The following is a 230,686-nucleotide window of genomic DNA, read 5'->3' on the forward strand; positions in this document are numbered from 1 at the left end:
CCGAAGCCGTGCGAACGGTTGTGCTTTAACAAAGTTTCTGCAACACTCGTCGGTTTGCTCACGACAGTGCAAGCATTAATGTTTTTGCAAAAGATTTCCCGGGCTCCACTGCCAAAACTCGGAAGGCCATCCTTATCGCGTGGGACACTGAGGGTTTTATAAAGAAACACCTCCTTTAACGCCGTCATCGCGAGACCGCGTGGGTTGGACTTGTGATTTTGGCAAAGCGGTTGTGGCGATCTCCTTGTTTCTTGCGGTGTCTTTGGTTGTAAGCTATTCTTTACGATGCTATTTCTGCTACTCGTAATTTTTTCCGTTCATCGCCACTAGGGCTAGTTCTTTGTCTTGACACAAAGGACCAAAAGTCAAGGCTGACCTCATTTTGTTTGTTACGCCTGCGGGAAATCTTTGAGCGCAAACCGAAGCCGTGGGAGCGGTAGTGCTTTAACAAAGTTTCTGCAACACTCGTCGGTTTGCTCACGCCTGTGTAAGTATTCATGTTTTTGCAAAAGATTTCCCGGGCTTCACTGCCAAAACTCGGAAGGCCGGGGCTTGTCGCTCGGGACACTAAGTGCGCTACCTTTTTTTATTTTGAATTTTTTTACCGCAAAAGATTTCCCGGGCTCCACTGCCAAAACTCGGAAGGCCGTGCTTATAGCGTGGGACACTGAGGGTTTTATAACGAACACCTCCTTTAACGCCGTCATCGCGAGACCGCGTGGGTTGGACTTTTGAATTTGGCAAGCGGTTGTGGCGATCTCCTTGTTTCTTGCGGTGTCTTTGGTTATCGGCTATTCTTTCCGATAGTATTTCTGCTACTCGTAATTTTTTTCGTTCATGGCCAATGGGCTAGTCATTTGGCTTGAACCAAAGGACCAGTTTCCGAGATTTTTTGATCTTGTTTTATTTGTTGTTGTAAATGATGTTTAGAGTGTCGTCATAGGTTAAGAACCCGCAACTCAGAAACAAATACCGTTCAATTAATTATTTTTAAGATTTATATTTTTAACTACATTTATCTTTAAATATAAAACGCTGATTTATTGCGCCAAGCAAGCCGGAAATGGATGTATTGTGGAAGGGGTATTGCGCATATATACAAGTTAGCAGACACCCCATAAGCGACCGTGCACATATCAACAGTCTGACAAATTTCTACTTCGGACTGACTTCAAACATAAATTAAAATCGTTAATTTGGAACGTAACTTACGAAATTGAATAGAATGATAAATAACAAAATAGCAAAACCGTTTTTAAAATGGGCAGGTGGAAAAACCCAACTCATTTCTGACATTGAACGGACTTTGCCGACAAACATAACGCAAACGAATTTTACATACATCGAACCATTTGTTGGGAGCGGTGCGGTATTATTTGGATACTCAACAACTTCCAAAACTTGAAAAAAGCCGTAATTAACGACATCAACGAAGACTTGATAAACACATATAAAACCATTGCTTCACGACCAAGTGAACTAATCTCAATTTTGCAGATTTTGCAAGACGAGTACCATAATTTAGAAGGAAACGAAGACAATAAAAAACTCTATTATTACCAAAAAAGAGGGTTGTACAATTCAAGAAAAGAAGAACAAAGCGGACAAGCCGCTTTGTTTATTTTTCTAAACCGTACCTGCTTTAATGGTTCGTATAGAGTAAATAGAAAAAATGAGTACAATGTTCCAATGGGAGGTTATAAAAAACCAACTATTTGTGACAAAGAAAACATTTTAGCAGTTAGTGAAGCGTTACAAAAAGTGGAAATTTTGTGCGGAGATTTTGAGCAAACACTAAATTATGCGGACAATAATTCATTGTTCTATTTTGACCCACCATACAAGCCGTTAAGCGAAACTTCAAGTTTCAATTCGTATGCAAAAGATGAATTTAACGATGACGAACAAATCAGATTAAAGGAGTTCTGCAACAAACTTGACCTCTTAAATCACACTTGGATTTTAAGTAATTCGGACGTGAAAGGAAAAGATGAAAATGATAATTTCTTTGACAATTTGTATTCTGATTTCAACATTCAACGAGTTGAAGCAAAGAGAAGTATCAATGCAAATCCTGAAAAAAATGATTTGGGCGTTACCCTAAAGGGTCGGGCTTTCCGTTTCAATCTTTTTGTTCGTTCCTCTCAAAAAGGATTTCCACTACAATCCCTAACGCAATTGGTTGCCTAAAATGAATTTAGCTTTCAATACAAATTTAGCAGAAGGCTATACAAGTAATTCCCAAATCGCAAGATTATTAACAGAGAATTGGGTTTTAAATAATTCATATTGCCCAAGTTGTGGCGATTTACCGCTAAATGAATTTGAGAATAATCGACCTGTTGCTGATTTTTATTGTAAAAAATGTAATGAAGAATTTGAATTAAAAAGCAAAAGTGGAAAACTGTCAAATACAATAACTGATGGAGCTTATTCTACAATGATTGAAAGAATTAATTCAGATAATAATCCAAATTTTTTCTTTTTAACATATACAAAACAATGGACTGTTAATGATTTTCTCATAATTCCAAAACAGTTTTTTACCACAGAAATAATTATAAAGCGACCGCCTTTATCAGATACTGCAAGAAGAGCAGGCTGGATTGGTTGCAATATTGATATTTCAAAAGTTGCAGATGCTGGAAAAGTATTTTTGATTAAAAATGCTCAAACAATAAATCAAGAATTTGTAAAAGAAACTTTCAATAAAACATTATTTTTAAGAACAAAAAGTAAAGATGCAAAAGGTTGGATTTTAGATGTAATGAATTGTGTTGATTTAATTAAAAAAGAAACATTTACACTTGATGAAATCTACAAATTTGAACAAAAACTAAAAATTAAATATCCAAACAATAATTTTATCAAAGACAAAATAAGACAACAACTTCAGCTTTTAAGAGATAAAGGAATTATTGAATTTGTTGGACGTGGAAATTATAAAAAAGTAAACTATGGAAACATTTAAAATTGAAATTCAAGAGTTTTTATCTAAAATAATTGAAATTGATGCAGTTGATAAGGAAGAAGCAATTTTGAAAGTAAAAGAAAGGTATCAAAAAGAAGAAATTATTTTGGATAGTGAAAATTATGTATCGACAGAAATTGAAGAATATCAAGAATAGTCTTTTATCTTCTTCACGGAGATACAATGGATCTTTTGCCTCAATTTGACCACAAGTTTGATATGATCTTTGCTGATCCACCCTATTTTTTATCAAACAACGGACTTTCAATACAAAACGGAGAAATTGTAAGTGTCAATAAAGGAAAATGGGACAAATCCGAAGGATTTGAATTTATTAATGACTTTAATCGTAAGTGGCTTTCATTAGTTCGGGATAAAATGAAAGATGACGCAACGATTTGGATAAGCGGAACAATGCACAACATTTTTTCGGTTGGACAAATCTTGACGGAATTAGGTTTTAAAATTCTCAACATCGTTACTTGGGAAAAGACCAATCCACCGCCAAATTTTTCGTGTCGTTACTTTACTTATTCAACAGAACAAATTATTTGGGCAAGAAAAAGTGAAAAAGTTCCGCATTATTTCAACTACGAACTAATGAAGCAATTGAATGGCGACAAACAGATGAAAGATGTTTGGAAGTTGCCAGCGATTGCACCTTGGGAAAAGTCTTGTGGTAAACACCCGACACAAAAACCACTTTCGGTTTTGACAAGACTTATTTTGGCTTCGACAAAGCCCAACGCTTGGATTTTAGACCCATTCGCGGGTAGTTCGACAACAGGAATTGCCGCAAATTTGGCTAACAGACGGTTTCTAGGAATTGACCAAGAAGAAGAATTTTTGACAATTAGCAAAAACCGTAAACTTGAAATAGAAAACCCGAAAATCGCAGCAACATACAGACAAAAAATTGGAGGTTTCAGCGACAAAAAAGAACTTGAATTATTCCTTGTTGAAGAACCAAGAACAGAATATAAAACAGAAATAAACTTTGACCGAAAACGGGGCGATCTGCTAACATCAGTTTTGCGTAATGGCGGGTAAAGTGCTACTATGAAACAGTTGTGCAAGGTTCAACAGTTGTGCTTCTATTGAACTTTTGTGCTAAAAATCCGCCACTACGCCAATACCAAAACCGTTGTGTGCAAGGCTACCCGACATCATACCATAGCTCAACTTGAAACAGATAGAATAAAAATACTTCAATTGATTTAGAAAGGATTTTTGAAATTTGCAGAATATTTTACTTAAGACAGAACATTATGGATGTTATCAATCTTCCCGAAAATTTATTTGAGGGCAACCACAATTCGTCAGAATTGCAAATTGCTAATTACGAAGTGTATAAAAATGCTTCCAAAAACAAAATTAACCTAAAAAAAATGTCATTAGTTTTTTGTTAGACGGACAAAAGGATATTCACTTTTCTAACGACATCGTTTCTATAAATGACACACAATCTCTGCTTATTTCATCAGGTAATTTCTTATTGACAGAGCTTGTTGGGACAAGCAGTTATCGTTGCTTGCTTTTTTTCTTTTCTCAAAAAAACATCAGCGATTTTTTATTGAAACACTCGCCTCAATTCAATCAAAATAAACCAACAATAACTGCTCCTTATTTCCTTATAGAAAAAGACAATTTCATTGTTCACTACATCAATTCTCTCAAACATAGCTTTGGTTTACACAAAACAATTTCACAAAAAATACTGGAACTAAAGTTTGAAGAAATTATGCTTTACTTAGCTAATAAATATGGACAACCTTTTTTTGCATATCTAAATTCTTTATTAACCAGCGAACGAGAATTATCGTTTAAAAAAGTCATTGAAAAAAACCTGTACGCTAATTTAAACATTGAAGAAGTAGCGTTTCTATGCAATATGAGTGCATCTACCTTTAAAAGGAAATTCATCTCCATTTATCAAGCATCTCCGGGCAAATGGTTTCAACAAACACGATTGAACAAGGCAAGAGAATTGCTGCTTAACAACAAAGCAACTCCTTCCGAAATTTATATGGAGTTTGGCTACGATAGCCTATCAAATTTTAGTACTGCCTTTAAAAATGAATTCGGATACAGCCCAAAACAGACTAACACAGTTTGACCTTTTTTCATAAGTTTTTGAACAGAATAAAAAAGCCTCACAAGCTTAAATGAGCTAAATTTGTTAAAACAAAATTGGTTTAATTAAAAAATAAGAAGACATGAAAAAATTAGGATTATTAGTTCGACTAGAAGCAAAAGCAGGAAAAGAAAAAAGTGTTGAAGAGTTTATTACAAGTGCATTGCCACTTGCTAATGAAGAAGCGGGTACTATTACATGGTATGCGTTCCGTATTGACGCTTCTACATTTGGCATTTTTGACACTTTTTCAGATGAAGAAGGTAGAGAAGCGCATCTTGGTGGTAAGATTGCAAAGGCGTTAATGGAAAATGCTCCCGAGTTACTTGCTGCAGCACCCAAAATTGAGAAAATAGATATTTTGGCAGCGAAATAAGGGGTTATTAAACGTTTAATGTTAGGCTGGCTGCCATAAAATCGTCTTGCGAATTTACGGTAGCCAGTTCTTTTTTAAACCTCCACATTTATTTTTTCAAAATTCAAAACACCGGTAACTATACAAGACGAAGCAAAAGCCATAATTCAAATGCTTCAACCATTTTACACAGACTGCAAATTTTCTTTTAACTTAAATTACCCTGACAAAATTTTAATAGTTGAACACTTAGAAGATGACAATCACCCTGAAATGGTAACAGACATTTTGAAAATGGCAGGCTTTATCTGTATTGACATTGCTGAAACTTTGGGCTGACAAAAGCCCAGCACACAACAAAAGGTTTGCCGCAAGGCTGGCGGACGTGATAACAATCGGCAGTTGTACTAATATCGGATAATATCGGGTTGGTATTTCAATCTTTTTAATGAATATCTGTTCTTCTATAATTTACCAATTTATAAAAAAGGAAAATAGAATCACGCAAAAATATATTCGTAATAGTTTGCCTCCGCTAGCGCCGGCTTGCAACCGGTGCTTTAACCCAACCTTACTAGTTATTCATCACCCCTTCAATCGTTCTTTTTCAACAATCAAAACCCGAAAGCTCTATCTAAATACTAGCGCGCTTTGTAAGCCGTAAACGCGCACAGGTTGAGAATGCAATGGTCTTCTTTTAATCAAATCTAGCTTCTACTCCATCACCAATTCGCCCAAGAACTGGCTTTTCGACTGCTAAGTCAAAAAGTTCCGGCAGAAAAACTGCCGGAGCTTTTTCTACATGGTCATCTCATCCGCGCTGGGGCCATAACTTCCCGGTATCGGAATATTTAATAACCTTAAATAAACGCCCAATTGCGCGCGGTGGTGAATTTGTTGCGCCATACTCATCCTAATGGTTTCGTATTTACTGTCTTCGCTGTAAATTTGCGCGCCGCTTCTTAAAGTCCAAACTTCAGTTAAGCACTCATCATCCGCTTGGCGCAATGCCGATAGTGATTTCTCTAAACATTTATCAAAAAACTTCACCAAATCCAGAGTGGTGTTTACCTCGTCAATCTGGTGCGTATTGTTCTCAAAATCCAATTCGGTGGTGGTCAATATCATTTCTGGCCATGAGGCGATATCTGCCAAATGGGTCGCCAAATTCTTCATCGCCATGCTTTTTTCGTGTGGCTTGTAGTCAAACTTATCGTTGGGTACAATTGAAAGCATTTTGCGTGTAGTGTTGCCTTCAAGCTCTAATTCTTTTGCTAGTAATTTTGATAATTTTTCCATGATTATAAGGTTTTTATCAAAAGAACTGCGCCTTAGTGACAACCCTATGTCAGCGGTAAATTATTTTTTAAAAATTTACCGGCAACAGTTTCATGTAGGCTTCTACCGTTATGTGGTCCTCTATAGAAAAAGGCAAATTCAAAGGCTTTATTTGTTCCATACGCGATACTTTAAAATCCCGATATTCGCCCCGCAAGTGGCACCACGCAATTAAATGCCAGCTAAAAGCATAAAAAATCAATCCAATGGGTTCGGTTCTTCTTTCGCTACGTATTTCATTGGCGTTGGTGTAAGTAAATTGCAATAGGGTTTTATCTAAAATGGCGGTTTGTAGCACAGAAAGATGCTCGTAATCATTAGTAAGTCGGGCCGGAACCTGGAATTTGATGTTGCTGGCCATCAGCTCGATTTTTTCTTTTTGCGAGGGCTTCAACACAGCTTTTACTTTCTGCAATGCCGATTGATATTGGTTTTGGATAGATTTATCGCTAAAGGCATTTAGCAAGTGTTCTACCAAAAGCAGCGCGTTGGCTTCTTCTAAATTGAAACTTACCGGTGGCAAAAAGTATCCTTGTATTAAATGATAACCTCGGTTTGGCGTAAAACAAACCGGTATCCCTTGTTCATTTAATGCTTTTAAATCGCGGTAAACGGTACGAATGCTTATCGAAAACCTTTCGGCAATTTGCTCTGCTGTGCTAAATCTGTTGGACTGCAATAGGGTAGAAATGCCAAAAAGCCGGTCAATCCTGTTCATAAGTATCAAATTCTATAAACAACCCTGCTAATTTAAACCAAGTTTTTGTACGTATGTATGCTTTAAGATACTTTTTACGGCTGTTTCTTTTTATTCCCTTGGCAGAATAATTGCATCTTTGCAAGGTAATTATAAAAATAAATGAAAAAATTTGCCCTCATAGGCGTGCTGTCCGCCAGTATCGTTTTTAGCAGTTGCGATACCTTAAATCAATATTCTGGTGTTATTAACCAAGCCTTAGGCACACCATCCACCACAGAAATGAGCTTAGGCTTAAAGCAGGCACTTGAGTTTGGCACCAATTACAGCAGCGAGCGCTTAGCTGCCAAAGATGGCTTTTTGGGCAACATGGCGGTGAAAATACTTTTTCCGGAGGAAGCCAGAAAGGTAGAAACAGCTTTACGTTCCATTGGTTTAGACAATTTATGCGATAACGTGATTGTGAGCTTAAACCGCGCAGCAGAAGATGCCGCCAAAGAAGCAAAACCCATTTTTGTAAATGCCATTAAACAGATGTCTTTTCAGGATGTGACCAACATTTTGTTAGGGCAAGAAAATGCGGCAACCCTTTATTTCAAAAGAACAACCAGCGTTGCTTTGGCCGATAAATTTAAGCCTGTAATCAGCAGCAGCTTAAGCAAGGTTGGGGCTACCAAATACTGGGGCGATGTAACTTCGCGCTACAACAAACTACCTTTGGTAAAACCAATTAATACCGATTTGGCAGCTTACGTAACAGACAAAGCCATTGACGGAATGTTTGTAGAAATTGCACAGGAAGAGCTAAAAATTAGGCAAAATTTGAGCGCCAGAAGTACTTCCTTATTGCAAAAGGTGTTTGCTTACGCAGATCAGCAAAAAGGCAAATAGCCTTAATCCAATTCTTCCAGATCTTTTTTTACCCGGCGCCGGAGCAGGATTTTCTCTTTTTCTGTTTCTTCGCCGGTTTTTGTTTCCTGCACGTTATCCGTTACGTTTATCAAGTGGTGCTTTTCGCTTTCGCTTTGATGCAAAGCTACCTCCTCTACATGTTGCAAGGCTACATCATAAGGTCCTCTATCGCTCATCAGCTTCACAAAAACGGGCAGGCACTCTAACAAAATAAACAGGAAAGAGATAAATGATATGGCTAAATAGGTGTCAATATCCCGGCTGCCATCCGGATTAAAAGAAAGCTGGCCCAAAGCGTAGTTTCTATCGGCAAAGCCTGCGACATTCGCTAAACTGTCCAGCTGCTGCTCGTTAAAAAGCTTGGTGCTGTTTAGGCCTTCTATATTTTTGCGGGTGTTTATTAAATCGTCGGTCTGCTTTAAGTCGGCACGTACTTGGTCCAGGCGTTCTATCTTTTGGTTTACCACCGCTTCTTTTTGCTTTGCGTAGGTGCCATAGCCTGTAATGCCACTGGTTTGGTTGGTTTTATCGCCAAAAACTTCTTGGTTTAAAATATATCGAGAGCGGTTGATGTCTTTTTCTAAAGAGTCTTTCTCGTTTTTTAGCTCCTGAAATTTTTGAAGCTCCAGACTGTATTTATTGGTAAAAGCCTTATTTAAGGTGTCAATTTTTGCACGTTGTCCGTTTAAATAGCTGCTTTTCAGTTTCTGGCGAATTTCCTTGTCAAAAATCTTCAACTCCAAAGGTCTCGAAATTACAATACCTATCATTATGGCTAACAAAATCCGCGGGGTTGCCTGTAAAATCTGCCGGTTGGTGTCGGCAGTTTTTTTAATACTGGATACAATGTAGCGGTCCATATTAAAAATGGCCAGTCCCCATATTAAACCAAATAAAATGGCAAAAACAATTGCCGCGGGGTTGCCTGCAAATACAAAGTACATGGCATACCCGCCAGATAAACTGGCAAACAAGGCTGTAAAAAAAATGGTGGCGCCAATGCCCACGTATTTATTATGTTCTGTAGGATATTTTTTTAGGGTGCCTACGTGGGCGCCCGAGCAAAACCAAAAAAAATCGGTTATTTTCTTCATCTGATGTTTGAGAAAGAATTAGAATGATATGTTACACACAAACGCAAAAACTGTGCGCGTAATATGAACGCATCATATTTTTATGGTTCTGTGATATCGGCTAGGCGATGTTCTGCTGGGTTGGCTGATGGTTTTCCTAATTTCAGGCTCACATAAAATGTGCTTCCTAATTGGGTTTGGCTGTGTACCCATATTTTACCGCCCTGTTGCTCAATATAGCTTTTGCAAAGTGCTAAACCCAAGCCAGATCCTTTTTCGCGATTGGTGCCAAAAGTATTGCCTTGCGCAATCCCAAATATCTCGGCTTGTTTTTCTTTAGGGATGCCCACACCCTGGTCTTTAACACTTATAATACAGTCGCTTGCCTCCACAACTGCTTTTATTGCTATATCGCTCCCCGGGTGCGAAAATTTAACGGCATTTACGATGAGGTTGCGCATAACCAATTGCAACATATCGGCATCGGCTTTTATCATAATGTCTGGTGCGATATGGCTTGATATATGAATACCCTTATCCATACCGATAGCTCGGGTAATGCTTAACGTTTTGCTTAAACAATCGGCCAGGTTTATATGCTGCAAGTTTACCTGTACGCCGTCCATCTGCGTTTTGGACCAAGTTAAAATGTTGCCCAGCATTTGAATGGCATTATTGGTGCGTTGTTGCAGTTCTTTTTCTAAACGCCTACGGTCTTCCAAACTTAAACTATCGTCGGACAGTAGTTCTAAAAATCCTTGTACAGAAATTAATGGATCTTTTAAATCGTGCGCCACAATAGAAAGAAGTTTGTTTTTGGTTTGGTCGCTTTTGGCAAGCTCCTCGCTTTTAAGTTGCGCCTGCGTGCGCTCTTGATGGTAAGCTTGCCTAATATATATCAACACAAATATGCTAATTACCGCAATGGTAAAGTAAGAATAGCCTATATCAGCCAACCTGCTCTCTGCACTCGGATAGGTATCAGGCAAAGTAACCAGGCCGGTTATTTCCAAAAAGAAAATGCTTAATACAGATACAACGTTAATAGGGATCCAAACCCAATACTGGCGCCAAGGAACCGTAAGTATCGTAAATATCAGCGCAAGCAGATAAATGAGCAAACTAGGCCCTAAACTTCCGGAATTAAAGTAATAATTGATGGGCAAAAAACAATAATAAGCAACCTGTGAAAATACAATCGCAATCTTAGATTTATGCAGCACTCGGGAAAGTGTAAATACGCCCGATATTACCACGAACACAATTGACATAAGCCAAGCTAAAGTGGCATCTATAAGCAAGGCATTAAGCGGAATACTAATAAAAGCTCCTAACAGCAAAATCACACATATACAATGGAAAATCCGTACCTCTAATCTAAAAGTTTGCTTTGGACCGATGAGCGTATTCCAAAAAAATTCAGCGGCTTTTACTGGCATAATATTATTAACCCACTAAGGTTGGGTTTGTATAAAGATATTTCTTTTATGCTTTTTTAAGAAAGGTAGAGTAAAATAAACACGTTTTTAACGCGAATTAGCGAGCGATAAGCAAATGCCACGTGAGCAACATAACTTAGGCTTAGATAATATTTTGCTTAACCTATACCACAATTTTCTTAAATTCAGCCACCTAAACCTAAAAAATATGGTTCCTGTAAAAACCTATGGAAGCGCCGTGTACGGAGTGGAAGCTACCACCATTACCGTGGAAGTTAATATATCATCCGGAAATAAATATTTCATTGTTGGATTGCCAGATAACGCCGTTAAAGAAAGTTTGCTGCGCATAGAAAGTGCCGTAACGTCTAGCGGTTGCCGTATGCCCCGGCAAAAAATTGTGGTGAATTTGGCGCCCGCAGATATCCGAAAGGAAGGTTCTGCTTATGATTTGACCATAGCAACCGGCATTTTAGCCGCATCCGCACAAATCCCTTTTGAAGAACTGGGCCAGTACATTATTATGGGCGAGCTATCTTTAGACGGTGAAGTAAAGCCTATTAAAGGCGGATTACCCATTGCCATACAAGCCAAAAAAGAAAGTTTTAAAGGGTTTATTTTGCCCACGCAAAATGCCCGGGAAGCCGCCATCGTAAACGATATTGAAGTTTACGGCGTAACCCACATTAGCCAAGTGGTTGATTTTTTTGATAAAGGTATAAAGCCACAGCCTACCATTGTGGATACTCGCGATGAATTTTACCATGCAATTAATAATTACGATGCAGATTTTGCGGATGTTAAAGGGCAGGAAAACATTAAACGCTCTTTAGAAATTGCGGCCGCAGGTGGCCACAACGCGATATTGATTGGTCCGCCCGGCGCAGGCAAAACCATGTTAGCCAAACGCCTGCCTACTATTTTACCTCCGCTCAACCTATACGAAGCATTGGAAACCACCAAAATCCACTCGGTAGCTGGCAAGCTTTCCGCGTCTGATGCTTTAATTACCAAACGGCCGTTCCGCTCGCCGCACCATACTGTTTCCGACGTTGCTTTGGTGGGCGGAGGTGGCAACCCGCAACCCGGCGAAATTTCTTTAGCACATAACGGCGTGCTTTTTTTAGATGAACTGCCCGAATTTAAACGTACCGTTTTAGAGGTGATGCGCCAACCCTTAGAGGAACGGCGGGTTACCATCGCCCGTGCCCGCATGTCGGTTGATTACCCGGCAAGTTTTATGTTGGTGGCCGCCATGAACCCCTGCCCTTGCGGATATTACAACCACCCCGAAAAAGAATGTGTTTGCGCCCCCGGCGTGGTACAAAAATATTTGAGCAAGGTAAGCGGCCCTTTACTGGACCGTATTGATTTACACGTTGAAGTGACCCCCGTAAATTTTGATGAGCTGGCCTCTGAAAGAAAGGCCGAACGCAGCGAGGAAATTAGACAAAGGGTGATTGCCGCGCGTTTGCAACAGGAGGAGCGCTTTGCCGCGCAGGAATATGTTTACTGCAATGCCCAAATGAGCCCGCAAATGGTGCGCGAAATTTGTAAGATTGACGATGCCGGCCATCTGTTGTTAAAGAAGGCGATGGAAAAACTTGGTTTATCTGCAAGGGCTTATGATAGGATATTGAAAGTTGCACGCACCATTGCCGATTTAGCTGGGAGTGATGAAATTGGATTGGAACATTTGGCAGAAGCCATCCACTTTAGAAGTTTAGACCGCGAAAATTGGGCGGGCTAACAAAACTTTTTGCGGACTAACATCGTTATTAAATTAAAATTAGTTGAACGATGAGATTTTTCAAGATACTTTCGTTGTCCTTTTGCGTGGTGGCCATGTTGGCCTGCAATAGCAACGGCCAATCGGCAAAGAACAAACAGCAGAAAGACCAAAAATTAGATTTAACGCCACCAAAGGGCAAAGCGGTGGCGGCTTTTGCCGAAGGTTGTTTTTGGTGCAGCGAGCATATTTTTGAAGCCGTAGTTGGCGTTGACGATGCAGTATCGGGCTATGCCGGAGGCCATACCATTAACCCCACCTATGATTTGGTAAATACCGAAACTACCGGCCATGCCGAAACTGTGCTGGTATATTACGATCCAAAGGTGGTAAGTTATGCCGAACTGGTAAAAGTGTTTTTTGCTTCACACGACCCTACCACGCCCAATCAGCAAGGACCGGATAAGGGAAGCTCGTACCGTTCTATCCTTTTTTACCAAAGCCCGGGAGAAAAAGAAATAGCCATGCAGGCCATCAAAGAAATTAGTGCCAGCAACCATTTTGAAAAGCCTTTGGTTACCCAGCTAAAACATCTGGACGCTTTTTATAAAGCCGAAGATTATCACCAGAACTACATCAACAGCGGCAAAAACAGGTTAAACCCCTATGTGCAAAATGTTTCTATCCCGCGGTACCAGAAATTTAAACGCGAGTATAAGGGGAAACTTAAAAAAGGAGCTTAATTGTTTGTTCTTTTCTCTTTCATCTGGCCATTTTTGAACCTCTCGCTAGCTGTTTGGTAGCTGGCGATAGTTTCTTTAGCTAATGCTTGGTTTAGCGTTTTAAGTTCTTTCAGTTGCTGATTTTGTTCCGAAACATTAAACTGTTTTACCTGTTTGCGATCGTTAATCTGGGTAAAAACATTTTGTTTTAAAAGCCCTAAGGTTCTGTAATTTCCTATAAATGCGCGGTCCTTGCTGGCCTGGGTTTGGTTGATGTCTTTGCCATAAAGCGCCGATGTGTAGTTCCAGTGCAGATAACCAAAAAGTGTTGGCATCAGATCAATTTGCGACATTAGCCGCTTTACTTTTATGGGAGCTACTGGCAGGTTAAAAATAATTGCCGGGATATGGTGCTTGTCTATGTTAATTTCCCATTTTCCGGCACTGCTGGCGCAATGATCGGCTACAACTACAAAAACCGTGTTTTTAAACCAAGGTTTTGCGCGTGCCTCTGTAATAAACTTCCCTAAAGCGTAATCTGTGTATTTAACGGCTCCATTTCTATCTCCCTGCGGGAGGTTTATTTTTCCTTTCGGAAACGTAAACGGACGGTGGTTAGAGGTAGTCATCACAAACTGGAAAAAAGGTTTGCCAGTGGCAAAACTGCGGTCTGCATACTTCAGTGATTGCGTGTATAAATCTTCATCGCAAATTCCCCAAGCGTTTTCAAAGCTTACCTCATCATCGGCTATTTGGTAACGGCGCGTGCTTACCTCGTCAGATAAAGGATTGCCACGATCCCTGTCTACAATATCAAATCCTTGGCCACCAAAAAAAGTGTTCATATTGTCAAAATAGCCATCACCACCGTAAATAAAATAGGGCTGATAGCCCTTATGGCGCATAATTGTTGCTATAGAAAATATATGCTCGTTATTTGGCCTGCGTACAATGCTGTTGCCCGGTGTAGGCGGAACGCACAAAGTAAGCGCTTCCATCCCTCTTACCGTTCTGGTGCCGGTGGCATATAAATTTGTAAAGAAAATACTCTTATTCGCCAAACTATCATAGTTGGGGCTAATATCGTCTGTGTTACCAAAAGCCTTTAAAAAGCTTCCACTAAAACTTTCTATAGTTACCAATATGATATTTGGCCTATTTTCTACGCCTCCGCTTGTTATCCTTGATAAATCTTCGGGTTTGGCAGATGCAAAAGATTGATTGTTTTGTAACAGCTGTTGCCGCACTACAGCATAGGCTTCGCGCTCGTTAATTTGTGGATAAAATTTGTCGTAATCGAGCTCGTTTGATCTAAAAGCTGCAAAAAAGGAAAACACGCCGTTTTTACCTACTTCATTTATAACGGTGTTATTATTATAATCGGATTGTTTATTGGTAAGAAGCGATATTAAAACGATACACAGGAGCATCAGCGGCAACGCATTAAGCAATCTTTTACCAAAATTAATTTGGCTATGGAAAGCATAAGTAAAAGCGCGCGATTTTTTTAACAACCAAAAAGTTAAAGCAATGAGGCCCAACAAAACCGCAATAATTAACGGAATTGGGTACGATTGGTTGATATTTGAAACAACTTCATAGGTGTATATTAAATAATCTACCGCAATAAAATTAAAACGCACGCCAAACTCGTCCCAAAACGGAAATTCGGCAATTAAACTGAAATAGATAATAAACAGGTTTAAAGCAAAATAAGCGTAGGTAAACACCCGATCAAAGGCCGAGCCTATTAGCTTCTTGGGGACGATGAGCAGGTACAGATTATACAGAAACAAGAAGCACAACCCCACGGCAATATCGTACGCAAAACCTAAAACAAAAGACTTTATAATTGAAAATCCCTGCCAAGACACGTTTGTCCAAGACCAAATTAAAAAACTAATGCGACTAAGGGTTGATAGCAGCACATAAATTGCCAGAACCGAGTAGAATAGCGCGAATCTGGATCTGAAAATACAATCGGGGATTTTGGTCTGGCGTTTCATTAAACTATGCATTTACCATTTTAGTTGTACGTTTTTTGGTTGCCATTTTTCGGCTAACAAAAATCAACAAAATCAATAAATATTTAAATAAAAAAACATGACAATTCTATTAAAATAATAAAAGTACTTAAATACTTTTATTAGGAAATTGTTTTTACCTTTAGCATATTATTCACCAGCTAAATTTATAGAACAATGGCAAATACAGTAAACAACGTTTTAGACGTAACGCAAATTGAACCGCGTTTAAAACATCCTACCATCTTTGAACGCTTTGATATTTTAAAATCTGGCGAAAGCCTGATTTTGCATAACGACCACGACCCTAAACCGCTTTATTACCAATTGGCCGGTTTGCGGGGCGATATTTTCTCGTGGGAATATTTAGAGCAAGGACCAGATTTATTTAGGATAAAAATTACAAAAAACTAAACGCTATGGAAACAGCAACAGAAAACATTTTAAACGTTACGCTTTTAGAGCCTAAACTGAAGCATCCAACTATTTTCCAGCGCTATGACGAGCTGGAAGAAGGCGAAAGCTTAATCATCCATAACGACCATGACCCCAAACCGCTTTACTACCAATTTTTGGGCGAGCGGGGAAATGTTTTTACTTGGGAGTATTTGGAAGAAGGCCCAGAGTGGTGGAAAGTAAAAATCCGCAAACGCATTACCGGCGAAGAGGAAGAAACCTTGGGCGAGCTGGCCGTAAAAGATTTACGCAAAGCAGAAATTTTTAAAAAATACGGCCTTGATTTTTGCTGTGGCGGTAAAAAAACAGTGAAAGAAGCTTGCGCCGAAAAAGGCCTGGATGTGACCAAAGTAGAGCAAGAGCTGCAACAAGCAGATAAAGCACCGGTAACGCGTGGCGTGCCTTATGACGATTGGTCTTTAGACTTTTTAGCTGATTATATTGTAAACACGCACCACAGCTACGTTAAAAAGAATTTGCCAGATTTATCTACTTTCTCGCGCAAGATTATGGAAGTACATGGCCACCGCCACCCCGAGCTGATTGAGGTGAATGATTTGGTGCAAGCCATGGCAAAAGAGCTTTCGCAACATTTGGTAGAAGAAGAGGAAGTGCTTTTTCCATACATCAAACAGCTGGTAAAAGGTGAGGCTAAGGCTGATAAAGCTTTGAACATTGCCGAATTGGAGCAAGAGCATGACGATATTGGACGGATATTGGACAAATTACGCGTGCTTACCAACAACTATACTTTACCAAAAGACGCTTGCGCCAGTTACACGCTTATCTTTAAGTTGTTGCAAGAGTTTGAAGACGATTTGCACCTGCACATTCACCTGGAGAATAATATTTTGTTCCCCAAAGCGCAAAAATTGCAAGCAACTGAGGCATAGCCCAAAGTACGCATTCTTTTTTGTTTTGTAAATTAGCGAGGCTGTTTGGCTTTGATTTTTTGAGCCCAAACAGCCTTTCATCAAAATACCATGGAAAAAATTGATGTGAACTCAAAAATCGGGAAAATCATAAAAGCTCATCCCGATGCGCTGGAAGCTTTGGTTTCTATTGACCCTAAGCTAGAAAAACTGCGCAACCCAATTTTGCGGAAAATACTAGCCAGCAGAACCAGCATCGCCATGGCATCTAAAATGATTGGCAAACCGGCCGAACATTTTTTTGCAAAGCTGGCGCCTTTAGGCTTTCAGATTGACAGGGACGCAACTGCCGCGTCTACAGAAAAAATTGAACGTCCGCCTTTTATGGATAAGTTAACGGAAGCTCATACGAAAACCTTAGATGTGCGGCCTTTGCTAGAATCGGGCAAGGACCCGCTAAAACAAATATTAGCGCAAGTAAAAGAGCTTCCAACAGGTCATACGCTCAAAATTGTAAATACTTTTGAGCCTGTTCCGTTGATAAAAATGCTGAGTGCAAAAGGCTTCGAGGTTTTTGTGGATACGCAAAGTACCGATTTAATAGAAACCTATTTTTATAAAGCCAAACCCGATAGCGAAACAGAAGAAGCGCCACCAACCAGGGATCGAAACGGCTGGGGTTTATTGTTGAGCCGTTTTAAAAACAACTTGGTGACTATTGATGTGAGCAATTTAGAAATGCCCCAGCCCATGCACACCATTTTAGGCGAACTGCAAAATTTACCAACAGAAAAAGCGTTGTTTGTGCATCACAAACGCATACCTGTTTTTTTATTGCCCGAACTTGCCCAGCAAGGTTTTGAGTACCGCATTAATGAAGTTGCAGACGGAAAAGTAGAATTGTTAATTTATAAAGATTAAAGAATGTTTGCGCCCGGTCCAAATAGCCCTATCAAAAACACCGACTACCGCGTGGTGTTGCCGTTTTATGCTTATGCGGCTTTGTCTTTTTTGCTGGCCACAATAATTATTTCAACAGATGTAGGCGCATTTACGCAATCCCATTTTAATGCAAAGGCGCTGGCTGTTACGCACACCATGGCGCTGGGTTGGGGCACTATGATGATTTTGGGCGCCAGTCACCAGCTTTTTCCGGTGCTGATAGAAGGGAAATTGTACAGCAACTTTCTGGCGCATAGCTCCTTTATTTTGGGCGCTTTAAGCATCCCGCTTCTGATTTACGGCTTTTACACTTTTAACTTCGGTGTTTTGGCACAAACTGGTGCGGTAGGCATAAACTTGGCGGTAATTGCTTACTTGCTTAACCTGTCGCTAAGCATAAAAGACAGTAAAAGCCGAAATGTACACGCCGTGTCTGCTTTTACGGCGGTAATTTGGTTGCTTTTTACCACGCTTATCGGCTTATTGCTGCTCTTCAACTTTCAACACCCGTTTTTGCCAGAGGCCTCTGTGCATTACCTCTCTTTGCACGCTCATATGGGCATAATAGGATGGTTTTTATTAATGGTAGTAGGCGTTGGCGCGCGTTTAATTCCCATGTTTTTAATCTCAAAATATGAAAATAAAAAAACTTTGTGGTGGGTTTACGGCTTAATTAACGCAGGCTTAACTTTATACATCTACGTTTTTTTTACGGATAACCACGCCATTTTAAGTTTGGCTCCGATAGCTTTAATTGCGATAGCCTTAGCGCTTTTCGCGAGTTTTATTTACAAAGCTTATCAAAAGAGGATACGCAAAAGTGTGGACGAGCAAGTGAAAACATCTCTCCTTTCTGTGGGAATGCTGTCCATTCCCTTAGTGGTAATTTTGGCGTTTGTAATTTTAATGGCTAACTGGGGGCATCGGCAGTTTTTAACTTTATACGGCTTTAGCATTTTTTTTGGTTGGATTAGTGCAATCATCATTGGGATGACGTTTAAAACGCTGCCATTTATTGTGTGGAACAAAGTTTACCATAAAATTGCCGGTTTGGGCAAAACGCCCAACCCAAAAGATTTGTTCAAAAGCAATTTGTTTATGGGCAATATCATTGCTTATGTGTTGGGCTTCATGATTTTTTGCGCCGGCATATTATTAACTGATACCGTTTTATTAAATATTGGTGCAACTTTATTACTGATAAATGCAGTTTTGTATAACGCAAACGTATTTTTTATCCTTTTTCATCAAGCTAAACTAAAATGAACGTAGCAACCAACAACGAGCTTAAAAGCACCATCGCGCTAACAGGTTTATACCATGTTATGGATCCAGAAATAGGTTTAAATATTGTGGATTTAGGCTTGGTTTATGAAATCCGTTTTAACGAGCCTTTTAAAGAAATAACTGTGGTAATGACATTGACTACGCAGTTTTGCCCCATGGGCGAGTCTATCGTAGACGCTACCAAACAAGCCATGCAACAGAGCTTTCCGGATTATAGCACAGAAGTTGAGCTGGTTTTTGAACCTGCTTGGAGTCCGGATAAAATTTCTGAAGAGGGCAACAAATATTTAAACGGCTAGTATATGCTAAGCAACACTTGCAAAACTGCGATAAAAGCGGTAATTTATCTGGCATCTAAAGCGGACCGGGCCGAGAAGGCCGGCGTAAAAGAAGTGGCCCAAAGTATTGGCGCAAGCGAACACACCGTTAGCAAAATTTTGCAAAACTTGGTGAAACAGCAAATCATCAACAGCATAAAAGGGCCAACAGGTGGTTTTTACATTACTGAAGCACAGCGCGAGCTTCCGATCATTAATATTGTAAACACCATTGATGGGCGCGAAGTGTTTACTTCTTGCGGCTTGGGTTTAAAGCAATGTTCATCAACCCATCCGTGCCCTATACACCACCAATACAAAGTTGGGAGAGAGATTATAGAAACCATCTTTACCCAAAACAGTATTAACGTGCTGTGCCAACCGGTAGAAAATGGCTTGGCGCATTTAATTGGCTAAAAGCCAGTTATCGCAAAGCCACGCTAAGCTATCGGAAACCGAAAAACAGCTTTTGCTCCCCAAAAAAGCAAAAGTTTATATCATATCTTATCTAAAATAAAGTAAAATGGAAAAACCACTTTATCCAGAAATTAACCGCGAACTTTTATCTAAACAGGGCGAGCTGGCCCCAGAAAATTTGGAGGCTTGGCGCAATTTCAGCAAAACCGTTTTCAAAGCTGGCGCATTATCAGAAGAAACTAAGCAACTGATTGCCATCGCGGTAGCACATGTAACGCAATGTCCTTACTGCATAAGGGCGCATACCAAACAAGCTATGCGTAAAGGTGTTAGCAAAGCAGAAATTATGGAAGCCATTTGGGTAGCATCAGAAATGCGGGCAGGCGCCGCTTATGCACACGCCAGCATTGCCATGGACGAGATGGAAAATTTTGAGCATTAATTTGTATTAGCACGCTGTTTGTGTTTTGCTAAATAAAAATTAAAATGGAGAGCCAAAAGCCACAAACAATATGGACCATAGGTCACTCTACGCAAAGCGCAGAAGATTTTTTAGCAATATTACAGCAGTACCAAATTGAATTACTGGTTGACGTTAGGCGCTACCCAGGTTCACGAAAATTCCCGCAGTTTAACAGCCAAACCTTGCAAGGTTTGTTAGCCATTAACGGAATTAACTATTTCCATTTAAAAAGCTTAGGAGGCAGGCGCCGCCCCAATCCCGAATCAAAAAATACGGCATGGCGCCATCCGGCTTTTAGGGCTTATGCCGATTTTATGGAAACCGATGAATTTAAACAGGGCATAAAAAAGCTGGAAGTACTGGGGCAATCGCAACGTGCAGTAATTATGTGCTCGGAAGTACTTTGGTGGCGTTGCCATCGTTCTTTAATTGCCGACTATTTAAAGGCCGAGGGTTGGCGCGTGATGCACATCTTGTCGAAAGAAAAAGCAAACGAACATCCATATACACAGCCTGCTAAAATTGTTGATGGTAGGCTTACTTATCATCCCTAAAAATAAAAACATCATGAAAGCACAACAGAGTTACGATACCGTAAGTGAGGCAATAAGCCAACTGGCGCGTAAAGGTTATACCACAGATTTTGAGCTGCTAAGAGGCAAAGAATGCTTGGTTTGTAAACACAGCGTGCAGCAGCTTTCGCCGGATGAATTTGTGATTGATGAAACTCACCGTTTTGAGGGTGAAACAGACCCCGGAGATGAGATGATTTTGTATGCCATCTCCTCAAAAAAACACGGTTTAAAAGGGATTTTATTAAATGCCTATGGCACTTATGCCGATAGAGAAATTTACGAGATAGTAGCGCGTTTGGAAAAAAACACCAAAGAGAAACCGTTAAAACGCAGTGAAAAATTAAAACCGCTGAGCAGAGAGCACCACCACGCGCTGTTACTCTGTTGGAAAATTAAGACCGGTTTTGCTAAAAACATAGCTCCCGAACGCATTAAAGCTTACGCCGATTGGTTTTTTGAAAATCACTTAAAGCCACATTTTGCGATAGAAGAACGTTACTTATTTAGCGTGCTAGGCGATGAAAATGACCTAGTGAAACGCGCTAAACGTGAGCACCAACAAATAATTGAACTGTTTACCTCTGAGGGTGATATAGCGGCACGTTTGCACGATATTAAGGAATTACTAGAACAGCACATTCGCTTTGAAGAGCGTGTTTTGTTTAACGAGATTCAAAAACAGGCCACAGAACAGCAACTGGACGATATTGAAAAATACCACCACGAAGAAAAGTTTATCGACAACTTAGACGATCCGTTTTGGGAGTAAGTAAACGCGTTTAATCCGTTTGAAGATGTTTCAATAAACGTATAATCTGTTTTTACCTCTTATGTTAAGCGGTATATTACTGCTTCCCAAGGACGTAAGTTATGGTCTTTTTGAGGGTTAGGATAATTGCCTTGTACAACCTGGGCGCTGGCTAGGTCAACATTTGTGTTAAAGCTTGCATCTTTGTCGCTAAAATTCAGTGCTATCAAAAATTTGCCGTCTTCATTGCTGCGGGCGTAACTGTACACCTGCGGATTTGCAGGGTCTAGCAGTTGATAGTCGCCATAAATTAAGGTCGGATATGTTTTGCGCAACTGGATCAGTTGGCGCACGTAATTTAAAATGCTATTCGGATCATCTTCCTGCTCTGCGGCGTTGATCTTCACATAATTGGGGTTCACTTTTAACCAAGGGTCAGCTTGGCTAAAGCCAGCATTTGCAGCATTATCCCACTGAAAGGGCGTGCGTCCATTATCGCGGGCCGTTTGTTGCTGAGCACGCATAAAACGTTCAACATCTCCGCCCGTTTGTAGCAAATATTGGTGCATGTTTAAGGTTTCGATGTCGCGGTAGTCGTTAATATCGTCAAATTTAATGTTGCTCATCCCCAGCTCGTCGCCATAATAAATAAAAGGAGTTGCCCGCATGGTGAGCAAAAAGGTATGTAATAGTTTAGAGGACCGCTCTCGAAATTCGTCGTTATCATTTCCCCAACGGCTTAGCATCCGAGGCTGGTCGTGGTTGCCCAGGTAAATGGTACCCCAGCCCTTTTCAAACGCCTTATCCCATTTACTGTAAACCTGTTTAAACTGCAATAAACTGTAACCGGCGGGGTCGGGTTCTTTAAAGCCATCGGGCGTGTAGCCAATGCTCATGCCTTCAAAATGGTAAAGCATATCCAATTCTTGCCGTTGTGGGTCAATAAAAAGTTCCACATCCTCGGGTTTAACACCAACGCCCTCGGCTATGCTCACGCAGTTATACTGGCTTAAAACCTCGCGGTTCATCTCTTGCAAATACTGATGCAAGTGGGGACCCTTTGCGTAAAAATCGCCAAAATTGCCGTTGTACTTGTCTGGGATAGGTGGAAAACTGGTGTCTTTTGAAATAAAAGGCACTACATCCATCCTAAAACCATCCACGCCTTTATCAAACCAAAAGCGTAAAATATCGTAAATCTCTTTGCGTAATGCCGGATTTTCCCAATTTAAATCGGGTTGCTTTTTAGAGAAGTAATGAAGGTAATAGGCGTTTGTTTGCTGGTCATAAGCCCAAGCATCACGGTTTACATCAAAATAGCTTTCGCGATGGTTGGGTTTCCCATTTTCTGCGGGCCACCAATGGTAATAATCTCGGTAAGGGTTATCGCGGTCTTTTCTGGACTCCTGAAACCAAAAGTGCTCATCACTACTATGGTTGGGCACTAAATCTAAAATCAGCTTTAGCTTTCGCAGATGCATTTGGTGCAATAGCTCGTCAAAATCTGCCATTGTCCCAAAATCCGCCATGATATCGCGGTAATCGGAAATATCGTAACCATTATCGTCATTAGGCGAGGTAAAGATTGGGTTTAACCAAATTGCATCTACGCCCAAACGCGCCACATAATCCAATTTTGAGATGATGCCTCGCAAATCGCCAATGCCGTCGCCGTTGCTGTCTTTAAAGCTGCGGGGATAAATTTGATAGATGACTGATTCTTTCCACCAAGTGCTTTTCATAAGGTTTTTGTAATAGAGCAATAAAATTGATGCCGGAAAAAAACCGCCTTACAGCGGTTAATATTTTAAAGCGACTCCAGAAAGCTTATGAGCTGTTTACGCTCTTTTGCGGGTAATTGCAGGATTTTGTTTTTTGAAGTTTCGGCTTCGCCGCCATGCCATAAAACGGCTTCCATCAAACTTCTTGCACGCCCGTCATGTAAAAAATTGGTGTGGCCGTTTACTTTCTGGGTTAAACCAATACCCCAAAGTGATTGCGTTCGCCACTCTTTTCCGCTAGCTTTAAAGTCGGGCCTGTTGTCTGCTAGGCCTTCGCCCATATCGTGCAATAACAAATCGGTATAAGGATGAATAGTTTGATTACTAATCTGAGGGAAAGCAACATTAACGGCGGTTCTAAATGTTTCTATATGGCATTTGTTACAGCCAAGCTCTATAAATAGAGCTTTTCCGGCGCGTACATCGGGGTTATTTACATTTCTGCGAGCTGGCACACCCAGCGTACGTACGTAAAAATCATTGCTATAAAGCAAGCTGTCAGACAACTCATAACTGCCATCAAAACTTCCTTTAAACTGAGTTTGCCCTTCGCTGCTTTCTCTTTGGAACAAAAGATTTGTAATTCCCATATCGCCATTATATGCCGCGGCTACCTGCTGTAAAATACTGGGCTGGTTGGCTTTCCAGCCAAAGCGCCCCATAACATGCTTTTTTTTCAAAACATCCCACACAATATTTGGTTTACCGCTAATGCCGTCGCCGTTTTTATCATCTGGATCTGCGTTTTTAAGCAGATCTGCGTCGCTAATTGCTTCTAACAAGCCTAAACCAAAAACCGGAGCCGCAACGCGTGGCGATAATAGAAAGTTGGCCGGCAACGTGGTGTAAGCATTTTTAACAGTGTATTTGGGCGTGCGCAACTCGTAGGTGTTGCCGTCTGCAAAATTGTAGGTGCTGTAACTGTATGAAACGTCCACGTCTGCTTCTCTGGTAACACCTAAAACAGCCCGCGTTTGCAACTGATCTCCAAAATTAGGTATCGGTAGCGGGTTGCCAACCTCTCCTTCTCCGGGTAAGCTGATCCTGAAGAGCATGTTTGCGGCGCTCTCGCCCAAACCGGGTATTTTACCCCTCCCATCAGAAACATGGCATGATGAACAGGAAACGTTGTTTAACAAAGGTCCCAAACCCGGGTTTAATGGTGCCGGGGCGGTAACAAAGGTGGCTTCAAATTGCGCATCACCAATTTCATGCACACGCTGCAAAGCAGTAGGCATATTGTTAAACATATGCCCAAAAGCACCGTTGCCTTGGTCAAACATGGTTTGCATACCGCCGCTTAGCCATTCGTCGTCCGGATGGTCAAAATCCTCATTATATTTGCTGCACGCAAACTGGAACAAGGCTAAAACTCCGACAATAAAAAGAGAAAATTTAGTTGTCCGCTTCAATTTTATTTAGTGTATTTAAGCACAAAATTTCGCAATTTCCCGTCAAGCAGCTCTGCCAGCTCATCTATTTTATCGATTGCGTTTTGCACCTTAGTGTGGTCTGTAGTAATAGCTTCGCCAAAGGGTTTTGTACCAAAAGCTTCTAATGCAGCTAATGCGGCAGCATGTTTGGCTTTTATTTCTCCGTCTAAAGACAGGTTATATTGGCGCACCAAATCTTCTAAACCTTTGCCGTCTTTAGCAAACTTGCCCTGATAAATTAACATGATGCCTTTTATGTTGTTTTGGAAATCGGTGAAAGAGTTTTTGGCAAAGGGGCTTTCTTCTTTACTTGGATCTGCAGCATCAAAAGGTTCTTTTATTTTAGCATCGGCAACTTCGCCGCATATACCCGCCATGGCATCTACAACTTGTTGAAAGGCTTCCTGTTTGGTGCTAAATTCTGTAGAACCAGCACCGGCGGTTTTAAACTGAACATTGTAACCGTTTAGCCAAGTGTCTTTAACCTCTTTGGTAAGTTTAATAAGGTTTTGAGTTAACGCTTTCAGGTACTCTTTCTCGCGCACTGTAAAATCAGTAGCTTCTTTATTTCCGTTTTTACCCCACAGAAGGTATTCTATCGGGTGAAATCCTTTCAATTCATCCTCTAAGGCATCTACGTAAGTGTCATTCAAGACATCTTGACCTGTAAGAATAGCATCTAACTGGTTAAAATCAACCGGCCAGGTATCTATTCTCGGGTCTATATTGTTTGCTTCTACAGGGCCAAAAAGCCAGCTTTCTGTTTGTTCCCATGTGGACCTCATCGCTTTCCACTTTTTGCGTGCATCTTCTAAATTAGCGTCGTTAGTGGTAACAACTAGGGTGTTTACCGATGTTTGCAGTTCGCCAGCTTTAGCATCCATATCTATATAAGATGCAGTGCATACATTATCGCCAATATTTGCCAATATTTCTGATTGGAGAACTTCTGGGTCTACATCATTATCGTTATCTTTTTTACAGGCCGTAAAAGCTACCGCTGTTACGATTAATAAGCCGAAGATATTTTTGTTAACTGTTTTCATATTAAGTATTGAGATTGATTATAATTTGTGTGTCTGTTTGTTTTAGGGGAAATTTTTTAAGTGGTTTAAGTGCAGGCTCTTTTAATACATGGCCGTAGAGATCAAAAACACTTCCGTGCTGATTACAGTATATTTTGTCTTTGGTGGGCGTTAAGTTGAAACCCTCGTGGGTACACATTAAATCTAACGCTTCAAAAATGCCATCTGGGTGCTTCACTAACAGAATATCATTATCCAATATTGAATTGCGCAAAACCATAACATGCGTTTTTTGTGCTTCAAATTCTTTTAAGGAGATAAACAGTTGCCGGCCATTTTTTTCTACGTTAAAAATTGGCAAGGCTGTACCGCAAGAAGCTAAAAAACTACTTGAAACGGCTACGCCTAAACAGGCCAAACAGCTGCTTTTTAAAAATTCTCTTCGGTTTGCCATTATCAAAAATTATAAGATACGCCTAAGTTAACAAGGCCATTATTTTTGAAATAAGGCACCTGTTGTGGAAATGGCGTTACAACCAAAGCCTGGTTAAAATCACCGGTGATACGCCGTACATAATCTGCTTTTATAGCAACGCCACGGATAGGTTTGTAGGTTAAGCCTCCGATGATGTAATTTTTACGATTGGCTTCGTTAGCAATTCCATTAAAAGGAACTTCCGCATCCAAATCAAAAAACTCATAGCGCCCAAAAACAATTAACGCTTTTTCATTATTAAACTTGGAGTAAAGCAAATTATAACCTAACTCTCCATAAGCGCCGTACATGGTCTCGGGGGTGTTATTAGCAAAAGCACGGTTAATGTCGGACGCATTAGACACGTGTACAATTGCTGCAATTGCGCGCGCATTAAACCCTTTATTGCTGTATTGGATATTAAACTCTCCTAACTTAACCGGGTTTGAAAAAACGCCCGAATTAAGCTGTAAGCTGTCTGCAACGCGCTTTTCTAAGGCTGTAGAACCGCCGTAATATGCGGAAGCTTGTAAACGGAAATCTCCGATATAATACAAAAGCGCGGCGGTAAGGCCTAAATTAGTTCCGGCTTGTGCCTGCCCTAACTGCCTGCCACCACGTAAACCGCCGTTGCTGCTAAACCCAGCCGAGTTTAATCCGTTAGTTAGCGATGCGCTATAATTTAGCCCGGGAATGTTTCTGAAGCTTCCGTAAACTCCAACGCCTACCTCGCGCCAGGTAGAGGGAATAAGTTGTTCTTCTAAATACGGTCTGTTTACACCGTTGAAGGTTGAGGGGAGGTGGTTTTCGTTGATAAAGCCTAAACGCGGAATAAATAGGCCTGCTACAATGTAAGTAGAGGGGTTAAAATCAAACTTGAGGAATGCTTGTTCCATTGCTAAACCTCCTTTGCCGGCAATACCTTCGTCCGAGATTCCACCAGAAACAAAAGCATCTTCAATTTCAACCTCGCTAAAGAGAGAGATTTTTTTATTAAAACGATGGCCTATAAATAATACAACACGGTCTAATTTTGTTTCAGCGCTTTTTCGTTTGGTATCTAAACGATAACTGGCTTCGCCATATCCAGAAATTACAGTACTTTGGTTGCGACTGATTAAGCCGGTAGCTAAAGAATCTTCGGCGGTAAATACTTGCGAATAAACAGTATTAGCCGTTAAGAGGGAAAGAAGGGCTAATAAGAATGCTTTTGAGCGGAACATTGTAAGAATTTTGCGCCAAATCTAAAGATTTTATTTTGAATCAGTCTAAATCATTTTATATATGATAGCTGTATATTGAATATTTCTCAAATTTCAACAATATTAAGCATATGTTTAAATGCGTATTTAGCCCTCGGTCTAAAATTTGGTGGCACACTGTTTTGATTCTTGCTTGCTGTATTTCAGTATCGGAAACCAATGCTCAAACAAAAGTTTTGGTCTTTAGTAAAACCAACGGTTTCCGCCATGCTTCTATTGACGACGGCAAAAAGATGTTCGAAAAGCTGGAAAAAGAGAACAATTGGAAATTAACTTTTTCGGAAGATTCTCTGCTGTTTAACCATAAAAGCCTACGGAATTTTGATGTGCTGGTTTTTTTAAGCACTACCGGAAATATTTTTGGCGAAACGCAGAAAAAGGCATTGCAAAAATACATTCACAAAGGTGGCGGTTTTGTAGGCATACACGCTGCAACAGATACCGAGATGGAATGGCAATGGTATGTGGATATGGTGGGCGCGGCGTTTAAAAGTCACCCGAAACAACAAACTGCCACCATAAACATCTTAAACCGAAGTTTTAAACCTATGCAACACTTTGGCGCCACTTGGCAACACTTTGATGAATGGTACAACTTCCGCGCACCGGTAAATCCAAACTGTATCGTGTTGGCCACGGTTGACGAGTCATCTTACCAAGGCGGCACCATGGGCGCACACCATCCGGTAACGTGGTACCAACACTTTGAAGGCGGGAAAATTTTTACGACTGCTTTAGGGCATACCAGTGCTTGTTACACAGATGCCGATTTTGTAAAGATGATTAAAGAAGCGGTGGTTTGGGCAGGGGGAAGATGAAGGGGGAAACTTAGCTTCCAAGCTTCCCCTTTCACTTCAATGGTAATTACTTACCTACCCGTATCATAACTCAATCCCATATTCTGGAACATAAATGCCCATTTATCAGCTTGTTCTTCAATAACTTTGGTGGTAGATTTTCCGGCGCCGTGCCCTGCATTGGTATCAATACGGATTAAAACCGGCGCATTGCCTTTATGGTACTCTTGCAAACGCGCAGCGAATTTGAACGAGTGCGCCGGCACTACTCTATCATCATGATCTGCCGTGGTAACCATTGTTGCCGGATAGCTTGTGCCTTCTTTTAACGCGCTGTACGGCGAATATTTATATAAATACTCAAACATTTCTTTAGAGTCTTCTGCCGTGCCATAATCATAAGCCCATCCCGCCCCAGCGGTAAACTTATTGTAACGCAGCATATCCAAAACGCCAACAGCAGGGAAAGCTACTTTGAACAAATCCGGCCGTTGCGTCATACATGCGCCCACCAACAAACCGCCGTTAGAACCTCCGGCAATTGCCAAATAATCTTTAGAAGTGTATTTGTCTTTCACCAAAAATTCGGCAGCAGCAATAAAATCGTCAAATACATTTTGCTTGTTGAGTTTAATGCCCGCGTTATGCCATTTGTCGCCATACTCGCCCCCGCCGCGCAAATTGGCAACGGCAAAAACGCCTCCTTGCTCTAACAATAAGATATTGGACGTGCTAAAACTTGGCGTTAGGCTAATGTTGAAACCGCCATATCCGTATAAAAGTGTTGGGTTTTTACCATTAAGTTCGATGCCTTTTTTATACGTGATAATCATCGGGATTTTTGTCCCATCCTTAGACGCGTAAAACACCTGTTTTGATTCGTATTTGGTTGGATCAAATTTTACCCCCGACTTTTTGTAAATCTCGGATTGCCCGCTGGCGATATCGTACTTGAATACCGTTGGCGGGTACACGTAAGAAGTAAAAGTGAAATACAAGTCTTTGTCCTGGGCTTTTCCAGAAAAACCCGATGCCGTACCGATGCCCGGCAAGGCAATTTCGCGTTCTTTTTTACCGTCTAAATCGTACTGCACAACGTATGAAGTAGCGTCTTTTAGGTAGCTAGCGAAGATTTTACCGCCGGCTGTAGAAGCTGTCATTACGTTTTCGATTTCTGCAATTACGTTTTTCCAGTTGGCTTGCGCCGGATTTTTTGCATCTACCTCTACCAAGCGGTAATTTGGAGCCTGGTAATTGGTGAAAATATAAAGTTTAGATCCTTTGCTGGTTAATACGTCTTGCTCGGTATCAAAACCGCCAACCACTTTTATAATGGCGCTGTTGGGCTGGCTCAAATCCTTAATATACAACTCGTTGCCTGTAGTGGCATTAGCTGCTGTAACTACCAGGTAACGCTGATCTTCTGTTACATGTGCGCCAATGTACCTGCGTTTGGTTTGGTTGCCGCCAAAAATCAGCTGGTCTTCGGTTTGTGGGGTGCCCAATCTGTGATAATATAATTTATGGTATTGGGTTAAACCCGATAGTTGGGAGCCTTCTGTAGGTTTATCGTAGCTAGAATAGTAAAAGCCTTCGTTGCCTTTCCAAGCTAAGCCCGAGAATTTCACATCTTTTAATGTATCGGCGGTTAAGCTCTTGTCGGCGGTTTTGATTACCAGCACCGTGCGCCAGTCCGATCCGCCTTCTGATAATTGATAAGCCGCTAAATTGCCGTCTTTAGAGAATTCTATATCCGCCAAAAAGGTAGTGCCATCTTCAGAAAATTTATTCGGGTCTAAAAAAACTTCCGCTCCGCCATCGCCTTTTTGCCTGTACAAAACGGCTTGGTTCTGCAAACCATCGTTCTTATAAAAGTAAGTGTAAGCGCCTTCTTTAAAAGGTGCCGAAAATTTCTCGTAATTCCACAGTTCTGTTAAGCGTTTTTTCATCGCATCCCGATAAGGGATTTGCGCTAAATAATCTTGCGTTACCTTGTTTTGCGCGCTTACCCATGCTTTGGTAGCATCAGAGGTATCATTCTCTAACCAGCGGTACGGGTCGGCAACTTTTGTCCCAAAATAGTCGTCGGTTACGTTTCCTTTTTCTGATTTTGGATAAGATAATAGCTTGATAGAATCTGCCGGGGCAATGATATGGTCTGACATTTTTTGTGTGTTATTATTGCAAGCAACCACAGTTGCGAGGATTAAAGATAGGCCGGAAAAGCTTTTTGCGTTCATAAAACCGTCTCGATAAATTTAGTGTGAAACATAAAACTAATAAACGCTAGGCATAATTTTAATTTATAGCTTAAAAATTACCTTTATAAGCGTTAAAACCTGCGTTAACTTTTGCAATGCCGTTCAATGTGTATATTTGTTTTAATGGCTAACATCATCAACATCGCTTAAAGCATAAATGGAAAACAATACCATCAAAATTGCCGTTGTAGGGCCAGAAAGTACCGGAAAATCTACCATAGCCAGCGCCTTAGCACAGCATTTTAATACCCTGTGGGTGCCAGAATATTCAAGGTTTTATTGCGAAAACTTAAACAGAGCATATACCCTGCAAGACGAGCTAAACATGTTTTACGGGCAATTGGCACTTGAAAAAGCCGTAAGCAGCATAAATAAAGACCCTTTGCTTTTTTGCGACACCACAATTTTGACCGTTAAAATATGGAGCGATGAGCTTTTTGGCCACACACCCCCAGAAGTGCTAAACCGCATCAAAACTTTACATTACGATTTTTACATCCTGTTAAAAAACGATTTGCCTTGGCAGGATGATCCTCTGCGCGATTTTAAAGGTCGTGGCGATTATTTTATGGAAGTGTGGCGCAAAGAATTGCAAGCTTTAAATGCCCAGTTCGCAGAAGTGGGCGGCACAACAAGCAGGCTCGCGAATGCCATCGCGGCGGCAGAACAATTTTTAGATAAATCTTCAAACACAATCATCATATGAACAAAAATTATATCGGCTCGCTATTGCTGGCGCTGTTTTTTGTGATTTCTTGCAGTCCAAAAATCCAGCAACAAGCGCAGCAAAACAGTACGCCTATCCCGGCAGACAGCAACGTAATCATCGGCAAATTGCCAAATGGCCTAACCTATTACATCCGCAAAAATGCGGAACCAAAAAAACGCGCCGAGCTGTATCTGGTAAATAAAGTGGGTTCTATTTTAGAGAATGACGACCAACAAGGCTTGGCCCATTTTACAGAGCACATGGCATTTAACGGAACGCGCGATTTCCCGAAGAACGAACTGATTAGCTACCTGCAAAAAGCCGGAGTGCGTTTTGGTGCCGATTTGAATGCTTACACCGGCTTTAACCAAACGGTTTATCAGCTACCGGTACCTACAGACAGTACTGCTGTTTTTGAGAAAGCTTTTGATATTTTGGCTAACTGGGCGGGTCATGTAAGTTTTGATGACAAAGAAATTGATCAAGAGCGGGGCGTAATTGTTGAGGAAGACCGCCAGCGTGGCAAAAATGCGCAAGAGCGCATGACAAAACAGTTACTGCCGGTTCTCTTGGCAAACTCGCGCTACGCCGAACGCCTACCTATTGGCAAATTGGATATTTTGCACAACTTCAAATACGAAACCATTAAACAGTTTTACAAAGATTGGTACCGCCCAGATTTGCAGGCGGTAATTGCCGTTGGCGATTTTGATGTGGCTAAGGTAGAGGCTCTTATTAAAGAAAATTTTGGTGATCTTCAGAATCCGGAAAACGAAAGAAAACGTGAAGAATATCTGATCCCGGATAACCAAGAACCATTGGTGAAAATTGTTACTGACCCCGAGTTTCCTTATAATATTGCCACCGTAATTTACAAACACCCAGAGGTAGTAGAAAAAAATGAATCGGATTTAATCCGAAAAATCAAAACATCGCTTATCAACAGTATGCTTAGCGATAGGCTTACGGAAATAGTGCAAAAAGGAAATGCACCTTTTGTGTTTGCGCAAAGCAATTATGGCGCTTTCCAAGGTGGCTTGGTAAATTTAGATGCTTTTAATAGCGCCGTAGTAACCAAAGATGCACAAGGTTTAGAGGCCGGCGTAAAAGCAGTTATCGCAGAAAATGAGCGCATGAAGAAATTTGGCTTTACAGAAACAGAACTGCAACGCGCAAAAACCAACCTGCAAACCGCTATAAACAAACAGTTTAAAGAAAAAGACAAAACTAAATCTGCCGTATACGTGCAACAATATTTAGATCACTTTTTAAAAGGGCAAGCCATACCTAGCATTGATTTTGTCCACGAGTTTTATACCGCAGAGCTGGGCAAAATAAGCCTTCAGGAGGTGAATCTGCTGGCCAGTAGCTTTATTACAGAAGGCAATTTGGTGGCAATTATCCAAGCACCAGAAAAAGAAAAAGAAAACTTGCCCAACGAAGCTGTTTACTTAAACTGGATTAAAAGTGCCGGTGCAAACGTACAAGCTTATGTGGATAACACCGTTAACGAGCCATTAATGGCACAAAAACCTACGGCGGGCAAAATTGTTAGCGAAAAGAAGATTGATGAGATAGGCGTCACCGAACTTACTTTCGCAAACGGCGTAAAGGTGGTTTTAAAACCAACAGACTTTAAAAACGACCAGATTTTATTTAGCACAACGGCCAAAGGCGGTACTTCTTTAGCTTCCGATGCTGATTTCCGTTCGGCAGAAATGGCCGCACAATTGGTTGACGAATCTGGGCTTGCGAAGTTTGACGCCAGCCAGCTGGGCAAAATACTTACCGGCAAAGTAGTTAGCGCCACCCCATACATTGGCACCTATAGCCAAGGCATCAGCGGCTCATCTAGTCCGCAAGATTTAGAAACAGCATTGCAACTGAATTATCTTTATTTTACCGCGCCCCGCAAAGACGAAAGCGTTTTAAAAACGCAGTTAGAGAACATCGAAACCGTTTTACGTAACCGCCAAACGCAACCTACGGCTGTTTTTCAGGATACTGCAAGCGCAGTTTTAAACAGCTACAAAAAACGCGCACAACAAATTACCATTCCCGAGTTAAAGGAGATTGATTTAGATAAAGCAGTTAATTTCTACAAAAACCGTTTCGCCAATGCTGCAAACTTTGTTTTTACTTTTGTAGGCAACTTTAAAGTAGAAGAAATTAAGCCGCTTTTGGCAACTTATATCGGCAGTTTGCCAACCACTGGCACTAAAGAAACTTTTAAAGATTTGGGCTTAGAACCCATTTCGGGCGATATTACTAAAAAGGTTTACAAAGGCTTGGAAGACAAAGCCAACGTGTACTTGGTTTACCACGGAAATTACAATTATTCTGATGCGCAAAACCTACAGTTAGACGCCCTAAAAGCCATTTTAGAAATTAAAATTTTAGAACGCTTGCGCGAGAAAGAAAGCGGTGTTTATAGCCCGCGCGTTAACGTAAGCTATCAAAACGAACCAAAAGCGCAGTACAGCGTTAGCATATCTTTCAGTTGTGCGGCAGCAAATGTAGATAAGCTTATTGCTGCAGCGGTTGACGAGGTGAAGACCTTGAAAAGTGAAGGCGCTTCGGCGGATGACATCCAAAAGTTTAAAGCCGAAGAAACCCGCCAGCTGGAACTGCAACTGCGTGATAACGGTTTTTGGTTGGGCTATTTGGAAGATGCGTATAGCGACGGCGAAAACCCGACAAAAGTTTTAAATTATGCCAATACGCTGTCGCAGGTAAGCAAGGCAAGCACAAAGGATGCGGCCAACAAATATCTAAACCCAAATAATTTTATCAGGTTAATTCTGTTGCCCGAGAAAAGTAAATAAAAAAATAATGGCTTTAAACGGGAAAGCCATTTTATAAAAGATAGAACCGGCGAGCCTCTGCAAAAAATCATCAAAATGGAAAAGCATGGAATTATTTTATTTGATGGCGTTTGCAATTTGTGCAACGGTTTCGTGCAAAAAATCATTAAAGCGGATAGTCAAGATTTCTTCCGCTTTGCTTCTTTGCAATCAGAAACTGCAAAAACATTGCTCGCTAATCACCCCATTGAATACCTGAGTTTAAAAACTATTGTTTACATCGAGGACGGGCGTATTTACTCAAAATCTGATGCTGCTTTAAGAATTGCGGCACATTTAAAGGGCGCTTGGCGGTTAACGCATTTAGCATCTATTTTCCCAAAAACATTTAGAGATCGGATTTACGATATCATAGCTAAAAACCGCTATCAGTGGTTTGGCAGGCAACAACAATGTATGGTTCCAACAGCCGAGCTAAGGAGCAAGTTTTTATAAAGTACGTAAAAACTATTAAGATGTATTTACCATGAAAATCGTAAATCTGATTTACGATTTTCATGGTAAACTAAACGTTTTTGTCTTCTATTTGCTTAAAAAAATTGTCGCGGTGGGTATCGCCAATAGGAATAATTTTATCTCCTATAAAAATGCGGCTACGCTCAATACTTTCAATTTTATCCAAGGCAACAATGTACGATTTATGCACGCGCACAAATAAATGATTTGGCAAAGCTTCATCAATTTTCTTCATGCTTTGCAAGGTAATAATGCGCTCTGTTTTGGTATAAATGGAGATATAATCTTTCAAACCTTCGATAAAGAGAATATCATCGAGGTAAATTTTCTGTATTTTATATTCTGTTTTTACAAAGATAAAGCTGGGGTTATAAATCGTATTTGGTGCTACAACAGGTTCTGCCGGTACAGGCTGTGAGGCTACGTTGCACAAAACATCCTGTGCTTTTTGCGCAGCTTTGTAAAAACGGTCAAACGCAATAGGTTTTAACAAATAATCTACCACGTTATGCTCGTAGCCATCCAAAGCATACTCTGGATAAGCCGTTGTTAATATCACCTTACATTTGCCATTGGCGATTTTTAAGAACTGAATGCCCGTTAGCTCCGGCATTTGCACATCTAAAAACACCAGGTCAATTTTTTGCTCTTGCACCAAGCTTAAAGCCTCAATGGGGTTTTGTAGCCTTTTATAAAGCTTCAAAAAAGGAATTTTTGAAATATAATCTTCAATAATATCTAAAGCCAAAGGCTCGTCATCAACTATTAAACAGTTAATCATGCTATAAATTTAGATATAATTCAGAAAAGTAATCTTCCTCGCGGTTTTCAACGTTCAGTTTATATTTCCCAGGATAGGTTAAATCCAAGCGCCTAACTACGTTTATCATCCCAATACCGCCGGTTTGATCTTTATTTTGCAGATTTTTCCTGTTTTTAATGGTGAACATCAAATTATCTTCAAAAACCGAAATATTAATGTGTATGGGATGATTTTTATCCGTAGCTAAACCATGTTTAAAAGCGTTTTCTACAAACGAAATCAGCAATAAAGGCACAATTTGCTGTTGAGCCACCTGCCCTTCTATTTCTAAAACAACTTGTGCATCGCCTTTGAAACGCAATTTTTGCAGTTCGATAAAACTTTTCAAATAGCCAATCTCTTTTTCTAAAGACACCTTGCTATCGTTACTTTCATACAGCATATAGCGCATAATCTCCGACAATTTCAAAATTGCATTGGGTGCCGCGTCTGATTTTTGGTAGGCTAAAGAGTAAATATTGTTTAAAGAGTTGAAGAGGAAATGCGGGTTAATCTGTGACTTTAAAAAAGCCAGTTCTGCGGTAAGTTTCTGTTTTTCCAGCTCGGTTTTCTCGCGTTCGTTAAAAAACCAATCTACCGTAAATTTGTATACCGTACTTAAAAATACAAAAAAGCCATTGGTGATAAAGGTACTGAGCAGTTGCTTTGCCGGTTCAGAAAAAACCATTTCTTTTTGGCTGGATACCAACTTTAAGCCGCTCATTTTATACACATAAAACGTAAAACCGTATTTAAGGGCCAAAAAAACCAGCACAATTCCCAAACAGCCCATCATCCATAAAAAAAAGCGTCTTCTATCTAGCGTAAGCGGAATAAGCACATAAAGGTTAAGGTAAAAGATGACAACGTTAAAAACCGAAAGACCAATGAAGAGAATATAAACGCCACGGCTACTTTCAAAGCCTCCGGTTGCCACAAAAGTGAAAAGTGTAATCAAAAAAAGCCACACCATCAGGTGAAGCGTCAGTTTTTGTAGCCTGTTCATAAAATAAAAGTACTTAAGAAAAGCTAAAATCTGGCAAGTATAGACCAACGCACAAATTTTATCTACCAACAGCCTTACCGCGTTTATCGGTACGCTGGGCGGTTCATCTTTACAATTATCGCGTTGGTCTAATACATTTTATGGCGCCAAAAAGTGTTTGAATATTTGAAGCATCAACAAAAAACACAGCAAAAATGAAAAAATTAGGCACTTCTGTTTCTCCTTTTTTAATGTTAATTGTACCGGTATTGTTTGCCGTTTTACTTTCTTTAAACCTAAACAATGGCGACGGAGAAAATACCGATAACTTAAGCAGCAACATAAAAACCGAGATTAGCGCACAGAAATTGGTGAAGGCCGGGCTTGTACGCTTCTTACTAAAATAAAATTTGTTGGTCTGGTTTTAGATTGATGACCTTATCAATCTCCTTTTATGACCAGATTAGAGAACAAGCTTGCAAAAATAGGCACCGACGCTAAAGTTACCGCTAAAGCAGCGGGCCTGCGTTACATAGAAGACCGCACCAAAGGTTATTACAGAAAAAAAGCAGGCAAAGGTTTTAGATACGAAGATTATGAGGGCAAGCCTGTAAAAGATGAAGCCCTTCTGGAACGCTTTAGAAAACTGGTTATACCGCCTGCTTACCAAGATGTTTGGATAGCGCCCTACCCCAACAACCACCTCCAATTTACCGGCTACGATGTTAAGGGCCGCAAACAATACCGCTACCATGCAGACTGGAATGCCATACGCAACCAAGCGAAGTTTTTCCGCTTGCGTAATTTTGCAAACTGCCTTCCTAAAATCCGCCAGCAGATAGAAAAAGACCTCAATTTAAAAGGATTGCCTATCCGCAAAGTGCTGGCTTTGGTGGTAAAACTGATTGAGCTTACGCACATACGGATAGGCAACGAAAGTTACAGTAAGTTGTACGGTTCTTTTGGTTTAAGCACCTTAAAAGATAAGCACGTAAAATTCAAAGGCGCTACCGTAAAGTTTTCTTTTAAAGGGAAAAAAGGCGTTTACCACGATATTGAACTGCAAAGCCGCAAGCTGGCAACCTTAGTGAAAAAATGCCAGGAAATTCCGGGCAAAGAGCTGTTTCAGTATTATGATGATGAAGGCAACCACCATAGCATTGGCAGTGGCGATGTAAACAACTACCTTAAAGAAATTACTGGCGAAGACTATACCGCCAAAGATTTTAGAACTTGGGCGGGCAGTGTGCACGCTTTGTGTGCATTTAAAGATATAGCTTTGGCAGAGAATGAAACCAAGCTTAAAAAGCAGATAGCCAGCGTAATTGATGATGTTGCCAAAAAACTAGGAAATACACGCACCGTTTGCAAAAAATATTACATACATCCCTCTGTAATAGATGCTTACCAAAACGGCAAAATACAGAAATATAAAGTGCGCGAGAGCAACAAAAACAGCCTTTCTGTTGAGGAAAGGCTGTTGGTTAAAATTTTAGATAACGAAAAATTTGCCGAAATGCTATAAGTTTTGATTAGTAGCCTGTGGCGTATTTCGCAAAGACACAGGCTTTCTTTTCCCAGATTTCGACTTCATTTTTAGGTTTAAAAACTCTACCAAAACAGAGAAAGCCATCGCAAAATAAATGTATCCTTTCGGGATGTGTTGCTCAAAGCCTTCTGCAAGCAAAGAAACGCCAATTAAAAGCAAGAAAGACAGCGCCAGCATTTTCACCGTCGGATGTTTATTTACAAAATCTGAGATAGCTTTTGATGAAAACATCATTACTACCACCGCAATCACCACCGCGGCAATCATCACTTCTACATGGTTAGCCATGCCTACGGCTGTAATTACCGAATCGAGCGAAAAAACGATGTCCAAAAGTAAAATCTGGAATATCACTCCCCAAAAAGAGTACACCTTTTTTACGCCGCTGTTGTCTTCTTCGCCTTCCAGTTTTTCATGTATTTCATGGGTGCTTTTATAAATCAGGAACAAACCTCCGATAATCAAAATCAAATCTCGGCCGCTAATGGCAAATTTCTCCAGCCACTCGGGGTCGTCCATTCCAATTAAGCTACCCAAATTAAACAGGGGCGCGGTTAGCGTCATAATCCAGCTTAGCGAAAGCAACAGCAAAACACGCGTAATCATCGCGGCAGCTAAACCTATGGTTCGGCCTTTACTTTGTTGCTCGGGCGGTAACTTGCCCGATAAGATGGAGATAAACACAATGTTATCAATGCCCAAAACTATTTCGAGCACGGTTAGGGTTAACAATGAAACCCAAATTTCGGGGTTACTAAGCCATTCCATAAGTAGTAAAAAAAAATTTGCTAAAAATAGAAAAAGAGCTTTAATATCAAATTATTTGAAAAAAATTACGGTGGCCCCGTAACCAAATTTTTGCTTTTGGGCATCCATAAAGGTTTTTACTTGCGGATTTTTACTGGCCGCTTTATGGATATGCTGTTGTAAAATGCCGTTGCCAACGCCATGGATAAACACGATGCTGTCGTACTTATGCACAATAGCCGCTTCTAAATTGCTTTGAAAGTGCGCCAGTTGAATATCCAAAATTTCTTTGTTGTTCAAAAAAGAATAGTCGTCGCGCAGTTTATCAATATGCAAATCAACTTCTTTGGCTGGTTTCTGTACAGATGGTTTTTCTGCCACAGGTTTAAAAAAGCTTTCTTTCAACTTCTCTGCATCAATTACTAATTCTGGCTCATCCATTCTAAAAAGCCAACCTTGCGCATTTAAAGCTTTGATTTTTTGTTTTGATCCCGAAAAATCTTTGCTTCCGAATTTGATATTAAAGCTGAGGGGCTTTTTAGGCTCGCGATTAGAACTGCTGTAAAAAAGCGCCTGAAAATTCAAAGTAGGCCACAAATCTAAATCGGGCAGGGCAGCGCTATAAACTTTTGCTTGCGCCTGCGCGCCCAAGCGGTCAAAGAAAACACCTTTATAAATATTTTTGCTGTGCGTTTTTAAACTTAGCATTACTTGGTACGAGCTTTCGTTTACCACATAGAAGTGAATTACGGAACCTTTATTGGCATCTGGCACTGCCACCAAATAAATACCGCGTTCTATAAAATCCTTGTCTTCGCTAACGTCATGCACCAGCTCTTTAAATTCTGCATTTGAGGGATGCCCGTGAACCCGCGTGATATTGCTTACCATCACCGGAATTTCAAAGTCATCATCACCGGTAACACCAACCATATCGTCGTTGATGATTTTGGTAATATATCCTTCGCGCCTTTCGTCGATAAAACGCACAAATTCGCCCAACTGGTATTTCATTATTCTTAAGCTATTTTTCTAAAATGGCCAACTGACCTAAAATTTGGTTCTGCTTTGCAAAATATTCCGCACCATTTCTAATGCTGTTGTACACTTCATCAAACAGCTCCAGGTAATTGCCTTTTTCTGCAGGTATCCGCTCTTCAACTACCTCACCGTTTGCGCTAAAAGTGTAGAGTAGGGCTTCATCGCCCTCATTTTCTACGCCATAATCTGCATCAGCCGGCTTTTTGCCCGCCAAAAGCTGCGCCTCTTGTACGTCTGTCCGATATTTAATCAGCGTTCCTTTTTCGCCGTAAACTACGTAAGCGGGCTGCTGTTTAACTACCAGCATGTTGGTGCCCACAAAAACGTTTAAACCGTTGTTGTATTTCAGATGGGCGTAGGCTGCATCATCTACTTGTGTGCTTCCACGATGTTTGGCGTAAGTTTTTTCAAATTCTGGAGGGATACCGAACAGCGCAATGGCTTGGTCAACAATGTGTGCGCCCAAATCGTAAAAAACACCTGCGCCGGGAATGGGGTCTTCTTTAAACTGCTTTTCACTAATTTCGTTTCGGTAACGATCAAAGCGGATGTGCGCTTCTGATATTTTACCCAACCGTCCCGAATCGATTATGTTTTTCACCGTTTTAAAATCGCTGTCGAACCTGCGGTTTTGATAAGCCAGTACCTTTAGGTTTTTGCGGAAAGCGAGCGCAAACAGCTCTTCAGCTTCGTTACGGTTTACGGAGAAGGGCTTTTCTATTAAAACATGCTTACCTGCCAGCAAAGCAGCCTTGGCATAACTGTAATGCGTATAATTTGGGGTATTAACAATAATTAATTCTATCTCATCATCGCCAATTAGTTCCTCTGCACTGCGGTAGGTTTTAATATTCGGATAATCGGCAACTGCATTATTTTTAGTACGCTCAAAAACCGCAACAAGCTCAAAGCCATCATGCAAATCAATAAAAGGAGCATGAAAAATTTTGCCCGACATGCCGTAGGCTAAAAGACCAGTTTTTATAGGGTTACTCATCATATCAAAATTTTAACAAGGCTGTTAAAAGACTTATCTCCAAAAATACAATTTTATCTGCCACCGCGTTGGAGTAAAACAATATATAATTATTATAAAGATTATAGTTTTTCCTTATATCGCTATCAAAACATGCGATTGGCGTTTGCTTTGCGGGTTTAGTATATTTGCATCAACAAAAATTTAGTTAAACATTTAAACATTATAAATCATGATCGGTATTGGAGAAAAATTCCCAGAATTTAGCAAAACAGCAGTTGTAAGTCTTGAAAAAGGCAAAGAGTTTGAAACTATTTCTTCAGATTCTTTTATTAACGATGATAGCCGTTGGACAGTAATGTTCTGGTGGCCAAAAGATTTTACTTTTGTTTGCCCTACAGAGATTGCGGAATTTAACAATAACTATAGCGAGTTTAGAGATAGAGACACTACCTTAATTGGTGCTTCTACCGACTCGGAATATGTACACTTGGCTTGGAGAAACAACCACGATGATTTGAGAGGACTGAAGTTCCCGATGTTGGCAGATACTTCAAAATCTTTAGCAGAAGACTTAGGCATTTTGGTAGCTGATGAAAAAGTAGCTTACAGAGCAACCTTCATCATCGACCCTCAAGGTATTATCCGCTGGGTTTCTGTAAACGATTTAAACGTAGGCAGAAACGTGAAAGAAGTTTTGCGCGTGTTAGATGGTTTACAAACAGACGAGCTTTGCCCATGCAACTGGGAAAAAGGCCAAGAAACTTTAACCGCTGCATTAGAGGCTTAATTAATAAAAAGCCCTTTGTACCCACAAGGGGCTTTTTTATGCAAGCAACACAACATTAACAAACTGATTATCAAGATTATGAATATTTCAGAAACTACACAGGAGGTTTTAGCCATATTTGGCCAAACCGAAATCAACAATAAAGCATTAGCCATTTTAAACGCTACCGATTTTAAATATTTAAAAGATTTAAAATTAAACTTCAACAGCACGTTAAGCTCAGAGTTTTTATCGGAAAAAGAGTGCGGTTTGGTAGGTTTAAGCGTAGCCGCTAACAACCAAAACGCAGCGATGATGGAGTTTTACAAAAACTACGCGCTTAAACATGGCGCAACAGAAGATGAATTGGCAGAAGCTGTTTCTTGCGCGTCTTTATTGGCATCTAACAACGTATTTTACCGTTTCCGCCATTTTACGCAGAAAGAAAAATACACACAAATTCCCGCACGTATACGCATGCAGCTAATGGTGAAACCGGTGACGTCAAAAGAGTTTTTTGAGCTGTTAAGCTTGGCCATTTCTGCGGTAAACGGTTGCGAGATGTGCGTAAACGCGCACGAAGATTCTTTAATTAAGTTAGGTTGCAAAGAAGAACGCATTTTTGACGCCATCCGCATAGCTTCAATTGTAACCGCAACTGGCAAACTGATTTATTAAGTCATTTAGTCAGAAGTTTTATGTTTAGTAAAATTAAAGCTTTTGACTTATTCTTTAGTTACAAACGCAACAACCTGTTATAAATAATTTTAGAGGAAATTTGTTTTTGGAGATATAAAATCCCTATATTAGTGACAAGGTTAATCATGCCTAAGAGAAATTAAACGGCTTTTAGGTTTTTATAGGTTTTAATTGTTAATTACAAAGCCGCTTTTTTAGCTAAAAGCGGCTTTGTTTGTTTACTAGTGTGCATCTACCGGCACGTTTGTATTCTTTTTAAACTTTTGCAATAACAACAGCGGAATAGAAAACAGCATCACGTAACCTACCAGCCAATACGCGTCTGTATAAGTTAAAAGCACCGTTTGCTTAATCACCATGCCTTCAATGGCTTTTGTGGCGGCGTGTTGCGCATCTAAAAAAGTATAGCCTTTGGCCATGAAGCTTTGTGTTATGGCCTGAATTTTTGCCGTAAACGCCGAGTTATACTCGTTAATGTTAGACAACAAATTGCTGCGGTGCACACCATTTCGGATATGCAAAAACGTGGTGAGCGCTGCAATCCCGAAAGAACCGCCCAGCTGCCTGCCCATGTTATTTAGCCCCGTGCCTTGGCCAATTTCTTTTCCGCGCAAATCTTGGATAGCCAAGGTAGTTAAAGGCACAAATAAAAATGCCATGCCAACCCCTCTGATAATTAAAGGCCAAAAGAAATCGCCGGTGCCAGAAGATAAGGTGGATTTGCTGAGCATCAGCGAGAAAATGAAAAACATCAACATCCCAAAACCTGCCATCAGCTGTGCCGGAACACCTTTCTTCAGCATCATCCCAATAAAAGGCATCAGCACAATAGTGGCTATGCCGCCGGGCAACAATATTTCACCTGTTTGCAGAGGCGAAAAGCCCAGCAGGTTTTGGCAAAATATCGGGAAGATGAACACAGAACCGTACAAGCCAAATCCTAACACAAAACTGAAAAACATCCCCACAGAAAAACTTCGCTTCTTTAAAATTTCCAGGTTTACAATGGGATATTCCACTGTTTTCTCGCGCCAAATGAACAGCAAAAAGCCAAGGACCGAAATAATGCTAAGCACCAAAATATACGATGTGGCAAACCAATCTTCACTTTCGCCTTTTTCTAATACGGTTTGCAAGCTGCCCACGGTAACTGCCAGCAAAATAATTCCCCACCAATCTATCGGCCGGCCTTTAGCAGTTTTTGGCGTTTCGCTGATGACCGTATAAGTGGCAAAAGCGGCCAAAATGCCTACCGGGATGTTTACATAAAATATCCACGGCCAAGAGAAATGCTCGGTAATGTAGCCGCCAATGGTTGGCCCTAAAGTTGGCCCCACAACAGCACCCAAGCCAAACATCGCGGTAGCAGTGCCCACTTCTTCGGGCGGCCAGGTTTCCAGCAAAATGGCTTGCCCGGTAGAGATTAAACCTCCGCCTGCTAAGCCCTGCAAAATCCGGAAAATAATCAGCTCATTTAAACTGGTAGCATTACCGCATAAGAAAGAGGCAATGGTAAAAACAATAATGGAGGTCAAAAAATAGTTTTTGCGCCCAAAAGTTTCGCCAAGCCATCCCGACATGGGCAAAATAATTACGTTGGCCACCGCGTAACCGGTGGTAATCCAAGCAATATCTTCTAAGGTTGCACCCAAATTCCCCTGCATTTGGGGCAACGATACGTTTACGATGGTGGTATCTATCAACTCTAAAAGCGAAGCCACAATCACCGTGATGGTAATGACCCACTTTTTAACACCTTTTTCTGCCATATATTAGTCTGCAATATGTACCGAAACGTTCACGCTCATTCCCGGGCGCAGTTTGGACATGATTTTATTGTCGTCAATTTTAATTTTTACCGGCACGCGCTGAATCACTTTTACGTAGTTTCCGGTGGCGTTATCCGGTGGCAACAAAGAAAATTTTGCACCGGTAGCCGGCGAAAAGTTGTAAATGTGGCCTGTGATTTCAGCATCCGGGAAGGCGTCTACCTCAATATCTACCAGCTGACCTTCTTTCAGTTTTTCCAACTGGGTTTCTTTAAAATTTGCCGTTACGTAAATACTGCCATCATTCACAATGGAAAACAGCGCCTGCCCCGGTTGGATGAGTTGACCAATTTGGATGTTTTTGTTAGATACGATGCCCGAAGTTGGCGCTGTAATGCGGGTGTAAGAAAGCATCAGCTTAGCATAATCAATATCTGCGCTGCGCAAATTAATATTTGAGCTTGCTGCAGAAACCTGCGATTGGCTGGTGTTCACTTGTTTTTTTACCGCTTCGTATTGCGTTTTTGCCGCCTGTAAACTTGCGTCTGCCGCTTCTTTCTCGGCTTTAGCCTGATCAAACTGTTGCTGCGTAACAGAGCCATCTTTTACCAAGTTTTGGTAACGCACAAAATCTTTATTGGCTTTGTTTGCTTTAGCCTGTGCAATTTCAACATTGGCTTTTGCTGTGCCCACGTTTGCCGCGGTAGAGCTTACCACCGTTTCGCTCACGTTTACATTGGCTAAAGCCGATTGTTTGCCCGCCTGTGCCTGTTCTAACTTCACTTTCAGCTCGCGGTCGTCTAATTTTACCAATAACTGATTGGCATCCACATGCTGGTTTTCTTCAAAATAGATAGAGTCCACATAACCGCCCACGCGTGAAACAACCGGACTGATATCGCCGTCTATCTGCGCATCATCCGTGTCAACGTGTTTGCTGAAATAAATGTACTCTTTGATACCGAATACAGCGCCTATAACTATCAGCACCGCTAATATAATTGGGATTACTTTTGCCGATTTTGATTTGGGTTTTTGTGTTTTCATGCTGATTTTATAAAGTAATTTTCTTTCCTGTTGATTTTAAAAGGTTGTAATAAGCCAGCTGCGCATCGGCTTTGGCTAGCTCTAAATTTATTCTGGCTTGGAAAAGTTGCGTATTTGCATCTAACCTATCTGTAAGCGGCGAAATGCTGTTCTCGTACTTGGACTGTACAATCTTATCGTTTTCAGAAGCTTGTTGGATGGCTGTGTTTAGCAAATCGATTTTTTTGATAGCTTGTATATAAGCTTGGTAGTTTTGGTTGATTTCTGTTTTAATCTGATCTGCAATAATTGATTTACCTATTTGCGCCCCCTGCTGTTTGATGCTGGCTTCGGCCACTTTATTTTTTGTTGTCCATAGCGTTCCAAAATCCCACGAAAGTGTTAAGCCTAAAGTTATAGGAGTAATAAATTCGCTTTTGCTGGGCACTAAATGTCCGCCCGGGTTTATATAATACGCCCCTAACCCAGCGCCAAGGGTAGGCAACTGATCGGCTTTTATACTGGCAATGTCTTTAGCTATTAGCTGCGTTTGCAAATCTGCTTTTTTAAGCTCAACGCGATTGTTGCTGGCACTATCTAAGTAGCTGTTTAAGTTATTTTGCGACGAAAAATCATTGGGCAAAGCTGTAGTTTGGATGATGGTTTGCTCGGGCAAACCCAACATGATGTTGAGGTTATAATTTACCACATTGCGGTTTTTGTCGATATCTAAAGCGGTAAGCTCTACATTAGATTGTTGCAATTGTATGCGCAAAACCTCGTTTTTAGTAACTATGCCCTGCTCAAAAAAGCGTTGCGTTTGCTTGTATTGCGTGTTTAGCGCGTTTAAGTTCTGTTTAATTACAGATTTACTGGCATCAAGCTTATACAAATTAAGGTAAGCATCAATGATTGCGATGGTGATATCGTCTTCATCTTTGCTTACATCTAAACCGGCTATTTTTTTTACCAGTTGCGCGCTCTCTTTGGCGTATTTTAATTTGTTACCGGCAAAAATAAGTTCCTGCACAGACAGTGTCCCGATGATGGCATCTGCGCTTTTCGGCAATTTTATAGGATCGCCCGGGCCAAGCTGTAAAACATGGTTAGGTATTTCGGCGTGGTTATAAATACCGCTTGCGCTGGCAGTGGGCAAAGCACGGTCCAACACCTGTTGATAAGCCGCTTCCGCCTGCAAAACTTTGGTTTTACTTAGCGCCAAGGTTTTGCTATTTGCCAGGCCCAGCTGTACGGCCTCTGGCAAAGTCAATGTTTTTACGCTTTGCGCATCTGCCAAAAACGGCAAGATTAGCATCAGCGAAAGCGCGCGCAAAAATTTAAGCTGTTTTTTAATTGTTGTATGGATATATGTGTTCATTTATTTGGATAAATACAGTTTAAACATTTTTTTGTAGTGGTCTTTTAGGCGCTGCACCACGTCATCAGTGAGTAGCTCTTGTGCATCTGTGCTGCCTTTAAACAACAAAGAAGCCATTGGCGAAGCATTAATGAGGTACACTTTAGTACCAAACATCGAGGCTATAAGCATTTCGGCATCAACCTGTGCAAAACTGCCGTTTGCCACACCGTCGCTAATGATTTTTTTAATTTCGATGAGGTTTTTGGACAGCATCCCCACAATATGCTCGCTGATGCGGTTGCGTATGCTGATGCTCATTTCCATATACATCAGTTTTTGCACGGCACAGCTGCGTTGCATGTGATCTACATAGCCATCAATAAACTTGTTCAGCTTGTCAAAAGACGAAATGTTATCGCTATTGATGGTTTGCAGGCGCGAGTGGTTGGCGGCGATATGTTTTTCTAAAATTGCTAGGTACAGTCCCTCTTTTCCGCCGAAGTAATAATTGAGCATCGCAATGTTGACATCTGCTTTCTTTGCTATTAGGCGGGTTGTAGTAGCATCAAAACCGAGTTCGGAGAACAGTTCTTCTGCGACCTCCAATATCGAATTACGCTTGTCTAATTTTTCATCTCCCATGAGGGCGACAAAATTAATTAATCGATTGATTAACTTTTGTCAGATGAAAATCAGTTTTACCCCGATTGCGGATGGAGACTCTGCTGAAAAAGTACAATGACCCTTTATAGAGTTTCCTACTTCATCGTAATCCCATCGCCGTATTTAAAAAAGGCGTTTATAGTTACCGGAAGTTTACCCGAAGATTTTAGTTTCCCCAACAGCAATTGCGCAGCAGAAAGTTCCATTTGCGGGCTGTTTTGGTAGCCGACAATCAAACCTGCGCTGTTTTCAATCCCGGGCAAACCTGCAATAGCATAAGGGTTGGCAAATACAGTTGTTATGGTCTGCTGCTTAGTTAAATCTGCAATAAATAATTTAAGCTTGGCGCTGTAATCCAGCTGGGCGCCGGGCCTGTTACGGGTATCATAAATGCTCAATAAACATAAATCAAATGCTTTAAGTTCGGTTTTAACCGCTTCCATTTCTTTTATGGAGATATCTTTTGGCACGATGAACAGCGTTGCGTTCGGAAAATCTTTTTTAATGGTTTTCGCAAATAAAGTAGGCTCTTGCGGACCTACCGTAACAATGGCGGTTTTGCGCACAAAATCATTTTTTAAAGGCAAAAGCTGTTCGCCTTTTAACAAGGTTATTGCGGCATCGGTAAGTTCTTGATGCAACTGTTGTTCTGCCGGCGAGTTAATATCGGCAACTAAGCCTGTCAAATTGGTGCTGTCTAAGTTATTTAGCCCCATCCAATATTTAGCTTCCAATATTTTTTTCACCTTACGGTTGATGTCATCCCAGCTTAACCTTTTTTGCCTGATGGCTTTGCGGATCAGCTTTATGGCCCGACCAGAATTTTCTGACAGCTCAACCACATCGTTTCCTGCAATAATTGCGCGTACATCGGCTTCGCCGTTGGGGAAATATTTTACCACGCCTTTCATCTCCATGGCATCGGTAAAAACTAGACCTTTAAAGCCTAACTTCTCTTTTAACAAGCCGGTTATAACCGGTTTCGACAGTGTTGACGGTACATTTGGCGTAGCATCTAATGCGGGGATGTTCATGTGCGCCACCATTATGCCGCTTAAACCCTCGGCAAAAGCCTGCTTAAAAGGGTAAAGCTCTAAAGAATCTAACCGCGCTGCCGAAAAGGGAAGCTGTGGCAAATCGTAATGCGAATCTACATCCGTATCGCCATGTCCCGGAAAGTGCTTTGCGGTGGTAAAAAGCCCTCCGTTTTGCATTCCCTGCATATAAGCGATGCTCTTTTGGGCAACATTATATTTGTTTTCGCCAAAAGAGCGGTAACCGATAACCGGATTTTTGGGATTGTTGTTTACATCCATTACAGGTGCAAAGTTTATTTGCATCCCCATCCTTTTAAAGTCTTTAGCCACCTGTAAACCCATTTTGTAAATGAGCTGGTTGTTTTGTATGGCGCCTAAAGTCATCTGGTAAGGCAAAGAAATACTGCTGTCTAAGCGCATACCTAAACCCCACTCGCCGTCTAAGGCTATCATTAAAGGTACTTTACTTAAACTTTGGTATCTGTTGGTAAGCGCTGCCTGCCTAACCGGGCCGCCCTGGAAAAAAACTATCCCACCTAAGTGTTGCTTTTTTATGATGTGACCTACCGAATCTGAATAGGCTTGCCCCAGATTGGTGTGGGCGCGCACCATAAACAGTTGCCCGATTTTTTGGTTACGGGTAAGTTTTTTAAAAACAGAATCGACCCAGCGGTTGGGTGCGTCAATAGTTTGCACAAAAGGAACGCGTTGTTGAGCTTGGGCCAATTGGGCAACAAAAAGCGCTAACAGTAAAAACAAGTATTTCTTCATATCTGGATAAGCAAATCGCTACCGGAACTTAAATTATAAGTTTCCCAAAAATACATTCTAAGCTTAACAAATGTTTGCACACATAGTATTTTTATGTAGGTGTTTTCAATTCTCTACAATATTTCTCAAGACGCTTAACGGTATATCTTGTAAGGATTAGACCACCTGAAAACAAAATTTATTGCTGTTTATCAGGGTTTTGCAAGTCAATAGGTTCCTTAAATTGAAGCTTTGGCACAGATGTTTCTTATGCAAGTTCAAACACGCAATACTAAGGTTTATACAAACAAACAGACTTTGCAAAACAGTATTGCACAAAAACGAAAATTATGAAAAAGTTATTTATAGCTGCTTTTGCCTTACTAGTTGTAGGGAAAGCAAACGCACAAGAAACAACAAGTACAAACGGCCCCACTTTTGGTATTAAAGCAGGTGCCAACTTTGCAAACATCATTAAAACGGATGATTCTGATTTTAAAACCGATGTAAACACTGGTTTTAACGCCGGCGCTTTTATAAACATCCCAATTGTGGACCGTTTGTCTTTTCAACCAGAGGTGATGTTTTCACAAAAAGGTTTTAAATCTGAACGTACCGGAATATTAGGCGACGGTACACTCACCCAAACCACCAACTGGATTGAGGTGCCAATTTTAGCTAAAATTACGCCTGCAAACGGCTTCAACGTTTATTTAGGCCCACAGGTTTCTTTCTTAACCAGAACAAAAACCAAATACGAAGGAACTTTTACATCGGCACAGCAAACTAAATACGAAGATGATGCCGATAAATTTAAAAAGAGCATCGTTGGCGGAGTTTTAGGTGCAGGTTTTGATATTACCAAAAACATCTCTATTAACGCCAGATACAATTTAGATTTCCAAAAAAACAACGAGGACGGCACCACCGAAACGCCTGCGTTTAAAAACCAGGTATGGTCTGCCGGTTTAGCTTTACAATTTTAAGCTAAAATCCCACACTATAGCTCAAGCTCTTTATCCTTGGGGGATAAAGGGCTTTTTTTATTGCTGTGTAGGTACAAATATACCAAACCCATAAAGTTAGCTATCGCCGCTGCGTAAAATACCAATGGCGTATTTTCTATCCGGCTGCCCACGTACCATCCCGAAAAAAAGGCGCCTAAACCAATGCCTGCTTCTAAAGCGATATAAACCGTAGCCACAGCTAGGCCACGTTTATCGGCATCGCTTAAATCGATAGTCCAAGCTGACACTGCGGGCGATAGCATTCCTGTAGCCACGCCATAAATCACAGCGCCAATTAAAAATCCGTTTGCGGTTTCAAAAATTCCTAAACAAAGTAAGGCCAGGCACAAAAGCGCCATCGAAAATTTAATAATCGGTTTGCGGCCAAATTTATCCGAGCTTTTACCTGCTACAAAACGCACCAACAGAGAAGCGATGGTAAAAACCATGAAAAAAATGCCTTTGTTGGCAATCCCGATGCGTAATGTCCAATCCGGAATAAGCGTAATAATGGCTCCGTAACTTACGTAGCTGAATATGGTGACCCAAAAAGCCGGCATAGCTTGCTTATTTATCCATTCGTTACGTTTCATTTTTAGTAACGAAGGCTTAAACCGCTGTTTACTGGGCAAAGTTTCTTTCATATTAAATATGATAAGAATGGAAGCTAAGGCAAAAAGCGAAGAGCAGTAAAACAATACATTGATAGAATAATGCTGCGTAATGGCGCTGCCGATAGCCGGGCCAATGGCCATCCCGGTACTAAAAAAAACACCGTGGATGCCCATCGCTTCGCCCCATTTGCCCGCGGGTACGCTATCTGCCACATAAGCCGATGTTGCGGTAGGTTTAAAGCCGGTTGAAAATCCGTGGATTAAGCGCAAAAATAAGAAACCGGCAATACTGGTAAGTATCGGGTATAAAAAGCCACAAACAAAACACACTAAAGAACCAACTGCCATCACCGGCACACGGCCAATTTTATCAGTAAGTTTGCCACTAAATGGCCTAGAAATGCCTGCCGTAAGCGTAAACAACGCAATGATGAGGCCTTTAAATTCGGCACCGCCCATACTGGTTAGGTAGGCAGGCAAATCTGGTATCAGCATATTAAAGCTAGCCGAAAAAAGGAACGAGCTAAAACAAACCAAAAGAAAAGGAAGGGTATAAATGCTTTTTTGAGGATCCGACATAAGCCTGCAAAAGTACAAATCCAAAAGCTATGCAGTTGTAAAATTAAGACGAGGCTGTTTTAAATAAAAGGTATAAGTCGGTCGCTTCTTCTTTTAATGCACGCAATTAGGTTGGGGTAAAAACCACAAAAAAAGGCTGACTTTTTTAGACAGCCTCTTAGAGCGCTTATCATAGAAAGATGTTAATTAACGCTATCTGTTTATGGTAAAACAATAGGCAAAGCTATATCCAATCCTATTGATTAAAAATACCCAGAAACGGGTAATTTAAAGGTTTCAAAAACGCACACCTGTAATTTATATGCTGACAAACTGTCATTTGCCGTTTTAATTTTATAATTTTGCCATTCAAAATTTTTAGCATGTTAGAGTTGAATTTGGCTTCTAAAGCGCATGATGAATCAAGACAGGGAGAAGCATTAATGTTGGAAGGTAAAAATACACTTCCAAATCAGCGAAAGCTATATATTGAAAGCTATGGTTGTGCCATGAATTTTTCGGACAGTGAAATTGTGGCCTCTATTTTAAGTGAGCAAGGTTTTTCTACCACGCAAGAATTTACTGATGCCGATGTAATTTTTATCAACACCTGCTCTATCCGCGAAAACGCAGAAATACGCGTTAGAAACCGCCTTAAGCAATTTAGGGCGGCAAAACGTAAAAACAAAGACTTGGTAGTCGGCGTATTAGGTTGTATGGCCGAAAGGCTAAAATCAAAATTTTTAGAAGAAGAAAAATTGGTGGATGTGGTGGTTGGCCCAGATGCTTACCGCGATTTACCAAACCTGATAGCGCAAGTAAACGATGGACAAAAAGCCATAAATGTACTTTTATCCCGCGAAGAAACTTACGCAGATTTAAGTCCGATACGTTTAAACTCGAATGGCATTTCCGCATTTATTTCCATTATGCGGGGCTGCGATAACATGTGTTCTTTTTGTGTAGTACCTTTTACCCGCGGACGCGAACGTAGCCGCGACCCCTATTCCATCATCCGCGAAGCAGAAGAATTGCGCGATGCAGGATATAAAGAGGTGACTTTATTAGGGCAAAATGTAGACTCTTACAAGTGGGTGCCTCAACCTCGGTCCTTCCCCGAAGGAGAAGGAAGCGCAGGAGAAACTAAGAGCGCCCACAATACCTCCCTCTCCTTCGGAGAGGGCCGGGGTGAAGCTCCTATTAATTTCGCCAAACTTTTAGAAATGGTAGCAGCGGTAAGTCCGGATATGCGCGTACGTTTTTCAACATCGCACCCAAAAGACATCACTGATGAAGTTTTGCGCACCATCGCCAAACACGAAAACATCTGTAACTACATCCATTTGCCGGTGCAATCTGGCAATTCGCGCATTTTGGATCTGATGAACCGTACCTACGACCGCGAGTGGTATTTAAGCCGGATCAAAGCCATCCGCGAAATTATTCCGGATTGCGCCATCTCCAGCGATGTAATTTCGGGCTTTTGCAGTGAAACTGAGGAAGAACATGCAGAAACTTTAAGCTTAATGGACAGCGTAAAATTTGAGTTTGCCTACATGTACTCTTATTCCGAACGTCCGGGAACGCCCGCTGCTAAAAAATTTGCGGATGATGTGCCCGAAGAAACCAAGCAACGCCGCTTACGCGAGATTATAGACCTGCAACAACAACATAGTCTGTACCGCGCACAAAAACGCATCGGCAAAGTAGAGAAAGTGCTAATAGAAGGGTTTTCTAAAAAATCCGAAAAAGATTATTGTGGCCGTAGCGACCAAAACCACATGGTGATTTTCCCGGTGAACGATGCCGTTAAACCTGGCGACTACGCCAACGTATTGATTGAAAAAACCACTACAGCAACTTTGATAGGCAGGATGGTGTAAAACGGTATAAATGAAAGAGTAAAAAAAAGGCCTTGAGCAACTACCAGGTCTTTATTCTTTACTCCTTGTTCTTTACTCAAGGTAACATAAGAATGGACGTACAAGAAATTAAACAACGCTTTGGCATCATCGGTAATTCGCCTTTGATTAACCGGGCTATAGATATTGCCAGGCAGGTGGCGCCTACGGATATCACGGTGTTGATCACCGGCGAAAGTGGCTCGGGTAAAGAGGTTTTTTCGCATATTATCCACCAACTTAGCGCCAGAAAGCACGGTCCGTTTATAGCGGTAAACTGTGGCGCTATCCCGGAAGGCACCATAGACTCGGAGCTTTTTGGCCACGAAAAAGGGAGTTTTACCGGCGCACACGAAGCCCGCAAGGGTTACTTTGAAGTGGTAAACGGTGGAACCATATTTTTGGACGAGGTTGGCGAACTCCCCATAGGCACGCAAGCGCGTTTGTTGCGGGTGCTGGAGTCTGGCGAATACATCCGAGTGGGTTCGTCCAAGGTGCAAAAAACAGATGTGCGCGTGGTGGCCGCCACCAATGTGGATATGTTTGAGGCCGTAAAAGCAGGCAAGTTCCGCGAGGATTTGTATTACCGTTTAAACACCGTTCCGCTAAAAATTGCGCCTTTGCGCGATAGAAAAGAAGATATCCATTTAATTTTCAGGAAGTTTGTTGCGGATTTCTCCGACAAATACCGTTCGCCAAACATCACTTTAGACGATAGCGCTATCCAAGTTTTGATGAATTACAGCTGGCCCGGAAACGTGCGCCAGTTGCGTAATATTGCCGAACAGATTGCTGTTCTGGAGAAAAACCGCCATGTAAACGGACAAACATTGATGGCTTACATCCCTTCGGATCACCACTCTAACCTGCCTATGCGGGTACAGCAGGATACGCCAAAAGATGATTTCTCTGAACGCGATATTTTGTACAAGGTTCTTTTTGATATGAAAAAGGACATGGTAGAGCTTAAGAAATTGGTGGTGGACATCATCAACCACGGAGACGGTGTATCAAACTATGCGGCCAACAACCCGCACGTGATAAACGCGCTTTACGAGGATTTGGACATGCCGAAACAGCACGATTCTACCCTTACCATTCAGCACCCGACCAGCCACCAACGTGCAGATGATTACCAGCTTACGCAAGATGCCGAGGAGGTAGAAGAATCTTTGTCTTTAGTAGATAAAGAAGCAGACATGATCAAAAAAGCCTTAAAAAAACATAAAGGCCGCCGCAAAGCGGCGTCAGAAGAATTGGGTATTTCTGAACGCACTTTATATCGCAAAATTAAAGAGCTAAACCTATAAAAACCTACACATGAGAAAACTGTCCATTTTAGCTTTCGCGATGCTTGTGACGCTGAGTGCCTGCGGTATTTATTCTTTTACCGGTGGCTCTATTTCTGCGGGGATGAAAACGGTTTCCGTACTCGTTTTTGAAAACACCGCACCCTTGGTAAACCCCAATTTAAGTCAGCAATTTACAGAGGCCTTAAAAGAACGCATCCGCACCCAAACCAGCCTCAGCTTTGTACGCGTAGATGGCGACGCCAATTTTGAAGGACGAATTACAGATTATAATCTGCAGCCAGTAGCTATCCAGGCAAACCAACAAGTTACGGCAGGCTTAACGCGCTTAACCATCAGCGTAAGCGTAAAATATACCAACAAAATAGAGCCGGATAAAAGTTTTGAGCAAACCTTTACGCGTTATAAAGATTTCTCTACGCAAGGGCAACCTTTTGCATCGCAAGAAACGGCTTTGGTGAAGGATATAAACCAACAACTTACCGAGGATATTTATAACCGAGCTTTTGCCAATTGGTAGGCTTTTACTAACTTCACAGGGTTTTCACGCTCATCCAAAATCAGATTCAGTGGGTATCAATAGCTCCGAGGCAAATCCGTTTATTCAGTTACACGCACATCCGCAGGCGGTTAGTGAAGCAAATTTGGCGCAAATTAATTTGTGGCTTGCCGAGTATCCTTATTGCCAGAGTTTACGTTTTTTGTCAGCCAAAGCCTCTGCAAACCGAGCCGACGCCGAAGAACTTTTGGCCAAAGCGGCCGTTTTTGCGCCACGCCGCGAAGTACTTTTCCAGTTTATAAATAGTACAGAAAGCTTTGCCACCGATGCCGTGGTTTTAGATGAAAACCTCGAGCAAACGGCTCAGCTGGAAGAAATCATCGAACCTAAAAATGATATGGGCCAAGCTTTTGGCGCCGATTTAAATTACTACAAAGTAGATGAAACTGAAAGTGTCGAAGATTTAAATGCGCCAAACGAAATAGCTGATGCACATACAGAAGAAACTGTTTTGGCTGTGGCCGATGATGAAGCCTATACAGAAGAACCAACTTTTGAAGAAGCAGAACAACATCTTGTAGCAGAAGCACCGGACGTAAACGAAAACACATCAGAAAATGAAGCAGAAGCTAGTTTAGCTGAGGATGAGAATGTTGTTATGGCAAATGATGGCAAAGCTGAATTTTCTACAACAACTGCCGAGATTAAAGAAAACGATACTGTTGCAGAACAAGCATTAAATAGCACTGACGCCCCTCAGGTTGAAACCATAGACGAAAACATTGGCGAAGTGGAACAACACCTTAACGATGAGGAAAAGGAAACGTCGGTTGCGGTGGAAGGCGTTAGCGGTGATGACGATTTGCCAGAAACCCAAAATAGCGAGCATCAAACTGATGCGGCTGAGGAAGACTTGTTGATGAAACCGGCAACGGAAATAAGTGCTGAATTACCTGAGGAGGCTGCAACAGCGGAAGCAAGCTCAACTCCAGGAACAGTTAGCGCCGACGAAGCCAACGAGGAACAAGCCCCAGGAATTGAAACAGAGCAGCAACAAAGCGCAGACGAATACGCAGAAAATGCGCCAGAGATTGAGCAAGAGGAAGCACACACTGTTGAAAATGGAGAAATAACTGCGCTGGATAAGGTGGAGAATTTAGAACCACAGGGCACGGAGGATAGCGGTGAGCTTGAAATTACAGCCATTACACAAAATGCAGCATACGGAGCCGAATCTAATATTAGTCGGGATGTTGAAGCAGCCTCGCCTGATGTTGAAAGTATAGAGACTGGCGATACAGAAGAATATAGCGAAGAGCAGGAAACGGCGGATACTGAATCGGAAGCAGAAAACGGAACAGCGTCTGCAGAAACCGTTGAAAAAGGAACAGCGAAAGACGAATTAATTTTCGAAAGTCCGGCCGCTAGTGATTTCTTCGCTTTTGCACAAGCAGAATCGGCATCAGCGGTTGAGGAGCAGGAAAAACCGGCGGAAGAAGACGCTATACCGGCATCAGCGGAAGCGGAAAAACCGAAAGAAGACTTATCGCAATATAATGACGAGCGCATGCCTTACACGTTTTTGTGGTGGCTAAACAAAACGCGCCAAGAACACGCGAGCAATACCCAGCCTTATGCGAAGGTAAAACCTGTAGTACATACTTCAAAACCGCAAGCAGCGGAAGAAGCCAGTTTGAACCATCAGATTGCGGAGAATATTTTCCAGTTGCGCGGTGCCGAAGAATTAGGCGCAGATACGCACCATACAGCCAATGTGCCCTTCGATTTCCGTAAAAAGGAGTTTCAGATTATTGAGAAATTTATTAAAGAAGAACCGCAGATAAAACCGCCTGCCGCTAACAAAATAGATACGGAAAATAAGGCGAAAAAAAGCTCGGAAGACGCAAACGAGGTGGTATCAGAAACTTTGGCCAAAATATATGTAGAGCAGATGCTTTACCACAAAGCCTTAGATGTTTACAAAAAATTAAGTTTGAAATATCCAGAAAAAAGCGCTTACTTTGCCAGCCAAATTAAATATCTCGAACTAAAAGTCAATTAGAAAATATAGGTTATGATTACGTTTTTAATAATATTAGGCATCCTTATCAGCATTTTATTGGTGTTGATTATTTTGATTCAGAACCCGAAAGGCGGAGGTTTAAGCTCTGGCTTTTCTTCGTCAAACAACATCATCGGCGTTAAACGTACCGGAGATTTTTTGGAGAACGGTACTTGGGGTTTAGCTATCGCTATTATGGTGATTGCAATTTTGGTAAACATTAGTGGCCCTAACAGCGGCACCGGCACCAAAGACTCCAAAATCCAGGAGCAAATAGACAAAACTGCGGCTCCGTCTGCTTTGCCGGCTATGCCACAACCTAGCAGCACAGATACTACTAAAAAGTAAATAAAGATATTCCCAGTATAAAAAAAGCTTCACATTGAGTGAGGCTTTTTTTATGCCTTTTTTATAACGTAAACTTCAAAAATTTTATAAACAACCCGTTTTTAGGGCTTAGGTGCCAATGGGTTTAAACTCGGTGTTTAAAATGCGGGTTTCATATTCATCTACCGGATATTTGGCTTCAATTAAGCTAATGAGCATCTCGGTAGCAATACGCCCCATCTCAAAAGCAGGTTGGCGCACGCAAGAAATCGAAGGCTCAAAAAGCTCTACTACGTCAGAATTGCTAAAGCCCGAAACCAAGATGTTTTCGGCGCCGTACTTCTTCAAAGCGGATAGACAGCCCATGCTCAACCTATCGCTGGCTACAAAAAAGGCGTCTGGTTTTTCTGGCATGGCCAACAAAGTGGCTACAGCCTGCTCTACCTCATCCTGCTCGCGCCCGCCGTGCTCGCAATACGTAATCAAATCGGGGTTAACCGGTATTCCGTATTTTTTTAGTGCGTCTTCGTAACCAATTTTGCGTTGCGCGGTAATAGACAATTGTTCTGCATTGGCTACATGTGCAATACGTTTACAACCGCGTTTAATGAGGTACTCTGTAGCTTCAAAAGCACCCTGGCGGTTATCGCTGGTCACTTTGTGCGTCTCCATGCTTTCCAAAATACGATCAAAAAACACAATAGGCAAGCCCTGCGCATTTAAGCGCTCGATGTGCTCATAATTTTTAGTCTCGGCAGCTAAAGAGATAATAATTCCGTCGACCGAGCGGTTTGCCAAGTGTTCAATATTAGTGACCTCGCGCTCGTACCTGTCATGGCTCTGCGAAATAATCACATGATAGCCCCTTTTGTAGGCTACAGATTCTATCCCGTCAATGGCCTGCGAGAAAAAAACGTTGGCTACCTCGCACACCACAATACCTATCGAATAGCTGCGTCGTTCTTTTAAGCTTAATGCAATGGGGTTACGTTTAAAGTTGATTTTCTCGGCATAGTTTAGCACCAGTTGTTTGGTTTCTTCGCTTATTTCGTAGCCACCCCGCAGGGCTCTGGAAACGGTAGATGTAGAAAGGTTAAGCGCTTTTGCAATATCTTTTATAGTAACTGGCTTGAACATAAATTTTAAAAATCAGGCTTATGACGTGCTTCTAAATTAGTGATTTTCTAATACAATATTGCAGCATTCTTGCGGAACTTGCAACACTACATCGTTACCGGCAACGATTGCACAGTTATTTAGGGCTTAATCTTTTCATTTGGTGTTGAAACTTGTTATTATTGCCATTGAACCAATAAAAAAACCGTAAATAAGTCTGCGAAATTTATCTTTTAACTATACCTAGCTAAAGGCTGTACCGCTTGTTAACGGTCGTTTTTTCATCAAAAATTAAAAATTATGGCAAAAAAGTTTCTACTCTTACTGGCATTCGTAAACTTTAGTTTTGCGATTGCTTTTGCCCAAGAGAGAGTAATTACAGGTAAGGTTACCGATGCGAAAGAAACCCTAATTGGGGTTTCTATCTCTATTTTGGGAACCGACAAGGGCACACAAACCGATGTTAACGGAATGTACAGCATTAAAGCTAAAACCGGGCAAACATTGGTTTTTTCTTATTTGGGTTACAAAACCAAACAGGTAAAGCTAGGCGACCAAAAAACGCTTAACGTAAATTTAGAGAGCGATGCGCTGATGCTAAACGAAGTGGTTGCTATCGGCTACGGTACAGTTAAAAAGAAAGACTTAACCGGTGCGGTAGCATCTGTAAGTGCCGATGTAATTGCTGCACAGCCGGTTTCTTCGGCTTTACAAGCGATACAGGGAAGAGTATCGGGCGTTCAAATCTCATCTACAGAAGGTTCACCAGATGCTGAAATGACAGTAAGGGTACGTGGAGGAGGATCAATTACTGGTGACAATACCCCTTTGTATATTGTGGATGGATTTCCAGTGAATTCTATTTCAGATATTGCACCTCAAGATATCGAATCTATTGATATATTAAAAGACGCTTCTTCAACTGCGATTTATGGCTCTAGAGGAGCAAACGGGGTAGTGTTGGTAACAACCAAGTCTGGAAAAGAAGGGAAAACAGCTATAAGCATTAACGCATTCGGAGGTATAAGAAATATAACAAAAACCCTTGACGTGTTGACGCCAAAAGATTACGTCACTTGGCAATACGAAAGAGCTTTGTTATCCAATGATTTAGATAAATACACCGCCTATTTTGGAAACTATCAAGACATCGATTTATACGATAAAGTGGTAGCAAATGACTGGCAAAATATCATCTTTGGGCGTACCGGGAATACCTATAATCAGAATATTAGTATTAGTGGAGGTGGAGAAAAAACCAAATACAATTTAAGTCACAGTCTAGTAAAGGACAAAGCGATTATGCTAGGATCCGGGTATCAAAGACAGAACTTAAATTTTAAATTGAACCATAAGTTGTATGATAAACTTACGTTAGATTTTGGAATCCGATATGCTGATACAAAAACTGACGGTGCAGGCGCAAATGAGCAGAATGAGAACGTGAAAGACACCCGTTTAAAAAATGCAGTTATTTATCCGCCGTTCCCTGTTTCTAATCTTATCGATAATGAAATTACAGATGATAAGTTTAATTTATACAATCCTTTAGTTTCCGTTTATGACAACGACAAGTTCGCACATCGTAAAACCTATAACTTTAACGGAGCCTTAAATTACGAAATCGTCAAAAACCTAAAACTTCGTTCTGCTGTGGGTTATGATGGGTATAGAGACGATCAAGACCGTTTTTACGGCACTACCACATATTATGCAAAAAACAACGTCGAGAGTTTTTCTGGTACCCCAGCTGTAACTTTTTCCAACACGCAAAGAAACGCTATCAGAAACACTAACACATTGACGTACGATTTTAAAAAGTTAATTAACAAAAATCACAACCTTAACCTACTAGTTGGGCAAGAGTATTTCAAGACACAAGAAAGCACAGACGTTACTCAAATAAACGGTTTTTTGCCTACATTTAGTTTCGCAGATACGCGCTATCTTTCTGGGCAAGGAAAGGCGAGCAAGGGCGCAAAAAGCTTTAGTCCAGATGACATCTTACTCTCCTTTTTTAGCCGAGCGAACTATGATTTTAAAGGCAGGTATCTATTAAGTGCTACATTCAGAGCAGACGGATCGTCAAAATTTATGGAAAGCAATCGCTGGGGATATTTCCCATCGGTTTCAGGTGCGTGGAGAGTGTCTGGCGAAGATTTCATGACGTGGTCAAAAGATTGGCTTGATGATTTGAAATTGAGGGCGAGTTATGGTACTGCGGGTAATAACAATATCCCGTCGGGACAAACTGTGCCTTTATTGGAACCTAATGGACCCACGACAGCGGTATACACCAACGGATATACTAACTTTTTAGCCCCATCAAAAATTATGGCCAATCCGGATTTAAAATGGGAGACTACAGTTACTCAGAACTTAGGCCTAGATTTTTCATTGTTAAACTCAAAAATTACGGGTACTGCCGAAGTTTATCTGAATAAAACTAAAGATTTATTGATTTTATTTCCAGTTGGCGGAACCGGATATGATTATCAGTACCGTAACTTGGGAGAAACACAAAATAAAGGCCTAGAGCTGTCGTTAAATTGGTCCGCCATTCGAAAAGACAATTTTGATTTAAACGTAAACGCTAACATTAGCTTCAACAGAAATAGGGTTAATTCAATTGGAGGCTTAGACAATATTGTAGGTAACTCTGATTGGGCATCCACTGAAATCCAAGATGATTATAAAGTGGAAGTGGGGCAATCTGTAGGCCGAATTTATGGATATGTCAGTGACGGACGGTACGAAGTCTCAGATTTTGAGCCATACAATGGGACAAGCTGGGTTCTAAAATCGGGTGTTGCCGACGTTACGCCTGTTGTAGGCAGCCCACGTCCAGGTTCTATGAAACTAAAAAATATTTACGATGAGAAAGATGGTAAAACATTGGTAAACGCCTCTGACCGTACGATAATTGGAGACGCAAATCCCTTACACACTGGTGGTTTTTCAATAAGTTCACGTATATATAATTTTGATATTGCAGCGTATTTTAATTGGAGTTATGGGAATGACGTTTATAACGCCAATAAAATTGAATATACTTCCACTAGCCAATACAACTCAAGAAATATGATTGATATTATGGCAAGTGGAAATCGTTGGACTAATTTAAAAGCCGACGGTACCATTAGCAACGATGCTGCAGAACTTGAAGCAATGAACGCTAACACAACAATGTGGTCGCCTTACATGAGTCGTTACATAATTAGTGACTGGGCGGTAGAAGACGGTTCGTTTTTACGCCTTGGGACAATCACTTTAGGATATACCTTGCCAAAAACTATTTCATCAAAACTAAAAATGAAATCGGCGAGGATATATGCTTCTGGTTACAACCTCTTGTTATTTACTAATTATTCTGGTTTTGATCCTGAGGTATCAACACGTCGGAAAAATCCATTAACACCAGGAGTGGATTATTCAGCATATCCGAAAAGCAAAATGTATGTAATTGGATTAGATATTAATTTTTAACGAATTAGATTCGGGGATAGGCAATATTTTGCAAGTTTTAAATATTGAAGATTCTCATTCAACAAATTAACAAAGAAATGAAAAAGGTAATATATATTATAACCGTGGCTACCGGACTTACATTCTTAGGAGCTTGTAAAAATACCTTTGATGCTCCAAATAAATCCGCACTGGACGCTTCTGTGGTGTTTTCTACGCCTGGACTAGCTCAATCGGCAATAGCAGGGATTTTACAATCATTTGGCGAACAAAACTCTTACCGTGGACGATATCTGGTTTACTATGGTTTAAACACAGACGTTGAAGTAGCAAGTAGCCTTAAAGACGTAACGACCGTAAAAAGCACCCTTACAAATTATAACACTTCATCTAATAATACAGAGATGAGTGAGTATAAAAATGCTTGGGCCAAATTTTATGAAGGCATTGAAAGAGCAAACATTGCTATAGCAGGTTTAAGAAAATACGGTAACGTTGAGAGCAATCCAGACATGGCTCAAATTCTTGGCGAAGTGCTTACTTTGAGAGCCGTGCTTTACAATGATCTTATAAAAGGCTGGGGAAACGTTCCGGCGCGTTTTGAACCTATTACATCAGAAACGGCATATATTCCTAGAAGTGATAAAGATGTAATTTTTAAACAACTACTTGCTGACTTAGATGAAGCAGCTTCGTTACTGCCCTGGCCAAATGAAACTGCAGTAACAAGCTCTGTAGAGCATGTAAATAAAGCGTTCGCTAAAGGTCTTCGTGCTAGATTAGCATTGTATGCTGGAGGATATTCTAAGCATTTGGATGGAGAAACTCGCTTGAGTAATGACCCCGATTTATCTAGGGAAAAAATGTATACGATAGCAAGAGATGAATGTATAGACATCATAAATTCTAAAAAACTCAACCTTTTATCGTTTGAACAGGTTTTCAGAACATTGTGTGAAGAAACAAATAAAGCTGGGTTAGAATCGATGTGGGAGATCCCGTTTGCTGATGGACGTGGCAGGGTTTTATACAATTTGGGCGTAGAGCATAAAACAAAAGACAAATACACGCAACAAGCACAGGGAGGAGACAACGGGCCCAATCCTGCCATTTTTTATGACTTTGATAAAGATGATGTAAGGAGAGACGTTTCTGTTGTGCCATATTTATGGGACGGAGGAATTCAAGTGCCAAGCAGTTTAAACAAATTATACTTCGGAAAATATCGCTACGAATGGATGAAACGCATTGTTACGGCAGATAATGATGACGGTCTAAACTGGATGTATATGCGTTATGCTGATGTTTATCTAATGGCAGCCGAAGCTATAAATGAACTACAGAGTCCAAGCGAGGCAGCGCCGTATCTACAGAAAATTTTGGAGAGAGCATTTCCAACGCGTGCAGATAAAGTGACGGCTTATATGGCTGAAGCAACAAAATCAAAGGGGGACTTTTTTAACGCAATCGTTGACCAAAGAGCTTTTGAATTTTGTGGAGAAATGTTAAGAAAAGCTGATTTAATACGTTGGAATAAGCTAGGCGAGAAACTGAGAGAGTCTAAAGTTAAATTGCAACAATTAAATAATAGAGAGGGTAAGTATGCTTCATTGCCCAAAAAAATATACTATAAAAATAATGGAGAAGACATCGTGATATATGGCCTGAACTATGGTGACACAGACGCGATAGGTCAAGGTTTATCTGGATACTCCGCGAAAGATTGGAAATTAAGTCCAGAAACCGACGCAGTAAAATACTGGGATGGCTTATTTGTGAAAGACCCTGATAGTCAGCCTGTCTGGCCAATATGGGATTATTTCATTCTTAACTCCAACGGAACACTTAATAATGACAATTTTTAAAATAGAGCCATGACAACTAAGAATATTTTTATAGCGAGCGTCTTTATGCTTACCGCAATAGGATTTTCATCTTGTAAAGATGAACTCGCAGAGATCAAAACACTGAATGTTGATAGGGCTTTTTCTCCGACGGACTTAAAGACGGCTATCATTAATAAGACCAGTGTCAGGTTAACTTGGGATAAAGTAAGAAACGCAGAAACCTACACGGTTGAGTTTTTTGCAAATGGAGATATGGACTTTTCCGGCTCTCCTTTTAAAGTAGTTGAAGGTGTAAAGTTTGGCGACCTCCCTCTAACCGTAAGAGGTTTTGCCGGTGCCACTTCGTACTCTGTACGTGTAAAAGCTATCGGAGAAGGTATTGAGGATTCTAAATACGTTAGTGCAACGTTTTCAACAGATCCCGAACAAATATTTCTCCCGGTAAATCAATCAAAAATTGAGACAAAATCTGCGGTACTTAACTGGACACCCGGAGAAAACGCAACGAAAATTGTGTTAGCGCCTGGTGATATCGAACACTTGGTCACCGCAGATGAAATTGCTGCCGGTGAAGCAACGGTGACTGGGCTTAGCGGAGAAACGTTTTATACCGCTAAACTTATGGAAGGGGATAATATCCGAGGAACAACCACATTCACCACCTTATTAGATCTTTCCACAGCAATCCAAGTATCTCCTTCAGACAATTTAGTGAGCTTAATTGCAGGAGCAAGCGGAGGTGAAACATTTGCGCTATTGCCCGGAACGTATAACATAAACGCAGATGTAGCTATCACAAAATCTATCTCTATTAAAGGTTACAAACCTTCCGATAAACCAATTATCAATGGTATGGTTTTCAGGCTAAAATCAACCGTGGGCTTAAAGCTACAGGATTTAATCCTGGATGGAACGGGCAATACATCAAACAACCAAACTGTTGTTTATGATGAGGACGATTTAGTTAACGTTTATGCTCCTTTTATAATGCAAGATTGTGAGGTTAAAAACTACGTAAAAGGTCTTTATTATGTAAATAAGAAGGCACTTATCGAATCCACCACATTTAAAGGAAATATTATACATGATATCGTTTGTGACGGCGGCGATTTCATTGACTACAGAGCGGGTCTTTCAAAAACTTTTCTTTTTGAAAATAACACAGTATACAACTCTGCGAATACTGCAAGGGACTTTTTCCGGATGGATTCAGGAGGTGCAACAAACTTTCCAGCCGCAACAAGCAATATAACTATCACCGCAAATACTTTATTTAATGTATCCAACTCTAACTCCAAACGGATTCTTTATATAAGGTTAGGAAAGTCTGCGCCAATAACATTCACCAAAAATATTTTGGCAAATACGGATGCTTATTACACCAATCAGTCTTCTACAGAAATTAATGCTTTTGAAAATAACAACTATTTCAACGCGCCTAATTTTACAGCTAGTGACGTTAAAGATGCGAAAAATGACGCGAGCACCAGCAAAACCGCCTTGGATCCAGGTTTTTTGAGCCCTACAACAGGTGTGTTTACAATTAGCAATTTAACTTTAATCAACAATGGTATCGGTGCAGCCAGATGGAGATAATCAATAAATAAATGCTAATTAAAATCCTTGATGGTGCATCACACTTATCAAGGATTTTTTATTTCAATCACTACATTTATTAATTAGATAAAGATGAAGAGAAGAATAATTGTATCACTTTGCGTGGGTTTGGCTATCGCGGGCATTTCCTGCAAAAAAACCAAACACGATTCCGCAGAGAACCCCACGCCAACCCCGCCCAAAGAAGAACCCACCAAGCCCGTACAAATCATTGAAACCGCTTATGCTTTTGCCGGAGCCGAAGGTGCAGGTAAAAACACCACCGGTGGCCGTGGTGGCAAAGTAATTAAAGTAACTAACCTTAACGACGCCGGTGAAGGAAGCCTGCGCGCTGCAGTAGAAGCATCGGGAGCTAGAATTGTGGTTTTTGAGGTTTCGGGGAATATTAAACTGAAGAAAGCACTTGAAATTAAGAACGGCAATATTACTATTGCAGGGCAAACCGCGCCTGGCGACGGCATTTGTTTACAAGACTATGAAACCAAAATAGCTGCAAATAATGTGATTATCCGGTTTTTGCGTTTCCGCTTGGGCGATACTAACGTGAAAACGATTGAAAGTGACGCAATTTGGGGACGAGAATTAGAAAATATCGTTTTGGATCACTGCTCTATGAGTTGGTCTATTGACGAAACCGCCTCCTTTTATCATAATAAAAACTTTACCATGCAGTGGTGCTTTATTACCGAAAGCATGACAAACTCTGGCCACGTAAAAGGCGCCCACGGATACGGCGGTATTTGGGGCGGTAGTCCTGCTACATTCCACCATAACCTACTGGCGCATCACACTAGCCGAAACCCGCGTTTTGACGGTGGCTTGCGTTATAGCAAAGGTAGCGGAACAGGTATTGGCAAATACGGGCCAGATAAAATTGATTATCGCAACAACGTAATTTATAACTGGACAGGCAACAGCGCTTACGGAGCAGAAAACGGCGAGTACAACATGGTTAACAATTATTACAAGCCGGGGCCATCTACACCTAGTAGCAAAGCAAAAAGAATTATCCAGGTTACTAAAGATAATGTGACTGGGGCACCAAATCCAAGCGCCTATGGCGTCGGTTATGGCACTTTTTATATCAGCGGCAACTACGTTTTTGGTGATGCTGGAATAACCGCAAACAACTGGGCTGGCGGGGTCGATTATGACTCGGGCCTTAGCGAGACTATGGTCAGAAAAAATGTACCATTCGCAGCGACAGATATTCCTGTGCATACAGCAGAACAGGCTTTTAATGCCGTAGTGCTATATGGAGGTGCAAGTTTTAAGCGTGACGCTATAGATACACGCATCGCAAATGAGGTAAAAGATGGAACAGCAACCTATACAGGATCAATAAGTAATTTGAAAGGGATTATAGATACCCAGAAAGACGTTGGCGGCTGGCCTACGCTTGCCCAAACTGCCGCTCCTTTAGATACCGATGGCGACGGTATGCCGGATGACTGGGAAATCGCCAATAAGCTTGACCCTAAAAAGGCAAATGCCAACGGCAAAGATTTAAGTTCAGGCTACGATAACATCGAGGTTTACCTCAACAGTTTGGTAAAATCTATTACCGAAAATCAATACAAATAGAATTCCCGCAACTTCCGAAGCTCAAAAACTTCGGAAGTTTTTTGTTTTATAAAACAGATACACCATCATGAAGCTTCAAAAAACTTTTGCCTGCATTTTGTTGGCCTCGGCATTTTTATCTTGTGCCTCGCAAAAGAAAAACGTTATTCCTGTCGACACTAAACCCATAGCCTTCCCCAGCGCAGAAGGTTTTGGAAAGTACACCACCGGCGGGCGCGGCGGCAAAGTTTATATCGTAAGCAACTTAAATGATGACGGCGAAGGAAGCTTACGAAAAGCTGTGGTAAGTAACGATCCGCGGATAGTGGTTTTTGCAGTTTCGGGCACTATCCATTTACAATCCAAGCTAAACATAAAAGGAAACATTACCATTGCGGGGCAAACTGCGCCGGGCGACGGAATTTGTTTGGCAGATTATCCGGTTTCCCTTGCGGGCGATAATATTATTATCCGCTATCTAAGATTTAGGATGGGCGACCGGTACCAAAACAAAGGACAAATAGATGGCGGCGGTGCAGATGATGCTTTTGGCGGCAGCGGGCGTAAAAACATTATGATAGACCATTGTAGCATGAGCTGGAGCACCGACGAGGTTTGTAGCATTTACAAAGGCGACAGTACCACTTTACAATGGAACATCATGAGCGAGCCTTTGAATTACAGTTACCACTTTGAAGCCGGCGACAAAGATTTTGAAAACCACGGCTATGGTGGCATTTGGGGCGGAAAGCATTTAACAGCACACCATAATTTATTTGCGCATAGCAACAGCAGAAACCCGCGTTTTAACGGCGCACGCTTGGGCGCTTCAACAGATTTTGTGGACTTTCGCAATAACGTAATTTACAATTGGGGGCACAATAGCAGCTACGGCGGCGAGGGAGGCACCTATAACATGGTGGCTAATTATTACCGCTCTGGGCCGGCCACCAATAAATCAGTAAAAACTCGGATTGTAAATCCGTCGTACCTAAAAGGAACCGGAATGGGCAAATTTTATGTGGCGCAAAACGAAGTAGCCGATTTTCCAGAAGTTTCTGCAAACAATGTTTTGGGTGTACATTTAGATAAAGGTTTTACCGATGATGATAAAGCCAGCGTTTTACAATCACAACCTTTTGGTGCCATCGCCATTCCGCAAGAAAGTGCTTTAAAAGCTTATGAAAACGTTTTAAAAAATGCTGGCGCCGTTTTACCTAAACGCGACACCTTGGACCAGCGCATTATAAAACAAGTGAAAGAGCGTACAGGTAAAATTATTGATGTGCAAGGCGGTTATCCGCACGGCACGTCTTACGAAATTTCTAAAAAAGCCTGGCCTGTTTTAAAATCGTTACCTGCACCTTTAGATAATGATAAAGATGGGATGCCAGATGATTGGGAGCGCAAAATGAAACTTGATCCAACCAAAAACGACTCGCACCTGTTTTCTTTAGATCAAAATTATACTAATATTGAAGTTTACATCAACAGCTTAGTGCCTTAATTCTATGATACCAACCATGAAAAAGTTTTTTATCCCACTTGTTGTTTTAGCTTTTCTAGCTTTAAGTTTTACCAATAAACCCAAAATTACGGTTTACCTTATCGGCGATTCAACGCTTTCTATAAAAGCAGTAAACACCTATCCAGAAACCGGCTGGGGAATGCCTTTTGCCTGGTTTTTTAAAAGCGATGTTAAAGTTGACGACCGCGCCATGAACGGCCGAAGCACCGGTAGCTTTTTAAAAGAAAACCGCTGGCAACCTATTGTAGATTCATTAAAAGCCGGAGATTATGTGCTGATACAATTTGGCCATAATGATGAAGTGCCGACGAAAAAGACTTATACTACGCCAGAGCAATACGTAACTAATTTGACAAAGTACGTTAAAGAAACCCGCGAGAAGGGCGCTATGCCCGTTTTAATTACACCTGTAGCCCGTCGCGCTTTTGTAGATGGCAAACCTACCGATACGCACAAAGAATATGCACAGTTGGTTAGGGATTTAGCTAAGAAATTGGATGTTCCCATGATAGATTTAACTGCAAAAAGTATGGCCTTGCTTGCAGAAATGGGCGAAGACAAATCGGCTTTGTTGTACAACCACCTAAAGCCGGGCCAAAACCCAAATTATCCTAAAGGCAAAGAAGACAACACGCATTTTAATGAGCTGGGTGCACGTAAAATGGCCGAATTAGTATTGCAAGGCATCCGCGAGCTGCAGTTGCCATTGGCAAACTATACGGTAGACCATCAATAAATTTAAGGGCTATTGCCGAGGTGGCATTTAATTCACCGGTTTTGGTAATTGAGGCTTTTGCAACATTTGCAGCAACATTCCAAACACAATGACCAAAACACAACCAAACAAGTTGAGCCACAGGTAAGCCATCCAATCGTATTTGAAGGCTATAAAAACAAAAACCTCACTTAAAATAGCGCCATAAAAAACGGCTTTGCCTCCTACCCGTTTAAAATAGAAGGCCACCAAGAAAATACCCAGAATAGTGCCGTAAAACAAGGAGCCTAGAATGTTAACGGCCTCTAACAAATTGCCCAGTTTGCTGGCATAAAGTGCCATTGCAATGCTGATAATTCCCCAAAAAAAGGTGCTCAGTTTGCTGATGTTTAAATAACGCAAATCTGTAGCGCTTTTGTGGATAAGTCTTTTGTAAATATCTACCGAGGTGGTAGAAGCCAATGAATTTAACGCGCTGGCGGTAGAGCCCATAGAGGCCAAACAAACAATAGCGATAAGCAAGCCCACCAAGCCTTTTGGCAAATGCTGCGTTACAAAAGTGAGGAAAACGTAGTTGGTATCGTCTAAATCTGCGTGCGGATTATTCTGCTTCATCACGGTTAAGGCACTGTTTCTGGCATCGCTTAATGCAGCATTGGCAGATTTTACCGCTTCGGTAGCCTGCGGAATATTTCGCCCTTTAGCTAAAGCTTCTTCCAAGGCTAAAACTTTTTCTTTTTTATCGGCGAAAGCTTGGTCAAAAGCTTTTTGGTGTTTCTGAAAGTCAGCGTTATAGCTGGAGTTTTCAACCCGGTTTAGCTCGTAATTGTTGAAGAAAATTGGCGGTTTTTGAAATTGGTAAAAGGCAAACACTAAAATCCCGATCAGCAGAATCAAAAACTGCATCGGAATTTTAAGCATGGCGTTCATCAATAAGCCCATGCGGCTTTGCGCCACGGTACTGCCGGTAAGGTAACGGCCCACTTGCGATTGGTCTGTGCCAAAGTACGAGAGTTGCAGAAATAAGCCCCCCAAAATGCCCGTCCAAACGGTGTAACGGTTGTTAAGGTCAAAGGTCCAGTCAATCACGTTCATGCGGTCCATTTTACCGGCAATTTTTAAGGCCTTTACAAAACCAACATCCGCGGGCATCAGTTTCACCACCATAAACCCGGCTAAAAACATCCCACAAAAAATGATGCTCATTTGCAACATCTGCGTGTAAGAGACGGCTTTTGTACCTCCGTAAACAGTATAAATAACCACCACACTACCAATAAAAAGTGTGGTATAAGTGGTATCGATGTTTAAGATGGTTGATAAAATGATAGACGGTGCATAAATGGTAATGCCGGTAGATAAACCTCGCTGTATCAAAAACAGGAAGGCCGTAAAAGCGCGTGTTTTTAAATCGAACCTTTGCTCTAAAAACTCATAAGCGGTATAAACCTTTAATTTGTGGTAAATGGGGATAAAGGTGATGCACAAAATGATCATCGCCAGCGGCAAGCCAAAATAAAACTGCACAAAACGCATCCCATCGGCGTAAGCCAAACCGGGCGCAGAAAGGAAAGTGATAGCGCTGGCTTGCGTAGCCATTACAGAAAGGCCTACGTGGTACCAAGGCAAAGAGCGGTCGCCCAAAAGATAACCGTCAATGTTTTTGGCGCCCCGGCTTTTGTAAATGCCATAAACCACAATTAACAAAATGGTGGCAGATAGCACCGCCCAATCAGCCCAGCTCATGAGAAATACCAGGTGATAAGGTTAAACACTAAAACTAAAAAAACCAGCCAACACAATACCATTGCGTAAAACTGGTTCCAAGTTTTAATAAACGGAGGAAGCTCTTGCTTAAACTTGGGCTTCACGGCTTTTGTTAATCAGGTACTGAAACAGCCCGCCGGTTAACACGCCCAATACTGCGCCAATTAGCACATGACCTTCAACTGCCCATCCGGTTAAAATACCGCAAACCAAACCGATTACGTAATATAACCAGTTGTATTTTTGATAATCAAAGTTTTCTTCCATTGCTTTTGTGTTTGGCTTCAAAAATAAGGGATTATGGCAGAAGAACAAAGCTTTTATGCTTTAATATGATTGCCTAGTTTACTTGCAATAACGATTTGGGCAGTTTTACCCGGCAAAGCTGGTAGGCATCATCTTTATAAGTGGTAAAATATAAATACTCGTTTTCGTCATCGTACACCATAGAAGTTTCGGAAGCTGCAGAGTTGATCTTTGGCCCAAGGTTGATGGGTTCGCTCCAGTTTTTCCAAGTATCGTCTAGCCTTTGTGTAAAGTACAAATCATCGTAACCGTGGCTGCTAAAACCATTGCTGGCAAAAAACAGGGCTTTGCCGTCTTTGCTCAAAAAAGGAGAATATTCATCGTTGGCCGAGTTAACCGCTTTTCCCAAGTTCTGTAACAGGGAGTAGCTCCCGTCTTCCTTTACCTTTGCAAAGTACAAATCCATGCCGCCTTGGCTGATGTCGGATTCTACAGCCATTACGATAATGCTTCCGTCTGCGTTGGCGCTAAGGTTAGATGCATCGTCCAAACTGCTGTATGCAATTACCTGCACAGGTTTTTCAAGATTAAATTCGCCGTTGTTCTCAGAAAATATCTGATAACCTGTTTCGCTAGTGGCTTTTTTAAACGGCGCACCGCCTACCACATATTTACCACCAATTATGGTAGCTAAATAGTTGTAGTTTGGGTTTTTGTTGATGCTTGCGGGCAAAGCTGTTAAATTGCTGAGCACGCCGTTGGCTAAATCAAAGCTGTAAATTTTGGTGCGATCTTCTTCATCAGCAATGTTAACATATAACTTACTAGGTGTAACAAAATCGGCATTGATGGAAGTTTTGGAAGTGTATAACACTTCTGGCTGTGCAAGATTCTCTAGGCTTTTGCTGGTGTTTATTTGAGGTAAAATTGGTTGTTCCGAATCGGAAATACCAATGGCATCAATTTGTTTGTCGCCGGCTGTTTTGGTAAAATTGAATACCACGCGCAAAGCTTTGATGTTTTGTAAAGGTTCGTCTAAAACGGCGTATTCTATGCCAGGGTTTACGTTTACCTGTGGCGCCTCAACCACCTTACGACGTTTGCGGTTAAAATAATAGCCCCGGGTAAATTCCTGAGATTTCGCTTTCCAGTTGGTGAGGTTTATTTTATTGCGGAAAACTTCTTTGTACTTGCCGTCTCCGGTGCCGGCCATCACCTTTACTAAACAACCCGAATTGAGGTTTTCAAAGATGGCAATCTGCTTTACAGACTGTGCCTGGGCAAACTCCACTTCAATAAAATCATGTCCGTCATTTGCGTTTTTAGGTGCCCAAGCGTTGGGGCTATCGCCACCTTGCGGAAAGGCATCCGGGCGCCCAACCACTCTGCGCGAGCTGTATTGTTTACCGCCCAAATCTGACGAGCTTTTGATCACTTTTGCTACCCATTGCACTTGCTGTGCTTGGCTTAAGACAGGGATTAAGCATAATAAGAGTAAAACTTTTTTCATGTTAAAATTGGATTGAAAGCTATTTTGAACAAAAAACGGCTGCAACCTAAGTTGCAACCGTACCACAAACAATTGCTATAAAAGCAATAGGTCTTTAATTATTTACTTTAATCTTCTCTACTTTTTTGTTTTTGAAGGCGTAAATGTATTCGCCGTCTTCAGAGATGTCGATACCGTCGCCATAAACCGGACTTCCGCCTTTGCCTTTGCTTTCTACCGTTCCTTTGGTTTCGCCGGTTTCCATGTTAATACCGTGAATAATGTTTTTGCTGTTTTTCTGGTTTCTTAAAAAGAAGTTTCCGTTAATGTCGTACCAATAGTCGATACCGGCCAATTTATCTGTTGCATAAACACGGCTGCCATCGGCTTTTTTATAGCTGGCCAAACCTTTTTCTGATACCACCACGCAATTGTCGCCATAATCAATTACGTCAAAAGCTTTTCCAACTTTGGCATTGCCGTGTTTAACATTAAACAGCTGTTTGCCCGATGCGATATCGTAAGAATAAAACTCGTCTCCATCGCCAATAAATACCGTTTTACCTTTGTCGATCACCATATCGGTAATGCGCTTGTCAAAACGTTCTGACCTCCACGCGGTAGCGCCATCTTTGTCGTTTAAACAAAGCAAACTGTTTTTTTGGTTCACATAATCCCAATAAATTTTATAGGTAGTGCTAGTACTGCTCAATCCGGTAGAGCCGAGTCCACCGCCGCTTGTTTGCCTCTCAATTTCTTGTACCTGAACTTTACCACCTACCTGCACTAATATCTTGTCGCCAGATTTATAAAGTTTAGGCATAGAGAAGGCACCAGTGATTTTTTCTGAAGCCCACAACAGCTTGCCGGTTTGCAAATCGTGTTTTTCAACATATTTGGTTCTAGAGCGGTTTGCAAAAATCACAATGTACACCGCGTCATCGGTAAACAAAGGATCGGCAAGGGTGCGGTAAATTTTCTTTTGGCTACCGCCTTTGCCCGCCATATTGTTTAAGAAGCTGTTGTTGGTTTTATCCATGTCGTTTTCATAGGCAACCTCCCAAAGTTTTTGGCCGTTGTTGAAGTTGAAAACCTGGATACCATCTAACCATAAAAATACTTTATCGCCTTTTAACCAAATGTCTAAGATTGGTTTGCGGGTTACTAGCTCTTTCTCTACCGTACCGCGGAAAGACGCATCCCACACGATTTCGCCGTTTGTAGCGTTAATTTTTAGAAGCTGGTTTTTAAAGCCGCTAATTAAAGCACCTAATGCAGTTGGTTTGTAATTAAGCATTACAATCTCGTTCTTCGCCTTATCGTACTGGTACTCGGCAACGGCGCCTTTGATTAATTTGGTTTCCCAAACTTTTTCGCCTGTTTTAGCTTTTACCAAGTTCATCCCGTCTTTTTGCGCAATTAAAAAGGCATCAAGCTCGTCAATGTATTTAACGGTTTCAATATCTTCTGAGCTGCTACCCAACATCCCACGGTCTTTTGGTAACAGGTTTTGGTAGTTTTCGCTGCTCCAAAGTTCTTTACCTGTAGCAATATCCAGCACCGCAATACGGTCTGTGCCAAGCTTACGCGAGTCGAACAAAAACAGGTATCCACCTTTGCCTCCCTCTTTCCAGATAGAAAACTGAAATTCGCACTTATTGGTTTTGTTGGTGGTGAGGTTTTTAAAGTCGCCTTCCCAAATCTGCTTACCGTCGGCGTCTAATACGGTTGCCGAGTTATCATCTGTACCTAAAATATAGGCGTCGCCCGTAGATCCGCTTACCGCCAGCCTATTCGCTTTGTTAGAGAATTCAGATTCCCATACGGTTTTAAAGTTGCCGGGGGTTTTGCTGCCTTTAGATGGCAACATACTGCCCATTTTTTCTTTTAATTTGCCAAATTGGGCGTTGGCTGCATAACCGCCACTAAGCAATAGCAGTGATAGCGCAATAACTTTTTTGTTCATGGTTTTAGATTATGTTGTGGTTTAAATTTGAATGGTTTGTCTGATTTTGTATTTCTGCTGTTTAGGCAACTTGAAATTGAACTTGTAGGCGAGCAGGTAATCTGATAAAAACTCGAAGAAATCATTGTTTTTGATGTCAGAATCAACCTTAAAAAAAGTGGCTATTTTTCCGTTTTTGACAACAGAAATATCTGTTACGATATAACCGCTTACGGCAGCAAACTTTTTGTTTTTCTTTTTTAGAAAGTCTTCGCTTTTAAAAGCTGCTTCCACTTCTTTACTTACTTCTTCTTGCACTTGCTCCTCATCTGTTAAAGTGACTCTTTTTTGTGCATAAACCGTGTTTATACTTACAAGGGCAAACAACAAGAAGAAAAAAGAGAGTAAATATTTTTTGTTCATGGTTAATTATTTGTAGGGTAAAAGTACCGTTACAAACAAAAGGTGTAAATACGTAGAATTACGTATTTTTCTGTACCGCGAATTACGCGGGGATTGCCTGATTATTTATTACCCAACGATTGGTAGCCAAACCGATGGCAGGCATTTTTTGCACAAACCCTGCTCCTAGTATCATTATTGCTTTATTTTTGATTTTTCAATCGGCTCCGTTTCTGGGTCGCCATCAAAAAATATTAATGAAAAAGGCATTTTTACTTTCTATCTTCTGCATAGCAATTATTTCTAAAAGCATCGCGCAAAGCTTAAACAGCAAATTAGCGAGCGCCTATCAAAAGTTCATCGCTTCTCCTTCGCTAAAATATGCGTCGGTAGGGTTTAGCGTGCTGGATAGCAAAAGCGGAAATGTAGTTTTTGCGCGAGATGAAAACCGGGGTTTAGCGCCTGCATCTACATTAAAAGTGGTTACGGCAGCCACAGCTTTAGATTTATTGGGTCCAGATTTCACTTATGAAACCGCTGTAGCTTACACCGGAAAAATTGAAGGAAACACTTTGAATGGCGACTTAATTATCACCGGCACGGGCGACCCCACCTTGGGCAGCGAACGTTGGGAAAAAACCAGCAAGGCGCAAGTGCTGAACCGTATTTTGTTTAATTTACAACAGAAAGGCATCCAAAAAATTAACGGAAAAGTAATTGCAGACGCGTCTGCGTGGGACACGCAATCTTTGCCCATTGGCTGGATTTGGCAGGATATGGGGAATTATTACGGCGCCGGAACATCGGCACTCTGCTGGGGTGAAAATGCTTTTTACCTCAGCTTTAGGCCGGGTAAAACTGCTGTTGAATTAAATAAAAGCAGCCTTACTTATCCTTTTTTAGAAATCCATAACGAGCTAAGTAGCGGTGCGGTAGGTTCGGGAGACAATGTTTACGCCTACTCCGCGCCTTATACCAATCAGATTTTTTTAAGGGGCACTTACGCTATTGATCTAAAAAAAGACATTGGCTTGTCGTTACCAAACCCGCCTTTGGCGATGGCTTATGATGTTGCCGATTTTTTGAATAAAAACGGCTTTGGAAACATCGGATACCAAGCTAAAATAGAAGGCGCCAGTATCGCAGGCAATGCCCTATTCAAAATACAATCGCCACCGCTAAGCGAAATTGTTTATTGGTTTAACCAAAAAAGCATTAATCTTTACGGCGAGCAAATGCTGCGCACTTTGGCTTCTAAATTTGGTAAAAGTACTTCTACGATAGAGGGCCTGCGCGTATTGAACAATTACTGGGGAAAAAAAGGCATCAGCGAAGGCGAATTGAATATAGGCGACGGTAGCGGTTTATCGCCCGCCAACAGGGCGAGCACTTTGGCTATGGCAAAAGTATTGGCTTATGCCAGGCAACAGGTTTGGTTTGATGTTTTTTACAAGAGCATCCCTTTGCACAACCAGCAAAAAATGAAAAGCGGCACCATTGCCGATGTTTTAGCTTATTGCGGCTATGCTGGCGAGGGGCAAAATCTCAGCTTCTCAATAATGGTCAATAATTATCAGGGTAGCACAACGCAAATGAGACAGCAACTGTACCGTTTTTTAGATAGCTTAAAATGATTTTAAAAAGTGATGGTAAAGCAAGCGCCTTTGCCATCGCCATCGCTGTGCGCCTGTAAACTGCCACCGGTTTGTTCAATTATTTTTTTGCTGAGGTGCAAGCCCAAACCAACTGAAGGTTCATTTGCAGTGCCTTTTCGGCCACTTTTGCGCGCATCATTGAACAGCGTTTTCGCATATTTTTCTGAAAAGCCAAGACCTTCATCTTTAACAGAAATTTGTATTTGATTGTCTTTACGGGCGGTAGTAATGGTTACGCTTTGGCCATCGTAAGAGAACTTTACCGCATTTGACAGCAAATTTTGCAACACCAAAGACAAATTGCTTTTGCTTCGGTTGGTGTGCAAGTTTTCTTTACTCAGGTTTTGGATAACGTTGATATTTTTTTGGGCAAAGGCCGATTTTAGCTTCAGCACTTCATCCTGTATAAAGGAATTGACATCGTACTCCAAAAGCTCTGCATGGCCAATGCTACTTACCGTAGCTGCCAGTTGCTCTAGCAAGCGGCTAAGTGTGTCCAGCTGTGATTTGGTGATGGTTTCAATTTGCCCAATATAGGTATTCAGATGCTCGGTATCAATCTTTACCAGCTCGCAAAGCGCTACAATCTGGTTCAACGGCGTACGTAAATTATGCGTTACTAAAGAAGCCATTTGGCGTTTCTCGGTTGACAGGCGGTCCAGGTGATTAATAGTTTCTTGGATCAGCATCATCAAACGTCCGGCTTCATCCGGAAAATGGGTAGGTAAGGCTGGCAAAACGCCTCTGCTCATATATTCTTTAAGCGCTTTATCGCTCAACAACAATGGCGAAAGCAACCTCCGTAAAACATATAAAGTTACCCCGGTTGATGCTAGGGTGAGCCCCAATACCAGCATAATGACAGCTTTACTAGATAAAAGCTCGGCCGGACTATTTAGCACAAAAAAGATAATCCCGATTAACGGAATGTGTATCCCCACAAAAGCTACAAAAAGAAATTTTAAGCTATAATTGTACTTAATTAGCGGAAAATGCGATAGTCGTCTGTATATGGCGTCCATGCGTATTAGTACGTTTAGCAGGTTGCAATAGTTTTAAAAAATTTCAGATTGAGTAAAAAAGCAGGTATAGTTGGAGCCGGATTAGCAGGTATAGCCACCGCCATACGCTTGGCCTGTAAAGGTTATCAGGTGCGAGTGTTTGAGGCCAACAGTTATCCCGGCGGCAAGCTTTCTGCTTTTGAGCAAGGCGCTTACCGTTTTGATGCAGGCCCCAGCTTGTTTACCATGCCCCAGTATGTGGATGAGCTGTTTACACTAGCCGGAAAAAACCCGCGGGCTTATTTCAACTACCAAAAACTGGAAGAAATTTGCCACTATTTTTGGGATGACGGTGTGCAGTTGCGTGCCTTTGCCAATAAAGATGAATTTGCTGCGGAGGTGGAGAAAAAAACCAAATCCACCGCTCTGGAGCTTAAAAAATATCTGAATAAAAGCAAAGAAATTTATGGCATTACGCACCGCGTTTTTCTTGAGCAATCTTTGCACTTGCTAAAAACCTACACCAACAGCAATACCGCAAAATCTTTCTTAAACATCGGTAAAATTGATGCCATGCGCACTATGGCGCAAGCTAACCAAGGTTTTTTTAGCGATGAAAAAATGGTGCAGTACGCCAACCGCTTTGCAACGTACAATGGTTCAAATCCCTATCAAGCGCCAGCTACGTTAAATATAATACCGCATTTAGAACAAAATTTAGGTGCTTATTTCCCAGACGGAGGCATGTATAGCATCACTTTAGCCTTGCTCAAACTGGCCGAAGAGCTGGGTGTAAAGTTCAGCTTTAACCAAAACGTGGAGGAAATCATCGTCAAAAATGGTGCGGTAACAGGGCTGAAAACTGTAAATCAGGTTTATGATTTTGACCTGGTGCTTTCTAACATGGACGTTTATTTTACCTACACCAAACTGCTGAAAAACTTTAAAGCACCCAAACAAATTTTAACGCAAGAACGCTCAAGCTCGGCCTTGATTTTTTACTGGGGCATCAAAAAGCAATTTGCAGATTTAGGCTTGCACAATATCTTTTTCAGCGACGATTACCGTGCCGAGTTTGATGCCATCTTCAACACAAAAACAATCTATCGGGACCCAACCGTTTATGTAAACATCAGCGCTAAGCTGAAAAGCGATGACGCACCCAGCGGTTGCGAAAACTGGTTTACCATGATAAATGTACCCAACAATAGCGGGCAAAATTGGGATAAGCTCATTACCGAAGCTCGCGAATACATACTCAAAAAGCTAAGCAAAGTATTAAAAACAGATGTCGCTTCGCTTATAGAAAACGAAAGCGTGTTAGACCCACGAAGTATCGAAAGCAAAACCTCCTCTTTCCGTGGCTCATTGTACGGCACCAGTTCTAACGGGAAATTTGCCGCCTTTTTGCGCCACGCAAACTTTAACAAAAAGCTTAAAAATTTATATTTTGTAGGCGGTAGCGTGCATCCGGGCGGTGGCATACCGCTGGCTTTGCTTTCTGCCAAAATAGTTGCCGATATGATAAAACCGGCGAAATAAAATCTGCAAAAAGAGGATGATTAAACCGAAATCCAACAAAATTATTTACGCATTTTTTGCTTGGTACATCAAGCGGATTATCGGAAAAGATTTTTCGGGTTTCCATTTTCAAGCTATTGATTATCCTAAAGAGAAAGCAATTTTGTTGTTGGCCAACCATTTTAGTTGGTGGGACGGTTTTATCCTTTTTCAGCTTAACCGACTGTATTTCAAAAAGAAATTTCATGTGATGGTGCTGGAGGAAACCTCAAAAAAGGTGAGATTTTTAAAATATCTGGGTGCATTTAGCATCCAAAAAAACGCAAAAAGTTTGTTAGAAAGCTTAGATTACGCCGGCAGCTTGCTTAACCAGCCGGATAACTTATTGCTGATTTTCCCCCAAGGCCAACTGCAGTCGCAACACAGCAAAAGCATCAGCTTTCAAAAAGGCTTGTTTAAAATAATAAATGCGTCGCAAAAGAACTTTAGTTACATTTTTGCCGTTACCTTGGTAGACTATTTCCAGCATCGGAAACCTAAAATCCATATATTTTTGCAACATTGGCAGGCACCGCCATTCGCCAGTTTACAAATGATAAAAACGGCTTACAACAAGCATTACGAAGAGGTTTTGCAACAACAATCGGAGATTAAAGTATGATGATTTATTTTTTTTACATCGTTTTTTTCTTTCTGATTCTGCGTTTCACGGTCACGCTGTTCAACTTTATATCAAACCCAAAACTTACGCCTGCGCCTGTAAAACACTATGATTTAGTTTCGGTGCTTATACCCGCCCGGAACGAGGAAGAACGGATTTTAACCTTGTTGCAATCCTTGGCTGTGCAAGATTATGAGCGCTTAGAGGTTATTGTATTGGATGATAATTCTGAGGACCGCACCTACGAAACCGTGACTAACTTTTGCCGGCAAGATGCGCGTTTCCGCATTATCCGCGGCGAAAAACTGCGCAAGGGCTGGCTAGGTAAAAATTTTGCCTGCCACCAATTGGCAAAACAGGCAAAAGGAGATTGGTTTTTGTTTTTAGATGCCGATGAAATGGTAAAAGACGGCTTAATACAAAACGCGCTTTACCGCATGTACATGGGCAAACTGACGTTATTAAGCCTTTTTACCAACCAAATTACAAAAAGCGCGGGCGAAAAAGCAGTGGTGCCACTTATGCACTTTCTGCTGTTAAACCTGTTGCCTTTGCGGCTGGTAAAACTTTCTAAACTGCCCTCTTTCGCGGCGGCCAGCGGGCAGTTTATGCTCTTTAATGCACAAACGTACCGTCAATATCAGTTTCACAAAATGGTAAAAAACAAGGTGGTAGAAGATGTGGAGATTATGAAAAAAGTAAAGCAGCAGGGCTTGCGCGGCGAGGCGTTGTTAGCTAACGCTTTTGTGTTCTGCCGCATGTACAAGGGCTATAAAGAGAGCGTTTTAGGCTTTTCAAAAAATATTTTGGCGGGTTTTAACAACAATATATTCGCTTTGGCCATATATATTTTATTGGTGGTTTTAGGTCCCGTTTTTATATTGGTTTTAGGCAATATGCAATTATTTGTGTTTGCGCTTACGCTGATATTTTTAAGTCGCGTGATGATTTCCTACCTATCCGGGCAAAGCGTATTTTTGAACATTTTATATCATCCTTTCCAGATGCTCAGTTTATTGCTGATCGCTTTAGTTTCAATAAAACAAAAGCTAGGCAAAAGCGTAACTTGGAAAGGCAGAAACGTTAACGCCTAGGCTAAACATGAAATATTTAGAAAAAACCGGTCTATCAAAAATCTTCATCATCGTTTTTCATTTGGTGGGTTTTGTTGGTTTCTCCATCCCGCACCTGCACGATTTTTTTATTTCCGTTGTGCCCTTCCATCTGCTGTTAATGGCAGCCATTTTACTGATGAACCAGCGCGATTTTAGCAAAAACTTTTGGATGGGTTTGGTGTTCATCTATCTGGCCGGATATGGCGTAGAGGTGGTAGGCGTAGCCACGGGCGCTATTTTTGGCAGCTATAATTACGGCGAAACATTGGGCCTTAAGCTGGCACAGGTGCCGCTTTTAATTGGTGTTAATTGGGTTATTCTTATCTTTTGCGTGGGCGCTGTTTTAAAAAAGTACTTTAAGCACCAGCGCAATATTAAATCAATGTTGGCTGCTTTAATATTGGTTTTTATTGATTTTTTGATAGAGCCTGTTGCCATCAAATTTGATTACTGGAGCTGGACAGATTTGTTTGTGCCACTACAAAACTACGTGGCCTGGTATATTGTTGCTTTTATTTTGATGCGGGTTTATTACGAGATTGATTTTAAAAAATCTAATCCGGTGGCAATGACGCTTTTAATTAGCCAAGTGCTGTTTTTTATAGGATTAAATGTTACTGCCGTCTGACTAAACTTTTTATAATTTTGTGCTTTACGTTTTTTGGGGATGGATTATAATCTGAAAGTTTCGATAGATCAAGATTCGGGATTCTGTTTTGGCGTGGTTTACGCGATAGATATGGCCGAAGAAATTTTAGCCGAGCAAGGTTACCTGTATTGTTTGGGCGATATTGTTCATAACGATGAAGAGGTGGTGAGGCTGAAAGAAAAAGGGCTGAAAATCATCAATAACGAAGAGCTGAAAAGCCTGAAAAACGAAAAAGTGCTTATCCGCGCCCACGGCGAAGCGCCAGAAACCTACAAAGTAGCCTTGGCTAACAACATCACTTTGATTGATGCATCGTGCCCAGTAGTGCTAAAGCTCCAAAACCGTATAAAAACCACCCATGATGCACAAGAGAAAGTGCTGATTTTTGGTAAACATGGCCACGCGGAGGTGATAGGCCTGCAAGGACAAACCAATAACGAGGCCTTGGTTTTTCAGGATTTAAGCGAGCTGGATGGAGTTGAGCTGCCCAAATCTTTTACCCTGTACAGCCAAACCACAAAATCTACGGATAAGTTTTACGACATAAAAAAAGAGCTGATTGCCCGCGGTTACGATGTAAAAGCAAATGACACCATTTGCAGGCAGGTGTCTAACCGGGATAAAGAGCTGCCCAACTTTGTTAAAAACTTTGATAAAATCGTTTTTGTATCAGGCAAAAAATCATCAAACGGAAAAGTGCTTTACGAGGTTTGTAAAAAGAACAATCCGGCAACTTATTTCATCAGCAAACCCGCCGATTTAGAACGGGCCATGTTTAACCCTAATGATAAGGTGGGTATTTGTGGCGCCACATCAACACCCATGTGGTTAATGGAGCAGGTTAAAGAGGTTTTGGAAGCCTATTAAAAATCAAGCAGATTTTGAGAAAGCACGGTGGGATTATTATTGCGTTAACTGTACTGCTTTTGTGGGCCGGTAGCATCAGCCTTCTGATGCGTTTTGATTTTACTTTCGCCAACCCTTTAGTGTATGTTTTTGCGCTTATTCAAATGCATTTGTACACAGGGCTTTTTATTACTGCGCATGATGCCATGCACGGCACCGTTGCGCCTCACCATCCAAAACTGAACAATTTTATTGGCGGAGTTTGTACCTTCTTTTATGCGCTTTTCCCGTTTCAAAAACTTAATAAAGCACATCACCAGCACCATCGTTTTGTGCATACGCAGCAAGACCCAGATTATTACGAGGGGAGTTTTTTAACTTGGTACTTCCACTTTATCAAACGCTATTTAAGCTGGTGGCAGGTAATTTTAATGGCCATCATTTATAACGTACTCAAAATTTATATCCCCGAAAAAAACTTATTGCTGTTTTGGGTGTTGCCATCTTTGTTAAGCACCTTGCAGCTATTTTATTTTGGGACTTATTTGCCCCACAAAGGAGAGCATCAGAATATTCATCAATCTACTACACAGTCCAAAAACCACATGTGGGCGTTTTTAAGTTGCTATTTTTTCGGCTACCATTACGAGCATCACGAACACCCGGGCATGCCCTGGTGGCAACTTTGGCAAACAAAAGAATTAAAAAAGAATAATGGCTAAAAAAGGAATTTTACTGGTTAATTTGGGCACGCCAGATAGCCCTTCTACCGCTGATGTGCGCAAATATCTTGATGAATTTTTGATGGATGAGCGGGTGATTGACATCAACAGCTTTAACCGCACTTTGTTGGTAAAAGGAATTATTGTGCCTTTCCGCGGACCAAAATCTGCCAAGCTTTATAAAGAGATATGGACGCCCCAAGGTTCGCCTCTGCTCATTTACGGAAACAGCGTAAGAGATGTCCTGGCAAAAAAATTAGGTGCCGATTATCAGGTAGAGCTGGCTATGCGCTACCAGTCGCCTTCGTTGCCAGATGCTTTAGAGCGTTTAAAGCAAAGCAAGGTGGACAGCATTAAGGTAGTGCCTCTGTTTCCGCAGTACGCCTCGGCATCAACTGGTTCTGTGCACCAACTGGTGATGGAAATTGTGAGCAAATGGCAAGCAATACCGGCTATCAGTTTTGTAAACAGCTTTTATGACCATCCTGGGATGATCAAGGTTTTTGCAGACAATGCCAGAAAGCACTTACACCAGTCTTGGGACCACATCCTTTTTAGTTTCCACGGCGTGCCACAACGCCAAATGAAAAAGGCGGATGTTTCTGGTCAGCACTGTTTAAAAGTTGAAAACTGTTGCGATAACATTACCGAAAACAATAAATTTTGCTACTCGGCACAATGCCACCAAACCGCCAAATTACTGGCTAAAGAGCTGGATTTAAAACCCGAAGATTACAGCTTATGTTACCAATCTCGCTTAGGAAGCGACCCTTGGATGCAACCTTATACCAGTGATGTTTTAAAACAGCTGGCACAAAAAGGCGTAAAACGTTTGTTGGTACTTTGCCCCGCTTTTGTAGCCGACTGCCTAGAGACATTGTACGAGATTTCTGTAGAATACCAAACCGAATTTGAACATTTAGGAGGCGAAAAAGTGCAGCTGGTGGAGAGTTTAAACGACAACCCGGCGTGGATTGCGGTGCTGGAAGATATTGTGCTAAATAAGTAGCTTTTCTCTACAAAAACCTGTTCTGGCAGATTAATATCAAGCATTTAAGCTTCCTTGCTTTTTTTGTAAAAATTCATCGGCCGAGTTGTGCCTAGGCATAACAATGATCTTAAAAATCATTTGTTATGAAAAAAAATTGGATTTTATTGCTCGCTATAGGTCTAGGATTTACCATGAAGTGCACTTTAAGTATTCCTCAAGTATCCTTTAAGTATCCCTTTAGCGGAGGAGTAAATTTCAAAAAGCAAAAAATTGGGGAATTGATGTTTCAACGGCTACCATTTTGTTTCACCTAACCCGCCTTTTTTTTAAATCAGACAAAAAAGCCACCGATAATAAACGCCCAAGCTTTGTGTCTTCGTGGCCTAAACCCAAGCCCACAACCATCGCCCAACGCTTTAACCGTTTTAATAAAAAAACACCACAAGCACCAAAAAAAGTGCACTTAAATCGAATTGCGTCAATCCTCACCAAATCCAATCACCAGCAATCAATTTTACTTAACAACCTGAGTTCGATTAATAATTTCAAAAATTATGACTAGGAACGAGCTTCAGCCGGTTTTACAGACAATTTATAATTGGCTTTAGCCCAAATTGATATCAGAAAGTTTCGGCTAAAGCCATATTTATAATAATCTTATTCATCGGGCTAAAGCCCGATGCAATTGAATCAGCTTTAAAGACCTAATAATTGATGTTTTGATTTTAAATAATAATCGAACTCAGGTAAAGGTCTTTCAGTTAAAACCGTGGCGAAAACCATGGCTTTTTTAGGCTCAAAATATCCTTAAAAACTAAAATTTAATCTTACTTTCGAGTTTAAACATTTAAAACATGAAATCTATTCTAAAAACGTTTTTAGTGGGTTCGGCAATTTGCTTATCCGCTAATTTTGTACAGGCACAGGCTTTAATGCCGCAGCCAAGCTCTGGGCAAACCATTATTCAAGATTTTGGTTTGGGGAAAATCACCTTAAACTACAGCAGACCAAACGTAAAAGACCGCGCAATTTTTGGCGATTTAGTACCTTATAACCAGGTTTGGCGTACCGGTGCCAATGGCGCAACTAGCATTACTTTTACAGATGATGTAAGTTTTGGCGGAAAACCGGTAAAAGCAGGTACTTACGCTATTTTCAGCATCCCTACGCAAAGCGAGTGGACCGTGATTTTAAGCAAAAACGCGCAACAATGGGGTTCTTATACCTATAACCAAGCGGATGATGTAGCGCGCGTTACTGTAAAACCAACTGCTTTAGCGCAAAAAGTAGAAAGTTTTACCATGGCTTTTGCCAATGTAAGCGCAGGTGCTTTAGATTTGGTTTTAAGCTGGGATAAAACACAGGTGAGCGTGCCACTTTCTGTAGATTTTGATGCCAAAGTGATGGCAAATATCGAAAAAGCAATGGCCGGTGATAAAAAGCCGTACTTCCAGGCAGCGCAATATTATTATACCAATAACAAAGATATTAAACAGGCACTTGCTTGGGTTAATGAGGCGGATAAAACCAGCGACAAAGCCCCATGGGTAAAGCTTTGGAAAGCCAGAATCCAACTAAAAGCCGGAGATAAAAAAGGTGCTAAGCAATCTGCAACCGAAGGTTTAAGCATAGCCAAAGAACTTAACAACGGCGAATACGTTAAATTAAACCAAGAATTTTTAAACGGTTTAAAATAACCTTAAACACAAAAAAAATCCGCTTGCGAATAACTCACAAGCGGATTTTTTATTTTGGAGATTTCAGAAAAAATCAATCTTCCACAATCCGGTAAGCCACTACAGAATTTTTTAAAAATGTAGGGATGTAAAGTAAATTCTTAGTCGGGTCTATCCCGATATCTGCCGTGTTAATTTTGTCTGCGCGGGTGTCCATCAGCAGATGCAAAGTACCATCAGCTTTAATGTGGTAAACCAAACCCACCCAACAAGTGGCAATAAAATCGCCGTTTTTATAAGGTTCTAAGCCGTCTCCGCCAGACGCTAAACCGCTTGCGATAAGCGTTTTATTTTTGTTTTTGTCGAACTTCACCAACTGCGGGCCACTTAAAATATAAAGCTCGTCGTTTATAAATTTTAGGCCGTTGGCATTGTTTACACTATCGGCGTAAAGCTCAACTTTATCGTTTTTAATTTTATAAACCTTTGCCAACCTAGTGTCAGAAACAAAAACTTCACCGGCTTTATTTATGGCAATATCATTTAAAAAGATAGCACCTTCTACCGGGATTTTTGCTTCTATCTTAGCTGTTTTTAAGTCTATTTTAACTACCTCGCTTAAATCGGCTACGTACAGTTTTCCTTTAAAAATGCCTAAACCCTTTGGTGCGTTTAGTCCGGTTACCCAATTGTTGTCTGCAATTTCGCCGTTAGGCTTTAAAATAGCTACACCGCCTTTGCCATCGGCCTTATTGCCCTCACCGTCAATTAATGAAACGTATAGCAAACCGTTAAAAGGCAAAACAGATTCTGGCGTGGCCAAATCTTTGGTTTCCCAAAGTTTCTCTAATTTGACTTGTGCGCTTGCTGCGCCGGCGCAAAGCATCAACAAAAATAAAAATGCGTTTTTCATGTTCTTTTCTTGATAATTTAACAAGTAAATATTGCTGTATAAAAGCCTAAATTACCATTTTAATCTTTCTAAATTGGATTGATAATTGTTTAGCCTTCCAAAATTGGATGTATCGCTTTCACTGTTAAGCATCCACAAATAGACATTAGCTTTTAGCAATATGAAGATAACTTTCCACGGCGCTGCGCAAACTGTAACCGGCAGTAAGCATTTAATACAGCTAAATAACGGTACAAAAATTTTGTTGGATTGCGGTCTTTTTCAAGGCCATGGTTCCAATACCGACCAAATGAACCGCCATTTTGGGTTCGATCCTAAAACAATTGATTTTTTGGTGCTGTCGCATGCACATATAGACCATTCTGGTTTAATTCCGCGTTTGGTGGCCGAGGGTTTTAAAGGAGATATTATCGCCACGCCAGCAACTTATGCCCTCTGCAAAATTCTGTTGCAAGACTCGGCCAAAATACAAGAAAACGATGTTTGGTATGCAAATAAAAGGCGGCAAAGGGAGAATTTAGATCTTTTTGAACCGCTTTATACCATGGAAGATGCACTAACGGCGCTCAGCTTTTTTAAAAGGGTAAAGTACGCTACGCCTTACCAGATTACAGAGGGTGTTAAACTAGTGTTTGAAGATGCCGGACACATTATCGGCAGCGCTTCTGTGCATTTGGATATTGAGGAAGATGGCGAGCTAAAACGTATTTCCTTTAGTGGCGATGTGGGGCGCTACAAAGACCTGATTTTGAAAGCGCCTAAATATTTCCGTCAGGCGGATTATATTTTGCTAGAATCTACTTACGGAGATACTTTGCACGAAGATGCAGCCCCAGCAACCGAAAAATTGCTACAGCTGATTAACGAAACCTGCATCCAAAAAAAAGGAAAGCTAATTATTCCGGCATTTAGTGTGGGGCGCACACAAGAGCTTTTGTACTCTTTAAACGCCTTGGAGTTAGCGGGCAAACTTCCGGATTTGAAGTATTATGTAGATAGTCCGCTATCAGAAAAAGCGACTATGGTGGTCAAATCTTTCCCTTGGAATTTTAATGATAACGTGCAGGAAGTGCTAAAAGTGGACGATGATCCTTTTGATTTTAAAGGCTTGCATTATATTGAAGATGCCGACGAATCAAAATCTTTAAATAGTGACCCGTCGCCTATGGTCATTATATCATCTAGTGGCATGGCCGAGGCCGGCAGAGTAAAACATCACATCCGTAATAACATCGAAAACCCTAACAATACCATTTTGTTGGTGGGTTATGCAGAACCTTCGTCCTTGGCGGGGCGTTTAAAAAACGGGGTAAATCCGGTTTCTATTTTCGGCACTAAATATCAGGTTAACGCACGCATTGCTTCCTTACAATCTATGAGCGCGCACGGCGACCAGTCAGATTTACTGCAGTTTTTAAACGGCCAAGATAAGTTGGAACTTAAAAAAATATTTCTGGTACACGGCGAGCCCGATACGCAGTTTACTTTTAAAACAGAGCTTGAGAAACACGGTTACCACGATATCGAAATTCCGCACCGCCACCAAAGTTTTGATCTGTAGCTTTCGGTTTCCGGTGTTGGTTTTAGCGGCGTTATTCTTAAAGGGTTATTTTAAACTTTGATGATGATATTCCGTTTGTACATAAGCCAAAGTATCAGATACCAAATAAACACAAAAGTTAGGGCACCGGCTAAAGAAGCATGGTATGGGTTAAGGTAAGGCACATAAAACAGTTGGTACAAATAATTTTTTAGTGAGGTGCTTTCGCCGTTTATAGTCACCTGAATTAAGTTTAAACTGCGCGCTATGATGGCCGATGCGAAAAATACCGTAATTGCGTTTACGCCATAAATAACAAAGGGTTTTGTGAAACGGCTGAAGCCCTGCACGTCAATTATCCAATAGCAAAAAGCCAAGCCCATGCTTGCCAGGCCTCCGGTATAAAGCACAAAAGAGCTTGTCCATAACGATTTGTTGATGGGGAAAATCAAATCCCAACACAAGCCCGCAATAAAGGCGATGAAACCGTAAGCAAACAGCCAAGCTACTTTCTCGCTTTGGCTTTGTGTTTTGCTTTTTAATAACAGGCCCATCATCATCCCAAATAAACCGCTGGCCACGGCAGGCAAGGTGCTTAATAAACCTTCCGGATCCCAGGTGCGGGACAGGGACCAAAGGTGCGCTTCGGTAAAAACAGCACGATCTACCCAGGCCGCTAAATTGGTCTCTTTCTCCAAATTGCTTGCACCAAAACCGGGCACAGGTACAAACATCATCAAAACCCAATAGGCCATCAAAATCAACACAAAAAGCTTAAAAAAATAGTTAGGATTGGTATAGATAAACAAAACGGCACAAATGAAATACACCACCGCGATACGTTGCAAAACGCCCGGAATCCGCACCGTAGCCAAATCAAAAAAAGGAAACGTAGCCAAAAAAAGTCCCAGTCCAAACAAAATTAGTGACCGCTTTAAAATGGCTTTGAACAAACCGGAATCCGATTTTTTACGATCCAACGCATAAACAATAGAAACCCCAACAATAAATAAGAAAAAAGGAAAAATAAGGTCGGTTGGGGTGCAACCGTTCCAATTGGCGTGTTCTAGCGGAGCATAAATATGTTCCCAGTCGCCGGGATTGTTTACCAAAATCATGGCGGCAACGGTTAGCCCGCGAAAAAAATCTAAAGACAGTAAGCGCTGCTTGGTTTTTAATTGACTGTGCATCTTAATTGGTTTAGGTTTATGCCAATTTCCTATTTTTTTTGAAAGCTAGTGCTTTAAAACCGATTAAATTAAGTTTGTATTTTTACCGCGATGAGAGTAATCCACTTAAACACTTATGACGGCAACGGCGGGGCAGGCCGCGCGGCTTATCGCTTAAATACTGCTTTAAAACGTACCGGTGTAAAAAGTGATTTGTTTACCTATATCAAAATGGGCAAACGTCCAGATATTGAAGCTTTATATCCCGGGCTTTTGCCAAAATTCTTTGCAACGCTGCGCATTTTGGCCGAGCGCTACTTACCCCGTTTTTACGAGAAAGATTTGAAAGTGCCTTTTTCGCTTTCTTTTTTCGGTAAAGACATACACAAACATCCGGCATTGCAACAGGCCGATATTATACATTTACACTGGATTAATCACGGTTTTTTAAACCCGCAAGATATTGCCAAACTGGCTTTGCTTAACAAGCCCATAGTGTGGACCTTGCACGATAGCAACACTTTTACCGGCGGTTGCCACGTCCGTTTTGATTGCCAACATTATCTTAACAGCTGTGGCCTTTGTCCGCTGTTGAAAGATCCCGAGCCGGACGATATCTCGCACCAAACCTGGGAACGTAAAAATAAGGCTTATGCTAAACTACAGGCAACTTTTATAAGCCCTAGCAATTGGTTAGGCAGCGCGGCTAAAAACAGTGGTTTGTTAAAGCACAAAGCGGTTTTTACCATTCCAAATACATTGGAAACGGATGTATTTAAACCGCAGGATAAACAACAAGCCAAACTCGCTTTGGGTTTAAGTCCTGGCGATTTTGTTTTACTCAGCGGTTTTATGCCATCTAAAAAAGATGCACATAAAGGCACTTCTTATTTGGTAAATGCGATTGATTTATGGCTGCAGAAGCGGCCAGATTTGGTATCAAAAGTTACGCTGATTGTTTTTGGCAATAAAAAAAATCAACTGCCCCCGCCTTTTAAAATTCCGGTTAAATTTTTAGGCACCATCCACCAAGATGAAGTTTTAGCGCAAGCTTATGCGGCGGCGGATGCCTTTTTAACTACTTCTTTGGATGATAATTTGCCCAACACCGTAATGGAAAGTTTGGCCTGCGGAACGCCCGTGATTTCTTTCACCACCGGAGGCATCCCAGATATGGTAAAGCATCAGGAAAATGGCTATTTGGCGAAATATAAAGATGCGACAGATTTTATGCAGGGTCTGGAATGGATTTTCACGCATCCCAACAAACCTCAATTAAACCAAAATGCCCGCGATACAGTGGTGCAAAATTTTAGTGAAGAGGTTGTGGCGCAAAAGCATATGCAGTTGTATCAAAAACTGATAAAAGAAAATGGCGCCATTTAACCCCACACTAAGCGTAATAACGGTTGTTTATAACAACGTAAAGGATATAGAGCGCACCATCCAGTCGGTAATTGGGCAAAGCTATGCTAACATCCAGTACATTATTGTGGATGGTGGCAGCACGGATGGCACCTTGCAAGTTATAGAACACTACCGCGATAAAATAAGCAAAGTCATCAGCGAGAAAGACAATGGCATTTACGATGCGATGAATAAAGGTTTGGCTTTGGCCGATGGGGATTACGTGCTTTTTATGAATTCGGGCGACGAGATTTACAGCATAGATACCGTTGAGCGTATTTTCTCTGCCGCTGCGGATGCAGATATCTACTACGGTGAAACAGAAATGCTTGACGAAAACCTTGTAAGCCAAGGCCGTCGCAGGCATCAAATACCCAAAAAACTAAATATAAACAGCTTTAAATACGGCATGAGTGTTAGCCACCAAGCCATTTATGTTAAAAAGACGATTGCCAGTCCGTATAACCTAAACTACAAGCTTAGCGCAGATATCGACTGGGTTTTAAATGCGCTTACTAAAGCCAAGAAAATTACGCGAGTAGATTTTTACGTAGCTAAATATCTTATGGGCGGACTTTCTAAACAAAAGCATTGGGCGAGTTTAAAAGAACGCTTCCAAATTTTCACTTCTTATTACGGCTTGTTGCCAAACCTATTTAACCACGGTATTATTGCTTGCCGCTTGCTGTGGCATTTCTTAAAACATAATAAAACAAACGACTAGGCGTTTTAAAAACGAAAGGTCTTTAAAGCAGAAATCCCGATCTTTTTGAATCGGGATTTTCTCTTATACTGGTTAGTTTAAGCTGGTTGCTTACGGGCAATCTCGCGGTAGATTGCCATTGCTAGAATTAAAGATAAAATAATAGATCCAAATAATGAAATATTTTCTCCCAAAAAATATGAATTTGGTTCAAATTTCCACTCGATTTTATGATTTCCGGCAGGCAAAACAGCAGCCCTTAGTAAATAATTTGCCCTGAAATATGGCGTTTCCTCGCCGTCAACGTACATTTTCCAACCTTTTGGATACCAAATCTCAGAAAAAACAGCTACCGAATTTTTATCTGTAGAATATTCATATTTTAAATGATCTGGATGGTAAGATGTCAGTTCAATTTTTCCATTTGCTGGCGCACCGGCTCTTTTGTCTTCAATTAGATGTTTAAACTCTTGATTTACAATAGCTACTTTTGAGGGGTCAAAAGAGCTGATGGCCTGCATCTCTTCATCATTGTTTTTTGCAAACTTAACTTCGCTCACAAACCAAGCATGTCCGCAAGCGGTACGGTTGGCCTGCATGCTCGCTGTTTGGCCATCTTTACCGGCGGTAATAAAGTACTTGGTGTTTAACATATCCAGCACGTCCTGGTTTAAACTGCCAGTTAATTGCTTGTCAATTACCTCTTGGAAGCGTTTTAACTTAGCCGCGTGGTAGCCACCAATGGTTTTGTGGAACGCTGTTGCGTCTGCACTTTGGAAAGTTGGGATGGTTAAATCCAACACCCTAAAATCCGGATCAGGGTCGCGCATAATAAATTCATCTACCTCGCGCGGTGCCGCATGTTGGTTCATGATGGCTTTGGCTACAAACTTCTCATCGTTTAAATAACGTTTGTCTAAAGACCATAAATCGGTTAAAACCACCAAACCAATAATAATTAGGCCCAAGGGTTGTGCAATTTTTTTGTTGATTAACGCCCAAAGTACACCAATGCCTACAATAATAAATAGTAAAGAGCGCAAAGCATCTGCACGGAACAGTGAAATACGGTCGTCAATCAAAGCGGCCGCAATACTTGCACCAAAACTTTGGTCGCCACCGGCAACCTGGCTCAACTGCCCTATCAAATCTTGATGCGTGTCTGATTTAAAGCTGAACAAAACCGTAGGTACAGCCAACAGCACCACTAAAATTCCTAAAACAATATAAGCGCTGGTCTTCAGCTTTTGGATCATCAACTTGCTGTCCGCGCCGGGTTTGGTAGCTTCATAAATAGCTAGGCACGCTAAAATGGGTACGCATAAGCTGGCTATCGCCAAGTTAAACTCAACCGAGCGGAATTTATTGTAAAGCGGTACGTAGTGGAAAAACAAATCGGACAGTAAACTGAAATGCTTTCCAAACGCCAGCAAAATGCTTAAAACAGTTGCGCCCAATAGCCACCATTTCAGTTTGCCTTTTACCACAAACAATCCAAAAATAAATAAGAAAAGTACAAAAGCCCCAAAGTACCACGGGCCAGATGTGAAAGGTTTTGGCCCCCAATACACCGGCATCTGTTGTGCAAAACCGGTAGCTTGGTTTATGTCTGCGCCTTTGCTCACTAAAGCTTTTGCAACGGCAGATTTGCCGTCCAACATCGGCTGGCTTGCACCTCCGTAAGCGTTAGGAATTAACAAAGTGAAAGTTTCACCAATGCCTTGGCTCCACTGGAAAGCGTAGTCTTTATCTAAACCGTTGTTTGGTTGTGCACTATCTGTGGTGATGTTTGATTTACCGCGGGTAGAGTATTTGCTGTATTCATAAGTGGTCCACAAATTTCCGGTATTGACCAAAACGCCTAAAAATGCGCTGGCAACCAATACACCCAATGTTTTCCCAAATGCCTTTAACTGCTTGTTTTTATAAGCATGGTAAAACTCGATACCCATTAATATCAACAAAGCGATAAAAAGGTAATAAGTCATTTGGATGTGGTTTGCCCTAATTTCCAGTGCCACAAACAAAGCCGTGATGGCTGCGCCCAACCAATATTTTTGGCGTAAGGTTAAAAGTACGCCGGCCACTATAAAAGGGTAAAAAGCTATTGCCATAGCTTGGTTACTGTGCCCAGCTTCTATAAAAATAAAATTATACGACGAGAAACCGAAGGCTATTGCGCCCACGGCAGCCAGCCAGGGGCTCAAACCTAAAACACTCAATAAAAAATAGGTTCCTATTAAATAAAGCAATACAATATCCACCGGGTTTGGCGATGATGCCTTAATGAAATCAATAATATGAGTGGTAATGTTTTTTGGGTATTTAAGCCAAATTTGGTAGCTCGGCATCCCGCCAAACATGCTGTTTGTCCAAAGTGGCGCTTTACCGTCAAGCTCTTTGTACTTCATAATCTCGCTTTGCGTAGCGCCGGCCTTTTGTACGTCGCCTTGCATTAACACTTTGCCTTGGAAAGCGGGGGTAAAATACACAAAACATAAAATAATGAAAAACAAGATGATACCGATGTGGATTCCGTTTCTTTTAAACCAATTGGACATTTGTAAAAAATTTAATGAGCATCAAAAATAGGAATATAGTCCATGAAATGAAATCTAATATTAATGGCGATAAAAGATTAAAAGAATGCTTATAAGCGGTTTAAGCAAGCCTATTTTAACCGCTCGAGTGGAAGATGGTAGCCTTTCATCAACATCTGTTGCTTGCTTTCGCCGATTTTTGAGCGCTTAATCTTATCTTTGAAGATGATTAAATCCATGACCGGCTACGGTGCTAGCACAACAGACCTCCCAAGCGGTAAGTACACGGTAGAAATTAAATCGCTCAACAGTAAATTTTTAGAGCTTAACCTCAAATTGCCGAAAGCTTTTTCGGAAAAAGAGTTTTTTCTGCGCACGGAAGGCAGTAAAGCTTTTGAGCGCGGGAAAGTAGTATTAAGCATTACTGCTGATAACTCTGAGCTGCCTGCCAAAGGCGCCAACATCAACAAAGCACTTTTTATCGACTATTACACGCAGTTGAAAGCTATTGCCGATGAGGTGGGCGATGAAAGCAAATCTTTAACTTCCATTATTTTGGGTTTGCCCGATGTGGTGCATTACGATGAAAATTCGGTTTCTGAAGAAGATTGGCAGAAACTGCTAGCCGCGTTTTACGATGCTGTTGAGCATTTTCAACAGTTTAGGCAAGATGAAGGCGCGGTGTTGGAGCGCGAATTAGCAGACCGTATAAAGAATATATTAGATTTTTTAGCGGCCGTTGAGCAAGACGAACCAAAACGCATCCCCACCATTAAAGAAAAATTAAACACTTTATTGGCAGATGTTGTGGGCAAAGAAAGTGTGGACGGCAACCGTTTAGAGCAAGAGCTGATTTATTATATCGATAAGCTGGATATTACCGAAGAAAAAGTGCGTTTGCGCAGCCATTGCAATTATTTTATGGAAACCCTGCGCGCCAAAGATGCCAACGGTAAAAAGCTGGGTTTTATATCTCAAGAAATTGGTCGCGAGATTAATACCATGGGTTCCAAAGCTAACGATGCATCCATCCAACGGCACGTAGTGGGCATGAAAGAGGAACTGGAGAAAGTTAAAGAACAACTGTTAAACGTACTTTAAGCCTCGATAAAATAAAATGCAAGGAAAACTGATTATATTTTCTGCCCCTTCTGGCGCAGGCAAAACCACCATCGTACAACATCTTTTACGCACCTTTCCAGATAAAATAGCATTCTCTATCTCGGCAACTACGCGGGCGGCCAGAGGAGAAGAAACCGACCAAAAAGATTACTATTTCATCAGCAAAGAAGAGTTTTTGCACCGTGTTGCCAAGCACGAGTTTGCCGAGTTTGAAGAGGTTTATTCCGGTACTTTTTATGGCACTTTAAAAAGCGAAATCCAACGCATTTGGGACAGTGGCAAGCACGTAATTTTTGATTTGGATGTAGAAGGAGGCTTACGCCTAAAAGATAAATACAAAGAGGATGCTTTGGCTATTTTTGTGCAGCCGCCATCAATGGAGGTGCTTGTAGAAAGATTAACCGGCCGCGGTACAGAAACTGCCGAAAAAGTAAAAGAACGTATAGATAAAGCAGCAAAAGAGCTAAGTTATGCGCCAAAATTTGATGTAATACTAGAAAACACAGATTTGGCGACGGCCTGTAAAGAGGCAGAAAACCTGCTTTTAAATTTTGTGAATGCTTAATTAGCGCTGATGAAGGTAGGCTTGTTTTTCGGTTCTTTTAACCCCATCCATACCGGGCATCTTATTATTGCCAATTACATGGCGCATTATACCAATTTGGACCAGGTTTGGCTGGTGGTTTCTCCGCATAATCCGCTGAAAGAAAAAAAAGACCTTATCCAGGTTTACGACCGGCTAGAAATGGCAAAACTAGCTACCGAAGAGGTAGAAGATATTTTGGTGAGCGATGTGGAGCTGAAACTGCCTCAGCCATCTTACACCATTGATACCTTAACGCATTTGCGCGAGCTTTACCCCGGACGTGATTTTTGCTTGATAATGGGCTCGGATAACCTTAAATCTTTAAAAAAATGGAAAAACTACGAGCTGATTTTGCGCGATTACCATATCTATGTTTATCCGCGCCCCGGCTCAGAAGATTGCGAACTGGCACAACACCCATCTGTAACTTTAACAAATACACCTTTAATGGAGATATCTTCCACCTTTATACGTAAAGCCGTAGCCGCACAAAAGGATGTTAAATTTTTTTTACCAGATGCGGTAATAGATTTTATAGATAGCAAAAGCCTTTATCGCTAAAGGCTTTTGCTGTTTTTTGTTAAAACTGCCTGTTTTTTACCGCAATTTGCGGATTGGTGATGAAATCTGTTAAAATGTTTAGGGTTTCATCTTGGATAAAATCAACATCATCTTCTTTGGTTGTTTTCTCGTCCTTTTTGGTGATCGGCGGCAAGCCTCTTGAAACTCTGCGTTCATTTTCGCGCTTTAAGTTTTTGTCTTCCAGTTCATCACGCTGCTTTTTTAAAGCCGTTTCATTTAAAGGCAGAGCCACATCGGCATCGCGTTTTTTAAATTCGGCAATATCCTGCAAAAGGTAAGCGTACTCTTTGCTGGTTTTCATGCGCGCATCGTGTTTTTGTTTCAGTTCGGCTATCACGCTATTTAAATTAGCCACTTTCTCATATTTGCTACTGGCAATTTCGTCCCACGGCAAGGCAGATTTTTCTGCGCTTTCGCCGTATTTATCCGCAGGAAAAACCGTTGGAAACTCAATATCTGGCGTAACGCCTTTATGTTGCGTAGAGCTTCCGCTAATGCGGTAAAACTTGGCCATCGTTAAATTAATCTGGTCGTCTTTATCCGCAAAATCAGAATCTATGCGTTTCATGGCAATTGCCGACTGAACCGTTCCCTTTCCGTAAGTGGTGTTGCCCACGATGATGCCCCGTCCGTAATCTTGTATCGCGCCAGCGAAAATTTCGGATGCCGATGCGCTAAACCGGTCGGTCATTACAGCCAAAGGTCCATCCCACAATACTGATGGGTCCTTATCCTCGTCTACCTCAACTTTGCCTCGGTAATCTTTAACCTGTACCACGGGGCCTTTTTTAATAAACAAGCCTGTCAAATCAATCGCTTCTGTTAAAGAACCACCGCCGTTGCCTCTTAAATCGATAATTAAGCCGTCGATATGTGCCTTTTTCAAAGAATCTATGGCATACTTAACATCTCTGGTGGTCGATTTATAGTTCGGGTTGCCTTTTTGCATTTCGGCCCAGTCTGCATAAAAAGCCGGAATTTCGATAATGCCGTAAGTATAAGTTTTTCCGTCTCTAACCACCGTTTTTACCTTCTTTTTTACCGATTGGTCTTCTAGGATAATCTTCTCGCGCACCATGGTCACAATCTTTGGTTTGGCAGAAAGATCTTGGTCTTTAGAAAGGATTTTTAACCGCACCGTAGTGCCTTTTTTACCACGGATTAAAGTGATGGCATTATCTAAGCGCCAGCCCACAACATCAACAAAATCTTCATTTCCTTGTGCTACACCAATAATCTTATCGTCTATTTTCAGTTGCTTACTTTTATCTGCCGGCCCGCCCGGTACCACACTTTTTATGGTCACAAACTCGTTTTCCGAGGCTAAAGTTGCGCCTATACCTTCCAAAGAACGCGCCATATCAATGTTGAAGTTGGCGGCATTCGCCGGATTAAAATAGCTGGTGTGTGGGTCAACGGCGTTTGTAAAAGCCGTCATAAATATCTGGAAAGCATCCTGATTGTTGATTTTGTTAGATTGCGAAAGCAGGTTATCGTAACGCTTTTTTAAGGTATTGCGGATGGCGGAATCTGCCTGCCCGGCTAATTTCAAATTCAGATAATCGTATTTTACTTTGTTGTGCCACACATTATCGCTTTCTGCTTGGTTTTTAAACCACGGCAATTTGCTGCGGTCGTAGGTGTAAGTGTCGTTTTTGGTAAAGTCGAACTTATCATTAAGCTGCTTTAGCGAATAACTGATTTTTTCGTTATAGCGTTTTTGGTAAGTGTTAAACATGAAAAAAGCAGCGCTCAAGTCACCGGCCTTCAAATCGTCATCAAAGGTTTTGCGGTATTTTTCAAATTCTTTAATGTCTGATGCCAAAAAATAGCTATGGTTGGCATCCATTTCTTTCAGATAATTGTTGAAGATAACGTTACTGATAGAATCGTTAAGCTGGATTCTTTTGTAGCTAACGGTGCTCACCAATTCTGCAATTTCTTTGGCTACTTTGGCCTGCCGCGGTTCGGGTTTTAAATTGTTAGAACCCGGTACGTCTATATCAACAATGCGTGGCGTGGCGCTACAGGCAATAGTTGCCGCAACAAATAAGCCTAGAAATACTCTTTTCAACATGCTCTTTACTTTTTGAAACTCTAAATTCACCGCTAATATTAACGTATTTGTGTGGGAAATAATGTATTTAAATTAATCTACTAACCAAAAAAACGCTGGTTTCGTGGAAACAAGTTTACATATAAATTTTTGTTGAAGTAAAATTCGAGCCAATTTATTGATTAAGCTATTTGATTGCGCAAATATTTAAAAAAATGAATACCATTAATCCATTTCAAAATTGGGCAGTCATACCCACAAACCAGTTTTAAAATGAGAAGCATCGTAAAATATTTTTACAGCCCGTTTTTAGCCCTTACACTTTTGTTGTGTCTTTCGTCTTTTTTGGCGGATAAAAGCGGACCTATCACCCAAGCCTACCGTAAGGCAGGTTTAACCGATAGAGAGGCGGCCTTACACCTGTTAAACCGTTTTACTTTTGGGGCTACCACAAGTGATATCGATAACTTGGTAAAAATAGGTGCCGATAAATGGTTTGCCGAACAGCTTAAAGCTAATTATCCGGATAAAGAGTTGCAAGAACGTTTAGCAGCTTACGATGCCATTAACCTAAGCAACCAACAGGTAAACCAAAAATTCCCTAGGGCGCCACAGGTTTTACGCCAAGCCATAAAAGAGGGCCATATCCATAAAGATTCGATAAACAAAACCGACAAAAAGGCTTATCGCGAAATGCTGAACAGCTACATGGCGCAAAAAGGTTATCGGCCACAGCAAGAGCTTTACCGGCAGTTTATCAGCCAAAAAATATTACGTGCTACTTACAGCCAAAACCAATTGCAAGAGGTCCTTACCGATTTTTGGTTCAACCATTTTAACGTTTCGCTCACCAAAAATGATTGTGCCATGTACATCCCAGCTTACGAGCGCGATGTGATCCGGCCTAACGTATTCGGCAAGTTCAGCAACTTGTTGCTGGCAACAGCTAAGTCGCCGGCGATGTTGTTTTTCTTAGACAATTTCACCAGCGTAGGCAATAACCAAGAAAAGGCTCAAGCCACTAAGCAAAACAATAAACCTAATGCTTTGGGAAAGGTTGCGCAGCCCAAAAAAGCGAAAGGCCTAAATGAAAATTACGCCCGCGAGGTGATGGAGCTGCACACTTTAGGTGTAGATGGGGGCTACACGCAAGAAGATGTAACGCAAGCGGCGCGGGTATTAACAGGCTGGACCATTTACCCCGCAATCACCTTTGATGGCGGTGGCAATGCTATGAAAAAGCTAGAACAGCTTAGTCCATCTACCTTAGAAAAAAGAGGTTTTGTACGCGAGGGCGACTTTTGGTTTACCCCAAACCGGCATGACAACGGCATCAAAATAGTTTTAGGGCATAAATTTAATGGCGGTGGCTATCAAGAAGGCGTGGCGCTTTTAGAGATGCTGGCCCATCATCCGTCCACCGCAAAATTCATTTGCCACAAACTGGCCGTCCGCTTCGTAAGCGATAATCCGCCACAAAAACTGGTGGACAACATGGTGAAAACCTTCAACAGTAAAGACGGCAGCATTACCGCCATATTGCAAACTATGGTTGCTGACCCCCAATTTTGGACGAAAGAAGCTTTGGGCGAAAAAACAAAATCGCCGTTCGAACTGGCAATCAGCGCTGCCCGCGCGCTTGACGCGGATGTTTTGCAGCCCTATCAACTTTATACCTGGATAAATAAAATGGGCCAAAAGATTTATGCCTACCAAGCGCCAACAGGCTTTCCGGATAGGGCGCAATACTGGATCAATACCGGCGCTTTGTTAAACAGGATGAATTTTGGACTGGCCATTGCCAGCGGAAAAATAAAAGGGGTAAAGGTAGATTTAGCCGCTTTAAACAACAACCACGAGCCCGAAAGTAGCGAGGCGGCCTTAGCAACTTATGGCAATATCATTTTGCCCGAGCGTGATTTATCCAAAACCATTGAAAGATTAACGCCTTTATTAACCGCGCCAGATTTGGCCGAAAAGGTAAGTAAGGCGGCAAGCAAAAACACAGCGGAAACCGGCGACGATAGTTTAGATATGGACACCATGGTACCGAAAATAAAAGCAAAAGCCAACAAACCGAAGCCTGCTTTTGCCAGTAATGCCATGCTGGCGCAGGTGGTGGGCGTAATTATCGGCGCACCGGAATTTCAGAAAAGATAAACGTAAAATATATATCATGATTACGAGAAGAGGATTTTTAAAAGCCGGCGGTTTGGCCGTGTTTGGCATTGGTTTGGGCGGTGTACCCAATTTTGTAGCGCAAGCGGCGGCACAAATTAAAGCCCCAGGCTTGTTTAAAAGGCGGAAAACATTGGTGTGCATTTTCCAACGCGGCGCTATGGACGGCTTAATGGCAGTAACCCCTTTTACGGATGAGCATCTGCGTGCTGCCAGACCCACTCTTTTTATGTCTGCGGCAAAAGCCAGCCCAGGAAAACCATTGATAGATTTAGACGGAAAATTTGGTTTGCACCCTTCCATGGCCGGTTTTGCCAATGTTTTTAAAGAAGGCCGTTTAGGGATTGTGCATGGCATAGGCTCGCCAAACAAAACACGTTCGCATTTTGATGCGCAAGATTACATGGAATCTGGCACCCCGTTTAACAAAGGCACATCAAGCGGTTGGCTAAACCGCGCGGTGGGTTTATTAGGGCACGATACGGCGACGCCATTTCAGGCAGTAAGCTTAACTTCATCTTTACCGCGCTCTTTTTATGGCGATAATCCCACATTAGCCCTCAGTAACCTTAGCGATTTCAATATCCAGGTGAAAGGCAACCCCGCCGGAGCCAATATGGCATCGCAAAGTTTTGAAGATTTGTACGACCAAACTGCGCAGGGACTGCTAAAAGAAACCAGTAAAGACAGTTTTGAAGCCATGAACGTGCTGAAAAAATTGGATACTAAAAATTACGTACCTGCAAACAATGCACGTTATCCTAACAGCGCTCTGGGCAACTCGCTAAAGCAAATAGCACAACTCATTAAAATGGATGTAGGTTTAGAGGTGGCTTTTGCCGAATCTGGTGGTTGGGATACACATTTTAACCAAGGTACTGATACCGGAATTTTTGCCCGCAACGTAAACGATTTGAGCGAGAGCATCATGGCTTTTTGGACAGACATGGGCACTTTGCAGGATGATGTGACCGTAATGACCATGACCGAGTTTGGCAGAACGGTGAAACAGAATGGCACTGGCGGCACCGATCATGGCCGTGCATCGTGCAATTTTATTTTGGGTAACGATGTTTTAGGAGGCAAAGTACACGGAAAAATGGATGCGCTTGCCCCAGAAAATTTAGAAGATGGAAGAGATTTAGCCGTTACTACAGACTTTAGAAGCGTATTTAGCGAAGTTGCAGACAAGCATCTAAACATTAATAAAGACGGGGTGCTTTTCCCGGAATGGGATGGGCAACACATTGGTGTGATGAGGACTTAAAGCGTTAACAATTTCTTAAAGTCTTACTCTTTGTAAATCAATTACTTTATTGGTTATATTAGGCGTATGAAGTTACGTACGCTTGTTTTCTTAAACGCCTTGGCCGTTGGTGTTTCCATAGGCGCGGTGAACCTTTATTTTCAGCATAAATGGTTCTATTTTGCGGTTTCTTTGGTGATCGCAACCATTGTGAGCTATTTCGTTTTTTATTACCTGATAGAAAAGTACGTTTATTCTAAAATCAAGGTGATTTACAAAATGATCCATAGCCTTAAATTGGGTAAAGATTTAAAAGATGCTTTGGCAGAATATGTAAGTCCGGATCCGATAAACGACGTGCAGCAAGAGGTAAAAGAATGGGCACGTGATAAAAAGCACGAGATTGACGAACTGAAGAAGCAAGAAAAATTCCGACGCGAGTTTCTGTCTAACATATCACACGAGTTTAAAACGCCCATTTTCGCCATAGAAGGCTATGTTGAAGCATTGCAAGACGGGGCATTGCAAGACCCCGAACTGGCTCAAAGTTTTTTAAACAAGGTGTCATCTAATGTGGAGCGACTGAGTGTTTTAATTAAAGATTTAAATGAAATATCAAGGCTGGAAAGCGGCGAATTGCCAATAAACCTGCAAAAATTTGAGCTTACCGCACTGATAAAAGAGGTGATGGAGTCTTTGGAGCTAAAAGCCGAGAAATACAAAATTAAACTGGTTTTTAAAGAAAAATATGATGTACCTACCTGGGTAAAGGCTGACAAAGAAAAAATCAGACAGGTGCTTATCAATCTGATAGATAATTCTTTCAAATACGGCAAAGAAAACGGCACCACATTTATTACGGTATTTGCCCTGCACGATCAATATTTAGTTGAAATTACGGATGACGGTATGGGCATTAACGAAGAGCATTTGCCGCGCCTCTTCGAGCGTTTTTACCGTACAGACAGCAGCCGCTCTAGGCAAATTGGGGGCTCGGGCTTAGGCTTAGCCATTGTTAAACACATTGTAGAAGCGCACCACCAAACCATTAACGTCCGCAGTACCGAAAAACTGGGCTCTACTTTTGGTTTTACCTTAGAAAAAGCGAAAGAAGGCGGCCTTAACATCCCGATGATTACCACGGATGTGGATTAAAAAAGAGCTTTTTCTTTTAACCTGCTACAAGACGCTTTGAGCTTAATAAAATCAGACTTGCGAGTTGTAAAAACCGCAAGTCTCTTTTTTAGAAAGATTCTCTAAAACGCTGAACTTTTAAAAACACCTAATTGGTCACAGAAATTACGCTGATTTCAAAAGCTAAAATTGCATTTGCTGGAATTCCAGTTGGCGGTGTGCTGCCGTAAGCAAAACGTGAAGGAATGTATAAATTAATTTTTCCTCCTGCCTTAATTTTTGGTAAGGCCAATTGCCAGCCTTTTATCGTATTGCTCAGCGTAAGGGTGACCGGAGAGCTGGTGCTTGCCTCATCAAAAACCGTGTTTGTTAACAGCTTGCCCTTATAGGCAACTTCTACTCGCGCATCTGCGGATGTTATCTCGGTCCCGGTGCCTGGAGTCACAATGTTATAATAAATACCGTTACCGTCTTTTGTAGCAGTAAGTTTGTTTTCTGCTAAATAATCTTGAATTAAGGCATCTTCGTAAACTGGCCGGTCGGTATCATCAATTAAATTTAGTTTGGTATCTAAAATGGTATTGCCCGGAATGGTAGAACCTAAACCGTCTTTTCCATAAGCTAAAGACGAAGGCGTAATAACCCGTACTTCGCCGCCTTTTTTAATCTTCAACAAGCTTTCGCGCCAGCTTACCGGAGTAATGTAGCCCAGATAATTATACTGAGGGTTGTATTTAGAGAACTCGTATTTTACATTTTTGTTGATAGATGTAGTGCTTTGCCAAATACCTACGTAGCTTGGGTAGTCCACTTCTAGGCCGGTTCCGGGGTTGATCACTTTATAGTAAAAGCCCGTGCTGTCCTTAGTAAATCCGCTTAAATTATTGCTACGCATGTAAGCTTGGATGTCTTCGTCTTCTATCTGCGTAAGCGTGCGTGTTTCCTTTTCGCAAGCGGTTAAAACAAGTACAGCCACAAGCGCAAGGTTCAAAATCTTTTTTATCATCAATTTTTTATTTCTGTAAGTTCGATATCAAAATCTAAAATGGAATTTGCCGGAATTCCCGGACGGGCAACATCGCCATAAGCAAACCCGCTGGGTACAATTAAGCGGATTTTACCGCCTTTTTGGATACGAGGGATGCCCATCTGCCAGCCAGCAATTAAATAGCCCAGCTGAAACATTTTTTCCGTACCCTGGTCAAAAACGCTTCCGTTGAGCAAACGACCTTTATAATTAACGGTGATATTGGTTGTAGGTGTGAAATTAACATCGCCAGTTCCCGGCTCTATAATTTGATAATACACATCGTAAACCGAATCTTTTTTCGCCTCGATGTTATTGTCTTCCAAAAATTTTTGGATAATTAAAGTGTCTTTGCCGTACTGCGCATAAGCGAGGGCATTACGGTCAATTGGCTCGTCTTTTTTACAGGCGCTAAAGCCAAGTAACAATGCAACAGCTAAATACAGGTAGTTTTTAAGTCTCATTTTTTTGCAAATTTATCCTTCTTTTTTGCAAAACCTAAACATTAACGTTTTTTAACGGGAAATGTTGGGGCAGTACAAAACAAAGCTTAAGGAATAAGGAATAAAGATTATTGCAGGTCCATTTCAAACAAGGCGGCAATATGGTGTTTAAGCCGTGTTTTTACTTCTGCAATATCCACACGGTCGCCTAGCTCACGTTGCATAGAAGTCACATCTTTATCGTCGATGCCACAGGGCACAATATTTTTAAAATAATCTAAATCGGCATTTACATTGAAGGCGAAACCGTGCATGGTTACCCAGCGGCTGCAGCGAACGCCCATGGCGCAAATTTTACGGGCTTTTTCGTTATCAGCATCCAGCCAAACGCCGGTATAACCCGGGTAACGGCCTGCTACAATATCATAATCTGCCAAAGTGCGGATAACGGCTTCTTCCAGCGTGCGAAGGTATAAATGGATGTCGGTGAAAAAGTTTTCCAGATCCAAAATGGGGTAGCCCACAATTTGCCCCGGTCCGTGGTAAGTAATATCGCCACCGCGGTTAATTTTATAATAAGTAGCCTGCTTTTGTTCCAGCTGCTCTTTGTTTAGCAGCAAATTCTCTGCGTGGCCGCTCTTCCCTAAAGTATAAACGTGCGGATGTTCCACAAAAATCAGTCGGTTGGTGGTCGTCTTTTCGTCCTCGGGATGGCTACGGTTGTAGCTTTTGATAGCCACAGTTTCTGCAAAAACCTGCTCTTGCCTATCCCAAGCCTCTTGGTAATCTACCAAGCCCCAATCCTCAAATATCACTTTCTTGTTTTTCATTTCTTGTTAATTTGTCCGCAGTCGGCAGTCAGTTGTCCGCAGGCCGTTGTCCGTGGTGGGTTGTCCATAGTTGATAGTCCATAATCCGTAGTCTGCTGACCGCGGACTATCAACCGCCGACTGCGGACTATCGACCTATTCACACACATACCCTACCATATAATCCTCAAACTTTTTATAATGCACCACATAGTTTTTTGTACGGTTTTCTTTCGCGATGCTAGCTTTAAGTTCGCCTTCATCGGCGTAAGCAAATGCCGCCAACCGGATATGGTCTTTAAAGGAGGTTTCCTTTTTACCGTTAAGTTTGTACAAAGCTTCCTTGGCGCACCAGCAAACATAAAGCTGTTCAATCCGTTTATCTTCGGCAATAAAATCCAGTTCGGCAGCAGCCAAAAATTTTTGTTGCACGCGTTCTATCTTCGCTTTTATAATCTCAATATCAATCCCTACTTTCCGCGTTTTGCTAATCATCACGGCGGCATAATCAAAAGAATGGCTTAAAGAAATGTGGTGCGGGTGGTTCACCAAAAAAGGTTTCCCATTTTCGTCCGTCTGGCAATCTATATACAGCTCGGTGTTTATCATGTTGCGCAACAGCACACGCGTAGCCAGCCAATGCAGGTTGCGTTTTTCTTTGCTTAACGACCGCAATACACTTTGCTCGTGCTCCTTCAATTGCAGTTTTGCCTCCAGCTCGGCCGCGGTTTCGGTAATTTTCCACAAAGCAATAGAGGTATCCGAGTTGATGTTTTGATGAAAAGTGAGGGGCATCTCTAAAATTATAATTAATTGCCGAAATTATTTTAAATAAATTATAATTTAGGCATAATCAAAAATTAGCGATGATACTTTCAGACCAAAACATCTTAAAAGAAATTGAAGCCGGCACCATAGTTATTGAACCTTTTAAACGCGAGTGTTTAGGCACCAACTCTTACGATGTGCATTTAGGAAAGTATTTGGCCTGCTATACCAACCGCGAGCTAGACGCGCGGAAGCATAATACCATAGAACACTTCGAAATACCCAAAGAAGGTTTTGTGCTGCAGCCCAACACGCTTTATTTAGGCGTAACTTTAGAATATACCGAAACGCACAAGCACGTGCCTTTTTTGGAAGGAAAATCGAGCACGGGGAGGCTTGGCATTGATATACACGCCACCGCCGGAAAAGGCGATGTAGGTTTTTGCAACACCTGGACTTTAGAAATTTCGGCAACACAACCCGTACGCATTTACGCCGGTATGCCTATTGGCCAGCTCATTTATTTTATGGTTGAAGGCGATATTGACACGCTTTACAATACCAAAGGCAATGCAAAATATAACCACAAAACCACCCGGCCGGTAGAAAGTATGATGTGGAAAAACCAATTTTAAAACAAAGTTAACAGTCAAAAGCCTCTGCACGCAGAGGCTTTTATTTTTTAAGCTTATGAAAACAAAACGGACATTGCTGGCAGGCGCCTTATTTGTTTGTGCGCTTATATTTTACGGCTTCGCAGTCCAAGACAATCCGCTAGCAAAGCTAATTGCACAATTAGAGCAGTACCTGGACAAAAACACCCAAGAAAAAGTTTATTTACATACCGACAAGCCTTTTTATGCCGTTGGCGATGACATTTGGTTTAAAGCTTATGTGGTAGATGCGCAAACTTTAACGCCCAGCCCTAAAAGCAATATTTTATATGTGGATTTGATTGATGCCCGCGACTCTATCCGCAAAACGCTAAGGGTGCCGCTTTTTGCGGGATTAGGCTTGGGAAATATAGAGCTTAAAGATTCTTTGGCCGAGGGCAACTATCGATTGCGGGCCTACACGCGCTGGATGCGCAATTTTGACCAAGCTTACTTTTTTGACCGTACGCTTAAAATTGGCAATATATGGACAGATCAGTTGGTGACCAAAGCCTCGTCGGTGTATCAAAAAAACGGCGATAAGCAGGAAACCACCACCACCATCAATTTTAGCAATTTAGATGGTTACGCTTACGCGGATAAGGAAGTAAATTATCAGGTTACTGTAGCCGGAAAGGTGCTGAGCCGCGGGCGCACAAAAACAGACGATAAAGGAAACATCAGCCTAAGCTACAGCAATAACAAAACTTTTTTGGGTGGCGATGGCGCCATACAAACCAGCATTACTTTAGCCGAAAACACCGTTATTAACCGAAGGATTGCCGTAGTTGATGAAGCAGGAAATACAGATTTGCAGTTTTTTCCCGAAGGTGGCGATTTGGTAGAAAACGTAAGGAGCAAAGTTGCTTTTAAAGCGCTTGGCGCCGATGGCTTGGGCAAAGCTGTAACCGGTTTTGTGCAAGACGATGCAGGCAATAAAGTGGCTTTAATTAAAGATAAGCATCTGGGGATGGGCTATTTTGCTTTTGCGCCAATGGCAGGCAAAAGCTACCAAGCAATGGTGAAGTTTGAAGACGGCGTAGAACGCACTTTTAAACTGCCGCCCGCCAAGCCCGAAGGCATTACGCTGGCGCTGATAAACCCAACGGAAGACAAAATAGGCATTAGGGTAGCCGCCAACCAAAGCTTTTTAGCTAAAAACCAAGGAAAAACGTTTTGTATTGTAGGGCAAAACAGCGGAAACGTGGTTTACACGGCAAAAGCTAAACTAAACAACCTAAGCTTTGGTGCCGAGCTGGAGCGCTCTAGATTTATCCAGGGCATTAACCAGATTACCCTGCTTGACGAAAATATGTTGCCGGTAGCCGAGCGTTTATTGTTTATAGCACCAAAAGATACCTTGAGCATAAAATTGCAGGCCAACAAAGCAAACTATCGGCAAAGAGAGAAAACTAGCATTACTGTAAAAGCCACTAAACCCGACGGAAAGCCGGTAATAGGCTCTTTTTCTATGGCGGTGATAGACCCCAGCAAAATGGATTTACAGCCCGATAAAGAAGATCATATTTTAAGCAATCTGTTGCTTACGTCAGACATTAAAGGTTATGTGGAGCAACCGGCATATTACTTCAACCATCCTAACCAGCAAGTTTTGGCCAATGCCGATATTTTAATGATGACGCAAGGCTGGCGCCGTTTCAGCTGGCAAAACTTAAACGCTACCGCTCTTAGCTATAAACCCGAAAAAACCATCAGCCTTAGCGGCAAAGTAACCCAAGGAAAAGATAAACCGGTGGCAAACGGCGCGGTGACTGTTTTTGCTAAGAGCGATAAAATCCTCATCCTACAAACCAAAACCGACAGCAATGGCGAGTTTATGATTGATAGCCTGACGTTCCCAGACAGCACCACGTTTTTGGTGCAGGCGCGTACAGAAAAAGGGCGCAAAAACGTAGATATCGAAATTTACGACAGCACCGTGCCGGTGGTTACGGCCAACCCTAACCGGGCAGACCTGACGGTAAACATCAACGAATCGATGCAGGCCTATCTTCAAAACAGTAAATCGCAGTACGAAGCCTGGCTAAAAAGCGGTTTGGTTAATCGCTCTGTACTGTTAAAAGAAGTGGTGGTGGTGGACCGGAAAGCGCCGGTGAAAAATTCGTCAAACCTAAATGGCGCCGGAAATGCCGACAAGGTATTTACCGCGAAAGATTTAGAAAGCTCTTACTCTTTAGAACAAGCTTTAATAGGGCGCGTGGCCGGCTTAACTTTTAGCAACGGAATCGCTTACATCCGCGGACAGCAGGCACAAATTGTAATGGACGGCTTTTATATGGATGCCGATTTCTTGAATAGCATTCCGGTTTCGGATGTTGAATCGGTAGAGATTTTAAAAAACATTGCTTACACGGCTATTTATGGCAGTCGCGGAGGTGGAGGTGTAATTGTAATTAATACAAAACGAGGCGAATCTAACTATACCAGAGATATTTACGTGCCGGGCGTAAAAACCATCAGGCCTATTGGCTTGGTGCCGGCCAAAGAATTTTACGTGCCTAACTACGCCGATCCGAAAATTAACCCGAATGTGCCAGATTTGCGCACGACTGTATATTGGAACCCAAATATTGTTACCGATAGCTTGGGCAATGCTACGGTAAGTTTTTATAATGGCGACAATCCCGGGAAATATCGTGTAACTTTAGAGGGCATGGACCTTAGCGGGCATTTGGCGCGCAAGGTGATGTATTATAATTTGAACGCAAAAAGTAAATAATGGAATTTATTAAAACCACCATACAAGATCATGTAGCAATTGTTTCTTTAGACAGAGGAAAATCTAACGCGATTAACGAAACCATGCTGGACGAACTGCAGAAAATGGTCAAAAGTGTTGAACAGGATGCTAATATCTTTGGGCTGATTTTAACCGGCAAACACGGTTTTTTTACCGCAGGCTTGGATTTGATTGAGCTTTATAATTATAACGAAGAGCAGATGTTGAGCTTTTGGACGAAGTTTCTGAAGCTGATTAACACTTTGGTGGAGTTTAAAAAGCCCTTTATTACGGCAATTAGCGGGCATAGCCCTGCCGGTGGTTGCGTACTGGCTATTTGTGCTGATTACCGCGTAATGGCGGAGGGCGAATACATCATCGGCTTAAATGAGGTGCCGGTGGGGATTATAGTTCCGGATAGTATTTTTGAGTTATACGCATTTTGGATAGGAGAAGCCAAAGCCTACCGGAATTTGTTAGAAGGTAAATTGATGAACCCGGCAGAAGCCAAACAAATTGGTTTGGTAGATGCTACCTCGTCTATAGACTCTTTGATGACTGTTGCCTTAAAACAGATGAAAGTTTATCTACAACTAGAGCAAAACACCTGGCAGCAAAGCAAACAAAACCTTCGGAAAAAGCTGATTGCAAAAGTGAATGAAAACCAACAAGAGACCGTAGAAAAGGTTTTGCAGCAGTGGTGGTCGGCAAGTACCCGTGCAATTTTAAAAACGATTATAGGAAATCTGAAGGGGTAAAAGAATAAGGACAAAGTGCGTCAGTCTTGATACTTTGTAGGAGAGTAAAGAACAAGGAGCAAAGAATAAAGACAAAGTGCGTCTGTCTTGATACTTGATACTTTGTAGGAGAGTGAAGAACAAGGAGCAAAGAATAAGGACAAAGTGCGTCTGTCTTGATACTTGGTACTTTCTACTCGATACTTTCTACTTAATACTCAGTGCCAGCTTCTTCACACTCAGCCTGGAGCTAATAAAAGATGCCACAAAAGAAATTACCATTACGGTAACAAAAACCAGCACAAAATCACTGGCTTTTAATGCCATTGGGTAAGCATTTACTACCATATTTCCTTGCGCCATCGTGATAAAACCGTACTTCATCTGTGCATAAGCAAAAGCAATCCCCACGCTCATCCCTACTATACATCCTATAAAAGAAATCATTAATCCCTCTAATAAAAAAATCTGGCGGATCATCTTTTTACCTGCGCCTAAACTGTTTAGCACGGCAATATCCTTTTGCTTATCAATCACCAACATGGTTAAAGAACCTACAATATTAAAGGTGGCAATCACCAACACAAAGGTTAAAATTAGGTAAACCGCCCATTTTTCTGAGTTTAAGATTTTGTACAGCAAAGCATTTTGCTGAATGCGGTCTTTCACCAAAAAATCTTTCCCAAACTTTTGTTGCAGGTTTTTAGCAAGCACCTGCGCATCTGCATTTGGCTTCAAATAAACCTCCACTGCACTTATCTTTTCTGGTTCGCCCAGTAATTCGCGTGCCGTGCTTAAAGCAATAATTACGCTGTTGTCCGAATCTTGGTTAGATTCAAACACACCAACCGGTGTGGCATAGCGAACTACAAATTCATCTGCCGGCCCAAATGCGCCACTACCTGCATTTTTATTGGGCGAATAAATTTCTAAAGCGGTTAAAGGGCTATTTACATTTATCCCTAAAGAGTATTGCACCGTAGCCCCTACAAGCGCAGTTGGGTATTCGCCGTCTTGTAATACAAACTCGCCTTGTACCAAGCTGGAGGCTAATCGTTTATTGGCTAAAAAAGACGGATCAACACCTTTTATTTGTCCAATAAATTGTTGCTTTCCATAGCGTAAAAGCGCTTTTTCTTCTAGTACTTGGCTGTAAAAACTGACGGAAGGATCTTCCTTCAGATTACTCAAATCTAATCTCTTTGGATCAAAGGATTTGCCCTGCGCCGGCTCTATGCGTAAATCTGGCGTAATGGTATTTGATAAAGAAACCACCAACTGCTCTAGCCCATTAAAAGCGGATAAAATGACAATTAACGCGGCGCTGCCCACAAAAACGCCCAGCATAGATATGCCCGAAATTATATTTATAGCATGGGTAGACTTTTTAGAAAAAAGATACCTTTTGGCGATATAATAAGCAGTATTCAAGGTTAATGCGCAAAAAACGGGTTATGCACTTTTTCAAACCCAATGGTGGTATGCGGGCCGTGGCCGGGATAAACTTCTACCTCATCTGGCAAGGTAAAAAGTTTGGTTCTAATACTTTCTAACAACTGGCTGTGATTTCCGCCAGGCAAATCTGTACGCCCAATACTTCCGCGGAAAAGCGCATCGCCACCAATTACAAAAGCATCGGCCTTGCTGTAAAAACACAAATGTGCGGGCGAGTGTCCGGGCGTAAACAACAGCTGTAAAGCTTCGTCTCCCAAAAAAATTTGTCCGCTTTCTGGTAAAAAGGTCTCCGGCTCTGGCGAAAGCTGATAATTAAAGCCCTGTTGTGGCGCATAAGATGGCACTGCGTGCAACAAAGGCAACTCGCCTTTATTAAATTGAGGTTTTAAACCGAAAACATCAAACACAAATTTATTGCCCAATACATGGTCTATATGACAATGTGTGTTTAACAATAAAACTGGTTTTAAGTTGTTTTGTTTGATGAAATTGACAACTGCATTTTCTTCCGTGGCGTTGTACATGCCAGGGTCAACAATAGCACAATCACCAGTTTTGGTGTATAAGATATAGGTGTTTTCCTGATAAGGATTGTTTACAAAAGCTTTTAATTCCATTATTTTTGATTTATCCAACTCGCCACATCATCCACCAAAGTTTGGTCCACATTTGCGGGCATCAAATACTGCCTGCTGTCGCCTTTCTCGCTCACAAAAGTGAGTAAATGGTTTAGCATAGGGTAAAATTTAAAGTCGGCGTTTCGTTTACTTTTTAAGGCTTTTTGCCAAAGCGAATAATCCGTTTCCCCAACCTGAAAATCATGCCCGCCTTGCAAAACCAAAATCCTCTGTGGTAATTTTTTGGCAATTGCCGTTTGGTCCATCGCATTCAAATCTGCCCAATAAGCCGTAGGCAAGCCCAAATATACTGAATCCTGAGCCGGCGTGTTGCTGTTAAATGTTTTGGTTTTATTTAACAGCGCAATGCCTTCGGCTAATAACTTAGCGCCTACCTTGCTTGTGTCTTTGCTTTGCGCATAAGCATCTTTACTTTGCTCGGCCATTAAATCTTGCAATTTACGTGCAGGCGCGGCGGCTAAAACCAATCCTTTAACAGATGGGTCCAAAGTAGCAATGCGTGGCGCCAGCATCCCGCCAAGGCTGTGTCCAAAAACATATAACTTGTTTGCATCTACCTGTGGAACCGTTTTGGCGTAGTTTAAGACCGCAATTGCATCATCTAAAACTTCATCTTTCACCGTGGCGGCGCCTTTAAAATCTTGCGGATAAATTAAAGTACGTTTTACATAGCGGATAGAGGCGATGCCTTTGCTTGCTAAACCCAAAGCCAAATCCTGAAAAGGTTTGTTAGCGCCAATGCTTTCATCCATATCATGCGGCCCGCTGCCGTGCACAAAAACCACCAATGGCACATTTACGCTGTCTTTTGGAACGGTGAGCATGGCCGGAAGCTCGTACTTGCCCGATTTAATGGTAATCAGTTTTTGGGTGTAGGACGCGGTATCGGCATAACTTGGGATCTTATGCGAATTACTAGGCGATTTAGGCAACAAAAATATGCCTGCAATTTTCTCTTCTTTGTTAAATGCCAGCTGAAATGATTGATTATCAGATGCAAATTTGAGGTTTAAAATCACCAGCTGGTAATCGTCCTTCATTTTGTTTTGCACGCCATCAACACCTTCAAAAGCACCCATTTGCTGTTTTAGCTGTAGCCACAAAGCTTGCAGGCTTTCCGGTTTAATTTTATCTGCTACGCTGGCATCAAAAAATTGGTGCGCTTTGGCATAATTGCCAGAATCTAACTGGGCAAAAAACGTTTCGGCTAAATTTATGGTTCTAAAAATACCTTGTGCCTTTACGGCGATACCTGATAAGGCGAAGAAGCAAATGAGTAAGATTTTTTTCATGATTTAGGCTGCATTTTTAGGATGCGATTAGGTTTTAGGGTTTCCAACGGAAGGTTTTGATCATCCGGTCGATATCTGTTTTGATAAAATCTACCACCGGCTGGATGGAATCTGGCTGTGGTTTTTCATTAAAATAAAGCGCTGCGCGCAAAAAGTTGCGGGTGCTATCGGTTAAAAAAAACTGGGCAGATGAAGCTGTATTGCCATCAATGGTATAAAACACGCCGTAAACGTTATGTTCTTTTACCTCGATTAAACCTTCATCAATACCGGTAGCTTTAACAGTATGTTTAAAGGCCAGCTTCCGCGAGTCTTCTACCAGCTCATCAAACTTTTTCTTAGAATCAATTTTGTAATAGCTTAAATGCAAACGGGCGTTAAAAGCCGGAAAAGTGAGGTTATACCAATTTGGCCGGTTGCCATCGGCACTGTCCAAATACATTTTGGCATATTGTGGATACTCGAAACTGTAATGGGCATTGCTATCAAAGAGCTGATAAGCTTTCTCTGGAAACTCTAACCTGAAATATCCGCGCGGTTTAGGCGCATAGTTTTTGTTTTGATTGCAGGCCAGTAAACCTAACACACAGCAAATGCAAAAAAACAGGTATTTCATTGGCTCAAGATATTAATTTTTGCAGATTTTTTTTGCCTACAAGGTGTGGCAAGCCAGAAAAAAGCCCGTTTAAGCTATGATTGCCAAATTTCCCAAGATTTTTCGGCCTGTAGTTCCAGCATTTGGTAGCCATTTTTAATGCTGGCGCCCTGTGCTTTTCCTTTCTGCAAAAACAGCGTTTCTTGCGGATTGTACACCAAATCGTAAAGCAAATGCTTATCTGTTAAGTACTGGTAAGGAATAGCCGGACATTCATCTGCATTGGGATAGGTGCCTACCGGACTGGTGTTAATGATTACCTGATGGTCTTTTATGATTTGCTCGTTAAGCTCTTCATAGCTGAACATATCTTTATCCGGCCGACGGCTCACAAACTTAAACGCTATTTTACGTTTCTTTAAAACATATTTAATAGCCCTTGCAGCGCCTCCGTTGCCCAAAATTAAAGCTTTTTTATGATGGTTTTTTAAATACGGAGCAATAGATCCTTCAAAGCCATAAGCATCGGTATTGTAGCCTACCAACTTGTATTTTTTAGGGTTAAGCATACACAGCTCGCCAGAAAACAACGATTTTACGGTATCGCCATGCAAAATTTTGATGCAGTTTACTGCACCAATTTCTTTGGCAGCTGGGTCAATATCGTCCAAAAACTGCAATACTTCTACTTTATGCGGAATGGTGACGTTAATGCCGTACAAATCCCGCTCGGTAGCTAACAGCTTCGGAAAATCTTGTATATTTTCTAGCGGAAAAAGCGAATACTTGAAGTTTTTTAGCTTAGCTTTTTCAAATTTTTCTGTGAAGTACTTCTCAGAGAAAGAATGCCCTAGCGGGAATCCTATTAATCCATATTTTTTCATTACACAAACAAAGGAAGCTTATGCAAACTCCCTCATCCTCTTTACTTCTTATTCAAAAAATGGTTGAATGTATCGCCGCGCAAACCTAAACGGATGGTTTCTAAAGGGATAACCTCTGCCGGAGCAATGTTTCCTAAGTTTACATTTGCGCCAATTAATTCGATAAACCATACTTGCTGTGCTTTTTGGGGAGCTTCCCAAATGATGGTTTCTTCGGGGATTTGCGTTAAAATCTCGTCCACCAAACCTTGCCTTACCTCGCCCGAATCGCGGTAGATACCTACGTTACCGCCCTCTCTGGCTTCCGCAATCACTTTCCACGAACCGGCTTCAATTTCTGCACGCATCAAGTTGATCCATTTGTAAGGCGCAAAAATCTTTTTTTCGTCTTTAGAGCCTACCTCAGAAATTACAGTTACCTGCTCGCTCAACTTGCTGATGTACTGGCATTTTACTTCGTGGGGGATTTCAATAGATCCGTCAGACACTTCGGCAAATCGCATATCGTATTCATCCAGCACGCGCTGGTACTCATCAAACTGATTGCGGATTACGAAAGCTTCAAACAAAGTTCCCCCAAAATAAACAGGGATATCCGCATCGCGGTATAATTTGAGTTTTTCTTTGAGTTTTGGAGTAACAAAGGAAGTAGACCATCCCAGTTTCACAATGTCGGCATGTGCGCCGGCAACCTCAATAAAATCTTCTACTTCCCTCAAGCTCAAGCCCTTGTCCATTACCATGGTTAGGCCTTTGCCCCGAGGTTTAACCGTCCGTTCCGGAAGATTATTTAGTCGATAATTCATATTCGGGTGCAAAAATCCAAAAAAAATATCAAATAACCGCACATACGCAATTATAAAAGCAGATTTTTTACACGCCTTCTATTTATGAAAACCTTTAATCACATCCCAAATAGTTTGGTTGTTTTCTAACTGTGGCAAGTATTCGAACAAAAGGTAATGCTTGTTTGCATCTACACTTAAGGCGGTTTGCAGTTGTGCTAAGGCTTCGTTATACTGGCCGTCGACCAATAAATAAGCTACCAAGCGATAATACAAATCGGCAAAATCTGGGTTGTTCTTAATCCCTTCAGACACAATCTCAATGCTTCTTTTGCAATCTTGAGCCGTAAAAGCCATGCCGGCGTAATCAAGCCAAGCATCAACATCTAAGGGGTCCAAATCCAACACCTTATCATAAGCGGCATTACTCTCCTCAAAATTGCCCAGTTTAAAATGCGCATCGGCTATGGCGTACCAAAAATCCGGATTTTCATTATCCAGATCCAAGGCTTTTTTAAAGAAGTGCAAAGATTCGAAATAGCGTTCTTCAAACTCTAACGTTGCCCCTATCCCAAACCAGGCATCAGCCATTTCAGGATCCATTTTTACTGCTTTTTTATAGTATGAGCGGGCATCATCCATGCGCTGTAGTTTCTCATAACACTCGCCAATAGCGCAATAAACATCTGCATTTGGCGCCTCATACTCAAAAGTTTCGCGATAAACGTTAATGGCTTCTTGGTGGCGGTTCAATTGCGATAAAGCATGGCCTTTATTGAAATATGCGGAAGCAAAATTATCTTTTATAAGGATGGCATAGTCATAAGCATCTATCGCTTTTTCGTAAAGTTCCAGCTTGTGGTAGGCATTGCCCAAGTTGTACCAAGCCGCAAAAGAATAGGGGTCGTTATCTATAAACTGCTGGTAAAACTGTATGCTTTCCTCTTGTTTGTCCAATACATCATAACAAAAAGCCAGTTCGTACAGTGCATCTTGGTTTTCCATGTTTATTTCCAAGCACTGTTTTAAGTAAGCTACGGCTTGCTCATAATCGCCCATGTTTTGGTACACAAAAACAATCTGCATCAGCACTTCATCTTTGGCATCAGCCAGTTCCAGCGCTTTTTTTAGATATTCTAAAGCCTCTTCGTGGCGTTCTAAGCTTTCAAAAATATTGCCCTTCACTAAATAAACGTCGGCATCTGAAGGCTCTAGCAGTTCTGCTTTTTCCAACGACTCAAAAGCTTGCTCAACTTCATTCGCAAAGAGGTGCAACTGGGCTTTTTTAATGTGGAAAATTGTTGCGTAAGGATGCTGTTTCACGGCATATTCTATCACTTGCATGGCTTTCAGGTGATCGCCTTTGTCCATGTAGTAATCTATGATGTTCTCAAAAGCAAGCGCATCAAAAAAATATTGGTCGTGGTTGCGGAGCATCTCTTCATAGCGTTCGACCGATAATTTTGGGTCTTCGCTGAATTCAAAATCAAAATCATCTTCCATACGACAACGTTTTTAGTTACACAGCCATTGATGCAACAATAGCTGTTTTAAAAATTAATTTAAAATATTATTAAAAGCGCTATTACTACTAATTTATTTATTAACAATTAGACGACCAAACTGTAATTAGCCGGCAGGTACTGTTGTCTGTAATTAGGGAGTTAAACGAGGGTATTCTTTTTTATTATCGTTTTTAACCACGGAGGTGCAGAGGTAGAATCACAAAGATACAGAGAAAACCTGACAGTTGCCCTTTACTTAACAAACGGAAATTACTGGCGCTTTTTACCACGGAGGGCGCAGAGGACACGGAGCTTATGATTTTTGTGGCTTTACGGCGCTCAATCGCTCACTTTTAAATTCCGCAATTCTATGTAAGATAAGGTGCTTAATTTGTCTTGCTCAAACAATTTGTAGTAATCTTTCAAAGCTGTTTTCTCCGGATTTTTGTTTTCGAGGTTTACGTAGTTTTGCAGGTAAAGGCCTTTATCGCGTATTAAGCCATTGCCTGCCCTAAAGCGGTCGCCGCCTTTGCTGTAGGCAAAATAATCCATGCTTTTATCTCGGGCATCAAACCAAAAATAAAAAGTGTCATCGTAATGGTCGCCGCCGTTTTCTTTGGCAAAGGTGACCTCAACTTGCAAGTAATCGCTGCCTTTAATTTGCACAGTGCGCAGAAATTTTGCACGCACGGCTTCATCTTTTAGTTTTAAGGGCAGAAAGGCAAAATAAACGACAGAATTTAAAGATTCGGCAAATTTTACCGAGTCCTTTCCGGACAATGGCATCAGTCTGCCGTTTACTTCCCGTGCAAAGCCGTGGTTGCTCAGCTGGTCTTTCACCAAACCCAGGCTATCATCGCGGTAGCTACTTTCGTAATAAAAATTGCCTTTGTGCTGCTTTACCTTGAAATGCTTCTCGCGGAAATCAAACTCTATTGTTTTCCCCTCAATTTTATCCATCCCATAAAAAGCGATGGATTTGTCGATAATCTTGTTCGCGTTTTCGCCCGAACATCCCGAAAGCGTAAAGGTAAAAAGGACTAAAAAGCCGTAAATTAAATGGTGGCGCATGTGCCTAAATTACGAAAAAAGGGTTAGTCTTCTATTTTAACACCGTTTTGCTAAATAAATGATATTCGCCGGGAGCTAGTGTAGTTTGGTATCTGGAGGTAGCTAAGTTAATACTATTGCCAAAAGCATCGTACCAAACGCCGGCCGAGCCAAAATCTACATCGGCTTGTTGAGGTACCACATCAAAATTGCCTACCACTACAACTTGGTTTTCTGTAGCAGTAAGTTTAATGTATTTTATTGCTTTTGATAAATCATAGCTTACATCGTTGCTGGTAAAAACATCGTTTCCAAGCCTCAACTTAATCAGCTTGGCATAAACATCATATAAAGCTTTCCGCGCAGGGTCGGCAAAATAATCCCAGCGGATAGGTTTTTCGCCGGTGCGCCCGTTAAAATTAATGCTGACATCATAACCCAACTCGCCAAACTGCCAAATCATTTTAGGGCCGGGGATAGCAAAAAAGAAAGCGGCGGCCAGTTCTTCCCGCTTCAAAGCTGTTTGCAAATTGTTTTTAATGACATAATTGGCATTTGCGTTTCCATAGTTTAGGTTTTTATAATTTAGTCTTTCCTCGTCATGGCTTTCAATATAGGCCACTAGCCCATCCGATTTTGAGAAACCATGTTTTTTGTAAAAACCCCATGAAAAATCAGAATTGTTGAGCCAGCCCATGGTAGCCTCATTCATGTTATAGTTGAGGTTTGTCCAAACCATCATTCCTTCGTTTGTGAGCTCGGTTTCTTCTTTGGTATCGGCAAAATGCTCTAAAATGGTGTAAAAGTTATTGTTGTCAATACTTTTAATAAAGTTGTGGTAATCTTTCCAGATGGCTACCCGGCTAGCGTCGTAAGCGGCAAAGCCGGCATCGTCTGAAGATTGCTTTTGCGTAAAACCTTTAGACAAATCAAAGCGGAATCCATCAATCTGATATTCCTGCATCCAAAATTGCATTACTTTTTTAGCGAAAGCGCGGGTTGCAGGACTTTCGTGGTTAAAATCAAAACCTACGTTATACGGATGCTTTGCCACCGTATTGTACCAAGGGCTTTCTGCCGTGGGTGCACCGTTGGCAAAGTATAGTTGCACCATAGGCGACTGGCCGAAAGAATGGTTTAAAACCATATCTAATATCACAGCAATGCCCTTTCCGTGGCATTCGTCAATAAATTGCTTTAAATCGTTTTTGGTGCCGTAGTATTTGTCGGGCGCAAAATAAAAAGATGGATTGTAGCCCCAGCTTAAATTACCTTCAAACTCGTTCACCGGCATCAGCTCGATAGCATTGATGCCTAAATTTTTGAGGTAATCCAGCTTGGTAAGCAACTGTTGGTAACTGTGGTCGCTCACAAAATCGCGCACCAATAACTCATACACCACCAATTTATTTTTTGGTGGGCGGGCAAAGTTTTGGTTTTTCCAAGTGTATGGACTTTGCTTGGCTTGCATAACGCTTACCATGCCAGATGTTTTACCTGTTGGATAAGCTTTTATAGTGGTGCCGTTGTTGATGTATTTGTCGTTTTCCGGATCTAGCACTAACTCTGCATAAGGGTCGGCAATGCGTAATGTACCATCCACTTCAAACTGGTAGCTGTAAGCGCTTTCGGGATTTAGGTTTTTGATGGTGGTAAACCAAGTTTTGCCATCTTTTGCTAATTGCATTTTGTTGGCGTCGCGGTTCCAGCTGTTAAATTCTCCTATGATAGCTACCGATTTTTTGTCCGGCGCATACAGAGTTACAATGGCTGCCGTGCCATTATCCGTAAAAGCTACGCCGTCTTTTGCCCCTGCCGGTAACTCGGTTTGTGGAGGTTGCGGATTAACGGCGCTTCCTGATTTATCTTTTTTGCAGGCTAGCTGAAAACTTAAAGCTATAAAGAATAGGATGTAATAATACTTTTTCATGGTTGCTATTGGTGTTTTTTTGTGCAGAGCAGTGCCTCGCTTTTTACTATTGGTTTGTTGGTTAAATCTCTTTATCGCTTCAAAGGCGGGTTAACGATTGGAACGGCATCCTTTTTTTGCCGGCCAAAAGAGGGGGCAAAAAAAGATACAGTGGAAAGCGTGTTAAAACCCCCTCAATCTCTTAAACCGAGCGTCTCTCTTCTATTTCTAGCTCTTTCGCCAATGCAGGCTTGCTATTTTTAGATTCTTTGATGAACACAAAACAAATTATGGCTGCCAGCACCATCAATACGCCACCCAGCTGCACGGCCAAAAGCCTATCATTGTTTAGCACATTGCGCATTAACCATCCAAAACCCAACGAGGCGATAATTTCTGGCAGCACAATAAAAAAGTTAAAGATGCCCATGTAGATGCCTATTTTATGTTTGGGCAAGCTGCCGCTCATCATGGCGTAAGGCATAGACAAAATGCTGGCCCAGGCAATGCCTACGCCCGTCATACACAGGTAAAGCATATTTTTATCATGCACCCATGCTACGCTAATTAAACCCAAAGCGCCACAAAGCAAACAAAGCGAATGGGTTAACTTACGGCCCAGCGCATCCGCGATAGCGGGCAAAACCAACGCAAACAAAAAGGTAATAACGCTGTAATAAGCTAAAGTAAGGCTGCCAAAATCTGCGCCGGCGGCATATACCGGGTCGCTGGCATCTGTACCGCCAAACACGTTTACCGCCACCGCAGTGGTATAATAAAACCACATTAAAAAAAGGCCGGGCCATGTAAAAAACTGCACCAAAGAAACGATTTGCATTCTTTTGGGCATATTTACTAACGCATCAAAAATTTCGCGGGCGCCGTGAGCAAAGCCTTTCTTATCTTCGGTTTGTTGAGCTTGTAATTCGGCGGCGCTTGGCGGATACTCTGTAGTGGTAAACACCGTCCACATTACTGAGGCTAAAAAGAAAAACGCGCCGATGTAAAAAGAATACTCCACATTGTGCGGCACTTCGCCGGGCTGGGCGGTGTTGCTAAGATGAAACACGTTGTTCATAAGCCATGGCAAAGCCGATGCCACACTGCCGCCCAAACCTATCATTAAGCTTTGCATCACAAAACCGCGGTTTACTTGGCTATCCGGCAATTTATCAGTAACGAAAGCCCTAAAAGGCTCCATTGAAACGTTCCCGAAAACATCCAAAACCCACAATAGTCCGGCAGCCATCCACAAGGCACTGCTGTTAGGCATTAAGATTAATGCAAAACTGCTGATGATAGCACCGATCATGAAATAAGGACGGCGCCTGCCCCAGCGCGGATGCCAAGTTCTATCGCTTAAGTAACCAATAATGGGCTGCACCAACAAGCCGGTTAAAGGTGCTGCTAAAAACAACAGCGGAACCTGATCTGGATGGGCGCCCAGACCTTCGTAGATCCGCCCCATATTGGCACGCTGCAAATCCCAACCAAATTGTATCCCAAAAAATCCAACACTCATATTTATAATTTGAGCAATGGATAACTTGGGGTTTTCTGTAAGCGGCTTAAGGTTCATTGGCTTTAGTTTAAAAAACAATAATTTGTGAAGAAACCGGCGCAAGTTTAACCCTGATGCGGTTTTCTGAAAGATATTTTACCGGCGCCGCGCCCAAGGCATCTTGCGGTTGTTTGGAAAGCGCTTGATTTTTTAAGATTTCTTTTGGGATGGTAATCTCTGCCTCAAAACTTTGCTGGCGGTCAAAGTTGGCTATTACCAACACACGTTGCCCCGAGCTAATGCGGAAAAAGGCATAAACGCGCGGGTTGTTAATTTCCGCTGATGGAATCTCAATAAAATCTCCTTTTACAATGGCTTCGTTTGTGGTGCTGATTTGCAATAGTTTTTTATAAAAATTGCGCAGTTGTTGCTCATCTTCATTTAGTTTAGCGCCGTCAAAAGCGCCGTCATTCATCCATCGCTGATGGTTGGGGACGCCCCAATAGTCGAAAATAGTGGTACGGTTATCCTCGCCGCCAAAACCTTCGGCGCCTTTTCCTGGTTCGCCCACTTCTTGCCCAAAATATAATAGTACAGGGCCTTTGCCCAAAGTAGCACTAACGGTCATGGCCGGCAAGGCCAATTTAGGGTCGCCTGCAAAGCCGGCAGATGCAATGCGTTCTTCGTCGTGGTTTTCTAAAAACCGAAGCATCCTATCGTCGTAAGCCTTCACGCTTTTTACCGCGTCAGAAATAGCGCTGCTTCGCGCATCGGCGTTGTTTTTAATTAGGGTTTTTAAACTGTCGTACAAGCCTACCTTATCATATAAATAATCGAAGTTTCCTTGGGTTAAATAGGTTTCATAAGCCTTGGGATTATAAGCCTCGCCAATAAAAACCAAGTTCGGATATTGTTGCTTAAGTTGTGGAATAAGCCATTTCCAGAAAGCAACTGGAACCATTTCGGCCATATCGCAACGGAACCCATCGACACCTTTTTCTGCCCAGTAGCTCAGGATATCGCGCATTTTTGTCCATACAGGCGGGGTAGGCTCAAAATATGTTTTCTCGCCATTTTGATAGTCGATGCCGTAATTGAGCTTCACGGTTTCGTACCAATCATCATCTTTCGGTTTGGCACTAAAAGAGTTGTTGCCTGTGGCTTTAGCCGGACTTTCTGTATATTGATAATCTTTCAAGGGATCTAAAGGGCCTTTTAGTTTATCAATGTCCGGAACAACAAATTTTTGCCCCGGCAGGTAATAAAAATCATTGCCGGGGCTAAAGCTTTTGGTTGTATCGTCATTGGCGCCAAAATCTACCACGTGAGCAGGCTTGGCAATGGAACGGTAACCGCGCGCCACGTGATTAGGCACAAAATCTATCAATACTTTTAAGCCGGCTTGGTGCGTGCGCTTTATCAGTGCTTCAAACTCGGCCATTCGGTTTTCAACATTTATGGCCAAATCTGGGTCCACATCATAATAATCGCGGATGGCATAGGGCGAGCCGGCAATGCCTTTCACCACATCGGCATCGCTATTTGGAGTGCCATACCGGCTATAATCTGTTAAGCTGGCATGCGCTATTACGCCGGTGTACCAAACGTAATTTACGCTAAGCTCTTTTATACCGTTTAGGGCTTTCTCATCAATGTCATTAAATTTGCCTACACCATTTTGCGCCAAGGTGCCGTAAAAGGCATTTGTGGTATTTTTATTGCCAAATAAACGGGGCAACAGCTGGTAGATTACCATTTTTTGATTGCTCATATTTGGTTGTGCCGTTTGCGATAACACATAAATTGGTTTGCCAGCCAATATAAAGAGTAAAACGGCGCTTTTGCAAAACAAATGTTTAAGCGAATAAAGTTTATGTTGGTTGACGCCCATTATATTTAAACCAATGTTACGTTAGAAATTTCTGTTTCTGTAAGCGCTGCAATTTCTTGCGGTTGGCCATGGATTATTACGCTGAGCTTTTGCGCACTGGCGTTATATATACGTATTTGCTTTGCGTTGATGCTGATGGTTAGCGTTGCTCCACGGAAGTTAATTTTGAAAGAAAAGGATTCCCACTTGCTGGGCAAAAACGGATTAAATATTAGCTGATTATCGCGCACCCTCATTCCGGCAAAACCTTCTACCACGCTCATCCAGGTACCGGCCATTGAGGTAATGTGCAAACCGTCTTCGGTGTCGTTGTTGTAGTCGTCTAAATCTAAACGGGCGGTGCGCAAGTAAAATTCGTAGGCGCGGGCTTCGTCATTTAGTTTGGCGGCTAAAATGCTGTGTACGCAAGGTGACAATGAACTTTCGTGGACGGTACGTGGCTCGTAAAAATCAAAATTTCTTTTAATGGTTTGATGGTCAAAATCGTCTTCAAAAAAGTAAATCCCCTGCAGCACATCTGCCTGTTTAATAAAGCACGAACGCAAAATACGGTCCCAGCTCCACTTTTGGTTTAACGGACGCTCGCTCGCAGCCAAATCTTTCACCAAAATTTGCTCTTTATCTAAATAGCCGTCTTGCTGTAAAAACACGCCTTTTTCATAATCAAAAGGGAAATACATGTTTTCAACTATGTTTTTCCAATCAGCAAATTCTGCATCGCTAAAGCTGAGTTTAGCTAACAATTGAGCATATTTCTCAGGTCTTTTCTGCTGCACTTCTTGGGCAACGCTTAAAGTGTATTTTAGGCACCACACCGCCAAATAGTTGGTGTACCAGTTATTGTTTACGTTGTTCTCGTACTCGTTGGGGCCGGTTACGCCCAGCATTACAAATTTATTTTTGTCGGCGCTCCAGTTTACCCGCTGTTTCCAAAACCTGCTGATGGCCAGCAACACCTCCAGGCCATAATCTGCCAAATAGCTGTCATCGCCAGTGTAACGTACATAATTATAAATTGCATAGGCAATAGCACCGTTGCGGTGTATTTCTTCAAAGGTTATTTCCCACTCGTTATGGCATTCTTCGCCATTTATGGTCACCATTGGAAATAAGGCTGCGCCATTGGTAAAACCTAATTTTTCGGCATTTTCTATGGCTTTACCCAGCTGTTTGTAACGGTAAATCAATAAATTTTTGCTTACCTGTTGTGGTGCTGTTGCCAAATAAAAAGGCACGCAATAAGCTTCGGTATCCCAATAGGTTGATCCGCCATATTTTTCGCCGGTAAAGCCTTTAGGGCCAATGTTTAAACGGTCGTCTTTGCCGGTATAGGTTTGGAAAAGCTGAAATATGTTGAAACGGATAGCCTGCTGTGCGGCCACGTCACCTTTGATAATGATATCGCTTTGCTCCCATTTTTTTGCCCAGGCTTGCTTCTGCGCGTCCAACAAAGCCTCAAATCCTTTGGCTTTTGCTTGCGCGATGACGGCCTTAGCGGTTTGCAGCAGTTCTGATTTAGGATGGTTTTGCGAAGATAAATTCGCCACTATTTTTACCAGGGTGATGCATTGCTTCTCTTTGGCATTAAGCGTAATTTCTTGCGCTAAAAACTTATCCTGTTGTGTTAATGAAGCTTTAAATTGTTGCGGTTGCTGGTTCACCAATAACTTGATGAAACTGCCTGTACACACCTCAAAGTTTGTTTTTTTGGTCCGTAAAGTTAAATAAGCTTCTTCGTTATTGATGTCTGTATCAACGGGATCCCAAAACTTTTCGTCGTAATTGCTGTCTTCGTTTTTAACATCGCCATCTAAAAAAGCCGTCAGCTTTATGTCTGCACTAAAATTAACAGGTTCCAATTGGTATTGGATGGCACCAAGCTCATCATTTGCTATGCTACAAAAACGTAGCGCGTTAACTTTTAACCTTTTCCCGGAGCTTAAGGTGGCCGTAAAACTACGTTGCAGATAACCCTCGCGCATGTTTAAAACGCGCTTAAAGTCGCTTACCTCTGCCTTGGCTAAATCCAGCTCCTCATCTTCAATCTGTACTTTAATCCCAATCCAATTGGTGGCATTAAGCACCTTTGCAAAATATTCTGGGTAACCGTTTTTCCACCAGCCCACACGGGTTTTATCCGGATAATAAACGCCGGCCACATAATTTCCGCTAAGCGTGGGGCCCGAGTAACTTTCTTCAAAATTAGCGCGCTGCCCCATGCGCCCGTTGCCCAAACTAAAAATACTTTCCGAAATTTTATTCAGTTGAGGATCAAAACCTTCCTCAATAACATTCCACTCGTCCTTAATAATATAATCCTTCATTGCTTAGTATAGAGATGTGAGACACGAGATATAAGAACTCTTATCTTCTAAACATTTATAATTCTTCTAAATTTTTAACACTGAGCTGGCCTAAACCAGCAACCACTTTATCTGCCTGTTTCAGAATGTTTTTATCACCAATGCCAATGGCTTTCATTCCGCCGCGTTTGGCCGCTATGATACCCGCTTCGGCGTCTTCAAAAACCACACATTGCTGGGGTTGTAGCGCTAATTCTTGGGCTCCCTTTAAAAATACTTCCGGGTCGGGTTTTGATTTGGACACGCTGTTACCGTCCACAATGGCATCAAAAAAATGCGCCAGATTGGTGTTTTTTAAAATAGTAGCCGAGTTTTTACTAGCCGAACCTAACGCCATTTTATAGCCAGCCTGTTTGGCTTGTTGCAGAAAATTTAAGGCGCCGGGCAATACTTCGGCAGGTGTCATTTTGTTGATCATTTCTACATACCAATCATTCTTTTGAGTGGCCAAAGCCAGTTTCTCTTCTGCAGATTTTTGTACGTTGCCCCAAGCTAAAACCTTATCCAAACTATCCATGCGGCTAATGCCTTTTAACTCTTCATTTTGCAGTTCGCTAAAGGTAAAACCCATGGTTTTTGCTAAACGCAACCATGCTTTATAATGATAAACGGCTGTATCTACCAGCACCCCGTCTAAATCAAACAGCAAACCTTTTATCTTGTCCTTGCTACTCATCCTTAATATAGTTCTAATACTGTGGCGCTTTTTTTAGCCAATTGCAGGGTTTCAACATTATTAAGTTCTTTTCCACTTAAAACATTCTTTGCTTTTGTGGCTGTCCCCATACGTTCGGCAAATCTTCTAGTGTTTAATGCTTTTGTTTCATCGCTATTATTGATGATTACCATAACCGTTCCGTTTGTTTGCCCTGGCATAAAGCGGAAATACACATAAACATCTTGCTCTGGAACGTACTGCATCAACTTACCGTTTTGTAAGGCCAAGCTGTTTTTACGGAAATTGGCTAGGGTTTTCACAAAATTGAAGGCTTCATTTTCTTGCGCGGTTCTGCCTGTGGCAATAAATTTATTCACCTTATCAGACGGCCAACCGCCCGGAAAATCCGAACGCACTAAACCGTCTGGTGCCGAAAAGTTTTTCATCAGAATTTCTGTGCCGTAATACATTTGCGGGATGCCACGCATGGTTAATAACATGGCCATCCCCATTTTGTATTTGTCAAAATCTTCGCCCACTACCGAGTAAAAACGGCTCATATCGTGGTTGTCTAAAAAGATGCAGTTTTGGGTAGCATCCTGATACAAAAAGTCTTGCGCCAATGTTGCGTAAATACGGTTAATTCCGTCAACCCAGCCTGTTTTGCCATTTAAGCCCTCGTAAATGGCATCTTTTAAAACGGCATCTGTAATGCCGGGCAGATGCGTATCAAAACCGCGGTTCACCGTGTTGCCACCGGTAAAAAATGCTTGCGCCGCAACAGAATTCACCAAGGTTTCGCCAAAGACAGACAAATGCGGAAATTCTGCCTTTAACTTCAAAGCCCAGTCGGCCATAAACTCCGGATCGTTATACGGATAAGTATCTAGGCGCAAGCCATCAATCCCGGCGTACTCTATCCACCAGATGTGATTTTGCGTTAAATAATTTTGTACATAAACATTCCTTTGGTTTAAATCTGGCATAGAGGGCACAAACCATCCATCAAGCATTTTCTTTTTATCTGCTTCGGACGCGTGCGGATCCATCACCGGTTGGTCGCGGTAGCTGGTTTGCGTATAAGCAGGCCATTGGTTTAGCCAGTCGCGCATGGGCAAATCATTATAAAACCAATGATTAAGCCCAATATGGTTGTGCACCACATCTTTAATTACTTTTAAACCCTTAGCGTGGCAAGTTTCTACATACTGTTTGTAAAGCGCATTCGTACCAAAACGCGGGTCAATTTTATAGTGATCTGTGGCCGCATAACCGTGGTAAGATGCTTTGCGCATATCATTTTCGATGGCTGGCGTCATCCAAACGGTGGTTACTCCTAAATCTTTTAGGTAATCAAGATGGTTTATTAAACCCTGCAAATCGCCGCCGTGGCGGTAATACATGCTATCGCGGTTAAGCGCGGTTTCTTGCAAACCTTTTACTACATCATTTGATAAATCGCCGTTGCTAAACCTATCCGGCATTAACAGGTACACAAAATCTTTTTGGCTAACGCCTTGGATGCGGTTGGCACTGGTATCTCTATCCTTTAGCTCGTAGACATACCGCAGTTGTTTTTTACCTTTTTGCGTAAACGCGATGTTGAACTTGCCGGCCTTTGCCTGTGGCGAAATCTGTAAATCTAAAAACAGATAATTTGGATTTTCTACCTTATTTACCTTTTGCAAGGTGACGCCAGGATAGCTTAAACTTACCTCTTTGGCCGCAATGTTTTTACCATGCACTAATAACTGCAGTTTGTTGTTGTGCATTTTTGTAAACCAAAACATGGGCTCTACCCTGTCCAAGTCTGCTAATTGTGCGAAGCCACTGTAGCTAGCTAAAAGTAAAAAGAGGACTAATAATTTTTTCATTTCTGTTTTCTTTGTTTTAGGTAGAAGACCCGGTTTGTTGACACTCGCACTTTTGCTTTTTTTAGCGAGAGACACAAAATGATGTCTTAATATTTTATCTCAAATTGTTTGGCGTTGTTGCTAATGACAACACTTTTAACTTTGTAACCTTCAACTGCGTTTGCCGAGCCTTGCGGATCGAACTTTGAAATTGGCGTAAGAAAGGATGCAAAATCATCTTGCAAGGCTTGGGCGGTTTTAATTTTATCTTGTGCGTCAAAACCGTGGAACACCAATTTTAAGTTTTTGAATTTAGAAGCGTAATTGCCCTCTACAGCACCAAAAACTATCTTGCGGTTTGTGGCATCGTAGCTAATGGCGCGTTTGTAAAAAGCTCCTTTCTCATAATCGTAGCTTTCGCCATCATCTTCATAATAAACAAATGTGTGGTTAAGGTTACCCTTATAAATATGGATGCTTAGGGTATCGCTAGGTTTTTCTGCCGTTGATTGGATAAGCGATTGCATAGGTACAATGCTGCTTTCTTTAACATAAACCGGCATTTTTTGTAAGCTTAAGCGGACAATTTTTTCGCTGTTGCCGGCCTGCTTTTCGCCGGTGTACAAATTGTACCAATTGCCTTTAGGGAAATAAATATTGCCAAAACCCTTGGTGCTTTCAAAAGGTGCAACTAAAAAGGCATCGCCAAATAAAAACTGGTTCTGGAATTGGGTATCATAAATTTTATCGTCGAAAGTATTATCAATGGCTAAACTGCGCGCCACTGGCAGGCCATTGCTTACCGAGGTGTAAAAACTAGCATATAAGTACGGCAGAAGTTTATAACGCAGGCTTACGTAGTTCCGCGAAATTTCGGTCACCTCTTCGCCATAAGCCCACGGTTCTGATGATTTGGTGTTTACCGCAGTATGGTTGCGGAAATAAGGGTTAAATGCACCCAACTGAATCCATTTTGCATATAGCCCTACCGAAGGGTTGCCGGTAAAACCGCCAATGTCCATCCCTGTAAAAGACACCCCACTTAAGCCCAAGCTTGTTAGTAAACGTACGCCAAGCAACATATGGTCGTCTTCGGAACGGTTATCGCCCGTCCAAATGGCGGTGTAACGCTGCAAACCTGCATAGGCTGCGCGGGTAAGTATAAACGGACGTTTGTTGGTTGCCTTTACCATCCCTTCAAAACTGCTGCGGGCCATTAAAGAACCATAAACATTGTGCGCCTGCTTGTTACTGGCTAGCGCGCCATCGTAATTAAACAAAATATTAGATGGCATCTTTTGCCCCCAGGTTGAGATCTCGTTCATATCGTTCCAGATACCAGAAACGCCGGTGTTGGCGAAAAACTTCACTTTCTCTCGCCACCAAGCACGCGCTTTTTCGTTGGTAAAATCTGGGAAATTGCACCAGCCTGGCCATACCTGCCCGGTATAATTTGTTCCGTCCGGATATTTTATAAAAAGATCTTTTGCCACACCCTCTTCCCAGGCTTCGTAACCTTTTTCTACTTTAATGCCCGGATCAACAATTACAGTGGTTTTAAAACCCATATCCTGCAGTTTTTTATTCATGTCCTGGGGGTTCCCAAACCGTTCTTTATCCCAAGTAAACAGTTTGTATTTATCCATGTAATGGATGTCTAGCGTAATTCCGTCTGCCGGGATTTTTTTCTCTCTTAAAGTTTGGGCAATACGCATTACCTCTGTATCCGGATAATAGCTGTAACGGTTTTGCTGGTAACCCAAGCTCCATAGCGGAGGCATTTTCATGCGGCCGGTAAGCTGTGTATAGGTGCCAATAATATCTTTAAGTTGCTTGTGGTAAATAAAGTAATAATTCAGCTCGCCGCCCTGTGCGCCAAAGGAAGAAAACCTATCGTTGCTGGCGCCAAAGTTAAAGTCGCTTTGGAAGGTGTTGTCTAAAAATATCCCATAGTTTAAACCGCTGTGTATGCCAATGTAAAATGGGATGGTGCTGTAAATAGGATCGCGGTTGGTGGCGTAACCAAAAGCATCGGTGTTCCAGTTGGTGTAACCCTCACCGCGGCGGTCCAAATTGCCGGTTTTTTCGCCTAAACCTACAAAACGTTCGCCGTTTTGCATGTGCTTATAAGCCGTAACCTCATCGCCCACCCAACTGTTTTGTAAACCGCGTTCATCTTCATTAATTACCTTTCCGTCCAAAGTATAAAACGCTACAGAAAATGGCTTTTTGTTAATAATAGCCCTTAGCGAGTCGGTAGTAATGGTAATGCTTTCTTCGCTTTGCGCGATATTGGCATTGCAAGTTTGCGGTTGGGCAATTACAGCGTAAGAAAAATCTCGGCCCAGCTCTTTTTTATCCAGCCTAACCCTTAGCATATTGGGGCTGTAAACCACAATTTGCCCTTGTGCATTTTCTGTTTTAAAACTGATTTGCTGTTTTTCTATCTGCACATGGGTAATATTCCCGGCAGATAATACCGGATTAGTTTGTGCATTTGAGAAAAAGGGAAGGGCTAAAAAAAGAAGATAAAGTTTACGCATGTTCTACGATATGAAAGCTTGATAAGCGAGTATTTTATTGGATAAAAATGCGCCGGGCCTTTGCCCGGCGCAGAATTAAAAAGCAAACCTAGTTTTTTACGATGCTGTATTTATTGTTAGGAATGTCTAAGGTAACGGTGTAAGTGCCTGCGGTCACCGGAATATTATCGCCAGTTAAGTTGCCATTGCCGTCGCCGCCAAAGTTAGTGCCCCAGTCGTGGTTTTTACGGAATTTAATGGCACCGTTAACCAGGGTGATGGTTTTTTTCCAAAGGCCTTTTCCGTCATTAATAAATTTCATATCCTGTTCGTCATAAGGGCCAGAGGCTGGAGGCCAGCCCACCTGTGTTCCGTCGCCCACGATAGACCATACCAAAGGTTTAATGGCAATGGTGTTGTTGTTTAAATCCACGGTTACTTCTTTTGCACCTGCAGATCCCGAGCTGATATCGCCGCCGCTGGTACTTATTTTACCGCCGCCAGCATCGCCATAAGCAACATCCCATTTCTTTTGCGGTGTAATTTTAAAGTTGCCCCCGTCAAAAGGAATTACGCCAACATACACGCCGTTTCCGGTTGCAGAAATTAAACTGTCTGCCGTGGTAGGCTCCCAACCTTGATAAGCCCCGGGAACGTAAACCCATGCGGTAAGTGGAAAAGGCTTGGCTTTAATCGTAATTACATTGCTATAAACCGCATCAATTTTGCTTGATACGGATGATTTTAAACGTACTTCTACATCTGTACTGGTAGCGGTAGAAAGATTAAGCGCCAAAAGTAAATTATTAAAATCTAACCCTTTATAGGTTTTTTGGGTCGCATTGGCATCCAATATTACCTCTTTAGGGTTTTCAAAATTTTGCCCTTTGGGAGATAATTGCAAAATGTTGTCCACTGCCGCATCATAACCGAAAGTTGCCGGTTGCAGGCTAAAGGTAATTACATCTTTATCTAACAAGGTTTTGTCCATAACAACATTATCGGCCGATGCCGACAGCGTTGCCGCTGTACCCGCGCTAACGGTTGATTTTACCTCGTCTTTTTCACACGCAGTAAAAGTGACCGCCGTTAAAGCAAGGATGGCTAAATGTTTAAATATCTTTTTCATCTGTTATTCTATTAATGATGATTTAATAACCTGTGTTTTGCGTCAAATTGGTGTTGGCAATTAAGTCTGCAGATGGTATAGGGAATAAGTTGCGGTAATCTGGCAAAGCCGTACCTGCTTTTGTACCACCTTTAAAAGGCCATAAATAAGTGCCAGAGGTGAATTTGCCGTAGCGTATCAAATCTGTTCTTCTAAAACCTTCCCAGTACAACTCGCGCCCACGCTCGTTTAAATAAAAGTCTACCGTTAAATCTGCCGTGGTTAAATTGCCACTGGTGTTGCCGTAGGCCCGCTCGCGCAGTTTATTTATATAGCTTAAAGCAGTACCTGCATCGCCACCACTTCCGCCACGTGCCACAGCTTCGCCGTAAATCAAATACTGCTCGGCCAAGCGGAAAATTGGGAAATCTAAAGAGCTAAACGTTCCATTTAATGATGGCGGCGTTTGCCCGGTAGAAGTGACATTCTTAAATTTTGTTACACGTAAACCATCGGTAAAAGTGCTCATCTCCTCTACAGTTGCTTTTGAACCAAAGAACACACCGCGCTTATCTTGCGTGCCGTTAGGGTCCGGAAATAGTCCCGGCAAGTTTTGGCGGGTTCTGTTACCTCCCCAGCCACCGCTTGGCACCCCGAAAGACGCCGGGTTCATATCCGCATTAATGCCTGCGTTTATGAGGAAGGTTGTACCGCCGTAGTTGGTTCCTTTTTCGCCATCATAGTTGATGCTCAAAATGGTTTCTTTATTATTCTGGTCGTTATCAGCTAAAAACAAGTCTTTGTAATTGCTTTTTAGCTCGTAACCTGCACCAATAACTTTGCTGGCGTAGGTAATGGCTTCGGTGTTTTTTTCTGCGCCGGTGTAAACTTTGGCGTTTAAGTACAATCTGGCCAATAAAGCCCAAGCCGCACCTTTGTCCGCGCGTCCGTATTCATTGCTACGGGCATCTTTTAAATCGGGCTCAATGGCTTTCAGTTCGCTTTCTATATAGCTAAAAAGCTCGGCACGTTTAATTTGCTTTGGCGGCGTTTTACCAATGTTATCATCCTCGGTAACAAATGGCGGGTTGCCAAAAGCATCCATTAACACCCAATACTGGTAGGCGCGTAAAAATCTCGCTTCCGCGCGATAGTTGCGTACGTTATCTGCATCTGCTCCGCTAATGCCCCTAGCCCCTAATTTCGCATCCGTGCTTTCTCTTAAAAACTCGTTACAAAAGGTAATTTGTAAAAGGCTTCTGGAGTATAAACCGCGCAAAAATTGGTTGTCCGCTGTCCAAAGTGATTGGTTTAAATCCGGGATGCCCGTATCGTTCCAAGCACAAATGGCTTCGTCTGTAGTTAACTCTTGCGAGCTCCAAAACAACCGTAAAAAGTCGGCAAAACCAGAGTTTAAGCCTCCAATATCGCTTCCGTCAGACCCCGACGGGCTAGTTAAACCATAAGAAGCATACAATTTTACTAGTTCTTGTTTGTAGCCCGCCGGTGTGCTGTACACCTGCGAGGCGATGATATCATTAGTTGGGAAAACATTTAAGTCTTCCTCTTTGCACCCCTGAAATGCTAAAGCCACAAAAGCGAGTGCGATAATGTTTTTATATGATGGTTTCATCTTCCTGTTTTTTAAAAATTTCATATCCGCTAGCTTTTAAAATCCTAAGTTTAACCCTAAAGTGAAGGTGCGCGGACGCGGATATAAATTATAATCTATACCGCTTGTGCTTTCTGGGTCTAAACCTTTGTAATTAGAGATGGTGAACACATTTTGGCAGTTAGCGCTTAAACTTAAATTTGCACCTGTAGCGCCCAGTTTGCCAAAATCGTAGCTAATACCCAAGTTATCCATTTTCAAAAACGACGCGTTTTTAATGTAGTAATCACTAAGGAATTGGTTGTTTTGGAAATTGGTATTGCGGAAATCAACGCCGGCATTGTTTATTACGCCAGCCGGACTTAAAATATTACTGCGCACGCCAAAGTTAGACGAAACGTTATCGTAAATGTAATTGCCCACATTAGCTCTTAAGCTCGTCCTGACAGTCCACTTATTGATGCTGTATGAGGTGTTGAAGCCTAAAGTAAAAGCCGGATCTGGCGATTTATAAAAATATTGGTCGTCGGTATTTACCACCCCGTCGTGGTTTAAATCGGCGTATAAACCTTCAACCGGCTTGCCCGCTTGATCATAAACTTGCTTGTAAACAAAAAAGGATCCCGGTATGTGGTTAACTGCGTTGTATTTTAAAGTGATACCTGTACCGCCGGTAATATCACCAGCACTAACACGCGAGCCTGGGTCCGGACTAAGTGTTAAATTAGTTACTTTACGCTTGTTTACAGCTAGGTTTAAGCCTAAATCCCAATTTTGTTTCTCAGTAGCAATTGCTTTAAAGTTGATGTTTGCCTCAAAACCGCGCACTTCCATATTGCCCACATTTGTGGTTAATAAGTTGCTAAAGTTTGTGCCTACCGGGATGTTTACCGTGCTTAACAAATCTTTGGTTTCTTTGTAATACGCGTCTAAACTACCATAAAGCCTTCCTTTCAAAAAGCCGTAATCCACGCCTACGTTATAGGTATTCGTACTTTCCCATCTTAAATCTGGATCGTAACGGGCCGGGCTATAATAATCGTAATAGGTGCCGCCAACATTGTACTGGCCGTTGTTGGTATTAGCGTAGTATTTAGACAGGTAATCGGTATATCCAATGCCGTCTTTATTGCCTGTTAAGCCATAACTTAAGCGAAGTTTCAAATCTGATAGGCTTTGGCTATTGGCTAAAAAGCTTTCGCTGATGGCTCTCCATGTAAAAGCCACAGAAGGGAAATAGCCCCAACGGTTTTCCGGTGCAAACTTAGAAGAAGCATCTGCACGCAAAGTTCCCGATAAAATGTATTTATCGTTAAGAGTGTAAACCAACCTACCGTAGTAGGATAATAACTTGTCTCTGTCTGTAGCATAAGGGAATTTTGGAGTGGTTAAAACCTCGCCGGTGCCTTTGTATCTTTCAAAAAAATAGGTGGTTTTTGAGTTGTCGTAATAACCATAGCCTGCTGTAGCGGCGATATTACTTTTGATATCCGTAAAATTGTGGTCGTAGCTAAAATAAAATTCAGAGAATTTATTGCTCTCGGTATTTCTAGATTGCGATATCTCACCCAAAGTACCAATTGCTTGTGCCGCGAAGGTTGGCACCGTAATGTGGCCTGTACCCTCAGAAACATCATATCCTAAATTTAAATTGGCGTGCAACTCGGGCAAAAAGTGAAAAGAATAATCAAAGGAAACGTTCCCGAAACTTCTTTTGGCTTTCCCATTATTGTCGCGCAACTCTAATAAGCCTAGCGGGTTACGTGGTGCATTCGGATTTACAGAACCATCTGAGCGCAACCACTCAAAATAATTACCGAAAGCATTGGTAGCGTGCACCGGTTGCGTTGGATCAAACTGTATAGCCGCGCCAATTGCACCGTCATTTGCAAAATGCGATTTGGTTAACGCGCCTTTCAAATTCAGGTCAACTTTTAAATGCTTGTCAAAGAAAGAAGGCGAAAGCACAATGTTTGCCGTCCCTCTGCGGAAGTTGTCTGTCAACAACAAGCCTTGTTGCGACAGATAGTTTCCAGAAATTCTATACGGAACTCCTTTGGTGGTGCCAGAAACACTCAGATTGTTGTCTGTGGTGAAAGCGCTTCTATAAATTTCATCTTGCCAATCGGTGTTGGCAGTGCCCACTAAATCAGAAAACAGCAAAGGATTGTTATTGCCATCTGTGCCGTAGTTAGCGCCGGGATTATCTGCCACATAAGCTCTAATTTCGTCGGCGGTTAAAATATCTACCTTTTTAGCTACGGTTGCTACCGAGTTGTTGCTGCTTACCGAAACGCGGGCTTTGCCTGCAGTTCCCTTTTTAGTAGTAATTAAAATAACGCCGTTTGATGCACGTGAGCCATAAATAGCCGTTGCGTTGGCATCTTTTAAAACCGTAAAAGTTTCAATATCATTAGGATTTACTAATGAAAGCGGACTTGGCGCGTTGCCAATGCTGTTACCGCTTAAAGGCACGCCATCTACCACAATTAATGGATCATTGCTGGCGTTTAAAGATGCGCCTCCTCTAATTCTGATCGTGCTGGCGCCGCCCGGTTGGCCACTGTTTTGGATGATGGATACACCGGCAACTTTACCTTGGATAAGCTCGGCAGGTGTGGTAATGGTCCCTTGGCGGAAATCTTTTGAAGTAACTGTGGAAACCGCACCGGTTAAGTTCTTACGCTCGGTGCTTCCGTAACCAATAACAACCAGCTCGTTTAACTGGGTTGCACTTGGCTTAAGTTTAAAATTGATTTGCTGGTCGCCCTTTAATGTAAGGTTACGCGTGGCGGTCTCGTACCCGATGAAGTTAACCGCTAGACTTACATTGCCTGATAAGCCTACCAAACGGAAATTACCACTGGCATCTGTAACCGTTCCTTTATTGGTTTGCATCACCGTAACGGAAGCGCCCGGGAGCGGAGCATCGTTTTCATCCACTACCTTTCCGCTAATGTCGCCACTTTGGCCATGCACCCTTATGGCCACTAAAAATAGCAGCAGCAAAAGGGCATGTTTAATCATGTAACTTTTCTTCATTTTTTTAGCTGATTTATGGTTTTAAATTGGTTTAAATCTTTTGTGTTTTTACACAATCCCAATGTACAACTGCGCAGCAGAAATAAAAATTTTTTAACAATTTATTTTTTCGAAGTAAAAAAGAGGTTAAAGCGCCGCCACAAAAAAGATAAATCAAAGCAAAAAAACACTTAATAAAATATTGATTATTAGCAATTTACAACAAAATAAAATTGACAATGGTGTAAGTTTTACACAGATGAAAAACCTACTCAAAATTGGGAACGTTCCCAAAAAAATAGATGTTTTTTTTGGGAACGTTCCCAAAAAAACAGCAAAATTCTGCGTAAAACACACTAAGCCAAGAAATTTTTTGCTTTTTTTAGCCCTCAAAAAGAGCCCTAATTTGTGGATGTTCGGTAGATGATTTTTGATGCCAAAACCACCTTATTTTTTGCTTCTTTTTGTTCCCCTTTTCCATTCAAAATATCAAATAAAAGTTTAGCGGCTAAACTACCAATCTCTACCGCCGGCTGGGTTACTGTAGTTAAAGATGGGTTTAACAAAGGCGCTATCTCTAAACTGGAAAAACTGATGATTTTTAAGTCGAGCGGAATATTGATATTCAAATCATAACAGGCATAATAGGTAGCAAAAGCCAACCGCTCTACAGAAGCAAAAATCCCGTCGATATGAAGATTTTGCAGGGCGTGCTTTATAATGGGGTCGTTTTCTTCGTAGCTGTTAGAGCAATTAATCACTAAACTTTCATCAACCGCAATGCCATGTTTTTTTAAGGCGTCAACATATCCGCGTTCGCGCACCTTACCAATAGATAAATCATTTTGCACCACCAAAAAAGCTATTCGTTTGCACCCTTTATCAATAAGATGTTCTGTAGCTTTAAAGCTACTTTCGTAATCGTCTGTAATAATTTTTGGGGTATCTATATCTTCATAAACACGGTCAAACTGTACCATGGGCAGGCGTTTGGCACCAAACTCGTGCAGGTAATTGTGGTTTACTGCCTCGCCAGATACCGAAATGATAATCCCCTCTGCACGGCCATTGTGCAAATGTGTAATTACGTCAACCTCTTTCTCAAAATCATCCTCGGTAGCGTAAATTAATATATTGTAGCCGTGGCCCTTGGCAACTTTCTCTATTCCATGTATGGCTTGCGAGAAATAATTGTTGGCCAACTCGGGCACTATAATGGCTATGGTTTTACTTTTTTGGTCGCGCAAGCTACTGGCATAATGGTTTGGCTGGTAGTTTAACTCTTTAGCTTTTGCTAAAATTAAATCTTTGGTAACCTGCTTAATGCCGCTGTTGTTTCTGAAAGCTCTTGAAATGGTTGAGGTAGATAAATTGAGCGCCTCTGCCAGCTGTTTAATATTAATACCTGCCATTTTTACTTTTTATACAAATATAGCCTTAAAAAAAACGAGACTGCAAATGCTAAGCCTCTTTTGCTAAGACGCTGGCACCGTTGAAAACGTTACCCTGAAAATAAAAAAACCATCCGTTTTTGTTGCGGATGGTTTAAATATAGGTATGCTCAAAAGCTTACTTGCTCAAATACATTGATTTTTCGCGAGAAAGCTGAATGAAATATGGGTCTTCCAAATCTTTGATGAAACGGATAGCTTCGCCGGTCGATTTCATCTCTGGACCTAATTCTTTCTGTATCTCGGGGAATTTATTGTAAGAAAAAACCGGTTCTTTAATGGCGTAGCCTTCTAGTTTACGTACAATGGTAAAGTCTTTTAACTTTTTAGTACCCAACATTACTTTGGTAGCGATGTTGATGTAAGGCACTCCATAAGCTTTCGCGATAAAAGGCACCGTACGTGACGCACGCGGGTTGGCTTCAATAACATAAACATCCTCATTTTTAATGGCAAACTGCATGTTCATCAGCCCGCGGATGTTCAATGCTTTCGCAATTTTAGCGGTATACTCTTCCATCTTTTTTACCACGTTTTCAGACAAACTGAAAGTTGGCAATACGGCACTCGAGTCGCCAGAGTGGATACCCGCCGGCTCGATATGCTCCATCATACCTATGATATGCACATCCTCACCATCGTAAATACTGTCTGATTCTGCTTCTTCGGCACGGTCCAAAAAGTGGTCAATTAACACGCGGTTGCCCGGCAAATCTCCCAAAAGTTTTACTACCGCCGTTTCCAGCTCTTCATCATTAATCACAATGCTCATGCCTTGGCCACCCAATACATAAGACGGACGTACCAGCACCGGATAACCCACTTCGTTAGCTACCTTTAAAGCTTCCTCTGCGCTTTCGGCAACGCCATATTTAGGGTAAGGGATATCTAGCTCTTTCAATAAATCAGAGAAACTTCCGCGGTCCTCGGCAATATCCATATCTTCAAAAGACGTTCCGATAATCTTGATGCCCTTCTCGTGAAGCTTTTCGGCCATCTTTAAAGCGGTTTGCCCACCTAGCTGAACAATTACGCCTTCAGGTTGCTCCAAATCAATAATCTCGCGTACGTGCTCCCAAAAAACTGGCTCAAAATATAATTTATCTGCCATGTTAAAATCGGTAGAAACCGTTTCTGGGTTACAGTTAACCATAATCGCTTCGTAACCTTCTTCATGCGCAGCAATTAAACCGTGCACGCAAGAATAATCAAACTCGATACCCTGACCAATACGGTTTGGCCCCGAGCCTAATACAATCACTTTCTTTTTATCAGAAGGTACAGATTCGTTTTCGCCATCATAAGTGGAGTAGAAGTAAGGTGTTTGTGCCGGGAATTCAGCCGCACAGGTATCTACCATTTTATAAACACGGCGAATGCCTAGTTCTTTCCTGCGCTCGTAAACTTCATCTTCGGTAACGTTGCCTAAAATCCAAGCTATTTGCACGTCCGAAAAGCCTTTTTGCTTAATGCTGTAAAAAACATCTTTAGGGATGTTGTTTAAAGAGTAGCGTTTTAGCTCTTGCTCTATTACCGCCAGCTCTTGAATCTGATTTAAGAACCAACGGTCTATTTTAGTCACTTTACGGATTGATTCGACCGGAACGCCCATGCGCATGGCATCTTTAATGGCAAACAGCCTGTCCCAGCTTGGGTGCTCTAGTTTGTCCATAATGTCCTCGATGTTGCGGTTTTGCTTACCATCAGAACCTAAACCTGCGCGACCGATTTCTAAAGATTGACAGGCTTTTTGCAAAGCCTCGATAAATGAACGGCCAATGCCCATCACCTCGCCCACAGATTTCATTTGCAAGCCCAGCTCTCTGTTTGCGCCTTTAAACTTGTCAAAATTCCAACGAGGGATTTTAACAATCACGTAATCCAAAGTAGGCTCAAAATAAGCCGAGGTAGTTTTGGTAATTTGGTTTTCAATTTCATCCAGGTTGTAACCGATGGCTAGTTTAGCCGCAATTTTTGCAATTGGGTAGCCAGTAGCTTTTGATGCCAAGGCCGATGAACGCGAAACGCGAGGATTAATTTCAATTGCGATGATGCTTTCGTCTTCTGGGTTTACCGAGAACTGCACGTTACATCCGCCGGCAAAATTACCGATGGCGCGCATCATTTTGATGGCTTGGTTACGCATCTCTTGGTAGCAACGGTCAGACAGGGTCATGGCCGGCGCAACCGTGATAGAGTCCCCGGTGTGGATACCCATTGGGTCAAAGTTTTCGATAGAGCAGATGATGATCACGTTGTCGTTATTATCGCGCAATAGCTCTAGCTCGTATTCTTTCCAGCCCAAAACGGCTTGCTCTACCAATACTTCGTGCGTTGGCGATGCCTGCAAACCGTGAGAAAGTGCGGCATCAAAATCTTCTTTTTTATGTACGAAACCGCCTCCGTAACCGCCCAAAGTATAGGAAGGACGAATTACCAACGGAAAACCGATGTCTTGCGCGGCTTCTTTACCTTCTAAGAAAGAGTTGGCAATTTTGGATTTGGCCACCCCGATGCCGATGTCTACCATTAACTGGCGGAAAGCTTCGCGGTTTTCTGTTTTTTCAATGGCTGCGGTATCTACGCCAATTACTTTTACCCCGTATTTTTCCCAAACGCCTCTTTCTTCTGCTTCAATGGCTAAGTTAAGCGCGGTTTGGCCGCCCATTGTTGGCAATACAGCATCAATTTTGCGCTCTTGCAAAATTTCTTCAATAGAGGCTACGGTTAAAGGTTTTAAATAAACATGGTCTGCAATAACCTCATCTGTCATGATGGTTGCAGGGTTAGAGTTGATGATGGAAACTTCGATTCCTTCTTCTTTTAAAGATAAAGAAGCCTGAGAACCGGCATAATCAAACTCACAAGCCTGGCCAATGATAATAGGGCCCGAACCGATGATTAAAACTGATTTAATGGAATTATTTTTTGGCATGGCGTAAATTTAAGGGGGATTTTACGCTTTGTATAAAACAAAAATCCCGACTTGTTTGTCGGGATGCAAAGATAGGAAATGTAAAGCTTTTTTGCTCAACTTTTTTAGATTTTGTGCGCTAACCTTAAAAATTATCAAAACGGCTTTTGCTGCGGTTTGGCGTTGTTTGTTGTTGCAACTGGAAAAACAGCGGAATAGTGTACGAAACCCGCACCGCTTTACCGCGCTGTATGCCCGGCTCCCATTTAGGCGAAAGGTTAATTACACGCAAAGCTTCTTCATCGCAACCGCCGCCAATTCCTCTAAGTACTTTGGCATCTGTGATGGCGCCGTCTTTTTCTACCACGAAAGAGATGAATACCCTACCTTGTATGTTTTTCTGCTTAGCTTCGGCAGGATACCTCATGTTTTTACCAACAAAACGCCCAAACGCAGGTGTACCGCCAGGGAATGCTGGCAACTTTTCTTCCACATCGTACTCAACAACCTTTCCGCTGGGCTCAATGGTTTTGCCTTTCACAAACTTGCCCTCGTTATACTCGGAAATATAAACTTCGTCATCAGTAGTGTTATAGCTTCGCCATTCGCCATGTTTAATTCCGTTTAGATATTCTTCCCGGCACAAACGCCCTTTTTTATCTTTATACTCGTAAACGCCGGTTCCGTTTTTATCTAGCAAGGCTTTCCCTGTGTCGTCGTTAATTTCCAACACTATAGTCTTAACTTTCTTATCTACCATTTCATTGCGCACTTTTTTGGCGACCGTCTTGTTGCTATGGTAATATGTTGCCAGACCCTCCTTATGCCCAGAGACATAAGCTATTTCAGATTCTTTTTCGCCGTTACCATAAAAGGTGATTACTATGCCATTATAGCTGGGGTTTACGGTTTTGGTGAGCGAATTACCAATGCGTCGTACTCTTTTTTTAGTATCATACTCAACTACATCGTACAAGCCTTCATTATTTTTTGTGTTAGATACAGTTCTGATAGCTTTAGCGCTGTCTGCGTTTTCAACTTGCTTACCTTTATCGTTAAGGTAATAGGTTGTTTTGTTTTCTTGACCATAAGCTAAAATTGCGCAAAGCCAAATAAGTACGGAAGTAATAATTGCTTTCATATTTGTTTAGGTTTATATTTTTAGTCGCTCTCATATATTGAAGTAAACGACACGTTTTTTTCGTCTTTTAAGGTTTCGATGCTTATACAATTTTACACAAAAACGAAATAATATTGCGCATAAATATTCTTAATATCCCATCCTTTTCAAACCCTCTTTAGCTTTAGATTCGATGCTGTTCTCGTATTCGTGGTTTTTCATCGCGATGGCTTGTTTATAAAAATTGGCTGCGCGGGCTTTGTCGTTTCTTTTCTCAAAGATGTGCCCAATGCTTAATGCGGCGTTGGCTGCGTAATAGTAGCTGGTGTTCTTGCCCGCATATATTGCTTTTTGGTATTCTATCAAAGCTTCATTATCACGCGAAAGCTCATCATAAATGCGCCCTAGGCGGTAGTGGAATTCGGTTTTATCGCGCAAGAGCTTAAAGTCATTTACATCTTTACCGCTCAAAGTTTGTAAAGCTTTACTGTAGTAACCGCCGTCAAACTGAAAACGCGCTTTTAACAGGTTAATATCCGGACGTGCATCATTGGCTTCTTTCAAAGCCTGCTTATCTTTTTCGTCGTATAAATCGCCTTGGCTTTTTACCATTTTTAAAAATGCCTGATAGTGGTTTTCATCGCCACGCAACAAATAATAATAGGCAAGCTTTAGGTAGCCGTCTTTCACATAATTAATGCCGTTATACTCTTTTAGATAGCTGGCTAAGTAAACATTGGCATCCGTATCCATACGGTTAAGCTTGGCGCTGCCCATTAAATAATCCAGTTTTGGGAAGTCTAGGTAAGCGCTGCCGCGCGGACGCTTTGCCAAATAGGCAATAGCGCTGTCGTTGTGTGCATTTCGGCTGGCTACGTAACCTTGCAGATAGCTTTTTAACAAGCTTTGGCTGTTCATGCGGTTGGTGTAGGCCATTATTTTGTTGTAGTTTGATTTATCCGGCAGCAAATCGGTTTCAATGTAGCACAAGAAAAACACCACCTCATCGGTATAAAAGCCATAATTGCTTTTGGATAAACTGCTCATCAAACTTTCTAAAGTTTTAATGCCATTATTTACGTTACCGCTAAAACCGAAAGTGCTGGCAATGCCTTTTACGTTGGACGGGATAGAACCCAAAATAACGTCAATTAAACCCGAGCTTTTCTTGTTAGGCAAAAATGAAGGAAATTTTTTCTGATTTTCTGACAGCAGATTGTCCGCCTTTTTAACATCAAAGCCAGAAGATAAATATTCCTGAAAACGGCTTTTCAACAATCCCCACTGCAAATAAACTTCTGCCTGTGCAAACAGGTAATAGGGCGAGTTTTTGTCTTGCTTTGCCAGATAGGAAAGCCGGCTATCGCGATTGCTCTTTAAACGGTTATAGTCTGCCTTGCTTTCCGAAGATAGGATGGTGAAAAAATCGATATAATTCTCTAAAAGCGCCACAATGGCATTGTTAGGGTTGGCGCTTTTTTCTTTTTTCAAAAGGCTTTGCGCGTCTTTAATGCGGAGATCAAAAATAGCATTGTAAGCGTTTACGCAATTGCTGTTAAAATCAAAGTTGGCTTTGCTGTGTAGGGTGCTTAATAAAATGAGGGATAGGGCAAGCAGTGCTTTTTTAAACATCTGTCAAAAATATTTGGGCTGTAAAAAAGAAAAACATCTTGAGGCGTGTCAAGATGTTTCCCTATGAACAATAAAAATACCAATCTTAAACTGCGGTACCTTTTATTTCTTCTGCCATGGTTTCGTCAACCAAAATTCTTCCGCAGTGCTCGCAAACAATAATTTTTTTACGCTGACGGATGTCTGATTGTCTTTGAGGCGGAATTTGGTTAAAGCAACCCGAGCATGAATCACGCTCGATAGTTACCACAGCCAAACCGTTTTTGAAGTTGCTTCTTAAACGGTTGTAAGCAATTTTTAAGCGGTCGTCTATTTTTTCAGCAGCTTTATCTGCCTCTTTTAACAACACCTCTTCTTCTTTTTGCGTTTCTGCGGTAATGCTCTCTAGCTCGGCTTTTTTACCTTCTAAATCTTTTTTGCGGTCTTCTAAAGCAACCAAAGCATTTTCGTACAATTCGGTTTTGCTGGTAATCTCAAACTGTATTTCTCTGATTTTCTTCTCGGAAACCTGTACGTCTAGGCCTTGTATTTCAATTTCTTTAGCGATGGCGTCAAACTCGCGGTTGTTTTTCACGTTGTTTTGCTGCCCTTCGTATTTTTTAATCAATGCCAAAGACTCTTTAATCATATTTTTACGATTAACGATGGCATCTTCTAAATCATCTAACTCCGATTTTATCTTTTGGATACGGGTTTCTAATCCGGCAACGTCATCTTCTAAATCTGCTACTTCCATTGGAAGTTCCCCACGGGTCTGACGGATTTTATCAACTTTGGTGTGGATGGTCTGTAGCTCGTATAAAGCCTCAAGCTTTTGTTCTACGGTTTGTTCCATTAAGACAAATATTTTATTGGGTTTGTATTACTTTCTGTTAAACGGATTGCAAAGTTAGGAAATTTTTTTGTAATAATATCTAAGAGCAAATGTTGCGTAAACTGCTCGCTTTCAAAATGTCCAATGTCTGCAATAATCAGTTTTTCTTCGGCATCAAAAAATTCGTGGTACTTAAAATCGGCAGTAACAAACGCGTCTGCTTGCGCCGCAATGGCGTTTTTCAGTAAAAAACTTCCCGAGCCGCCACATACCGCAACGCGTTTTATTTTTTTATCCAAAATTCGGGTGTGCCTTATCACCTGCAAACCCATCGATTTTTTAAGGTGTTGCAAAAAAGCCAGCCCGTCCATTTCTTCCGGAAGTTCGGCAATCATGCCGGCGCCTACCTGTTGGTAGGCATTATCTAAGCTGTAAATGTCATAAGCAACTTCTTCGTAGGGGTGGCTATCTAATAAAGCGGCTAATATTTTGCGCTCGTTTTGTATCGGATAAATGACCTCCACTTTTTGCTCTTTTTCAAAATGTAGTTCGCCTTCGTCGCCTATATAAGGGTCGGCTTTTTCATTGGCTTTAAAACTGCCCGTACCTTCAATGCTAAAACTGCAATTGCTGTAATTTCCAATTTCGCCGGCGCCGGCTTCATAAACAGCGTTTTTTACCTTATCCGCCTGGGCGATTGGCACAAAAAAGCTGAGTTTTTTTAGGATGTCTTTTTTGGGCACCAAAATTTTGCAATTGTTTAAGCCAATGGTTTCACAGATTTTGGCATTAACGCCAGTTGCCACACTGTCTAAATTGGTGTGAATGGCATACACTGCAATATTATGGGCAATGGCTTTCATGACCACACGCTCTACATAAGTGGCGCCGTTAAATTTTTTTAAGCCTTTAAATACGATGGGGTGGTGCGAGATAATGATATCAAAACCGCCGGCGATAGCTTCATCTACGACAGCTTCTGTACAATCTAAACTTATCAGCGCCTTGTTTATTTCCGTATCCGGATGCCCTACAATTAAACCCGAGTTATCATAACTTTCTTGGTAATTGCTTGGCGCGATAGACTCTAGGTAGTTTGTTAATTCTTTGATCTGCATAAATTCAAAAATATGGTTTAAGCCTTATACCTCCCAACCATTCATCTTCTCACTTTACTTAAATTTCCCCATCAAAGCCGCCAATTTTGTGGCCATATCGCCTTCGTTTGCAGGTTTGGCGGTTTCTTTTTTCTTAAATTGTTCTGGCTTGCGCGATGCTACTTTGTGTGCCGGTTTTTTCTCTTTCGCTTCCGCCGATTTTTTCTCGCCACTTTTCATGCTTAATGAAATGCGTTTGCGCGCGACGTCCACTTCTGTAACCGTTACGTTTACCCTTTGTTGCACTTTTACCACCTCGTTAGGGTTGCTCACAAAACGGTCTGCCAGCTGACTTAAATGCACTAAACCATCCTGATGCACGCCAATATCTACAAAAGCACCAAAATTGGTGATGTTGGTAACAATCCCCGGCAACTTCATGCCCACTTTTAAATCCTCAATTTTATTAATGCCATCCGCAAAAGCGAAAGCTTCAAAAGTCTTGCGCGGGTCGCGGCCGGGTTTGGCTAGTTCGGCCAAAATATCCTGTAAAGTAGGTAAACCCACTTCATCGGAGATGTATTTCTTCAAATCTATCTGCTGCCTTAGTTTGGCGTCTTTCAGCAAATCGGCAACAGCACAATTAAGGTCTTTGGCCATTTGCTCTACCAAGGCATAACGCTCTGGATGCACGGCACTAGCGTCTAAAGGGTGTTCTCCGTTTCTGATGCGTAAAAAACCCGCAGCCTGTTCAAAAGCTTTATCGCCCAGGCGCGGCACTTTTTTTAGCGACGCGCGATTTTTGAACGCGCCGTTATTATTGCGGTATTCCACAATGTTTTGCGCTAATTGTGGGCCCAAGCCAGATACATAAGCCAATATTTGTTTTGATGCCGTGTTTAGCTCAACACCAACGGCGTTAACGCAACTAACCACAGTATCATCTAATGAGCTTTGCAGCTTATTTTGATCAACATCGTGCTGGTACTGCCCAACGCCGATAGATTTTGGATCAATTTTTACCAATTCTGCAAGTGGATCCATCATCCGGCGGCCGATAGAAACCGCTCCGCGCACGGTAACGTCGTGATCCGGAAATTCCTCTCGCGCCGTTTCCGAAGCCGAATAGATAGAAGCGCCACTCTCGTTCACCATCACCACCAAAACGCCGTCTAAAGCCTGTGCTTTTACAAAATCTTCCGTTTCGCGGCTGGCTGTTCCGTTGCCTATGGCAATGGCTTCAATGGCGTATTTCTGTACCAAAAACTTTAGCGTTTGCGCGGCTTCTTTGGCACCTCCGGCTCCGCTGTGCGGATAAATGGTGGCGTTCTCCAACAGTTTCCCCTGCTCATCTAAACACACCAGTTTGCAACCTGTTCTAAAGCCCGGATCTAGTGCCAGCACCCGTTTTTGCCCAACCGGCGCAGCCAACAACAATTGACGTGCATTTTCTGCAAATACGCGGATAGCTTCCTCATCCGCCAATTGTTTTGATTTTAAGCGCGTTTCTGTTTCCATAGACGGTTTTAGCAAACGCCTGTAGCTATCGTCAAGCGCTGTTTTTACCTCCGCGCTCTTCTTATTGTTGCCTTTGATAAACAGGCGCTCTAAAATAGCAATGGCCGCTTCTTCCTCTGGCAGGGCATCTAATTTTAAAATCAATTCTTTCTCGCCACGGCGCATGGCCAACACCCGGTGCGACGGCGCGTTTTTCAATGGCTCGGCCCATTCAAAGTAATCTTTGTATTTAATGCCTTCTTCTTCCTTGCCTTTTAAAACCTCAGAACGGTAGGTTCCTTTTTCAAAAAACAATTCGCGCAAAGCGGTACGCGCTTCCGCGTTTTCCGAAATCATTTCTGCTATGATGTCTCTTGCGCCTTGTAAAGCTTCCGCAGTGCTGTTAACTCCTTTTTCTGCGTCAACAAAATCATTCGCAAAAAGCTCTGGATCTTGGTTGTCCTGTTCAAAAATTTGCAGTGCCAATGGCTCCAAACCTTTTTCTCGTGCAACAGACGCTTTTGTTTTGCGCTTTGGTTTGTATGGCAAGTAAATATCTTCCAAAACAGCTAAAGTTTCGGCATTTACGATGGCTTCTTTTAACTCATCGGTGAGTTTGCCTTGTTCTTCAATAGATTTTAGAACGGTTTCTTTGCGCTTATCTAGCTCTAGCAGCTGCTGCATCCGGTCCCTGATAGCTGCAACTTGCACTTCATCTAAGCTGCCCGTCATTTCTTTACGGTAGCGCGATATAAAAGGCACGGTGGCGCCTTCGTTGAGTAAATTTATGGTGGCCTGCACTTGCTTGCTGCCTACGTTTAGCTCTTGCGAGATCACAAGAATGTGTTGCTCTGACATGGATTTTGGATGTTGAAATAATTTAAATAGCTGTTCCCTATCCCGCCAAGGCGGAAACAGAAAGATATTTTAAAACCTAAACGTACTGCTTCGGCTTAAATTTTATGTTTAAAGATGTAGATTAATTAGCAAAAAACTCGCGCTCGGCTTTTTCCTTTTTCTTTTGTACCCGTGCCGAAACGTGGATGCTCAGTTCGTATAATAAAAACAGCGGAAAGCTCACCGTTAACATGGTTGGGATATCTGGCGTTGGCGTTACAATGGCCGCAATAACCAAAATGATGATAACAGCGTAACGGCGTTTGTCGCGCATAAAACTTGGGGTCATCACACCTAATTGCGATAAGATGTAGATGACGATGGGCAGCTCGAAAACGGCTCCGGTACATAAAGTTAGTGTGGCTACGGATGAAAAATACGAATCTATGGTGATGGTGTTTTCAATATCCGGGCTGATGCTGTAGTTGGATAAAAAGTTTACCGATAGTGGAGCAACGATAAAATAACCGAAAAGCAAGCCAACGATAAACAGCAGGCTGGCATAAAACACAAAACCGCTGGCAGATTTACGCTCGTTATCTTTCAAGGCCGGTTTTACAAAACGCCAAACTTCCCAAAGCAAATAGGGGAAGCCTAAAACGAGGCCGGTCATTAAAGCCGAGTTAATTTGCAAGGTAAACTGACCCGCCATCTCGGTGTTGATGATTTTTCCGGGAATATTGGTAATGCAAAAGCCCGGCCCCATGTTAAAATACTCGCCAATGCGGCACATGGCGCGGTAGGTCCAAAAGCTGGGCTTGTGCGGTCCCATAATTACGGTATCAAAAATAAAATCGTAATAAATAAAGCAGATGATAGTGAAAAAAATAACGGCAACCGAAGCGCGGATAAGGTGCACGCGAAGCTCGGCCAAATGGTCAAAGAAAGACATTTCGCCTTCTAAGTTTTTCCCTTTGTTTTTTACCGATTTAACTAAATCCTGATTTCTTTTTGTACTCATTATCAATGCCGCAAACAAAAATACCATTTTGAATTACGTCAAAATGGTATTTAAGGTTTTTATATTTTGCCTTAATCCTCTTCGCTGTATTCAAAAGTTTCCATAAACTTAGTGGTAAAATTACCGGCCCTAAAGTTTGGATCTTTTAAAAGTTTTAGATGGAAAGGGATTGTTGTTTTAATGCCTTCAATTACAAACTCGCTTAACGCGCGCTCCATGGTATTTAACGCTTCTTCGCGGGTTTGTGCCACGCAAATGAGCTTGGCAATCATCGAATCATAGTTTGGTGGGATGATATAGCCTGCGTAAACGTGCGTATCAACGCGTACGCCATGGCCTCCTGGCGAGTGGAAATGCGTGATTTTCCCTGGCGATGGCCTAAAATTGTTGAACGGATCTTCGGCATTGATGCGGCATTCTATGGCGCACATCTCCGGATAATATGATTTTCCGGTAATCGGGATGCCAGACGCGACTTTAATCTGCTCTTTAATCAAATCAAAGTTGATAACTTCCTCGGTCACCGGATGCTCTACCTGAATACGGGTGTTCATTTCCATGAAGTAGAAGTTACGGTGCTTATCTACCAAAAACTCTACGGTTCCGGCGCCTTCGTATTTTACGGCTTGTGCACCTTTAATGGCCGCTTCGCCCATTTTTTCGCGCAGTTCTTGCGTCATAAAAGGCGACGGCGCTTCTTCTACCAGTTTTTGGTGGCGGCGCTGTATAGAGCAATCTCTTTCCGATAGGTGGCAAACGGTACCAAACTGGTCGCCGATGACTTGAATTTCTATATGGCGTGGATCTTCGATGTATTTTTCCAGATACATGCCGTCGTTGCCAAAAGCCGCGGCAGATTCTTGACGGGCGGAGTTCCAGGCATCCTCGAAATCTTCTTCTTTCCAAACCTGGCGCATACCACGGCCGCCACCACCTGCGGTAGCTTTCAAAATAATTGGATAACCTATTTTATTGGCAATCTCAATACCTTGTTTAACATCTGTAAGTAAACCTTCGGAGCCGGGGATGGTTGGCACGCCGGCGGCTTTCATGGTGTCTTTTGCAGATGCTTTATCGCCCATGCCGTTGATTTGCTCGGCAGTTGCGCCGATAAATTTAATGCCGTATTCTTTACAGATGGCAGAAAACTTGGCATTTTCTGATAAAAATCCGTAACCGGGATGGATGGCATCGGCATTGGTAAGCTCTGCCGCCGAAATAATGTTTGGGATATTTAAATAAGAATCTTTACTGGCAGGCGGGCCTATACAAACTGCTTCATCTGCAAAACGCACATGTAAGCTTTCCCTATCTGCGGTTGAATATACTGCTACCGTTTTAATACCCATTTCTTTACAGGTACGGATAATACGCAGTGCAATCTCGCCTCTGTTGGCGATTAATATTTTTTTGAACATAATTTTGGTTTTATCTAAGCTGATTTGTTTTTACGTACGCTTTTGCGCACAACTATCTACAAATTAACTAAGACGGATCTACCAAGAACAATGGCTGGTCGTACTCTACCGGTTGAGAGTTTTCTACCAATACTTTCACAATTTTACCAGAAACTTCCGATTCAATTTCGTTGAACAGTTTCATCGCCTCAATGATGCACAACACTTGGCCTGCAGAAATCTCATCTCCAACGTTAGCGAAGCTAGGTTTATCTGGTGATGAAGAACGGTAGAAAGTACCAATCATTGGTGATTTAATAGTGATGTACTTGCTGTTGTCTTCACCTGCTGGTGCAGCGGGGCTTGCTGCTGGTGCCGGAGCTGCCGCTACTGGAGCCTGTTGCGCAACCGGAGCCGCAATTTGTGGAGCCGCTACCGCTGCCGGTATGGTTGCGTTTACATAAGTTGGCTCCTGAGAAGTCTTTATCGTGATTTTGAAATCTTGCTCTTCAATAGAAACTTCATTCACCCCCGATTTTGCTACAAACTTAATCAGGTCCTGAATTTGCTTAATGTCCATTCCCATGTTGGTGTGGTTTTAAATTATGGTTTTAGAAATCTAATATAATAATTATCTATAAAATCAATTAGTAGGCCCATTTAAGGTAAACAGAGCCCCAGGTAAAGCCTCCGCCAAAAGCGGCCAAAACAATATTGTCGCCTTTTTTCAGTTTGCTTTCCCACTCCCACAAACATAAAGGTATAGTGCCGTTTGTGGTGTTGCCGTATTTTTGGATGTTGATCATCACCTTCTCTGAACCTACGCCCATGCGGTTAGCGGTAGCGTCAATAATCCGTTTGTTAGCTTGGTGCGGCACCAGCCAAGCAATATCTTCTGCCGTTAAATTGTTGCGCTCCATAATTTCGGCAGCAACATCAGCCATGTTGGTTACCGCAAATTTAAATACAGCTTGGCCTTCTTGGTACACGGCATGCTCGTTAGCATCAACCGTTTCATGGCTGGCAGGTTTTAATGAGCCGCCGGCTTTAAGGTTTAAATAATTACGGCCCGCGCCATCGCTTTTTAACACAGAATCTATCAGCCCGTTGCCTTCTGTGTTTGGCTCTAATAAAGCCGCACCGCAACCATCACCAAAAATAATGCAGGTTACGCGGTCTTTATAGTTGATGATAGACGACATTTTATCGCCACCCACAACCAACACTTTTTTATGCTTGCCAGATTCGATAAACTGGGCGCCGGTGCTTAAACCGAAAATAAAGCCCGAGCAGGCGGCCTGCAGATCATAGCCCCACGCGTTTTTAGCTCCAATTTTATCGGCCAAAATATTTGCCGTTGCCGGGAAAGGCATATCCGGTGTTGATGTGCAAAAGATAATAAGATCTATTTCTTCTGCGCCTATGCCGCGTTTTTTTAACAAACCTTCTACAGCTGGCACCGCCATATCTGATGTTGCTAAACCCTCGCCTTTTAAAATCCTTCTTTCTTTAATGCCGGTGCGCGTAGTAATCCACTCGTCATTGGTGTCTACCATTGTTTCTAGCTCGTGGTTAGTAAGCACATAATCGGGCACATAACCGTGTACGGCAGTAATAGCAGCGTGAATTTTGCTCATATTTCGGTGTGTTTAAGAATTGAAAGCAGTCTTGAACTTTTCAATAATTTGGGTTTCAACCATGTCTTTCGACAATAGTATCATATTTTTAATGGCTTCAGGGCTGGATATCCCGTGCCCGATAATTACCGGAGCGTTAACTCCCAAAATCGGACTTCCGCCGTATTGTTCGTAATTGAATCTGTCGAAAAAATCGTCTTTAAACCCTTTTTTAAGGGTTAAAACGTAAAAAGATTCTGCCAGTTTTAAAACCACGTTTCCGGTAAAGCCGTCGCAAACGATGATATCAGCTTTGGCATTAAATAAATCGCGCCCTTCAATATTACCGGCAAAATTAATGCTATTGTTGGTTTTTAAAAGCGGATAGGTAGCCTGCGTTAGCATATTACCCTTTTCCTCTTCCTCGCCTAAGTTCATTAAACCTACTTTAGGTTGCTCAATTTGGTAAATATGCTTGGCGTACAAACTGCCCATAATGGCAAATTGCACCAAATGCTCGGGCTTGCAATCTGCATTGGCACCGGCATCAACCAATAAACCAAAACCGCCTTTTTCTTTTGGGATTACGGTAGAGATAGCCGGACGTAAAACGCCTTCTATTGCTTTAACGCTAAACATAGCGCCCACTAACATGGCGCCTGTGTTGCCCGCAGATGCAAAAGAATCTATTTTGCCTTCTTTTAACTGCTGGAAACCTACAGAAATGCTGGAGTTGGCTTTTTGTACGATAGCTTTTGTTGGGTGCTCGCCCATGCCAATCACTTCGCTGGTTTGTACGTATTCGAAAAAATCGGGGTTGAAGTTTTGTGCTTCTAAGATTGGTGTAATTTGGTCTTTATCTCCAAATAATACAAGGTGTTGGTCTTTTGATAGGTTTTGGTGTGCTGCAATTGCTCCTAATACGGTTGCTTTCGGCGCGTAATCGCCGCCCATTATATCTAAACCAATTTTCATTGAGATAAGTTGTTTTTGATGAAGGGATACTCTAAAACAACAACATTGCGTTTGCGAGTTTCAAAAAAAATCCTTGTGTAAGGTAATAAAATACTTTTTACCAGCACAAGGATTTTTGCTTGCATATAATTATGCAATAGAAGTATTTTCTATTAACAATTTACCTTTTAAGTAAAGGTTGCCGTCAACGTTGTATGCTCTGTGTGGCGTGTGTACCGCGCCGGTTTCTTTATCAAACCATAACGAAGGTGCAGTAGCTTTGTAATGCGTTCTTCTTTTATCTCTTCTTGATTTAGAGACTTTTCGTTTTGGATGTGCCATTTTTTCCTATTTTTTAATTTTTCTTAATGTTCTTTAAAGCGTCCCAGCGCGGGTCTTGCGCCGTGCCTTCTTCATTTTCTACAGAAAGCTCGGCAATTTTGCTTAGCATTTCTTTATCGCAAGCCGGCGTGTTGCCCGGATCTTCGCAAACGTTAATGTACGGAACTGTCAAATTGATCATCTCATAAATGAATGTAGATACATCAACCTCGGTTTCGTTTTTAGTGATGACCATTACTTCTTCACTATCGGCCAAATCATCAGATTCTGTGAATTTGGCAATCAGCCGTTCTTCGGTTTCTACCGTTTTTGGGAAATCTGCCAAACATTTATCGCAGTTTAGCACAATTTCTCCTTTGATGCGGAAATCCAAGAGCATCATGGTCTCTTGTTTCTCCAGCAGCAAATTTACCTTTAGCTTTCCGTCTTTCACTAAAGAATATTCAAACTCGTCAAAGAAGCTTTTGTCAACCTCATAATCAAACTGGTGCTGACCAAGCTTTAAACCTGTGAACGGTATGGAATATTGTTTTAAAGATTTCAAAGTTCGGCAATTAAGCCTGCAAATTTAGGAAAAATAATTAAGCCGTAAAGGTTTTTTTAAAATTTAGAAACAGGCAATCAGCAAGCTTGTAAAGCGGGCTAAACTTGGTTTAAGATGCTTTAAATGCCGTTTTTTCTGACGTCTGCTTTCTGTTTAATGCGCACTGATGCCTAGCAATGTTCTAAAATTCTGCGTAAAAACGGGCTAATGCTGTTTTTTTTAATCCCTATCCCGGCTATGTTTGCTGAACGGAAGTGTGTTTTCTACCATCTGCTGCTGCTCCCGGCGACGCTTAACAATATGTATGGCTTTAAACAATGCATCCATAAATGAGCTTGGCGATGCGGAGTTTTTACCTGCTATATCATAGCCGGTGCCGTGGTCTGGCGAGGTACGTACAACCGGTAAACCGGCTGTAAAGTTTACGCCGTGGTGGAAAGCCAAAGATTTGAAAGGGATTAAACCTTGATCGTGGTACATGGCCAGTACCGCATGAAATTGGCTAAAAGCTTGGTTGCCAAAGAAACCATCGGCCGGGAAAGCGCCAAAAGCGAAAATGCCTTCTTTGTTGGCTGCCTCAATTGCGGGGTGAATAATTTCTTCTTCTTCTAAACCGATCAAGCCGCTATCGCCCGCATGCGGATTTAAACCTAAAACGGCAATCTTCGGTTTTTCAATCCAAAAATCGTATCTCAGCGAATGGTTCATCAGCCTAAGCTTAGATAAAATAGCTTCTTGTGTAATGTTTTTGGCAATATCTTTTACTGGAATATGCCCCGTAACTACGCCAACTTTCAGCTCGTCACTTACCAAAAACATCAGCGAATCTGGCGAGCCGGCCTTCATTTGGATATACTCGGTATGCCCGTGAAAGGTGAATTCGTCACTTTGGATGTTGTGTTTGTTGATAGGCGCCGTTACTAAAGCGTCAATTTTGCCGGACACTAAATCGTCGGTTGCGCGCTGTAACGATAAAAAGGCATACTTTCCGCCAATGTCATTGGCTTTGCCCAGTTCAATCTTTACATCTTCGTCCCAGCAGTTGATCATGTTGGGCTTTCCGGCATGGGCATGTTCTGCCTGGGTAATCACCTGGAAAATAAATTCTTGTATGCCTGCGGCCTTTCTGTGGAACGATGCTACCTTGGTGTGGCCATAAACAATGGGCGTACAATACTGGTAAATTTTGGCTTCGGATAAGGTTTTGATGATTACCTCTAAACCAATCCCGTTTACGTCACCTATAGATATTCCAACTTTTAATAGCTCGCTCATACAAAAAATGCTTTCTAAATTCGTTGCAAAATAAAGATTTTGGAACGAATGTTAATTTTAAAGCTCAAACTTTCCTTAATTTGTAGCTCATCTTTTTAGGGATATGGCCGACGTAAAAGCGAAAAAACATTTAGGACAGCATTTTTTGACCGATAAAAATATTGCTGAAAAAATTGTGAATAGCTTGGTGCATCATCATCAATACCAGCAAGTTTTAGAAGTTGGGCCGGGCATGGGGATCCTGTCGGATTTTTTGTTGCAGAAGAAAGAATTTGAGACTTATTTAATTGATATTGATACAGAATCTTTTGAGTTTTTGAAGAAAAAATATCCGGATTTAGGCAATAGGCTGCTGAACGCAGATTTTCTGCAATTGGATTTCGACAGCGTTTTTCCGTCTAGCTTTGCTATCATTGGCAACTTCCCTTATAATATCAGCTCACAAATTTTATTTAAGATTTTGGATAACCGAAGCCAAGTGCCAGAGGTGGTTGGGATGTTCCAAAAAGAAGTGGCCGAGCGTTGCACAGCGAAAGCCGGAAGCAAAGAATACGGAATTTTGAGCGTTTTTTTACAGGCTTATTATAAGTGCGAATATCTTTTTACGGTTAAGGCAGGCGTTTTTAATCCGCCACCAAAAGTGCTTTCCGCTGTAATTAGACTAAGCAGAAACGAAGTTAAGGAACTAGGATGTAACGAAAAACTATTTTGGCAAGTGGTAAAAGCAGGGTTTAACCAACGAAGGAAGACTTTGAGCAATGCTTTGTCGGGAGTTATCCCAAAAGATAAACAGGATGAAAATAAGGTTTGGACATTAAGAGCCGAGCGATTGAGCGTAAGCGATTTTGTGGATTTGACTAATCTGATTGAGAAGAGCAATAATAGTTAAGAGATACTAAAATTGGGCCTTTATACATTGCATTGCGGAGACATTTGATTGACCTTTACTATAAAGAAATCGAATAAAATAAATATAAAAACAAGTCTTTCTCCGTTGGAGAAGGATTTAGATGAGGCAAATGAAAAAAATATTAATAGTTGATGATTTACACCCAGCTTTTAAGTTAGAAGCTGAGGGAATGGGTTTCGAGGTGGATGACCTTCCGCTGATCAAAAAAGCGGAAGTGCTAGAAATTTTGAAAGATTATGAAGGTTTGGCCATCCGCACCAAATTTAGGGTGGATGCCGAAGTTTTAGCCGCCGCGCCTAAGCTCAAGTTTGTGGCAAGGGCAGGCGCTGGGATGGACAATATTGATGTAGACATCGCGGAAGCAAAAGGGATTAAATTAATTAACGCACCAGAAGGTAATGCAGATGCGGTAGGCGAACATACTTTGGGCATGTTGCTTTCGCTGATGAACAACTTCCGCAAAGCCGATACCGAAATCAGAAACGGCATTTGGGATAGGGAAGGCAACCGTGGGTACGAGCTGATGGGAAAAACCGTAGGGATAATCGGCTACGGCCATATGGGCCAAGCTTTTGCCAAACGTTTGGCGGGTTTTGGCGTTAAAGTTATCGCATATGATAAATACAAAACCCGTTTTACCGATGATTATGCCAGCGAGGCCAGCATGGAAGAAATTGTGAAATACTGCGATGTGCTAAGTTTGCATATCCCGCTTACGCGCGAAACCAAACAGATGGTAGATGAAGAATACTTGCGCCATTTCCGCCGGCCGATATTCTTCTTAAATGCCGCCCGTGGCGAAATTGTAAATACAAAGGCGGTTTTAAATGCTATTAATAGCGGACAAATTTTGGGTGCAGGTTTGGATGTTTTAGAAAAAGAAAAATTCCCGACCTTGGGCGAAGCAGATTTTTACGAAGCGCTAAAAAACCACCCAAAAGTGCTTTTAACACCGCATGTGGGCGGTTGGACTTTTGATTCGTACCGTAAAATTTCTGAGGTTTTAGCGCGTAAGCTTAAAAATTTGGAAATATAAAATCGAATTTTATATCTTCGTGTTGCACCAAACAAGACTATGTATGCGAAAAGCAGATGTAGTCTTGTTTGTTTTTTAGAGCTTGGCCAACGCCGGGCTTATTTTTTTCAATAAACATAAAATACAAAGAAGAAGATGGCAGATGTAGCTTATTTCACCAAAGAAGGTTTAGAGAAATTAAAAGAAGAATTACACTACCTTAAAACAGAAGGCAGAAAGAAAATATCGGCAGCTATAGCCGAAGCCAGAGATAAAGGCGACTTATCCGAAAACGCAGAATACGATGCCGCTAAAGAAGCACAGGGCTTGCACGAAACCAAAATTGCGCAATTAGGAAATGTTTTGGCTAACGCCCGTTTAATTGACGAATCAAAGCTGGATGTGTCTAAAGTTTTGGCCTTGTCTATCGTGAAGATTAAAAACGTTAAAAACGGCGCTACCATGACTTATCAGCTGGTTTCTGAAAACGAAGCAGATATGAAAGCGGGGAAAATTTCTGTAAAATCTCCAATTGCAAAAGGCTTGCTGGGCAAATCTGTCGGCGAAATTGCGGCCATTGAAGTGCCTGCCGGTAAAATGGAGTTCGAAATTTTAGATATCAGCAGGTAGGTTGGTTTATTAGTAATTAAGAGCTCATTGGTTCATTAGGCCTGTTAAAACGGGTTATTTAGTTCATTAGTAATAGGAGCTCATTGGTTCATTAGACTTGTTAAAACGGGTTATTTAGTTCATTAGTAATAGGAGCCCTTGGTTCATTAGGCCTGTTAAAACGGGTTATTTAGTTCATTAGTAATTAAGAGCTCATTGGTTCATTAAGCTTGTTAAACGGTTATTAGCTCATTAGTGATTAGGGGTTCATTAGGCGGAAGAAATGCTTAACTAGCGAATATTGAACTACTTGTTGAAACTTACGATTTTTTCTAGCCGTGCGCTTTAAAAAATCGATTTCTATGATTTAAGCAACTAATATTTTATTATTATGTAGTGTGGAAAAGGAGCAAATTACCGTGCATTACAGCAAAATCAAGTTCGTCTTTTGAAACATATGTGCCGATGAGATAATTGAAATCCATAACTTTGTCTTTAGTAGAAATCCGAGATTAACCTGTTTAAGCACAATCGATACCTTGCTAACGAGCCCAGAGCTCCAATTTCTATTTGATGCCTGCTCTGCTAACGCGCCTCTGTCAGCGTTAATCTTAAAATCAAATTCAAGCTATTAGAAGGTAACCCTAAAATACGTTGTCACTGTCGAGGCTAACCTAAAGGCAAGTCTGCTCAGCACATCCTTACTCCTTTATCTTTACCCCCATCCCAAAAACCAAGCTCATTTTTTTATCGTAAATTGGACAAAAGGCAAACAAAACTGTAAAAAATAAAATAGCTATATTTGCGTTCTCTTTAACATTCACATTATCATGCACATCAGCAATCTGTTATTTCTGAATTTAGGGACGCAAGAAATCATCTTGATTTTGTTTGCCGTGCTTTTGCTGTTTGGCGGAGAAAAGCTTCCCGAGCTGGCCAGAGGGCTGGGCAAAGGGATTAGAGAGTTTAAAGACGCAAGCGACGGGGTGAAAAGAGAAATTCACCGTAACATTAACGAGCTTACTGCCGAAGAAGAGCTAAAACGCGATGATGAGTTAGATAAAGAAGCACGGCGCAACAGGCAGGCGCAAAGCGAAGAGAATAAAAACGATTAACAAACAAATTAAAATCAAATAAAATGGGTTTAGGTGCTCCAGAAATTATCTTAATTGTGTTAGCCTTATTGTTGTTGTTTGGCGGCAAAAAAATTCCGGAACTGATGAGGGGAATGGGAAAAGGCGTAAAAGAATTTAAAGACGCACAAAACGGCGTTGACAGACCAGAGAAAACCGAGGAAAATCAACAACAAACACGCTAGTTTTCCAAATTATTTTGGGAAATTTCTAACCTTGAACGTCCGAAATTTGTAATTTCGGACGTTCAAGGTTTTCTTTTATACCATGCTTACACAAAAAATTAAGTCCTACACCACTTTCTCGGATCTGCAACAAGACTTAAACGCCGGTACGGTGCGCGTTGAAGATTTGGTGAATTATTACTTAGGTAGGATTGAAGAATATAAGCGGCTAAACGCCTTTTTAGAGGTTTTTGCCGATGAGGCCTTAGCCAAAGCGGCAGAAATACAAGCCAAAATAGACAATGGTACTGCAGGCAAACTGGCAGGGATGATTATTGGATTAAAAGATAATATCTCTTTCAAAGGGCATAAAATGAGTGCCTCCTCCAAAATATTGGATGGTTATGAAGCGGTTTATTCTGCCACTGTGGTTGAGCGCATTTTACAAGAAGATGCCATTATCATTGGCCGCTTAAATTGCGATGAATTTGCGATGGGCGCTTCAAACGAAACCAGTTATTTTGGCCCCGTAAAAAATTATATTGATGAAACTAAGGTTTCAGGCGGTTCTTCTGGTGGCTCGGCAGTAGCGGTGCAGGCCGATTTGTGCTTTGCATCCTTAGCTTCCGATACTGGAGGATCCATCCGCCAACCCGCAGCTTTTTGTGGCGTATTTGGCTTAAAACCAACTTATGCCCGCGTATCCCGTTACGGCGTGGTTGCTTATGCTTCCTCTTTTGACCAAGTTGGCCCCATAGCCAAATCTGTTGAAGATGTGGCTTTGCTTTTAGAGGTAATTGCCGGACGGGATGCCCATGACGGAACTTCATCCAGCGTTCCTGTTCCTTCCTACGCTAGCATTGTAGCTAATTATAACTGTAGCGATAAAAAACGCATCGCTTACATAGAAGAAACTTTACATGCCGAAGGGTTGGATCCCGAAATTAAAGCCAATACCCTGGCTCAGATAGAAAACTTAAAAAAAGAAGGCCACACGGTAGAACCTGTTTCTTTTGAATATTTGGATTATGTAGTTGCCGCCTATTATATTTTAACCACTGCCGAAGCTTCCTCTAACTTGGCGCGTTACGATGGCGTGCATTATGGTTACCGCAGCGATCAGTCGGCAGATTTAATTAGCACCTACAAGAAGTCGCGGTCCGAAGGCTTTGGCGACGAGGTAAAACGCCGTATTATGCTTGGAACCTTTGTTTTAAGCGCCGGTTATTACGATGCTTATTATTCAAAAGCGCAAAAGGCAAGGCGTTTAATTAAAGAAAAGATGGATCATATTCTGGAAGATTATGATTTCATTATCACACCTACTACACCTGCGCCAGCTTTTAATATTGGCGAGGAGCCCAGCGACCCTATGGTAATGTATTTAGCAGATATTTTTACCGTTGGCGCTTCGTTGGCGGGTTTGCCTGCAATTTCTTTGCCCTCGGGCAATAACCAAGCAGGCTTGCCGTTAGGGCTACAAGTTATTGGCCGCAGGTATAAAGAAGAAGACTTACTGGCTTTCTCAAAATGTATCCAAAAAATTTAGCTCCAACAAATATCGCCACAGCAAAAAAAGAATGATTAAAACATCAAAGTTTTTTGCGTTGCTATGCAGTATTGTGTTTGCACAATTAATTTGCACAGCCGCAACACACAGAGATAGCGTACAAACAGGGCGCTTAACCCTTAAAGAATTTAGAGCAATAAAAAAGCTGGTGAATGCCGATACCAGCTTAGTGCCGGCGCAAGCCAACCTACAACTGGAGGTTTTAAAATACAAACCCAACCTCATTTACAAGTACCGTCTGGATTCTATCCAAACCCCTATTTCCTTAGATTACAATCCCTACGTACAAACCTATATAGATATTTTTTTAGATAAGCGCAAAGAAGAGATGGCGCAAATGCTGTCTTTGGGAAAGTACTATTTTCCAGTTTTTGAAAAAGCGCTGAATGCCTACGACATTCCAACGGAGTTTAAATATCTGCCGGTGATCGAGTCGTCCATGAATCCTTTAGCCGTATCGCGCGTAGGCGCTACCGGTTTGTGGCAGTTTATGTACACCACCGCTAGAATGTACGATTTAGAAATTAACAGTTACGTAGATGAGCGCCGCGACCCTATGGCGGCCAGTTATGCTGCCGCACGTTACCTGCGTGATGCTTTTAACGAGCTTGGCGATTGGCTGTTGGCTTTAGCATCGTACAATTGTGGGCGCGGGAATGTGGCTAGGGCAATTGCACGCGCGGGCGGTTCTCGCAATTTTTGGGATATCCAACCTTATCTACCTAACGAAACAAAAAATTATGTTCCGGCTTTTATTGCCGCCGTTTACGTGATGAATTATTATCCGCGCCATCCGGAAATTGTTTTTAAAGATGAAGCCCCCTTACGCACAGATTCTATATCGGTAAATAAATACATTTCTTTTGATAAGATTGCCGGCGCATTAAATATGAGTGTAGGCGATTTAAAAAGCCTAAACCCGGTTTATAAAAAAAACATCATTAACGGTACGGCAAGTGAACCTAAGAGCTTGGTAATCCCAAAGCTAAAACATAGCGATTACGCCAGTTTTTTTGATGCGGTGAATGATGACGAAGAAAGCGGCTTGAAAATTTTACCCGCAAGCGAAACTGCGGGGCAGCACACTTACACAACAAGTAACGTGCATGTGGTTAAAAAGGGAGAAACCTTAAACGCTATTGCCGAGAAATACCGTGTGGAGGTACAGGATATTAAAGTATGGAATAACTTAAAAGGTTATACCATAGGAATCGGTCAGAAATTGCTGATTAAAAAAAGAAGCTGAACCTTTGAAAAAAGACGCCCCAAGCCCTAGCTATGTTACCTACAAAGTGAAAGCTGGGGATAACTTATCAAAAATCTCGGAGCGCTTTGGCAATATTACCATTGCTGCTATCAAAAGCTTAAACCAGTTAGAAAGCAACGTACTTACCGTTGGGATGCTTTTGAAGATTGCGGTGCCTTAGGCCGAAATACTTTCTATCTTTAACGGCACCTCCGATAAAGATTGTCCGCCTTTCATGGCAAAGTCTAGCGTGCGTATTGGGAAAGGTAAAGTGAAACCGGCTTCATCATAAGCCTTTTTAATCAAGATAATTGCTTTACTGCGCGCCGTTAAATAGGTTTTCTGCTCGGTGTCTTTAAGCCAAATGCGCAGCTTAAAATTGATACAACTGTCTGCAAACTCTTCATAGTAAAACTCTACGTCTTTTGCGCTGTTGCGTTCTTCTATGCCGCTAACGGTTTCTATGGTTAAGGCACGTACTTTTTCTAAATCGTCGCCCTGCGAAACACCTATTTTCATATCTAAACGCCTAATTCCGCTAGAGCTATAGTTAAGGATTGGGTTTTGAAACACCTGTTTGTTAGGGATAATGAGTCTTTGCCCTTGGAGCGTAGTTAACGCGGTATCGCGTAGGTTGATGGCATCTATCCTACCTTTATAAGTACCTAATTCTACCAAATCTCCCACATTAAACGGGCGACGGAACGACATAAAGATTCCGGAAATAAAGTTAGATGCGATATCCTGAAAAGCAAAAGCCAGGGCTAAACCCAAAATTCCGGCACCGGCCAAAGCGGTAGTTACGGCTTTATCTAAGTTTAATACATCAAGCGCGGTAAACAAAGCAATGCCAACCACTACAAAATAGACAAAAGAAGCGAACAGCTTATTTACGGTATGCAAACGTGAAATGCGCTGTACCATTTTTAACGCAAAGCGCTCCATTACTTTAGCTATAAAAAAGCCCAACACAATAATGAGCGCAGCAATAACCAAATTGGGCAATAGCTTCACAAAATTCTCGAACCAGGTTGTCAGCTTGTTCATGATCAAGCTGTATGCTTTATTGATATCCACGTTTTGTTTTTATCGGTGCGTACCAATTATATTGCCAATTGTTAAAAACAAAAAGCCCCTGTACATTCATGGCGTACAGAGGCTTTTTCACGAACAAAAAAATCAATCTTAAAATTTTAGATTCAATGAAACTAAAAAGTTGGTTTCTGCCTGTGGGAAATAATAATTACTGGTAGATATAGAGCCGTCGTAAATGCTGCTGAAGGTATAGCCGTTGCTTTCGTACAATTCATTGAAGATATTGTTTACCAATAGCCCCAACTCTATTGCTTTTACACCTTTTAAAGCAAAGTTGTAGTTTAACCTTAGGTTGTTTACAAAAAAGGCGTCCAGCTTGCGGTTATCGTTTGAGGTATTGTCGAGATACTGCTTGCTCACATATTTACTCAATAAAGCTACCTCAAAAGCTTTTATTGGGCGGTACGCAATGGTGCTTGAACCCACGTAGTTGGGAGAAAAAGCAATATCTGTTTTTGTATATTCATTTTTCTGCTGACCCACAAAATCGTAATCGGGACCACTGTACTGGTCAATAAACTCCACAAAATTTTTCACCTTATTTTGGCTAAAGGTGCTGGTTAAAGCCCAACTAAGCTTTGGCGAAATGCCAAAAGTTGCATCAAGCTCGATACCGTTGCGGTAGCTGTCTTTCACATTTGAGCGTATATAGCCGCCTACATCGTTAATTTGGCCGGTTAACACCAATTGGTCTTTGTAGTTCATTAAATAAATGTTTGCTCCGGCAGATAACCAGCTTTTTTTAATGCGGTAACCAATTTCGATATCGTCTAAACGCTCTGGTTTTGGACGGGTGTTGGTGCTAGATTCTGTATAATCTTTTCGGTTGGGCTCGCGGTGCGCTACCGCATAAGATGCGTAAAAATTGCTTTCCGGGTTGATGAAATAAGTAAAACCCAGCTTTGGATTAAAGAAATTCAGCTCATCATCTTGTGCCACGTTGTTTAAATTTCTGTCGTAGCCAGAAAATTGATAAAAGATATGGCGGTATTGCATATCCGCGAAAAGCGAAATGTTGTTTAGGCGGTAGCTGCCCTTAGCGTAGATGTTGAAGTCGGTTTTAAAAGCACTGTCAAAGTAATATTTGTCGCGAATGCCGGATTGCGAAGCGTAGCGCGCCCAAATTATTTCGCCAAAATGGTCGCCATCATACTCATTATATGCACCGCCCAAAGTAAAATCGGTTTTGTTATCGGGTTGGTAACGCACAGCGTAAGTTGCGCCATAAAACTTATTGGATAGCCAGCGCCTGCGGATAAGATCTGTTTTGGCAATGGTATCTGTACCGATGAAAAGCGTATCTAGGCCGTACTTGGCAAAGCCTTGCTTGTCTTTAAACTCTTCGTAATAGCCACGCCCTTTGGTGTAATGTAATGCCGCATTAGCGGATATTTTATCCGAAAAGCTTTTGGAATAAATCAGCTGGTAATGGTCTTGCTGATAGTTGTCGGTTTGGTTATCATAAGTAAACTCATTAAAACGTCGGTCGGTTTTCAGTTTGTCTTCTGGCACGCCGTTCCATGCTTGGTAGGTTTTTTCGGTGCCCGAGAACACATTTACACGCAACAGGCTGTTGTTTCCGTAATAGGCGCCAGAGGCGAAAAATGATTTTAGGTCTGATGATGCCCTATCGATATAACCGTCAGAAACAATGCGCGACAAACGGCCGTCAAAAGCAAATTTGCCGTTGATTAAGCCGGTGCCTATGTTTAGCGAGTTTTTTAACGTTTGGTAAGAGCCACCGGAGTTGTTTAATTCAACATAAGGGGCATCCGCTAACTTTCCGGTTTGGATGTTCAGGCTTCCGCCAAATGCGCCCGCCCCGTTTGTAGAAGTGCCTACGCCCCGTTGGATTTGGATGTTATCTACGGATGTGGCAAAATCTGGCAGGTTAACCCAAAAAGAACCTTGGCTTTCCGAATCGTTATACGGGATGCCGTTGATGGTGACGTTGATACGCGCCGCATCCGAGCCACGGATACGCAAACCGGTGTAGCCTACGCCAGCGCCACCATCAGAAAAGCTAACGACGCTAGGCGTTTGGTCCAGGAGATAAGGCAAATCTTGCCCGAAGTTGTTTTTGGCAATGTCTGCTTTAGATACGTTTTTAAAAGTGGTTGCCGAGTTCTCTGAAGCACGGGTAGCGTTTACCACTACTTCATCTGCCAGTAAGGAACTTGGCTCTAAAGCGATATTAAAAGTTTGGCTATTGCTGAGGCTAATGGTTAGTTTTTTGCCGTGATAGCCCACAAAGCTTACACTAATTTGGTGTGTGCCTGTTTTTACGTTGTTGATTTTGTAAATTCCATCTGCATCGGCAAGGGAGATTTGTCCGTCATCTAACCTAACGGCGGCGCCACTTAAGGCTTGTTTTGTTGTTGCATCGGTAATTTTACCTTGTAAAGTTACCTGCGCCCAAAGCAGTCCCGGTAGCATCGCGCTAGCGAAAAGCAGGGTAAAAAATTTTTTCATGTTAAAAATGTTTTAAGTTAACGAAACTGCATAGGGGTTATGCCGTTTACCAATAAATTAACTTATACCTTTTGTCCCTACGTCGGCATTATCCGAATCAGGTGCATGGAAAGGTTTAAGGTGGAGGGTTTAAGGTTTAAGGTCGCGATCCTTTTTACCTTTTATCTTATGCCTTTTGCCTTCCATTGGGTATGTTCTCAGCCTGTTTTTGTATTTGTGCAGATGGCTCGCATCCGGTTTACACAAACAAGGCACCCCTAATGATGCGGCAAAGATATCAATTATATCGAGATAAAAAACTTCGACTTGTGGTTTGGAACCACGGAGGACACGGAGGTTTGCACGGAGATGGGGAGTATAGTGGGAGATAAAAACACGATACATGAGAACATAGAGGGAGTATGCTAGTTTTGCGCGCTTTGCGCACTCACCGCCCTAATCAGGCAAGCTGATTTTCCCCATGCTGAGCGTTGCCTCGCCAAATACTGATGGGTCGCCGGCGAGCGTTTCATTAGCTAGCAAAGCAAAAAGTAAAGCTTCTTTGGTATCTGGGTTAAAGCCTAAAGCACGGAAATTTTTGAAGCTAAAATTAGGCAAAAGTGATTGCAGGTTTTGCATCAACAGAGGGTTATGGACGCCGCCACCGCTTACAAAAATACTAGAATGGCCATCAACATTTTGGTTGATAGCCTTTGCAATGCCTTCTGCGGTAAATCTGTTTAACGTGGCAAGGATGTCGGTTTTTGAAATTGTGTTTCTTCCGATTTTCTGTATTGCATCCCCAAGATAATGTAGATTAAAAAGCTCGGGGCCAACGGTTTTTGGAGTTGGTTGAGTGAAAAACGGGTGTTGTAGTAAAGTGCTTAACAAAGCTTCGTCAATTTTTCCTTGCAACGCTAAAGTGGCATCTTTATCAAAGCTTTGGTTTGCAAAATTTGCCCTCACATACTGGTTCATCAGGGTGTTTCCCGGACCGGTATCGGTGCTGAGAACGTTTTGGAAACTGCTGTTTTTGGGCAATAGCGTAAAGTTGGCAATGCCGCCGATGTTGAGTAAAACTCGATTTTCCTCCGCTGAGCGGAACAGTAAATAGTCGCCGTAAACGGCCAGCGGTGCGCCTTCTTTACCTTCGGCTATGTTTTTTTGCCTAAAATCCGACAGCGTGACAATGCCTGTTTCTGTAGAGATTTGATCCGCATCGCCCAGTTGCAAAGTGGCGTTGCCGAAGCTATCTTCAGTCCGTAACTTCTTGGGGCTGTGATACACGGTTTGTCCGTGACTTGCAATGGCATCTACAGCCTCTTTATCAACCTTGTTTTTTTGCAAAAATTGCTTAACCAGTTTTCCGTGTAAACGCCCCAATTCGGCATTAAGCAAACAAAGCTTTTCTAGATCAACCTGCGGTTTAAAGCAAACGGCTTCTAACAAATTTGCTATTTCCGGCGGATACGCAAAGGTTTCAAAAGCTAAAACTTCGGCTTTGGTGTTTAAACCACTGCCCGATATTCGGCATAAAGCTACATCTAAACCATCTAAAGAAGTGCCCGACATTAAGCCCACAATTAAGCGAGAGGTTTTTTGGGCAATGTCTGTTAAGCGTTTTAGGGATGTTGGCATATCAACTAGCTTTAAGCATCTTCCGCAAAAATTTTACACCGCGTTGCCATAAATTGCCTTTGCGCGTAGCATAAAATTGGCGTACGGCGCGATACATCATTTGATTTTCGGCAACTTCTGTTGGATACTGCGTGATAGGGTGTGGGTAAATCTCTACGTCGTAAGTGCTCTCAACATCAGAATGTACGCCCGAACCATCATGGCCGATATTTTGGATAAGCGAATGCGTGACATTTAAAGCTAAGCCTTTATTTAAAAAAACAGAAGCGTACCAGCGGATAGCCCAAGAGCTGTTTTTTCCGGCTTTAAAAGCGTTCATCTGTTTCCAGAAATTCATTTTGCCATCAAAGGTGAAATCATTTATCTTTTGTGCATCAAACTGCGACATTAAATCGTCGATGTCCGGGTTAAACTTATCCCAAGCACGTTTCCAGCTTGCCCAACCGCAACTGTGCGGCGTACGGTAAAAGAAAGTCTGGGGCATGGCTTCCGTAACTTTAAGCGGGTGCATAGATGCGCAAATGTGATAAACCCGTTCGTCGTCCTCATATCGCTGCAAAGCATCATTTAAATAGCTTAGCGTGTGTGGCGAGCAAACTAAATCGTCTTCAAACACTAAAAACTTTCCAAAGTTATCGCTCAAATAAGTTACACCTTTAATGATAGAACTGGCCAAACCCAGGTTTTTGTGTTGCTTTACAATAGTGACCGATTTAAAACCATCAACGGTAGCAATATAATCTGCCACTTGCTGCACCGCTTTTTGGTCCTTCTCTGCCTTGGCGCCATCGGCAAAAATAAACAAGTCGCTATCTTTTGCTAGGTGGTTAGCTTGCAAGCTTTCAACCGTTTTTTGGGTGTGATAAGGCCGGTTGTAAACAAAAAGCGCAATAGGTGCAGGAGCGTTCATGGTCACTATTTTTTAAGTTTGATAAGCAGTTGGTCTATGGCTTCGTTTATATCGGCCGAAATTTTTAAGAAGTAAATAAGCCCTGTGTACAACAAAGCCATAAGTGCAGAGCGTATGGCAACATCCACAAAAAAATTATCGACATAAGGTAAATAAACGCCCACTAATAGTACAAAAGCGCTTATCAGCATCACTTTTACAAAGCTAAACCTAAAGGGTTGAAGTTTAAATTTTACAAGGAGATAAATCCAATAAAAAAAGTTTAGGGCAAACATGGTGAGCGTATAAGCCAAGGCCGCACCTATAATCCCGAAATTGGGGATAAACAACATGTTAAGCAGGGCACAAACAGCAGCAGCCACAATCAGGATGTACATAATTACCCTGTAATTTTTAGAGAAACTGATGATAGCGCCGTTTAAACCGCCTGTGATATCGCACAAAAAGCCAATAGCCACAACAATAAATACGTAATAAAGCTCGGCGTATTCGGGTTTTTTAAGGATAGTTAAGATGTTGTGCCAGTTGGCAATGAGCCCGATAAGCAATAAACAACCGATAATGAACTGCACTAAAGAAGTTTTGCTGTAAATTTTGTTGATGCGTTTTAAATCGTTTTTACTCCAGGCATCAGCAATAATCTGATAAGAGGTAGTACTTAAAGCCTTTGCGGGCAAGCTGATGACCACCGCCATAGAAAACAGCGTAAAGTAATAGCCCACTAGGCTTTCGCTAGTATAAATTTTAAGCATTATGGTGTCGATGTTTTGGATCATGGTGATAGACCCGCCCGCCAACATAGAGTAAACGCCGTATTTCAGGATTTCGGGCGATTTTTCTTTTACCGGTTGTTGAATGTTTTTGAAACGGATTAAATCCAAATGCTTTAGGTAAAGCAACAGCAGCAGCAATAACAGCGCGTTGGTGCCAATGTACCAAAACACAAAATCGCCATAATTAAAAAATTGCAAATACACCAGCAATACGCCTATGGTGGTAAAGCCTTTAAGGGCAACCTCGCGCATAAAAGCCGGTAAAATATTGTGATAGGTGGTGCGAGAAAAAGTCTCTGCCAAATTATACCACAGCGTAAAAAGCGCAACCGGGATTACCGTGTAATAGTAGCGGCTAAAGTAAGATGAGCCGTTACTGTCGGATTTTAAATCGATAATGTATTCTTTACCGAAAATATAAAAAGCAGTAACTATCAAAAAACCGATGCTGGTTGCTTTAAGCACATAAGTTGGGAAGCCGTTGTGCGTGCGGTCATCGCTTTTAAAAAAGGGAAAGTAGCGGGTAATTACGCTCGAAAATCCCAATCCGGCAATTTGCGTGTACAGCAACGTTACCGAAATAAGCAAGGCAAAAAAGCCAATTTCTTGCGGTGTTAAAATACGCTGAAACAGTACAGTAAGGTTAATAAAACCTAGTGCTGTACCTATATAAAGCGTGATGCTGTTAAAAAAGCCTTGTTTTTTTAAAAGATTCAAATCAGGAAGTTAACTGTTTAACAAGTTTAGGATACAAATTTACAGGCTGATATGCTCTGGTAACAAATTCGGCTTGCGTTTTCAATGCTTCAAGTTCTGCAGGGTTTTTAATAAAATTGATCAGCACGTCGTTCAAGTTATCCCCGTAAGTTAAACAAAAGGGCGCAATATCCGGGTCAAGTTCGTAGGTGTACGGAAATATCCCGGGCTTTCCGGCTTTTATCATGTTAAAAACTACGCCCGTTTCTTTGGTTTGCCCGTACTTGCTTTGGGTGTTAAGGCTGGCTTTCAAATTTCCCAAGATAATATCTGCCGAATACAAACGTCTGTCGAAACTATCCTCATCAATAAAAGTGGTGTTGTAAACGAAATCAATACCCAGCAATTCTAATTCCTTGATTTTTGCCAGCAAAGCTTGCGAGTTAGCAGGTATATAACCCAATAAATCTATGCAAAGTTTACCTGCAAATTGGGTGTGTTTGTTTTTCAGCATCGCAAACAGCCCGTCATAATCGCGCCGGTGATTATCTACAGATCCGGGAATACAGACGCGTAATTTGCTATTGTCTTTTGAAAGGTCTTTATAATTTTCGCGCACACTAAAAGGGAATACCACAATTTGCGATGCAGGTAAATAAGCGCTTAAAAAATGCTTTTGGCTCTGGCTGTAAACAAGTACTTTCTGCTGGTTTTTGTTAATATGAGCCAACATTTTTTGCCGGTGACTATGTTTAGATAAACCCTTTAAAAAGTATTTAATTGGCAGATATAAGCGCTGTTTAAGGCTACCAACGTTGTGTTTTAAACGATATTTTAAAAGCTGGAATTGTTTGTTTGGAGCATTATCAAACCAAACTTCGGAATTGTGGATGGTGAGCACTAAACTCTTCCAGTTTATAGCAGAAAATTGCTGATGATATTTGGATAATGTATTGATATGCAACACGTCGTAACCAAATTGATTAATCTGCTTTAGAAAACTTGCGGTGCTTTGCGAAGCCTTTTTTTCGATGATGCTAATCCGGTCTTCATTTTGCAATGATTTAAATACGCCGAAAGATGGTAAAGCATAAACTGTTACCTGATTTTTTGAGTCGCACGCATAAGTAAGCGCCAAAGCTTTAACGGCACTATAGTGGTTTAACTCGCAAATTTCGACAATGGCGATTTTCAAAGCTGGTTTTTATTAACGAAAAAAGATTCTGCATAAATGATGCTGCCGTCTTCTTTGCTTTTTGTTTGGGTATAATTGCCTTTAAACTCGAAGCCTAAGCCAACCAACATTTGATAAATGCCGTCAAAAAGCAACTGGCCTTCGTAAAGCTCCACAAAAGAGGTTTCTATTAATACGCAATCTGCTTTCTTAAATGTTTCGGCGCCGCCTTTTATCACTTTATCTTCAAAACCTTGCACATCTACCTTAATCATAAACTTTCCTTTAATGGGCAGCTCAGCGAAAAGCAGGTCCAGCGTTTTAACGGTGATGCTTTCGGTTTCTACAAAATTTGTTCCGGCAAAAACTTCGTTGTGGAGCTTTGTCATAGGCAACAAAGAGGAGCTTGGCGAATGCGCACTGATGTTAATCTCTTGCATTTCATCGGTCTCGCCCAAAGCGCAATTGTACGTTTTGATGTTTAAAGACGCGGTATTCTGCAACAGCTGGTTATAGCATTTTTTAATAGGTTCAAAAGAAATAATATTGGCCTGTGGCAATATCTTGTGTATAAGGTTGGCAAACTGCCCTGTGTTGGCACCCACATCCAATACTGTTTTGATGTTGCGCTGTTGTAGCCACAGGTTATTATCGGGCCTAACTAGTTTTACGATAAGCCCCATTTTATAAAAAATATCTTGGATAAATTTGATCATGCGTTTTTGTGAAGTACGTAAGTTTTGAAAGGCTAAATTTACAATTAGCTAAGCAATTTATAATATAGCCAACAGGTATATTATCACTCCCCAATCGGTTTTAAATCGCTTAAATCTTGCGCATCCGCAGAGAGCATAAACTTTTGATAGGCCATTTTAATATAGCTTGCCAAAACATAGTCGTTAGCTTTCATCACAAAATCGTAAGTGGGGCGGTAATTGAGCATAAAAATTAATAACCTGTCGCCTTTTAAGCCGGTAATCCTCTGTACCAAAGTTTTGTTGAAAATCTGGTCGATCATGTTGTTTTGGTAATCGCGCTCCATTACTTCCATCAGGCGCCTGGCATTTTTGCCTTCTTTGCTAAAAGCACTCCATATCGCGTCAATACTTAAGCCCACGCCGCCGCTTTGTCCGATAGCCAATAGGTCTTGATTGTTGCCCAGTCTAACGGCTTGGTTAAATGCTTTCTTAGCCTGCTCGTAACGTTCTTTAGCACTTAAAAGCGAATCTTTAACGGTAACCTGCGGTAAAGGAATAGCCAAACGTTTGAGGTAAAAGATGATAACACCTTGGTTACCTACCTTTACGGTATCGCTGCGGTAATTTTCTAAACGGGCAAGCAATAAATCGCCTTTACGCGCCACCAGCGAGAACTCTCCTTTGCTGTTGTTGTAAATGGTTTCCTGGCTGCGCAAATTGCTGATGCGTACGCGCGCTAAACGCTGTTTGGTGTCTTTATCAAACACCAATCCCGTAAAGGTTTCTTGTTGCCCAAATACATTTAGGCAAGCAAAAAAGAACAAAAATGTGCAAATAAAGGACCGCAAAGGTTATTTTTTAACTTTCAAAGCCTGACCAATTTTTATCGTATCGTCAGTCATATCGTTTAAAGCTTTTAGCTCATCAACAGTTAGTCCAAAACGTTTAGAAATGTTATAAAGTGTATCTCCTTGTTGCACAATATAATTATCGCCGGCAATAATTGGGGCTACATCTTTTGGGCGGTCTTTTTTTGCCTCATTGGGGATGTTTTTGTTGATGTCTGCCAGGACCTTGTCTTCACGCTGTATTTTCTCGTATTTCCCTTCCGGGCGATCGTAGCGGTCTAAACCGTAGCGTTCAATCAAACTGATCAATAGCTCCGGATAGCGCGGATTAGTGGCATAGCCGGCCTGCTTTAATCCTACCGCCCAGCCTTTGTAGTCGTTTTTATCCAGCTCAAACAAAAAAGCATAGCGCTTGCGTTTTAAAAATTCCGAATGGTCGCGAAAGCTTTCCTCGGGATTTTTATACACCCGGAAACAATCATCTTTTTGGTCGTCGTCTTTATAGTAGCCTTTACCCTTCCAATCGCTGGTGCATTTAATGCCAAAATGGTTGTTGGCGTATTTAGCTAAATCACTTTTGCCGGTGCCAGACTCTAAAATGGCCTGCGCCAATGTGATGCTGGCCGGTATGCCATATTGGTTCATTTCCTTTACGGCGATGGTTTTAAACCTTTCTATATAAGAGGCAACTGTGTAATTGGTATAATTGCCAGATGTTTGTTTATTAGCGCTTTTTTCAATTTGCCGGTTTTGCTGATGGAAGTTTTTTTTAGACGAACAAGAGGCCAAAAAAGCCAGACCCAATAATCCGCATAGCAGTTTTTTCATCTCGATATTTATTTTTTTCTAACCACAAATAGTCCGTCGCGCACAGGTAAAATCAATTTATCCACACGTTCATCGGCCACCACACGCTCGTTAAAAGTATGGATATTCGCCGTGTCTTTGTCGTTAATCTTTGTTAAAACTTTACCGCTCCATAAAACATTGTCGGTAATAATCATTCCGCCGCTCCGCACTTTATCAAATACCAGGTTGTAGTAATTTTCGTTGTTCTTTTTATCTGCATCAATAAAAACCAGATCGAAAACCTCGTTTAAAGTAGGGATAATATCCATCGCGTTGCCTATGCGATAATCTATCTGGCTATCATAATCCGAACTTGCAAAATACCCGCGCACGCGTTCTTCCAGCTCCTCGTTAATATCTAGGGTGATAATTTTACCTTCTTTTTGTAAACCCTCTGCAAAGCATAAAGTGGCATAACCGGTAAAAGTGCCGATCTCCAAAATTCGCGTTGGCGCCATAATTTTAGAGAGCATGCTTAAAACCCGCCCTTGTACATGGCCAGAGAGCATCCTAGGCATTAGTACTTCTAGCTGCGTTTCCCTATCAATTTTCTTCAACAGTTCCGGTTCTGGGTCGCAAAAAGCTTGTAGATAAGCCGTTAAGTCATTTTCTGCAAAACTCATGGCGCAAAGTTAAAAATAAGGTGCGGAAACTGTTAAATTGCTTCGGCGCAGTTTTTTTATAAATTTCTATTTTTGTACAAAGCCTCAAAAACTTGAAAAATCAACAGCAAAGTCCGCTTTCCGAGAAATTCCAAATCGTGAAATACGTTTTAAAGTGGCTTTTATTGAGTTTCCCCCTGGGTTTGGCGGTAGGCAGCATGGTTGCCTTGTTCTTATGGTTGCTCACCAGTTCTATCTTTTTCCGTTTTTCGCACCCTTATCTGCTGTATTTTTTGCCTCTGGCGGGGCTAGCCATCCATTTTATGTACAAGCTTTGGGGCAAAACATCAGAAAAAGGGAATAATTTGATTATGGACGAAATCCATAAGCCTGGTGGCGGGGTGCCTCCGCAAATGGGACCCTTGGTGCTTTTTACCACGGTAGTAACGCATTTATTTGGTGGATCTGCCGGCAGAGAGGGCACTGCGGTACAAATAGGTGGCAGTTTGGCCCAACTGCTGGCAAAAATATTTAAACTTTCGCAGGCAGATGTGAAAACCTTACTCATGGCCGGTGTTGCCGCCGGTTTTGGAGCCGTTTTTGGCACGCCTTTAACAGGTGCCGTTTTTGCCATTGAGGTTTTGGCATTGGGCAAAATGAAGTACGATGCCATAATCCCTTGTCTTTTTGCCAGCATTGTAGGCGATTTTACCGTGAGCGCATGGGGATTAAACCATACCCACTACCGTATAGATTTTGTAGAAAACACCAACTTCTTTTTATCTAATTATTTGCATTGGGATATTTTGCTCATCGGTAAAATTTTAATTGCTTCGATAGCTTTTGGTTTGGCGAGCTATTTATTTGCCGTTTTGGTGCACCGCATTAAAAATTTGTTTGGCAGTGTTTTTAAAACGCTTTGGCTGATTCCTTTTTTCGGTGGCGTGGCGATTATCCTATTGACGTTTTTGGCAGGCAAACCCGATTATTTAAGTTTAGGCGTAAACCCCGAATACGACGGCGCGGTGACTTTGGTTTCTGCCTTTAAGGAAGGCGGGGCAGATGCTTTTAGCTGGTTATGGAAAACCTTTTTTACCGCTGTTACCTTGGGCACAGGCTTTAAAGGCGGAGAAGTTACGCCTTTATTTTACATTGGCGCCACTCTGGGCAACAGCCTAGCCACTTTGATGGATGCCCCGGTAGCCCTGTTTGCCGCTTTGGGTTTTATTGGCGTGTTCGCCGGCGCTACCAATACGCCCTTAGCCTGCACTTTTATGGGAGTCGAGCTGTTTGGCGGGCATTACGTGCTATTTTTCGCCATTGCCTGTTTTGTGGCCTATTTTTGCAGTGGGCACTCGGGCATTTACAGCTCGCAACGTGTGGGCGTACCTAAGTTGGCACAGTCTGCACATTTGCAAAACCGCACCTTAAAGGAAGTTGATGAAGCGAAGCAAGGCTATTTGAAAAAGAAGCTGGGCAAGTACAAATTTTAGGGACAACCTGGGTTTGATTGCTTCTGTAGGCGATCATCATTATCGGATATTGAAAAGCGATTAATTGTTTCGGGCTTTAGCCCGATGTACGGTAGTGCTCATACCGCTTTAGCCGAATTTTACCGGGTTTTGGCTAAAGCCGTATATATAATCTCCTAAAAAAAAACGGGGCTAAAGCCCGTTCCTATTTAAATCAAACAAGCTTAGTAAAAACAAAAACGGCCGTCTCTGTATAAAAAGACGACCGTTTTTTTGCGATTTGTTTTCGCTTTAAATCATATAATTCCAGCCGCGGGTATCTTCCACTCGGCCGTATTTAATGTCGTCTAAAGCTTTGCGCATTTTGTTGGCAAATTCGCTTTTTGATGGATCGGGCAATACGTAGGTTTTGCCATTATGGTACATTTCTGCAACAGAGGCAATGGTGGCTGCGGTTCCTGCGCCAAAGGCATCGGTACAGGTGCCATTTTCAATAGCTTCTAAAACTTCGGCTACGGCTACTCTCCGTTCTTCTACCTCCATGCCCCAACTTTTAGCAAGGGTAATAATGCTATCGCGGGTAACGCCGTCTAAAATAGTGTCGCGGGTGGATGGGGTCACCAATTTTCCGTTAATCACAAACATCGCGTTAGCAGCTCCCATTTCTTCCACATACTCATGGGTTTTAGCATCTGTCCATAATATCTGGTCAAAACCTTTTTCTGAGGCCTTTTTGCCCGGGAAGAGTGAACCTGCATAATTTCCGGCAGCTTTTGCATAACCGAAACCGCCTTCCGCAGAACGGGTGTATTCTGTTTCTATCTTAACGTTTAGGTTTTTAGAGAAATAAGCGCCAGTTGGGCAAACCAAAACCATAAATTTATAGGTGGTAGACGGTGCTACGCCTAAATACGGGTCGGTAGCAAACATAAACGGGCGGATGTACATGGTATATCCTTCTTTGCTTGGCACCCAATCGCGGTCAATATCAACCAGTTTTGCAATACTTTCGATAAACATTTCTTCTGGCAACGTTGGCATACACATGCGCTCTGCCGAGATATTGAAACGTTTGGCGTTTTTATCCGGACGGAAAACGGAAATTTTACCGTCATCATGGCGGTAGGCTTTTAATCCTTCAAAAAATGTTTGTCCATAATGTAAAGCAGAAATGGCCGGACTTAAGCTAATATCGCCAAAAGGGACTATCTCAAAGTCTTTCCAGGCTCCATCTGCATAAGTGCCGATGAGCATGTGGTCCGAAAATGTTTTACCAAAAGGCAGATTTTCAAAATCTACGTTTGGGAGCTTTGAGTGAGCTGCTTTTGTAACTTTGATAGCTAATTTGTCTGACATGACTGTATAATATAAGGGCGGGCAATTTACAAAAATGTTACCTGAAGAACAAAGCGTAAGCCCCGGCGCAAGAAATTAAATTTGGCAAGAATTAGCTTCCGAAATCTTTGTTCTTTTATCCTTAATCTTTACTCGCTAATAATTGTCATGCACAAACTTTAAGATGCGCTCCACCTCTGCCTTAACAGTTGCTGTGGGCTGCATAAAATTGTTGTTCATAAAAGAGAAGATGTACTTTTTGCCAGATACGCCTATTAAATAACCGCTTAAATTGTAATTATTGCTTAAACTGCCGCTTTTAGCAAAAACGTAGGGGGTGGCGCTGCCGGTAAACATATTTTTTAAGGTGCCGGTTTTTCCGCCCGCGGCCATTAAACAAAAAAGGCGGTCCTCGTTTTGCACTTTATTATAAATTTTTTGTAGCACAAAACCCAAATCACGTGGCGTAATTAGGTTCATCCGAGATAGGCCAGAAGCATCTACCCACTGAAATTTATCGGGCACATCTGCCAAAAAGGTTTTACTTGTTACAGAAATTGCGCTATCGCTACGCATGGTCAAATTATTGCTTACCGCGCAGTTTAACAGCATTTCTTCGGCTACAAAATTATCACTGTTTTGTAGCAAAAGCTTATAAAGGCTGTCGGCCTTAATGCTGTAAAAGGTTTTGGCATTCAGTGGAAGTTTACGCCACGGGAGCATGGTAACCGGATCCAAAACTTGTCCGGTAGCTAGCAAAGTATCCGTTAATAAGCTCTCTACTGTGTTTTTATCAAAACGCAGGGGAACTTTTTGTTGGTAACCATTAGGCAAAGTCGCCGGCAGTTTTAAATCATTGCTTTCTGCCGCCCTTTTGGCCACTTTTAAGCTGGCATTACTGCCAACATCGTTCAAAAACATCGTAGATAAGTCTGGGCACATGAGTACTTTGCCCTGCTCATCTTTACGCAGACTAACCATATTTCCATACATTGGGAAAGCGTTAAGCTCTGCTTGGAAATCCTCATTATAATCATCCCAGTTCCAGCCTTTTCCGTAACGTTCTCCTTGGTATCGCCCGCTAATAAGGTAAATTTTTTTGTTCGAATTTTTTAAGAAATCAAATGCTTTCTGCTCTTTAAAACTAGGGTGCAAAAAGCTGGCATCGGCCATAGGCCAAATAAATAAAGAATCTTTGCGCGTGGCGTAGTTAAATGCCGCTACAGAATCGCCCAGCATATTTAAAGCGGTATAAAAACTGAGCAGTTTAATGTTTGATGCGGGAATGAAGTATTTATCGGCATTTTTTTGCAACATGGCTTTATCGGCGCCAAGCTCTTTTAAATAAAATCCCACTTGGTGCTGTTTTAGCACTGTCGAGTTTTTGAATAATTCGTCGATGTTTTGATAGGCCTTAGGTTGCGGTTTTTGTACCGAGCAAGAAGCTATAAACAAAGCAAACAAAAGAGCGGGGGCGAGAAAGAATTTTTTCATATTACAATTAGACGTGCAAATTAGTAAATTGTAGGGTGTAAAGATGCAAGTTTGAGGGCCAAAAATCTTAAAAGCAGAATTTGACTTTGTAAAACGCAAACACCGATTATACACCCAATAAATAGCAATGGAAAGCTTACAAGCTATGAAAGCCATCCGTACAGTTTTTTTGTTTTTGGCTTTTTCCGCATTTACTATGCCAAGTAGTGCACAAAAACACTTTGTGCTTGATGGGAAAAGAACACAAGATTTAATTCCTTTTAAAAAAAGCCGGGGTTTAATTATCGTAGAAACATACATCAACAACAAGGGGCCTTTTAATTTTATTTTAGATACCGGTGTGGGCTCTGTTTTAATTACGGATGCCAAGCTAAAAGAGGCCTTGAATTTGAAGTTTGTGCGCAAAATAGAAATTAGCGGTTTGGGCGAACAAAGTGCTTTAGAAGCTTATACCGTCCCGTTTTTAAGCTTTAGCATGGGCGCGGCGCATTGCAAAAGCATATCTGCAGCGATACTTTCTGAAGATGTTTTCGACCTTTCGGGATATGTGGGGATGCCTATACACGGGCTATTGGGCTTCGAGTTTTTTAACAGCTTTGTGGTTAAAATTAATTACGAAGCCAGCGTGTTGAAAGTGTTTAACGGTGAAAAACCACGCTTATATAAAAAGGGCACAAAGTTTCCGCTTACGCTGATAGACAACAAGCCTTACATCCAGGCAACGGTTGAAACCGACGAAGGCAAAAAATACCCGCTAAACCTGTTGATTGACTCGGGAAGCGGACAAACTTTATCTCTGGAAAGCTATCAGCAAAAGCCATTTGATTTGCCTCAAAAATTTATTCCTGCCAATTTAGGAGTGGGTTTAAGCGGAAATATCAGAGGTTTTAACGGGCGTATCAAAAACTTCACATTAGGGAAATATAGCCTAAACAGCGTGGTTTGCAGTTTCCCTTACTTTGAAGATGTTGGCGCCAAAACCAGTGCCAGCAATAGAAACGGCAGCATTGGCAACCCCATGCTTTCGCGCTTTAGCGTAGTGTTCGACTACCATAAACATCAGGTGTATTTAAAACCCTTGCCCAACTATAAAAAACCCTTTGCGGTTAACAACAGCGGTATCGAATTGGTAGCCAGCGGCGATAGCTTTAACCATTACCTTATCAGCCGGGTTGAGCCACAATCTGCCGCTGAAGAATTTGGTGTTTTGGTTGGTGATGAGTTGGTAGCCATCAACTTTAGGAAGGTGAATACGATGAGCTTATCCGAAATTATGAAGTTTTTTTGCGCAGAAGACGGGCGCACCTTATTTATAGAGATAGCGCGCGGTGACGAATTTATTGCCGGCATACTGAAATTAAAAAGTAGAATTTAAGCCGGTTTACTCTTCGCTATAAAACAAAAGGCAAGAACGCCGCCCGCTCTTACCTTATTGATTAATTTTTTAGGGCTTTAATCCCACTTGTTTTTGCTGGATAAGGCATATTTTCCGCCACCGCTAATGGCTAACGAAAGTGCGCCGGTGATAAACAAGCCGAGCAATTCTACCGCCCATCCGCCGGCTTGGTTAAGTTGGAAAATATCCGCAGAATGCACCAAAAGCATGGCGGTTATGGCTCCTAATATCAAAAAAATGGCAGCCAAACGCGTGCGGTAACCAATAATAATTAGCAAAGGCGCAATAACCTCTGTGATGTAAACGCCGTAAGCTACAATTCCCGGAATGCCCTTTTCTGCCAGCATACCTTCAATAAAGCCGATACCTTTTAGCTTTGCAACGCCGTGCATCAGCATTAAAATGCCCACGCCCAGGCGCAGAACCAGCAAACTTAAATCTCTGTTTTTGTTCATGTGTTAAAGATTTTGAGGATGATGAAGCAATTTATTTATAAATCCTTAAAAATAGGCAAAGCAATTAGTGTTTTAACATGTTTTTTTATTGCTTTAAGCCGCTCCCGTTCTTCTGATAATCTCTAAACAGGCCCTCACGTTATGGTAAGGGCATTTCCACAAACCTAACTTATCCTCGTTAAGCAGCGGTTTCAACTGGGCATCGCAGCCCCAAAACCATTCTCCGTTAACTTCGTCAATAAGATGTTTTTGGATAAAATGCCACGCGTTTTCAAATTTTTGGTGGTAAGTAGGGTCTTTTGTGAGTTGCCAAGCGTTATAAAAACCTACCATGGCTTCGGCTTGTACCCACCAATGCTTTTCGCGGTTAAAATGTTGCAAATCTAGGTTGTTTTCATAAAGCAGGGAGCCGTCGGCACTTAAACCTTCGCTTGCAGCTTCTGCCAAATCAATAGCGTACTGCTTATACTTTTCAATTAGCGCTTCGTCTCCTAATATTTCTGCCGCTTCTAACAGCAACCAAGAGGCTTCAATATCGTGCCCGTAAGAGTAAATGTGCTGCTTAAAATTCCACAGCTCATCCATAAAAAGGACTAAATGTTTTGATTTTGGATGGATGATATGCGTTTCAAAACAGTTTAAAAGGTGTTCTATTTTATCAGCTAAGCGCTCGTTAGGCCAAACTAAGTAAAGGTTTGCATAAGCTTCTAAAATGTGCAGATGCGTATTCATCGTTTTTTTCTCATTCGCATCTTTATCGCTCAGGCGGATATCTTCCAGCTCTTCCCACCTGCGGCCAAAAGCTTCAAAATAACCGCCAAATAAAGGGTCAAAGCTGTTGGCTTCAATAGCATTAAATAAATTTGTGGCCAGCTGCAGCGCTTCTGCGCTCCGGCTTATTTTATAGTATTCTGCTAAACCGTAAATGGCGAAAGCTTGGGCGTAGATTTGTTTTTTGGTATCTAGTGGAGTGCCATCGTAATTCAAGGTCCAATAAACGCCACCGTAATCCTCATCATAAAAATACTGTTTCAAATAATTAAAAGCGCGCTCCGCAAGTTTAAGATGTTCTACTTCTGCGGTATAAGTGTAGGAAGCAGAAAAAGTCCATAAAATCCGCGCGTTTAAAACAGAACCTTTAGGCGATTGTCCGATTAGCCGGTTGGCATGATTGCGCCTGCCTACAAAACCCCCAAACTCATTGTCAACGGCATCGCTTTCCCAGTATTTTAGTATCCGTTTTAGTTCTTGCTTTATTTCTTCTACCGTTCCCATGTGGCCTAACTATTACCCAAAAACTGTTTGTTTTTTGTGATAAGCTGATTAATTGCGTTAACGGATGCTGCGGAATTTAAACCGTCTTCTGGAGTGTTGGTGACGTAATCTACCAATTGTGCTATGCTTGATGTGGCCACGTGCATACGCGTATCTGATGAAGCGTAATAGATAAATACTTTTCCGTCTTGGTCCACAATCCAGCCGTTGCAAAATGCCACGTTAGATACATCGCCTATGCGTTCTTCACCTTCCGGAGCTAAAAAATAGCCGCCCGGTTTATGGGTAATTTTGGTTAAGTCGTGCAAATCTGTCATAAACATATATAACACATAACGCAAACCGGCCGCGGTATTGCGTACGCCGTGCGCCAAATGCAACCAGCCTTTAGAGGTTTTTATTGGCGCCGGACCCAAACCGTTTTTAGCCTCGTAAACGGTATGGTATTGTTTTTTGTACAGGATATGTTCTTCCGCAACTTCTGCATTTGTAATATCCGGGGCTAACCCAAAACCAATGCCTCCACCACTTCCGGCTTCAATAAAGCTATCTTGCGGGCGGGTGTAAAAAGCGTATTGGCCGGCAACAAACTCGGGATGTAAAACCACGTTGCGCTGTTGTGGCGAGGGTGTTTTTAAATCGGGAAGGCGTTCCCAGCTTTTTAGGTCTTTGGTGCGGATAATGCCACATTGCGCCACGGCAGCGGTTTGGTCGCCCGGGCTAGCGGCGGGGTCTCTTTTTTCGGTGCAAAAAAGCCCGTAAATCCAGCCGTCTTCGTGTTGTACCAAGCGGATGTCGTAAACGTTGGTATCTGCACCGGCAAAACTTTCAAAAGCCAGCGGACGTTCCCAAAACTTAAACCCATCTACTCCATTATCGCTTTCTGCCACGGCAAAAAAAGATTTACGGTCTGCACCTTCAACGCGGGCCACAAGTAAATATTTGCCATCGAGCTTAATGGCACCGGCGTTAAAAGCTGCGTTTATGCCAATGCGTTCCATAAAAAAAGGATTGCTGTTGGGGTCAAAATCAAACCGCCAAGTTAATGGCGCATGTGCCGCGGTTAGTACGGGATATTTATATCGGGTGAAAATTCCGTTCCCATACGGTTCGGGTTCATTCCTCCGATCCAATAGGGTTTTATGGGCTTGTTCTAAATCCGCTTTGCGGCCTTCAAAAATTGCTGTCATGCTTTGTTCTAAATTGCGATTTGCGCTGGGCGCTATAATGATAATTCTGGGTCTTGTTGTTTTGTAGCTGCTAAAGAAGCACTGCGGCGTGTATCTAACTCATTGGTGATTTGGAGCATGGTGGCATCATTCAGCTGATAAAAAATGATGAACAGTGCCGATAGGAGCGCACCCGCCGCCGGTATAAAGCTCAACATCATTTTAATACCGAACTGGGTATCCAAGGTTTGCACCATGTTGGCCTCAAAGCCGTAAATAGCCAATATCCAACCTGTAAGGGCACCTCCTAAGGTCCAACCTAGCTTTTGCGACATGGATGATGACGAAAAAATAAGTCCGGTTGCCCGCCGGCCGGTTTTCCATTCCGAATAATCGGCAGTATCTGCGTACATGGACCACAAGAGCGGGAAAACGCTCCCGGCGCACACGCTGATCAAAAACTGAAAAGAGAATATCAAGAAAATATCTGTTTGTTTAAATGCGTAAAAAATACAGCTCAAAACGGTGGCAATTAACATGGCATATAAGAAGGTGTTTTTTTTGCCAATTTTATCAGAAACAGGTTTTGCCAAAACTACCCCCACAATATTAGCCGCCTGGCCCAAAACCAAATACAGCGTACTATAGTTGATGGCGATGTTTAACGCAGGCAGCTGAAAAGCTTCCTGGTTGGTGACGTAATATTTAAAGTAAAAAATGGAAGAGCCATCTCGCAGAGAATTAAATATAAGCGTAAAAACACCGGCGCCTAACAAAATAAACCAAGGTTTGTTGTTGGCCAGGTTTTTTAAATCTTCTTTTAAGGCACTTTTTTGTTCCTTGGGCGGACTGATGCGCTCTTTGGTCCATAAAAAAGTGAGGTAAAACAGCAACATGGCGATGATTGCGAAAACAAGCACGCTGTAAAACCAGCCCTTTTGTAAATCGGCACCAGCCGGGGTTTTGCCAAACAAACTTGCCAAAGGTTCTGCCGCGGCCAATACCAAAATACTGCCTGCGAACGCAAAAACAAAACGATAGGTAGAAAGTGATGTACGTTCTTTGATATTAGAGGTCATTACGCCCATTAACGAAGCATAGGGCACGTTAATGGCCGAGTAAACCATCATCATTAAGGTATAGGTAACGTAGGCGTAAATGATTTTGCCGCTTAAACTTAAGTTGGGACTGCTAAAGGTAAGTACGCCGATAATGGCAAAAGGAATAGCCATCCACAGCAGGTAAGGCCTAAATTTTCCCCATTTGGTGTCGGTTTTATCAGAAATGATGCCGATGATAGGGTCCAGGGCGGTATCCCAAATGCGGGTTACCAAAAACATGGTGCCTACCACTGCGGCAGAAATTCCGAAAATATCGGTATAGTAAAACAGCAAATAAACCGAGAACAGCTTCCAAAACATGGATGAAGCAAAATCGCCGAAGCCGTAGCCTACTTTTTCTTTTAGGGTGAGTTTCTGGTTCATAAAATGGTTATCGGTATAGATTTTTGTGAACAATGTCTTTTTCAAACAAGGTGCGCTCTAGCTCGTAAAATTCTTTAAAATCTGCGGCCGAGCTTTGTCCCTCATACGGTGCGTAATAGTGCATTTTTTGCTCATTAGCTTTCCATCCAAAATTCCTCCACAGCAAAACATAGCAGATTTTAAAGTCTTTAATGGCATCCCACAAGGTTTGGGTCCACCAGTTTGCATCCGGAACGGCTTCAAAGCCGGTTTCGGCTAAGGCCATTGGTTTTTTGTGCTTTTTAGCGATAGCACCTAAAATACTTAACTGCGTTTTTAAACTATTGTTAAAAGCGATGGAGCTTTGCTTAATTTCTTGGTTGGTGGCATTTAACGGCGCAAATTGGTAGCTGTCAAAGCTGATCATGTCGGCATGTTTATCTCCTGGGTAGCGCTCCAAAAATTCTTCTGCGCTGGCAAAGCTGTTGGTGTTAAAAACATAAATGAGGTTATGTACGTTTTTGCTCTGCAAGTAATTGGCGGTAAATTTCCATAACGCTACATAGTCCGTGGCGCTACAATGCGCTTTGCCCCACCAAAACCAAGCTCCGTTTAATTCGTGAAACGGGCGGAACAGGATCGGAACGGCTTCTCCACTTGGCGCTTTTAAGCTGTTTAAAAATGCCGCCAATCTATCTAACCATAATAAATACACCTGATGTTTATCGCCCCCGGGCAAAATGGCCGAAACGGCATTTGTGGTATCCCAAGAATTGCCTAAAGTTACGGGGTTATCCAAGTGCCAGCTGATAGTGTTCACCGCGCCGCGCTGGTAACTTTCTATAATAAACTGTTTTATTTTATCAAAGGGTACGCCGTCCAAATTTTTTTCACGGGCGTGTTCTATACCTCCTAAATCCCATCCGTGTACAGCCGCATAGTCGCCGGTAATATCATGGACGTCACTTTTGCCGGCAATGTACTTCCAATTTACGCCATAGGCCAAATCATCTTGGTGGCCAAACATAATGCCGCTTTTGCTAAGCTTTTTCAAGTTTTTGTACAGGCGTTTCGTTTCTTTGGTGGCCTGCTTATCCACCAAACGGGTGGCATTAGCCAAAGTTTGTACGGTGCAGAAACCTAAAGTCAAAAGCAGGCATTTGGCCCATTTGTTTAACATCATTACTTAAAATAAAATAGCGAAGGTTTACAAAACAATATTAATAGTAAATAAAACTTTTATGTAATACTTTTTTAACCAAAATAGACATTTAAATAACGTACTTACATAAAATTCTAGCACAAAACTGAAGCATAAAAGGTTTAATAGCTTAAAAATGATAGGCTAATAGTTAAAAAAGCTTAGTTTATGTTTGTTTCAGAATTCAATTTTTATTGATATTTATTTATCATTACTTTAGTATAAAATGTAAATTTGAAAGATTGAAATCCAATTATGAACCATCCGAATATTATTAAGGAGATTACCCCTTTAACACAAAACGATTGTTTTACGATGTTCTCTAGAGTGAAAAAGGAATTTAATTTTCCTTTGCATTACCATGATGAGTACGAGCTGAATTTGATTATTAACGCAAAGGGCGCTAAACGGATTATTGGCGACCATATTGAAGTAATCGAAGATATGGAGCTAGTTTTAGTGGGCCCAAATTTGCCACACGCTTGGTTTACGCACGAATGTACCAGCCAAAATATTACAGAGGTTACCGTGCAGTGGCATAAGGATTTGCTGGATGATAAGTTTCTGAAACGAAACCAACTTAGTTTTATCCGTAAAATGTTTGAGCGTTCTTCAAAAGGGATTTCTTTTTCAAAAGAAGCAGTTACGGCCATAGCGCCCCGCATACTCTCGCTAAACAAAAAAAGCGGCTTTGATTCTGTAATTTCCTTAATGTTGATTTTGCACGATTTATCTACCTCGCGCAGTATGTACACCTTATCTGATACGGGTTTTACCAATGATTTGGTGGTAACTTACAACAGCCGGCGCTTAGACAAAGCTTTTGAGTATATGAACAACAACTACGACAAAGCGATTGTGCTAAAAGACGTGGCCAAATTGGTGAATATGACAGAAGTTTCTTTTAGCAGATTTATAAAAAAACGCACAGGTTTTACCTTTATTGATAGCTTAAATGAGATTAGGCTGGGCCATGCCTCAAGGATGTTGATTGATAGCACGCATTCTATTGCGGAGATTTCTTATAACTGCGGTTTCAACAACATCTCTAACTTTAACCGCATTTTTAAGAAAAAGAAGAACTGTACACCCAGCGAGTTTAGGCAAAACTTCTCGGGCACGCGGATTTTCGTTTAAGCGATTAGAGAATTGCGCCCAAAAGGAATTTACCCTTGGGCGATGGCCAATAAATGTTGTTTTCGAGAATGGGTTAACGAAAAATTGATGTGTTAATCTTTAAAAACTTCCACCGCATTATTTATCCGATAAACGACTTCGTTTGCGCCTAACTGGCTTACGATATCAAACACCTGCGGCCCAAATTTGCCGCCAACCAGCATGATGCGCAAAGGCAACATCACTTCGCCAACTTTTAAACCTTTTTCTGCAGCTAATTCTTTAAATAAACTTTCGGTAGCTGTACTCTCGAGCTGGTTTTTATCTTTTATCGCATCGGCGAAAGCCAAAAAGAAAGCCTCTTTTTCTGCAGACCATTTAGGTTTCACGGCGTTGGTGTCCCATTTATCGGGTGCGGTAAAAAAGAAAGATGCTTGATCGTAAAAATCAGTTAGTAAAACGCAACGCTCTTTTACCATTTCAATTACTTTCAGCAGATAATCATCGTGTGGCGTATTGATGTTTTTATGATTTAGCACCTGTTTTACATAAGGCAATAGGTGTTGTGCGCTGCTGCGCTTAATCCACTCGCCGTTGTACCACTTGGCTTTTTCGTAATCAAACTTAGCTCCAGCTTTATGTATCCGCTCCAAAGAAAATTTTTCGATCAGCTCGTCCATACTAAACAGCTCCTGGTCGGTACCGTCGTTCCATCCTAGCATGGCCAGCATATTTATAAAACCTTCTGGCAAAAAGCCGGTTTCTACAAAACCTTCTGCACGCTTTCCTGTTTTGGCATCAACCCAGTTAATTGGATATACCGGAAAGCCAAAACGCTCACCGTCGCGTTTGCTTAATTTTCCGTTGCCGTCTGGCTTTAAAATCAAAGGTAAATGCGCCCACTGTGGCATTTCTTGCTCCCACCCAAAATACTTCCACAACAGCAAATGCACCGGCGATGAAGGCAACCATTCTTCTCCGCGGAACACATGGCTTATTTTCATCAGGTAATCATCCACTACTACCGCTAAATGATAAGTGGGCATTCCGTCTGCTTTTAGCAAAACCTTATCGTCAACCTCGCTGCTATTAAAGGAAATATCGCCACGGATCATATCTGTAAAAGAAATATGCTGGTCTTCGGGCATTTTTATCCGGATAACGTGCGGCGCGCCTTCTTTTATCAGGCTTTCTACGGCCTCGTGCGGAATGGTTAAAGAGTTGCGCAGGTGTTTTCTTGAGCTGTGATCGTACCTAAAGTTTTCAATCACTTGGCGTTTTGATTCCAGTTCTTCTGCGGTATCAAAAGCGTAATATGCGTGGCCGGCTTTTACCAATTGCTCGGCATATTGGCGATAGGTCGCTTTTCTTTCGCTTTGGCGGTAAGGCCCGTATGCGCCACCATCGCGGCTGCTTTCATCCGGCTTAATGCCGCACCAATTTAAGCAGTTATAAATATATTCTTCTGCACCTTCAACAAAGCGGGTTTGGTCTGTATCCTCTATCCTCAAAATGAACTCGCCGTGGTGGTGTTTAGCAAAAAGGTAGTTGAATAAAATTGTGCGCACGCCACCAATATGAAGTCCGCCTGTAGGACTAGGAGCAAATCTAACTCTAACTTTGTCTTTCATTTTTTGAATTATTACAGAGATACAGATTGAACAAAAACCATGCTCAATTACAGCGTGCTAAATTAGCGTTTATAGCGCTAAGACAAGCATTTAATCGGTTAAAATTGCAGGCCTAAACCGGGTGCCGGGCTAAGTACGTAGCGCCCATTTTTAAAACCGGGTGTTTGGTAGGGATTGTTGCTACTTAAAAAAGGGCCGTCTAAATCTGCCCAATCACAAAGTGGTGCCAGCGTGGCAGCCGCTAAGGTGGCAATGCTGGTTTCGCTCATGCAGCCAATCAATATTTTTAAACCGCATTGGCGTGCTTTTTTAATCATGTTAAAGGCTTCGTGCATACCGGCAGACTTCATCAGTTTGATGTTGATGCCATGGTAGGCGTGTTTGATGCTGTCGATATCCGCCAGGCGCTGTACGGCTTCATCGGCGATAATGGGTACAGGGCTGCTTTCTATTAACCAAGCGTGTCCGTCGGTATCGTTTTTGTCTAGCGGTTGCTCAACCAGCAACACGCCCTGCGCGTGTAACCAATGCAGGGTTTCTAAAGCCTCCTCTTTATTGCTCCATCCTTGGTTGGCATCTACAAATAAAGGCAAATCGCACATTTCGCGTACGGTGTTGATTAATATTTTATCGCTATCGCGCCCTAGTTTTACTTTCAACAAACGGAAACCAGCTGCCAAAGCTTCTTCTACTTTTTTACGGACAATGGGTATTTCATCTATCCCGATGGTGCAGGTAGTTTCGGGCATTTTTTGTGGGTCGGCGCCAAACATTTGGTAACAGGCTTGCCCCGATATTTTACCGCTCAAATCATGTAAAGCAATATCTATCGCGGCTTTAATGGCGGGCTGTCCGGTCGCAAGCGAATCTAGATAAGATAGGATTTCCTCAAAGTTGAAGGGGTAGCCGAACTGTTGTAACTGTACTTTTTGTAAAAACGAGGTAGCGCTTTCATGGCTCTCGCCCATATAAGGAACCATAGAAGCCTCGCCGTAACCTGTAAAGCCTAAGTGATGTACCTGCACCAACATCAAAGGCGTGTACGTGCGCGAAAATTTTGCAATGGTGAAAGGGTATTTGAGCTGAAGGTTAAAAGGTTGGTAGCTGAGTTGCATTTTTTGGGGATTACTGATGGTTAAGCGTGTTTGGCAACATCAATAAAAAAGGCAAAGCCTTAGAATAATCCAATTGTGAATATTCTAAACCTAAACGACGCAAGTTGACATAATAGGTTTGATGATTGTTATAATACATTTTTTCGCTCTGTAAAAACCAAGCTTTAGCGCCCAATTTTTCTGCCATAAACCACTTTTCCAATAAGCGGGCACTTCTCCCGTTACCATCTGCCCAAGGGTGAATCTTTACAAAAACCAGATGGATCATCGCAGAAAAATAAAAGACTTCTTGTAAACTTAAATTTCTGTTGAGCAAAGTTTCCACATCGCTAAAGAAATAGCTGACCTCATTTTTTACTTCATGGGGTTCTGCCGCAACATATTCTATTTTACCATCGTCTGTAGTCACGTACATGTTTTGGTTGCGGTATTGCCCCTGCCAATCCGCAGTAATTAAATGTTTGCTCAGATGTTGGTGCGCAACCTTCGTATTTGCTTCATTTAGCACATTATTTTGGGCAAAAATATACGCAGTGTACAAATCATCTATCTTTTTTGTATAATCGGGTTGGAAAGACAAACCATATTTTTTGTGCTTCACGTAGCTATCCAATTCCATACATTCTCCTTCAATCTTACTGCTAAACACAGATGCTACCGAAGTGTAAAAGCTAAACTCGGGGGTTGATATTTCGGCATCTTCCAAAGCGGAGAACCTTTGCAGAAGGTCCCGCGGAGTTTTTTCAAGATACGCATCAAGTAGCGCGGTTGATAAAATCTGTAAATCCATCTCTTTTTCAATTCTTATTCACAGCAATGGACTTAGCGTTAATGTACGCTTTCGGTTATCATTAAGCTAAAATCTTCTTAAAACAAAAAACCTTTGCCGCTTAGCAAAGGTTTCAAAAAAATCAGCAAATTCCTACTTACAATCTACCGCATCAAAAACAAAGCCTTGGTCAAACTTAATTTGGCTATGGTCTTTAAAATAGGTGCGGCCCATGTAACTTTCAATATTGCCATAACCTTGGTACAGCTTGCCGTCTTTTTTTAAGAAAGCTTGCGGATTTTTGGAAACAGTGCCCTCCGCCTTGAACGTAAAATCTACAAAAAGGGTATCTCCGCTAAACGATCCTTTGATATCGCCGTCTGCATCATCTTTTTCGAAAAAGTTATAAGTAAGCGTGCCCGTAACCTTGCCGTTTAACTGGTTAATGTGCAGCATGGCCGAGTCTTTACCAGAAGTTGCCAAATAACATTCTTTTAGCGTATCCGCGTTGCTGGTTGCTAAACTATCCGCACCGGAATTTGCCGTTTTATTTTGATTGCAGGCTGTAAGGGCAAGCGCGGCAGCTAAGGCAGAAAAGAAAATCGATTTCATATTTTATGTATTTAATTAACAAATCAATTTTTGTAAGTGGCAGGGTCTATCGCTTTTGGTGTCCAAGCTTTTAAAAAATCTGAAACTAAAGTAGCGTTATGCCCATTTCCTCCTTCTAAATAAGCCGAGTTTTGAATATGTAGGCGTTTACCATCCGCATCTAAAACTACAAACACCGGAAAGCCGAAACGCTGAGGATAGCCTAAACTAGCCAAAACCTCTTCATTCTTATTTTCTTTGCTGTAATTCACATGCACCACTACATAATTTTGGCTTAGTAAATTTTTAAGTTCAGCATTTTCTGTTACCAGTTTATTAAAACGTATGCACCAAATGCACCAGTTACCACCAATCTGCAAAAACACGTGCTTACCTTCTGATTTTGCTTTAGCAAGGGCATCCGTAATGTCTTGTTTTGCATTTGCTTCCGGATGATAAATATCAACTTTTTCTTGCGCAAATACCGAACCGAATATTAAGGAAAACCACACTAAAAACACGAGCTTCTTCATCGCGGTAGTGTTTAGTTGCCTAGTTCTTTTAAGGCCAAATAAGCCATTAACCCGGTGCTTAAATTCAAAGCTTTTTCGTCAATATCGAATGTTGGTGTATGTACCGATGAAGTAATGCCCCTCTCTTCGTTTCGCGTGCCTAAACGGTAAAAACAAGCATCGCTAGCTTGCGAGAAGTAAGCAAAATCTTCCGCCGCCATCCAAATATCTAAATCCTCTACATTCTCTTGGCCCAAATAGTCAATGGCTGCTTGCTTGGTGCGCGCCGTTAGCTTTTCTTCATTTACTAAAAATGGGTATCCGTTTACGATGTTAAAATCGCAAGAACCGCCCATACCTTCAGCAATACTTTCTGCCATTCTTTTCATCTTATGATGTGCTTCGGCACGCCATTTCTCATTTAAAGTGCGGAAGGTGCCCTCCAAATAAACTTCATTTGGGATAACATTGGTAGCGCCGTTGGCAATCACTTTCCCAAAAGAAAGCACCGACGGTGAACGCGGGTCGGCACATCGGCTAACAATCTGTTGCAATGCCGTAATAATATGCGCCATAATAACCACCGGATCCACATTTTGTTGGGGTTGTGCGCCGTGGCCTCCCTTGCCTTTTATGGTTACATAAAGCTCATCTGTTGATGCCATATACTTGCCAGAGCGGATACCGATTTTACCGGTTTGGATAGAAGGCATTACGTGCTGACCTAAAACTGCAGAAGGCTTTGGGTTTTCTAAAACACCTTCTTGAATCATCAAATTTGCACCGCCGGGCAGTTTTTCTTCTCCGGGCTGAAACATAAATTTTATGGTGCCTCCAAAATCAGCTTTAAGCTGCGATAAAATTTTGGCTGTTCCCAATAAAGAGGAGGTATGCACATCATGCCCACAGGCGTGCATTACACCTTCGTTTTTTGAGCGATAATCTACATCATTTGCCTCGATAATTGGCAAGGCATCCATATCTGCACGTAAAGCGATTACGCTGTTTGATGGTTTGTCGCCTTTTAAAATGCCAACTACGCCGGTGCCCGCAAGTTCATGAAATGGGATGCCCAGTTTTTCCAGATTGGCTTTTACAAAAGCGGATGTTTTATATTCTTCAAAAGAAAGCTCGGGATTAGCGTGCAAATGTCTGCGGTTTCGGATAACATCTGCATGTATTTCTTCAGCAAGTTTTTTGATTTTGTCTATTAACATCACTCGTCGGCTTTAAGCGGGTTGATACGCTCTTGAAAAATAAATAGTGTTGGAAAAGTAGGGCGAAGCTCGGTCATTAAACGTTGGGCTTCGGCACGTGTTCTAAAATCGCCTACTTTTACGCGGTAATTTGGTTGGGTATAAGAAATATATGTGGCATACTCCGGGTATAGTGAGCTAAACCTTGCCTGCTCATTATAAGCCTCCTTACGGTCGCTTCCAAAAAAAATTTGTACCCTGTACCCATTAACAATAATAGGCGTACCATCTTTGGTAACGCCTTTATTTAATGCAATGCGCCGGGCAATCAGGCTGTCTATCAAAGGATTTTTTACAACCGTAACTTTTGCGTTTTCTTGTGCGAAAGCACCCAAAAACGAAGCAGCTAAAATTACCGAGAGTATATACCTTTTAATTTCCATTTATGATTGTCCGTGGCAGCTTTTATACTTTTTACCGCTACCGCAAGGGCATGGGTCGTTTCTGCCTATTTTAACTTCAGCCCTAATTGGCTGTGTTTTTTGTATTTCGCGTGTATCATCAACAGGTACACCGTTATTTTCTTGCACGGTATCCGCTTTTGAAGTTTTCAGCTGGCTCATATCTGTACGCGGTTGTGGCGCGGCTTCGCGCACTGGTGCGTTACCTTGTACCGGAATTACTCCTTTAAACAAGAAACTTACCACTTCTTTATTCACCACGCCCAACATGCCTTTAAACAGATTAAAAGCTTCCATTTTGTAAACCACCAGCGGATCTTTTTGCTCGTAAACAGCATTTTGTACCGATTGTTTCAAATCATCCATTTCGCGCAAATGCTCTTTCCAAGTGTCATCTATCAGCGAAAGCGTAATGGTTTTTTCAAACGCTTTTACTACTTCTTTACCTTGGTTTTCTACCGCTTTTTTCAAAGGTGCAGCAATTTGGATGCCGTGTGTGCCATCTGTAAACGGAACAATAATGCTTTCGATGCTATCACCGCGGGTTTCGTAAACGTCTTTTAATACCGGATAAGCCTGTTTGGCCACCTCTTCTGATTTACGTTTGTAGTAAGCCTGTGCTTCTGCAAAAACTTTATCAGCCAGAGTGTTGGCGTTGCTGGCCGCAAATTCTTCTGCTGTAACAGCGCTATCAAAAGCAAAAATGCGCAACACCTCTAATTTAAAGCCTTCGTAATTGTTGCTTTCTTTATAATCGATAACCACATCATCCACCACATCCAAAATCATGTTTTCGATATCAACATCTAAACGCTCGCCAAACAAGGCGTTTTTACGTTTGGTATAAATTACGGTACGTTGCGAGTTCATTACGTCATCATACTCCAACAAACGTTTACGTATGCCGAAGTTGTTTTCTTCTACTTTTTTCTGCGCACGCTCGATAGAGTTGGTGATCATGGAATGCTGGATTACTTCGCCTTCTTCGATACCCATGCGCACCATTAAGCTGGCTATACGCTCCGAGCCGAACAAACGCATCAGGTTATCTTCCAATGAAACAAAGAACTGCGAAGAACCCGGGTCTCCTTGACGTCCCGAACGACCTCTCAACTGCCTGTCCACACGGCGAGACTCGTGACGCTCGGTACCTACAATGGCTAAACCGCCCGCCGCTTTTACGCCTTCGCCCAACTTAATATCCGTACCACGACCGGCCATGTTGGTTGCAATAGTCACCTGACCAGCTTTACCGGCTTCTGCCACAATATCGGCCTCTTTTTGGTGCAATTTGGCGTTCAATACATTATGTTTGATGCCGCGCATCTTTAACATACGGCTTAACAATTCGGAGATTTCTACTGAAGTAGTACCTACCAACACCGGACGGCCTGCTTGTGTTAATTCCACAATTTCATCAGCCACGGCATTGTACTTCTCGCGCATGGTGCGGTAAACCTTGTCTTGCCTGTCTTGGCGCTGAATTGGACGGTTGGTTGGTATTTCTACCACGTCCAATTTATAAATCTGCCAAAGCTCGCCTGCTTCGGTAACGGCAGTACCCGTCATCCCGGCAAGCTTGTGGTACATTCTAAAATAGTTTTGAAGCGTAATAGTGGCGTAAGTTTGTGTGGCGTCTTCCACCTTCACATTTTCTTTAGCCTCAATAGCCTGGTGTAAACCATCAGAGTAACGGCGACCTTCCATAATACGGCCGGTTTGCTCGTCAACGATTTTTACCTTACCCTCGTCAATAATATATTCGGTGTCTTTCTCAAATAAAGTGTAGGCTTTTAAAAGCTGGTTTACCGAGTGGATACGCTCAGATTTAACCGAAAAATCGCGGATCAGTTCATCTTTTTTGGTGGCTTTTTCCTCGTTGCTCAAGGCAGATTTTTCAATATCGGCAATCTCGGTACCTACGTCAGGCATCACAAAAAAGTGTGGATCTTCGCCAGAAGCGGTAATAAGCTCGATGCCTTTTTCAGAAAGTTCTACTTGGTTGTTTTTCTCATCAATCACAAAGAAAAGCTCTTTATCTGCATTAGGCATTTCTTTGTTTTGATCTTGCATGTAATAGTTCTCTGTTTTGGTCAGAATGCCTTTCATGCCCGGCTCGCTCAAAAACTTAATTAAAGCTTTGTTTTTTGGTAAACCCCTGTAAGCGCGGAATAATGCTAAACCGCCTTCGCCTTCCTCTGGCCCGGTTTTACCGTCGGCAATTAATTTCTTGGCTTCATTAAGTGCGCCGGTAACATAATTGCGTTGTGCATTTACCAAGCGCTCGATACGCGGCTTTAAATCGTAAAACTCGTGCTCATCTCCGCGCGGGATAGGACCAGAAATAATCAAAGGCGTACGGGCATCGTCAATTAAAACAGAGTCCACCTCATCCACAATAGCATAATGCAATTTGCCTTGTACCAGCTCTTCCGGCGAACGTGTCATGTTGTCACGCAGGTAATCAAAGCCAAATTCGTTATTGGTACCATAAACCACATCGGCTTGGTAAGCTTTTCTTCTTTGTGGCGAGTTGGGTTGGTGTTTATCAATACAGTCAACCGCTAAACCGTGGAATTCAAAAACAGGACCGTTCCACTCACTATCACGGCGGGCCAGATAGTCGTTCACCGTAACCACGTGAATGCCTTCGCCAGAAAGTGCATTTAAATAAATAGGAAGCGTGCCCACCAAGGTTTTACCCTCACCGGTAGCCATCTCGGCAATTTTACCTTCGTGCAAAACAATACCGCCAATCAGCTGTACATCATAATGGATCATGTTCCACTTTACCTCTGTGCCGGCAGCCATCCAGCTGTTGTGGTGTAAAGCTTTATCGCCGCTAATTACCACATTAGGTTTGCGTGCGGCCAGCTCACGGTCAAAGTCTGTTGCAGTTACCTCTACCACTTCATTTTCGGTAAAGCGGCGTGCAGTATCTTTCATCACAGCAAAAGCTTCGGGCAAAATCTCTAAAAGTACTTCTTCCAGCTTCTTGTTCCGGTCTTTGCCCAGCTTATCTATCTCATCGTAATATTTTGTTTTTTCGTTTAAAGCCATGTCTGGGTTGTCCAGCACATTGGTTTTTATCTCGGCAATTTTAGCATCAATTTCGGCAAGAGCCTCTTTTATGCGCTGTTTAAAATCAGCAGTTTTTGCACGCAGTTCATCATGCGAAAGACTGGCTAACTTCTCATATTCGGCTTTAATTTTTTCTACTAGGGGCTTTACGGCCTTAACGTCACGCTCCGACTTACTGCCGAATAGCTTATTTATAAAACTTAACATCTTTTTATTTTGGTGTTACACTCAAATCAACAACTACGCCACCCCGCTATTTAAGCCATAATGGCATTTTAGGGTTGTAAAAATAGTATTTTATTTAAGCCTTTTAGGATATTGGCATGGCGGATTTGTATTTTTTAACATTTTGCCAACAAGCTGTGGCTAATAGCGAAGCCACAAAATAAAAAAGCGGCCAACGTTGGGCGTTGATACCGCTTTTATCGCATTGTAATTAGAAAATAGGCTGTTTTAGAACGGTAGGTCGTCATCAGCACCAGCGTCAGATGAAATATCTACCGTTGGGATGCTGGGTGCTGCCGCGGCAGATGATGGCTCTGCGGCGCCTAACACGTTAACCTTCCATAGTTGCAGGGTGTTGAAATATTGCTTTTCACCTTGCTTGTTGGTCCATTCTCTTCCTCTTAAATTGAAGAAAATTTCTACATCTTGACCCACGCTTAAACCGTCTAGCAAAGCTACGCGGTCCTGAGTTGCTTCAAATTTCACAAATTCCGGATACTGAGGGTTTTCAGCGTACTCAACCACCAATTCCCTTTTTCTGAATGTTTCAGTTACGTTTATTACGTCTGATACGAAATGTACTTTGCCTTTAATATCCATAGTTCTCGTTTGAATCTGTTTCAAATCTCTAAATTTTATTTCAGTAAATTGCGCTCCCTTATGCTACAAGTTTTCAACACTCCACAAAAGGTAATTGTCACCTGCAATAAAAGATTAGCCACCTACCTTGAAACAGAGGTCCGCGAACTGGGTTTTAAGCCCGAAAGAGTTTTCCCCACCGGCGTGGAGCTACAAGCATCTTTAAATGATTGTATCCGCCTGAATCTCAACTTAAGATGTGCGAGCCAGGTTTTATACCGCATTGCTGATTTTAAAGCCGAAAACCCCGATGAGCTGTACCAAAATCTCGTAAAAATTGAGTGGGAAAAGCTGATAGATTTTAGTGGATATTTTTCTGTAACCTCTAATGTGGATAACCCCCACATTAACACGCCGCTGTTTGCGAATGTGAAAGTGAAAGACGCCATTGTTGACCGCATTAAGCAAAAGCATAAGATAAGGCCGGATTCTGGCCCGGATTATTCTAAAGCCGTGATCCATTTGTATTGGCGCAGAAACGAGGCAGAAGTTTTTATAGACAGCTCGGGCGAAACCCTGGCCAAACATAGCTATCGTAAAATACCCGGCAAAGCGCCTATGTTAGAGGCATTGGCATCTGCCTGTGTGCTGGCCAGCAAATGGGACAGGCAGTCGGCTTTTGTTAACCCCATGTGCGGTTCTGGCACTTTAGCCATAGAAGCCGCCATGATTGCCACCAAGCGCGCACCCGGTTTGTTGCGCATGAACTACGGTTTTATGCACATTTTAGGTTACGATGAGGAAGTGTTTTTAGCCGAGCGCAAACGCATAAAAGAGCAGGTAATTAAACATTTGGATTTTAAAATTATTGCCAGTGACATTTCAGAAAATGCGGTGGATATTTCATTTAAAAACGCGCGCACAGCTGGTGTGGACCATTTGATAGATTTCCAAGTTTGCGACTTTGAACACACTGATGTACCACAAGGCGCAAAAGGCGCTGTAATGTTTAACCCCGAATATGGCGAACGTTTGGGCCAACAAAGCGAACTGGAAATTACCTATAAACGCATTGGCGATTTTATGAAACAGCAGTGCAAAGGTTATAAAGGTTACGTTTTTACCGGCAACCCAGATCTGGCAAAGAAAATAGGTTTAAAAGCCTCCCGCAAGATTGAGTTTTACAATGGAAAATTGGATTGCAGGATGCTGGAATACGATTTGTACGACGGCAGTAAACGGGAAAAACCACGCGAAAATTAATCCTCAAACGTAAAGCGCAGCTGGCTTTTTAAAGCTTGTTGGTGGTGTTTGTTAATTTGCTGCTTCAGTTTCTCAAACTCAAAACCCGTGTTAGTTCCACAATCTAAAGGATGAAAATATACAGAGGGTTTTGTGCTTTCAAAATACTCCACCAAGTTACTGCTCCAAATAAGTTGGCAATTGTTCTTAGTGTTAGAGATGATATGGTTAATGCCTTCTTTAGCCTCAATTTTGCGTACATGGCACGATTCTAAGTTGCCTTGCGGAAACATGATGACTACATTTCCGGGTTCGTTGAGTTTTTGGGCGGCGTAATCTAAACTTTGGTTAACATTTGCCTTGCCCGGCGAAACAGAAAAACAGCCTAAAAAACGTAGCCAAGGGTTCATTTGCATCTGCTTTTTTAAAACCATAATGTAAATTCCTTTAATAGGCTGTTGCTTATTAATTAGATTTACACATAAATAATTAGCCAAAAAGCCGTCTAAAAAGCTGAAATGGTTGCACATTAACAAATACGAGTGGTTGGGCTTTATCGCTATTTTATCTATCGATAACTTGTTGAAACGGCGTTTAACCACCCAGCTTATAAATTTTGCGCCCATCAAAAAAATAGGACGCGGGTAGCTTTTAGCTTTGATAATCATGAAAGCAAATTTGTTAAAGTTTGTGCAAAGTTTTGCTTTACCAAGTCGTGGTTTTCATCCAACAACACCTGTTTTGCATGTTCTATTTTTGGGATAGTGCCTTTCCCAATGCTCGCCGGATAGCTTTTGTCTCTTTTTCCAAAAATAAAAATGCTAGGGATATCATGCTTATTCAGCTGCCGGATAAAAAGTGGAAGGTCTGTTTTTAAAAAGCGGAGGTACGTTGCACAGGCAAAAAAACTGAAACGTAGCTCGGGCGTGGCAATTTCGCGGAATAAAATCTCATGCGCTTTTTTGTCGATAATTTTCCCTTTTTTTAACAGCTCAAGCAAGCGAATCATGGCTTTATCGCTTAAAGCCAAACGTTCCAGCAGCTTGTTGCCTATTTTGTTGGCGCTTAAAAAAGTGATGATGCGCCCGGGTTTAAGGTTAGATGGCGCCGCTGTTATATAGCATTCAATTTTCTCGGGAATTTTTTCGGCCAATGTGGCCGCATAAAAACTTCCCATAGAATAAGAAAGCAGCGAAAAACGCTCTATACCTTGCTCTCTGCAAAAATCGACAAACAGTTGTGCTAAATCTGCTTTGCTAATGCCGTTTTTAACGTGTTCAAGCTCGGTGTTTTGCAATACGGTCTGTTTATGGAAAAACAAATCGAACCCGTAAAACGTATATTGTTGTCCTAAACTTTCTTCCAACAAAGTGAATTGCCTGCCGTGCATCCCGTAACCATGAAAGCACAGCATAGCTTTTGGTCCATTACCAAACTTGTAATAATGCAGCTTTACTAGCGGATGTTGGTAAAAATGGGAGGTCATGTCAAAGATTTTCTTTCACCAAAGCCACCGCCCACACATAATCACCATCATGGCTAAGGCTTAAACTAACCGATAAATTGTCGTAGTTTGATGGTAAATTCACGATAGGCTTACCTCCGATTTTCTCCCTTAAGATTTCAATCTTTTTGAAGGCTAAAGGATCCGGATTTAGTTGTTTTACAGCTTTGTAAACAGCTTCTTTGGCAGCCCATGTAGATGCGTAACGCAATAATGCAGGCTCAAACTGTTCGCAATAGGCCATTTCTTTATCCGTATAAACCTTTCGCTTAAAAAGTTCTTGATAAGATAGCTCAAACTGAGGCAAGTGAACCACATCGTTACCAATGGCAAACTCTTTTTCGTTAGCTATTTCCTTTATCAGCGAAAGCATATTACTCGTCAATAGCTACGCCCATGATGTTAAAGCCACCGTCAACAAAATGAGTGTTGCCGGTAACTTTTTTAGATAAGTCTGAGAAATAATAAATGGCCGCATCGGCAACATCTGTTGCTGAAATATTGCCCAAAGGTGCGGTAAACTTGCCCATTTTACGCAGTTTGCGCACTCCGTTGATACCTCCGGCAGAGGTTGTCATCACTAAACCCGCCGAAATTGCGTTTACCCTTACCCCACTTTTGCGGAAATAGCTGGCCAAATACAGCATAATATTTTCTAAAGCGGCTTTATTAATAGCCATGCCTGCATAGCCCGGGAACACCCTCTGCGACGCGTTGTAGGTTAATGTTAACACAGATGCGTCTTTTGCTAAAAGCGGCTCCGCAACACGGCAAATCCGCAATAAAGAATAAGCGCTGATGTTGAAAGAATCCATCAGCTCTTCAAAAGGAATATCGATATAGGAAGGCGCCGGCGCATCGGTACCCGGCAAACTGTAACACATTACGTTTTGGCTGCCAAAAGCAACGGCGTGCAAAACATAGTGGATAGGTCCTAGTTGTTTATGAATTTCACCCAAAAAGTCCTGAATTTCAGCTTCATTGCGCACATCAACTTCTGTAGCTAAGCTGCTTTCCATCCCGTTTTGCGCCATTAAATGCAAAACCTCTTCTTTGGTATCTGCCACATAGCTCAACACCACCTTGCAGCCCGATTGCTTTAGCTTTAACGCGACCTGAAAAGCAATAGAACTATCGTTACGTACGCCAAAAACTACGGCGACTTTATCCTGGTTGTTGATCATTCTTTTGAAATAAGTATAGCACTATTTGTACCGCCAAAGCCGTAATTTAAACAGGTAATGCTGTTAATTTCTTTAGCGAAACTTTGTTGGGGCAACAAATGGCGGTAAGCGGCCAAAGGCAATTTAGAACCTTCCCATTGTTCTTTTTGCTGGAAATTCTCTAACTCTTCATTCAAGTTATCGGAATTTAGGCAAGGCAAAACCTGTTGTTTTTGCAACATTAAAACCGCAGCAATAAATTCTACTGCGCCTGCAGCGCCCAACATGTGCCCAAACTGTGATTTTGGTGCCGAAATATGGAAGTCTTTCTCGCCCAACACATCCACCACGCTTAAAAGCTCAATGGCATCGCCAATTGGGGTTGATGTCCCGTGCACTTTCACCACATCCGGGCGTTTTTCTATTCCGCTCAACAAGCCTTTCCACAACCTTTTTTGGCCGGCAAAAGAAGGGTAAAACATGTCGCCGTCGCCATCAGAATTGTTGAAATAGCTATCAACAACGGCTAAAATATTTGCGCCACGGGCTTTCGCCAATTCGTATTCTTCTAAACAAACAATGCCTGCACCAAAAGAACAAACAAAACCGTTGCGGTCTTTATCAAAGGGGCGCGAGCTTTTTGCAGGTTCAAATCCGCGACTTAAAATCTGCATAGCGTCAAAACCGATGAAAGTTTCTAACGAAGTGCCCTCCACGCCGCCCGCTACGGCACGGTCTTGCAAGCCGTATTTAATTAAGCGGTAGGCATAGCCGATATTTCCTAGGCCGGTTGCGCAGGCAGAGCCGATAGATTCGCAGACTCCTTTATTTTTAATCAAACAAGAAACGTTTGCTGCATCGCGATAAACCATAGAGCGGTCCACGGTGTGCGAACCTGCAATACGGGTTTTTTTCCCTAAAACAAAAAAGTTGTGCCAGGCGTTCCGCTGGATTTCATGTCCTCCGCCACCAGAGCCTACCACCACGCCAGTGGCCTCAGATTGAGTTTCTTCTGTGGTCCAGCCTGCCATTTTTATCGCATCCAAAGCACCAAGCATAGCCCAAATACTGCCAATATCCGCCGTAGAAAGGTTAATATCCGGGATGCGGTTTAACAAATCCACATAAACCTCGGGATAATCAACCGCCAAAGGAGAATAAACCGGCTCTAAGTGCATCTCGGCCTCAGAAATATATCCCGAAACGGTAGAACGGATGTTTTTTCCGTGTGCGGTGGCTTTATCCCAAGTGCGTATTAAGCTTTGGTTGCCAAAGAGTTTATCGGCAAAATCATCTAAACTGTTGCAGGTGGGGAAAGCCCCGCCCATGCCTACTACGGCAACTTTTCGGCCTTTTTGCTCCATTTAGCCTCTTTCTTTGGTGCGCAAAATTAAATCTACAATATCTTTTACTTTAGACCCCAAATCGTCAATATCGTCATCCTCAAACTCCACATCAAACTTTTGCTCGGCTTTAGCCGCGATATTGATTAGCTCGGTAGATGGCGTATTTAAATCAGCAATAAAATCTGTTTCCTCTGTTACGTGGTTCAGTTTTTCCTGATCTATGGTACGTACGGTGCGTAAAATTTCTACTAAACCGTCAATAATTTCTTGTCTTTCCATTGTTTTTTATTTGCTAAATATATCTTTTTTTAGGGCACGGCCGGTAACATCAAATAGTTCGGCTACCAAAGTAAATTCGGGGCTAAGCTGGTAATTCTCCAGCTTTTGCGCATCAAAATCCTTAAAATAATCATCTAAATTTAAATCTTTTGGCGCTTTGTAAATACGTCCGTCGGCCACCATTTGCCTAAACTTGTAAAACGTGATTTTGCCCAAACTTACAAAGGTTTCACCTTCTTCTAAATAATTGTGGAAATATACGTTGCCAATGCTGATAAAGGCCGGTACAAATTTGTCTTTTAAATCAATTGGGGCGCAATTTTGTTTTTGGCATTCTAAAAAAGTAGCGCAAGAAACGATGGTGGCCTGGGCAAAAGCCTCAATTTGATCAACCCCGCGAAAAAGCCCAAAATGGTCTTTTACATCTTGTGCTTTGGGTGTATAACTGGCCACAATGCCCACTTTAGGCTGGTGCCAGTGGTAACGGTTTAACAAGCGTTTGCTTGGGCCGTGCAGCAACAAGCTCTCGGGCGCGGTGCCTACTAAATTTTCTATCAAAACAAACCTCCGTTAATATCTATGCAGCTTCCGTTGATGTAAGAAGCTTTATCCGACAGTAAAAAAGCAACCGTTTCTGCCACTTCATCGGCCTGCCCAAACCTTTGTGCAGGTATCATTTTTAAGTATTTTTCCTTTTCCGTTTCCGGGATGGCATCCGTCATGGGGGTTTGGATAAAGCCCGGCGCAATGCTTAGCACACGGATCTGATGATCATGATAAACCGCGCCAACTTCTTTTGCTAATGACTTAGAAAAGGCAATTAAACCCGCTTTTGTGGCCGCATAAACGGATTGAAAAGCGTTCCCGGTTTCTGCCACGCAAGAGCTGAGGTTAATAATTACCCCTTTCCCTTTTAAGCCAAATAACTTTACCGCAACTTTTGAAATGGTTATCGGCGCCTTTAAATTTACAGCAATCATGGCGTCAATGTCACGCTCGGGCTGGAAAGTAAGCGGTTTGTCCAACGCGATGCCGGCATTGTTGATGATAGCGAAAAGCTCGTCGCCATGCTCAGTTTTCAAAGCTTTACAAAAATTTTTCAGCTCTTCCGGGTCTGATAAATCGGCGGCCAAAACATGATTACCTTCCCTTAATTCGGTGATGTTCTCTGCCTTTGAAGCGTGTAAAATGAGGGTGTAATCCGGATTTAGCTTCTTAGCGATGGCCAAACCTAAACCTTTACTTGCCCCGGTAATTAAAACTTTGGGTTTGCTCACATTTATGCGTTTGATGATTTTCAAAAATAGGAATTTTAGAGAAGTATTAGGTAGGAAGTAGCGAGTGGTGAGTAGTGAGTATTAAGACTTCCAGGATTTTGAATTTTTACTTTTCCCTTTTGAATTTTTAAGATCCAAAATTGCCTATATTTAATACATGTTTCTTTTGAGCGATTATAACAGTATTGCCAATCATTTCTTGGCCGAAATGCGCAATGTGGATGTGCAGCAAGACAGCATGCGTTTCCGTAAAAACATGGAACGGCTAGGCGAAATTTTCGCTTATGAAATTAGCAAAGCGTTGCCTTACGAAGAATATGAGGTGCAAACGCCCTTAGGTTTATCAAACGTAAGTTTAATGCCACAGCTGCCTGTGTTGGCTACTATTTTAAGGGCAGGTTTACCCTTTCACCAGGGTTTGCTCAACTTTTTCGACCGTGCAGATTCTGCTTTTATATCGGCGTATCGCAAAACCAAAAAGTCGGGCGATTTTATCATCCAAATGGAGTATGTTTCTGCTCCGGATTTAACAAACAAGGTAGTCATCGTATCGGACCCCATGTTGGCCACCGGCAGAAGCATGGTGTTATGCTGCAAAGAGCTTTTAGCCAACAACAATATCGCAGAAATGCACATTGTAGCCATTATTGCCAGCCAGGAAGGCCTTGCTCATGTGAAAGCAAATTTACCCAACGCAAAGCTTTGGATAGGCGCGGTTGATGAAGAAATGACCAGTAAAGCGTATATTGTGCCCGGTTTGGGCGATGCCGGCGATTTAGCTTTTGGAAGCAAGATTTGATGGCGCCCAGCGCTAAAAACGGAGTTCTTTTGAAAAATTACAAACACATTTTTTTTGACTTAGACCACACCCTGTGGGATTTTGACAAAAACGCCGAAGAAACGCTTAACGAACTTTACCACAGTTATAAGCTTTGCGATTTGGGGCTGCATTCTTGCGATATATTCATCGAAACTTATACGGTTAACAACCATCGCCTTTGGGCAGATTATCATTTAGGGAAAATAAGCAAAGCGGTTTTGCGCGAAACGCGGTTTAAGCAAACTTTTATTGATTTAGGGCTAAGCGAAGAGCATATTCCTCATCAGTTCGAAGACGATTACATCAACATTTGCCCAACCAAAACCAACCTGTTTCCTCACGCGCATGAAACCTTGGCTTACCTGCAAGATAAGTACGCCTTGCACTTAATTTCCAACGGATTTAAAGAATCTACCGAGTATAAAATAAAAAACACCGGACTGGGCGTATATTTTAGAAACGTGTTTATTTCTGAAATCATCGGCATCAATAAACCGGATAAAGCCATTTTTCAACACGCGGTAGATGTGGCTGGGGCCGATGTGCCTAGCAGCGTAATGATTGGCGACAGCTTGGAGGCGGATGTTAGAGGAGCAATTAATTTCGGCATGGACGCCATTTATTTTAATCCGCACTTTGCCGAGAAACCGCAAGATGTGAACCAGCAAATTAACCATTTAAAAGAACTGGTAGAATTATTTTAAACGTACTTAATGAAGTGTTTAAATTGGTTTTTTTGTTTTGGATGAGCTTGAAAAACAGCCTCTCGAAAATTTTCTATATTTGCCAATTCAACAAAAAACCATACTTTAGTGTAATTTTAACACTAAGTGTAAACAGACAAAATAAAATCGTAATAAAATGAGCTTAATTCTTGACGTACACGCAAGACAAATCCTCGACTCGAGAGGAAACCCTACTATTGAAGTAGACGTAATTACCGAAAACGGAATTTTAGGCAGAGCGGCCGTTCCTTCTGGCGCCTCTACCGGACAATATGAAGCGGTTGAGCTTCGCGATAAAGACAAGTCTGTTTACTTAGGCAAGGGCGTTTTAAAAGCCGTTGCAAACGTTAACGAAAAAATTGCCGAAGCATTAAAAGGCATAGATGTTTTTGAACAAAACGCCATTGACCAGTTAATGATTGATTTAGACGGCACAGAAAATAAAGGAAATTTAGGCGCAAACGCTATTTTGGGCGTTTCTTTGGCAGTAGCCAAAGCGGCTGCGCAAGAAAGTCGCCAGCCATTATACCGTTACGTTGGTGGCGTAAACGCAAATACGCTTCCAATCCCGATGATGAACATTGTAAACGGTGGTTCGCACTCTGATGCGCCTATCGCTTTCCAAGAGTTTATGATTATGCCGGTTGGTGCTTCTTCTTTCTCTGAAGCTTTACGTTGGGGTACAGAGGTTTTCCATAACTTAAAAGCAATTTTGCACGATAGAGGTTTATCTACCGCTGTAGGTGACGAGGGCGGTTTTGCACCAACTTTTGAAGGCACAGAAGACGGTGTAGAAACCATTTTGAAAGCTATTGAAAAAGCTGGTTACAAACCGGGTGAAGACATTTGTTTAGCCTTTGACTGTGCTTCTTCTGAGTTTTACAAAGACGGCGTTTACGATTATTCGAAATTTGAAGGCCCTAACGGCGCAAAACGCACCAGTGCCGAGCAGGTAGAATACCTAGCATCCCTAACAGAAAAATATCCAATTATCTCTATTGAAGATGGTATGGACGAAAACGACTGGGACGGCTGGAAATTATTAACCGAAAGAATTGGCGATAAAGTGCAGTTGGTAGGTGACGATTTATTTGTGACCAACGTTAAAAAGTTGAAACAAGGTATTGATAACCATACCGCAAACTCAATTTTGGTGAAAGTAAACCAAATTGGTTCTTTAACAGAAACCATCAACGCGGTGAGCATGGCGCAACATGCAAGCTATACTTCCGTAATGTCGCACCGCTCTGGCGAAACAGAAGATGTGACTATTGCAGATTTGGCGGTGGCCTTAAACTGCGGTCAAATCAAAACTGGTTCGGCTTCACGCTCGGACCGGATTGCGAAATACAACCAATTGTTGCGTATTGAGGAAGAGCTGGGCTCGAGAGCAAAATTTATTGGTAAAGAGTTTAAGTACTTCAAAAACAGAAAGAAGTAGTTTCTGCTTTATAAAAACGCGAAAGCCGTTCTCCTCATCGAAGAACGGCTTTTTTGTGTTGAGATATCGCCGGTTAATCCGGCTTTACACTTACAAAAGTGAAAAACCAGCTACACGTTGTGCACTGTTCCATTGTTTTAACGTCCCAGTTTAATGTCCAGTACGCAATATCAAATTCCTTAGTTTCGCCGGGTCCTAGCTTAACTTTATGATAGATATATTTGTTAGAAGGATCGGTATAATCATTCCGGGCTTCAAAATAAATCCCCTGTTTGTCTGATAGGTTTTTCACCTCTACCAGGTATTTACATGGCGCTAGTTTTGACGACGCTTTTTTGACCACCTTGATTCTAAACTCCAGCGGTACAGCTGCCAAACCCTTCTTCTCAAATTTTTCTGAGGTAAGGCTAGTTTTTAACGGTTCGGACCAATCGAGCGGATTTTGGAACTTAAAAGTTTGAACACCTAGCGAAATTTGTGCATTTGACTTTGTTGCTATCACGCTAAACAAAACAAACATTAATGCTGTTGTAAATTTGATTTTTTTCATTGTTTTAACTGATTTGAATACTTAGGGCTAAGGCCCAAGCTGGTTGAAATTATTGGTTAATTAAAAAGGGATGTAAGAAACGGAAACCGCGTACTCTTTATTTAAAGGATATGAAGTGTAACGACAACCCACCGCCAGATTCTTATAGAGAAAATATTTTAGACCGAGCGCATTAGCGCCCGCGCCGCTTGTCTTTGGCTTTATAAACCCAAATATGGCGCCTTCTCCCTCTCGGCTGTAAGTCAATTGCGCACCAAATATTTTTACCGCGGCTTGAAAGCTGCTGCCGAAAAAAGAAATGTTTTGGTAGCTATATACGCCCAAGAAAGAGTATTGTGCGCCAACTTCTACATTTTTTGTTAGCAATTTGCTGGACCAAATTCCGATGTCTGCGCCGTAGCGGGCTGCTTTCCCTTTCGTCAAATTCCAGCCGCCACAAAAATTGGCGCTATATCCCAAAACCAGTTCGTTTTCATCATAATCCTTATAAGGGGCGTTGTAGTTTGCAACTAAACCAACGGTATTGCCAATTGCTGTTTTCTTACTGCCCCCGCTCATGGTGCCATTACTGTAATAAGCTGAAAATTCGCTGAAACTTAACCGGCTTTTATCTTGTGCATTCGAGGCTGTTATAATTCCTAAATGGCACAGTATCAAAAGCAGTATCGGGTTAAATTTTTCCATCCTCACCATCACATCGTTCTTTTACCTTTTACAGTAACCGTTACATTGTCGGCATTTTTGAAGGAACCGGAAAACTCATCACCTTTAATTGGTGCTATGGTTGTGCCATGCTCATCTATCAAAATATCATTTGCATAGGTACCAGATATGCTAGAAGCGGTTGACGATCCGTCTTTACGCGCCTTGCCTGTCCAGCCTTTTAATACCGTGGAAACAATAATATTGAATGTCCCTTTCTCTTTGTCTGAAGTTTGGTAGATGCCCTCAAAACACCTAACTAATGCGCTGGAGGTTTCTTTAGCTATCACAAAAACGGCATTACCATGCCCCGGAATATTGGATGAAACGATAGTTGCACCTGCGCCAGTGGCATCAACAGAAAATGTGATACTTACCTCTTGCCCGTTTAACGTCCCTTTAAATGGAGCAACATAAAGCTGTCCGGCAACCCAAGCCGTAGTAGTTGTTAAGTTTACTGTGGTGCCGTCAATCACCATTTTAGCGGTTATGGTATTGCTGGTGCTGTTGCTGATGTCAAATTTAATAGTTCCGCTAGAGCCCAGAATTACGCCTTTATAAATGCCTTTACTGCTGTTATCGTTTGCGGCTGTGGCCTCCGGCGTGGCGCTGCAGGTGCTACAAGTGTAAGTTTCTTCCTTTTTTTCTGATTTTTTACAGGAACCAATTACGGTAATAATGCCAATGCCTAGCAAAAGCACCCATTGTAAATGTTTTCTTTTCATGTTTGTTGGTGTTAAGATTGTTAACACAAACCTACGCGGGCCAATAAAACAGGTCAATTACACTTTCGTGGGATTTGGAAGCCCGGCCCTTCACTTAAAAAAGGATGGATTTACCCCCGATTTTATTTAAAGCATCTGTGCGAGAGCCTACTTGGAGTTTTTCATAAATATTCTGAATGTGCTTGCGCACTGTTTCTACGCTGATAAACAAAAAACCGGCAATCTCTTTGTAACGGTAGCCTTTAGCTAAATAGGCTAATATTTCTTTTTCCCGAGGCGATAGTTTGTTAAATTCCGCATGGTCTTGACTGCGCGGATTAAAATGAGCAACTACTTTACGGGCAATCTGGCTGCTCATGGGCGCACCGCCATTGTAAACGTCCTGTATGGCATCCAATATTTTTACCGGTGCGGACGATTTAATGATGTAACCATTTGCGCCCGCCTTTAATGCGTTAAATATGTTTTCGTCGTCCTCTAAAGAACTACACACCATAAATTTGGTGTTAGGCATCTGTAATGTAAGCTGCGCTATTAGCTGTATGCCCGATTTACCGGGCAAATGAATGTCTACCAAAACAACATCCGGCGAGGTATCCGAAATTTTTAAAAGCGCCTCTTCGGCATCTGCGAAAGTGCCGATACACGCAAAGCCGGGACTTCCGTTTATTAAAATGCCCAGCATCTCTCGCAGGTCTCTTTGGTCTTCTACTATCGCTACTTTAATCTGCATCTTACAAAAATACAAGCTCGCTTAATGGTCCACAATTACACTTTAAGGGTATTAGCGCTTATTGCGCTCAGTTGCTCTTCCAGTACCTCTATAATAATTTCGCAACCTTCTCCACTATTGCTACGGCAAAAAAATGTACCGCCTATTGTTTCAACGCGTGTTCGCATATTCCTTAAGCCGTTGCCGCCGCCATGGACTAAATCCGCGTTAAAGCCCTTACCGTCGTCTTTAATCTGCATATATAGGCCAGCATCATCGTAACGCAAAAGAATTTTCAGGTTGTTGCAACCTGCGTGTTTAACGCAGTTGTGCAAAGCCTCTTTAACTACTAAAAACAGGTTGCGTTGCGCTTGTTGCGATATGGTGAGGGACGGAATATCATCCTGGATGTCTAAACAGGCATTGATACTGCACAGCTCCAAATAATCTGTACAATATTCGCGTATGCGGGCCACCAAATTATCTAAGGTGGCATTTTTAGGGTTAAGTACCCAAATTAAGTCGCGTATGTTCTCTACCAAATCTTTTGATACTTGGCCGATGTTAGAAATATCTGCATTCTCCAGTCCGTTTGCGTGCAACTTACGCGATGCCGAAGCCGCAATCAGAGATATTTTGGACAGACCCGAACCTATGTCATCATGCACATCTTGCGCGATACGGCTACGCTCCTGAGATTGTATCTCTTTAAGCTGGGCCAAGTGCCTGTGCTTTAAAACAGCCTGCTTACGCCGATAAAAAAAATACATAAAAGCGGTGGCTGATATTAATGCCAATGCACCAAACAAAATTTGGTACTGTTGCTTTTGGATGAGCAAATTCTGGGCTTTCAAATGCAAAGCGTTAATTTTTGAGCGTTGCTCAAGCTCTTTAAGCTGTAGGTTTTTCTGTTCTGTTTGGTAACGTGCTTGTTGCTGCGCCAATGCCTTTGCACTTTCAACGTTTACATAATTAGCGTTAACGCGGTTATATTTCTGGTTCCACTCGTATGCTTGGCGATAGTTGCCCGCTTTTGCATAATGTTCTGCAATACTAGATATAGCTTCAACAATTACTGCCGTAGCCTCAATTTTTTCTGCAATGCGTAAACTTTGTTTATTGAAATTAATGGCTGTGGCAAAATCTTTTTTCATCCCGTACACATTGCCGATATTGTTTAAAGTGGCGGCAATCATAAACTGATCGTTTATCAGTTTGGCGTAGCTGGCTGATTTTTGGTAAAAAGAAATGGCTTGGTCATATTCCCCTTGGTATTTATAAACAATCCCCAAATTGTTGTAGGCCAAGGCCAAACGATCTGGCTTATTCAGCTTTTTGTAAATAGCTAAAGCTTGCCGATAATTGTTTAAGGCCGCCTCGTACTTCAGTTGTTGCTCGTAAATTATCCCGATGTTATTTAATAAATCAGCCTGCAAAAAGCGGTCGCCGGTTTTTTGGGCAATATCTTCTGATTGCTGGTAGTGGACCAAAGCCTGTTCAAAGTTTTTCTGCTCCTCGTACAAGGCACCAATATTTTTTTCTATTTTACCGATAGCTGCCGAATCTTTTAGTTGATGGGCTAGCTTCGCGGCCTGCTGGAAATATTTTAGAGCTTCAACTGGCTTGCCCAATTGCGAGTAGGCCTTGCCCAAACCGTTGTAATAGATAGTTTTTAATTGTGGATTTTCATCTGTACCTAGCCGCTGCACTTGTTGTTGAAATAGCCTTGCTGCATCGTAATATTTCCCGGCGGTATACAGCTCTTCAAACTTTTTTAACACGGTATCCGCTGGTAAGGCACCAAAAAGACTTGAGCAAACTACACAGAAGCCCAGTTTTAACGCGATAAATATTTTTAATCTCATAGAAAGTTTAGGCCTTTGTAAATATAATTTAATCTTTTACAAAAACAAAAAGCCGATGCGCCTTGGGCTTTGAGTTAAAATAATTTGTTTAAACACCTAAAAGACCGATATTTTTTAAACAAGGATATTTTTAACAATTTTGGACATGTACAAAATCCTCCTATTATTTTTTGTAATGACTTTGTTTGCTTGTGCGTCCCGCGTTACACAAAGCGGAAAAGCATCTTATTATGCCAACAAGTTCAATGGCCGGCGTACCGCATCTGGCGAAAAATTCAGAAACTCGAAACTTACCGCCGCACATAAAACGCTTCCGTTCGGCACAAAAGTAAAAGTCACCAACCTCCGCAACGGCAAAACTGTGAAGGTGCGCATTAACGACCGCGGGCCTTTTGTAGCGGGCAGAATTATCGATGTTTCCAGAAAAGCTGCCAAACGTATCGGCATGAAAGACGAAGGCGTTGCCAACGTGCGCATTAGCTACAAAAAGTACTAAAGACAAAAGCGGTACCGCCGTAGTTGATTGAAAGCGCAGGCAGCCCAAATGTGCTTTTGTTTGTTATATTTGAGAAAAAAATTAGGAAAACATGTTTACAGGACTACTGCATTTGCACTCTACATTAAGGTATGTGATTTTGATTTTAATCTTAATCTCTATTTTCCAGGCCCTAAGCGCCGGCAACAAACCTTATACGGCTACCAACAAAAAAATCAACTTGTTTACGCTAATTGGCGCACACTTACAATTGGTGGTAGGTTTGGTGCTTTATTTTATGAGCCCACTGGTAAACTTTTCGCAAATGAGCAACCCTATAAATCGCTATTGGAACGTAGAACACATTAGCATGATGCTGGTGTCTATTGTTTTAATTACCGTAGGCTACTCAAAATCTAAAAAAGCTTTAGAAGCAAAAGCCAAGCACCGCGCTATTTATATTTACTATGGCATTGCTGTGGTGGTAATTTTGGTGGGCATTTTAACGATGAAAGACCGTAATGCTTGGGCAGTATAGCAAGAAATTTGCTAAATATTTTTGAAAATCAATTTTCTTTATATTTTTGCCAACAATGAAAACGATAAATTATACAAAACAATGGTGGTGGCAAGGTAATAACCTAGCTTCGGCCACCGTATTTGTATCACTATAAAAATATTTTATCCAAACCTAAACAAATATGAGCCCGACGCTGAACCGTCGGGTTTTTTGTTTTAAAGGTTTTAAATTGCAAAACAATGAACACATTTAAATTAAATGTATCTTATAAAAAATTATTAGCAGACACCACCACACCGGTGAGTATTTATTTGCGTTTGCGCGATGTTTTCCCCAACAGCTTATTGCTCGAAAGCTCTGATTACCACAGCAGAGAAAACAGCACCAGTTACGTGTGTTGCGATCCTGTAGCGTCTATTTCTGTAACCAAAGGTAAACTGAGCAAAAGCTATCCGGACGACAGCGTTGAAACATCTGAACCCGGAACCTTTAATTTGGTTGATGAGGTTTACCGCTTCCGCAAGAGCTTTGAAAGCAACGCAGATACCGATTTAAAATTTATTGCCGATGGACTTTTCGGTTATTTTACGCATGAGGCGGTAGAGTTTTATGAAGATATCCAACTGAAAAAAGACGAACAGGACGAGCGCGACATCCCAACTTTTCAATATCATTTATACCGCTACGTAATTGCGATAGACCACTTTAAAAACGAGTTGCACATTGTGAAAAACGAAACCGGTTTTGAGAAAGATAGCAATGGGCTAGAAAAAATCGAGTATCTCATCCAAAACAAAAACTTCCCCGAATATAAATTTAGCTTAAACGGCGAAGAAAGCTCCAATTTGAGCGATGCTGAATTTATCACTTTAGTAAAAAATGTTAAAAAACACATTTTTAGAGGTGATGTATTTCAAATTGTGCCTTCGCGCGCCTTTCAAACCGGATTTTTGGGCGATGAATTTAACGTTTACCGTGCGCTTCGGTCTATAAATCCGTCGCCTTACTTGTTCTATTTCGATTACGGAAGCTTTAAGATTTTTGGTTCTTCGCCCGAGGCGCAGCTCACCATAAAAAAAGGTAAAGCCAGTATTTATCCTATTGCGGGCACCTTCAAAAGATCAGGTAATGATGCGCAGGACAAAGAAATTGCAGAAAAGCTGGAGAACGACCCGAAAGAATCTGCCGAGCATGTGATGTTGGTAGATTTAGCACGGAACGATTTGAGCCGGCACTGCACAGATGTAAAAGTGGAGGCCTTTAAAGAAGTACAATACTACTCGCACCTTATCCACTTGGTTTCAAAAGTGAGCGGACAATTGCAGCCTAAAGTAAACCCCTTTAAAATTGTGGCTGATACCTTCCCGGCCGGTACATTAAGCGGCGCGCCAAAATACCGCGCCATGGAACTGATAGACCAATACGAGAAAACCAAACGCAGTTTTTACAGCGGCGCCATCGGTTTTATGGGTTTTAACGGCGATTTTAACCATGCTATCATGATCCGTTCGTTTTTAAGCAAAAACAATAAACTGCATTACCAGGCCGGCGCGGGCATTGTAGCCGACTCTGACCCAACATCGGAACTTAACGAAGTGAACCATAAAATTGCCGCATTGCGCAACGCCTTAAAAATGGCAGAGGAAATTTAATAGAAGCCGAAAGAATGCAAAAATTGATGAAGGCATCAGACTGTAAAAGTATTTCGGACGTGAGGGAACAGATTGACCTGATAGACCGTGAAGTAGTTCATTTGATTGCCCGCCGTTTTGAGTTTGTAAAGAAAGCTTCTGATTTCAAAAAGAATACAGAAGAAGTGAAAGCCAAAGAGCGATTTAACGCCATGCTTGCTGAAAGAAGACTTTGGGCAACAAACGGAGGACTAAATGCAGATGTTATAGAAAAAATTTTTAAAGACCTAGTGCAGTATTTTATAAAAGAAGAACTAAAAGAGTTTGAGAACAAAGATTCAATACGCGCCAATCTTTAAACCATACGCCTTCAATCTTTAAGTATTACAAAAAATGAAAATATTAGTTATAGACAATTACGATTCGTTCACCTACAACTTAGTGCATTTACTTCATGAGCTTGGTTATGATGCCGAGGTATGGAGGAATGACAAATTTAAGTTGGAAGATGTAGATAAATTTGATAAAATTCTGTTGTCGCCAGGGCCGGGCATCCCATCAGAAGCGGGTTTGCTTTTGGATGTAATCAAAACCTATGCTAAAAGCAAGAGCATTTTAGGTGTGTGTTTAGGACAACAAGCTATAGCAGAGGTTTTTGGCGGCGAGCTATACAATTTGGAAAAACCTGTACACGGCACAGCCACAAAAATTGTGGTGACAGATGTACAAGAACCGATATTTGCTGGTTTAGAAAACGGCTTTAAAATTGGACGTTACCATTCTTGGGCTGTAAAGGCAGAGAATTTACCTGCCGATTTATTGGTAACCGCAACAGATGAAAAAGGCGTTATGATGGCTTTGCGCCACCGCGAGTTAGACGTGCGTGGCGTACAGTTTCATCCCGAATCTGTTTTAACAGAGCACGGAAAAGAGATGATTGCTAACTGGTTGAAGATGGAGGCTTGAGACGGATGGTAAAAAGTTTAAGGTTTAACAACGTAGTGAAACATTTGTTGCATTCGATATCACCTTACACCTTTTGCCTCAAACCCTACACCTTTCGTCCAAACCTTACACCCTAAACCTCACACCTTAGACATGAATATCCTAGATAAAATTGTAGCACGTAAAAAAGAAGAAGTTGCTATCGCGAAAGCAAAAACCTCCCTTAAGGATTTGGAAAATTTACCGGTTTTTAAGCGTGACACCTACAGCTTGCGCAAATTTTTAACTGACCCCGCAAAAACAGGGATTATTGCCGAATTTAAACGTAAATCGCCTTCTAAAGGTGTGATTAACGATAAAGTGAGTGTAGAAGAAGTAACCACAGCTTACGCAAATGCCGGAGCTTCGGCACTTTCCGTATTAACGGACCATGATTTTTTTATGGGGCACGAGGAGGATTTAATAGCCGCGCGCAAAGTAAACCAGATACCGATTTTGCGCAAAGATTTTATGGTTGACGAATACCAGATTATAGAAGCCAAAGCCATAGGTGCTGATATTGTTTTGCTGATTGCCGCTTGTTTAACGCGCCAAGAGGTGAGCAACTTTGCAAAGCTGGCCAAATCTTTAGGTTTAAGCACTTTGTTGGAAGTACACAGCGCCGAAGAACTGGAAGGCAATTTGGATCCGAATATTGATGTGGTGGGCGTAAACAACCGTAACCTTAAAGATTTTTCGGTAAGTATTGATACATCTTTGCAGCTTGCGGAAATTATCCCGTCGGATTTTTTGAAAATTTCTGAAAGTGCAATTAGCAATCCGGAAACCATTAAATTGCTAAAAAAAGCAGGCTTTAACGGCTTTTTAATTGGCGAAAACTTTATGCGCACGGCAAACCCCGGTTTGGCCATGGCCGATTTTGTGAAGGAAATTTAGAAGCCATAAGCCGAACTTTTGAAAAGAAACTGGAGCTTACAGATAAAAATGGCCGGTAAAATCCGGCCATTTATATACTAGCTTTTCCTGTGCAATTATTCTGTTTTGTAGACAAAGTCTGCTTTAAGCCCGCCAATTTTTACTTCAAAATCGCCCGGTTCTGTAACGCGCTCTAAGGCGCTGTTTATAAACGAAAGATCTTTCGCTTGTAGTGTAAAACTTGCTGTTTTGGTTTCACCTACTTTTAATGCGATTTTTTCAAATCCGCGTAAGCGTTTTACTTCTGGCGTTACAGATGCAATTAAATCACTTACGTATAATAAAACTGCCTCTTTGCCTTCGCGTGCGCCGGTGTTGCTCACATCAACGCTAATCGTCAGCGTTTCATTTGGCTTTAAGATGTTGCTGCTCAGCTTTAAGTTTTTGTACTCGAAACTGGTATAACTTAAGCCAAAACCAAATTCCCACTGCGGATCGTAACCGGCAGCTTCGTCATAAGCCTTGGTTTCGGTGTATTTGTGGTAATAATTAATTAAACTATTGGCGGCGCGCGGATAGGTGTAAGGAAGCTTTCCGCTTGGATTTATTTTGCCACTTAAGGTGTGCGCTACTACGTTTCCGCCCTCGTTACCCAATAAATAGCTTTGCAAAACGGCGCTTGCCAAAGGTTCTATAGCAGAAATAATACGCGGGCGACCTTCGGCCAAAACCAAAACAATAGGTTTGCCGGTTTTAGCCATGGCTTCTGCAAATTCAATTTGTGCTTTATCCAGGTTTAAATCTCCAATATTGCCCGGATTTTCGGTATAGCTGTTTTCGCCTAGGCACAATACAATAACGTCACTGTTTTTTGCAGAAGCAATTGCTTTATCTACATCCAATAATTTGCTGAAGTCTGCACCCGCCTCATAAGCCACGTTCTGCGTGCCAAAAGTTTGTTGTATGGCTTCTAAAATGGTGTTGTGGTTCTTTTCGGTTTCATCACTGTTGGTGCCTTGCCAGTTGCGCGCCCAACCGCCGTTTAAGCTACGCATGGTGTTAGCTGTAGGCCCGGTCACCAAAATTTTGCTTCCCTGCTTTAGGGGTAAAATGTTGTTTTGGTTTTTTAAAAGTGTGATACATTCCGTCGCAAAATCATAGTTGGCCTGATGGTGTGCTTTGCCGTTAAACAAAGGATAATCCTTAGGGTTGTTTAAGGGTTCGTCAAACAGATTTACTTCGTATTTTACCCTCAAAATTCGACGTACGGCATCGTCAATTCTTGCCTCAGAAACTTTGCCTTCTTTTACCAACGCTATCAAATCATCGCAAAAAGTAAAATCAAAAGGCACCATGCTCATATCAATTCCGGCGTTTACCGCCACCATGGTCGATTCTTTGTTGTCTCTAGTAATCCGATGTCTGAGATGCAGATATTGGATATCTTGCCAATCACTTACGGCAAAACCTTGGAAATGGAGCTCGTCTTTTAAAATATCCGTTAAAATATGTTTACTTGCGTGTACCGGCACACCGTTTATTTCGGCACTGTTTACCATCACGGTTTTTGCACCGTTTTCAATGGCGTGCGCAAACTGAGGTAAAAAATATTCGCGTAACTCCCGCTCAGGTATCCAAGCAGGGGTACGGTCATGGCCGCTTAAGGGCATGCTATAACCCATGTAATGTTTTAGGCATGCGGCCACGTGGAATTTATCGGTTACTAAATTAGAGCCTTGGAAACCTTTTACGGTAGCTGTGCCCAGCTCGGCTACCAAATAAGGATCTTCACCGTAGGTTTCCCAGATGCGTGGCCAGGCGGCTTGGCGACCTAAATCTAAAACCGGACTAAAAACCCAAGGCACAGAGGTGGCGCGTGTTTCGTAAGCGGCAATTTCGCCTACACGGAAAGCGTGTTCGCGGTTAAAAGAAGCTGCCTGTGCAATTTGTTGCGGAAACATCACTGCATCTAAAGTATAATTGTTGCCTCTTATGGCATCTACACCATACATCATCGGTATTTTTAGGCGTTGCGCCAAAGCCGCTTTCTGCAAAATTTCTATCCTTTTTTGCCAAGCGTCGCGCGTTATGGCATCTCCGCCAATGTTTAAAACAGAACCGATTTTATATTTCGAAAATGCCACGTCAACCTTTTCCGGATCCAAAGTCATCGGTAAAATAACTTTGCCGTCTTGGGTTTTAAGTAAAGATTCGATGGTGATCTGCGTCATTTGCCCTACTTTTTCTTCCAAAGTCATTTTGGATAAAAGCGCATCAATCTTTTTCTCTATTGCCGCGTTGGGCAAAACCTGCGCTTGTAAGCTGGTGGCGCCTAAAATTAAAGCCGTCATTAATGTTTTCATTTATGTATTGTTTAAATCTGATGAAGTTTTAGTCCGACCGTTCTCCATCAATTTTTAAGTTTTAGCATTTTTTATTGATGTTAAAGCCTAATCAAGTGCCTTTTTTATTGCTTTGGCGTATTTCCTTATCAGTTTCCAAGTGCTTTTATCATTATCGTAAACGGTGTTTAAACCTTGCTCTTCTTGTGGCGGATCGCCAGAGAAATCGTCACCGTCTTTCCAAAAAACTTGCCCTTCAATTGGCCTGGACGTACCGCCGAAGCCCCAAAAATTTAACCCACCTACCACACCCCGGTTTTTTGCACCTGCCAATAGCTCATCTAAAACTACTTGATATAGCTGATCGCGATATTGGGTTGCCGTGCCAGCTTTAAAATCGTGCGCGTCGCGCGGTAAACCAAATTCTTCTACTACTAAAGGTTTGTTGATAGCTTCTGCTGCGGTTGCGTGCAAGCGGATGTAGTTTTTTGTGTTACTTAAAATAAGCGGTAAAGCCTCTTTAATGCTATCGGCCTTGAACCAGCCCCAGTTTTTTGCCCAGATGTGGATGGTACTGTAATCAATTTCTGGGTAGCTGTGAATTTCTTTCCAAAGCGCCAAGCTGTCTTCAGTCCCTTGGGTTCCTTCGGACCCGATGGTTACTAAATGATGAGGGTCTTTGCTTTTGATGTACTGCGCTACCTCTTTTATCCAGGTTTTAAACGCTGGGATGGCGGTTGCGCGCATTGGCCGAGGTTCGTTGGCCAACTCCCAAGCCATGATGGTAGCATCGTCTACATACTTTTTGCCCGTATAAATGCTGGTGTGCGCAAAAATATAATCCAGCTGTTTTAGGTAGTCGTTTTTGCAAGGTTCGCAGGTGTAAAATTTAGAGGTTTCATCGCGCAACTCATCCCAACTCATTTTCTTTTGCATGGTTTCTAAATCCGTTCGGCCGTTCCAGTTAAGATACTGCAAAAAACCTCCGCTCCATTCCCAGTTGTTGCTTAAAAATAAAACCGCGTACATTTTACGTTTGGCCATCTCTGTCAACAAAAAATCCAGACCTTCTAATATTTCTTTGCTATAAACCCCTTGGCTTTTTTGTAGCACAGGCTTTACGCGGTCCACACCGTTGATTTTACCTTCCCCTTCGGACCCCACCAGCACACGCAGGTTATCTACACCCTTGCTTTTTAAAAAATCAAGCTCTTCAATTAAACGTTGTTTGCCGTGTTTTGGGTCTTTTTGTAAAGCCAACAGGCCACCGTACCAGTAGTTGGTGCCAATAAAATAATAAGGCTTGCCATTAACGGTAAAATGCTGGTTTTGCACTTTCACAAAATCGTTTTGTGCGTATCCGCCGAAAGCGAAAGAAAGCAAAAACATAAAAAGGCCGAAGCCCCGGATGGTTTTCATTTATAGGTTATGTAAAGTTTAAAAAGCCCGGCGAGGAGCTGTAAAACAGCGCCCGCCAGGCTATTAAAATTAAATGAATTACTTAATAAAAATTACATCGTCAAAATAGATAACGGCATCCGCATCATCCGGACCTGGAATCCACCAGCCCATGCGCTGCATACTGTTGCCATTAGCCCAAAAGCCAACGTCGGAGATTTTAAGCTTAAAGTAGGTCCATACATTTGCCGGAACGGTAATTGGCGTTGTACGGTCGCTATTTCCATAATCGCCGCCTGCTTTTTTATCTCCAGTAATGTAAAAAGTCAAATCCCTGTCGGCACCTTTAACCCAGAACGAGAAATATTTAAAATCTGCAGATTTTTCTATTCCGGTGCCCCAGTTTGCAAAGCCATCTGCGGACCAGTTGCCTTTATTGTATCCGGCTTTGAAAGAGCTTGTTCCGGTTTTCGCTACTGTTGTTGTAATTTCTGCTGGTCCCCAGGAACCGTTATCTATACCTGCGCCATAAGCATCTGTAAATATGTGAAATGCATTATCCAAATTTACAAACTCTTGCGTGGTGGTAATTTTACCCGCTTCGTTAGTAATTTCTAACTTGGCTTGCGCAAAAGTGGTTTCAGGCATTTTTAGGGTTAAGGTGGTAGCCGTTTTAGAAACTACGGTTAATGGTGTGGTGGTGCCTTGGAAAACCACGCTGCTTACGTCGCCTAAATTTTTACCGGTTAGCACAATCTCGCCATCTTTAACAAAGTTGTAGTTAGATACCGATAAAACGGCAGGCAAACCCAGCACTTTAAACGGCACTTTAAACTCGACACCTTTACTGTTTTTAAAGATGATGCTCTGTTGGCCCGGAATTGCATCCGAAGGTACACGGAAAATAATTGCGCTTTCTGTATTAAAATTAGGATTGAAGGTTGCTTCTACGCTGTCTTTTTCAAAAATTACGCTGGTTACGCCTCCAATGCCGCTACCGGTTAGGGTTAACACTTCATTGCCGGCGGCTTGTCCCGGATCTATTGTTCCGGGGCTGGGGCTGCCCGAAGCCTCGCTATACCCGTTTTCGTCCTTCTCGCAACTGGAGAACAAGGTAATGCCCGCCACAAAGGCAAACATTAGGGCAAAAAGTTGAATCTTAGTTTTCATATCTCTAAAATTTTATTTGTAATAAGGAACTGCCGGTTGCAACAATTGCGGATCCGACACGGTTTCTGACTGCGGAATGGGTAAAAACAGCTGGCTTTCTGATGTGATAGATGTTTTAAAGCTATTAATTCCGTTTCCGGTATATGACCCTCTCTCTTGGCCTGCAATGTAGGTTTTAGCCCAAGCAAAGCCCCTCCGTTGGACATCAAACCACGAGTCGCCTTCAAAAGCAAACTCTGCGCGCCGTTCTTTAAAAATTAAATCGGGCGTAATTTCCGTTACCGGGATGTTGTTAAAATTGCCTCCGCGGTTGTGTACCTTATTAAAAGCATCCAAAGCGCTGGCATCAGTGGTTGATGGTGCTGTGCCCAAAGTGGCTTCGGCATAAATCAACAGCACATCCGCGTAGCGCAAAATGTAGGTGCACATGTCTGATGAGCCGTTAGGGCTTAAATCTTCACCGTTTGAGCCTGGACCAACCACATATTTCAAACTATTTGCACGGCTACCGTTGCGGAAAGTGGTTGCGGTTTCGTACTCTGTTCCGGTGGTGTCGTATTTAAAACCTCCCGGGAAATTGTCGTTTTTCCAATCGGCGCGGAAAAAACCATGCTCCATGTTAGACCATTGGCGACGTTTATCTGCCGGATCATAAGAGTTTAACAAATCAATAGTTGGGTAAACCGAAGAATAACCGGTGTTAAAATTAGGTTTCATTAAAGGACCTGGCGTAGCGTAGCAGTTTACTGCATTTGCAAAACCATAACCGCCAGATGCAATCCACTGTAAGGCAAACATAGACTCTTGGTTATTGTTGGCTTTAGAGCTGGTAAACATCTCTTCGTAATCAGGGTACAAATCAAACTTTTTACTGCTAATTACTTCGCCTGCTTTTTTCTTGGCGTTGGCGTAATCTTTCATGTAAAGATACACCTTGGCCATCATGCCGGTAGCAGAATAAGCCGAAACACGTCCCTTCTCCACCGGGGTTTGTGGTAGGTTTTTCTCGGCATAATCTAAATCCTCCAAAATAAATTTCAAAACATCGCTTTGGATGTAGCGGGGCACATTATAATCGCCAGAACCTGCCAATGCCACCGGATCTATCACAATAGGAATATCTTTATACATCCTTGTTAAGTAGAAATAGGCTACCGCCCGAATAAAACGGCACTCGGCAACGGCGTTCTGCAAATAATCTGTACTGCCAGAAGTTGCTATCTTTTGCTCAAAGGTAGATTGTAGTACCGTTGCTGTACCGGCTACTTTATAAAGCGAACGCCAAGCGCTGGCCACTAAAGCGTCTGTACTTAAAACGGTGAAGTTGTTAAAGCTACCGCCGTCATAATTGGGGCCGGTTTCGGTGAGCATATTGCCTGCCAAGGTTTCGCCAATGGCGTGGAAGGCCTTGTCGGTATAATCATACCAAACAGAGTTATATAGATAGCCTGTTGCCGCATAAACCTCTTGCGGTGTATTGTAGTAGGTATCTAAGGTTGGGTTGTTCTTGGATGGGATATTGATGAAATCCTTTTTACAAGCAACCAGGGAGCAAATCCCGATTAGAAATATTAAACTATATTTTTTCATCCCTTTATGTTTTAGTTGTGATGAAGCACTGTTGGTTTTGTGCGCTGTTCCCAAAAACTGATGCTGTTTCATCTGTTGCTTAAATTAAAACTGAATGTTTGCGCCAATGGTAAACGTTCTTGGCGTAGGGTAATGCCCATTATCCACGTTTTGGGTTAACACACTTTTGTTAAACGAGCCAATCTCGGGGTCGTAACCAGAGTATTTTGTAAACGTATGCAGGTTTTGGCCCGATACATAAATTCTGGCACTGGTAGCCTTGAAAGCGTTAGCCCATTTCTGCGGCAAATTGTAGCCGATAGACACGTTCTGTATCCGTAAATAAGAACCATCTTCGATATACCTGTCAGAGTTTCTGGTATTGTTAGAGTGCCAGTTGTTTACAAAACGAGGCATGTCTGATGTGGTGTTGTTTGACGTGTACCTGTTTAAAACCGTAGTTGATTGGTTTAAATAGGCATTTGATAATGATTCGGTGTATTTACGTGTCCAGTTAAAAATTTGGCTTCCTTGCACCCCTTGCAAAAACAACGAAAAGTCGAAATTTTTGTATTGCAAGGTGTTGGTGATGCCGTAAGTAAAATCAGGGTTAGGATCGCCAATGATGGTTACATCTTCGCTGCCAATTTTACCGTCCGGAGTTCCGTTTGGCCCGCTGATGTCTTTGTAGCGCACATCACCAAGGTACAAACCGGTTGGACCAACGGCTATGCCCCAGTTGGTGCCGTTGTTCAGCTCGCTTAAATCTCTAAACAAACCATCTGTTACGTATCCGTAAAAAGTACCTACCGGATGGCCCGCTTTTGTAATATTTACCACAGATGTTGAACCGGTAAAATCTTGCTCGGCACCTCTTAAAATTGCATTTGGCGAGTTTAAGCGCACCAGCTCATTACGGTATGCGCTAAGTACAACATTGGTTTTCCAGCTAAAATCTTTACGTTGGATGTTGTACGAGGTTAAACCGATATCGATTCCTTTGTTGTTCATCTCTCCGGCATTGGTTACCGGTGGCTCAATTTCTTTATAGGCATTAGCCGGCGGGTTTGGATCTAAACCTGCAAACACCGGAAGCGTGGTGGCTAAAATCATATCTGTAGTGGTTTTGTTGTAAACATCCACAGAAAGCTCTAGCCTTTTATTTAGCACCGTTAAATCAACACCGGCATTTTGTGTTACTACAGATTCCCAGCTTAAGAAAGGGTTACCCACGTTTGCTGGCACACCGCCTTTACCAAACGGTGCGATAGAGAACAACCGGATATTGGTAGAGTAAGCGTTTTGAACGGGCGAGTTTTGGTTACCCACAGAGCCATATCCCAAACGGATTTTTAGATAATCAATCCCTTTCCAGTTTTTAGCAAACTCTTCGTTAGTTACTGTCCAGGCAGCAGAAACCCCAGCAAAAGAGCCCCATTTTTTCTCGGGTCCAAAGCTTGATGAACCATCCCGGCGGTAAGAAGCAGAGATAGAATATCTATCATTATAGGTATAACCGCCACGGGCAAAATACGATTCCATTGCCCACTCGTAAACGTTAGAATTGGTAGCCGCAGGGTCAACTATACCTGCATTGATAGAAGGCATGTTTTGGTTTAAATCTGTTGCAGAAACCCAAGTTCCACTATAGTAAGACGCTTGTGCCTCGTGGCCTAGCGTAAAGTTTATCCAATGTTTGTTGGCAAAACCTTTATTAATGTTCACATAATTTCTTAGCGCCCAATAATGGCTGTTGTTTCTGTCTTCGCGTAGCCTGCTTGGTGCTAAAATAGTTTGTTTGGTGTTTTGGTTAACCACATTGGGCTGAAAAGCCGAGTTTTGGCCCAACTGGAAATCGTAGTTTGCCTCGTTACGTAAGTTTAACCAATCTGTAAACTTAATTTCGGCATATATATTTCCGAAGGCTTTGTTTTGGATAGCCCTTACGTCGCGCAAAGTTGCGGTTGCGATAGGGTTAGAGTTTGCTTGTCCAAAGGTATTGGCACCTAAAGAGCTGGTGGTAATAAAATTGCCGTTAGCATCTTTAATTGGTGTTGCCGGACTGTTGTACAGTACAATGGTAGTTGGTGTTTCGGTCCCGTCTGTCAAAGCAATTTTTTGGTTGCTTCTGGATAAGTTTCCTGTAATACCTGCTTTCAGCCACGGGCGTACTTGATGATCTAAAGCAAAACGGGAAGCTAGGCGGTCGAAACCAGAGCCTATAATGGTACCTTCTTGGTCAAAATAATTCACAGAAAAAAAGTAATTTGTTTTTTCGGCCCCGCCAGAAAAAGAAAGCTGATGGTTTTGGGTATAGCCGTTTTTAAATAAAGCGCTTTGCCAATCTGTACCTTCGCCCAAAACGTCAGGGTTTTGCAACTCACCAATTACCGGCAGCTGCGAACCCGGAGAGGCTGCGGCTACTTCAGGAATCAAAGAATTATAATATTGTGCATACTGGCGCAGGTTCATAATATCCAGCTTGTTAGGCACATCGGCCGCGCCAAAATAAACGTCGTAATTTATTTTTCCTTCGTTAGCACGGCCTTTTTTTGTGGTGATTAATACCACGCCATTACCGCCCAAAGAGCCGTAAATAGCTTGCGCCGATGCGTCTTTTAAAACGTCAACGCTCAAAATGTCGTTAGGGTTTAGGGTGGATAGTACGCTTTGTTCTGATTGGCCTGCTTTACCGCCCAATTGATCTTGCGCAATGCTGTTTGTGCTGGTCATGATGGGTACACCATCCACCACGTATAAAGGTTGCGTGCCATTTACAGAGGTAATACCGCGTACTTTAACAGAAACGCCTCCCCCGGGCTGGCCTCCGTTATTGCTTACTGTAATACCGGCAATTTTTCCTTGCAAGGCTTGGTCAACACCAGAAACCGGTAAGTTTTTAATGTCTTTTTCATTGATGGATGAGATAGAAGTGGTTACATCTGCACGCCTGATGGCGCCGTAACCGATAACCACCACATCGTCCAGGGTTTTGTTGGCCGATGTTAAAGTAACATTTATAACTGTGTTTGTCCCGATAGCTACCTCTTTCGGGTTGGTGCCTAAGAAGGTAAACACCAATACTTTTGCTGTTGCCGGCACCTTTAATGCATACTTTCCGTTTGCATCGGTTTGGGTGCCTAAACTTGTTCCTTTTACTTGTACAGAGGCTCCTGGCAGACTTAGCCCTTCAGTATCGCGCACCGTTCCGGTAATGGTTTTATCCGGATTTTGTGCAAACGACTGAACATACAAAGTGAGTAGTCCTGCTAGCAGCAGGAACTGTCGTAGAGTTTTTCGCATGTCGTTTAATTAATGGTTTTTAGCTATACCAAATTTGATTAATAACTAGGCAGAATCATAATATTATTTTTACAATTAATGATAAATATCTGACTTATCTGCTTTTGTACGGCTACATTATATGCGTATATCGCTATCAGATAGGCATTAATACTAAACTGGCTTTTAATACTATTTTATCTTTAGCCGTATACTTTTATTGAATTCTATAAAGCGGTTGTTAGAAATTATTGCCTCAAAAAAGGATGTGTGCGCACACCAACTCAATTCCATCCCTTAATTTTTTTGATAAAGGCACTTAGCTGCGCGGCAATTTCATAATGTTCTTTAACGCTGGGGTGGTAGCTACAGCCCGCCTGATATTGTTTTTCAAATACATGATAGTAAATGTTTTTATCGCCGTTTTGGCACTGATGCTTAACAATAGCACTTAGTTGCGCCTGCATAAAAGTGGCCAGCTTAGCATCTGCCATGGGGCTGCTTAAACATACAATAGTGGTGTTTGGGTAAACTTTTCTGATGTTAGCAATAAAGCTGAGGTAATTTTTGGCAAAAGTTGCCGAATCCTGAACGCCGTCATTTTGGCCTAGGCAAATACTTAAAACATCGGGTTGGTAGCGCGAAAAATCCCATACAAGTTCATTGTCGCGGAAGTTTATTTTATCAAATAGCTGTGGCATCACAAACTTATGATCGCAACAGCTGTGCATTAAGCCTATACCCGATACCGAGCTAAGATGATACCCGCTGTTGAGCGTCCGGGCGGTAATTGCACCGTAGCTTTGGTAGGCGTCGCTTTGGTCGTACCAATCGCCCTCGCCACAAGGCAAAGCGGTGCTGTTACTGCCCATGCCACAGGTAATAGAGTTGCCCATAAACTCTATTTTGCGCACCGGTGCCGGTTTAGCGGGCAACAGCTTTTCGCATCTAATGCCCACAAAATCTATGTAGCCTATACCGGCTTCGGTGCCTTTGCAAATTAGTAGTTGGTGCTTGCCTTCAGAAAGCTTATCGCCTACAATTATCCTGTTTTCTTTTTGTTTGAGCTTTATTCGTTGTGGCGTGCCTCCGTCTATCACTACTGTTATATAATTGTGGTATTTACCGTAAAGCTCTTCATCATTTAGCCATAACTCGCAATAACTGCCCTCAAAACCTACCTCCACATAAACACCGGGCGCATAAAAACGAGGTATTTCTGGCTTGGTAAAATCAACCCTTCCGGTATATCTGAAAAGCGGATTGTTAGCACTGTAAAATTTAGTTTTTGCAAGTACCGGAAAACCGGCTAGCATGAAACACAAAACATAAAATAGCTTTCTCATTAAGTTTTTGTTTGGTGGTATCTTTAAAAATTAGCTGCTTATGTAAACGTGGTAAAAGGTTTATTTCGCCGACAAACGGAACATCAGCACGTCATGTGCTGGAATGTTTGCCCTTAGCGGCTTTGCTGTACTGCCGCTTTTTTTGCCGGTCCATAAATTCTTAAGCTGATAAGTATGGTCTTTGGCGTTAAGTTCGCGCTGGCTCAGCTCATCAAAAATTGTTTTCTCTTGCCAATCAAACTGAATGCTTGCGGGTGTTTTAGCCCTATTTAAAAAGCACACTGCCCAATCGCCACCGGCTAAAGGCTTTAGCCAAGTTTCCACGCTATCTTTTGTTGCGTATTTGAATCCTTGGATGCCTAAGGTGTCTTGGTTTACAGCTATTACCTCTTTATTGGTTAAAATTTGCAGGGTTTCTTTGCTCATTTGCCTAGGATCGTTGCCGGCAATTAAGGGCGCAGCCAACATGCACCACATGGCAAAATGTGCGCGGTCTTCATTCTGCGGCATTCCGTTTCCAACTTCCAGCATGTCTGGATCGTTCCAATGCCCTTTACCGGCGTATTTGCGCAAGCCATCTTGCATATCTAAAATTGCCAGCACCCCAAAAGCCTTCCAGGTGCCGTGGTCTTTTATGCAGTCAAAACAATTATAAATGTCGCCGGTGGTACGCCATAAATGCCCGATAGGCTCGGCCCACTCCCAGGGTTTATTATCGCCCCACTCGCAAATGCTCAAAACAATAGGGCGCCCGGCTTTACGTAAGGCCGCGGTGATGGTTTTATAAGCGCCTTCCGCATTTAAACTTTCGGTGTTGCACCAATCGTATTTTAAATAATCAATTCCCCAATTGGCATAAGTTAAAGCATCCTGAAATTCGTAGCCTCTGCTTCCTGGCCTACCGCCGCAGGTTTGAGAGCCCGCATCCGAGTAAATACCTATTTTTAAGCCTTTGCTGTGGATATAATCGGCCAGGGCTTTAATACCCGAGGGGAATTTTACCGGATCGGCGTGGATAAAGCCCAAACTATCGCGTTGGCCGTGCCAGCAATCATCAATATTAATATAGGTATAACCCGCGTCGCGCATCCCCGATGATACAATAGCGTCTGCCACTTCACGGATAATTTTCTCGTCAATATCGCAGGCAAATTTGTTCCAGCTGTTCCAACCCATAGGCGGGGTTAAGGCCAGGCCATCAAACTTATGGTAGTTTTGGGCATAGTTGTTCCCTTGTGCAAAAGCCGAACTTACTAAGCTCAGCATCAGTAAAAAGATAAACGGTTTTTTCATATTGATAAGATTAAAATTTATACAAGTTGGGTGTTTCGCTGCCAAACATTACATAGGGGCTGTCTTTAAATTTTATAAAATCGGCTTCTGCCGGATGTCCTTTGTAAGGCGTCCAATAAGCGCCCGCTGTATTTGCCCAAATTAAAACATAGCTTAGCTGCAGTGGATTGCTTTGCAGTGCTTTAAGTAAATTTTGGGTGTACCAATCGGCTTTGCTAAGGTTTTGCAAGCCGGTTTCTGTTAAAGCGGCAAGTTTGTTTTTGCTGATGGCGTAGTCCGCAACTATTTTTAGCTTATTGGCGGCAACCGTAGGCGACACGTTCGCTTTAAGGTCTTCGTAATTATCGCTGCCCACCAAATCAACATATTCATCTCCAGGATAAAAAGCAAGGTAGCTAGCCAAACTGTTAAAATTTCTGTCCGGCGACCATCCGTAAAGGAAATTATGGACCTTCAGCTCGTCGCGCAGATAGTTTACGGTGAAACGATAAAGGTTTTTATAATCTTCGGCAGTACTGTGGCCGGCGCCCCACCAAAACCAAGAACCGTCCATCTCATGGTAAGGCCTAAAAATGATGGGCACTAACTTACCATCGGCACCTATTAGGCTCTTGGCATATTCGGCAATAATCTTTAAAGAGTTTTTGTAAGTTTCGTGGGCTGTGCCACCGGGGAGGATTTCTTTTACTGCTTCCTGCGGCGAATCTGCCCAGTAAAAGCTGCCTTTAGATACGGGGTTGGCATAATGCCAGCTGTAAGTATTTACACCTCCGCGGTTATAGGCCTCAATGGTTAATTTTTTGGCAATCGCTTTCTCATAGTCAAACCAAACACCGGTTTCGAAGTTAGCGATGTGCAAAAAATCATGCCCGTACACGGCGGGGTATTGTCCAGTAACTTCTTTAACATCAGATTTTTCGGTGCTAACGCTTGGCCTATGCTGTTCATTTGCCCATTCGGAACCGTCTGCGTTTAAGCCGCGTTTAGTGGCATCTTGATGGCCAAAGAGGATGTTGTTTTTGGCTAATTGCTTTAAGTTGTAAAACAAAGCAGCGGTTTCGTCTGTCGCGTTTTTATCTGCCAGCCAGGTTTTTACCGTAGCCAAATCTGGTTTGTTGCTGCCTGCTTTTGGAGGCGTAGGCGAATCCTTTTTACAGGCAAAAAAACTGAATGCAAAAAAGCAGGCAATTATCGTTTTTGGCCAAAGGTTAATTCTGTTATACATCCGCAAAAAATGTTGGTTAAAGACGTGTTTAAGTTAGCTGGGCTTATAAAACAATCGGTTAAACCAAAGCTATTAAAGCTTTTTTTGGGGTGTTAATACTTTTATAGCCGTTTTTTAGCAAAACGGACTAGGCCTTAATCCAATTTTTGAGCTATTATAACTAGCGCTTTTAGGTGTTTGCGGTGTTTGCGGAAAGCTTTTTTTAAGGCAATTACCCTTTTGCGGATTTGCTGATTGCAGATGATGCGGAAAAATATCTTAATAAGGTTAAGAAGCCCTTCATCTGCTAACAGCCTTTTCGGCTCTAACAGCAACATTTCACTGGTTTGTAGCGCAACAATTTTGAAACCCTCTTGTTGCAAAAGTTGCTGCCATTCTGTAATTCCGAGAGGGCGCGCATTTACATGCGATACCTGCGCAAGCTCTTTGTTTAAGGCCGCAAGGGCTTTATCACTTAAATTTTGTTTTTCGATGGCTAACTCGTGGATGGCATACAAGCCTCCAGTTTGCAAAATACGTTTGGCTTCGGCAATAATCTCCAGCTTTTTATGGTCGGCGTACATGGTAAGCATGGCTTCGCCATAAACTTTGCTGGCGTAATTGCTGGGCAAAACAGGCTTTGCCACATCTGTTAATAAAAAACTAACCTGCGGACTGTTAAATTTTTGGCGTAGGTTTTTAATGTTGCGGGCATCTTTATCTAAACCTATGTATTGCTTTGGATGTTTTTGTAAGGTATATGTGGCGGTTAAGCCAATGCCGGGTGCAAATTCAATTACGGTATCTGCCTCGCTAATATCTAAAAGGCGCAACATCTGGAGGCTTAACTTTTTGCCTCCAGGGCGCAACACTTTTTTGCCGATACGGCTCAGCAAATCGTAACTTTCGGCTTTTTCGATGCTTTTTTGCGCCACCTTTAAGCTTGGTTGGCTACATCTTTTACACGGTTTACGCGGTCGCCTTTGGCTAAAGTTAACCTCACAATACTCTGTTGTAAAGCTTTTAAATCATGCGGTACGTTGGCATCCAAAGTTACCACGTCTCCTTTTTTAAGGTTTAAGCTTTCGCCTTGCACGCCAAACTCAATAGCGCCGTCAAAAACTTCAACCACAATCGGGAAAGGTGTTTTATGCTCTTTCATCACTTGGTTTTCTAAAAAAGCAATGCGGATTTCTTTGGTAAAATCACTTTCGAACAAAACGCTGATTGCCGGTTTGGCGTCGTTAAAATTTAAATCGCTTAATAAAGATGCTTGTTTCATTTGTAAATTATTTTTGAGCTGGCTTAGCGCGCCTAAGCTTTTAGCGTGCAAAACCATGGATAAAACTATTCAAAACTAAAAGCTTAAGAGGCAATATAGATGACCAGCGTCACTTTTAGCCAACGTTGTTTGCAAGTTACCGGTTTTTGACTTTGTGCTGATTTATACAAAAGCACTGAAACCGGTTATTGCCCGGCCTACAATTAACGAGTTGATTTCTTTGGTGCCTTCGTAAGAGTAAATGGCTTCGGCATCTGCCACAAAGCGTGCAACGTCATAATCTAACAAAATGCCATTGCCGCCCATCACCTCCCTGGCCCGGCTTACCACGTCTCTGGTACGCATGGTACAAAACACTTTTGCTAATGATGCGTGCTCGTCTGTAAGCTTGCCTTCATCTTGCAGTTTCGAGAGCTGAAAAACCAAAGTTTGCATTGCCGTTACGTTGGACAGCATTTCTACCAGATGGTTCTGTATCAGCTGGAAAGAGGCAATAGGCTTCCCAAACTGCACCCGCTCCCGTGTGTACTTCAAGGCACTTTCGTAAGCGCCACGGGCGCAGCCTACGGCCATCCAAGCTACGCCGGCGCGGGTCATTTGCAGTACCTTAGCGGTATCTTTAAACGAGTTGCAGTTTTGCAACCGGTTGGCTTCAGAAACTTCACAGTCTTTTAAAGTGATGATGGCGTTTTGTACGATTCTTAGCGCCATTTTATCTTCAATCTTTTTGGCCGAGAAGCCTAAGTTCTGTTTCTCTACAATAAAGCCTTTCACTTGATTGTCATCTACATCGCGCGCCCAAATAATATTTACATCGGCAAAAGTGGCATTGCCAATCCATTTCTTTTGACCGTTTAAAATCCAGGTATCGCCATGGCGTTTTGCGGTGGTGGTTAGGCCGCCTGCTGCTGCCGAGCCCACCTCTGGCTCGGTTAAACCGAAAGAACCAATAAGTTTCATCTGTTGCATTGGGGGCAGCCATTTCTGTTTTTGCTCTTCGGATCCGCAGATGTAGATA

General features: G+C 41.9%; 202 protein-coding genes (1 of these 202 cut by a window edge). 81 read left to right on the plus strand and 121 right to left on the minus strand.

All coding sequences use genetic code 11. The annotated features are described in order from the left end of the window. Window positions 1-188 (minus strand): hypothetical protein (locus BCY91_RS17680; RefSeq protein WP_220699406.1); only part of this gene is annotated, 188 nt, incomplete at its 3' end. A gap of 1,037 nt (window positions 189-1,225) precedes the next feature. On the opposite strand from BCY91_RS17680, the gene BCY91_RS18020 reads away from it, so the two are divergent. From BCY91_RS18020 to BCY91_RS00035, 7 genes are all read left to right on the plus strand, one after another. Continuing rightward, window positions 1,226-1,405 carry a DNA adenine methylase gene (locus tag BCY91_RS18020; protein WP_394341539.1) on the plus strand — a complete coding sequence of 60 codons (180 nt, stop codon included), beginning with the start codon at window positions 1,226-1,228 and terminating at the stop codon, window positions 1,403-1,405. Then, the gene (locus tag BCY91_RS00010) at window positions 1,381-2,190 is read left to right on the plus strand and encodes a DNA adenine methylase (protein WP_262696748.1); all 810 of its coding nucleotides are present in this window, start codon (window positions 1,381-1,383) and stop codon (window positions 2,188-2,190) included. Before BCY91_RS18020 ends, BCY91_RS00010 begins: the two co-directional genes overlap by 25 nt. 1 nt (window position 2,191) lies before the next feature. Beyond that, the gene (locus tag BCY91_RS00015) at window positions 2,192-2,971 is read left to right on the plus strand and encodes a DpnI domain-containing protein (RefSeq protein WP_120179968.1); all 780 of its coding nucleotides are present in this window, start codon (window positions 2,192-2,194) and stop codon (window positions 2,969-2,971) included. Next, a complete protein-coding gene (locus tag BCY91_RS00020) occupies window positions 2,958-3,128 on the plus strand; it encodes a DpnD/PcfM family protein (protein ID WP_120179969.1) in 171 nt (56 codons plus the stop codon). The genes BCY91_RS00015 and BCY91_RS00020 overlap by 14 nt, the downstream gene beginning before the upstream one ends. Window positions 3,129-3,154: 26 nt before the next feature. Next, entirely contained in the window at window positions 3,155-4,021 is an 867-nt protein-coding gene (locus BCY91_RS00025) for a DNA-methyltransferase (RefSeq protein WP_120179970.1), read from the plus strand. 343 nt (window positions 4,022-4,364) lie between these two features. After that, entirely contained in the window at window positions 4,365-5,087 is a 723-nt protein-coding gene (locus BCY91_RS00030) for a helix-turn-helix domain-containing protein (RefSeq protein WP_394341542.1), read from the plus strand. A 100-nt stretch (window positions 5,088-5,187) separates the two neighbouring features. Continuing rightward, entirely contained in the window at window positions 5,188-5,481 is a 294-nt protein-coding gene (locus BCY91_RS00035; protein WP_120179972.1) for a putative quinol monooxygenase, read from the plus strand. A 777-nt stretch (window positions 5,482-6,258) separates the two neighbouring features. On the opposite strand, the gene BCY91_RS00040 is transcribed toward BCY91_RS00035, so the two are convergent. Continuing rightward, window positions 6,259-6,759 carry a DinB family protein gene (locus BCY91_RS00040; protein WP_120179973.1) on the minus strand — a complete coding sequence of 167 codons (501 nt, stop codon included), beginning with the start codon at window positions 6,757-6,759 and terminating at the stop codon, window positions 6,259-6,261. 67 nt (window positions 6,760-6,826) lie between these two features. Then, entirely contained in the window at window positions 6,827-7,516 is a 690-nt protein-coding gene (locus BCY91_RS00045; protein WP_120179974.1) for a helix-turn-helix transcriptional regulator, read from the minus strand. A 141-nt stretch (window positions 7,517-7,657) separates the two neighbouring features. On the opposite strand from BCY91_RS00045, the gene BCY91_RS00050 reads away from it, so the two are divergent. Then, entirely contained in the window at window positions 7,658-8,386 is a 729-nt protein-coding gene (locus BCY91_RS00050; RefSeq protein WP_120179975.1) for a DUF4197 domain-containing protein, read from the plus strand. 2 nt (window positions 8,387-8,388) lie between these two features. Here BCY91_RS00050 and BCY91_RS00055 read toward each other — a convergent pair whose 3' ends face one another. Together BCY91_RS00055 and BCY91_RS00060 are read right to left on the minus strand one after the other, a co-directional pair. Further along, on the minus strand, window positions 8,389-9,501 hold the full coding sequence (locus tag BCY91_RS00055; RefSeq protein ID WP_120179976.1) for a DUF4407 domain-containing protein: 1,113 nt from the start codon (window positions 9,499-9,501) through the stop codon (window positions 8,389-8,391). 80 nt (window positions 9,502-9,581) lie between these two features. Further along, window positions 9,582-10,919, minus strand: a complete 1,338-nt coding sequence (locus BCY91_RS00060) for a sensor histidine kinase (protein WP_120179977.1) — start codon at window positions 10,917-10,919, stop codon at window positions 9,582-9,584. A gap of 208 nt (window positions 10,920-11,127) precedes the next feature. On the opposite strand from BCY91_RS00060, the gene BCY91_RS00065 reads away from it, so the two are divergent. Both BCY91_RS00065 and msrA read left to right on the plus strand, forming a co-directional pair. Beyond that, on the plus strand, window positions 11,128-12,669 hold the full coding sequence (locus BCY91_RS00065) for a YifB family Mg chelatase-like AAA ATPase (protein WP_120180364.1): 1,542 nt from the start codon (window positions 11,128-11,130) through the stop codon (window positions 12,667-12,669). Window positions 12,670-12,719: 50 nt separating this feature from the next. After that, a complete protein-coding gene (gene msrA / locus BCY91_RS00070) occupies window positions 12,720-13,391 on the plus strand; it encodes a peptide-methionine (S)-S-oxide reductase MsrA (protein ID WP_120179978.1) in 672 nt (223 codons plus the stop codon). Here msrA and BCY91_RS00075 read toward each other — a convergent pair. Beyond that, window positions 13,388-15,376 carry an LTA synthase family protein gene (locus tag BCY91_RS00075; RefSeq protein WP_120179979.1) on the minus strand — a complete coding sequence of 663 codons (1,989 nt, stop codon included), beginning with the start codon at window positions 15,374-15,376 and terminating at the stop codon, window positions 13,388-13,390. The genes msrA and BCY91_RS00075 overlap by 4 nt on opposite strands. Before the next feature lie 195 nt (window positions 15,377-15,571). Between BCY91_RS00075 and BCY91_RS00080 the strand changes: the two genes are divergently transcribed. The 9 genes from BCY91_RS00080 to BCY91_RS00120 all read left to right on the plus strand — a co-directional run bounded on the left by BCY91_RS00080 (window position 15,572) and on the right by BCY91_RS00120 (window position 21,492). Continuing rightward, a complete protein-coding gene (locus BCY91_RS00080) occupies window positions 15,572-15,808 on the plus strand; it encodes a DUF2249 domain-containing protein (protein ID WP_120179980.1) in 237 nt (78 codons plus the stop codon). 5 nt (window positions 15,809-15,813) lie between these two features. After that, window positions 15,814-16,743: an iron-sulfur cluster repair di-iron protein gene (gene ric, locus BCY91_RS00085; RefSeq protein WP_120179981.1), complete on the plus strand. Its 930-nt coding sequence runs from the start codon at window positions 15,814-15,816 to the stop codon at window positions 16,741-16,743. A gap of 90 nt (window positions 16,744-16,833) precedes the next feature. Beyond that, entirely contained in the window at window positions 16,834-17,643 is an 810-nt protein-coding gene (locus BCY91_RS00090; protein ID WP_120179982.1) for a DUF2249 domain-containing protein, read from the plus strand. Window positions 17,644-17,646: 3 nt separating this feature from the next. Beyond that, window positions 17,647-18,930 carry a cytochrome C oxidase subunit I gene (locus BCY91_RS00095; RefSeq protein ID WP_120179983.1) on the plus strand — a complete coding sequence of 428 codons (1,284 nt, stop codon included), beginning with the start codon at window positions 17,647-17,649 and terminating at the stop codon, window positions 18,928-18,930. Continuing rightward, window positions 18,927-19,250, plus strand: a complete 324-nt coding sequence (locus tag BCY91_RS00100; protein WP_120179984.1) for a metal-sulfur cluster assembly factor — start codon at window positions 18,927-18,929, stop codon at window positions 19,248-19,250. The genes BCY91_RS00095 and BCY91_RS00100 overlap by 4 nt, the downstream gene beginning before the upstream one ends. A 3-nt stretch (window positions 19,251-19,253) precedes the next feature. Beyond that, window positions 19,254-19,685: an RrF2 family transcriptional regulator gene (locus BCY91_RS00105; RefSeq protein ID WP_120179985.1), complete on the plus strand. Its 432-nt coding sequence runs from the start codon at window positions 19,254-19,256 to the stop codon at window positions 19,683-19,685. Window positions 19,686-19,791: 106 nt separating this feature from the next. Next, window positions 19,792-20,127 carry a carboxymuconolactone decarboxylase family protein gene (locus tag BCY91_RS00110; RefSeq protein ID WP_120179986.1) on the plus strand — a complete coding sequence of 112 codons (336 nt, stop codon included), beginning with the start codon at window positions 19,792-19,794 and terminating at the stop codon, window positions 20,125-20,127. A 44-nt stretch (window positions 20,128-20,171) separates the two neighbouring features. Then, window positions 20,172-20,702, plus strand: coding sequence for a DUF488 domain-containing protein (locus BCY91_RS00115; protein WP_120179987.1), 531 nt, complete (start codon window positions 20,172-20,174; stop codon window positions 20,700-20,702). Window positions 20,703-20,715: 13 nt separating this feature from the next. Further along, the gene (locus BCY91_RS00120; RefSeq protein WP_220699407.1) at window positions 20,716-21,492 is read left to right on the plus strand and encodes a hemerythrin domain-containing protein; all 777 of its coding nucleotides are present in this window, start codon (window positions 20,716-20,718) and stop codon (window positions 21,490-21,492) included. Window positions 21,493-21,551: 59 nt separating this feature from the next. Here BCY91_RS00120 and BCY91_RS00125 read toward each other — a convergent pair whose 3' ends face one another. From BCY91_RS00125 to BCY91_RS00145, 5 genes are all read right to left on the minus strand, one after another. Further along, a complete protein-coding gene (locus BCY91_RS00125) occupies window positions 21,552-23,213 on the minus strand; it encodes a glycoside hydrolase family 13 protein (RefSeq protein WP_120179988.1) in 1,662 nt (553 codons plus the stop codon). A 65-nt stretch (window positions 23,214-23,278) separates the two neighbouring features. Continuing rightward, window positions 23,279-24,664, minus strand: a complete 1,386-nt coding sequence (locus BCY91_RS00130; RefSeq protein ID WP_220699408.1) for a di-heme oxidoreductase family protein — start codon at window positions 24,662-24,664, stop codon at window positions 23,279-23,281. 2 nt (window positions 24,665-24,666) lie between these two features. Continuing rightward, window positions 24,667-25,731 carry an imelysin family protein gene (locus tag BCY91_RS00135; RefSeq protein ID WP_120179989.1) on the minus strand — a complete coding sequence of 355 codons (1,065 nt, stop codon included), beginning with the start codon at window positions 25,729-25,731 and terminating at the stop codon, window positions 24,667-24,669. A gap of 1 nt (window position 25,732) precedes the next feature. After that, window positions 25,733-26,164 carry a Rieske (2Fe-2S) protein gene (locus BCY91_RS00140; RefSeq protein ID WP_120179990.1) on the minus strand — a complete coding sequence of 144 codons (432 nt, stop codon included), beginning with the start codon at window positions 26,162-26,164 and terminating at the stop codon, window positions 25,733-25,735. Between the two features lie 2 nt (window positions 26,165-26,166). Next, entirely contained in the window at window positions 26,167-27,408 is a 1,242-nt protein-coding gene (locus BCY91_RS00145) for a hypothetical protein (protein ID WP_120179991.1), read from the minus strand. A gap of 215 nt (window positions 27,409-27,623) precedes the next feature. On the opposite strand from BCY91_RS00145, the gene BCY91_RS00150 reads away from it, so the two are divergent. Continuing rightward, window positions 27,624-28,265, plus strand: coding sequence for a ThuA domain-containing protein (locus BCY91_RS00150; RefSeq protein ID WP_182995268.1), 642 nt, complete (start codon window positions 27,624-27,626; stop codon window positions 28,263-28,265). Between the two features lie 50 nt (window positions 28,266-28,315). Here the strand turns inward: BCY91_RS00150 and BCY91_RS00155 are convergent, their stop codons facing one another. Then, entirely contained in the window at window positions 28,316-30,409 is a 2,094-nt protein-coding gene (locus tag BCY91_RS00155; protein ID WP_245988936.1) for a prolyl oligopeptidase family serine peptidase, read from the minus strand. 253 nt (window positions 30,410-30,662) lie between these two features. Here BCY91_RS00155 and BCY91_RS00160 point away from each other — a divergent pair, with 253 nt between their 5' ends. The 3 genes from BCY91_RS00160 (at window position 30,663) to BCY91_RS00170 (ending at window position 34,513) form a co-directional block, all read left to right on the plus strand. Next, window positions 30,663-31,211 carry an AAA family ATPase gene (locus BCY91_RS00160; RefSeq protein WP_120179994.1) on the plus strand — a complete coding sequence of 183 codons (549 nt, stop codon included), beginning with the start codon at window positions 30,663-30,665 and terminating at the stop codon, window positions 31,209-31,211. After that, window positions 31,208-34,039, plus strand: a complete 2,832-nt coding sequence (locus BCY91_RS00165; RefSeq protein WP_120179995.1) for a M16 family metallopeptidase — start codon at window positions 31,208-31,210, stop codon at window positions 34,037-34,039. The genes BCY91_RS00160 and BCY91_RS00165 overlap by 4 nt, the downstream gene beginning before the upstream one ends. 75 nt (window positions 34,040-34,114) lie before the next feature. Beyond that, the gene (locus BCY91_RS00170; RefSeq protein WP_120179996.1) at window positions 34,115-34,513 is read left to right on the plus strand and encodes a thiol-disulfide oxidoreductase DCC family protein; all 399 of its coding nucleotides are present in this window, start codon (window positions 34,115-34,117) and stop codon (window positions 34,511-34,513) included. Between the two features lie 70 nt (window positions 34,514-34,583). Here the strand turns inward: BCY91_RS00170 and BCY91_RS00175 are convergent, their stop codons facing one another. Further along, window positions 34,584-35,315, minus strand: coding sequence for a LytR/AlgR family response regulator transcription factor (locus BCY91_RS00175; RefSeq protein WP_120179997.1), 732 nt, complete (start codon window positions 35,313-35,315; stop codon window positions 34,584-34,586). A 1-nt stretch (window position 35,316) separates the two neighbouring features. Then, window positions 35,317-36,342 carry a sensor histidine kinase gene (locus BCY91_RS00180; protein WP_120179998.1) on the minus strand — a complete coding sequence of 342 codons (1,026 nt, stop codon included), beginning with the start codon at window positions 36,340-36,342 and terminating at the stop codon, window positions 35,317-35,319. A gap of 194 nt (window positions 36,343-36,536) precedes the next feature. On the opposite strand from BCY91_RS00180, the gene BCY91_RS00185 reads away from it, so the two are divergent. Beyond that, window positions 36,537-36,728: a hypothetical protein gene (locus tag BCY91_RS00185; RefSeq protein WP_120179999.1), complete on the plus strand. Its 192-nt coding sequence runs from the start codon at window positions 36,537-36,539 to the stop codon at window positions 36,726-36,728. A 47-nt stretch (window positions 36,729-36,775) separates the two neighbouring features. Further along, window positions 36,776-37,846: a DNA topoisomerase IB gene (locus BCY91_RS00190; protein ID WP_120180000.1), complete on the plus strand. Its 1,071-nt coding sequence runs from the start codon at window positions 36,776-36,778 to the stop codon at window positions 37,844-37,846. Here BCY91_RS00190 and BCY91_RS00195 read toward each other — a convergent pair. The 3 genes from BCY91_RS00195 to BCY91_RS00205 are packed head-to-tail and all read right to left on the minus strand — an operon-like array spanning window position 37,841 to window position 40,658. Then, window positions 37,841-38,638 carry a TerC family protein gene (locus tag BCY91_RS00195; RefSeq protein WP_120180001.1) on the minus strand — a complete coding sequence of 266 codons (798 nt, stop codon included), beginning with the start codon at window positions 38,636-38,638 and terminating at the stop codon, window positions 37,841-37,843. The genes BCY91_RS00190 and BCY91_RS00195 overlap by 6 nt on opposite strands. A 51-nt stretch (window positions 38,639-38,689) precedes the next feature. Then, a complete protein-coding gene (locus BCY91_RS00200; protein WP_120180002.1) occupies window positions 38,690-39,631 on the minus strand; it encodes a Smr/MutS family protein in 942 nt (313 codons plus the stop codon). Window positions 39,632-39,641: 10 nt separating this feature from the next. Further along, window positions 39,642-40,658, minus strand: a complete 1,017-nt coding sequence (locus BCY91_RS00205; RefSeq protein ID WP_317124669.1) for a Gfo/Idh/MocA family protein — start codon at window positions 40,656-40,658, stop codon at window positions 39,642-39,644. Between the two features lie 208 nt (window positions 40,659-40,866). Between BCY91_RS00205 and BCY91_RS00210 the strand changes: the two genes are divergently transcribed. Together BCY91_RS00210 and BCY91_RS00215 are read left to right on the plus strand one after the other, a co-directional pair. Beyond that, on the plus strand, window positions 40,867-41,424 hold the full coding sequence (locus tag BCY91_RS00210) for a peroxiredoxin (RefSeq protein ID WP_120180004.1): 558 nt from the start codon (window positions 40,867-40,869) through the stop codon (window positions 41,422-41,424). Between the two features lie 78 nt (window positions 41,425-41,502). Next, window positions 41,503-42,081: a carboxymuconolactone decarboxylase family protein gene (locus BCY91_RS00215; RefSeq protein WP_120180367.1), complete on the plus strand. Its 579-nt coding sequence runs from the start codon at window positions 41,503-41,505 to the stop codon at window positions 42,079-42,081. Between the two features lie 242 nt (window positions 42,082-42,323). On the opposite strand, the gene BCY91_RS00220 is transcribed toward BCY91_RS00215, so the two are convergent. The 5 genes from BCY91_RS00220 to BCY91_RS00240 all read right to left on the minus strand — a co-directional run bounded on the left by BCY91_RS00220 (window position 42,324) and on the right by BCY91_RS00240 (window position 48,728). Beyond that, on the minus strand, window positions 42,324-43,871 hold the full coding sequence (locus BCY91_RS00220; RefSeq protein ID WP_120180005.1) for a DHA2 family efflux MFS transporter permease subunit: 1,548 nt from the start codon (window positions 43,869-43,871) through the stop codon (window positions 42,324-42,326). Window positions 43,872-43,874: 3 nt separating this feature from the next. Continuing rightward, complete coding sequence (locus BCY91_RS00225) at window positions 43,875-44,918, minus strand: HlyD family secretion protein (protein WP_120180006.1); 1,044 nt, start codon at window positions 44,916-44,918, stop codon at window positions 43,875-43,877. Between the two features lie 7 nt (window positions 44,919-44,925). Further along, complete coding sequence (locus BCY91_RS00230; RefSeq protein ID WP_120180007.1) at window positions 44,926-46,275, minus strand: TolC family protein; 1,350 nt, start codon at window positions 46,273-46,275, stop codon at window positions 44,926-44,928. Further along, window positions 46,276-46,899, minus strand: coding sequence for a TetR/AcrR family transcriptional regulator (locus BCY91_RS17925; RefSeq protein WP_120180008.1), 624 nt, complete (start codon window positions 46,897-46,899; stop codon window positions 46,276-46,278). Between the two features lie 116 nt (window positions 46,900-47,015). Further along, window positions 47,016-48,728, minus strand: coding sequence for a glycoside hydrolase family 3 protein (locus BCY91_RS00240; protein WP_120180009.1), 1,713 nt, complete (start codon window positions 48,726-48,728; stop codon window positions 47,016-47,018). Window positions 48,729-49,057: 329 nt separating this feature from the next. Here BCY91_RS00240 and BCY91_RS00245 point away from each other — a divergent pair, with 329 nt between their 5' ends. After that, window positions 49,058-49,693 carry a porin family protein gene (locus BCY91_RS00245; protein WP_120180010.1) on the plus strand — a complete coding sequence of 212 codons (636 nt, stop codon included), beginning with the start codon at window positions 49,058-49,060 and terminating at the stop codon, window positions 49,691-49,693. A 14-nt stretch (window positions 49,694-49,707) separates the two neighbouring features. On the opposite strand, the gene BCY91_RS00250 is transcribed toward BCY91_RS00245, so the two are convergent. Then, a complete protein-coding gene (locus tag BCY91_RS00250) occupies window positions 49,708-50,907 on the minus strand; it encodes an MFS transporter (RefSeq protein WP_120180011.1) in 1,200 nt (399 codons plus the stop codon). A gap of 362 nt (window positions 50,908-51,269) precedes the next feature. Between BCY91_RS00250 and BCY91_RS00255 the strand changes: the two genes are divergently transcribed. The 5 genes from BCY91_RS00255 (at window position 51,270) to secG (ending at window position 57,006) form a co-directional block, all read left to right on the plus strand. Further along, complete coding sequence (locus BCY91_RS00255; protein WP_120180012.1) at window positions 51,270-52,769, plus strand: MiaB/RimO family radical SAM methylthiotransferase; 1,500 nt, start codon at window positions 51,270-51,272, stop codon at window positions 52,767-52,769. A 92-nt stretch (window positions 52,770-52,861) separates the two neighbouring features. Beyond that, entirely contained in the window at window positions 52,862-54,097 is a 1,236-nt protein-coding gene (locus BCY91_RS00260; RefSeq protein ID WP_120180013.1) for a sigma-54 interaction domain-containing protein, read from the plus strand. A gap of 10 nt (window positions 54,098-54,107) precedes the next feature. Further along, entirely contained in the window at window positions 54,108-54,617 is a 510-nt protein-coding gene (locus tag BCY91_RS00265; RefSeq protein ID WP_120180014.1) for an LptE family protein, read from the plus strand. A gap of 49 nt (window positions 54,618-54,666) precedes the next feature. Next, window positions 54,667-56,658 carry a putative sodium/potassium/calcium exchanger gene (locus BCY91_RS00270; RefSeq protein WP_120180015.1) on the plus strand — a complete coding sequence of 664 codons (1,992 nt, stop codon included), beginning with the start codon at window positions 54,667-54,669 and terminating at the stop codon, window positions 56,656-56,658. Between the two features lie 12 nt (window positions 56,659-56,670). After that, entirely contained in the window at window positions 56,671-57,006 is a 336-nt protein-coding gene (secG, locus tag BCY91_RS00275) for a preprotein translocase subunit SecG (RefSeq protein WP_120180016.1), read from the plus strand. A gap of 108 nt (window positions 57,007-57,114) precedes the next feature. On the opposite strand, the gene BCY91_RS00280 is transcribed toward secG, so the two are convergent. Beyond that, window positions 57,115-58,122 (minus strand): LacI family DNA-binding transcriptional regulator, encoded by a 1,008-nt coding sequence (locus tag BCY91_RS00280; protein ID WP_120180017.1) that lies wholly within the window; start codon window positions 58,120-58,122, stop codon window positions 57,115-57,117. Between the two features lie 279 nt (window positions 58,123-58,401). On the opposite strand from BCY91_RS00280, the gene BCY91_RS00285 reads away from it, so the two are divergent. From BCY91_RS00285 to BCY91_RS00310, 6 genes are all read left to right on the plus strand, one after another. Next, window positions 58,402-61,587 (plus strand): SusC/RagA family TonB-linked outer membrane protein, encoded by a 3,186-nt coding sequence (locus BCY91_RS00285; protein ID WP_120180018.1) that lies wholly within the window; start codon window positions 58,402-58,404, stop codon window positions 61,585-61,587. Between the two features lie 77 nt (window positions 61,588-61,664). After that, the gene (locus BCY91_RS00290; RefSeq protein ID WP_120180368.1) at window positions 61,665-63,431 is read left to right on the plus strand and encodes a RagB/SusD family nutrient uptake outer membrane protein; all 1,767 of its coding nucleotides are present in this window, start codon (window positions 61,665-61,667) and stop codon (window positions 63,429-63,431) included. Between the two features lie 9 nt (window positions 63,432-63,440). Next, on the plus strand, window positions 63,441-65,009 hold the full coding sequence (locus BCY91_RS00295) for a DUF4957 domain-containing protein (RefSeq protein ID WP_120180019.1): 1,569 nt from the start codon (window positions 63,441-63,443) through the stop codon (window positions 65,007-65,009). Window positions 65,010-65,102: 93 nt separating this feature from the next. Next, window positions 65,103-66,614 (plus strand): pectate lyase, encoded by a 1,512-nt coding sequence (locus tag BCY91_RS00300; protein WP_220699409.1) that lies wholly within the window; start codon window positions 65,103-65,105, stop codon window positions 66,612-66,614. A gap of 67 nt (window positions 66,615-66,681) precedes the next feature. Beyond that, on the plus strand, window positions 66,682-68,100 hold the full coding sequence (locus BCY91_RS00305; protein WP_220699410.1) for a pectate lyase family protein: 1,419 nt from the start codon (window positions 66,682-66,684) through the stop codon (window positions 68,098-68,100). 16 nt (window positions 68,101-68,116) lie between these two features. Then, complete coding sequence (locus BCY91_RS00310) at window positions 68,117-68,857, plus strand: rhamnogalacturonan acetylesterase (protein ID WP_120180020.1); 741 nt, start codon at window positions 68,117-68,119, stop codon at window positions 68,855-68,857. A gap of 27 nt (window positions 68,858-68,884) precedes the next feature. On the opposite strand, the gene BCY91_RS00315 is transcribed toward BCY91_RS00310, so the two are convergent. The 5 genes from BCY91_RS00315 to BCY91_RS00335 all read right to left on the minus strand — a co-directional run bounded on the left by BCY91_RS00315 (window position 68,885) and on the right by BCY91_RS00335 (window position 74,706). Then, window positions 68,885-70,582, minus strand: coding sequence for a sodium:solute symporter (locus BCY91_RS00315; RefSeq protein WP_120180021.1), 1,698 nt, complete (start codon window positions 70,580-70,582; stop codon window positions 68,885-68,887). A gap of 108 nt (window positions 70,583-70,690) precedes the next feature. After that, a complete protein-coding gene (locus tag BCY91_RS00320) occupies window positions 70,691-70,870 on the minus strand; it encodes a hypothetical protein (RefSeq protein ID WP_120180022.1) in 180 nt (59 codons plus the stop codon). A 73-nt stretch (window positions 70,871-70,943) separates the two neighbouring features. Then, on the minus strand, window positions 70,944-72,359 hold the full coding sequence (locus tag BCY91_RS00325; RefSeq protein ID WP_120180023.1) for a PD40 domain-containing protein: 1,416 nt from the start codon (window positions 72,357-72,359) through the stop codon (window positions 70,944-70,946). Between the two features lie 94 nt (window positions 72,360-72,453). Next, entirely contained in the window at window positions 72,454-74,304 is a 1,851-nt protein-coding gene (locus BCY91_RS00330) for an outer membrane protein assembly factor BamB family protein (protein ID WP_120180024.1), read from the minus strand. 21 nt (window positions 74,305-74,325) lie between these two features. Then, window positions 74,326-74,706 carry a hypothetical protein gene (locus tag BCY91_RS00335; protein WP_120180025.1) on the minus strand — a complete coding sequence of 127 codons (381 nt, stop codon included), beginning with the start codon at window positions 74,704-74,706 and terminating at the stop codon, window positions 74,326-74,328. A gap of 236 nt (window positions 74,707-74,942) precedes the next feature. Between BCY91_RS00335 and dacB the strand changes: the two genes are divergently transcribed. Beyond that, a complete protein-coding gene (gene dacB / locus BCY91_RS00340) occupies window positions 74,943-76,319 on the plus strand; it encodes a D-alanyl-D-alanine carboxypeptidase/D-alanyl-D-alanine endopeptidase (RefSeq protein ID WP_120180370.1) in 1,377 nt (458 codons plus the stop codon). A gap of 2 nt (window positions 76,320-76,321) precedes the next feature. On the opposite strand, the gene BCY91_RS00345 is transcribed toward dacB, so the two are convergent. Beyond that, window positions 76,322-77,362, minus strand: a complete 1,041-nt coding sequence (locus BCY91_RS00345) for a sensor histidine kinase (protein WP_120180026.1) — start codon at window positions 77,360-77,362, stop codon at window positions 76,322-76,324. Between the two features lie 48 nt (window positions 77,363-77,410). On the opposite strand from BCY91_RS00345, the gene crtD reads away from it, so the two are divergent. The 8 genes from crtD (at window position 77,411) to BCY91_RS00385 (ending at window position 85,543) form a co-directional block, all read left to right on the plus strand. Further along, entirely contained in the window at window positions 77,411-78,883 is a 1,473-nt protein-coding gene (gene crtD / locus BCY91_RS00350) for a 1-hydroxycarotenoid 3,4-desaturase CrtD (RefSeq protein WP_120180027.1), read from the plus strand. Window positions 78,884-78,899: 16 nt separating this feature from the next. Further along, on the plus strand, window positions 78,900-79,523 hold the full coding sequence (locus BCY91_RS00355) for a lysophospholipid acyltransferase family protein (protein ID WP_120180028.1): 624 nt from the start codon (window positions 78,900-78,902) through the stop codon (window positions 79,521-79,523). Then, the gene (locus tag BCY91_RS00360; protein WP_245988938.1) at window positions 79,520-80,617 is read left to right on the plus strand and encodes a glycosyltransferase; all 1,098 of its coding nucleotides are present in this window, start codon (window positions 79,520-79,522) and stop codon (window positions 80,615-80,617) included. The genes BCY91_RS00355 and BCY91_RS00360 overlap by 4 nt, the downstream gene beginning before the upstream one ends. 7 nt (window positions 80,618-80,624) lie before the next feature. Continuing rightward, complete coding sequence (locus BCY91_RS00365) at window positions 80,625-81,266, plus strand: carotenoid biosynthesis protein (protein WP_120180029.1); 642 nt, start codon at window positions 80,625-80,627, stop codon at window positions 81,264-81,266. A 39-nt stretch (window positions 81,267-81,305) separates the two neighbouring features. Beyond that, entirely contained in the window at window positions 81,306-82,154 is an 849-nt protein-coding gene (locus tag BCY91_RS00370) for a 4-hydroxy-3-methylbut-2-enyl diphosphate reductase (RefSeq protein WP_120180030.1), read from the plus strand. Between the two features lie 14 nt (window positions 82,155-82,168). After that, the gene (locus tag BCY91_RS00375; RefSeq protein WP_245988941.1) at window positions 82,169-82,855 is read left to right on the plus strand and encodes a fatty acid desaturase; all 687 of its coding nucleotides are present in this window, start codon (window positions 82,169-82,171) and stop codon (window positions 82,853-82,855) included. Beyond that, window positions 82,848-83,864: a ferrochelatase gene (gene hemH / locus BCY91_RS00380; RefSeq protein WP_120180031.1), complete on the plus strand. Its 1,017-nt coding sequence runs from the start codon at window positions 82,848-82,850 to the stop codon at window positions 83,862-83,864. Before BCY91_RS00375 ends, hemH begins: the two co-directional genes overlap by 8 nt. 836 nt (window positions 83,865-84,700) lie before the next feature. Further along, on the plus strand, window positions 84,701-85,543 hold the full coding sequence (locus BCY91_RS00385) for a DUF2911 domain-containing protein (protein WP_120180032.1): 843 nt from the start codon (window positions 84,701-84,703) through the stop codon (window positions 85,541-85,543). Window positions 85,544-85,616: 73 nt separating this feature from the next. Here the strand turns inward: BCY91_RS00385 and BCY91_RS00390 are convergent, their stop codons facing one another. After that, on the minus strand, window positions 85,617-86,435 hold the full coding sequence (locus BCY91_RS00390; RefSeq protein ID WP_120180033.1) for an NHL repeat-containing protein: 819 nt from the start codon (window positions 86,433-86,435) through the stop codon (window positions 85,617-85,619). Between the two features lie 160 nt (window positions 86,436-86,595). On the opposite strand from BCY91_RS00390, the gene BCY91_RS00395 reads away from it, so the two are divergent. Continuing rightward, window positions 86,596-87,996: an MBL fold metallo-hydrolase RNA specificity domain-containing protein gene (locus BCY91_RS00395; protein ID WP_120180034.1), complete on the plus strand. Its 1,401-nt coding sequence runs from the start codon at window positions 86,596-86,598 to the stop codon at window positions 87,994-87,996. 50 nt (window positions 87,997-88,046) lie between these two features. Here the strand turns inward: BCY91_RS00395 and BCY91_RS00400 are convergent, their stop codons facing one another. Then, window positions 88,047-89,165 (minus strand): acyltransferase family protein, encoded by a 1,119-nt coding sequence (locus BCY91_RS00400; protein ID WP_120180035.1) that lies wholly within the window; start codon window positions 89,163-89,165, stop codon window positions 88,047-88,049. 90 nt (window positions 89,166-89,255) lie between these two features. On the opposite strand from BCY91_RS00400, the gene BCY91_RS00405 reads away from it, so the two are divergent. Both BCY91_RS00405 and BCY91_RS00410 read left to right on the plus strand, forming a co-directional pair. Continuing rightward, window positions 89,256-90,530 (plus strand): glycosyltransferase, encoded by a 1,275-nt coding sequence (locus tag BCY91_RS00405; protein ID WP_120180036.1) that lies wholly within the window; start codon window positions 89,256-89,258, stop codon window positions 90,528-90,530. Next, window positions 90,517-91,275, plus strand: coding sequence for a glycosyltransferase family 2 protein (locus tag BCY91_RS00410; RefSeq protein WP_120180037.1), 759 nt, complete (start codon window positions 90,517-90,519; stop codon window positions 91,273-91,275). Before BCY91_RS00405 ends, BCY91_RS00410 begins: the two co-directional genes overlap by 14 nt. Window positions 91,276-91,352: 77 nt before the next feature. Here BCY91_RS00410 and BCY91_RS00415 read toward each other — a convergent pair whose 3' ends face one another. Next, on the minus strand, window positions 91,353-93,815 hold the full coding sequence (locus BCY91_RS00415; protein ID WP_120180038.1) for a YfhO family protein: 2,463 nt from the start codon (window positions 93,813-93,815) through the stop codon (window positions 91,353-91,355). A gap of 204 nt (window positions 93,816-94,019) precedes the next feature. Here BCY91_RS00415 and BCY91_RS00420 point away from each other — a divergent pair, with 204 nt between their 5' ends. The 3 genes from BCY91_RS00420 to nadD are packed head-to-tail and all read left to right on the plus strand — an operon-like array spanning window position 94,020 to window position 96,063. Next, entirely contained in the window at window positions 94,020-94,895 is an 876-nt protein-coding gene (locus BCY91_RS00420; protein ID WP_245988942.1) for a YicC/YloC family endoribonuclease, read from the plus strand. A gap of 16 nt (window positions 94,896-94,911) precedes the next feature. After that, complete coding sequence (gene gmk / locus BCY91_RS00425) at window positions 94,912-95,481, plus strand: guanylate kinase (protein WP_120180040.1); 570 nt, start codon at window positions 94,912-94,914, stop codon at window positions 95,479-95,481. A 9-nt stretch (window positions 95,482-95,490) separates the two neighbouring features. After that, window positions 95,491-96,063: a nicotinate (nicotinamide) nucleotide adenylyltransferase gene (gene nadD / locus BCY91_RS00430; RefSeq protein ID WP_120180041.1), complete on the plus strand. Its 573-nt coding sequence runs from the start codon at window positions 95,491-95,493 to the stop codon at window positions 96,061-96,063. A 19-nt stretch (window positions 96,064-96,082) separates the two neighbouring features. Here nadD and BCY91_RS00435 read toward each other — a convergent pair whose 3' ends face one another. Further along, window positions 96,083-98,161: a carboxy terminal-processing peptidase gene (locus BCY91_RS00435; protein ID WP_120180042.1), complete on the minus strand. Its 2,079-nt coding sequence runs from the start codon at window positions 98,159-98,161 to the stop codon at window positions 96,083-96,085. A 252-nt stretch (window positions 98,162-98,413) separates the two neighbouring features. On the opposite strand from BCY91_RS00435, the gene BCY91_RS00440 reads away from it, so the two are divergent. From BCY91_RS00440 to BCY91_RS00450, 3 genes are all read left to right on the plus strand, one after another. Next, window positions 98,414-100,300: a DUF1800 domain-containing protein gene (locus tag BCY91_RS00440; RefSeq protein ID WP_120180043.1), complete on the plus strand. Its 1,887-nt coding sequence runs from the start codon at window positions 98,414-98,416 to the stop codon at window positions 100,298-100,300. Between the two features lie 16 nt (window positions 100,301-100,316). Continuing rightward, the gene (locus BCY91_RS00445; RefSeq protein WP_120180044.1) at window positions 100,317-101,585 is read left to right on the plus strand and encodes a DUF1501 domain-containing protein; all 1,269 of its coding nucleotides are present in this window, start codon (window positions 100,317-100,319) and stop codon (window positions 101,583-101,585) included. A gap of 66 nt (window positions 101,586-101,651) precedes the next feature. Next, window positions 101,652-102,719 carry a sensor histidine kinase gene (locus BCY91_RS00450; protein WP_120180045.1) on the plus strand — a complete coding sequence of 356 codons (1,068 nt, stop codon included), beginning with the start codon at window positions 101,652-101,654 and terminating at the stop codon, window positions 102,717-102,719. Between the two features lie 127 nt (window positions 102,720-102,846). Here the strand turns inward: BCY91_RS00450 and BCY91_RS00455 are convergent, their stop codons facing one another. The 4 genes from BCY91_RS00455 to BCY91_RS00470 form a co-directional block, all read right to left on the minus strand. Beyond that, window positions 102,847-103,704: an FKBP-type peptidyl-prolyl cis-trans isomerase gene (locus BCY91_RS00455; RefSeq protein ID WP_120180046.1), complete on the minus strand. Its 858-nt coding sequence runs from the start codon at window positions 103,702-103,704 to the stop codon at window positions 102,847-102,849. After that, entirely contained in the window at window positions 103,704-104,189 is a 486-nt protein-coding gene (locus tag BCY91_RS00460) for an FKBP-type peptidyl-prolyl cis-trans isomerase (protein ID WP_120180047.1), read from the minus strand. The genes BCY91_RS00455 and BCY91_RS00460 overlap by 1 nt, the downstream gene beginning before the upstream one ends. A 107-nt stretch (window positions 104,190-104,296) precedes the next feature. Further along, a complete protein-coding gene (gene lipB / locus BCY91_RS00465; RefSeq protein WP_120180048.1) occupies window positions 104,297-104,998 on the minus strand; it encodes a lipoyl(octanoyl) transferase LipB in 702 nt (233 codons plus the stop codon). A 135-nt stretch (window positions 104,999-105,133) separates the two neighbouring features. Then, complete coding sequence (locus tag BCY91_RS00470; protein ID WP_120180049.1) at window positions 105,134-105,772, minus strand: 4'-phosphopantetheinyl transferase family protein; 639 nt, start codon at window positions 105,770-105,772, stop codon at window positions 105,134-105,136. A gap of 71 nt (window positions 105,773-105,843) precedes the next feature. Here BCY91_RS00470 and dcd point away from each other — a divergent pair, with 71 nt between their 5' ends. Genes dcd through BCY91_RS00485 form a run of 3 tightly spaced genes read left to right on the plus strand, consistent with a single transcriptional unit; the run spans window position 105,844 to window position 109,896 of the window. Beyond that, complete coding sequence (gene dcd / locus BCY91_RS00475) at window positions 105,844-106,380, plus strand: dCTP deaminase (protein WP_120180050.1); 537 nt, start codon at window positions 105,844-105,846, stop codon at window positions 106,378-106,380. Between the two features lie 55 nt (window positions 106,381-106,435). Then, complete coding sequence (locus BCY91_RS00480) at window positions 106,436-109,138, plus strand: carboxypeptidase-like regulatory domain-containing protein (RefSeq protein WP_120180051.1); 2,703 nt, start codon at window positions 106,436-106,438, stop codon at window positions 109,136-109,138. Further along, window positions 109,138-109,896 (plus strand): enoyl-CoA hydratase/isomerase family protein, encoded by a 759-nt coding sequence (locus BCY91_RS00485; protein WP_120180052.1) that lies wholly within the window; start codon window positions 109,138-109,140, stop codon window positions 109,894-109,896. The genes BCY91_RS00480 and BCY91_RS00485 overlap by 1 nt, the downstream gene beginning before the upstream one ends. 186 nt (window positions 109,897-110,082) lie before the next feature. On the opposite strand, the gene BCY91_RS00490 is transcribed toward BCY91_RS00485, so the two are convergent. The 33 genes from BCY91_RS00490 to pdxA form a co-directional block, all read right to left on the minus strand. Next, window positions 110,083-111,306: an FtsX-like permease family protein gene (locus BCY91_RS00490; protein ID WP_245988948.1), complete on the minus strand. Its 1,224-nt coding sequence runs from the start codon at window positions 111,304-111,306 to the stop codon at window positions 110,083-110,085. Window positions 111,307-111,308: 2 nt separating this feature from the next. Next, entirely contained in the window at window positions 111,309-111,950 is a 642-nt protein-coding gene (locus BCY91_RS00495; RefSeq protein ID WP_120180374.1) for an MBL fold metallo-hydrolase, read from the minus strand. Continuing rightward, window positions 111,947-113,260 carry an alpha/beta hydrolase gene (locus tag BCY91_RS00500; RefSeq protein WP_120180053.1) on the minus strand — a complete coding sequence of 438 codons (1,314 nt, stop codon included), beginning with the start codon at window positions 113,258-113,260 and terminating at the stop codon, window positions 111,947-111,949. Before BCY91_RS00500 ends, BCY91_RS00495 begins: the two co-directional genes overlap by 4 nt. Window positions 113,261-113,294: 34 nt before the next feature. Then, a complete protein-coding gene (gene gldD / locus BCY91_RS00505; RefSeq protein ID WP_120180054.1) occupies window positions 113,295-113,876 on the minus strand; it encodes a gliding motility lipoprotein GldD in 582 nt (193 codons plus the stop codon). Between the two features lie 74 nt (window positions 113,877-113,950). Then, window positions 113,951-114,739, minus strand: a complete 789-nt coding sequence (locus BCY91_RS00510; protein ID WP_120180055.1) for a shikimate dehydrogenase family protein — start codon at window positions 114,737-114,739, stop codon at window positions 113,951-113,953. A gap of 41 nt (window positions 114,740-114,780) precedes the next feature. Next, complete coding sequence (locus BCY91_RS00515; RefSeq protein WP_120180056.1) at window positions 114,781-115,545, minus strand: phosphosulfolactate synthase; 765 nt, start codon at window positions 115,543-115,545, stop codon at window positions 114,781-114,783. Window positions 115,546-115,623: 78 nt separating this feature from the next. Then, window positions 115,624-117,027, minus strand: coding sequence for a tetratricopeptide repeat protein (locus tag BCY91_RS00520; protein WP_120180057.1), 1,404 nt, complete (start codon window positions 117,025-117,027; stop codon window positions 115,624-115,626). Window positions 117,028-117,368: 341 nt separating this feature from the next. Continuing rightward, window positions 117,369-118,100, minus strand: a complete 732-nt coding sequence (locus BCY91_RS00525; protein ID WP_120180058.1) for a DUF6503 family protein — start codon at window positions 118,098-118,100, stop codon at window positions 117,369-117,371. A gap of 31 nt (window positions 118,101-118,131) precedes the next feature. Then, window positions 118,132-120,009, minus strand: a complete 1,878-nt coding sequence (locus BCY91_RS00530; protein WP_120180059.1) for an alpha-amylase family glycosyl hydrolase — start codon at window positions 120,007-120,009, stop codon at window positions 118,132-118,134. Between the two features lie 181 nt (window positions 120,010-120,190). Continuing rightward, a complete protein-coding gene (locus BCY91_RS00535) occupies window positions 120,191-121,510 on the minus strand; it encodes an MFS transporter (protein ID WP_245988950.1) in 1,320 nt (439 codons plus the stop codon). 67 nt (window positions 121,511-121,577) lie between these two features. After that, window positions 121,578-123,260: an alpha-amylase family glycosyl hydrolase gene (locus tag BCY91_RS00540; protein ID WP_245988956.1), complete on the minus strand. Its 1,683-nt coding sequence runs from the start codon at window positions 123,258-123,260 to the stop codon at window positions 121,578-121,580. A gap of 125 nt (window positions 123,261-123,385) precedes the next feature. Beyond that, window positions 123,386-125,704: a glycoside hydrolase family 65 protein gene (locus BCY91_RS00545; protein WP_120180062.1), complete on the minus strand. Its 2,319-nt coding sequence runs from the start codon at window positions 125,702-125,704 to the stop codon at window positions 123,386-123,388. A gap of 55 nt (window positions 125,705-125,759) precedes the next feature. Then, entirely contained in the window at window positions 125,760-126,419 is a 660-nt protein-coding gene (gene pgmB / locus BCY91_RS00550) for a beta-phosphoglucomutase (RefSeq protein ID WP_120180063.1), read from the minus strand. 2 nt (window positions 126,420-126,421) lie between these two features. Beyond that, window positions 126,422-128,275: a glycoside hydrolase family 13 protein gene (locus tag BCY91_RS00555; RefSeq protein WP_120180064.1), complete on the minus strand. Its 1,854-nt coding sequence runs from the start codon at window positions 128,273-128,275 to the stop codon at window positions 126,422-126,424. An 86-nt stretch (window positions 128,276-128,361) separates the two neighbouring features. After that, on the minus strand, window positions 128,362-130,797 hold the full coding sequence (locus BCY91_RS00560; RefSeq protein WP_120180065.1) for a glycoside hydrolase family 31 protein: 2,436 nt from the start codon (window positions 130,795-130,797) through the stop codon (window positions 128,362-128,364). A gap of 88 nt (window positions 130,798-130,885) precedes the next feature. Next, window positions 130,886-131,905 carry a SusE domain-containing protein gene (locus tag BCY91_RS00565; RefSeq protein ID WP_120180066.1) on the minus strand — a complete coding sequence of 340 codons (1,020 nt, stop codon included), beginning with the start codon at window positions 131,903-131,905 and terminating at the stop codon, window positions 130,886-130,888. 22 nt (window positions 131,906-131,927) lie between these two features. After that, entirely contained in the window at window positions 131,928-133,541 is a 1,614-nt protein-coding gene (locus tag BCY91_RS00570; protein ID WP_120180067.1) for a RagB/SusD family nutrient uptake outer membrane protein, read from the minus strand. Window positions 133,542-133,553: 12 nt separating this feature from the next. Next, complete coding sequence (locus tag BCY91_RS00575; protein WP_120180068.1) at window positions 133,554-136,538, minus strand: SusC/RagA family TonB-linked outer membrane protein; 2,985 nt, start codon at window positions 136,536-136,538, stop codon at window positions 133,554-133,556. A gap of 380 nt (window positions 136,539-136,918) precedes the next feature. Beyond that, window positions 136,919-137,929, minus strand: a complete 1,011-nt coding sequence (locus tag BCY91_RS00580; protein WP_120180069.1) for a LacI family DNA-binding transcriptional regulator — start codon at window positions 137,927-137,929, stop codon at window positions 136,919-136,921. Window positions 137,930-138,086: 157 nt separating this feature from the next. After that, on the minus strand, window positions 138,087-140,903 hold the full coding sequence (gene carB / locus BCY91_RS00585) for a carbamoyl-phosphate synthase large subunit (protein WP_120180070.1): 2,817 nt from the start codon (window positions 140,901-140,903) through the stop codon (window positions 138,087-138,089). Between the two features lie 124 nt (window positions 140,904-141,027). Further along, window positions 141,028-142,023: an energy transducer TonB gene (locus BCY91_RS17805; RefSeq protein WP_245988957.1), complete on the minus strand. Its 996-nt coding sequence runs from the start codon at window positions 142,021-142,023 to the stop codon at window positions 141,028-141,030. A gap of 129 nt (window positions 142,024-142,152) precedes the next feature. Next, window positions 142,153-143,634 carry a tetratricopeptide repeat protein gene (locus tag BCY91_RS00595; protein WP_120180071.1) on the minus strand — a complete coding sequence of 494 codons (1,482 nt, stop codon included), beginning with the start codon at window positions 143,632-143,634 and terminating at the stop codon, window positions 142,153-142,155. A gap of 85 nt (window positions 143,635-143,719) precedes the next feature. After that, window positions 143,720-144,469 carry a zinc ribbon domain-containing protein gene (locus tag BCY91_RS00600; RefSeq protein WP_120180072.1) on the minus strand — a complete coding sequence of 250 codons (750 nt, stop codon included), beginning with the start codon at window positions 144,467-144,469 and terminating at the stop codon, window positions 143,720-143,722. Continuing rightward, entirely contained in the window at window positions 144,469-145,566 is a 1,098-nt protein-coding gene (locus BCY91_RS00605) for a Nif3-like dinuclear metal center hexameric protein (RefSeq protein WP_120180073.1), read from the minus strand. The genes BCY91_RS00600 and BCY91_RS00605 overlap by 1 nt, the downstream gene beginning before the upstream one ends. Before the next feature lie 54 nt (window positions 145,567-145,620). Then, a complete protein-coding gene (locus BCY91_RS00610) occupies window positions 145,621-147,900 on the minus strand; it encodes a Tex family protein (RefSeq protein WP_120180074.1) in 2,280 nt (759 codons plus the stop codon). A 121-nt stretch (window positions 147,901-148,021) separates the two neighbouring features. Further along, window positions 148,022-148,900 (minus strand): twin-arginine translocase subunit TatC, encoded by an 879-nt coding sequence (gene tatC, locus BCY91_RS00615; protein WP_120180376.1) that lies wholly within the window; start codon window positions 148,898-148,900, stop codon window positions 148,022-148,024. Window positions 148,901-148,971: 71 nt separating this feature from the next. After that, window positions 148,972-150,318 carry an acetyl-CoA carboxylase biotin carboxylase subunit gene (gene accC / locus BCY91_RS00620; protein WP_120180075.1) on the minus strand — a complete coding sequence of 449 codons (1,347 nt, stop codon included), beginning with the start codon at window positions 150,316-150,318 and terminating at the stop codon, window positions 148,972-148,974. Window positions 150,319-150,385: 67 nt separating this feature from the next. Further along, the gene (gene accB, locus BCY91_RS00625) at window positions 150,386-150,883 is read right to left on the minus strand and encodes an acetyl-CoA carboxylase biotin carboxyl carrier protein (RefSeq protein WP_120180076.1); all 498 of its coding nucleotides are present in this window, start codon (window positions 150,881-150,883) and stop codon (window positions 150,386-150,388) included. Between the two features lie 61 nt (window positions 150,884-150,944). Continuing rightward, a complete protein-coding gene (locus BCY91_RS00630; RefSeq protein ID WP_120180077.1) occupies window positions 150,945-151,934 on the minus strand; it encodes a beta-ketoacyl-ACP synthase III in 990 nt (329 codons plus the stop codon). Between the two features lie 12 nt (window positions 151,935-151,946). Beyond that, window positions 151,947-152,888: a phosphate acyltransferase PlsX gene (gene plsX / locus BCY91_RS00635; RefSeq protein WP_120180078.1), complete on the minus strand. Its 942-nt coding sequence runs from the start codon at window positions 152,886-152,888 to the stop codon at window positions 151,947-151,949. Between the two features lie 129 nt (window positions 152,889-153,017). Further along, window positions 153,018-153,209, minus strand: a complete 192-nt coding sequence (gene rpmF, locus BCY91_RS00640; RefSeq protein WP_120180079.1) for a 50S ribosomal protein L32 — start codon at window positions 153,207-153,209, stop codon at window positions 153,018-153,020. Between the two features lie 13 nt (window positions 153,210-153,222). Beyond that, window positions 153,223-153,753 (minus strand): YceD family protein, encoded by a 531-nt coding sequence (locus BCY91_RS00645; RefSeq protein ID WP_120180080.1) that lies wholly within the window; start codon window positions 153,751-153,753, stop codon window positions 153,223-153,225. A 219-nt stretch (window positions 153,754-153,972) separates the two neighbouring features. Further along, window positions 153,973-155,028, minus strand: a complete 1,056-nt coding sequence (gene pdxA / locus BCY91_RS00650; RefSeq protein WP_120180081.1) for a 4-hydroxythreonine-4-phosphate dehydrogenase PdxA — start codon at window positions 155,026-155,028, stop codon at window positions 153,973-153,975. 103 nt (window positions 155,029-155,131) lie between these two features. On the opposite strand from pdxA, the gene rsmA reads away from it, so the two are divergent. The 8 genes from rsmA (at window position 155,132) to BCY91_RS00690 (ending at window position 161,856) form a co-directional block, all read left to right on the plus strand. Further along, window positions 155,132-155,917: a 16S rRNA (adenine(1518)-N(6)/adenine(1519)-N(6))-dimethyltransferase RsmA gene (rsmA, locus tag BCY91_RS00655; protein WP_120180082.1), complete on the plus strand. Its 786-nt coding sequence runs from the start codon at window positions 155,132-155,134 to the stop codon at window positions 155,915-155,917. Window positions 155,918-156,047: 130 nt separating this feature from the next. Next, window positions 156,048-156,974 carry an NAD(P)-dependent oxidoreductase gene (locus tag BCY91_RS00660; RefSeq protein WP_120180083.1) on the plus strand — a complete coding sequence of 309 codons (927 nt, stop codon included), beginning with the start codon at window positions 156,048-156,050 and terminating at the stop codon, window positions 156,972-156,974. A 135-nt stretch (window positions 156,975-157,109) separates the two neighbouring features. Further along, window positions 157,110-157,583 carry a transcription elongation factor GreA gene (greA, locus tag BCY91_RS00665; protein ID WP_120180084.1) on the plus strand — a complete coding sequence of 158 codons (474 nt, stop codon included), beginning with the start codon at window positions 157,110-157,112 and terminating at the stop codon, window positions 157,581-157,583. Window positions 157,584-158,392: 809 nt separating this feature from the next. Continuing rightward, the gene (locus BCY91_RS17930; protein WP_120180085.1) at window positions 158,393-158,677 is read left to right on the plus strand and encodes a Sec-independent protein translocase subunit TatA/TatB; all 285 of its coding nucleotides are present in this window, start codon (window positions 158,393-158,395) and stop codon (window positions 158,675-158,677) included. Between the two features lie 23 nt (window positions 158,678-158,700). Next, window positions 158,701-158,880, plus strand: a complete 180-nt coding sequence (locus BCY91_RS00675; protein WP_120180086.1) for a Sec-independent protein translocase subunit TatA/TatB — start codon at window positions 158,701-158,703, stop codon at window positions 158,878-158,880. Window positions 158,881-158,962: 82 nt separating this feature from the next. Next, window positions 158,963-160,408: an Asp-tRNA(Asn)/Glu-tRNA(Gln) amidotransferase subunit GatA gene (gene gatA / locus BCY91_RS00680; protein ID WP_120180087.1), complete on the plus strand. Its 1,446-nt coding sequence runs from the start codon at window positions 158,963-158,965 to the stop codon at window positions 160,406-160,408. Window positions 160,409-160,439: 31 nt separating this feature from the next. Continuing rightward, window positions 160,440-161,675: a lytic transglycosylase domain-containing protein gene (locus BCY91_RS00685; RefSeq protein ID WP_120180088.1), complete on the plus strand. Its 1,236-nt coding sequence runs from the start codon at window positions 160,440-160,442 to the stop codon at window positions 161,673-161,675. Between the two features lie 4 nt (window positions 161,676-161,679). Further along, complete coding sequence (locus tag BCY91_RS00690; protein ID WP_120180089.1) at window positions 161,680-161,856, plus strand: LysM peptidoglycan-binding domain-containing protein; 177 nt, start codon at window positions 161,680-161,682, stop codon at window positions 161,854-161,856. Here BCY91_RS00690 and BCY91_RS00695 read toward each other — a convergent pair. From BCY91_RS00695 to BCY91_RS00740, 10 genes are all read right to left on the minus strand, one after another. After that, window positions 161,853-162,722, minus strand: a complete 870-nt coding sequence (locus BCY91_RS00695) for a mechanosensitive ion channel family protein (RefSeq protein ID WP_245988958.1) — start codon at window positions 162,720-162,722, stop codon at window positions 161,853-161,855. The genes BCY91_RS00690 and BCY91_RS00695 overlap by 4 nt on opposite strands. 138 nt (window positions 162,723-162,860) lie before the next feature. Next, a complete protein-coding gene (locus tag BCY91_RS00700; RefSeq protein ID WP_182995269.1) occupies window positions 162,861-165,242 on the minus strand; it encodes a TonB-dependent receptor in 2,382 nt (793 codons plus the stop codon). 435 nt (window positions 165,243-165,677) lie between these two features. Beyond that, window positions 165,678-166,859, minus strand: coding sequence for an anhydro-N-acetylmuramic acid kinase (locus BCY91_RS00705; protein ID WP_120180091.1), 1,182 nt, complete (start codon window positions 166,857-166,859; stop codon window positions 165,678-165,680). A 1-nt stretch (window position 166,860) separates the two neighbouring features. Next, entirely contained in the window at window positions 166,861-167,769 is a 909-nt protein-coding gene (locus BCY91_RS00710) for a glycosyltransferase (RefSeq protein ID WP_120180092.1), read from the minus strand. Window positions 167,770-167,774: 5 nt separating this feature from the next. After that, complete coding sequence (locus BCY91_RS00715) at window positions 167,775-169,259, minus strand: oligosaccharide flippase family protein (protein WP_120180093.1); 1,485 nt, start codon at window positions 169,257-169,259, stop codon at window positions 167,775-167,777. Window position 169,260: 1 nt separating this feature from the next. After that, entirely contained in the window at window positions 169,261-170,433 is a 1,173-nt protein-coding gene (locus tag BCY91_RS00720; protein ID WP_120180094.1) for a hypothetical protein, read from the minus strand. After that, complete coding sequence (locus BCY91_RS00725; RefSeq protein WP_120180095.1) at window positions 170,430-171,128, minus strand: FkbM family methyltransferase; 699 nt, start codon at window positions 171,126-171,128, stop codon at window positions 170,430-170,432. Before BCY91_RS00725 ends, BCY91_RS00720 begins: the two co-directional genes overlap by 4 nt. An 83-nt stretch (window positions 171,129-171,211) precedes the next feature. Beyond that, on the minus strand, window positions 171,212-171,934 hold the full coding sequence (locus BCY91_RS00730) for a hypothetical protein (protein WP_245988959.1): 723 nt from the start codon (window positions 171,932-171,934) through the stop codon (window positions 171,212-171,214). A 27-nt stretch (window positions 171,935-171,961) separates the two neighbouring features. Beyond that, window positions 171,962-172,786, minus strand: a complete 825-nt coding sequence (locus BCY91_RS00735; protein WP_120180097.1) for a glucosaminidase domain-containing protein — start codon at window positions 172,784-172,786, stop codon at window positions 171,962-171,964. An 8-nt stretch (window positions 172,787-172,794) separates the two neighbouring features. After that, entirely contained in the window at window positions 172,795-173,430 is a 636-nt protein-coding gene (locus BCY91_RS00740) for an O-methyltransferase (protein ID WP_120180098.1), read from the minus strand. A gap of 92 nt (window positions 173,431-173,522) precedes the next feature. Here BCY91_RS00740 and BCY91_RS00745 point away from each other — a divergent pair, with 92 nt between their 5' ends. Further along, window positions 173,523-174,902 carry a voltage-gated chloride channel family protein gene (locus tag BCY91_RS00745; protein ID WP_245988960.1) on the plus strand — a complete coding sequence of 460 codons (1,380 nt, stop codon included), beginning with the start codon at window positions 173,523-173,525 and terminating at the stop codon, window positions 174,900-174,902. A 270-nt stretch (window positions 174,903-175,172) separates the two neighbouring features. Here BCY91_RS00745 and BCY91_RS00750 read toward each other — a convergent pair whose 3' ends face one another. Both BCY91_RS00750 and BCY91_RS00755 read right to left on the minus strand, forming a co-directional pair. Next, window positions 175,173-176,237, minus strand: coding sequence for a branched-chain amino acid aminotransferase (locus tag BCY91_RS00750; RefSeq protein WP_120180099.1), 1,065 nt, complete (start codon window positions 176,235-176,237; stop codon window positions 175,173-175,175). Between the two features lie 135 nt (window positions 176,238-176,372). Then, window positions 176,373-177,710 (minus strand): D-alanyl-D-alanine carboxypeptidase, encoded by a 1,338-nt coding sequence (locus BCY91_RS00755; protein WP_182995270.1) that lies wholly within the window; start codon window positions 177,708-177,710, stop codon window positions 176,373-176,375. A gap of 127 nt (window positions 177,711-177,837) precedes the next feature. Here BCY91_RS00755 and BCY91_RS00760 point away from each other — a divergent pair, with 127 nt between their 5' ends. Then, window positions 177,838-179,085 (plus strand): aspartyl protease family protein, encoded by a 1,248-nt coding sequence (locus BCY91_RS00760; protein ID WP_120180101.1) that lies wholly within the window; start codon window positions 177,838-177,840, stop codon window positions 179,083-179,085. Between the two features lie 77 nt (window positions 179,086-179,162). On the opposite strand, the gene BCY91_RS00765 is transcribed toward BCY91_RS00760, so the two are convergent. The 5 genes from BCY91_RS00765 to BCY91_RS00785 form a co-directional block, all read right to left on the minus strand. After that, entirely contained in the window at window positions 179,163-179,561 is a 399-nt protein-coding gene (locus tag BCY91_RS00765) for a DoxX family protein (RefSeq protein ID WP_120180102.1), read from the minus strand. Between the two features lie 93 nt (window positions 179,562-179,654). After that, a complete protein-coding gene (locus BCY91_RS00770) occupies window positions 179,655-180,836 on the minus strand; it encodes an AGE family epimerase/isomerase (protein WP_120180103.1) in 1,182 nt (393 codons plus the stop codon). A gap of 5 nt (window positions 180,837-180,841) precedes the next feature. Beyond that, window positions 180,842-182,026: a glycoside hydrolase family 130 protein gene (locus tag BCY91_RS00775; protein WP_120180104.1), complete on the minus strand. Its 1,185-nt coding sequence runs from the start codon at window positions 182,024-182,026 to the stop codon at window positions 180,842-180,844. 32 nt (window positions 182,027-182,058) lie between these two features. Then, on the minus strand, window positions 182,059-183,489 hold the full coding sequence (locus tag BCY91_RS00780) for an MFS transporter (protein WP_120180379.1): 1,431 nt from the start codon (window positions 183,487-183,489) through the stop codon (window positions 182,059-182,061). Window positions 183,490-183,496: 7 nt separating this feature from the next. Then, on the minus strand, window positions 183,497-184,651 hold the full coding sequence (locus tag BCY91_RS00785; protein ID WP_245988961.1) for a glycoside hydrolase family 26 protein: 1,155 nt from the start codon (window positions 184,649-184,651) through the stop codon (window positions 183,497-183,499). A 273-nt stretch (window positions 184,652-184,924) separates the two neighbouring features. On the opposite strand from BCY91_RS00785, the gene BCY91_RS00790 reads away from it, so the two are divergent. Beyond that, complete coding sequence (locus tag BCY91_RS00790) at window positions 184,925-185,806, plus strand: AraC family transcriptional regulator (protein WP_120180106.1); 882 nt, start codon at window positions 184,925-184,927, stop codon at window positions 185,804-185,806. A gap of 92 nt (window positions 185,807-185,898) precedes the next feature. On the opposite strand, the gene gltX is transcribed toward BCY91_RS00790, so the two are convergent. The 9 genes from gltX to BCY91_RS00835 form a co-directional block, all read right to left on the minus strand. Beyond that, window positions 185,899-187,416 carry a glutamate--tRNA ligase gene (gene gltX / locus BCY91_RS00795; RefSeq protein WP_120180107.1) on the minus strand — a complete coding sequence of 506 codons (1,518 nt, stop codon included), beginning with the start codon at window positions 187,414-187,416 and terminating at the stop codon, window positions 185,899-185,901. 98 nt (window positions 187,417-187,514) lie between these two features. After that, window positions 187,515-188,531 (minus strand): dipeptide epimerase, encoded by a 1,017-nt coding sequence (locus tag BCY91_RS00800; RefSeq protein ID WP_120180108.1) that lies wholly within the window; start codon window positions 188,529-188,531, stop codon window positions 187,515-187,517. A gap of 10 nt (window positions 188,532-188,541) precedes the next feature. After that, window positions 188,542-189,321 carry a Fic family protein gene (locus BCY91_RS00805; protein WP_120180109.1) on the minus strand — a complete coding sequence of 260 codons (780 nt, stop codon included), beginning with the start codon at window positions 189,319-189,321 and terminating at the stop codon, window positions 188,542-188,544. 132 nt (window positions 189,322-189,453) lie between these two features. Next, complete coding sequence (locus BCY91_RS00810) at window positions 189,454-189,912, minus strand: hypothetical protein (RefSeq protein WP_120180110.1); 459 nt, start codon at window positions 189,910-189,912, stop codon at window positions 189,454-189,456. Window positions 189,913-189,935: 23 nt separating this feature from the next. Then, window positions 189,936-190,424, minus strand: a complete 489-nt coding sequence (locus BCY91_RS00815) for a thioredoxin family protein (protein ID WP_120180111.1) — start codon at window positions 190,422-190,424, stop codon at window positions 189,936-189,938. 11 nt (window positions 190,425-190,435) lie between these two features. Beyond that, window positions 190,436-191,620 (minus strand): M20 metallopeptidase family protein, encoded by a 1,185-nt coding sequence (locus BCY91_RS00820; protein ID WP_120180112.1) that lies wholly within the window; start codon window positions 191,618-191,620, stop codon window positions 190,436-190,438. Further along, the gene (locus BCY91_RS00825) at window positions 191,620-192,042 is read right to left on the minus strand and encodes an SPOR domain-containing protein (RefSeq protein WP_120180113.1); all 423 of its coding nucleotides are present in this window, start codon (window positions 192,040-192,042) and stop codon (window positions 191,620-191,622) included. Before BCY91_RS00825 ends, BCY91_RS00820 begins: the two co-directional genes overlap by 1 nt. Further along, entirely contained in the window at window positions 192,043-195,348 is a 3,306-nt protein-coding gene (gene secA / locus BCY91_RS00830; protein WP_120180114.1) for a preprotein translocase subunit SecA, read from the minus strand. A 246-nt stretch (window positions 195,349-195,594) separates the two neighbouring features. After that, a complete protein-coding gene (locus tag BCY91_RS00835; protein ID WP_120180115.1) occupies window positions 195,595-195,966 on the minus strand; it encodes a DUF3127 domain-containing protein in 372 nt (123 codons plus the stop codon). 60 nt (window positions 195,967-196,026) lie between these two features. Between BCY91_RS00835 and BCY91_RS00840 the strand changes: the two genes are divergently transcribed. Beyond that, the gene (locus tag BCY91_RS00840; protein WP_120180116.1) at window positions 196,027-197,208 is read left to right on the plus strand and encodes a THUMP domain-containing class I SAM-dependent RNA methyltransferase; all 1,182 of its coding nucleotides are present in this window, start codon (window positions 196,027-196,029) and stop codon (window positions 197,206-197,208) included. Here BCY91_RS00840 and BCY91_RS00845 read toward each other — a convergent pair. The 8 genes from BCY91_RS00845 to BCY91_RS00880 form a co-directional block, all read right to left on the minus strand. Beyond that, window positions 197,205-197,855, minus strand: coding sequence for a 1-acyl-sn-glycerol-3-phosphate acyltransferase (locus tag BCY91_RS00845; RefSeq protein WP_120180117.1), 651 nt, complete (start codon window positions 197,853-197,855; stop codon window positions 197,205-197,207). The two genes, BCY91_RS00840 and BCY91_RS00845, sit on opposite strands and share 4 nt — an antisense overlap. Then, window positions 197,852-198,601, minus strand: coding sequence for an alpha/beta fold hydrolase (locus BCY91_RS00850; protein WP_245988962.1), 750 nt, complete (start codon window positions 198,599-198,601; stop codon window positions 197,852-197,854). Before BCY91_RS00850 ends, BCY91_RS00845 begins: the two co-directional genes overlap by 4 nt. Window positions 198,602-198,674: 73 nt before the next feature. Beyond that, window positions 198,675-199,064 carry a holo-ACP synthase gene (locus BCY91_RS00855; RefSeq protein WP_120180119.1) on the minus strand — a complete coding sequence of 130 codons (390 nt, stop codon included), beginning with the start codon at window positions 199,062-199,064 and terminating at the stop codon, window positions 198,675-198,677. Window position 199,065: 1 nt separating this feature from the next. Then, window positions 199,066-199,875 carry an enoyl-ACP reductase FabI gene (locus BCY91_RS00860; protein WP_120180120.1) on the minus strand — a complete coding sequence of 270 codons (810 nt, stop codon included), beginning with the start codon at window positions 199,873-199,875 and terminating at the stop codon, window positions 199,066-199,068. Then, window positions 199,872-201,218 (minus strand): beta-ketoacyl-[acyl-carrier-protein] synthase family protein, encoded by a 1,347-nt coding sequence (locus BCY91_RS00865; RefSeq protein WP_120180121.1) that lies wholly within the window; start codon window positions 201,216-201,218, stop codon window positions 199,872-199,874. The genes BCY91_RS00860 and BCY91_RS00865 overlap by 4 nt, the downstream gene beginning before the upstream one ends. After that, window positions 201,219-201,479 carry an acyl carrier protein gene (locus tag BCY91_RS00870; protein WP_120180122.1) on the minus strand — a complete coding sequence of 87 codons (261 nt, stop codon included), beginning with the start codon at window positions 201,477-201,479 and terminating at the stop codon, window positions 201,219-201,221. A gap of 6 nt (window positions 201,480-201,485) precedes the next feature. Beyond that, window positions 201,486-202,037: a hypothetical protein gene (locus tag BCY91_RS00875; RefSeq protein ID WP_245988963.1), complete on the minus strand. Its 552-nt coding sequence runs from the start codon at window positions 202,035-202,037 to the stop codon at window positions 201,486-201,488. After that, a complete protein-coding gene (locus tag BCY91_RS00880; protein ID WP_245988964.1) occupies window positions 202,034-202,780 on the minus strand; it encodes an SDR family NAD(P)-dependent oxidoreductase in 747 nt (248 codons plus the stop codon). Before BCY91_RS00880 ends, BCY91_RS00875 begins: the two co-directional genes overlap by 4 nt. Window positions 202,781-202,913: 133 nt before the next feature. Here BCY91_RS00880 and upp point away from each other — a divergent pair, with 133 nt between their 5' ends. The 3 genes from upp to eno all read left to right on the plus strand — a co-directional run bounded on the left by upp (window position 202,914) and on the right by eno (window position 205,742). Then, a complete protein-coding gene (gene upp / locus BCY91_RS00885) occupies window positions 202,914-203,555 on the plus strand; it encodes a uracil phosphoribosyltransferase (protein ID WP_120180124.1) in 642 nt (213 codons plus the stop codon). 29 nt (window positions 203,556-203,584) lie between these two features. Further along, window positions 203,585-204,280 carry a YjjG family noncanonical pyrimidine nucleotidase gene (locus tag BCY91_RS00890; RefSeq protein ID WP_245988965.1) on the plus strand — a complete coding sequence of 232 codons (696 nt, stop codon included), beginning with the start codon at window positions 203,585-203,587 and terminating at the stop codon, window positions 204,278-204,280. Between the two features lie 157 nt (window positions 204,281-204,437). After that, complete coding sequence (eno, locus tag BCY91_RS00895) at window positions 204,438-205,742, plus strand: phosphopyruvate hydratase (protein ID WP_120180126.1); 1,305 nt, start codon at window positions 204,438-204,440, stop codon at window positions 205,740-205,742. 73 nt (window positions 205,743-205,815) lie between these two features. Here the strand turns inward: eno and BCY91_RS00900 are convergent, their stop codons facing one another. From BCY91_RS00900 to BCY91_RS00920, 5 genes are all read right to left on the minus strand, one after another. Beyond that, the gene (locus BCY91_RS00900; protein ID WP_120180127.1) at window positions 205,816-206,292 is read right to left on the minus strand and encodes a hypothetical protein; all 477 of its coding nucleotides are present in this window, start codon (window positions 206,290-206,292) and stop codon (window positions 205,816-205,818) included. 60 nt (window positions 206,293-206,352) lie between these two features. Next, complete coding sequence (locus BCY91_RS00905) at window positions 206,353-206,976, minus strand: hypothetical protein (protein WP_182995271.1); 624 nt, start codon at window positions 206,974-206,976, stop codon at window positions 206,353-206,355. An 8-nt stretch (window positions 206,977-206,984) separates the two neighbouring features. Beyond that, a complete protein-coding gene (locus BCY91_RS00910) occupies window positions 206,985-207,719 on the minus strand; it encodes a hypothetical protein (RefSeq protein WP_120180129.1) in 735 nt (244 codons plus the stop codon). Window positions 207,720-207,813: 94 nt separating this feature from the next. Next, window positions 207,814-208,452 carry a response regulator transcription factor gene (locus BCY91_RS00915; RefSeq protein WP_120180130.1) on the minus strand — a complete coding sequence of 213 codons (639 nt, stop codon included), beginning with the start codon at window positions 208,450-208,452 and terminating at the stop codon, window positions 207,814-207,816. Window positions 208,453-208,487: 35 nt separating this feature from the next. Next, the gene (locus BCY91_RS00920) at window positions 208,488-210,296 is read right to left on the minus strand and encodes a tetratricopeptide repeat-containing sensor histidine kinase (protein WP_120180131.1); all 1,809 of its coding nucleotides are present in this window, start codon (window positions 210,294-210,296) and stop codon (window positions 208,488-208,490) included. 145 nt (window positions 210,297-210,441) lie between these two features. On the opposite strand from BCY91_RS00920, the gene BCY91_RS00925 reads away from it, so the two are divergent. The 6 genes from BCY91_RS00925 (at window position 210,442) to trpC (ending at window position 214,803) form a co-directional block, all read left to right on the plus strand. Further along, a complete protein-coding gene (locus BCY91_RS00925) occupies window positions 210,442-210,792 on the plus strand; it encodes a septal ring lytic transglycosylase RlpA family protein (protein WP_120180132.1) in 351 nt (116 codons plus the stop codon). A gap of 91 nt (window positions 210,793-210,883) precedes the next feature. After that, window positions 210,884-211,309 (plus strand): cytochrome B, encoded by a 426-nt coding sequence (locus BCY91_RS00930; RefSeq protein ID WP_120180133.1) that lies wholly within the window; start codon window positions 210,884-210,886, stop codon window positions 211,307-211,309. 221 nt (window positions 211,310-211,530) lie between these two features. Next, window positions 211,531-212,943, plus strand: coding sequence for an anthranilate synthase component I family protein (locus BCY91_RS00935; RefSeq protein ID WP_120180134.1), 1,413 nt, complete (start codon window positions 211,531-211,533; stop codon window positions 212,941-212,943). A gap of 26 nt (window positions 212,944-212,969) precedes the next feature. Next, on the plus strand, window positions 212,970-213,281 hold the full coding sequence (locus BCY91_RS00940; RefSeq protein WP_120180381.1) for a chorismate mutase: 312 nt from the start codon (window positions 212,970-212,972) through the stop codon (window positions 213,279-213,281). A 34-nt stretch (window positions 213,282-213,315) separates the two neighbouring features. Next, the gene (locus tag BCY91_RS00945) at window positions 213,316-213,888 is read left to right on the plus strand and encodes an anthranilate synthase component II (RefSeq protein ID WP_120180135.1); all 573 of its coding nucleotides are present in this window, start codon (window positions 213,316-213,318) and stop codon (window positions 213,886-213,888) included. Between the two features lie 132 nt (window positions 213,889-214,020). After that, window positions 214,021-214,803 carry an indole-3-glycerol phosphate synthase TrpC gene (gene trpC, locus BCY91_RS00950; protein WP_120180136.1) on the plus strand — a complete coding sequence of 261 codons (783 nt, stop codon included), beginning with the start codon at window positions 214,021-214,023 and terminating at the stop codon, window positions 214,801-214,803. Between the two features lie 95 nt (window positions 214,804-214,898). Here trpC and BCY91_RS00955 read toward each other — a convergent pair whose 3' ends face one another. From BCY91_RS00955 to BCY91_RS01005, 11 genes are all read right to left on the minus strand, one after another. Continuing rightward, window positions 214,899-217,145, minus strand: coding sequence for a glycoside hydrolase family 3 N-terminal domain-containing protein (locus tag BCY91_RS00955; protein WP_120180137.1), 2,247 nt, complete (start codon window positions 217,143-217,145; stop codon window positions 214,899-214,901). Between the two features lie 87 nt (window positions 217,146-217,232). Then, a complete protein-coding gene (locus tag BCY91_RS00960; RefSeq protein ID WP_120180138.1) occupies window positions 217,233-218,543 on the minus strand; it encodes a glycoside hydrolase 5 family protein in 1,311 nt (436 codons plus the stop codon). Window positions 218,544-218,621: 78 nt separating this feature from the next. Next, on the minus strand, window positions 218,622-219,692 hold the full coding sequence (locus tag BCY91_RS00965; protein ID WP_120180139.1) for a cell shape determination protein CcmA: 1,071 nt from the start codon (window positions 219,690-219,692) through the stop codon (window positions 218,622-218,624). 12 nt (window positions 219,693-219,704) lie between these two features. Beyond that, window positions 219,705-221,354: a RagB/SusD family nutrient uptake outer membrane protein gene (locus BCY91_RS00970; protein WP_245988966.1), complete on the minus strand. Its 1,650-nt coding sequence runs from the start codon at window positions 221,352-221,354 to the stop codon at window positions 219,705-219,707. A 12-nt stretch (window positions 221,355-221,366) separates the two neighbouring features. After that, window positions 221,367-224,564 carry a SusC/RagA family TonB-linked outer membrane protein gene (locus BCY91_RS00975; RefSeq protein WP_120180140.1) on the minus strand — a complete coding sequence of 1,066 codons (3,198 nt, stop codon included), beginning with the start codon at window positions 224,562-224,564 and terminating at the stop codon, window positions 221,367-221,369. 263 nt (window positions 224,565-224,827) lie between these two features. Beyond that, window positions 224,828-225,889, minus strand: a complete 1,062-nt coding sequence (locus tag BCY91_RS00980) for an SGNH/GDSL hydrolase family protein (protein ID WP_120180141.1) — start codon at window positions 225,887-225,889, stop codon at window positions 224,828-224,830. 60 nt (window positions 225,890-225,949) lie between these two features. After that, the gene (locus BCY91_RS00985; RefSeq protein ID WP_120180142.1) at window positions 225,950-227,182 is read right to left on the minus strand and encodes a glycoside hydrolase family 27 protein; all 1,233 of its coding nucleotides are present in this window, start codon (window positions 227,180-227,182) and stop codon (window positions 225,950-225,952) included. A gap of 10 nt (window positions 227,183-227,192) precedes the next feature. Beyond that, window positions 227,193-228,407, minus strand: coding sequence for a glycoside hydrolase family 26 protein (locus BCY91_RS00990; RefSeq protein WP_120180143.1), 1,215 nt, complete (start codon window positions 228,405-228,407; stop codon window positions 227,193-227,195). Window positions 228,408-228,541: 134 nt separating this feature from the next. Next, window positions 228,542-229,321, minus strand: coding sequence for a methyltransferase domain-containing protein (locus BCY91_RS00995; protein WP_120180144.1), 780 nt, complete (start codon window positions 229,319-229,321; stop codon window positions 228,542-228,544). A gap of 2 nt (window positions 229,322-229,323) precedes the next feature. Then, window positions 229,324-229,668 (minus strand): cupin domain-containing protein, encoded by a 345-nt coding sequence (locus BCY91_RS01000; RefSeq protein ID WP_120180383.1) that lies wholly within the window; start codon window positions 229,666-229,668, stop codon window positions 229,324-229,326. A 162-nt stretch (window positions 229,669-229,830) separates the two neighbouring features. Next, window positions 229,831-230,686: the 3' portion of an acyl-CoA dehydrogenase family protein gene (locus BCY91_RS01005; protein WP_120180145.1), read on the minus strand. It continues 506 nt past the right edge of the window; only the last 856 of its 1,362 coding nucleotides appear in the window; its start codon lies off the right edge, out of view — the gene reads right to left on this strand; its stop codon occupies window positions 229,831-229,833.

Source organism: Pelobium manganitolerans (assembly GCF_003609575.1).
GTDB classification, from domain to species: Bacteria; Bacteroidota; Bacteroidia; order Sphingobacteriales; family Sphingobacteriaceae; genus Pseudopedobacter; species Pseudopedobacter manganitolerans.

Coding starts and splice junctions, on each gene's coding strand:
- BCY91_RS18020 (WP_394341539.1), top strand. CDS start 1,226: ATGATAAATAACAAAATAGCAAAACCGTTTTTAAAATGGGCAGGTGGA.
- BCY91_RS00015 (WP_120179968.1), top strand. CDS start 2,192: ATGAATTTAGCTTTCAATACAAATTTAGCAGAAGGCTATACAAGTAAT.
- BCY91_RS00020 (WP_120179969.1), top strand. CDS start 2,958: ATGGAAACATTTAAAATTGAAATTCAAGAGTTTTTATCTAAAATAATT.
- BCY91_RS00025 (WP_120179970.1), top strand. CDS start 3,155: ATGGATCTTTTGCCTCAATTTGACCACAAGTTTGATATGATCTTTGCT.
- BCY91_RS00035 (WP_120179972.1), top strand. CDS start 5,188: ATGAAAAAATTAGGATTATTAGTTCGACTAGAAGCAAAAGCAGGAAAA.
- BCY91_RS00040 (WP_120179973.1), bottom strand. CDS start 6,759: ATGGAAAAATTATCAAAATTACTAGCAAAAGAATTAGAGCTTGAAGGC.
- BCY91_RS00045 (WP_120179974.1), bottom strand. CDS start 7,516: ATGAACAGGATTGACCGGCTTTTTGGCATTTCTACCCTATTGCAGTCC.
- BCY91_RS00050 (WP_120179975.1), top strand. CDS start 7,658: ATGAAAAAATTTGCCCTCATAGGCGTGCTGTCCGCCAGTATCGTTTTT.
- BCY91_RS00055 (WP_120179976.1), bottom strand. CDS start 9,501: ATGAAGAAAATAACCGATTTTTTTTGGTTTTGCTCGGGCGCCCACGTA.
- BCY91_RS00060 (WP_120179977.1), bottom strand. CDS start 10,919: ATGCCAGTAAAAGCCGCTGAATTTTTTTGGAATACGCTCATCGGTCCA.
- BCY91_RS00065 (WP_120180364.1), top strand. CDS start 11,128: ATGGTTCCTGTAAAAACCTATGGAAGCGCCGTGTACGGAGTGGAAGCT.
- msrA (WP_120179978.1), top strand. CDS start 12,720: ATGAGATTTTTCAAGATACTTTCGTTGTCCTTTTGCGTGGTGGCCATG.
- BCY91_RS00075 (WP_120179979.1), bottom strand. CDS start 15,376: ATGAAACGCCAGACCAAAATCCCCGATTGTATTTTCAGATCCAGATTC.
- BCY91_RS00080 (WP_120179980.1), top strand. CDS start 15,572: ATGGCAAATACAGTAAACAACGTTTTAGACGTAACGCAAATTGAACCG.
- ric (WP_120179981.1), top strand. CDS start 15,814: ATGGAAACAGCAACAGAAAACATTTTAAACGTTACGCTTTTAGAGCCT.
- BCY91_RS00090 (WP_120179982.1), top strand. CDS start 16,834: ATGGAAAAAATTGATGTGAACTCAAAAATCGGGAAAATCATAAAAGCT.
- BCY91_RS00095 (WP_120179983.1), top strand. CDS start 17,647: ATGTTTGCGCCCGGTCCAAATAGCCCTATCAAAAACACCGACTACCGC.
- BCY91_RS00100 (WP_120179984.1), top strand. CDS start 18,927: ATGAACGTAGCAACCAACAACGAGCTTAAAAGCACCATCGCGCTAACA.
- BCY91_RS00105 (WP_120179985.1), top strand. CDS start 19,254: ATGCTAAGCAACACTTGCAAAACTGCGATAAAAGCGGTAATTTATCTG.
- BCY91_RS00110 (WP_120179986.1), top strand. CDS start 19,792: ATGGAAAAACCACTTTATCCAGAAATTAACCGCGAACTTTTATCTAAA.
- BCY91_RS00115 (WP_120179987.1), top strand. CDS start 20,172: ATGGAGAGCCAAAAGCCACAAACAATATGGACCATAGGTCACTCTACG.
- BCY91_RS00120 (WP_220699407.1), top strand. CDS start 20,716: ATGAAAGCACAACAGAGTTACGATACCGTAAGTGAGGCAATAAGCCAA.
- BCY91_RS00125 (WP_120179988.1), bottom strand. CDS start 23,213: ATGAAAAGCACTTGGTGGAAAGAATCAGTCATCTATCAAATTTATCCC.
- BCY91_RS00135 (WP_120179989.1), bottom strand. CDS start 25,731: ATGAAAACAGTTAACAAAAATATCTTCGGCTTATTAATCGTAACAGCG.
- BCY91_RS00140 (WP_120179990.1), bottom strand. CDS start 26,164: ATGGCAAACCGAAGAGAATTTTTAAAAAGCAGCTGTTTGGCCTGTTTA.
- BCY91_RS00145 (WP_120179991.1), bottom strand. CDS start 27,408: ATGTTCCGCTCAAAAGCATTCTTATTAGCCCTTCTTTCCCTCTTAACG.
- BCY91_RS00155 (WP_245988936.1), bottom strand. CDS start 30,409: ATGTCAGACCATATCATTGCCCCGGCAGATTCTATCAAGCTATTATCT.
- BCY91_RS00160 (WP_120179994.1), top strand. CDS start 30,663: ATGGAAAACAATACCATCAAAATTGCCGTTGTAGGGCCAGAAAGTACC.
- BCY91_RS00165 (WP_120179995.1), top strand. CDS start 31,208: ATGAACAAAAATTATATCGGCTCGCTATTGCTGGCGCTGTTTTTTGTG.
- BCY91_RS00170 (WP_120179996.1), top strand. CDS start 34,115: ATGGAAAAGCATGGAATTATTTTATTTGATGGCGTTTGCAATTTGTGC.
- BCY91_RS00175 (WP_120179997.1), bottom strand. CDS start 35,315: ATGATTAACTGTTTAATAGTTGATGACGAGCCTTTGGCTTTAGATATT.
- BCY91_RS00180 (WP_120179998.1), bottom strand. CDS start 36,342: ATGAACAGGCTACAAAAACTGACGCTTCACCTGATGGTGTGGCTTTTT.
- BCY91_RS00185 (WP_120179999.1), top strand. CDS start 36,537: ATGAAAAAATTAGGCACTTCTGTTTCTCCTTTTTTAATGTTAATTGTA.
- BCY91_RS00190 (WP_120180000.1), top strand. CDS start 36,776: ATGACCAGATTAGAGAACAAGCTTGCAAAAATAGGCACCGACGCTAAA.
- BCY91_RS00195 (WP_120180001.1), bottom strand. CDS start 38,638: ATGGAATGGCTTAGTAACCCCGAAATTTGGGTTTCATTGTTAACCCTA.
- BCY91_RS00200 (WP_120180002.1), bottom strand. CDS start 39,631: ATGAAATACCAGTTGGGCGAATTTGTGCGTTTTATCGACGAAAGGCGC.
- BCY91_RS00205 (WP_317124669.1), bottom strand. CDS start 40,658: ATGATGAGTAACCCTATAAAAACTGGTCTTTTAGCCTACGGCATGTCG.
- BCY91_RS00210 (WP_120180004.1), top strand. CDS start 40,867: ATGATCGGTATTGGAGAAAAATTCCCAGAATTTAGCAAAACAGCAGTT.
- BCY91_RS00215 (WP_120180367.1), top strand. CDS start 41,503: ATGAATATTTCAGAAACTACACAGGAGGTTTTAGCCATATTTGGCCAA.
- BCY91_RS00220 (WP_120180005.1), bottom strand. CDS start 43,871: ATGGCAGAAAAAGGTGTTAAAAAGTGGGTCATTACCATCACGGTGATT.
- BCY91_RS00225 (WP_120180006.1), bottom strand. CDS start 44,918: ATGAAAACACAAAAACCCAAATCAAAATCGGCAAAAGTAATCCCAATT.
- BCY91_RS00230 (WP_120180007.1), bottom strand. CDS start 46,275: ATGAACACATATATCCATACAACAATTAAAAAACAGCTTAAATTTTTG.
- BCY91_RS17925 (WP_120180008.1), bottom strand. CDS start 46,899: ATGGGAGATGAAAAATTAGACAAGCGTAATTCGATATTGGAGGTCGCA.
- BCY91_RS00240 (WP_120180009.1), bottom strand. CDS start 48,728: ATGAAGAAATACTTGTTTTTACTGTTAGCGCTTTTTGTTGCCCAATTG.
- BCY91_RS00245 (WP_120180010.1), top strand. CDS start 49,058: ATGAAAAAGTTATTTATAGCTGCTTTTGCCTTACTAGTTGTAGGGAAA.
- BCY91_RS00250 (WP_120180011.1), bottom strand. CDS start 50,907: ATGTCGGATCCTCAAAAAAGCATTTATACCCTTCCTTTTCTTTTGGTT.
- BCY91_RS00255 (WP_120180012.1), top strand. CDS start 51,270: ATGTTAGAGTTGAATTTGGCTTCTAAAGCGCATGATGAATCAAGACAG.
- BCY91_RS00260 (WP_120180013.1), top strand. CDS start 52,862: ATGGACGTACAAGAAATTAAACAACGCTTTGGCATCATCGGTAATTCG.
- BCY91_RS00265 (WP_120180014.1), top strand. CDS start 54,108: ATGAGAAAACTGTCCATTTTAGCTTTCGCGATGCTTGTGACGCTGAGT.
- secG (WP_120180016.1), top strand. CDS start 56,671: ATGATTACGTTTTTAATAATATTAGGCATCCTTATCAGCATTTTATTG.
- BCY91_RS00280 (WP_120180017.1), bottom strand. CDS start 58,122: ATGTTCAAGCCAGTTACTATAAAAGATATTGCAAAAGCGCTTAACCTT.
- BCY91_RS00285 (WP_120180018.1), top strand. CDS start 58,402: ATGGCAAAAAAGTTTCTACTCTTACTGGCATTCGTAAACTTTAGTTTT.
- BCY91_RS00290 (WP_120180368.1), top strand. CDS start 61,665: ATGAAAAAGGTAATATATATTATAACCGTGGCTACCGGACTTACATTC.
- BCY91_RS00295 (WP_120180019.1), top strand. CDS start 63,441: ATGACAACTAAGAATATTTTTATAGCGAGCGTCTTTATGCTTACCGCA.
- BCY91_RS00300 (WP_220699409.1), top strand. CDS start 65,103: ATGAAGAGAAGAATAATTGTATCACTTTGCGTGGGTTTGGCTATCGCG.
- BCY91_RS00305 (WP_220699410.1), top strand. CDS start 66,682: ATGAAGCTTCAAAAAACTTTTGCCTGCATTTTGTTGGCCTCGGCATTT.
- BCY91_RS00310 (WP_120180020.1), top strand. CDS start 68,117: ATGAAAAAGTTTTTTATCCCACTTGTTGTTTTAGCTTTTCTAGCTTTA.
- BCY91_RS00315 (WP_120180021.1), bottom strand. CDS start 70,582: ATGAGCTGGGCTGATTGGGCGGTGCTATCTGCCACCATTTTGTTAATT.
- BCY91_RS00320 (WP_120180022.1), bottom strand. CDS start 70,870: ATGGAAGAAAACTTTGATTATCAAAAATACAACTGGTTATATTACGTA.
- BCY91_RS00325 (WP_120180023.1), bottom strand. CDS start 72,359: ATGAAAAAAGTTTTACTCTTATTATGCTTAATCCCTGTCTTAAGCCAA.
- BCY91_RS00330 (WP_120180024.1), bottom strand. CDS start 74,304: ATGAACAAAAAAGTTATTGCGCTATCACTGCTATTGCTTAGTGGCGGT.
- BCY91_RS00335 (WP_120180025.1), bottom strand. CDS start 74,706: ATGAACAAAAAATATTTACTCTCTTTTTTCTTCTTGTTGTTTGCCCTT.
- dacB (WP_120180370.1), top strand. CDS start 74,943: ATGAAAAAGGCATTTTTACTTTCTATCTTCTGCATAGCAATTATTTCT.
- BCY91_RS00345 (WP_120180026.1), bottom strand. CDS start 77,362: ATGGACGCCATATACAGACGACTATCGCATTTTCCGCTAATTAAGTAC.
- BCY91_RS00355 (WP_120180028.1), top strand. CDS start 78,900: ATGATTAAACCGAAATCCAACAAAATTATTTACGCATTTTTTGCTTGG.
- BCY91_RS00360 (WP_245988938.1), top strand. CDS start 79,520: ATGATGATTTATTTTTTTTACATCGTTTTTTTCTTTCTGATTCTGCGT.
- BCY91_RS00365 (WP_120180029.1), top strand. CDS start 80,625: ATGAAATATTTAGAAAAAACCGGTCTATCAAAAATCTTCATCATCGTT.
- BCY91_RS00370 (WP_120180030.1), top strand. CDS start 81,306: ATGGATTATAATCTGAAAGTTTCGATAGATCAAGATTCGGGATTCTGT.
- hemH (WP_120180031.1), top strand. CDS start 82,848: ATGGCTAAAAAAGGAATTTTACTGGTTAATTTGGGCACGCCAGATAGC.
- BCY91_RS00385 (WP_120180032.1), top strand. CDS start 84,701: ATGAAATCTATTCTAAAAACGTTTTTAGTGGGTTCGGCAATTTGCTTA.
- BCY91_RS00390 (WP_120180033.1), bottom strand. CDS start 86,435: ATGAAAAACGCATTTTTATTTTTGTTGATGCTTTGCGCCGGCGCAGCA.
- BCY91_RS00395 (WP_120180034.1), top strand. CDS start 86,596: ATGAAGATAACTTTCCACGGCGCTGCGCAAACTGTAACCGGCAGTAAG.
- BCY91_RS00400 (WP_120180035.1), bottom strand. CDS start 89,165: ATGCACAGTCAATTAAAAACCAAGCAGCGCTTACTGTCTTTAGATTTT.
- BCY91_RS00405 (WP_120180036.1), top strand. CDS start 89,256: ATGAGAGTAATCCACTTAAACACTTATGACGGCAACGGCGGGGCAGGC.
- BCY91_RS00410 (WP_120180037.1), top strand. CDS start 90,517: ATGGCGCCATTTAACCCCACACTAAGCGTAATAACGGTTGTTTATAAC.
- BCY91_RS00415 (WP_120180038.1), bottom strand. CDS start 93,815: ATGTCCAATTGGTTTAAAAGAAACGGAATCCACATCGGTATCATCTTG.
- BCY91_RS00420 (WP_245988942.1), top strand. CDS start 94,020: ATGATTAAATCCATGACCGGCTACGGTGCTAGCACAACAGACCTCCCA.
- gmk (WP_120180040.1), top strand. CDS start 94,912: ATGCAAGGAAAACTGATTATATTTTCTGCCCCTTCTGGCGCAGGCAAA.
- nadD (WP_120180041.1), top strand. CDS start 95,491: ATGAAGGTAGGCTTGTTTTTCGGTTCTTTTAACCCCATCCATACCGGG.
- BCY91_RS00435 (WP_120180042.1), bottom strand. CDS start 98,161: ATGTTGAAAAGAGTATTTCTAGGCTTATTTGTTGCGGCAACTATTGCC.
- BCY91_RS00440 (WP_120180043.1), top strand. CDS start 98,414: ATGAGAAGCATCGTAAAATATTTTTACAGCCCGTTTTTAGCCCTTACA.
- BCY91_RS00445 (WP_120180044.1), top strand. CDS start 100,317: ATGATTACGAGAAGAGGATTTTTAAAAGCCGGCGGTTTGGCCGTGTTT.
- BCY91_RS00450 (WP_120180045.1), top strand. CDS start 101,652: ATGAAGTTACGTACGCTTGTTTTCTTAAACGCCTTGGCCGTTGGTGTT.
- BCY91_RS00455 (WP_120180046.1), bottom strand. CDS start 103,704: ATGATAAAAAAGATTTTGAACCTTGCGCTTGTGGCTGTACTTGTTTTA.
- BCY91_RS00460 (WP_120180047.1), bottom strand. CDS start 104,189: ATGAGACTTAAAAACTACCTGTATTTAGCTGTTGCATTGTTACTTGGC.
- lipB (WP_120180048.1), bottom strand. CDS start 104,998: ATGAAAAACAAGAAAGTGATATTTGAGGATTGGGGCTTGGTAGATTAC.
- BCY91_RS00470 (WP_120180049.1), bottom strand. CDS start 105,772: ATGCCCCTCACTTTTCATCAAAACATCAACTCGGATACCTCTATTGCT.
- dcd (WP_120180050.1), top strand. CDS start 105,844: ATGATACTTTCAGACCAAAACATCTTAAAAGAAATTGAAGCCGGCACC.
- BCY91_RS00480 (WP_120180051.1), top strand. CDS start 106,436: ATGAAAACAAAACGGACATTGCTGGCAGGCGCCTTATTTGTTTGTGCG.
- BCY91_RS00485 (WP_120180052.1), top strand. CDS start 109,138: ATGGAATTTATTAAAACCACCATACAAGATCATGTAGCAATTGTTTCT.
- BCY91_RS00500 (WP_120180053.1), bottom strand. CDS start 113,260: ATGAAAAAAATCTTACTCATTTGCTTCTTCGCCTTATCAGGTATCGCC.
- gldD (WP_120180054.1), bottom strand. CDS start 113,876: ATGAAATACCTGTTTTTTTGCATTTGCTGTGTGTTAGGTTTACTGGCC.
- BCY91_RS00510 (WP_120180055.1), bottom strand. CDS start 114,739: ATGAAAAAATATGGATTAATAGGATTCCCGCTAGGGCATTCTTTCTCT.
- BCY91_RS00515 (WP_120180056.1), bottom strand. CDS start 115,545: ATGAATTATCGACTAAATAATCTTCCGGAACGGACGGTTAAACCTCGG.
- BCY91_RS00520 (WP_120180057.1), bottom strand. CDS start 117,027: ATGGAAGATGATTTTGATTTTGAATTCAGCGAAGACCCAAAATTATCG.
- BCY91_RS00525 (WP_120180058.1), bottom strand. CDS start 118,100: ATGCGCCACCATTTAATTTACGGCTTTTTAGTCCTTTTTACCTTTACG.
- BCY91_RS00530 (WP_120180059.1), bottom strand. CDS start 120,009: ATGAAAAAGTATTATTACATCCTATTCTTTATAGCTTTAAGTTTTCAG.
- BCY91_RS00535 (WP_245988950.1), bottom strand. CDS start 121,510: ATGAGTGTTGGATTTTTTGGGATACAATTTGGTTGGGATTTGCAGCGT.
- BCY91_RS00540 (WP_245988956.1), bottom strand. CDS start 123,260: ATGAGCAATCAAAAAATGGTAATCTACCAGCTGTTGCCCCGTTTATTT.
- BCY91_RS00545 (WP_120180062.1), bottom strand. CDS start 125,704: ATGAAGGATTATATTATTAAGGACGAGTGGAATGTTATTGAGGAAGGT.
- pgmB (WP_120180063.1), bottom strand. CDS start 126,419: ATGAGTAGCAAGGACAAGATAAAAGGTTTGCTGTTTGATTTAGACGGG.
- BCY91_RS00555 (WP_120180064.1), bottom strand. CDS start 128,275: ATGAAAAAATTATTAGTCCTCTTTTTACTTTTAGCTAGCTACAGTGGC.
- BCY91_RS00560 (WP_120180065.1), bottom strand. CDS start 130,797: ATGCGTAAACTTTATCTTCTTTTTTTAGCCCTTCCCTTTTTCTCAAAT.
- BCY91_RS00565 (WP_120180066.1), bottom strand. CDS start 131,905: ATGAAAAAGATATTTAAACATTTAGCCATCCTTGCTTTAACGGCGGTC.
- BCY91_RS00570 (WP_120180067.1), bottom strand. CDS start 133,541: ATGAAATTTTTAAAAAACAGGAAGATGAAACCATCATATAAAAACATT.
- BCY91_RS00575 (WP_120180068.1), bottom strand. CDS start 136,538: ATGAAGAAAAGTTACATGATTAAACATGCCCTTTTGCTGCTGCTATTT.
- BCY91_RS00580 (WP_120180069.1), bottom strand. CDS start 137,929: ATGGCAGGTATTAATATTAAACAGCTGGCAGAGGCGCTCAATTTATCT.
- carB (WP_120180070.1), bottom strand. CDS start 140,903: ATGCCAAAAAATAATTCCATTAAATCAGTTTTAATCATCGGTTCGGGC.
- BCY91_RS17805 (WP_245988957.1), bottom strand. CDS start 142,023: ATGAAAGCAATTATTACTTCCGTACTTATTTGGCTTTGCGCAATTTTA.
- BCY91_RS00595 (WP_120180071.1), bottom strand. CDS start 143,634: ATGTTTAAAAAAGCACTGCTTGCCCTATCCCTCATTTTATTAAGCACC.
- BCY91_RS00600 (WP_120180072.1), bottom strand. CDS start 144,469: ATGGAACAAACCGTAGAACAAAAGCTTGAGGCTTTATACGAGCTACAG.
- BCY91_RS00605 (WP_120180073.1), bottom strand. CDS start 145,566: ATGCAGATCAAAGAATTAACAAACTACCTAGAGTCTATCGCGCCAAGC.
- BCY91_RS00610 (WP_120180074.1), bottom strand. CDS start 147,900: ATGTCAGAGCAACACATTCTTGTGATCTCGCAAGAGCTAAACGTAGGC.
- tatC (WP_120180376.1), bottom strand. CDS start 148,900: ATGAGTACAAAAAGAAATCAGGATTTAGTTAAATCGGTAAAAAACAAA.
- accC (WP_120180075.1), bottom strand. CDS start 150,318: ATGTTCAAAAAAATATTAATCGCCAACAGAGGCGAGATTGCACTGCGT.
- accB (WP_120180076.1), bottom strand. CDS start 150,883: ATGGGAATGGACATTAAGCAAATTCAGGACCTGATTAAGTTTGTAGCA.
- BCY91_RS00630 (WP_120180077.1), bottom strand. CDS start 151,934: ATGAGCAAAATTCACGCTGCTATTACTGCCGTACACGGTTATGTGCCC.
- plsX (WP_120180078.1), bottom strand. CDS start 152,888: ATGAAAATTGGTTTAGATATAATGGGCGGCGATTACGCGCCGAAAGCA.
- rpmF (WP_120180079.1), bottom strand. CDS start 153,209: ATGGCACATCCAAAACGAAAAGTCTCTAAATCAAGAAGAGATAAAAGA.
- pdxA (WP_120180081.1), bottom strand. CDS start 155,028: ATGAGCGAGCTATTAAAAGTTGGAATATCTATAGGTGACGTAAACGGG.
- rsmA (WP_120180082.1), top strand. CDS start 155,132: ATGGCCGACGTAAAAGCGAAAAAACATTTAGGACAGCATTTTTTGACC.
- BCY91_RS00660 (WP_120180083.1), top strand. CDS start 156,048: ATGAAAAAAATATTAATAGTTGATGATTTACACCCAGCTTTTAAGTTA.
- greA (WP_120180084.1), top strand. CDS start 157,110: ATGGCAGATGTAGCTTATTTCACCAAAGAAGGTTTAGAGAAATTAAAA.
- BCY91_RS17930 (WP_120180085.1), top strand. CDS start 158,393: ATGCACATCAGCAATCTGTTATTTCTGAATTTAGGGACGCAAGAAATC.
- BCY91_RS00675 (WP_120180086.1), top strand. CDS start 158,701: ATGGGTTTAGGTGCTCCAGAAATTATCTTAATTGTGTTAGCCTTATTG.
- gatA (WP_120180087.1), top strand. CDS start 158,963: ATGCTTACACAAAAAATTAAGTCCTACACCACTTTCTCGGATCTGCAA.
- BCY91_RS00685 (WP_120180088.1), top strand. CDS start 160,440: ATGATTAAAACATCAAAGTTTTTTGCGTTGCTATGCAGTATTGTGTTT.
- BCY91_RS00695 (WP_245988958.1), bottom strand. CDS start 162,722: ATGAACAAGCTGACAACCTGGTTCGAGAATTTTGTGAAGCTATTGCCC.
- BCY91_RS00700 (WP_182995269.1), bottom strand. CDS start 165,242: ATGAAAAAATTTTTTACCCTGCTTTTCGCTAGCGCGATGCTACCGGGA.
- BCY91_RS00705 (WP_120180091.1), bottom strand. CDS start 166,859: ATGCCAACATCCCTAAAACGCTTAACAGACATTGCCCAAAAAACCTCT.
- BCY91_RS00710 (WP_120180092.1), bottom strand. CDS start 167,769: ATGAACGCTCCTGCACCTATTGCGCTTTTTGTTTACAACCGGCCTTAT.
- BCY91_RS00725 (WP_120180095.1), bottom strand. CDS start 171,128: ATGATCAAATTTATCCAAGATATTTTTTATAAAATGGGGCTTATCGTA.
- BCY91_RS00735 (WP_120180097.1), bottom strand. CDS start 172,786: ATGAAAAAACTGCTATGCGGATTATTGGGTCTGGCTTTTTTGGCCTCT.
- BCY91_RS00740 (WP_120180098.1), bottom strand. CDS start 173,430: ATGAGTTTTGCAGAAAATGACTTAACGGCTTATCTACAAGCTTTTTGC.
- BCY91_RS00750 (WP_120180099.1), bottom strand. CDS start 176,237: ATGTCAGACAAATTAGCTATCAAAGTTACAAAAGCAGCTCACTCAAAG.
- BCY91_RS00755 (WP_182995270.1), bottom strand. CDS start 177,710: ATGAAAAAATTCTTTCTCGCCCCCGCTCTTTTGTTTGCTTTGTTTATA.
- BCY91_RS00760 (WP_120180101.1), top strand. CDS start 177,838: ATGGAAAGCTTACAAGCTATGAAAGCCATCCGTACAGTTTTTTTGTTT.
- BCY91_RS00765 (WP_120180102.1), bottom strand. CDS start 179,561: ATGAACAAAAACAGAGATTTAAGTTTGCTGGTTCTGCGCCTGGGCGTG.
- BCY91_RS00770 (WP_120180103.1), bottom strand. CDS start 180,836: ATGGGAACGGTAGAAGAAATAAAGCAAGAACTAAAACGGATACTAAAA.
- BCY91_RS00775 (WP_120180104.1), bottom strand. CDS start 182,026: ATGACAGCAATTTTTGAAGGCCGCAAAGCGGATTTAGAACAAGCCCAT.
- BCY91_RS00780 (WP_120180379.1), bottom strand. CDS start 183,489: ATGAACCAGAAACTCACCCTAAAAGAAAAAGTAGGCTACGGCTTCGGC.
- BCY91_RS00785 (WP_245988961.1), bottom strand. CDS start 184,651: ATGATGTTAAACAAATGGGCCAAATGCCTGCTTTTGACTTTAGGTTTC.
- BCY91_RS00790 (WP_120180106.1), top strand. CDS start 184,925: ATGAACCATCCGAATATTATTAAGGAGATTACCCCTTTAACACAAAAC.
- gltX (WP_120180107.1), bottom strand. CDS start 187,416: ATGAAAGACAAAGTTAGAGTTAGATTTGCTCCTAGTCCTACAGGCGGA.
- BCY91_RS00800 (WP_120180108.1), bottom strand. CDS start 188,531: ATGCAACTCAGCTACCAACCTTTTAACCTTCAGCTCAAATACCCTTTC.
- BCY91_RS00805 (WP_120180109.1), bottom strand. CDS start 189,321: ATGGATTTACAGATTTTATCAACCGCGCTACTTGATGCGTATCTTGAA.
- BCY91_RS00810 (WP_120180110.1), bottom strand. CDS start 189,912: ATGAAATCGATTTTCTTTTCTGCCTTAGCTGCCGCGCTTGCCCTTACA.
- BCY91_RS00815 (WP_120180111.1), bottom strand. CDS start 190,424: ATGAAGAAGCTCGTGTTTTTAGTGTGGTTTTCCTTAATATTCGGTTCG.
- BCY91_RS00820 (WP_120180112.1), bottom strand. CDS start 191,620: ATGTTAATAGACAAAATCAAAAAACTTGCTGAAGAAATACATGCAGAT.
- BCY91_RS00825 (WP_120180113.1), bottom strand. CDS start 192,042: ATGGAAATTAAAAGGTATATACTCTCGGTAATTTTAGCTGCTTCGTTT.
- secA (WP_120180114.1), bottom strand. CDS start 195,348: ATGTTAAGTTTTATAAATAAGCTATTCGGCAGTAAGTCGGAGCGTGAC.
- BCY91_RS00835 (WP_120180115.1), bottom strand. CDS start 195,966: ATGGATATTAAAGGCAAAGTACATTTCGTATCAGACGTAATAAACGTA.
- BCY91_RS00840 (WP_120180116.1), top strand. CDS start 196,027: ATGCTACAAGTTTTCAACACTCCACAAAAGGTAATTGTCACCTGCAAT.
- BCY91_RS00845 (WP_120180117.1), bottom strand. CDS start 197,855: ATGATTATCAAAGCTAAAAGCTACCCGCGTCCTATTTTTTTGATGGGC.
- BCY91_RS00850 (WP_245988962.1), bottom strand. CDS start 198,601: ATGCTGTGCTTTCATGGTTACGGGATGCACGGCAGGCAATTCACTTTG.
- BCY91_RS00855 (WP_120180119.1), bottom strand. CDS start 199,064: ATGCTTTCGCTGATAAAGGAAATAGCTAACGAAAAAGAGTTTGCCATT.
- BCY91_RS00860 (WP_120180120.1), bottom strand. CDS start 199,875: ATGATCAACAACCAGGATAAAGTCGCCGTAGTTTTTGGCGTACGTAAC.
- BCY91_RS00865 (WP_120180121.1), bottom strand. CDS start 201,218: ATGGAGCAAAAAGGCCGAAAAGTTGCCGTAGTAGGCATGGGCGGGGCT.
- BCY91_RS00870 (WP_120180122.1), bottom strand. CDS start 201,479: ATGGAAAGACAAGAAATTATTGACGGTTTAGTAGAAATTTTACGCACC.
- upp (WP_120180124.1), top strand. CDS start 202,914: ATGTTTCTTTTGAGCGATTATAACAGTATTGCCAATCATTTCTTGGCC.
- eno (WP_120180126.1), top strand. CDS start 204,438: ATGAGCTTAATTCTTGACGTACACGCAAGACAAATCCTCGACTCGAGA.
- BCY91_RS00900 (WP_120180127.1), bottom strand. CDS start 206,292: ATGAAAAAAATCAAATTTACAACAGCATTAATGTTTGTTTTGTTTAGC.
- BCY91_RS00905 (WP_182995271.1), bottom strand. CDS start 206,976: ATGGAAAAATTTAACCCGATACTGCTTTTGATACTGTGCCATTTAGGA.
- BCY91_RS00910 (WP_120180129.1), bottom strand. CDS start 207,719: ATGAAAAGAAAACATTTACAATGGGTGCTTTTGCTAGGCATTGGCATT.
- BCY91_RS00915 (WP_120180130.1), bottom strand. CDS start 208,452: ATGCAGATTAAAGTAGCGATAGTAGAAGACCAAAGAGACCTGCGAGAG.
- BCY91_RS00920 (WP_120180131.1), bottom strand. CDS start 210,296: ATGAGATTAAAAATATTTATCGCGTTAAAACTGGGCTTCTGTGTAGTT.
- BCY91_RS00925 (WP_120180132.1), top strand. CDS start 210,442: ATGTACAAAATCCTCCTATTATTTTTTGTAATGACTTTGTTTGCTTGT.
- BCY91_RS00930 (WP_120180133.1), top strand. CDS start 210,884: ATGTTTACAGGACTACTGCATTTGCACTCTACATTAAGGTATGTGATT.
- BCY91_RS00935 (WP_120180134.1), top strand. CDS start 211,531: ATGAACACATTTAAATTAAATGTATCTTATAAAAAATTATTAGCAGAC.
- BCY91_RS00940 (WP_120180381.1), top strand. CDS start 212,970: ATGAAGGCATCAGACTGTAAAAGTATTTCGGACGTGAGGGAACAGATT.
- BCY91_RS00945 (WP_120180135.1), top strand. CDS start 213,316: ATGAAAATATTAGTTATAGACAATTACGATTCGTTCACCTACAACTTA.
- trpC (WP_120180136.1), top strand. CDS start 214,021: ATGAATATCCTAGATAAAATTGTAGCACGTAAAAAAGAAGAAGTTGCT.
- BCY91_RS00955 (WP_120180137.1), bottom strand. CDS start 217,145: ATGAAAACATTAATGACGGCTTTAATTTTAGGCGCCACCAGCTTACAA.
- BCY91_RS00960 (WP_120180138.1), bottom strand. CDS start 218,543: ATGAAAACCATCCGGGGCTTCGGCCTTTTTATGTTTTTGCTTTCTTTC.
- BCY91_RS00965 (WP_120180139.1), bottom strand. CDS start 219,692: ATGAAAACTAAGATTCAACTTTTTGCCCTAATGTTTGCCTTTGTGGCG.
- BCY91_RS00970 (WP_245988966.1), bottom strand. CDS start 221,354: ATGAAACAGCATCAGTTTTTGGGAACAGCGCACAAAACCAACAGTGCT.
- BCY91_RS00975 (WP_120180140.1), bottom strand. CDS start 224,564: ATGCGAAAAACTCTACGACAGTTCCTGCTGCTAGCAGGACTACTCACT.
- BCY91_RS00980 (WP_120180141.1), bottom strand. CDS start 225,889: ATGAGAAAGCTATTTTATGTTTTGTGTTTCATGCTAGCCGGTTTTCCG.
- BCY91_RS00985 (WP_120180142.1), bottom strand. CDS start 227,182: ATGAAAAAACCGTTTATCTTTTTACTGATGCTGAGCTTAGTAAGTTCG.
- BCY91_RS00990 (WP_120180143.1), bottom strand. CDS start 228,407: ATGTATAACAGAATTAACCTTTGGCCAAAAACGATAATTGCCTGCTTT.
- BCY91_RS01000 (WP_120180383.1), bottom strand. CDS start 229,668: ATGAAACAAGCATCTTTATTAAGCGATTTAAATTTTAACGACGCCAAA.